Genomic DNA, 210,888 nt, shown 5'->3' on the forward strand with positions numbered 1-210,888 from the left:
CGTCCCGGTGGCGGTCGCGATCCTGGTCGCTTCGCGGGTCGTGGCGGAGTCGACGCGGCCCGGGCGGACGCGGCCGGACCTGCCGGGCGCGGTGACGGTCAGCGGCGGCCTGCTGGCGCTCGTCTACGCGGTCATCACGTCGAGTCTCGTGGCCGCGGCGGCCGCGGTCGTGCTGCTGGTCGCGTTCGCGGTGGTCGAACGGCGTGCGCCGGCCCCGCTGGTGCCGCCGCGGATCCTGGCCCGTCGCACGGTCAAGTGGGGCAACTTCGGCGGCCTGGTCCTGTTCGCCGTGGAGCCCGCGGTGATCTACCTGACCACGCTCTACCTGCAGCGGGTCCTGGGCCTGTCGCCGCTGGTCACCGGCCTCGTCTTCGGGCTGCCGGGCCTGGCCTCGGTGGCCGCGGGCGTGCTCGCCGGGCGGGCCATCGGCCGCTTCGGCAGCCGGGTGCTGCTGGCCGCCGGGCTCGTCGTGCAGGCGCTGGCCACCCTGCCCCTGGCGTTCCTCGGCCCGGACCGCACGGCGCTGCTGATCCTGGTCCCGGCCCTGTTCGCCGGGTTCTTCGGGCACGTGTCCGCGATCGTGGCGTTCACCGTGACCGCGACGTCCGGGCTGCCCGACGAAGACCAAGGCCTGGCCACCGGGCTGACGTCGATGACCCAGCAGGTCGGGATCACCGTCGGCATCCCGGTCCTGGGCGCGGTCGCCGTGCTCGGCGGCACTCCCCTCGCGCTCGGTGTCGCCGTGGCCGTGACGCTCGTGAGCGCCGTCCTGATCACCGTCAACCTGAAGGAGAAGTGATGGACATCGTCGACCGAACCACCTTCCAAACCGAGCTGGATCGCTTGCGCAGCAGGGAAAAGGCCCACACCCGCGAAGGCGACGCGATCGCCGCGGCCCGGCGCCGGCTGCCGGTGGTCGAGGTGGACGCCACGCTCGAGCTGCTCGGCCCGGACGGCCCGGTGACCCTGCTCGACGCGTTCGAGGGCCGCCGTCAGCTCATCGCCTACTACTTCATGTGGAACCCGGGCCGCCCGGCGGCCGAACAGTGCGAAGGCTGCACGTTCTACACCAACCAGGTCGCCGAGCTCGCCAACCTGCACTCGCGGGACATCACGTACGCGGTGTTCTCGCAGGGCCGCAACGTCTCGGTGGAGCCGGCCGACGCGCGGACGTCGTACGAGGAAAGCCTGCGCTACCGGGCTTTCATGGACTGGCAGATGCCCTGGTACTCGGCGCAGCCGTCGCTGGACACGCTGCTCGTCGGGCGGGAGATCGGGCTGTTCCACCTGGTCTGCTACCGGCGTGAGGGCGACCGCGTCTTCGAGACGTACTGGACGAAACGCCGTGGTGTGGAAGCGATGGACTACAGCTACGCGCTGATGGACCTGACGCCGTTCGGGCGCCAGGAGTCCTGGGAGGACTCCCCCGAAGGATGGCCGGTTTTGCCCCTCGCCGCAGACCGAAACCCCCGCCACACGGCGGTTTCCAGCGGTCATTGCAACACTGCTGCGGGTTGTGGGTCGTGTTGAGCAGCTGTGTCATGCGTTCGGTGGGGCTGTCCCAGCCGAGGGTCATTCTGGGGCGGTCGTTGAGTTCTATGGCGACCGCGTCCAGGTGCTCGGCAGTGTGGACGGCGAGGTCGGTTCCCTTGGGGAAGTACTGGCGCAGCAGACCGTTGGTGGTTTCGTTGGATCCGCGTTGCCAGGGGGCGTGTGGGTCGCAGAAGCAGACCGGCATGGTTGTGGCCGCGGTGAACTGGCCGTGCAGGTGCATCTCGCTGCCCTGATCCCAAGTCAGCGACCGCCGCAACTGTTCGGGCAGTGTGGCGATCTTGACGATGAGGGCGTCACGGACCTGGCTCGGGGTGTAACCGTCGGGCAGGTGCAGCAGCATCACATACCGGGTGGTGCGTTCGACCAGGGTGGCGATCGCGGACCGGTTGCGGGCTCCCATGATCAGGTCGCCTTCCCAGTGCCCGGGCACTGCCCGGTCGGCGGCTTCGGCGGGTCGGTCGCTGATCATCCCCATCGGGGTGGCCATCCGCGGCCGGTGTTGATCCGGGCGCACGTGCGGCCGGCGGGCGAGGTGTCGTCACGGCTTGGGCGGCCTCGGCGCGCCAGCGTTTCGCGGTCCGGTGGTTGACCCCGACCTGCCGGGCCGCTTCCCTGCTGCCTGTTCCCGCTCCCACCAGCGCAAAGTAGGTCACCCGCTCAGCGGTCAATGGCCTGCCACGCCGCTGCGCCCGCCTGCTTGCCTCACCCGAGGCACGATCCCGATCCGGTCTGGACAAGAGGCAACTCCTGAACACTCAGGTGTTGCAACCACCCCTAGAAACCGCCCACCCAGGGGGCCGTGCCCTGCTCCAGTCTATCGGCCCGGTCGGCCACAAACGGGTGATGCGGCCAATCTGTGGATGGCCGAGACCGATGTGGACAACTCGAGCAGAACGTCGCCCACTCGCTTGACAGCTAGGTTCCGAGCGTCGTGACCAGCAGCTTCACCAGCGCGCCGAGGCGCTGCCGGTCCGGTTGCAGCGTGCGCACCCCGGCTTCCTCCAGCGGCGCCGCCGTCACCGGGCCGACGCACGCGCACACCACCGGCCCGCGCAACGCCGCCAGCAGCTCGGCGTAGCGGCCGTGGTCCCGTGCCAGCGTCAGGAAGTTCGCCGCCGCCGGGGCGCTGGTGAACGCGAGTGCGGCCAGCTCACCGGCCACGGCCGCGTCGATCAGGTCGTGCACCGGCGTCACGTCCGGCGGCGAGTACCACCGGTACGGCTGCACCTGAAGCAGCGTGGCCCCGGCGCGCACCAGCGGCTCCGTGTGCTCCGGGAGCGGCGTGCCGTGCAGCTGGACCAGCACCCGCGCGCCGTCGACACCGGCGGCGACCAGGGCTCCGAACAGCTCCGCGTTGCTCTCCGACGCGGCCGAATAGGACTCGCGCAGGCCGCCGCCGCGGACCGCGCCGACGGCCTTCGGGCCGCGCGCGTAGATCCGGGACTCCCCGAGCGCCTGCACGAGCCGGTCGTGCAGGCCCCAGTCCTCGGCCGCCGCCAGCCAGCCGCGGAACCCGGCACCGGTCGTGATCACCGTGAAGTCCACCCGGGCGGCCAGCGCGGCTTCGGTGGCCGCGCGCAGCTCGGGGTCGCTGCCCAAGGGCACGATGGTGATCGCCGGGGCGTGCCGGACCTGGGCACCGTGGCGTTCGAGGGCGTCGATGAACTCCTCGGCCCGGCGTTCGGCCGTGACGCCGATCGTGACGCCGCTCAGCTCACCCATAGGTCGCGCCCATCTCCTTGATCGCCTCCGCCAGCTCGGCCCGCAGGTCCGCCGGGGCGAGGACCTCCAGGTGCGGCCCGAAGCGCAGCAGCTCGCCGATGGCCGGCTCCCCCGGCTCCACCGGCAGCTCGACGGTGAGCCAGCCGTCCGCGTCCGGTTCGTTCGGGCAGTCCCGCAGCGCGCGGGCGCCGACCGAGCCCGCGTAGAACGGTACGAGAGCCTGCGCCCGCGGGGACAGGCGCACCACGGCGACGCGCGGGTACATCCGGCGTTCGAACTGCTCGGACCACTCCTGCCAGTACGTCGCGAGGTCGAACCCGGCGGGCCGCTCGAACTCCTCGCCCAGGTCCGTGAGCTCCAGCACGCGGGAGATCCGGTAGGTGCGGTCGGTGCCGTCGCAGCGGGCGGCGAGGTACCAGTTGCCCGCCTTGAGGATCAGCCCGAGCGGCTCGACGTCGCGTTCGACGACCCGCTGGCCCCACCGCTCGTAGCGGATCCGGATCCGGTGTGACGACCACACGGCGTCGGCGATCGCGGACAGCGCCGGCAGGCTTTCGATGCCGCGGTGCCAGCCGGGGACGTCCAGGTAGAAGCGCTCAGCGACGCGTCCGGCGCGGTCTCGCAGCTCCGACGGCAGCGCGGCGTACAGCTTGAGCTGGGCCGCCGCGAGGACCGTGCCGAGGCCGAGCTCGGCCGCGGCCACCGGCAGCCCGGCCAGCGACAGCGACTGGGCCTCTTCCTCGGTCATCCCGGTCAGGCGGGTGCGGTAGCCGTCGACCAGGCGATATCCGCCGGTCCGGCCGCGGTCGGCGTACACCGGGACACCGGACGCCGACAGCGCGTCGATGTCCCGGTAGACCGTGCGGACCGAGACCTCGAGCTCCTCGGCCAGCTCTTCGGCCGTCATCCGGCCGCGGTTCTGCAGCAGCAGGAGGACGGACAGGAGCCGGCTGGCGCGCATGTTTTCCAGTCTGGCAGAAATACCTGACACAAGCTGACAGGTAAACCCGGCAGGGTGGTCCCCATGAACGCTTTCACCATGAAGAACTGGGAAGAGAACATCGTCAGCGGGACCGAAGGAGGCCCGCGGGTCGCGTACGCGCACGCCGCGATGGCCTACGACGGCGTCATCGAGGGTGAATCGGTCTGCGACCTGCTGCTCTACTACGCGGGCGAGGGCTACGAGAGCGGCACGACGACGTCGCCGAGCTTCGAGCGCTTCGAGGGCAAGGTCGGCGGTCGTGAAGGGACGTTCGTCGTGAAGCACGAGTTCACGTTCGACGCCCAGGGCATCGCCTCGACGTTCGAGGTCGTCCCCGGCTCGGGCACCGGCGAGCTGGCGGGACTCACCGGCACCGGCACCGTCGGCGGCGCGATGGGTGGGGAGAAAATGGGGTACACCTTCGAGTACACGATCTAGGAGCCGCAGGTGGACCGTCGCCAGGTACTCGCCTACCGCATCGCCGAACACGGGCTGCACCGCACGGCGCGGGACGTCGCCGACCTCGCCGTCGTCCGGGCCGGGCTGCAGGACAGCATGCGTGACACCGCGCTGCTCGCCCTCGTGGCCCGGCTGGACGGTGAAGTGTCCCTTGTGGACGACCCGCGGCTCGTGCTCGCCTGGACGCTGCGGGGCGCGCCGCACTACCACCTGGACCTCGCCGAGGTGACCCGCGCTCTGGTGCCGCTGGACGACGCGGACGCGCTGGCCCGGATGCTGTGGCAGCGCAAGGAACTGGCCGCGACCGGCCTGGCGGCGTCCGAAGTGGTCTTCACGGCGGCCGAAGCCCTCCGCGCGGTGGTCAAGGAACCGATGACCAAGGGCGCGGTCAGCACGGCGGTGACGAAGAAGCTGCCACCGGCGTTCTCGCGCTGGTGCCGCGGCTGCGACGCGACGCACATCCACGAGCAGCTGATGCGCATCGCGGCGCCGCACGCGGGGGTCCGGCTGGTGGCGGGCGCGGCCCCGGCGACCCTGGCGCCGCTGAAGGGCCGCGGCCGGATGCGGAAGACCCCGGACGTCGCGGCGGCAACGTCGGTCGTCGAGGCGTACCTGCGGCTCAACGGCCCGGCCTCCCCCGGCGACGCGGCGGAGTTCGTCGGGACGGCCCGGGCGGTCGTGGACCGGACGTGGCCGTCAGACCTGGTCTCGGTGGACGTCGAGGGCAAGACCCGGTACCTGCCCGCCGACCGGCTGGCGGCGCTGGAGAACCCGCCGGAGCCGGACGTGGTGCGGCTGCTGCCGCCGTTCGACCCGTTCGTCCAGGCGCGCGACAAGGCGTTGCTCGTCCCGGATCCGGCGCGGCGCAAGGAAGTCTGGAAGATGCTGGGCAACCCGGGCGTCCTGCTGGCCGACGGCGACATCGCGGGCACGTGGCGGACCAAGGGCAGCGGCGCGAAGCTGGCGTTCACCGTGACGGCGTTCGCCCCGCTGCGCCCGGCGGTGCGCGAGGAGGCGGAGGCGGAAGCCGCGCGAGTGGCGGCGGCCCGAGGCTTCGGCAAGCACACGGTCGCTTGGACGGAGTCGTGAGCGGGAAGCTGCCCGCTTAGGCGTCCACCGCGAGCCGGTACCCGCGCTTCACCACGGTCTGCACCACCCGGCCGCCGCCGAGGGACGTCCGCAGCCGGCCGATCGCCGTCTCCACCGCGTGCTCCTCGCCGCCTCCCGGCAGGGCCGAAATCAGCTCGCGCCGCGAGACCACCCGCCCCGGCGACGCCGCCAGTGCTCGCAGCAACGACATCGGCGCCGGGGCCACCTCGCGCCACTCGCCGTCGACCACCGCCGCCTGGCCGCGGATCTCGATCGACAGCCCGCCCGCCGAAAACCGCGGGGACCGCGACAGCAGCGTCTCCGAGACCGTCCGGGCCAGCGCTCCGATCCGCGCGCGATGCGGCTGCACCGTGGGCACGCCCAACGCCGCCAGCGGGCCCGCCGTGATCGGGCCGACGCACGCCGCCACCACCGGGCCGGACAGGGCCGAAACCAGGCCCGGCAGCCGGCCCGTCCGGCGGGCCAGCGCCAGCAGCGACGCCACCGCGGGCGCGCTCGTGAACGGCAACGCGTGGATCGACCCGTCGAGGACGCCGTCCAGCAGGCGGTCCACCGGCCCCGGGTCGACCGGGCCGACCCAGCGGTACACCGAAATCTCGATCACCTCGGCCCCGGCCGCGCGCAGCGCCTCGACGAAGTACGGCAGCGGCTCGCCGTGCAGCTGCACCGCGATGCGCCGGCCCGCGACCCCCGACGCGAGCAGGTGCTGCAGCAGCTCCGCGTTGCTCTCCGACGCCGGCGAGTACGCCTCCGAGAGCCCCGCCGCGCGGATCGCCCCCGTCACCTTCGGGCCGCGTGCCAGCAGCTCGGCCGTCGAAAGCCGGGCGACCAGCGCGTCACCGAGGCCCCAGCCCTCGGCGGCTTCGAGCCAGCCGCGGAAGCCGATGCCGGTGGTCGCGACCACCGCGTCCACATGCGACTCCAGCAGCGCCGCCGTCGCCGCGCGCAGCTCGGTGTCGTCGGTCAGCGGCACGATCCGGATCGCCGGGCCGTACCGGACCCCCGCCCCCTTGCGCACCAGCAGCGCGCCGAGCTCGTCGGCCCGGCGCGCCGCGGTGATGCCGATGACAAATCCGGCCAGCGGGAGCACTTCCGTCACGGCGACTCCACTTCGACCACGCCTTCCCGCACGCGCACTTCGTACACCGCGACGGAGACCCCCTCGGCGTCCAGGCACCGGCCGCTGTCGAGCGCGAACTGTTCTTTGTAGACCGGTGAGGCCACCACGGGCACCCCGCCCGCGTCACCGACGATGCCGCGGGAAAGCACCGCCGCACCGCTGCACGGGTCCCAGTTGGACAGTGCGTACCACCGGCCGGGCAGCCGGAAGATCGCCACTTGGACACCGTCGTCGAGCAGCGCCGCGACACCCGTGTACTCCGGGACCGCGGACGCCGGGCACACCGCCGTCCAGGTTCGTTCGATCGACGTCGTCATCGGCGCACCTCCGGGACACCCAGCATGACCGGCACTTTCTGCGAACGCTCCGACCGGAACGAGATCGCCGGGTCGGGTGTGCCCGGCGCGTTGACGAAAGAGGTGAACCGGGCCAGCTTCTCCGGGTCCTCCAGCACGCCCTTCCACTCGTCGGCGTAGTTGTCGACGTGCTTGGCCATCGCCGCGTCGAGGTCTTCGCAGATGCCGAGCGAGTCGTCGACGATCACCGCGCGCAGGTGGTCGAGCCCGCCGTCGAGCTCCTCGATCCACGGCGCGGTCCGCTGCAGCCGGTCGGCCGTGCGGACGTAGAACATCAGGAACCGGTCGATGGTGCGGATCAGAGTGTGACTGTCCACATCGGACACCAGCAGGTCGGCGTGGCGCGGGGTCGTGCCGCCGTTGCCGCCGACGTAAAGGTTCCAGCCGTTCTCCGTGGCGATGATCCCGAAGTCCTTGCTCCGCGCCTCCGCGCATTCCCGCGCACACCCGGACACCGCCGACTTGAGCTTGTGCGGCGACCGCAGCCCGCGGTACCGCAGCTCCAGCTCGATCGCGAGCCCGACGCTGTCCTGCACGCCGTAGCGACACCACGTCGACCCGACGCACGACTTGACCGTGCGCAGCGCCTTGCCGTAGGCGTGCCCGGACTCGAACCCGGCGTCGACGAGCCGCCGCCAGATCAGCGGCAGCTGGTCCACGGTGGCCCCGAACAGGTCGATCCGCTGGCCGCCGGTGATCTTGGTGTACAGCCCGAAGTCCTGCGCCACCTGGCCGATGACGATCAGCTTCTCCGGCGTGATCTCACCGCCGGGAATCCGCGGGACGACCGAGTAGGTGCCGTTGCGCTGCAGGTTCGCCAGGTACCGGTCGTTGGTGTCCTGCAACGTCAGCTGCTCCCCGGCGAGCACGTGCCCGTTGCCGAGCGTGGCCAGGATCGACGCGACCGCCGGCTTGCAGACCGCGCAGCCGCTGCCCGAGCCGTAGCGGCCGATCAGCTCGCTGAACGTCGTGATGCGCGTGGCCTGGACGATCTCGAACAGCTCCGCGCGTGACTGCGGGAAGTGCTCGCACACGGCCTTCGACTGCTCGACCCCGCACGCCGTCAGCAGCTTGCCCAGCAGCGGGACGCAGGAGCCGCACGCGGTCCCGGCCCGGGTACAGGCCTTGAGCTTCGGCACGGAGTCGCAACCGTCTTCGTGGATGGCGCGGGTGATCGCCCCCTTGGACACCGCGTTGCACGAGCAGATCTGCGCCGCGTCCGGCAGCGCGTCGACACCGACGGCCGCGCCACCGCCCGCCGGGGCCAGGATCGCGCCCGGCTCGGCCGGCAGCGGACGGCCGACCAGCGCACGCAGGGTGTTGTACTCCGTCGCGTCGCCGACGAGGACACCGCCGAGCAGCGTCTTGCCGTCGTCGGTGACCACGAGCTTCTTGTACGTCCCGGCGACGGCGTCGTTGACCGCGACTTCCAGCGCGCCTTCCGCCCGGGCGTGCGCGTCCCCGAACGACGCGACGTCGACCCCCATCAGCTTCAGCTTCGTGGAGGTGTCCGGCTCCGGGAACGTCCCGGACCCGCCGGTCAGCTGCGCGGCGACGATCTCCGCCATCGCGTAGCCGGGCGCCACGATGCCGTACACCCGGCCGTCGACGGCCGCGCACTCACCGATCGCGTACACCGCCGGATCGCTGGTGCGGCAGGAGGAATCGACCAGGACACCGCCGCGCGGGCCGACGTCCAAACCGGACTGACGGGCGAGGTCGTCGCGCGGCCGGACCCCGGCGGAGAACACCACGAGGTCGACGTCCAGCTCGGTCCCGTTGCCCAGGCGCGCCACCAGCCGGGAGCCGTCGGCCTCGATGGCGTCGGTCGACGTTCCCGTGTGGACGGTCACGTCCAGCGCGGTGATGAGCCGCCGCAGCAGCGCGCCGCCGCCTTCGTCGACCTGCAGCGGCATCAGCCGCGGCGCCATCTCGACGACGTGCGGGGAAAGTCCCATGTCCCGCAACGCCTTCGCGGCCTCCAGGCCGAGCAGGCCACCACCGATGACGACGGCCGAGCGCCGCCCGCGGCCCGGCTTGTCGACGGCCGCCGCGCGGATCGCGTCGAGGTCCTCGATGGTCCGGTAGACGAAACAGCCGGGCAGGTCGTGACCGGGCACCGGCGGCACGAACGGCCGTGAGCCGGTGGCCAGGACCAGCGCGTCGTAGGAGACCACGGCGCCGGACGCGGTGGTCACCGTGTGCGCGGCCCGGTCCACCGACGTGACCGGCTCGCCGAGCCGCAGGTCGACCGAGGGATCGTCCGCGTAGTCCGAGCCCGGCAGCGCCAGGGAAGCCGGATCCCAGGTGTCCACATAGGACGTCAGCGCCACCCGGTCGTACGCCGGGCGCGGCTCCTCGGAGAGGACGACGACGTGCCAGGAGCCGGCGGGGTCTTCCGCTCGCACCGCCTCGACGAGCCGGTGTGCGACCATGCCGTGTCCGGCGACGACCAGGGTCGGCATCTCAGACCTCCGCTCCCGCGAGCGCCAGACCGCGCTCACCCGTCGGCTGTTCGGCGGGTTTGCGCAGGTAGACCACCCACGTGACGGCGAAGCACAGCCCGTAGAAGACCAGGAACCCGATGAACGCGGGCACCCCGCTGCGAGCGTCGGCGAACGACTGCCGGAACGCGAGGTTGATGAACAGGCCGCCCTCGGCGCCGATCGCGCCGGCCAGACCGATCAGCGCGCCGGACAGCCGCCGCGCCTTGAGCAGCTCGGCGGCCTCGTCGGCGCCGTTCGCGATCGCCGTCCGCGCCTTCGCCCGGAAGATCGCCGGGATCATCTTGTACGTCGAGCCGTTGCCGACGCCGGCGAGCACGAACAGCACGATGAACGCGACCGTGAACAGCACCAGGGACTTCGACGTCGAGGCCAGGATCAGCACGACCGTCGCCAGCGCCATCCCGGCGAACGTGGCGACGGTGATCTTGCCGCCGCCGATCCGGTCGGCGAGCCGGCCGCCCGCCGGGCGTGAGAGCGAGCCGAGCAGCGGGCCGAGGAAGGTGACCGCGGCCGCCTGCAGCGGCGTGCGGCCGAACTGGTTCTGCAGCACCAGCCCGAACGCGAAGCTGTACCCGATGAACGAGCCGAACGTGCCGACGTAAAGCAGCGACATCACCCAGGTGTGCGCGTCCTTGACGACCTCGCGCATCGCCTTCGTGTCGCCCTTCACCGTGGCGAGGTTGTCCATGTAGAAGTACGCGCACACCGCGGCGACCACGATCAGCGGGAGGTAGACGTAGAGCACGAGCCGCGGCGCGGTCGCGCCCGCCGTGCCGATCACCAGGAGCCCGACCAGCTGGATCGCCGCGACGCCGAGGTTGCCACCCCCGGCGTTGAGGCCGAGGGCCCAGCCCTTGTGCTTCTCCGGGTAGAAGGTGTTGATGTTCGTCATCGACGACGCGAAGTTGCCGCCACCGACCCCGCCGAGGGCCGCGACCAGCAGGAACGTGCCGAGTGACGTGCCGGGGTGCAGTACGACCGCGGCCAGGACCGTCGGGACGAGCAGCAGCAGCGCGGACACGACCGTCCAGTTGCGCCCGCCGAACTTCGCCACGGCGAAGGTGTAGGGCAGCCGCATCAGACCGCCGACCAGCGTCGGCGTCGAGACGAGCAGGAACTTGTCGGCCGCGGAGAAGCCGTAGTCCTTGCCCATGAACAGGACGATGACCGACCACAGTGTCCAGACCGAGAAGCCGATGTGCTCGGCCAGCACCGAGAACCACAGGTTGCGGCGGGCGACCCGCTTGCCGGTCGACGCCCAGAACTGCTCGTTCTCCGGTTCCCAGTGCTCGATCCAGTGCTTTCCTTGGTGCGCCACGGCGTTCTCTCCTCGGCGTCTCGGGGACAGGCCCTGACGCTAAGGAGGCCGTGTTACTCGGAATCGACCGAATGTTTCAGGCAGTTGACATTGCGGCGGACCTCACGCCGCCCCGGCGGTGAGGTGCGCGCGCTCACAGGACGCCGCTGACCTCGCGGGCCGCCGCGCGGAGGCCGTCCAGCGCGGCGTGCGTGGACCGCGGGTTCAGCGCGTGCGCCGCAAGCCGGAACAGCACCGCGCGCAGCAGCAGCTGCGGCCACTCCGGCAGGTGCGCCCAGCGTTCGAGCAGGTCACGGGTCGCGTCGCCCCAGGCGAGGGCGTCGACCGCGACGATCGCCGCGCCGTACTCGCCCGGGCGGTAGTACGGGACGAAGTCGACGACACCCGGGGCGGCGTCGCCGTCGAAGAGCAGGCCCGCGAGCAGCTCGCCGTGCGCCACCTGCGACGGCAGCCGGACCGGGCGGCGGGCGCCGGCGAGGACCTCGAACCAGCGGCCGCCCTTCGTCTCCTCGAGCGGGACTTCGAGCTCTTCCCATGCGACGCGGTCGGCGACCGCGTCGACGTCCTTGCGGCCGGCGATGAAGTCCGGCCGCGGCAGGCCCATGGTCGCGCGGTGCAGCTTCACCGCCGCCAGCACGGAGGCGTCACCGCGGTGTTCCGGCGCGCCCGCGACGAACCGGGACGCCGTCCAGCCGCCGACGATCCAGCGGCCGTCGGAGGAGCGGACCGGCTTCGCCACGCGCAGGCCCGGCTCGTCGACGTAGTCGAGCGCGCGGGCCGTCCAGAGCGTTTCCGCCTTGTCGGTGACCGGCTTGAGCACGAGGTCGCCGCAGCGCCACGCCGCCGAGTCCGGCATCGGCTCGCTGCCGTCGTCCAGGCCGCCGAAGGCCGCGCAGACGTGCGCCGGGGGACGTTCGAGGGTTGACCGCACAACTGGTGACGGTACCCGGCAGAGCCCGCCACGATCGAGAAGACGCGCTGGTCACACAGTGTTTTAGAACGTGCAGTGCGACTCGGACGAAACGCCGCGAAGGCCGCCTCCGAAGCCGGAGGCGGCCTTCGCGGGAGCCACTGTCAGTAGGTCGGCAGGCTCGGGTCGATCTGCTTCGCCCAGGCCAGGACACCGCCACCGAGGTGCGTCGCGTCCTTGAAGCCGGCCGCGTGCAGCGCGGCGAGCGCCTCCGCGGACCGGGCGCCGGACTTGCAGTGCAGCACGATCGGCTTGTCCTGCGGCAGCTCCGCCAGCGCCTCGCCGGACAGGATCCGGTCCTTCGGGACCAGCGTCGCGCCCTTGATGTTGACGATCTCGTACTCGTGCGGCTCGCGGACGTCGATGAGGGCGAAGTTGTCGCCGTTGTCGAACTTGGCCTTGAGCTCCGCGGGCGTGATCGTGCTGCCCGAAGCCGCCGAAGCTGCCTCGTCGGACACCACACCGCAGAACGCCTCGTAGTCGATCAGCTCGGTGATCTGCGGGGTCTCCGGGTCCTTGCGGATCTTGACCTCGCGGTACTTCATCTCCAGCGCGTCGTAGCTGATGAGGCGCCCGAGCAGCGTCTCGCCGATGCCGGTGATGAGCTTGATCGCCTCGGTCACCATGATCGAGCCGATGGACGCGCAGAGCACGCCCAGCACGCCACCCTCGGCGCAGGAGGGGACCATGCCCGGGGGCGGCGGCTCCGGGTAGAGGTCGCGGTAGTTGAGGCCCTTGCCGTTCGGCGCGTCCTCCCAGAAGACGCTGACCTGGCCCTCGAAGCGGAAGATCGAGCCCCAGACGTACGGCTTGCCGAGCAGCACCGCGGCGTCGTTCACCAGGTAGCGCGTGGCGAAGTTGTCGGTGCCGTCGACGATCAGGTCGTACTGCTCGAAGATCTCGAGCGCGTTCGACGAGTCCAGCCGGTCGGTGTGCAGGTGCACCTTGACCAGCGGGTTGATCTCGGCGATCGACTCCTGCGCGGACGCGGCCTTGAGCTTGTCGATGTCCGACTGGCCGTGGATGACCTGGCGCTGCAGGTTCGACTCGTCGACGACGTCGAAGTCGACGATGCCGAGCGTGCCGACCCCGGCCGCGGCCAGGTACAGCAGCGCGGGGCTGCCGAGGCCGCCGGCGCCGATGACCAGGACCTTCGCGTTCTTGAGCCGCTTCTGCCCGGTCACCCCGACGTCCGGGATGATCAGGTGACGGCTGTACCGCGCCACCTCTTCCTTGGTGAGCTCGGCAGCCGGCTCGACGAGCGGCGGCAGTGCTGACATCGGGTCCTCCATCTCGCGGGTGCGTCCATCCCACTATGCACAACACCCGCTGGCAAAAAGACCTTCCCGGATGCCCAGATGCTGGGATCAGCTCTTGGGAGTGGGATTCGGCCAGGCGTTGGGGACGCAGACGCGGCCGTCCTTGGCCACCTTGCCCTTGTCGCCGCCGGGGATGTCGTTGAGCATCGAGACGTAGTCGTCGGAGACGCCGAAGGACTGCTGCATCATCACCGGCGCGGGCTGGCCGTTGCCGCCGCAGCCGACGTGCTGGTTGCCCAGGGCGTGCCCGACCTCGTGGTTGATGGCGTACTGCCGGTACGCGGTCATGTCCGCGCCGAACGCCTTCGCGCCGCGCACCCAGCGGGCCAGGTTGATCAGCACGCGCCCCATGCTCTTGCGGTAGCAGGACGCTTCGAAGGTGATCTGGAAGCCGCAGGCGTCCGCGCGGTGCGTCGTCTCCGGGGTGGTGAGGCTCACCTTGAACGTCGGGTTGGGGAAGTTCTTGTCGACGCGCTGGAGGGCGATCTTGCCGTCCCACGTCCAGCTCTTGGGATCCGACAGCGTGCCCTGCACAGCCGCGGCGAAAGCGTCGTCCCCGGCGTAGCTCGCCGGGTCGATGCCGTCCTCGACGTCGACGGTGTAGGTGTACGGCTTCCCGTTGCCGATCTTCGGCCCGCTGCCTGGAACTGTGTGCCAGGTGCCCGCCCCGGCCTGGGTGAACGGGCTGCCGGTCGGCAGGTCCGCGGTCGGGACTTTGAGGTCGACCGGGGTGGCGGGGTTCTCCGGGATGCCCTGGTCGCCGTTGCCGTCGATGGCGCCGCCGGAAGTGTCGCCGCCCGCCGACTCGACCCCGGCGGGCGCGCCCTGCTCGGCGATCGGCTCGGCCGGGCTGTTCGCGGTGTTGACCACGACGAGCACGGTCAGCACCACGAGGATCGGCAGGGCGTAGACGCGCCAGCCGTAGGTCCTGGTGAGCTTGTGCAGCGCCGACTGGGGCGGGTCGGCCTCCGCCTTCGCCTCACCGGCCGCCTTGTGCGGCTTCCAGGAGGCGCTCAGCGGCTCGGCGGTGGTCCGGCGGCTACCCGGGCGGTAGCGGTCTTCGGCGACGCGCTCGGCCAGCGCCCGCGACGGGCGGTACTGCCCGGTGCGCGGAGGGTCTTCGGGCTCCGGGGCGCCGTGCGGCGCACGGCGGGCCGACGCGCGGTGGGGAGCCCGCCGATCTTCGCCTCGCGCGTCCTGCTTCACCCGGTCCACCGCACCAGGGTGCCACAGCGCCGGGCCGCCGCCCTCGGCGACTGGCGGGTCGTCCGGCGATCAGTGGGCACCCGATCGGGTCACCAGGTCCCGGCGTCGACGTGCTCCCACATCCCCAAAACGGCCTTCGCTACGGCAATCGGGCGTTCCATCTGCGCCACGTGGCCGGTGCGCGGGAGCACCAGCAGCCGGGCCCTCGGCAACGCGCGCGCGGTCCGGACGGCGCGTCGCACGGAGATCACGCGGTCGTCGCGGCCCCAGACGACCAGGGTCGGCGCCTGGACCCGCGGTGCGGCGGCCCAGAGGGACGCCTTCCCGAGCGTCGACCAGGCCCGGAAGATGGCGAAGGTGCTGCGGGCCATCGCGGGCGCGGCCCAGGTGAACCCGGCGCGGGCGCCGTGCTCCTCGGTCAGCTCGTCCAGCCGGCTCTCGGGGAACCTCGACGGGTCCGCGAAGCACAGCTTGATGACCTGCGCGGCGCGTTCCCGCGGGCCGAGCGCGGCCAGCTGCGCCCGCACGCGCCCGCCGACCAGCGGCAGGTAGGCCAGCGCCATCCGCGGGTCGGACAGCCGTCGCGGGTCGGGCCGGCGGTCCGGCATCGCGGGTGAGATGAGCGTCAGCGTCTTGACCAGCTCGGGGCGCCGTTCGGCGATGAGCAGCGCGATCGCGCCGCCCATCGAGTTGCCGAGCAGGTGCACCGGCGCGCCGACGGCCTCGATGTGCCGCGCGACGACGTCCGCGTGGCCCTGGAGGCTGAAGTCGAAGCCCGCTTCGGGCTCCGAATAGCCGAATCCGGGCAGGTCGGGGGCGGTGCCGCCGGCGACCGGCGCGAGCAGCGCGGCCAGGTCGGTCCAGTTCGTCGAGGAGCCGCCGAGGCCGTGCACGTAGACCGCGGGGACGCCGTCCGGGCCCGGGGTGCGGCGGACGTGGAGGCGGGCCGGGCCGGTTTCTTCGAAGGTCGCCGGCCAGGGCGGGAGGATCGGCTCCAGGGGCGGAAGTTCCCTGGTCGACATGGGCACGTGGGTCAGCGGCGCCCGCGTGGTCGCGGCGGTGTTCACGAATCCAGGATGCCCGACACTTGGCAAGGCATACATACCGGCGAGTAATCTTCAGGGCGACTTCACGCGGTGGCGACCCCGCCCGTCGAAGGGTGTGAAGACGGGAGGAAGAGCATGACGGAGATGACACGGCTGCAGCAACGTGGGGTGCGGCTGCCCCGGACCGAGCGCCGGGCCCAGCTCCTCGCCGCGGCGCAGCGGGTCTTCGCCGAGAACGGCTACCACGCCGCCGCGATGGACGAGATCGCCGAAGTGGCCGGTGTCAGCAAGCCGGTGCTCTACCAGCACTTCCCCGGCAAGCTCGACCTGTACATCGCGCTGCTGGAAAGCCACGTCGACGAACTGGTCAAGCGCGTCCAGAACGCGTTGAACTCGACGACCGAGAACAAGCAGCGCGTCCCGGCGACGGTCGGCGCGTTCTTCGACTTCGTCAGCAACGACGCGGGCGCGTTCCGGATGGTCTTCGAGTCCGACCTGCGCGGCGAGCCGGCGGTCCAGGAGGCGGTCGACCGCGCGACGTCGGCGAGCGTCGACGCGATCACGGACACGATCACCGCGGACGCCGGTCTCGACGAGGACAAGGCGCGGCTGCTGGCGGTGGGCCTGGTCGGGATGAGCCAGGTCAGCGCCCGGTTCTGGCTGCAGCACCACCAGTCGATGAGCCGCGAAGAAGCCGTCGCCCTCACCGCCAACCTCGCCTGGCGAGGCATCGGCGGCGGCTTCCCCCTCAAGGACTCCTGACCCGCCGAAGCCGCACTTTCACGTGAAAGTGCGGCCCCCTGGTGGGCACTTTCACGTGAAAGTGCGGCTTTCAGGGGGTGGCGAGGCGGACCAGGGTTGTGATGCGACGGGCGACCTCGGACGGGCGCTCCTGCGGGAGCATGTGCCCGGCCCCGGGGTACCGGACGAACTCCGCGTGCGGCAGCTCGTCCGCGATCACCTTCGCGTGCGCCAGCGGGCAGAGCCGGTCCCGCTCCCCCGCCAGCACCACCGACGGCACGTCGCACAGCGCGCCCAGGCCCCCGACGCCGCGGTGGGCCGCGATCGCGTCCAGGAACAGCCCCGCGCTCGCCGGGTGCGCGGCCAGCAGCTGCTCGACGACGCTGTCCACCTGCGCCCGCCCCGGCCGCGCGCCGAACACCAGCCGGCGCGCGCCCGAGCGGACCATCCCCGGGCGCAGCCGCAGCGTGTCCGACCGCAGCCGCGCGAGCAGGCGGGCCACCCGCGGCTCGAACCGCGTCACGCCCCGCCCGACCAGCCCCGGGAACCCGAGCGTGAGCTTGTCCATGTCCCCGGACGACGTCGCCACGAACGCCGCGCCCGCCAGCCGCTCCCGGACGAGCTGCGGGTGCCGTTCGGCGAGCACCATCAGCGTCATGCCGCCCATCGAGTGCCCGGCGAGCACGAGCGGGCCGTTCGGGACGCGGTCGGCGACCAGCTCGGCCAGGTCGTCCGCGAGCCGCGAGATCGACGCCGACCCGGGCCGCGCGTGCGCCGAGCCGCCGTGGCCGCGCAGGTCGTAGCGCAGGACGCGCACGCCGGGGTCGAGGTGCGGCAGCACGAAGTCCCACGTCCGGTGGTCCTGCGTCCAGCCGTGGACAAGCACGAGCGTCACCGCCGAGTCCGCCGGCCCCGACTGCGACACGTGCAGCGCGGCGCCGTCACTCGCGACGAACCGATGCTCGAGCGACGGGTCGCGCAGCCGCGCCGCGGTGGTCATCGGCCCGCCGGGAGCAGGAAGGACTTGCGCCAGAAGTACTTCCCGGGCAGCCCGACCAGGCCGGACTCCTCCAGGAACGGCATGATCTTTTCCCCGGCCCAGGCGATCGTGCCCTGCCAGTGTGGGTTGTTCAACGCCGCTTCGACGCCGTCGCGCGGCCGGATGCCGACCGCCTTGTAGACGTTCGGGTTGATGAACGCGCGCGTCACGAAGTACGAGATGACCGCGATGATGAACTGCTGGTAGGCGATTTCGGCCTTCGACAGCTTCGCCATCCCGCGCGTGACCTCTTCGCGGGCGAAGGTGACGTGCCGGGCCTCTTCGAGCACGTGGATCCGGTTGACCATCCGGACCAGCGGCTGGACGCCGTCGTCGTTCATCTGCTCGCGCTGCAGCCGGTCGAGGACCTCCTCGGCGACCAGGATCGCGCCGTAGCGCGCCGGGCCGTAGGAGATCGACGGCATCAGTTTCGCGAGCTTCCGCAGCCACGGCACCGGGCCGTAGGCGGGGCAGCCGATCCGCGACGCCATCCGCGCGAACATCGTCGAGTGGCGGCATTCGTCGGCGATCTCGGTCAGCGCGAACTGCGCGTGCGCGGACGTCGGGTCCTGCTCGTAGACCTCCTTGAGCAGCATCTGCATCAGGAGGATCTCGAACCACAGCCCGGTCGTCGCGACACTCGCGACCTCGTGCTTGCCCAGCTCGATGCGCTGCTCCGGGGTCAGCTTGTCCCAGAGTTCGGTGCCGTACAGCGAGGAGCGTTCGTCCAGGATGAAGCGTTTGCCTTCGACGAGCGGCGCCGTCCAGTCGATGTCGACGTCGGGGTCGTAGAACTTGTTCGCCGACGACTTGAGCAGGCGTTCCGCGGTCTTCTCGCGGTCCGGTTCCTTCAGCGTCCGCGTCATCGCCGACACCCCTTCCGCAATGTGTAACTTGAGGTAACAGTTACCTGTGCGTAGCATGAGCCCCGTGATCGAACGTGTCAAGCGCTCCGGCAAGCCGTCCAAGCCCTCGTCGCGCGACGAGGAGGCGACCGGCGACGCCCGGCGCGACCGCTGGCGCAAGCACCGGATCGCGCGGCGCAAGGAGTTCGTCGAAGCCGCGCTCCGGGCGCTCGACACGCACGGCCCCGACCTCGGCATGGAGGACGTCGCCGCGGAGGCCGGCGTCACGAAACCCGTGCTGTACCGGCACTTCGACGACAAGGCCGACCTCTACGTGGCCCTCGGCCAGCGCGGCACGGAGATCCTCTTCGAGCGCCTGATCCCGGCGATCAACGCCGAGCTCGCGCCGGTGCCGCGGATCCGGATGGCCCTCGACGCGTTCTTCACGGTGATCGAAGAGCACCCGAACCTGTACCGGCTGCTCGCGCACGGCCGCCCGGAGAAGCCGGTGTCGTCCGACGTCGTGGCCGAGGACAAGGAGCTGATCGCGTCGGCGCTGACGGCGCTCCTCGGCGACTACATGCGGATGTTCAACATGGACTCCGGCGCGGCAGAGCCGTGGGCGCACGGGATCGTCGGCATGGTCCAGAACACCGGCGAATGGTGGCTGGACCGGCGCTCGATGAGCCGCGACGCGGTGGTGGAGTACCTGACGCAGATCATCTGGGCGGCGATCGACGGCCTGAGCCGCCAGAACGGCGTGGTCATCGACCCGAACCAGCCCCTGGAAGCCAACAAGGTGGTCCAGCTGGGCCGCGCCGAGCCTTTGGAGGAGACGTCATGAGCGACCACGACGAAGACGGTTACAGCGGCGAAGCGACCCTGGTGGTCGACGGCGTCTCGCTGACGACGACGGTGGAGCTGCGCGGCTACTTCCAGCCGATCGACGGGTTCTACCGCTGGTACGGCCGGGTGGCGGTGAACGAAGAGCTGACGAAGCTGGCGGGCGGCAAGAAGAAGCCGGTGTCCATCCAGGCCGGCGCGTATTCGGCGACCGGGGAGCTGTCGGACCCGGACCCGTGGGGCCGCTACCGGATCATGGGGACCAGCACGCCGCCGTTCCACGTGCCGACGTCGCTGGAAGAACTCAACGCCTGAACGCCGTGAAGGCCCCCTCGACCGAGGGGGCCTTCACGGACTTCGGAACCGGTGCGGCCACCCCGCGCGGTGGCCGACCCGGCCGGGTTCAGGGCTGCCGCGGGCCGGGCAGCTCGCGGCCGGGCAGCCAGCCGTTCGGGATGTCCGTCGCGCGCCACTTGCGGATGCTCAGGCGGACCGCCGTGACCGGCGCCTCGAGGAACGGCGCCGCCTCCGGCACCTTGGCCACGAGCAGCTCGCGGACCAGCGCGTCGTCCTCGGCCGGTACGACCTCGGCGAGGGCCTGGGCCTGCAGGAACGGCTGCATCGGCGAACCCGTCGAGACGACCACCGACACGACCGGGTTCTCCCGGACCGCGGCCAGCGTGCGACCCCGGTCTTCGAGGACCAGGTTGAGCGTGAACGGCCCCGTCTCGGCGAAGTAGACCCCGCCCACCCACGGGCCGTCGCTGCCCGAGGTCGCGAGGAACATCGACTTGTGCGCGCGCAGGGTGTCCCGCACGAGGTCCGCCACGGCGCCGGCCAACGGCTCGACAGTGGTCATGCTTGCTGCTCCCGGAAGGTCTCCTCCGGCACCCCGTGGCACCGGATCGCCAGCCGAAGTTAGGCGGCGGCTTCGCGACACTCCAAGGAAAACGCACCGATCCGGTGAAAGCGCGAAGGCCACTCCAGGACGTCCTGGAGTGGCCTTCGCGGGCTCAGAGGCTGTCAGTCGCCGACGCCGAAGCCGACCTTGCGCACGTCGGACGGCGCGATCTCGACGTAGGCGATGCGGTCGGAGGGGACGATGTACTTGCGCCCCTTCTCGTCGCTGATGCGGAAGAGCCCGTCACCGGCCGTCAGGGCCTCGGCGACCAGCTTCTCCACCTCGTCGGGAGACTGGCCACTGGACACCACCAGCTCGCGCGGGGTGTCCTTGATGCCGATCTTGACCTCCACGTGGGACCTCCGCTGGAAATTCGTAAGGGATGTGCTCGGCAAGGCTAACCGAACGGGCTCGTTCCGGTGGCGCATGTCCGCGCCTGACCGCGTCGTCACTTCCGGGTACTCCATCGGGATCAGCCCAGGCCGAGCGCCTGCATGCGCTTCGTGTGCCCCTGTTGCAACCGCCGGAACAGCGCGGCAATTCCGGAGAGGTCGCCCGACCCGCTGATGATGAGCTCGGCCAGGCCGTCGCGCTCGGCGACGACGTACTGGGCCTGCGTGAGGGCCTCGCCGAGCAGGCGGCGCCCCCACAGCGCGAGCTTGTCGCGGGTCTTGGGGTCGGCTTCGATCCCGGCCGCCACCTCGCGCTCGGCGAAGGCGGAGTGCCCGGTGTCGGCCAGCACGGTGAGCACCAGGTCCTTGGTCTCGGGGTCCAGCCAGCTGGCGATCTCCCGGTAGAGGTCGGCGGCGAGCCCGTCGCCGACGTAGGCCTTGACCAGCGACTCCAGCCACGACTTCGGCGGGGTCGAGGCGTGCCAGTCGTCGATGTGGTTCACGAACGGCGCCATCGCGTCTTCGATCTTGACGCCGGTGCCGGCCAGGTGGTCCGACAGCAGGCCGTAGTGACCGATCTCGGCGGCCGCCATGGTCGCCAGCGCGGCGCGCCCGGCCAGCGTGGGAGCACTGCGCGCGTCCTCCGCCAGCCGGTCGAAGGCGGACAGTTCGAGATAGGCGATCACACCCAGAAGGTCGACGACGCCTTCGCTGATCTCTTTCGGCTCGGTCACGGCGGCCAGGGTATCGCCGAAGCACCCGGGCGTGTCGGGACGAGACCGATCCCACTGGCTCCGGCGCGCCGGGTACTGTTGAAAAACTGCTGACCAGGTACACTGGCATTCGATATCGAAGCTTCCGTACGCCATACCGGCGTCGGGAAACAGGCGGGCCACGAGGCCGGCCGACGTACTGCAATGTGCGTGCACGCCTCTTCCGGCATTCCCGGGACGGACCGGTTCCGCGCTCCAGATCAGCGCCAGGGACCAGGGTTTCTCCCGGTCGAGTGTCGAAACGGGACCCAGGGTTGTGCGCGCTGGTCACGAGAGAGGCGATCACCCTGACCGCAGAAATCCCCACAACCGAACAGCCCCCCGCCGTCGCGCTGGAACACAGCGAGACCGGCCCCGCCGCGCTCGACACGTCGCACCCGCTCCAGGCGGGCGTCGAGGTCGAGCCGGAGGCCCCGACCTTCGCGTCCTTCGGCGTCAAGCCGGAGATCGTCAAGGCCCTCGGCGAGGCCGGCATCGAGCGCACCTTCGCGATCCAGGCGCTCACCCTCCCGCTGGCGATGGCCGGCGACGACCTCATCGGCCAGGCCCGCACCGGCATGGGCAAGACGCTGGGCTTCGGCGTCCCGCTGCTGCACCGCGTGCAGGTCCCCGGCGACGGCACCCCGCAGGTGCTGGTCGTGGTGCCGACCCGCGAGCTGTGCATCCAGGTCGCGAACGACCTCAAGGGCGCGGGCAAGCACCTCGGCATCCGCACCCTGGCCATCTACGGCGGCCGCCCGTACGAGCCGCAGATCGAGGCCCTCCGCAAGGGCGTCGACGTCGTGATCGGCACCCCGGGCCGGCTGCTCGACCTGGCCGAGCAGCAGCACCTGGTGCTGGGCAAGGTCCGCGGTCTCGTGCTGGACGAGGCCGACGAGATGCTCGACCTGGGCTTCCTGCCCGACATCGAGCGCATCCTGCGGATGGTGCCGGACGAGCGGCAGACCATGCTGTTCTCGGCCACCATGCCCGGCCCGATCATCACGCTGGCCCGCACGTTCCTGCGCCAGCCGACGCACATCCGCGCCGAAGAGAACGACGCGAGCGCGATCCACGAGCGCACCACCCAGTTCGTCTACCGGGCGCACTCGATGGACAAGCCCGAGGTCATCGCCCGCGTGCTGCAGGCCGAGGGCCGCGGCCTCACGATGATCTTCAGCCGCACCAAGCGCACCGCGCAGAAGGTGGCCGACGACCTGGTCGAGCGCGGCTTCGCCGCCGCGGCCGTGCACGGTGACCTGGGCCAGGGCGCCCGTGAGCAGGCGCTGCGCGCGTTCCGCTCCGGCAAGGTCGACGTGCTGGTCGCGACCGACGTCGCCGCCCGCGGCATCGACATCGACGACGTCACGCACGTGATCAACTACCAGTGCCCGGACGACGAGAAGACCTACGTCCACCGCATCGGCCGCACCGGCCGCGCGGGCCGCACCGGGGTCGCCGTCACGCTGGTGGACTGGGACGAAGAGCCGCGCTGGAAGCTGATCTCCGACACCCTGGGCCTCGACAAGCCCGAGCCGGTGGAGACGTACTCGTCGTCCAAGCACCTGTACGAGGACCTGGGCATCCCGGCGGGCACCACCGGCCGGCTGCCGCTGGCCAACCGCACGCGGGCCGGCCTGGCCGCCGAGGAGGAAGAGGACCTGGGCGGCAAGAAGCGCGGGCCGCGTGGCCGTGGCCGCGGTGGCGACGCGCCGTCCTCGGCTTCTCCGGAGGAGACGCCGCGCAAGCGCTCCCGGGCGCCGCGCAAGCGCACCCGCGGTGGTTCGCGCGCGGCCGAGGCCGTCGAGGCCGCCGACAAGGCTGCCGCCGCTTCGGACGGTGACGCTCCCGCGGCGTCGGAGGGTCGCACCCGGACGCGTCGCCGCACCCGCGGCACGGCGCCGGAGACGACCGGTCCGGCGGTCGAGAAGGAGGCCGGCGAGAACGCCGAGCGTCCGGCTCGCCGCCGCCGCCGTCGCCGCCCCGCCGCGACGTCTGATACACCTGCGTCGGCAGACTGAACCTGAGCGGCGGGGGTCCGGGTACGTGAGCGACGTCGAGAAGACGCCTGAAGAGGAACCGGCGCCGGTTTCCGAGGCCCCCGGATACGGCTCCGAAGACGTCCTCGACGACGTCGAAGTCACCCCGCCCGCCCCGCGGGTCAAGGCGCGTCGGTCGCCGTGGAACCGCGGGCGGGACCGGGTGCTCGCCGCGGTGATCGCGGTGGTCGTGGTGGCGGTCGCGCTGGTCGTCGGCATGACGAGCGACAGCGCGGCCACCGACCGGACCGAGGCGGACCCGCCGCCGCCGTTGCCCGCGGCGCCGGACAAGGTGCCCGGTTCGCTGGCCGAGCTGTGGAGCGCCGCGAGCGCGTCGACCCCGGTGCCGCTGGTGGCCGGCGACTCGGTGGCCACCGCGGACGGCGGCGAGGTCGCCGCGCGCGACCCGCTGTCCGGGCAGATCCGCTGGCACTACACGCGTGACCTGCCGTTGTGCACGGTGAACGAGACGTGGGGGCGGCTGAACGCCGTGTACCACAAGAGCCTCAACTGCAGCGAGGTCACGCAGCTCGACCCGGGCACGGGCCGGATCACGGCCCAGCGCAACGGCAACGCCGAGCTGGGCACGCAGCTGGTCAGCGACGGCTCCCACGTGACGGCGACGGGCAAGAAGCTCCTCGACACCTGGCGCGACGACCTGGTGAAGAGCGCCGAGTACGGCCAGGTCCCGGCGCTGGTCAACGCGGGCAAGCAGCCCCGCTCGGGCTGCACGTACGGCACGGTGGCGGCGGCGTCGGGCAAGGTCGGCGTGATCGAGCGCTGCCCGGGCGACCCGGCCGACCGCCTGACGGTCTACAAGGCGGCGCCCGAGAAGGACGACGAGCCGCAGGTGTCGTTCAGCAGCGTGCTGGCGGGCAAGCGCGCCCGCGTGATCGCGATGTCCGGCGAGCTGACGGCGGTGGTGTTGCCGGACCAGAAGCTGATGGTGGTCTACAACGGCGACGGTTCCCAGCGCGCGGCGTACCCGCTGGACGTGCCCGCGGCCGACCTGGCGGCGGACCCACCCGGCGGCGTCGAGGCGACCACGCAGACGCCGACGAACGTGTACTGGTTCAGCGGTTCGAAGACGATGGCCCTGTCCCGCGACGACCTTTCGCCGCGTTGGACGCTGAGCAGCGCGATGGGGCCGGGGATCATCTTCGCGTCGCAGCTGGTGGTCCCGATCAAGGGCGGCCTGGCGGTGCTGAACGAAAACGACGGTTCGACGATCCGCACGGTAGGGGTGGACCGGCGCGGGTACGCAGGCGTGGTCCGGCTGGGCGCGGCCGGTCCGGTCCTGCTGGAAGAGCGCGGCACGACCCTGACGGCCCTGAAGTAGGTCCCGCCCCGTGATGCCCCTCCAGTCACGGCTGATACCCCGCTGATCACGCGAGAAGCCCGCCGGATCACGAGTGATGCCCGCCCGATCACGCGAGTTCCGGCCCCACGCACGCCAGTTCCGGCCCCAATCACGCGAGTTCCGGCTCGGATCACGCGTGGGCGGGACCGAGGTCGCGAGTTCCGGCCCCAATCACGCCGGTTCCGGGCCCACGCACGCGAGTTCCGGCTCGGATCACGCGAGGTCGGCCAGGCTGCGAATTCGGCTCGCTCAGGCGAGTTCCAGCCCCACGCACGCCAGTTCCGGCTCCACACACGCGAGTTCCGGGCCCAATCACGCCAGTTCCGGCCCGAATCACGCGATGCCCGGCACCCCGAGCGGTCAGGTAAGCCAGAACAGAGTCAGCGCCGACACCGTGAACAGCACAACCGCGGCTCCCGCTCCCACTGCCGTCACCCCGTTCCGCCGGTCCGCGACGCGCTGCGCCAACAGTGCCAGCACCGCCGCCACCGGGTGACCGATCAGCATCGCCGCCCCCGGCCCCGGGGCGCCCGTGTACAGGCTGATCGCCCCCACCGCCAGCACGCCCACCGCCAGGACCGCGAGACCCGCCGCCAGTGAGCCCGTGAAGCCGCGCCACCAGCGTCCACGCTCCTTCGCCGGAGCGACGGGCGCGACGGGCGCGATGGGTGCAACAGGTTCGACGGCCTCCGACGCCGGCGAAACCGGCATCGTCTCGGCATCAGGCGCGCTCGCTGGCAACGGGACCGGCACGGTTGCCAGTTCGTCGGTGTCCGGTGAGGCCACTTACCCTCCTGTTCAGGGCGCGAGCAGGTCCCACGGCTGCGCCTGCGGGGCCGTTTCCCGGCCCACCGCGCAGCTCGGCCTGAAGTCGCACCAGGCGCAACGGCGGTCCGGGCGGGGTGGGAACAGCACGTCGCCGTCGCCGCCCGCGTCCAGGGTATCCGTGGCCAGCCTGAGGTCCGCGGCGGTCTCCTCCGCGCGCTGCAGGTGCCGCGCGAGGCTCTCCGGCGTGTACTCCGCCGCCGCGATCGTGCCGCTCGGGAGGTGGTGCAGCTCGACCGTCTTGCACGGCATCCGCAGCGTCCGCGCCGCCGCCACCGCGTACAGCGCCAGTGCCTGTGACGCCCGCGCTTCGTACTCGTCCGGGGGACGGCGGCCCGTCTTGTAGTCGACGATCACGAGCTCCCCCTCGCGCGAGTCGATGCGGTCCGCGCGGCCCTCGATGATCATCGACGGCCGCTCCCCCGGCTTCGAGTTCACCGGCGCCGACACCCAGCGCTCGAGCCCGGCCGGGTCGTGGGTGACGTCGTTGTCCTCGACGTACTCGGCCACCCACCCCTTGGCCCGCGCGCGGTACCGCGCCGCCTGTTCGGCGTCCTCGAACCCCGCGTCCTTCCAGAACTCCGCCACCAGCGCCACGGCCCGCTGCGGCACCCGCTTGAGCACCGGCAGGTCGAACAGCGCCCGCAGCGCGTTGTGCACCACCGCGCCGAGCGTGCTGTGCGCCCACGGCCCGGTGCGCTGCGGTGTCGGCCTCGTCAGGTACGACAGCCGGTACCGGCGCGGGCAGTCGTCGAAGGTCGCCAGCCGCGCCGGGGACACCTTCGTGAGCCGCACCGGTTGCGCGACGCCGAAATCGAAGCCCATCTGCTCCTTCACGATTCCCCACGCTACGCACCACCACCGACACTTTCCGCGCGGGGCGGGCCACCCCGCGCGGAAAATGCCTGCTACCGCACCACCAGCACCGTGTGCGTCCCGCCGCCGACGGACACCGTGCCGCCCCGCACCGCACGGCCGTCCAGCAGCACGACCCGCCCGGCCGGCACCACCAGCGAGCCGGACGTCCCGCGCGGCGCCGTCACGGTCAACGAGAACACCGGGCCGAGCTGAGACCACGAAGCGGACAACGCGCCCTTCGGTGTCGGCACCGCTCCGCGCGCCCAAGCGACCGCGCCCGGCTTCGGCGCAACCTGCCACGTCGCGAAGCCGGGCGACGTCGGCGAGACGCCCAGCAGCTCGTTCGTCAGCGCCGGGACCACGCCCGTCGACCAGCCGTGCGCGGCTGACGTGTACCCCTGCTCGTAGTGCGAGCCGCCGTCGCCGATGCCTTCCCACGCCGTGGTGCCCGGGTCGTGCGTGGCCATCCAGCCGTACATCCGCTTGATCTGGTCGATCGCCGACGCCGCCTGCCCGGTCCGGAACCGCGCCTGCAGCTCCGGGAACGACGTGAACGCGTACACGCGCTTCGTGCCGTCGGAAACCAGAGTGTCGTTGTCCATGAACGGGTTCCCGTACGGCAGCGCGCCGGCCGCCAGCCGCGCCAGCGAGGACGACGCCTGCGCCGGCGACGCGATGCCGGCCAGGATCGCCTGGCTGTTGCCGTCCTGGCCGTGGCGCACCGCGCCGGTCCCCGAGTCGAGGTACGCCCCCGCCGCCGGGTCCCACAGGTATTGGTTCACCGCCGCCGCGACGCCGGAAGCCCGCGAAAGCCACCGGTCCGCGTCGGCGGCGTGTCCCGTCGCGCGTGCCAGGCCTGCCGCGCCCTGAAGCGCCCGGACGTACAACGCGTTGTAGTACGTCACTTCGCCCGTACGCGGCAGGAACGCGTAGTCGCCGTAGCCGCCTGTGCCGTTAAGGCCCTTCGAGAGCAACCCGCGCGAATCGGTGACCGACGGGTACCACGCGTCGAGCGTCTTCACGAGGTGCGAGTAGTACGAAGACGCGTACGCGGTGTCGCCCGTGTAGAGGACGTAGTCCCAGCTGGAAGTCACCCACCAGAGCGGATAGTCGAACAGCGGCAGTGTGTAGTTGTTGATCGACGCGGGCGGGATCCAGCCGTCGGCGCGCTGGTGGTCGGCCAGGTCGGCCAGGACGTTCTTCGCCGCCGTGCCGTCCTGGTGCGTCAGGTACTGGGTCAGCCCGGACACGGCGACGTCGCCGACGTACGGGTCGCGGTCGCGCTTCGCGCCGTCGTGCAGCACCAGCTTCCCTTCCAGCGACGGTGAAAACGCGCCGCGCGGGTCCACATCGGACTCTCGGAAGGTATCCATGCCCAGCTCGTTGGTGTACGACGCGGCGTACCAGTAGCGGTTCAACGCGTCATCCGATGACTCAAACCAGCCGCGGTAGGTGTCCGGCGTGCCGAGGAACGGCGTGAAGTCGAGCGAGACGCCGTTGATCCGCACCTCGCCGGACGGCTGCGTGAGCGGCGCGTCCGACGCAAGCGCGTCGAGGCTGATCCGCAGGTAGCGGAAGCCGCGCAGGCCGTCCGCGCACACCTGGTTCCCGGCGGCGCAGCCCTTCGTGTCACGCCAGACGGTCGGCGTCGTGGGCACGGCGATCTGGTCGCTGCCCGGCCCGCCGGAGAAGTCCGAGCGGCTGAAGTCGGAGCGTTCGCCCAGGTACTGCTGGGTTTCCGAGGTCGACACGCGGACGCCGGGGTGGTTCGCCGACGCGCCCGCGAAGGAGATCTTCGGGTAGCCCGCTACGACCTTGCCGAAGTCGAGCACCGCGACCGGCACCGGCGGGTCGGCGACCAGGCCCGGCCAGACCTCGGTGACCCGGCTGAACTCGCCCGATGGCGTCGCCTGGTCCTTCGTGACGGTGATCCGGACCTGCGCGGTGGTCACCGCGCGGTCGAACGCCACCGCGCGCTGCACCGCGGTGTTGCCGGTCACCGTGGCCGCGGTCCGCCACGCGCCGCCGTCGAGCACGTCGACCGTGAAGTCCTGCGGCACACCGTCCACACTGGACAGAACCGTGACGCCGGGGAGCGCGACCGGCGCGCCCGCGGTGATCGTCAGGACGTCCGGGTAAGCGCCGATCGTGTCGTCGTTCCAGAAGGTGCCGGTGTTGCCGTCGACGGCGTTGCCGGGCTCGTAGGTCCGCGGCTGGCCGTTCCCGCCGTTGTTCGGCGCGTGGAACGACGACGCAGCCGCCGTCGTGCCGCCGGGCCAGGCCGGCTTCGGCGGCGGCGCCTGCCGCTTGAACGTCGTGACACCGCGGCCGAGCAGGCCGTTCGGGTTGGTGACGTCACCGGTGGTGGACAGCACGCGCACCGGCCGGACGTCGCGGCTCGACGGCGCGACGACGTACTTCTGCCAGCCGGGCGCCGCGTCGGCGGGTGTCGCGACCACGCCGCTCGCCACCAGGACCGCCACCGGCAGGAAAACTCTGAGCCACTTCATCGAGGCCTCCGCAAGGCGCTTGAATCGTTTCAACCGCTGAGTTGGGATTCAGGCTGCGGGAGGCGTGCCAACGATGTCAACGCGCCGGGCGGATCCTGTCCGGCAGGACAACCCGAGTGGCGGGGTCAGCTGCCGCCGGCGATGAAGCCGCGCACGGAGTTCGCGACGAGCTCCACGGCGATGGCCGCGAGCAGCAGGCCGGCCACCTTGGCCAGCAGCGTGATGCCGCTTTCCTTGATCAGCCGGATGACCACGCCGGAGTAGCGCATGCAGATGTAGATGATGAAGTGCGTCATCACGATCGCCAGCGCCAGCGCGATGTACGCGCCGACGTGGCCGTCGGCCTGGCGGACGAACACGATGGTCGCGGCGATCGCGCCGGGCCCGGCCAGCAGCGGGGTGCCGAGCGGCACGAGGGCGACGTTGACGTCCTCCGCGGCCGCCTCGGGCTCGTGCCCGCTGCCGGTGAGCAGCTGCAGCGCGATCAGCAGGAGCAGCAGCCCGCCGGCGCCCTGCAGCGCGGGGATGCCGATGCCGAGGTAGGCCAGGATCGCCTGGCCGGCGACGGCGAACAGGCTGATCACGAGCAGTGACACCAGCACGGCCTGCCGGGCGGCGCGGGCGCGCGTCGCGAGCGGCTTGCGGCCGACGAGGCTGAGGAACACCGGCACGGTGCCCGGCGGGTCCATGATGACGACCAGGGTGATCGTCGCGCTCATGAAGAGCTTGGCGTCGAAGAAGTCGGCGATCGCCATTTCAGCCCTTCACGACCTGGAACCCGGTCGCGCGCGCCACCAGCTCTTCCAGCTGCCCGGGGTCGGTGGTGCATTCGCCGAGCGCGATGGTCTTGTTCGTGCCGTGGTAGTCACTCGAACCGGTGACCAGCAGGCCGAGCTCACCGGCGAGCTCCCGCGTACGGGCGCGCGTCGCCGGGTCGTGGTTCGGGTGGTCGGCCTCGACGCCGGTCAGCCCGCGCGCGGCCAGGCCGGCGAGGGTGTCTTCGCTGATCGTGGCGCCGCGGCTGAAGGCGAAGGGGTGCGCGATGACCGTGACGCCGCCGGCGGCGCCGATCATGTCGATGGCCTCTTCGACGGGCGTGTCGCGCCGGGCTACGTAGTACCCGCGGCGCGGGCTCAGGTAGTCGGCGAAGGCCTCGTCGACGCTCTTGACCAGCCCGGCCCGGACCAGCGCCTGCGCGAGGTGCGGGCGCCCGGGCGGCGAGTCCTCGGGGAGGAGGCCGAAGATCTCGTCGGCGTCGATCGGGAGGCCGTCGGCGGCCATCCGCTCGGCCATCCGGCGCAGCCGCGTCCGGCGCTCGACCCGCAGCCGGGTCTGCTCGGTGACGACGGCCTCGGACGTCGGGTCGAAGAGGTAGGCCAGCAGGTGGACGCTGATCTGGCGGCCGGTCTCGGGATCGGTCGACACCGTGGAGAGCTCGGCGCCGGGGACGAGCGTCAGGCCCGGTGGGATGGCCGCGGTGGCCGGGGCCCAGCCCGCGGTGGTGTCGTGGTCGGTGATCGCGACGACGTCGAGCCCGGCGTCCGCGGCCGCGGCGACGAGCCCGGCCGGCGTGTCGGTGCCGTCGGAAGCGGTGGAGTGGGCGTGCAGGTCGATGCGCATCGGGTCCATTGTCGACGATGCGCTGCGTCACACCCGCGGCGGGACTCTCAGCCGACGGGCTTCTTGCCGCGGGCGGCGCGCTGGGCCTTGATCATCGAGAAGCGCTCGGCCTGCTTCTGCTTGTCGCCGAAGACCAGCTCGGAGATCGTGTCGTAGAACTCTTCCGGCCGCGGCAGGAAGTCGATCTTGTTCAGCGCCTGGATCTGACCGGCCGACTCGACGACCATCGTCCCGTAGCCCATCATGCGGCCCGTGGCGGTGCGCACGTAGCTGAGGTCGGTGACTTTGCTGATCGGCATCATCAGCACCTTGGTCGTGAAGACGCCGGTGGTCATGACGAACCGCTTGTCGGTGACCACCAGCCGTTCAACCCACCACTCCATGACCACGTACGCGAACCGCAGGACCACCAGCAGCGCGACGTACCAGAGGATGTTCTGGCCGATGTACAGCGCCGGTGGCAGCAGGTAGGACACCAGGACGCAGATGGCCAGGAGCGCGGCCGCCTCGAAGGTGTCCCAGAGCAGCACCGCCCAGTGGCGGCGGATCCGGATGACCCGCCGCTCGGTGTCGAGGAGGTACTCGTCGGGGTCGCGTGGCGCGAACATGGGTCCAGGTTAGCCCCGATCGGTCAGCTGAAGACGTTACTGACGAAGGTGATCACCGATTCGGCCGAGCTGCGCAGGAAGTCGATGATGTTGCCGACGAGGCCAGCGGCCTGCCCCGGCTGCGCAATGACGAAGAACAGCACCAACGCGATACCGGCGAGGCCCGCAATCTTCTTCACGTTCACCGCGATCAAATCCCGTCTCTTACGGTGACACCGGACAACAGACTTTTACGTTGTACCGCACTCAACTGGCACGCGGGAGGTAAGTCCCGCGCTTGGGTCAGCACGCGGTCCGAAGTGTACCGCACGGCTACTCTCCGTGTACAGGACATCCGTTTTCAGTTCGGTCACGTCTACCGTCGGGGACATGGAAGCACCCCGGACAGCCACTATCCGCTGCGTAGGCGGCATCGCCCACGACCGGAACGGCCGATTGCTGCTCATCCGCCGCGCCAACGACCCCGGTTCGGGCCTGTGGTCCCTGCCCGGCGGGCGTGTCGAACCGGGCGAATCCGACGAAACGGCCGTGATCCGGGAGCTTCGGGAGGAAACGGGACTCGACGTGATTCCGGGCACATTGGTCGGGACGGTGACGCGCGGGCCGTTCGAGATCTTCGACTACGCCTGTTCGGTGACGGGAGGGATTCTCACTGCGGGTGACGACGCTTCGGAGGCCCGTTGGTCTGATTCGGCGGACCTTTCGGCTCTGGAGGAGAGCGGGGAGCTGGTGGATCTCCTGTACGTGACGCTGCGTGAGTGGGATGCCCTGCCGAAGGCTTGAGCGGGAGCGCCCCAAGGCCACATTGGGTGCGCCCAACGCACCGAAGGCCGCCTTGGGTGCGCCTAACGCACCGAAGGCCACATTGGGGCGCTACAGCGGCAGCCAGGTCATGCGCTGCCCGTGCGGAGCCGTCCGCGCCAGCGCATACGCCTCAGCCTTCCCGCCCTCCCACCGGACCACGCCCAAAGTCGCCAGCCCGTCGGCGCCGTCGAGGTCCGAGCGTCCGGGCAGCACGGCTTCCAGCCCGGCCCCGTAGAACTCCTCCGAAACCCACCAAACCGGCCGCGAAGCTGCCAGCGAAGCCAGCTCCCCCACAAACGCCTCCCGCCGCGCAGCCGGCAGGTACGCCAGAACATGGCTGGTCAGCACCACCAACGGCCCCTCCAACGTCCCAGCCGCCGAAGCCAGATCGTCGACCGCGTCGCCGGTGATCAGCGTCGGGCGGTGCTTCGCCTGTTCCGCCGCCGCTGTGCGCAGGAGGCGGATGCGGTCCGGCTGGTCGGCCCAGACGCACGCCTCCAGCCAGGCCAGCTCGTCCTCGTCCGACAGGTCCACCGGGGCTCGGTCCAGCCCCGCCCGGTCGAGCACCGCGAGCTTCTTCGGCAGCTTCGGCGCCACCGCGCCGGGCGCCAGGTCGAGCGCGCAGTGGAGGCCGACCGCGGACTTCGCCGGGCCAGCCGTCAGCTGCTCGCCTCCGTCGCACTGGTAGCGGTAGCCGAAGCGGTCCAGGCCCAGGAGCAACCCCGCGCTGCAGCCGACCTCCAGCAGCGAGACCTTCCCGCCCGCCTCGCGAGCCGCCCGGGCCACGCCCGGGTACAGCAGCGCCGCCCGCCTGACCTCGTTCGTCTGGGTGTACCGCGAGGCGATCAGAGAACGCGCCTTCTCCGCCCGCTCCAGCAGGAACGACCGGAACAGCGGCCACGTCTCGGAGTCGACGCCGTCGAAGCCGCCCAGCGACGGGTAGTACCGGGACAGCGGGTGGATCGGGTCGGCCTGCACGAGCCGGTGCGCCGTCGCCATCAGCAGGGTCGCGCGCACCTCGCCATCGCGGGCCGCCGCCAGCAGCCCGGCGACGTCGTCATCGTCGGCTGCCTGCAGGGCCAGGTGCTCGTAGAGCGGCGAAACCCCGCGCGCCTCGACTTCCGCGAACTTGCGCAGTACGCCCTTGATGCGGTCCAAGTCCATCAGCGCCTCATCCGTGAACAGAGCATCATTCGTGCGGCACCGGCCGGCCCGGCTGCTCCCCGCCCCGAGTTTCCCCGTACGAGCGCTTGGGCACCATCACCTTCCGCCGGAAGGTGCACACGATCAGGCCGTCCTGCTTGTACCCGCGGGTCTCGACGTACACGACCCCGCGGTCGTCCTTCGACTTCGACGGCGTCTTGTCCAGCACCTCGGTCTCGCCGTAGATGGTGTCGCCGTGGAAGGTCGGCTTGACGTGCTTGAGCGACTCGACCTCGAGGTTCGCGATCGCCTTGCCGGAGACGTCGGGCACGGACATCCCGAGCAGCAGCGAGTAGACGTAGTTCCCGACCACGACGTTCTTGCCGAAGTCGGTCGTTTCCTCCGCGTAGTGCGCGTCCAGGTGCAGCGGGTGGTGGTTCATGGTGATCAGGCAGAACAGGTGGTCGTCGTACTCGGTGACCGTTTTGCCCGGCCAGTGCTTGTAGACCGCACCGACCTCGAACTCCTCGTAGTACCGCCCGAACTGCACTCGTCATCTCCTGTCCGCGTAACACCGCGTGAGCCTGGTACGACACGCATCCGTAGTGAGGAGTACCCTCAACCATTGGTTCTCGCGCGTCAACGCGAGCCGTACCACTCTGGACCCGGCCGAAGGAGGTGAGGAACCCCGATGAGTAGTGGCGATAGTCCGCTCCCTAGTACTCCCAGCGTTCCCACCTCACGGGTCGTCTTCAGGTAGGCCCGCACTTCCCTGGGAACGCTGGTGTCGCCGGGCGGACGAACTCCGCCCCTGGTCAGTCGTCTCGCACGACCACGCACGACGCCCAGGAGGTCCCATGCCTGCCATTCCGTCGCTCGGCGGCCTTCGCGGCCGCGGCGGCAGCCGCGCCAAAGGCGTGCCCGTGCGCCCGGTCCCGGTGCCGCTGTCCGCCTACGTCGTCGACTGCGCGGTGTACGTCGGCGGTGAGCGCCTGCCCGGCCGCTGGACGCACATCGAAGCGATCAAAGAGGTCCGGAAGCGGCACGAGGGGTTCGTCTGGATCGGGCTGCACGAGCCGGACTCCGAGCAGATCCAGGGCATCGCGGAGACTTTCGGGCTGCACGAGCTCGCGGTCGAGGACGCGCTCGAAGCGCACCAGCGGCCGAAGCTGGAGCGTTACGACGACACGCTGTTCCTCGTGGTGAAAACCGTCCGGTACGTCGAACACGAGTCACCCACAACGGCGAACGAGATCGTCGAAACGGGCGAACTCATGGTGTTCCTCGGCCGCGACTTCGTCATCACGGTGCGGCACGGGAACCACTCGGGGCTGGCGCGGCTGCGCCGTGAGCTCGACGAAGACCCGGAGCGGCTGAAGCTCGGGCCGTCCGCGGTCGTGCACGCGATCGCCGACCACGTCGTCGACCACTACCTCGACGTCACGGGCCGGATCGAGAACGACATCGACGTGATGGAGGCGCAGGTCTTCGCGCCCCGGTCGCAGATCAGCGCCGAGCAGATCTACCTGATGAAGCGGGAGGTCCTCGAGCTGCGCCGCGCGGTGATGCCGCTCGCGACGCCGGTCCAGCGCCTGGCCGAGGGCTACACGCGGCTGGTGCCGGACGAGGTCCGCTCGTACTTCCGCGACGTCGCCGACCACCTCACGACCGTGTCCGAGCGCGTGGCGGCGTTCGACGAGCTGCTGTCCACCCTGGTCGACGCGACGGTCGCGAAGATCTCGCTGCAGCAGAACACCGACATGCGCAAGATCACGTCGTGGGCGGCGATCATCACCGTGCCGACGATGATCGCGGGCATCTACGGGATGAACTTCGACTACCTGCCCGAGCTGCACTGGAAGTTCGGGTACCCGCTGGTGATCACCGTCATCCTCGGCATCTGCCTGTTGCTGTACCGAATATTCCGGAAGAACGGCTGGCTCTAGGTCCCCTTTCTTTTCCCACCGGATTCGGAGAATTCGCCATGTCCCGGATGCTGTCCAACCTGAAGTTCTGGGCGCTCGCGCTCAGCGTGCTGTGGATCGTCGTCATCACTTTTGTCATCGTCGCCGACCCGGGGTTCGCACACGGGATGAAGTGACGCCGCGGCGTCGTACCCTGGGCGTATGCCGAAAGCGCTGGTGGTCGCCGACGAGGTGGACGAGCGGTTGTGGACCGACGCGGTCCGCTCCTGCGCCGTCGACCTCGTCATCGGCGCCGGCGACCTCCCCTACGACTACCTCGCGTTCCTGGCCAGCGCGCTCGACGCGCCGTGCGTGTTCGTGCCCGGGAACCACGACCCGGACCTGAGCGGCTACACGCGCTACGGCGGGCTGTCCATGAAGGACGGTTTCCCGACGGTCTGGCCGGGCCCGGCCGGCGGCGTCAACGCCGACGGCCGGGTCGTCGACGTCGCCGGCATCCGGTTCGCCGGCCTCGGCGGTTCGATCCGCTACAACGACGGGCCGAACCAGTGGACGCAGCGCCAGCAGGCGCGGCGGGCCCGCGGGCTGGTGCGCCGCGCTCGCCGGCGGCGCCGGCGTGACGGCCGCGACGTCGACATCCTGCTGACGCACTCGCCGCCGCTGGACCTCGGCGACCGGGCGGACCCGCCGCACCGCGGGTTCGCGTGCCTGCACCGGACGATCGAGGTGCTGCGGCCGAAGTGGCTGCTGCACGGGCACATCCACCCCCACGGCGAGCGGGTGCCGGACCGCGTCGTCGGCGAAACCCGCGTCCGCAACGTGGTGGGCCACCGGATCATGGAGTTCTCATGAAAGAGACGGGCTTCCCCCGCGCCGACGCGGAAAACGACTTCCTCCGCGCGCGCCGGGGCCAGGTGCTCTCGCGGCTTTCGACGTGGCTGCGCCGCGAACCCGACGACGTCAACATCATGCTGCCGTTCCACGAGGTCGTGGAGGCGCTGGGCTACCTCGGCGAGAGCCGGATCGGGCTGCGGGTGATCAAGCTGGACTCGATCGTCGGCACGGTCGACCGCAGCCGCGACTTCGACCGCCGCTTCCGCCCGACGTCGGCCCGCGTCCGCGAACGCTGGGAGCGGCTGGCGCTGGCGTCCCGGCGTGGTGAGGAGATCCCGCCGATCGAGGTCTACCGCGTCGGCGAGCTGCACTTCATCATCGACGGCCACCACCGGGTTTCGGTCGCGCACGCGCAGGGACTGTCCACAATAGAGGCAGCGGTGACGGTGGTCCGGACCAAACTGGACCCGAGCGGCATCCGCCACCGCGGCGACCTGATCGTCAAGGACTACCGGCGGCTGTTCCTGGAGCGGGTGCCGCTGACCGGCCACGCGCGGGCGTCGGTGATCGTGTCGGACCCGTGGGACTACGCGAAGCTGGGCGAGCACGTGGAGGCGTGGGGCTTCCGGCTGATGCAGGACGAGGGCAAGTTCTGCGACCGGACGAGCATCGCGCAGCGCTGGTTCGACGAGGAGTTCGTGCCGGTGGTGTCGATGCTCAGCCAGGCGGGCATGGTCGGCGACCGCACGGAGGCCGAGGCGTACATGTGGGTGGCGGCGGAGCGGTACCGGCTGATCCGGACCCATCGCTGGGACGACGAGGTCATCGAGACTTTGCGCTCCCGCAGGTCCTGAAGCGCCCCAATGTGGCCTTCGGTGCGTTGAACGCACCGAAGGGCCCCTTGGGTGCGTCAGACGCACCCAAGGCCACATTGGGGCGCTTGGGTCACTTGTCGCTCGGGCCGAGGATCGCCACTTCGCAGTCGTGTTCGATCTTGTCCGCGTTGGGCGGCTGGGAGTCGCTCGAGTACGTCCACGGCGACTCGTCGTTGTCCGGGGTCTCGACCACGTGCATGCCCTTGTCGTTCATGCACTGGACCCACTTGTGCATGTTGTCCTGGTACGCCGGGTTCTCGCGGTCCATGCCCCACGGCAGCAGCGGCAGCTTCGAACGGCACGCGTCGCCCGCGTCCTTGTGGTCCGCGCTCCACTTCTTCGCGCCTTCGATGCTGTTCGGCTGGGTGTCGACGTCCGCGCCGTGGTCCTTCATGCAGGTGCGCCACGGCTCGATCAGGCGCTGGGACTCCTCCGCCGTCTCGTCGACGCGGTGGCGGGGGCGGCCGCCGTCCGCGTCCGCCGACGGGGTGACCGAAGCGGACGACGACGAAGGCGTCGACAGCGAAGCCACCTGCGGCGCGGCGGGCGGGGGTGCGGAACACGCGGCCAGACCCAGGGCCACGGCGGGGAGGAGCAACCAGCGAAGTGCCATGGCGCCAGCATGACCGGCGCTTTTCAGGAACTCGTGAGCACGCCGTGAGCGACTCATGCCAGTGCCTGCGTCGGCGGCATCCGCGCGGCCCGCAGCGACGGGTGCAACCCCGCCAGCACCCCGACGACGAGCGCCCCGAGCACACCGCCCGCCACCGCCGGGACCGGGATCACCGGTGGCCACCCCTGGTACGTCACGTATCCCAGCGTTCCCAGCACCCCCAGCACCGTCCCGGCGAAGCCGCCGAGGCCCGACAGCGCCACGGCTTCGGTGAGGAACTGGTCGCGGATGTTCCCGCGCGTCGCACCCAGCGCGCGGCGCAGGCCGATCTCACGACGGCGTTCCAGCACCGAGACGAACATCGTGTTCGCGACGCCGACTCCGCCGACCAGCAGCGCCACGCCGGCCAGCCCGAGGAACAACGCCGAGAACGCCGTCTGCGTCGCCTGTTTCGCCGCGAGCGCGTCCGACGGCCGGGACACCTGGACCAGGCCCGGCAACGCGGGGTTCAGCGTCGCCGGCAGCACCGCGCGGACGTCGCCGATCGCGTCTTCGCGCGCCTTCACGTACACCACGGTCGGATGCCCGTCGAAACCCAGGAACCGCTTGGCCGAGTCCCAGCCGACCAGCACCGCGCGCTCGACGTCCGGCGCCAGCGGCATCGGCGCGAGCACCCCGCCGACCGTGTACCAGGTCGTCCCGATCAGCACGACCGGCGGCGGCTGCCCCGGCACGACCCGCGGGATCCCGAGCCGCGACGCCGCGACGTACCCGAGGGTCACCAGGGGCAGCGTGCCGTCGTCGAAGCGTCCTGATTGGACTGTCCCGTTGAGAGCGTCCAGCAGGCCGGGTGACGCGGCCAGCACCGCGAGCCCCGAGCCGTCCTGCGGGTCGACGCGGTCGGACCGGCGGACGACGGCGTGCGTGTTCGCGACGGCCGCCGCCGCGGTCACCGGCCCGATCCGCCGGACGCTGCCGAGCGCCGACTCCGGCAGCACCACCGGCGGGGTCTGGTTCGGCTGCGGTTCGGCGCGCAGCATGTTCGTGCCCAGCGCGGTCAGCCGGTCGAGCAGCGCCGCCTGGCTCGACGCCGGGATGCCGGTGACCACGATCAGCGTCGCGATGCCGAGGGCGATCCCGAGCGCGGACAGCACCGCCCGCAGCGGCCGGGTCCGGACCCCCAGCAGGCCCAGGCCGAGCACGTCGGCGGGGGTCACGCCGAGTCCCCGACGATCCGGCCGTCGCGGAACTCGACGCGCCGAGGCAGCCGGGCCGCGATGTCCCGGTCGTGTGTGATGACGGCGATCGTGGTGCCCTCGGCGTGCAGCCCGGTCAGCAGGTCGAGCACGGCCTCGCCGTTCGTGGTGTCCAGGGCGCCGGTCGGCTCGTCGGCCAGCACCAGCGCGGGGCTGTTGACGACGGCGCGCGCGATCGCGACACGCTGGCGTTCGCCGCCCGAGAGCTCGTGCGGCCGGTGCGAGACGCGGTGCGCGAGCCCGACCCGGCCGAGCGCCTCCAGCGCCATCGGACGGCGAAGGCGGCGCGGCACCCCCGCGTACAGCAGGCCGGTCGCCACGTTGTCCACTGCGGACAGTCCGTCGGTGAGGTGGAACTGCTGGAACACGAACCCCAGCCGGCGCCCCCGCAACGCCGACACCGCACGGTCGGACAACGTCGTGACGTCGTCACCGCCCAGGGAAACCGTTCCGGACGTCGGCCGGTCGAGCGTGCCGGCGATGTGCAGCAACGTCGACTTCCCGGAGCCGGACGGCCCGGTGATCGCCAGCAGCTCGCCGTCGGACACGGTAAGGGTGACGTCGTCGAGCGCGACGACGTCACCGGGGTAGCGCTTGCCGACCCCGCGCAGGGCCAGGACCGGTGTCACGACGTCGTCACCACCTGCAGGCCTTCGGTGATCCCCGCGCCGCTGACCTCGACGAGGTCCCGCGCGAACATCCCGGTCTTGACCGGCTTCAGCGTCCCGTCCGGCAGCTGCACGGCGTACCCGCCTTCGCGCAACGCCAGCAGCGCGCCGACCGGCACCGCGAGCACTCCCGCGTGCGTCTCGGTGGCGATCCGCACCTCGACGGACGCCGAATCGAGGTCGGCGACGGCCTTCGGGTCGTCCGGGCTGACCGTGACGTTCACCTTGGGTGGCCCCTGCGGCCCGCCTTCGGGGGTGCCCGTGACGTCCGTGCTCACGGACGTCACCTTGCCCAGGACCGCCGCGCCGTCCGGCCGGACCACCGTCACCGGCGCGCCCGTCTTGATCGCCGCGACGTCCGAAGCGGACACCGGCGCGACCACGACCTTCGCCGTCGGCGTGACCGTGAGCAGCGGCCCGGCGACCGGGTCGCCGGGCTGGGCGGTCACGGAGTTGACCCGCACCGGCCCGGGCAGGACGGCGACCTGCCCGACGTCGAGGGTCCCGGTCTCGTCGAGCCCGGCCTTCTTCTGCCACTTCTTCAGGGTTTCGGCAAACGTGAACGCTTTCGGGTGACCCACGGCGTAACCGAGCGCCTTCAGGTTCGCCGCGACGACGTCGACGTCCGGCCCGGTGAGCTCCGGGTTGTCGAGCTTGCGGAACAGCGGGGTGTCGCCGAAGAAGACCGGCACCGGCCGTCCGTCCACCGAGTACAGCGCCTTTCCGCGCTGCGCGACGTCGCCGACCGCGGGCAGCTTGGTCACGGTCCCGGCTCCACCGCCCTTCAGCGGCGCCGGCGTGCCGAACCCGAGGGTGCCGGTGAACGACTGGGTGTTCGCCAGGTCCGTCTTGCGCACGGCGACGGTCGTGACGGCGGGCGGTGGCGCGGCGGCCGGAGCCGTCTCGCGGCCGTGGTCGAGCACGAAGAACACACTGGCGCCCAGCACGGCGACCACCACGACGGTGACGGCCGCCCACCGGCCACCCGATCGGGTCGATCTCATGGCGTCACGCTCGCAGCGGAATGTCAGGGACCGGTCAGGAAACCGTGGTCTTCCGGTAGCCGCGCCTATATTCGGGATCATGTGCGCCCACATCGTGCTGGCCGAGGACGACGTCAAGCAGGCCGAGCTCGTCCGGCGCTACCTCGAGCGGGAGCGGCACACGGTGGTCGTCGTCGGCGACGGCGTGGCCGCGCTCGACCTGGTCCGCCGGCACCCGCCGGACCTGCTCGTGCTCGACGTGATGCTGCCCGGCGTCGACGGTCTCGAGGTCTGCCGCGTCGTGCGAGCCGAGTCCGACCTGCCGGTGCTGATGCTCACCGCGCGGTCCACAGAGGACGATCTGCTCGCCGGGCTCGACCTCGGCGCCGACGACTACGTCACCAAGCCGTTCAGCCCGCGCGAGCTGATGGCCCGGATCCGGACGCTGCTGCGCCGCACCGCCCCGGCGCGCCCCGGCGGCACGACGAGGGTAGGCACGCTGACCGTCGACCCGGTGCGGCACCAGGTGACCGTCGACGGCCGGGCGATCGACTGCACACCGGGGGAGTTCCGGCTGCTGGAGCTGATGGCGACCCAGCCCGAGCGGGTGTTCACCCGCGGCCAGCTGCTGGAGCACCTGCACGGCTTCGACCGCTACATCACGCAGCGCGCGATCGACGTGCACGTGATGAACCTGCGCAAGAAGATCGAGGACCGGCCGCGGCGCCCGGCGCGGCTGCTGACCGTCTACGGCGTCGGGTACAAGCTGACCGCGGGCGCCGATGCGCCGTAGCCTCCTCCTGCGGTTGTTCGTGCTGTCCGCGCTGGTCGCGGTCGCCTCGATCGCCGCGACCGCGTGGCTCGCCGCGCGCACGACGTCCGGCGCCATCCAGCAGGAGCAGGGCCAGGCGCTGGCCGACGACGGGAACATCTACCGCGGGCTGCTGAAGTACGCCGCGACCCACCCGGACTGGCGCGGTGTCGCCGACCAGGTCCGCGGCACCGCCGAGACCACCGGCCGCCGGGTCGCGCTGACGCTCACCGACGGCACCCCGGTCGTCGACTCCGCCACGGACGGCAGGCCGCTGCCGCTGCGGCCGTCGATCGTCGTCGACCCGCTGTCGGTCGACTCGGGGCTCGGGCAGGACACCACCGCCGACCGGATCGACCCGGACGCCGTCGGCCCGTACGCGCTCCCCGACGCCGACCGCGCGTACCTCGGCGCGCTCGCCCAGCGCGTGCTGCGGTGCGTCCAGGGCCGCTCGGGGGCGGGCACGGTCGAGACGTCGCCGGGCGGGCACCCGCGGATCGAGGGCGCCGACCCGTTTGTGCTGTCTTCCTGCAACGGCAGCACGCTCGGGCTGCCGACGAAGACCGAGCAGAAGGCGCTGGACCAGCTGTCGACGCTGGTCAACGCCTGTCTCAACCGCGGGCCCGAGTCGAAGCCGCTGGCCCAGGTCCAGGTGCTGCTCGACTTCACCTGGGTGCACAAGGGCGTCGCGGCCGAGGAGTCCGAGCAGGCCACGCAGTCGTGCGTGAACGCGGCGCGCCGGGAGCAGCTGACGCCGTTCGTCGCGCCCGCCGCGTCGCTCTACCTCACCGCGCCCTCGGGCGAGCCGCCCGCGGGGTTCACACTGTCGCCGGAGAACCAGGTCCGGCTCTTCCAGGTCGCCGGCGGCATCCTGCTGCTGACGCTGCTGGTCACCGCGTTCGCCGGGCTCCGCCTGATCCGGCCGCTGCGCGCGCTCACCGGCGCGGCGCAGCGGATGGAGGCGGGCGAGACCGGCGCGCAGGTGAAGGTGCGCGGGGGTGACGAGATCGCCCGGCTCGGCACCGCGTTCAACGCCATGTCCGCCAGCCGGGAACGCCTGGAAGTGACGCGCAAGGCGATGGTCAGCGACATCGCGCACGAGCTGCGCACGCCGTTGAGCAACATCCGCGGCTGGCTCGAAGCGACCCAGGACGGCATCAGCACGCTCGACGACGAGCTCGTCGACTCGCTGCTCGAAGAGGCCGTCCACCTGCAGCACATCGTCGACGACCTGCAGGACCTCGCGCTCGCCGACGCCGGCGCGCTGCGGCTGCACCCGGAGCCGGTCGACGCGGCGCACCTGCTGGCCCAGGTCGCCGCCGCGCACCGGCCGGCGGGCGTCTCGCTTTCGGTCGAGACGCCCGCCTCACTGGTGCTGACCGCCGACCCGGTGCGGCTGCGCCAGGCCGTCGGCAACCTGGTGTCCAACGCCGTCCGGCACACCCCCGAGGGCGGTTCGGTGGTGCTGCGCGGGCGTCTCGACGGCGACGACGTGGCCATCGAGGTCGCCGACACCGGCGCCGGGATCGCCGCCGAGGACCTTCCGCACGTGTTCGACCGGTTCTGGCGCGCCGACAAGGCCCGCACCCGGGGGACCGGCGGGAGCGGCCTCGGGCTGGCGATCGTCCGGAAGCTCGCGGAGGCCCACGGCGGGACCGCGACCGCGGCTTCCGTGCCCGGTCAGGGCGCGACGTTCACGCTGCGGCTGCCCGCCGGTACAGCGGTTCAGTGATCTTCGCGGTGAACTGCGGGCCGAAGAGGTACCGCGTGCAGTCCGGCGTCTGGTCGAGGCAGAGTTCGCCGTCAGGCCTGAGGTACCAGCCTTCGGTGTCGACGCCGACGACCACGCCGTAGCCGGTCTTCTCCGAGAACGACGTCAGGCGCGGTCCGCCGCTGGAGCCGCCGCCCATGTCGCACGGCACGCCCCACTGGCCGCGCGGCATCTCGACCTCGGCGTTGCCGGGGTTCTCCTTCGGCGTGCCCCAGCAGTGCGCGACACGCTGCCCGGTGAACTCCGGGCGCCCCTGGTGACCGGGCTGTTTCGCGGCCCGCGGGTACCCGAACTCCTGCGCCGGGAGGTTGCCGGGCAGGCCGATGCCGAGTGGCTGCGCGGCCTTCGTCACGTCGGCGGCACGGCGGCCGTGCGCGTCCGGGTTGAGGACGAGGAACGCCTGGTCGTGGCCGTTCTGCTGGTCGTCGGTCACCCAGGTCGAGTCGGCGAACGCGGTCCGCGCGACGAACTCGCCGTAGGGCCGGGTGTTGTCGCGGAAACCGGGGACGAACAGCAGCTTCTCCGTCCACTGTGGATCGTTGCCGATCAGGTCCATCGTGTGCACGCAGTGCCCGGCGGTGACGATCGTGGCGCGGTTGGCCGCCGCGACCAGCGTCGCGGTGCAGCTTTCGTCCTCACCGCGGTCGACGAAGAACAGCCGGCCGATCGTGCGGTCGACCGCGGTGTCGGCGGCGAACCCGGCGCCGTCCGGGCCGTCGGCCGGGGGCGTGCCGGGTGTCGACGGGCCGGTCGGCATCGCGGCGACGCGCTCGGGCGTCCAGTAGTCGAGCACGGCCTGACGCTCGGCGGCCGACACCGCCAGATCGTGCGTGACGACGGTGTCGGCGGCCTGCGCCGGTGGTGCGCCGAGGCTCGCCAGCAGGGTGACGGCGGCGAGGATTGTGGTTGCCTGGAACAAGGTTCCTCCCTTGGGGGTAGCCCAGGCAGCGTCCCGAAAGGGTGTGTGGAACCGGTGAGCGAGCGGTCAGGCGGTGATCAGGAGGCGACGCCGAGGTCGCGGATCAGCTTGGCCACGTGCCCGGTCGCGCGGACGTTGTAGAAGGCGTGGGCGATCTTGCCGTCCGGGTCGACGACGAAGGTCGAGCGGATCACGCCGAGGTAGGTCTTGCCGTAGTTCTTCTTCTCGCCGTACGCGCCCCAGGCCTCGATGACCGACTTCTCCGGGTCGCCCAGCAGCGGGAACGTCAGCTTCTCGTGCTCGGCGAACTTCGCGAGCTTCGCCTGCGTGTCCGGCGAAACGCCGATGACCTGGTAACCGGCGTCGTTCAGCTCGGCGAGGTTGTCGCGGAAGTCGCAGGCCTGCTTCGTGCAGCCCGGGGTGCTCGCCGCCGGGTAGAAGTACACGACGACGGACTGGCCGCGGAAGTCGCGCAGCGACACCTCCTTGCCCTCGCTGTCGGGCAGGGTGAGGTCCGGGGCGTCGTCACCCGGGGAAAGGCGCTCGGTCATGTCCCCGAGCCTAACCGCGGCCCGTCAGGCGGGACCGCAGTAGGTGACCGCCATGGCCTCGGTCGCGCTCGGCCGGACCTGCAGGCGCAGCTGCGTCTGCTCCTGCGGCACCGCGAAGGCCAGCGTGACGTGCACCGAGCGGCCCGGCAGCACGTCCTTGCCCGCGTCGGTGATGCCGGTGAAACCCTGGGTCGTGTCGACGACCTGCTTGACCGTGGACCCGGCGGAGGTGGCGCTGACGGTGAGGCCCGAGAGCTTGTACGTCGTCGCGCCGTTGTTGGTCAGCTGGACGTCGAAGGCCGCGCCGCGCGGGCTCTGCGGGTATGCCGACGTGCTGGGCTTGAACGACTGGGGCGAGCCGACGGAGATGGTGAGGCCGCTGGCGAACCGGTGGTCGGCGCCGAACTTGAGGTCGTTGCCCGCCTGCGCCGCGCTGGCGCCCGCGGGGCCGCCGCCCGCGCCGAGCGCCGCGGTGCCTTCCTGAGCCGCCGGGACCCCGCACGCCACCGCCAGGGAAAGCAGTCCTGTGGTGAACATGATCTTGCACGTGCGCGCGAGCGCCATCGCGGGTACTCCAGTCGGGGTGTTCGGGGTGGCCGTTCGGCATCGGGGCGTGCCGGGCGAACCCGCTCCACTCTGGCCGTGATCGCGCGTGGTTACGAGGCAACACGGGGGGTTGTCGCGCACCTGGTGCCGCCCCGTGGCCAATCCGTGACCGGAACGGCACGGGTGGTGACAACCACTCCCGACATGCCACTTAAACGGCGAGGGCGAACAGCAGGATGAAGATCGCCACCCCGAACACCCAGGCGGCCATCAACCAGCCGAAATCCCGCACGGGATCCACCGCGCGGCTCTCCTCGCCGGGCACGTAGACCCCCCGGCCTTCGAACCAGTCGGCCCAGCGGGCGAACCACCGCAACGGATTGCGCGACGACACGTTTCACCTCCGGGACCGGCTCTCCCGTCACAGTACGGGTTCGCCGGGGGACACCGAAAGGTGCGTGGCCGCTCACAGTCGGTGAGGTGATCTTCCACGGTCGGGTGAGGTTGGGTGGTGGTCGTGTAGCAGTTTTTGACCTTCGGTTCGGCTCTGCGACCACCGCTGCGAGGCGGGCTGCTTTACCCCGGGGGCGACACTTCCTGCGGGGCCCGGCGAGGGGACCGGCGTTGCCGTCGCGACCCGGCGAGCGAGCGCCGGTGCCGCGACCCGGCGATGTCGCCGCAACCCAGCGCCGCTGCCGCGACTGGCGCTGCCGCCGCAGACCTCGCTCAGAGCTGTCCGTTGCGCTGCAAGGTCGACACGGCGCCGACCGTCGCATAACCGCGCCACTCCAAAGCCGCGGCAGGCGAGAAGCTCGCGAAATCGACCCGCCAGCCACCGTCGTCCTGCTGCTCGCCCGCCAACCGGCGCAGCTCCGCCTCGATCACGTCGTCCTTGAACAACGCCCGCGCCGGCCGGTCCGGCAGGGGCGCGAAGTCCAACGCGCGCAGCGTCTCGCCCTCCGAACCGCCGGCCACGGCGACCAGGCCGTCCGGTGGGAGGAACGCCGCGAGGTGCTCCAGCAGGCCCGCCGCCTCCGGGTGGAGGTCGCACGCCGCGTCGGCGAACCGGACCGCGAACGACAGTGCGATCGCGTGCGGTGCCTCCGTGAGCTCGCGGATCTCCCGGAAGCAGTACTGCGTCGCCGCGGCCAGCCACGGGTGTTCGCGCACGGCCGCGTCGTGGCGGGCGACGCGCAGCGCCACCCCCGCGGCGAACGCCGTGCTCTGCACCGTCGCCACCTTCGGGTCGGCCTGGGCCCAGAAGGGCGCGCAGCCCGCGGGATCCGCCACCGGCAGGGCGAAGGGGAGCCCACCGTCCGGGAGGGACGCCGACGCCAGCCAGTCACAGAGCCGCGCCGCGTGCGGCGTCGTGCGCGGGGCGATGTCTTCGAACACCTCGAACGCGTGGAGGGCGCCGCCGGGCTGGCTCTCCGGGGCGCGCAGGTCGGGCTCGAGGCCCCAGCCGTACCCGCCGTCGGGGTTGCGGTACCCGTCGACGGCGGCCAGCACCGCGTCGGTGGTCGTTTCGCCGCTGAGCAGCTGGAAGCGGCGGCTGTCGAGGAGCCGGGCGTGCGTCGCCATGAACGACGCCGCCGCGGAGAGGTTCACTGCCATGCCGCCAGCGTCGCACCGGCCGGCCCGGACATCTTGAACGGATCGGACCTCACGGCAGCTGCGCGGCCGGCGCGGCGGCCGCGCGCAGGCGGGCCGCGTCCGCGCCGGGCGGCGCACCGAAGAGACGGCGGTACTCGCGGTTGAACTGCGACGGGCTGTCGTACCCGACGAGGTGCCCGGCCCCGGCGACGTCCCCCGCGTCGGCCAGCAGCAGCGAGCGGGCCTCCTGCAGGCGGATCCGCTTCTGGAACTGCAGCGGGCTCATCGCCGTCACCGCGCGGAAGTGCCGGTGGAACGCCGACGCGCTCATCCCGCTCAGCTTCGCGAGCTCGTCGATCCGCATCGGCTCGGCGTAGTTCTCGCGGATCCACCGGATCGCCCGGCCGACGTGCGCCAGCCCGCTGTCGGCCAAGCCGATCTGCCGGAGCAGCCCGCCGTGCGGGCCGGTCAGCACCCGCCAGAGGATCTCGCGCTCGATCAGCGGCGCCAGCACCGGCACGTCCGCGGGGTGGTCGAGCAGCCGCAGCAGCCGGACGGCCGCGTCGAGCAGCTCCGGGCTCGCGTCTCCCGTCGCGATCGGTGACGTCGGCGCGGCGCGGACCCACCGGCCGGGCGGCGCCTCCAGCAGCAGCGGCGCGATGGCCGCGGGCCGCAGGGTCAGGCCCAGCCCCAGCGCCGGCGTGTCCGGTGTCGCGCCGACGAAGTGGCCGGTCACCGGCAGCTCGGTGCTGACCAGCAGGTACTGCCCGGCGCCGTACTCGTGCACGTGGTCACCGAGCAGCAGCTGCTTGCCGCCCTGCGCCATCACGACCAGGAGCGGCTCGGCCAGCGAGTGGTGCTGTTCGCTCGTCCCGACGCGGGACAGCAGCAGGCCCGGCACCCGCGTGCGCATGTCGTCGCGGACGTGGGTGGTGATCAGGGCGCGGAGTTCGTCGAGCACCCGTCCAGGAAAGCAGCCGCGCCTGCCTGTCGCAACCAGGGTTGCGAGGATCATGCAAGAGCCAGCGTTGATCGATCTACCGTTGTGCTGGTGTTACACGGTTTCCTGGTGGTGGCCAATCCGACCCCCAAGGAGAGTTCCATGCCACTCGACCACTACGTCACCCTCGGCCGGTCCGGGCTGCGCGTCAGCCCCTTCGCGCTCGGCGCGATGACCTTCGGCGAAGACCCGGGCGGCGCCGGCTGCAGCGTCGAGGAGTCGGAGAAGATCCTCGCGACCTACCTCGACCTCGGCGGCAACTTCGTCGACACGGCGAACTTCTACACCAACGGCCACTCGGAGAAGATCCTCGGCGACTTCTTCACCGCCCACCCCGGCCGCCGTGAGCACGTCGTGCTGGCGTCGAAGTTCTTCGGCAACATGTTCCCCGGCGACCCCAACGGCGGCGGCGCGGGCCGCGCGTCGGTCATCGCGCAGCTGGAGCAGTCCCTCCGGCGGCTGCAAACGGACCACCTCGACCTCTACTGGCTGCACAACTGGGACCGCGGCACGCCGATCGAAGAGACCCTGCGGGCGCTCGACGACCTCGTCCGCGCGGGCAAGATCCGCTACGTCGGCTTCTCCAACACCCCGGCGTGGGTGACCGCGCAGGCCCAGACGACGGCGCTGCTGCGCGGCTGGACGCCGTTGGTCGCGCTGCAGGTCGAGTACTCGCTGCTGGCGCGGACGGTCGAGGGGGAGCTGGCGCCGTTCGCGCTCGACCAGGGCATCGCGCTGACGCCGTGGAGCCCGCTGAAGAACGGCTTCCTGTCCGGCAAGTACCGGCGCGGCGCCGACGTCGCCGATTCGGCCCGCACGGCGTTCGTGGGCGGCCCGAGCGAGGCGGAGTACGCGGTCATCGATGCCGTCGCCTCGGTCGCCGCCGAGCTGGGGACGACGTCCGCCGCGGTGGCGCTGCAGTGGCTGCGGTCGCGGCCGGGCACCGTCGTCCCGATCGTCGGCGCGCGGCGGCTGGAGCACCTGACCGGCAACCTCGCCGGCCTCGACATCACGCTCACGCCGGCGCACCTCGCCGCGCTGGACGAGGTCTCCGCGCCGGAGCTGGACTACCCGGCCCCGATGCACGGCGCCCAGCGGGCGATGCTGCAGTTCGCGGGCGCCACGGTCGACGGTGAACCGTCCACTGTGTACCCGCCGCTGCTGCAGAGCGACGTCCGCTACTGACCCTTGACGCGGGCGAGGACGTCGTCGAGGCCCCGCCGCACGAGGTCGGGCACGCCGTCGCGGCGCAGGCCGGCCAGGAACTGCTCGTTGATCCCGCCCGGGGTCATGTGCTTGCCGGCCAGCGCTTCGAGGGTGCCGTCGTGCTGGGAGAGCGTGTGGCCGAGCTCACCGTAGACGTGGGCGACGTAGCCGTTCGCGTCCTCGGTCGCGACCCCGTGCTCGGCCATCCAGCTCGCGATCGTGGCGAGCTGGTCGAGGTGCGCGGCGAAGGTGGCCGTCGCCGCGCTGAAGGCGTCCAACGTCGCTTCGTCGCCGGGGACGACAACGTCGCCGACGCTCTCGTAGAGGGTCCGCGCGACGGCGTCGTCGGGGTACATCGCGGTGCGGCTCGCGGCCCGGCTCGCCGTCGGCAGCGGGATGGACCGGACGATCCGCGTGGCCGGCGCGACCCACTCGCGCAGCTGCGCCAGCCCGACGCCGGCGAGCACGCTCACCACGACGTGCTCCGGCCGGAAAGCCAGCTGTGCCAGCACTTCCTGGGCGACCTGCGGACGCACGGCGACGACGACCACCGTGGCGGTGTCGAGCACTTCCTGGTTGTCCGCGCACACGCGCACGTTCGGGAACCGCGCGGCCAGGCCGTGTGCGACGTCGTGGTTGCGCGGGGAGAGGACGATCGGCGGCGGATCGGCGACGCCGGTGCTGAGGCCTTCGACGATGGCGGCCGCGATCTCGCCGGCACCCACGAACCCGGAGGACTGCATGGCGAACCCTAACCGCGGAAGGTGCGGCGGTAGGTGTCCGGGGGCACGCCGACGGTGCGGTTGAAGTGCCGTCGCAGGGTGGCCGCCGTGCCCATGCCGACCGCCTCCGCGATGGTGTCGACGCTGTCGCCCGTCTTCTCCAGCAGCTCCTGCGCCCGCCGGATCCGCTGGACGAGCAGCCACTGCAACGGCGTTGTGCCGGTCACCGTCCGGAAGTGCCGGCCCAGGTGGCGGGAGCTGAGGTTGGCCTGGCGGGCGAGGTCGGCGACCGTGAGCGGCTGGTCGAGCCGGGCCGTCACCCACGGCAGCAGGCCGGTCAGCGGGTGGTCGTCGCGCGCGGGCACCGGCGCGGTGACGTACTGCGCCTGCCCGCCGGCCCGGTGCGGCGGCACGACCAGCCGGCGGGCGACAGTGTTGGCGGCCGCCGAGCCGTGGTCGGCGCGGACGAGGTGCAGGCACAGGTCCATCGCGGCGGCCTTGCCGGCCGAGGTGAGCACACTGCCGTTGTCGACGTAGAGCACGTCCGGGTCGACCGTGACGGCGGGATAGCGGGCGGCCAGGGCGTCGGTGTGCGCCCAGTGCGTGGTCGCGCGCCGCCCGTCCAGCAGGCCGGCGGCGGCCAGCACGAACGCGCCCGTGCAGAGCGACGCCACCCGCGCGCCGGCCGCGTGGGCCGCGCGGACGGCGTCGACCAGGTCGGCCGGCGGGTCGCTGCCGACGTCGGCCCACCCGGGCACGATCACGGTGCCGGCGCGCGCCAGCCGGTCGAGCCCGTGGTCCGGCTCCAGCCGGAACCGCCCGACCCGGACCGGCGCCGAGCCGCAGACGGCAAAGTCGTACCGGCGGTCCTCGCCGAAGACCTCGGTGGCGATGGCCAGCTCGAAGGACAACATCCCGTCGGTGGCGGCGAGCGCGACTGCGTGCATGTCCGAAACTGTACGCAGGAGGGCGTTCCGGACACTGGTGACGCTGGTGGGTGGCCGCGAGGATCGGCTACATGACTTCGGTACTGGTTTACGGCGCTTACGGACACACCGGGCGCTTCGTGGTGGACGAGCTGCTCGCCCGGGGGTTTTCGCCGGTCCTGTCCGGCCGTGACGCGGCGAAGCTGCCCACCGGCCGCCCGGCGTCCGTCGACGACCCGGCGGCGCTCGACCGCGCTTTCGAGGGGGTCGCGGCGGTGATCAACTCGGCGGGCCCGTTCGCGGCGACGGCCGTCCCGCTGGTCGAGGCGGCGGCGCGCGCCGGCGTCCCGTACGTGGACGTCGCGGCCGAGATCGAGGCGAACCTGGACACGTTCGCGCTGGACGTGCCGATCGCGGTGGTCCCGGCGATGGCGTTCTTCGGCGGCCTGGGCGACCTCCTGGCCACGACGGCGATGGGCGACTGGGAGAAGGCCGACGAGGTCCACGTCGCGTACGGGCTCAGCGGCTGGCACCCGACACCCGGCACGCTGGCGGCGGGCCGGGTGTCCCGCGAACGCCGCGACGGCCGGCGCCTCCGTTATGCCAACGGCCGCCTGGAGCACCGCGAGGACGCGCTGCCGTCGCTGGAGTGGGCGTTCCCGGCGCCGCTGGGCCCCAGGCCGGTCCTGGGCGAGTTCACGATGGCGGACGTCGTGACGATCCCTCGCCACCTCGAGGTCCCGAACGTGACGACGTACATGACGACGTCCGCGGCCGGGGAGCTGGCGGCGGGCAGTTCGCGGGGCGACGAGCCGGAGACGTTCGTGGTGGACGTCGTGGTGCGCTCAGGGGCTTCGGAACGCCGGGCGGTGGCCCGCGGCCGGGACATCTACGCGGTGAGCGCGCCCCTGGCGGTGGAGGCGGTGGAGCGGCTCCTGACCGGCCGGGCGAGGGTGAAGGGGGTCGCCTCGGCGGGGGAGATGTTCGACGCGCCGGACTTCCTCCGCGCGCTGGCGCCGCACATCAAGCTCGACTAGGGGTGGGCCCGGAGAGACTCGAACTCTCACTGGCATGGACCTAAACCATGTGCCTCTGCCAATTGGGCTACGGGCCCCCAGCACTCGGAAGCGTAGCGTGCGGCGTGGCCCGTGCAGCGGCGGTGGGGGCGTCGACTAAGTTGTCGCTGGAAGCACCTTGCGGCGAGGAGGACACGTGGCTCGCGATCCCGAGACGATCGAGCGTGAGATCGAGCAGGCCAGGACCGCTCTGGCGGCGACGCTCGACCAGCTGACCGTCAAAGCGGACCCCAAGAAGCTCGCGGAGTCGGCGAAGGACGGCGTGCGCGCCAAGCTGGACAACCCCAAGGTGAAGTACCCGCTGATCGGCGCGGGTGTGCTCGTGCTCGTCCTGCTGGTGCGCAAGCTCCTCAAGTAGCTCAGGCGTCGGCCGGGGTCTTGGCCTCCGGGGCGGCCGGCTCCGGGGCCTTGGCCTCCTCGACGGCCTTGGGCAGCTGCTTGCTGGGCGGCAACGCCGGCTTCTTGTCCGCGGGAGCCGGTGCCGGTGCCGTTACAGCCGCGGCCGGCTCGTCGGTCTGCTGCTTCGGCACACTGCCGGGCGGCGGGACCTCGAGCGGCGGGAGCTTCGGGAGCGTCAGCCGGGCGGTCATGTAAGCGCTGGTGAAGTCGAACGCACTGCCGTTGAGCAGGTGCACCACCGTCGCCTTGCCGTTGCCGCCGAGCTCCTCGACCAGCTGGTCGGCCCGGTCGCGCGCGGCGATGATGCCGGGCGCCCGCGCGGTCAGCTCCTTGCCGTGGCCGCTGACCGTGATCGCCCAGTCGGCGTCCTCCTGGACGTACGTCGCCGTGATCGCTTCCACCATCTGCCTCACGCCCCTCTCCATGCCTACACAACCGTGACGCGGTCGCCGCGATTCCATGACGCGGTAACTGCGCCCCCTCTCGGCCGTGAAGGTCCAGCACACTTTCTACCGTGTCTTCAGTACCGTAGAGCAACTCTGTGTCACACGACACGACAGCGCTGAGTAACGACCGAATGGCCTAATGCACGCGCAGGTTACCGTGCACGGCTCCCGAGGCCGCTCCACAGCACGTCCATGGCGTATTCGGTGGCCATTTCGGGGGTCACCTCATCGTGTCGCTCACACCAGATCGCGAGCCGTTCGCACGCCCCGACCACGAATTCCGCCGCCGCTTCGGCCCTCAAGTCGTCCCCGCTGTCGAAGTGGCCGCCCATCAACGCGGCGATCAGGTCGGTCTGCTGACGGCGGGTTTCCTCGACCTCGTCGGCGGCCGGCGTGCCGATCAACGCCATCTCGTGCCGCAGCAGCGACCACGCCTCGCGCCGCTCCCGGATGAAGACGAAGAACGCCAGCAGGCCGCGGCGCAGCGCGTCCTCGGCGGTGGCCGCGCCGACGGTCGCCTGCTCGGTGACCTCGCGCAGCACCGACCGCGACTCGCGGATGCAGGCCAGCAGCAGGCCTTCCTTCGAGTTGAAGTACTCGTAGAGCATCGGCTTCGAGACGCCCACCAGCTCGGCGATCTCGTCCATGGACGCCGCCGCGTAGCCGCGCGCCGAAAAGACCTGTTCGGCGACCTCGACCATCTGCCGCATCCGCTCGGCCCGGGGCATGCGCTTGCGCTTCGCGGTGGTCACGGGCGACACTCTACCGGTAGTAACCTACTCTGAGTAAGTTAGCTCGCAACCGGGAGGCGTCATGGGCAACCGCACGGAGACCGGGGTCGTCATCGTCGGGACCGGGTTCTCCGGTCTCGGCATGGCGATCCAGCTGCGCAAGGAGGGGCGCGACGACTTCGTCATCCTCGAAAAGGCGCACGACGTCGGCGGCACCTGGCGCGACAACAGCTACCCGGGCTGCGCCTGCGACATCCCGTCGCACATGTACTCGTTCTCGTTCGAGCAGAACCCGGGCTGGTCGCGGGCCTACTCGCCGCAGCCGGAGATCTGGCGCTATATGCGCGAGGTCGCCGACAAGTACGACCTGCGGAAGTTCGTCCGGTTCGGCCAGGAGATGACCGGCGCCCGCTGGGACGGCGACGAGAACCGCTGGCACGTCGCCACGAGGGGCGGCGACGAGTTCGTGGCGGGCGCGCTGGTCGCCGGGGTCGGGGCGCTGCACCTGCCGCAGATCCCGGAGCTGCCCGGGATCGAGAAGTTCGCCGGCCCGGCGTTCCACTCGGCACAGTGGCGGCACGACGTCGACCTCGCGGGCAAGAAGGTCGCCGTGATCGGCACCGGCGCCAGCGCCGTCCAGTTCGTGCCGAAGATCGCCCCGGACGTCGAAGCGCTGACGCTGTTCCAGCGCACGCCGCCGTGGATCATGCCGAAGGCCGACCACGAGATGTCCGGGCGGACGCGCGCGCTGTTCAAGGCGTTCCCGCCGGCTCAGCGCGCCTACCGCACCCTGCTGTACTGGCTGCTCGAAGCCCGCGCGATCGGCTTCAACGGCCAGTCGTGGGTGATGAAGCTCGGCCAGCGCCTGGCCAAGCGCACCATCGACGGCGCGATCAAGGACCCGGCGCTGCGCCGCAAGGTCACGCCGGACTACACCATGGGCTGCAAGCGCGTGCTCATCTCCAACGACTACTACCCGGCGCTGGCGCGGGACAACGTCGACGTCGTCACCGACGGCGTCCGGGAGGTCCGCGAGCACAGCGTCGTCGACGCGGCCGGCGTCGAGCACGAGGTCGACGCGATCGTCTACGGCACCGGCTTCCACGTCACCGACGCCTTCGACGACCTGGAGATCGTCGGGCGCGACGGGCGCAACCTCGGCAAGGAGTGGGCGACCGAGGGGATGCGGACGCACCTGGGGATCACCGTCGCCGGCTTCCCGAACCTGTTCTTCCTGCTCGGGCCGAACACCGGCCTCGGGCACAACTCGGTCGTGTTCATGATCGAGGCGCAGATCTCCTACGTCGCCGAGGCGCTGCGGCTGGCCCGTGGCAAGGCCATCGAGCCGAAGGAGGACGTGCAGGAGCGGTTCAACCGCGACATCCAGCGGAAGCTGGCGAAGGGCATCTGGACGCGCGGGGGCTGCAAGAGCTGGTACCTGGACGCGAAGGGCGTCAACCGGACGATCTGGCCGGGCTTCACCTGGCGTTACTGGCTGGACACGCGGAAGGTGCGGCGCGAGGACTACCTGGTCGGCTGACCGGGCGCGGCCCCACCGGCGGAGAAGGCCGGTGGGGACCGCGGGGGATCAGCGGGAGGCGTACCGGCGGAGGCGGGCGATCAGGTCCACGGTGGGCAGCCCGCACAGCTCGGCCATGCGCTCCAGCGCGGGCAGGTCGAGCGCGACCTCACCGGCGCCCTGCTCGCCGGCCTGGCGCAGGCGGTCTTCGGCCCAGCGGCGCAGCGGGAGGAGCTCGGGGGAGGCGTCGGCGACCACCTTGCGCAGGTCGACGCGGACCCGGCCGGGCTCGTCGACGAACACGCGGCGGTGCACCTTGGCCAGCAGGTCCTGGGGCAGCTCGTCCATCGCGACGCAGAGCTCGACCAGCCGCACCACGGAACACTGTCTGGTGCCCAGCTCGTAGGTGGCCAGCGTCTGCAGGGAGATCTCGCTCTGCAGGTGCTGGTTCAGCTCCTTGCGCGTCCACCCTCGGCTGCGCCTGAGCTTGCGGAGCTCGTCCCCGAGTATCCGCTGGTAGTCCTCGGCGTCGATCAGCACATCAATGTCCCCTGCCGTGCTCCTCCACGGCACCCGCACGGACGTGACAGTCCGGTGCGCGTGCACCCTCACGTGTATGTAAGTGCGCGGGTGCCCGGGCATTACGCGGATTCGGGCATGTCTTTGATACCGATTGCTTGAGTTAGGCCGAACGGGTTAACGACACTGGGCGTCACCGTGCAAATTGCAGACGCCGTGACTCAGTTGACGCAGGGCACACCCTCGGCCGTGATCGGCTTGGACCCCTCGTCGGCGGGCGGCGGCGCGGCCTGCGACGTCGGCGCCGCGGCGGCTCCGGCGCCGCTGGAGCTCGAGCTCGGCGCCTCGTAGTCGGCGCCGAGGAACACCATCACGTGCCCGGTCTGGACGCTCTTGTCCTCTTGGATCGTCGGCGAGCCGCCGAGCGCGTCCGCGACGGCCTGGCCCTTGTCCTTGCCGCCCTTGGGCACCCAGATCACGGTGGTCTTGCGCGACGTCGCGTTCGCCGTGTCGCCGGAGCTGAAGCCCTTGCCTTCGAGCGTCTTGGCGACGCTCGCGGCCAGGCCGGTCTTGCCGGAGGCGTTGCGGACGTCGACCGTGGTCGCCTTGTTCGCGGGGTCGGCCTGCTGGGCCGGCGGCGCCGTCTGGCCGGGCTGCGGCCCGGCGAGGCCCTGCACGAACTGCTTGACCTCGGCCGGGTCGACCTGGATCGCGGTGCCGTCCTCGGGGGTCTTGTACTCGATGTTCTTCACCGGGATCGTGCGGAACTCGAGCTGGCCGCCGGTCAGGCCCTTCATCTGCTGGGCGAACCCGAAGACGTCCCAGTTCTGGTTGAGCACGACCGACTTCTTGATGGCGTCGATCAGGTCGGTGAGCTTGCCCGGGTTGGTCAGCGTGCCGGCTGAGAGCACCTTGCGGGCCATGCCGGCCATGAACACCTGCTGCCGGACGACCCGGTCGAGGTCGCCGTTGGGCAGGCCGTGGCGCTGCCGGACGAACTCGAGCGCCTCGACCCCGGAGATCGTGTGCTGCCCCTTGGTGAAGTTCGCGCCGGAGTACTGGTCCTTGACGTTGTCGTTCAGGCAGACGTCGACCCCGCCGATGGCCTTGGTGATGTCGCTGAAGCCGAGCAGGTTGACCGCGGCGTAGTTGTCGATGGTCGACCCGGTGAGCTTCTGGATCGTCTCGATCAGCTCCTTCGCCCCGGCCTGGTTGGCCTTGACGTCGAGCTCCTTCGGGTCGGTGACGCCCTGTTTCTGCAGGTCCTTGCGCGCCGACAGCATCGCGCGCGCGTAGGCCGAGTTGATCTTGTGCTTGCCGTAGCCGCCGGGGATGTCGACGTAGGTGTCACGGGGGATCGAGATCGCGACGGCCTTGCTGCCGTCGTTCGGGATGTGCACGAAGATCAGCGAGTCGGTGTTGAGCTCGCCGTCGGACTCGCCGGCCCGCAGCTGGTCGAGCACCTCACGCGACAGCGGGTTGCCCTGGGCGTCGGTCCGGCTGTCCAGGCCGACCAGGAGGATGTCGCGGGCGCCGTCGGCGGGCTTCTCGCCACCGCCGTTGTCGTCGATCACGTTCGCGTAGTTCAGCCCGTTGACCAGGCCCTGCATCGCGGCCCACGCGTAGCCGGTCAGGCCCATCACGAGCAGTGACACGACGGTCAGCGCGATCTTCGCGCCCCGGAAGGAGTTGCGGCGGGCTCGCGGGGCCGGTCGCGGCTCGGGCCGCCGGCGCGCGTCCACCGGCTCACGCCGGGGTGCGGGACGGCGGGGCGGCGGCGTCGCGCGCCGGACGTCGTCCCGGCCTGGCTCGTCCTGCCAGGGCCGGGCGGGGCGGCGGCCGCCTTGCCCGTTCCGAGGCGGGTGATCCACGCGGGTGACTCCTCACTGCATTCGATCGGTGGTCTCCAGGTTGGGACGCATGGTGCCTCCCCGGGGTTGCGGTAGCGTTACACATCCCCCTCCGAATGTGGCGCGCACCACCCAGTTTCCCGCATGTTCGCCGGTTTCGCCTGGTCAGGACGGGCGTGGTTCGCGGGCCGGCGGGGCGGGCGAGGTGTGCCAGGCGAGGCCGGGCCAGGTCAGCCGTGGCAGGGCGGGGCAGCGCCGGGCAGGGCCGGGCGGCGGTGGGTCGTGCGCTGTGGCTGGTCAGGGCGTTGCGTTCACCGGGCGGCGGGCCGGCAGCAGGGTGCCGGCCGCGGCGAGCAGGGCGAACGCCGCCGTCACCGCGTGCAGCGTGACGCCGAGGAACCCGGGTGTCGTGCCGTCGGCGGCGAACAGCAGCGAGGGCGCGCAGGCCAGCGCCGTCGCCAGCCAGGTGCCCGTGGCCGCGCCGGCGCCGAGGCGGATCGTGTGCAGCAGGAACACTCCGAGCAGCAGGTGCACCAGGCTCTGGATCGGGTCGAGGCGCAGACCCAGCAGGTCGGCGTCGGCCGCGACCCCGCCGAAGCGGGTCAGCGCGAAGCCGAACACCCCGAGCGTCGCGTAGCCGATGCCGAACCCGGCCGCGGCGCGGGTCAGCACCGCCGTCCGGCGGCCGGGGAGCTCGGCCGCGCGCGGCGGGCGTCCGTGGTGGCTGTGCCGCTCGAACCACCAGAACACCAGCGTCGCCGGAACCGCGAGCAGCCCCACGGCGACCAGCGTCCGCGGCCGGACCAGCCAGCTCAGCCCGTCGGCGATCCGGCCCGGGAGGTAGACGACCGCGACCAGCAGCAGCATCGCGGCGAGGAACGCCAGGTAGAGGCTCATCGGCGCCCGCAGCACGAACCGGCACGCGCGGGCGACGCCCGGCCGCCGGGCCAGCCGCGTCAGCGGGCCGGCCAGCAGCCCGAGCAGGCCCAGCTGCACCAAACCCAGCAGCAGCACGCCCCACGGCGGCGCCGAGAACGCCGCCGGGGCGCCCGGGCTGCCGAGCAGGACAGGCGGCCCGTCCCGCAGGACGCTCGCCACGGCGAGGCCCGCGACACCCGTCGCCGCGGCGAAGGCGAGCAGACGTCGTGACGGGCGTACGCCGTCAGCGTGCGCAAAGGCGAGTTGCTGGGCGAGGAGCGCGAGGGCGAACGTCGCCGCGTAGCGCGGCAACGGCGAACCGGACCAGTTCGCGACCACCTCTCCGGCGACGACCAGCACCAGCAGCCCGGCGGCCGCGCTCACCGGTGCCCGGCGATGCAGGGCCAGCAGCGGCGGTGCGCAGACGATCGTCAGCAGGTAGACCCCGAGCAGCCAGAGCGGGTGGACGGCGATGCGCATGACCGTCGCCGTGGTCCCCGCCGGGATGCCGAGGAGCTCGAGCGCGAGCGGCGTCAGCAGCGCGACGACCGCGAAGATCAGCGCCGGCCGCAGCAGCGGGCTGGCGCGTTCGGCCAGGTAGTGGCGGTAACCGCTGCCGTCGGCCTGGCCGGCGCGCCAGCCCGCCGCGTTGGCGTGGCCGCCGGCGAAGTAGATCAGCGGGGTGAGCTGGGCGAGCCAGGTCAACGGCCAGAGCGCCGGCTCGGGCGCGCCCGCCCAGTGTGCGAGCGCCGTCACCGACTCACCGAGCAGCAGGAGGACAACACCGCCGGCGCCGAGCAGCGCCCAGCTGGTGACCGGCGCCGGGGTGGCGGGCGGTGCGGGGACGGGGGCCTGGCGGCGGGTGTGCAGCCAGCCGCGCAGCCGGAACACCAGCAGGCAGCCGATCACGAGCACCCCGGCGACCATCGGGCCGATCGGGTCGCCGACCGGCGGGCCCCAGCGCTGGTGCCAGGAGTTGACGACCAGCCCGGCCGAGTAGAGGGACGCGACGATCCGGCAGGTGCCCGCGGAGTTCATCGGGTTGAGGTCGCACGCGTGGTGCATGTCGTGCGAGAGCTGGTTGTCCAGGGCCTCGCGGACCTCGGGCCCGAGCGGGTGGCCCTTGCGGTCGGCGTAGCGCAGCAGGTCGTAGCCGAGGTCGTGCGACTTGCACGGCACGGCGTAGTCCCACTTCGTGTTGTCGTCGCCCCACGGGGTGGAACAGCCGCCGTCGACGTGCACCGCGCGGACCGTGCCGTCGCGGGCCGTCAGCACGCCCGGGGTGACGCCGCTGAGCGCGGTGAAGTCCTTCGGCAGCCGCGCCAGCGCGTCGGGGTGCGGGCCGGGGTGGACGAGCGCCTCGATCGCGTTCTGCGCCGCGAGGACGTCCCCGGTCGGCGGCCCCTGGTCCGGCGGCGACGGCGGGCGCGAGGCGATCAGCCCGAACGCGAAGACGACCAGCAGGACCAGCAGCAGCCACCCCGACGTCGACCAGGGTCGGCGGACACGCGGCGGCTCGGGCGGGGCTGGCATGGGTTCCAGGGTGCCAGCCGCGCCGCGGCGCCGACATGGGGATAACCCCAAGGGATTGCGGCTGCTTTCCCCTAGGCTGCCCCGTCGGCTGCCCGTTCTTACGTTCCCTTGTGGTACGCCGCGGCGGAGACTGGCGGAAGGGGGCACGGCGACCAGGAGGGCGTCCAGTGGGCTCGACCGATCCCGGCGGCGGGCGGCCCGCCGTGCCCGTGGAGAACACCGTCCGCGCGCTGCGCCACCTCGCGCCCGAAGCGTGCCTGCGCGAACCACGGTCCCCGGAGCTGCGCGCTTTGGCCCGGGTGTTGCGCGCGGCCTCACCGGCGACGCTGGCCCGGACCCATCCCCGGCTGGTCGGCCGGGTGGTGCTGGCCCACCAGCTGCGCCTGCTCGACCGCGCGATGACGGGCCTATTCGGCGCGAGCTGCCCGGAGTCGGCCCGGCTGGTCCGGGCGGCCCGGTTCAGCGGAACGTGGCGCGCGGGCCGGCGGGCGGGCCCGCTGCTCGACCGCCTGCATGCGGAGCCGGGCCTGCGAGCGGCCGCGTTGGGGTGGGCGGAGGTCATGGGGTGCCGGCTGCTGGCCGGGGAGCTGTGCGGGGCCGAGGTGGTGCCGGGGAATGAGGACGGCTTGCTGGCCGCGGAGCTGACGGTGGCCGCGCTGCTGCCACGACCGGACTTCGGCGAGTACGAGGGCGGGTTCCTGCTGGGCGGGGCGGGCCGCGAATGCGCGCGTGGGGCTGGGCCGGGTGGTCAGCCTGCGCCCGGCGATGGTGCTGGGCTGGGCGCTCGGTCCGCGCCGAGCGAGCGAGCCGAGCCTGCCCGCGAGTTCGCGCCGGAGCATCGCGCTGAACAAAGCGGCGGCGCCGAAGCCAAACCGATCGACCCGGCCGACCCCAGCCGCACCGGTTTCCTCGACGTGCGCTCGCTGACCGTCGGCGCCACCGGCTTCCGCGTCGACGTCGAAGCGGACACCCCCGTCGAACTCCGCCACGACGGCGCTGCCCTCACCCTGCGCGCGCTCTGGTGGAACGGGCTCGGGCGGGTCACCGACGATCTCGGGCACGCCTACCTAGTCCTCGCCAAGGATCCCGCCGGGACCGGCACCGTCCGGCACTGGTGCCACCCGCGCCCGGATCCGCGTGCGAGCGTGCTGCGGCTGGAGTCCGCCGGTTACCGCGGGGAACGGCTGCGGCTCGACCCCGCGTCGGCCGGGACTTCCGCTGAAGTGCTCGTCAAGCTGGAGCTCACCGTTCGGCTGGGGGCGTGACGTCCGGGGCGAAGCAGACCTGGTCGCGGCCGTTCTCCTTCGCCAGGTAAACCGCCGCGTCCGCGGATTGGAGGAGGCGGTCGAGCGTGTCGCCGTGGCGGGGGTGGCGGGCGACGCCGATGGACGTCGTGCGGTCGGCGATCGTGGCCGGGTCGCCGCGTTTGTCCGTGGTCACGATATGCAACTTCGCAATCGCAACACGTATGCGCTCGGCGGCGTCCCAGGTCGCCTCTTCGTTGATGTCCGGGAGCAGAATGAGGAATTCCTCACCGCCGAAACGGCCGACCAAGTCGCTCGGTCTCGTCACTTCGTCGAGCGTTTGCGCAACCGTGCGGAGCACGTCGTCGCCCGCCGGATGTCCATAGGTGTCGTTAATCCACTTGAAGTGGTCGAGATCGACCATCAGGAGGGCCAGTTGATCACCCGATCGAGCGGTCCGTTCCAGCGCGCGCTCCGCTGACTCCGACCAGCCGCGCATGTTGAGAATGCCGGTTTTCGGGTCGGTCCGGACGTCGTTCTGCAGCTGGTCCAGTTCCGCGAGGCGATTGAAGACCACCGTCGCCACGGCCATCACGACGACCATCGGCGGCACCACGGCAAGCAGGATCGCGGTCACCGCGCCGAGGCCGATGGTGACCGCTTCGAGAAGGTTGTCGGCCGGGCTGCCCAGTACGTTACGCAAGGTCGGCTCGGACGAAAGCCCGAGCGCCAGTGCGCCGCCGACGTAGAGGATCTGGATGGCTTCGTAGACGACACCGGTGACGACGATCGCGCCCGCCTCGTGCCAGAACGTGCTCCACCCCGGCTGCCCGAGCAGGTGCGGTCCGAGCGCCCCGTAGGTGAGGTGGGCGAGCGCGCCGGCGAGGCCGTGCGTGATCGACGAGAAAATGAAGTTGTGGGCCGGGCGCCGGGCGATGAACCAGTGTTGCAACCGGATGAGGAAAATGATGAGCAGCGTCAACGGGACCGGCAGGATCAACGCGGCGGAAAACGTCCACACGGCGGTGAGGTCGATCAGCACCTTTTTGGTGCGGTTTCGCCTTCGTTCTTCCTGGCGCTGCGTCAGTTGGATGTGGACGGTGGCGCCGACGGCTAGTATTCCGAAATTGATCCAGTCGCGCCCGCCGGGAATCGCGGAACGGGAGAACGAAATCGCCAGCACGGCGACCGCGACGACCTCCAGCCCGAGCATGAACGCGATCAGCACCGGCGGCCGGCGCCAGAGCGCCCAGTTGCCGGGCAGATACGGATGGTCGCGTCCGGTGGTCCGGTCCGGACCGCCCGCCGGTTCGGCGTGCGTGTTCACCGGCGGGCTCGCGGCCGGTCGCCGGGCGGCGGCCCGGCCGGCCGCGGACGGGTCGTCGTCTGCTCCGGGATGCAATTGGTCACCTCCTTTCCAGCCTAGCCGCGGACTTGAGTAATCTCATCGGTACCCGCCTAGAGTGTTGACGCATTCCGTGGTTGGGTATCATCCTTCAGCAACGCCAACCACCGGGTTGTCGGCCGAACTGCCGGGAACTCGGCTCAATCGGTTGTTCATGCTTCCCAAGATGGAGGTGGACCAGTGCGTAACCGTGACGCCTGAGTCGGCCGCGAATTGCTTGCCGTCCCCAGCTGAATGTCATTCATGATCTTGCTTGTACGGAGAGGTGACGACCGATGTCGAACCGTGACGGCTGAAACCCGGTGAGTTTCCGTTCATGACAACCGCGGCTCCGGTCGCGGTTCGGCGGCCCGGCGCCAGGCCAACGCCACCGGGACGGCCAGCAGCAGCCCCACCGCGCCGGCGAGCGCGATGGTCGTGTTCGCCGAACCGAGCCATTGCGCCACCAGCCCGCCGATGCCCACGCCCACCCCCTGGGCGACCCGCAGCCCGGTCCGGTAAAGCCCGCCGGCGCTGCCGCGGATGTCGTTGGGCACCCACGTGATGAACGTGGCCGACACCGTGATGACGTAGGCGCCCGTCGCCCCGGCGAGCGCGAGCAGGACCAGCGCGAACGCGAGGTTCGGGCGCAGGACGAACGCCGCGAGCGCGGCCAGCGGCAGGGCGGCCAGCACGCCCAGCAGCTTGCGGCGGTGCTCGGTCGAGACGTACCGCGAGAGCAGGAACGTGCCGAGCACGAAGCCCAGCGGGTCGGCGGCCAGCAGCCAGCCGACCGCCTGGTCGCCCGCGCCGAGCTGTGCGGCGAGCGGCGCCGCGAGGCCCTCCGGGATCACCGCGAGGCCGACGAGCCAGGACAGGTAGAGCAGCACGCGCAGCCGTTCGTCGCCGAAAACCTGCCGGACGGCGCCGAACCACGGGGCGCCCCCGTTCCCGGCGGCCGGCCGGCGCAGCACCAGCACCCACACGGCGACGGCGGCGACGAGGAACGTCAGCGCGTCGATCCCGAGCGCCCACGACGTGCCGATGGTGGTCACCAGCAGCCCGCCGACGGCGAGGCCGGCCAGCATCGCGGTGTTGTTCGTGATCCCGCGCAGGTCCTGGCTCTGCAGGTAGATGTCGTCGTCGTCGAAGATCTCCCGGCCGAGCGCGTTCTGCGCCGCGTTGCACGGCGCGTTCGCCAGCCGGGCGAAGACGAACAGGACGAACAGCCAGCCCATCGGCATGCCCGGCACGGCCATCAGCCCGATCAGCACGGCCTGCGCGAACGACCCGGTGACCAGCACCGCGCGCCGCGGGAACCGGTCCGCGAGCTGGGACAGCCCGAGCCCGCCGGCGAGCGCGGGCAGGAACGTGAGCGAGTAGACGACGGCCGAGAGCAGCGGTGACCCGGTCCGGTCGAAGATCAGGATCGCCAGCGCGACGATGGTGAGCTGGTCGCCGAGCATGGACTGCGTTTCGGCGAACCACAGCGCGCGGAACTCGCGGTTGGCCAGGACGGCCCGGAGCCGGGGCTTCGCGCGCGTCGCCACCTGTTAACCACCGTCCCCCGATCGAGTGAACCTGGACCGTCCGCATTGTGCCTCGTCCGTGACGACCCCGTCCGGGGGTGTCACGGCGGACCTCCCGGAAGCACTATCAGTATGCCGCCGACTACACGCCGATGTCCCCGGAACGCGCGTCCCTGCTCCGTTCGGAGCCGATCGGGTTACGCCACCCGCGCGGCGCGGGGGTTCGCCGTGACCGGCGCGCGGGTACCTCCGGACTGATCGAACCGGACTCGCTCGGCGCAGAGCGGCGGCCGCTCGTCGTGGCGACGATGCCCCGTTGGCCCGAATGGGCCAAGACTGGACACAGATCCGACCGGGGTGGACGGACCGCGCCGCCGGCGCCGCAGAGCGGGGAGCAGACGATGGACGGGTTGATGCAGGGCAAGTCGGTCGTGGTGACCGGCGCCGGCCGGGGGCTGGGTGAGGCGTTCGCCGTGCACGTCGCGCGGGCGGGCGGGTCGGTGGTCGTCAACGACATCGACGTCGAGCTGGCCGAGCGCACGGCCGAGAACATCCGCGCGCACGGCGGCCGCGCCGTCGCGAGCGGGCACAGCGTGGCCGACGCCGGGGAGGCGCAGGAGATCGTCGACCTCTGCGTCAAGGAGTTCGGCGGGCTCGACGGCCTGGTCAACAACGCCGGGCTGAACTACGAGGCACTGCCCTGGGAAGACGACGCCGAGCAGGCGCGCGAGCTCGTCCAGGTGAACGTCCTCGGCGTGGTGAACACCGGGCTGGCGGCCATCAAGGCGATGGTCGACGCGGGCACCGGAGGCTCGATCGTCAACATCTCTTCCGGCGCTTCCCTCGGGCAGCGCAAGCTCGGCGTGTACGCGGCGAGCAAGGGCGCGGTCGCGTCCCTCACCTACTCCTGGGCGCTCGACCTCGAAGACGTCGGGATCCGGGTCAACGCCGTCTGCCCGCTCGCGCACACGCGAATGGTGTGGAAGTCCGAACGCTCGCTGCGCGCCTGCCCGCCGGACCGCACGCCGTCGCGGATCGCCCCGGTGGTGCTGTTCCTGCTCGGCGACGGCTCGCACGGCATCACCGGCCAGATGATCCGCTGCAACGGCCCGCAGCTGCACGTCATGGGCCAGCCGTTCCTCAAGCAGCCGATCCTCGAGCGCCCGGTCTGGGACACCGAGACCGTGCAGAAGGCGTTCGACGAGGTCTTCTCCGCCCACCTGGAGAACTACGGCCTGGAGAAGCGCGTCCCGCCGCGGCTGCGCAAGTGGACGGAGACCACCTCGCCCCGGACGGCCTGAGAGCCGCACTTTCACGTGAAAGTGCGGCCCCCAGGTCGGCACTTTCACGTGAAAGTGCGGGGGTGGTCAGGAGCCGGCGGCGGGTTCGGGGGAGCGGGCGGCCGCGTAGAGCGTTTCGATGTCCACCGAGTAGCGGTCGTTGATGACCCGGCGCTTGAGCTTGAGCGTCGGGGTCAGCTCGCCGGACTCGGGGGTCCACGCCTTCGGGAGCACGTGGTAGCGCTTGATCTGCTCGATCCGGGCGAGCCGGCTGTTGGCCGACTCGACCGCGCGCTCCAGCTCCGCGCGGACGGCCGGGTGCGAAGCCAGCTCGTCCGGCGTGGCCTCGACGCCGTTCGCCGCGGCCCAGCCGGGCGCGATCTCGTCGTCGAGCACGATCAGCGCGGTCACGTACGGCCGGTCGTCGCCGATCGCGACCGCCTGGCCGATCAGCGGGTGCTCCTTGAGCAGGCCCTCGATCCTCGTCGGCGCGATGTTCTTGCCGCTCGAGGTGATGATCAGCTCCTTCTTGCGGTCGGTGATCGTCACGAAGCCGTCTTCGTCGATCGTGCCGATGTCGCCGGTGGCGTACCAGCCGTCGGCGTCGGTGGCGTCGGCGATCGTGCCGTCCTCCTGCAGGTAGCCGAGGAAGACGATCGGGCCGCGCACGAGCAGCTCGCCGTCGTCGGCGACCTTCACCTCGACGCCGTCCAGCGGCTTGCCGACGGTGCCCGCGCGGAAGTCCGAGCCGGAGTTGGACGTCGCCGCGCCGGTCGTCTCCGACAGGCCCCAGACCTCGCAGATCTCGACCCCGAGGCCGGCCAGGAAGTAGATGATCTCCACCGGCAGCGCGGCCGCGCCGCTCGAGGCGACGAGCAGCTTGTCCAGCCCGAGCAGCGCGCGCACCGGGGCCAGCGCGGCCTCGTCCGTCTTCGCGATCTTGTCGGCCAGCTCGGCCGGCACCGGCTGTCCGGCGCTGCGGAGCTTGTACCCCTGCTGCAGCAGCTCGTTCGCCTGCAGCAACGCGGTGCGCCGGTCTTCGGGCACGCTGCCGAGCATGTTCTTCAGGCCGGCGACCATCTTTTCCCACACGCGCGGCACCCCGAAGAAGCTCTGCGGGTGCACCTTGTCGAGCGCGCCGGCGACGGCCGTCGGGTCGGCGAGCGTGTGCACGTGCCCGGCCCACACGATCGGCAGGTAGATCGACAGCTCCCGCTCGGCGATGTGCGCCAGCGGCAGGTACGCGATGTTCGTCGCGTGCATCGGCGGGTGGTGCAGCTCGGTGACCGCGTACGCCTGGTGGATCGCGTTGCGGTGCGAGAGCACGACGCCCTTCGGGTCGCCGGTGGTGCCGGAGGTGTAGATCATCGACAGCGGGTCGTCGGGCTTGATGTCCGGCCATGACCGCTCGAAGGCGTCGGGATCGGCGGCGAGCGCTTCCCGTCCCTGGGCGCGCAGCGCCGCGAAGGAGACGAACCGTTCGTCGCCGTCGGGGATCACGGCTTCGTCCATCACGACGATGTGGCGCAACGCCGGGAGGTCGCCGAGCACCGGCCGCCAGCGCGCCAGCTCGCTCTCGCCGCCGAGCACCACGACCGGCGCCGCGCTGTGCCGCGCGACGTAGGCGACCTGGTCCGGGCTGAGGGTGGCGTAGGCGGTGCACGGGATCGCGGACAGGTGCGCCGCGGCGAGGTCGGCGACGATGTGGTCGGGGCAGCCGGGCGCCATGATCAGCATCCGGTCACCCGCGGCGAGGCCGAGGCCCGCCAGCCCACGCGACACCTCGGCGATCGCGGTGCGGAACTCCGACCAGCTCAGCGTCGGCTGGCCTTCGAGGTCGAGCGAGGTGATCGCCGGCAGGTCCGGGTACTCGGCGGCGTTGCGCTGCAGCAGCCGCGGGATCGTCAGGCCTTCGGTCTGCTCGGCGACGGACGGGGTGGTCAACGCTGGCCTCCTCGGTGCTGCGGATGGCCACACTGTAGGGGCTCCGGCGCCGGGTGGATAGAGAATCGCGGCCACGTCAAACACCCCCTTTACCCGCCTTCGCGCGGTCAGCTCCCCACGACCGTCCACAGTGCACACGGGCGCCGGCTCGCGAACCGCGCTTCAATGGAAGGACTACCGACTCCGGGGGGAAGCGATGACGCGTTCGGCTCGTGCACTGCTCGACGAGATCCAGAAGGAGCTCGCGCCCCGCGACGACGACAACCGGCTGGTCCCGGTGATCACCGCCGGTCGCGCGCCGCGGGCGGTGTTCGCCGCGCTCGCCGCGGAGGAGAAGCGGATCACGCTGAGCGATTGGCGGAGTTTCCACGCGCTCGCCGCCCGCGCGGACGAGCCGAACGCGCGCACCTTCTTCGGCGGCCTCGCGCCGGGGGAGCAGCAGGCGAACGGGATGCTCGACGCGTTGATCAAGGCCGCTGGTCCGGACCACGGGAAGGAACGCCCGCGCGCGGGTTGCCAGGCGTACCCGGCGTACGTCGCCTGGCTCGCGCTGAACGGCGAGTCGTCGGCGACCGCGGCGGGGATCTACGCGAACTTCGCCGCCTTCGGCCGGTACTGCGCGGACGTCGCCAAGGGCATGCGGAAGCACTACGGCTTCGGCGACGACGCCTGCGCGTTCTTCGACTTCTTCGCGGCGGATGTGCCGGAAATTGAAGAACAAGCGCTCGCCGCGATCCAGGCCGGCCTCGACGCGCACCGCCTCGACGAGCGCGAAGCGCACCTCTACGCCCGTCTCTTCCAGAGCTACGAGCTCCAGTTCTGGAACACCCTCGCCGACGAGTTCCCGGGCTGACCGCCGCGGAACCGGTACCGGGGCCACTGAACGTGTCTGGACCACCTGCGTTCGCGGAATGGCGGGAATTCCGGCTATTCGCCCGGTGAATCCGCGGCGAAGATGTCGAACGCCGTGCAATTCCGCTTTCCGGAAGGCTGCTGGTCCGAACGAAGCGGGCATGGGTCCCCGTGGCGGTGGGCCCGTGACCTTTCTCACCGAACGATTCACCGCGTTCGTCCGTAGCGGACCCGGTGCCGGGCGGGGCACGAACGACCGTCGCTCACAGCGTGCACCTTTGCCACGGAACGGAAGTAGCGCTGGGACGAACGTCACGACTTTCGGTGGTGGACTTTCCAAGCGCAGGCAGCAAGTGTGGAAGGGTCACCGTTCCAAGATCACGTTATCGCCACGGACTTGACGCGCCCTGGAGGGCTGCCTAACGTCGTCGCGGGCGAAGCAGACCACGGTGATGTTGATCCGGCTGGTCGGAATCCGGGTGTTGACCGCCTCGGGCGACCCGAAACCATGTACTGCCGGAAGGAAAACGGACCCAGGTGAAGCAGATTTCTCTTCGACGCAACCGGGGATCCTCGATTCGGAAGCGCGTGCTCACGATCGCGCTCATCCCCAGTGTGGCCCTGCTCCTCGTGGGCGTGGCCCTCGCCGGCTACCTCATCTACGACGCCGTCACGGGCCGTGACTACGTCAACCGGATCCGGGGCTCGGAAGCCCCGTCGATCCCGTTCTTCGGCGCGCTGCAGCAAGAGCGCCAGGCGACCCTGAGCCTGCTCGCGGGTCAGGGCAACCAGCGCGCGGTGCTCGCGGCCGTCCGCCCGAAGACCGACCAGAACGCCGCGAAGACGATCGAGTACCTGAAGGACAGCTTCGCGGGTTACGACGACACCCCGCCGAGCGTGCAGAAGAACATCGCCACGTTCTTCGGGCTCTTCCAGCAGCTGCCGCAGACGCGGCAGGCGGTCGACAGCGGCCAGATCCAGATCGGCCAGGCGTACACCTTCTACAACAAGATCATCGACCAGTTCACCGACGGCCTGGCCGGGCTCGCGCAGAACGCCCGTGGCGCGCAGAACGCGTTCGACCGGCTGACCGCGATCCCGATGTTCACCGCGGCCGAGGAGATGCAGCGCAGTGACGCGCTCGCCGCCGCCGGGCTCGCCGCGGGTGGGCTGAGCAACGAGGACTTCCGCACCTACGTCGGGCAGGTCGGCGCCTACCACGCGCAGCTCGACGCGTCGGCGCCGAAGATGATCCCCGAGGTCAAGGCGAAGTACGACCAGCTGCTGGCGAGCCAGCCGTGGCAGACGGTGACCCAGGTCGAAACCGCTTTCCTGCGCGGTGACCTGACCAAGCTGCCGGTGGCGCAGGACCAGTGGCGCACGAGCGCCCGGCTGGTCGGCGACGCCCTGTCCGGCATCTTCGTGCTGCAGAGCTCCAACGCCAGCCAGGCCGCGATCAACGACGCCGACTCGACGTTCACCGAGTCGCTGATCGCCGGTGTGATCGCCGTGCTGTTCGCGGTCTTCGTGGTGTTCGTCGCCGTCCGGCTGTCGAACCGGCTCATCGGCCGGCTGCACCGGCTGCGCGAGGACACCCTCGACGCGGCCGAGGTCCGGCTGCCCGAGCTGGTCGCCCGGGTCCGCGCGGGCGAGCCCGTCGACCTCGAAGAGGGCGGGCACTTCCTCGACCACGGCACCGACGAGATCGGCCAGGTCGCCGACGCGTTCAACAAGGCGCAGCAGACCGCCATCGCGGCCGCCATCGACGAGGCCAAGACCCGTGAGGGCACCAAGACGGTGTTCCTCAACATCGCCCACCGCAGCCAGGTCATCGTGCACCGCCAGCTCAAGGTGCTCGACCAGGCCGAGCGCAAGCAGGAGGACCCGGAGCAGCTGGACACGCTGTTCCAGCTCGACCACCTCTCCACCCGCGCCCGCCGCAACGCCGAGAACCTGATCATCCTCGGCGGCGGGCAGCCGGGCCGGCAGTGGCGCAACCCCGTCGGGCTGGCCGAGCTGGTCCGCGGCGCGTCCGCCGAGACCGAGGACTTCGCCCGGGTCAAGACGGCGGCGCTGCCGCAGATCGCCGTCCGCGGCCCGGTCGTCGGCGACCTCGTACACCTGCTCGCCGAGCTGATCGACAACGCGACGTCGTTCTCCCCGCCGCAGTCGCGGGTCGAGGTCCGCGGCAACGTGGTCGGCAAGGGTGTCGTGATCGAGGTCGAGGACCAGGGGCTCGGGCTCGAGCCGGACCAGACCGAAGAGATCAACGTGATGCTGGCCGACCCGCCGGACTTCGGGATCATGGCGCTGTCGGACGAGCCGCGCCTGGGCCTGTTCGTGGTCGCGCGGCTGGCCGCCCGCCACGGCATCCAGGTGCACCTGCGGGAGTCGGCCTACGGCGGCACCCGGGCCATCGTCCTGGTGCGCACCGACCTGCTGGCTCCCTTGGCGGAGACCGAGCCGGAGCAGCCGATCACCCCGCCGAAGCCGGAGCTCGTGCCGAACCCGGTCGAGGCCGACGGCAACGACGAGGTCATGCCGCTCAAGCGGCAGCCGCGCCGCCCGGCGCGCCACCGCACCGAGCCGCCGATGGCCGTCCCGCCGGCACCCGTGGCCCCGCCGGCCCCGGTGCAGCCGCCGTCCGCGCCGACGCCGGTCCCGGTCGGCGTCGTCTCCGAGCCGGTGAGCCAGCCGACGCAGGCCCAGCCGACCCAGGCGCAGCCGGTGGCCCCGGTCCGCCCGCCCTCACCGCCGTCCCGGCCCGCGCGCCCGGCGCGCCCGGCCGCGCAGCAGCCGGTGTGGCCGCCGCAGGAGCCGCGGGCCTCGGTGCCCGAAGGACGGCCGCAGCAGCCGCGCCGCCCGGAGGCGCCCGGCCGCCCGCCGCTGCCGCAACGGCGACGCCAGCAGAACCTCGTTCCTCAGCTGAAGGAAGATAGGCCCGCACAGGAACGCGAGGAGGTCAGGCTGGATTCGCCGGAGGCCGCCCGCAGCAGGCTGTCCGCCTTCCAGCAGGGCACCCGCCGGGCCCGTGACGAGGAACCCGCCGAGAACGACGACAGGTACGGAGAGCGCGAGTAATGGCCAACTCAGGCGTCAGTGAGCTCGACTGGCTGCTGGACGACCTCGTCAAACGGGTCGCCGGGGCGGATCGCGCGGTGGTCCTGTCCTCGGACGGCCTGCTCATCGGGAGGTCCGGGAACCTCTCCGAGGAGGACGCCGAGCACCTCTCGGCGGTGGCTTCGGCGTTCCAGAGCCTGGCGCGCGGCACCGGGCGGCACTTCGGCGGCGGCAACGTCCGTCAGACGATGGTCGAGATGGACCACGCGTTCCTGTTCGTGACGGCCGCGGGGCGGGGCGCCTGCCTCGCCCTCCTGGCGCGGGAAGACGCGGACATGGGCCTCGTCGCGTACGAGATGAACCTGATGGTGAAGCGGGTCGGGCAGGTACTCACCTCGGCTCCGCGGACCGGCGCCGGCGTCCAGCCCACGTCGCCATGAGCGGACGGCACGAAGCCTGGTTCGACGACGAGGCCGGCCCCCTGGTCCGGTCCTACGCGGTCACGGGCGGCCGCACGCGGTCGGACACCCTGGGGCTCGACCTCATCACGCTGGTGGTCGCGCTGCGCACGGCGCACGAAGCGGGCATGCTCGAACCGGAGTACGCGCGGATCATCGCCCTGTGCCAGCGGCCGGTGTCGGTGGCCGAGGTGGCCGCGCGGGTCGATCTCCCGCTGCCCGTGGTGAAGGTGATGCTGAGCGATCTGATCGAGCAGAACCTGGTGCTGTTCCGTACCGCGGCGCCGGCGCACGAATCCCCCAACAAACACGTACTCCAGGCGGTTCTTGATGGCATCCGGAAACTCTGATCCCCGGCGCAACCTGACCGCGACCGCGGTCAAGGTGCTCATCGCCGGCGGCTTCGGGGTCGGCAAGACCACGATGGTCGCCTCGGTGAGCGAAGTGCCACCGCTGCGCACCGAAGAGGTCATCACCACCGCGTCCGAGGGTGTCGACGACCTGTCGGGCATCGAGCAGAAGACGACCACGACGGTCGCGCTGGACTTCGGCCGCATCACGATCAACCCCGACCTGATCCTGTACCTGTTCGGCACGCCCGGGCAGGACCGGTTCTGGTTCATGTGGGACGAGCTGGCGGAGGGCGCGCTCGGCGCCGTCGTGCTGGCCGACACCCGGCGGCTGGACAGCTGCTTCGCGGCGGTGGACTTCTTCGAGCGCCGGAACCTGCCGTTCGTCGTCGGCGTGAACTGCTTCGACGGCGCGTACCGCTACGGCACCGAGGAGGTCCGGCAGGCGCTCGACGTCGGCATGGACGTCCCGCTGCTGCTGTGCGACGCCCGCGAGCGGGAGTCGACGAAGCAGGTGCTCACCAGCCTGATGGAACACGTGATGGCGCGGTCCGACCTGGCCGCCGCCCAGGGCGGCTACTGATCGGACCGCGCTCGGGGGTCTTCTACCGGCGACGCTTGATCAGCGTGTCCACGGCGTAGCGGCCCGGGCCGATCACGGCGAACAGCAGGAAGATCCACGCGTAGACGGCGGCGGGCTCGCCCATGTTCTGCAGCGGCAGCAGGCCCATCGGGGCGTGCACGGTGAAGTAGGCGTAGGCCATCACACCGGACAGCAGCAGCGCGGCGGGCCTGCTGGCCAGCCCGACCAGCAGGAACAGGGCGCCGACGAGTTCGAAGACGCTGCCCCACCAGCCGGGGAACGAGCCGAACGGGACCCCGCCGCCCTGGCCGTCGACGCCACCGAAGAAGCCGAATCCCTGCAGGCCGTGGAAGCCGAACAGGAACGAGATCACGATCCGGCTCGCGGACACGACCAGGCCGGTCACCGGAGCGGTCTTGGTCTCGGTGCGGGTGGCGGCGGTCTGGGTCTTGGGGGCGATCGTGGTGGTCATTTCGGGTTCCTTCCCTGGGTTCTTCCTTGCCTTCTGCCTACGCGTCGAGTGGCTTCCCGCCGGATCGACAACCCCGCGGAACTTTTTTCCCGGGGTTTCGGCAGACTGGGTGGATGGCGGGCAAACGCAGTGCCGGGCTCCTGCTCCACCGCGGGCGGGGCGAGGCCGTCGAAGTGCTGCTCGGGCACATGGGCGGGCCGTTCTGGGCGAAGAAGGACGCGGCGGCGTGGTCGCTGCCGAAGGGCGAGCTCGAGCCGGACGAGGAGCCGGAGGCGGCCGCGCGGCGCGAGTTCGAAGAGGAGCTGGGCCTGCCCGCGCCTTCGGGTGAGTACGTGCTCCTGGGCGAGGTGAAGCAGTCGGGCGGCAAGGTCGTGACGGCGTGGGCGGTCGAGGCCGACCTCGACCCGGCGGCGGTCGTGCCCGGGACGTTCAGCATGGAATGGCCACCGCGCTCGGGCCGGCAGCAGGAGTTCCCGGAGATGGACCGGGTTTCGTGGTTCTCGGTGGCGGTCGCGCGCGAGAAGCTCGTGAAGGGCCAGCTGCCGTTCCTGGACCGGCTGCTCGCGCTAGCGGGTCAGTAGGGCCTCGAGCGGCTTGGCGGTGAACGACGGCAGCACGACGTCCGCCCGCCCGAAGTCGAGGCTCTCGGTGATGGCGTTCGGCACGGCGACGCAGGTCAGCCCGGCGGCCTTGGCGGCGGTGACGCCGTGCGGGGTGTCCTCGAAGGCGATGGTTTCGCTCGCGGCCGTGTCCAGCGCGGCGATCGCGGCCAGGTAGAGGTCCGGGTCGGGCTTCGCCTTGTGGCGGTCCCCGGTGAGCACGGCGTCGAAGTAGCCCGCGATGCCGAGCCGTTCGAGGTGCGGGTTCACCCAGCCCCCGGACGAGCTGGAGGCGACGGCCAGCTTGAGGCCGTGCGCCTTGGCGGAGTCGAGGTAGCTCCGGACGCCGTCGCGGGGCCCGAGGGTTTCGAGCAGCTCGAAGACCCGGGCCTTGGTCCGCGGCCGCAGCGCCTCGGTGTCGACGCCCGGAACGAGCTCGGCGAGCAGGTCGAACATCGCGGGCGTGGTGTGCTGCGTGCCGATGACGGCGTACCAGGCGTCGAGCGGCAGTTCGGTCCCGTGCGCCCGGAAGGTTTCCTGCCAGGAGCGAAGGACGGCGGACTCGGTGTCGGCGAGGGTCCCGTCGAAGTCGAAGACCAGGGCGCGGGTGGGCACGGTTGCACCCTGCCCGGTGGGTGATCGCTCAGGCAAGGGAGGTGTGACGAGCCCGAAAGGCGGCGAGGGCGGCTTCTCCGCGCAGGGCGAAGACGATCTCCTCGATCGGACCGGGCTCGGCCTGGGTCACCGTCGCCAGCGCGATCCCGGCGGCCGACTCGAGCGGCCAGCGGTAGATCCCGGTGGAGATGGCGGGGAAGGCGACCGTCTTCGCGCCGAGCTCTCCGGCGACCTTCAGCGAGTTGCGGTGGCAGTCGGCGAGGAGCCCGGAGCGGTCCTCGGACTCCGACCACACCGGGCCGACGGTGTGCACGACCCACCGGGCGGGCAGGTTCCCGGCGGTGGTCGCGACGGCCTGGCCGGTCTTGAGGCCCTTCCCGTAGTGCCCGGCCCGCAGCTTCCGGCACTCGGCGAGGATCTCGGGGCCACCCTTGCGGTGGATGGCCCCGTCGACCCCGCCGCCGCCGAGCAGCGACGAGTTGGCCGCGTTGACGACCACGTCGACCGCGAGGGTCGTGATGTCGGCGTCGACGATGAGGATGCGCACGAGACCGATCCTGCCGGACATACTGGCTCTGTGCTGTTGGATTTTGTCGCGAAACGCCGAAGCCTGGCAGAACACCTGGCACGTCGGGGCGTTTCCGGAGCATCGGGCGGAGCTGCCGGGTGACCGTGTCGTCGCAGCGTTCGAAGCCGTGGCGTCGTCCTCGGCGCGCGCCTGGGCGGGCCCGCGACCTTCTAGGTCTGGCACGACGAGCAGGTCGGCGCCCTCAAGGCCTCGCTGTCGTCGCTCGGCCCCGGCGAGCTGCCCTTCGGGGCCGAGTATGTGCCGGTCGGCGAACTCGGGCCGATCGTGGAAGCTTTCCTCGCCGACCCGAGCCCCGCTTCCGTGCCGTGGAGCGCGCTCGAACCCGTGTGATCGCTGCTTAGCCGAGGAAGAACTTCGCCAGGACCGGGGCCAACGCCGGGGCCTTCACGATGTGCGTCTGGCCCGGCAGAGTCTGGTACGTCGCCGACGGCAGGACCTTCGCCAGCGACGCTACGCCGTTGCGCATCCAGGCCGGGCTGCGGTCGCCGTCGATGGCCAGGGTCGGGACCTTCACCTCGGGCCAGGCCGCCGGCAGGGGGTTGCCCGACTGGTGGTCGCCCATCACCGCCGTGTCGTACGGGATCGTGTGGGCCACCTTCTTGAGCTTGCCCCAGAACGGCATGATCCGCATCGTCGCGACCGTCGCCTTGCCGAGGCCGACCCCTTCGGTCATGAACATCTTGACCGCCTTGCCGCGCTTCCCCGCGCTCAGCGCCGCGTCGAGCCGGGCCGGGTAGTCGGCCGGGACGCGGGGGCGGGTGTCGTCGACGACGAACGGGGGTTCGTACAGCGCCAGCTTCGTCACCGGGAGGCTGCGGGCCGCTTCGAGCGCGAGCCCGGCGCCGGAGGAGATGCCGAACAGGAACACCTCGCCGCCCGCCTCCTTGGCGAGCGCGGCGAGGTCCTCGACCTCACGTTCGACCGAGTACGGGCCGCCTTCGGTGCTTTCGCCCCGGCCGCGGCGGTCGTAGGTGTACACGGTGAACTGCCCGGCGAGCTCCTTCGCGAGCGCGTCGTTGGGGGACGAGCCGCGGTAGCTCATCGCGCCGTCGACGAGGACGAGCGCGGGGCCGGACCCGGTGCGGGTGTAGGCGATCTTCGTGCCGTCGGCGGAAACCGTCGTGCTCATGGGAGTTCTCCTTTCAGGCGACGGGGCGCCGGATCAGGTGGGCGGACGTCGTCGCGAGCCACGTCCAGGCGATCACGACGGCCGCCCAGAAGCCGAGGATGACGGCCGGGCTCGTCGATCCGGACGCTACGCCCGCGAAGCCTACGAGGAACGCCAACCCGCTGATCCGCGAGTACCACGCGCGGGCGGGCGTGAGGTGCGAACCGATCGCGAAGCAGGCCGCGACCAGGGCGGCGAAGCCGATCCCGCCGCAGACGAAGTGCAGGGTGCCGTGCCAGCTGACCGACGCGGGCGGCCCGGCCGGCGTGCCGAGCGGGAAGCCGTCCTGCGGGTCGGCGCGGAAGGCGCCGGCGCAGATCAGGCTGACGCCGTAGCCGGCGAGCAGTCTCGGCCCCCACCGGCCGGGCAGGGCCCGCCGGATCCCGGCGGCGGCCGCGAGCGTGAGCAGGCCGGTGACGACGAAGTTCGTGATCTGGACCCAGCCGAGCGACCCGTTCGACAGGACGCTCGCCGGGTGCCGGGTCAGGTCGAAACCGGCCCGGGTCACGGCTTGGAGCAGTCCGGTGAGGACGAAGACGGGTCCGGCGAGGATCCCGCAGGTCAGCAGCGTGCGGGTCGTCGAAGGGGTGAGGGTTTGGGGGCGGATCGCGGTGGTGGTCATGGCGGACAGCCTGGCATCCGACGATTGAAACTGTCAAGACAAAAAAATTTGTCGGAAACCGGATCGAGCGCCCCGAGGTGGCCTTGGCGCGTTGATCACCCAAGGCCACCTTCGGTCGAGGTCAGGCCGCGCGCAGGGTGAGAAGCGTGATCTCACTGGGCGCGAAGATCCGGAACGGCGGCCCCCAGAACCCGGTGCCCCGGCTGTTGTACAGCTGGGTCGGGCCGTGGCGGGTCAGGCCGGACAACGTCGGCTGGTCGAGCCGCACCAGCAGGTGGAACGGCCAGATCTGGCCGCCGTGCGTGTGGCCGGAGATCTGCAGGTCGACCGCCGCCTCGCGGGCCTGCTTCACCTGCTTGGGCTGGTGGGCGAGCAGCACCACCGGCACGTCGGACGGGGCGCCGTCCAGGGCGCGGGGCAGGTCGGGGCCGTGGCCGGGCAGGCCGGACGACGTGCCCGTCGGGTCGTCGATGCCGGCGAACAGGATCCGGTCGCCGCCGCGCTCGAGGAGTGTCGAGCGGTTGTGCAGCGTGTCCCAGCCGAGGCCGGCCATGTGGTCGAGCCAGGCCTGCGCCTCGCCGAAGTACTCGTGGTTGCCGGTGATGTAGAACCGCCCGAGCGCGGCCTGGACGCCGCCCAGCGGGTCGACCTGCTTGCGGCGCTTCGCCACCGCGCCGTCGGCGAGGTCGCCGGCGTGGCAGACGACGTCCGCGTCCAGGGCGTTCACCGCCGCGACGACCTTCTCCGACCACTTCGTCCGGTCGATCGGGCCGAAGTGCGTGTCCGTCAGCACCGCGACGCGCAGGCCGTCGAGGCCCGGGCCGAGCCGCGGGACGACCACGTCGGTCGCCTTCACCGGCGGCACCCGCATCGCGACGCGGTTCCCGTGCACGAGCAGGCCGGCCGCGACCAGCAGGGTCGCGCCAGCGACGATCCGCGACCGCGCCGGGTCATCGACGCCCAGCAGCGCGACCCGCAGCACCAGGCTCAGGATCGACCAGCTGAACAGCACCCAGATCACGGCCAGCAGGGAGTCGCCGAGCCGGGCGCCGCCGTCACGCTGGCGCTTCCCGTGCCCGAAGACCATCGCGACCGGCATCGTGACCAGGCCCGCGGCCAGCACCGCGGTGCCGGCGATCGTGCCGGCGGTGCCCCAGTCCGGCGCGAGGACGAGCGTCCACCACGGCACGCCGAAGAGCAGGAGCAGCGCCAGGATCGGCACGACGACTAGTTGGCCTCTCATCGAACCAGGTTACAGCCCATCGGGCTGTTAGCACTTCGGCTACCCTGGAGCGGAGGGAAGGGGGACGGCTGCCGTGAACACGTTGCTGGAGCTGGCGTTCCCCGTCGTGACCAGCCCGACCGCGCTGGTCGCCTTCGCCTCCCTCGCCGCCGCGAGCCTCCTGGTCGTGCTGCTGGTCGGCAGCACCCACCGCAGTGAGCTCGCCCTCTGGTCGGCGCCGGTGCGCAGCCGCGCCACCGCCCTGCGCCGCCGGGCCCGGCGCGCCGAGTCGATCCGGCTCCGCGATCCCGGCAGAGCCGGGCGAAGCAGGCCACGAGCACCCGGGTTCCGCAGCACGGCTGCGTAGGAACCTTCTTCGACGCAGCCATTCCGCGTACCCCCGTTCCTTCCACTCGTGCGGAGTGCTGCCCATGTTCGGCTTTCTCGACGTGCCCGTTTCCGGCGCGTACCACCTGATCCACTGGCTGCTCGCGGCCACGGCGTTCACCGGCCCGCTGTCCACCGCGCTGGCCATCGTCCTGTTCACCCTCGGCGTGCGGCTGCTGCTGCACCCGCTCGCGCGGTCGGCGGCCCGCGGCGAACGCGCCCGGGCCGTCCTGATGCCCGAAATCCGGGCACTCCAGGAGAAGCACGGGAAGGACCGCGAACGGCTGGCCGCGGAGATGACCAAACTGCAGCAGGAGTCCGGGACGTCGCTGTTCGTCGGCTGCCTGCCGATGCTGCTGCAGCTGCCCTTCTTCACGATCATGTACCGGCTCTTCACCACGGCCACGATCGGCGGTGAGCCCAACTCGCTGCTCGGCGCGACCCTGTTCGGGACGCCGCTGGGCGCGCACGGCCTGGCCGGCAGCCCGCTCGTGTTCGTGATCGCGGCCGGGCTCGTGGTGGTCGCGTGGTTCTCGGTGCGCTGGCAGGACCGGCACCGCGACCCCACCGCCGAGGTGCCGGGCGGCAAGCTCTTGCGGCTGCTGCCCTACGGCACCGTGCTGGCGACGCTGGTCGTGCCGCAGGCCGCTGGGATCTACCTGCTCACCACGACCGCGTGGAGCGCGGCCGAGCGGGCGTTGTTACGACGCGGCTCGTAGGCGTCGCCAGTTCTCGACGGCTTCCTCGACGTCCACGAACGCCACGGTGAGCGGCGGGCCGGTGTGGTGGTTGAGGTAGGCCTGGCGGATCCGCGTGTTGAGGTCCTCGACGAGCTCCCGCACGTCCCGTTCGGTCCGCTGCCCGGCGAGCTTTCCGGGCAGGTCCTGCACTTCGCGCTTGAGCGCGAGCGCCGGCGGCAGCAACGCCTTCGTGTCGTGGCCGCCGGCGCGGACCTGCCGGAGCACCCAGTCGGTGGCGGCGTCGTTGCCGGTGGGCCTCGGCAGCGGCTTGCCGGCGCCGGGCAGGTCGTCGAACTCGCCGCGGTCGTGGGCTTCGCCGATCTGGCGGTCCACCCACCAGCGGAAGGACACCTTGGGCGGCTTGCGTCGGGTCATCTCCTCGCACCCCCTCGTCCGCCTCCCAGGGTAGTCTCCCGGGCGGAGGAGCGAGGGGAACGCATGACCGCCGAACGCACTGGCGCCGACGACGTCGACCGGACGCTCGCGCTGCTCTGGCGTGCCCGGGGCGGCGCGCCCGAACCGACCAGGGGCCGCCGTCCGACGCTGACGATCGAGCGGATCGTCGCCGCCGCGATCGCGGTCGCGGACGCCGACGGGCTGGCCGCCGCGTCGATGCACCGGGTCGCCAAGGAGCTCGGCGCCGGCACGATGACGCTCTACACCTACGTGCCCGGCAAGGCCGAGCTGGTGGACCTGATGGTCGACGACGTGCTCGTCGAGCGGCGGCTGCCCGGCCCGGGTGAGCCGCGGCCGCGGGACTGGCGCGAGCAGGTGGCGCTGTACGCCCGGCGGACCCGCGAGGCGTACCGGAACCACTCGTGGCTGTGCGAGGTTTCGCGCGTCCGGCCGCCTTTGGGCCCGGGACAGCTGGCCGGGCAGGAGTACCTGCTGTCCATCATGGACGAACTGGGCCTGTCCCCGCGGCAGGCGGTGGCGGCGGCCAACGGGATCGGCACGTACGTCGACGCGAACGCCGCGCTCGGGGCGGAGAACACGCGGCTGGAGCGCAGCACCGGGCAGTCGACCGAGTCCTGGTGGGACCAGCGGTCTTCGTTCTGGGAGAACTACTTCGTGGTCGACGCGCACCCGTCGATGAACCGGATCTGGCTCGGCGGCGGGTTCGACGAGAGCGCGAAGACCCAGGGCGAGTCGGCGTACGAGTTCGGCCTGAACCGCATGCTCGACGGCATCGAAGCCCTCGTGAGTGATGAGTAGGGTTTTAACCCGAATTACCACTCACGACGCTAGCGGCGGACGCGCCACCTCGACCGGCGCCGCTCCTGCCGGGGCACCGCCGGCTCCGGCAGCGTCGTGTCCCCGCGCAGGACGTCGCGGCACAGCGGGTCGAACCGGCCGGGCGCCTCGATCATCGGCGCGGCCAGCACCACGTGCCCGCACACCGCGCGGAACCGCCCGTCGTGCCGGCCCGCCGCGAACTCGTCCTCGGTGACGGCGTGGGTGTAACCGTCGGTGTCGCAGCGGATGTGCACGAGGAACGGCTCCACCGGGCTCACCCCGCCGGGCTCGTCGTCGTGCTGGTTTCGGTCGGCGTGCTCGCCGAGTCCGCCGGCGTGGTGGCGGTGGTGCTCGGCGGCGGGGTGGTCGTGGTGCTGGTCGCGGGCGGCGGCGTGGTGGGGGTCGTCGGCGTGGTCGGGTTCGTGGACGTCGGTTTGGTCGACGTCGGCGTGCTCGACGTCGGGCTGCTGCTGGTCGGCGGCGTCGACGTGCCGGGCAGCGAGCCCGGCGGCTGCGCGGTCACCGGCGGCGGCGGCGGGGCGGGGACGCCGACCGGGGCGCCCGCGGCGGCGGCATCCGGGGCGGCGGGCGCGCCGATGGGCACCTCGCTGTCGGGGAGCTGGGCCACCCCGCCGCGGTAGGCCGCGGCCCACGCCAGCACGGTGTCCACATAGGACTGGGAGTTGTTGTAGCGGCGCACGGCGATGCGCTGCCCGGCGTCGGTCGAGAGGTCGAGCCCGCCCGAGCACAGGTAACGCGCGGTCGCCAGCGCTTCGTCGTAGATGTTGTTCGGGTTCGACACGCCGTCGCCGTTGCCGTCGGAGGCGTAGCCGCGCCACGTCGACGGGATGAACTGGGTCGGGCCGACCGCGCGGTCCCACACCGGGTCGCCGTCGTACTTGCCGCCGTCGGTGTCCGCGATCGCGGCGAACGCGCCGGCGCCGTTGAGCACCGGGCCGAGGATCGGCTCCAGGGTGTCGCCGTTGGCGTTGACGTACCCGCCGCGCGCGTGGTTCGACTCGATCCGGCCGATGCTGGCGATCAGCGCCCAGTCGAGGTGGCAGTTCGGCTGCTCCTTGGCGAGGATCGCGGCGGCGTTCTGGTACGCCTTGAGCATGCTCGCCGGGATGCCGACCGGCCCGGAGATGCCCGCCGACCCGGCGCGCCCGCCCGGCACGACCAGCGGGGTCGGCAGCGGCGGCTGGGGCAGGCTGCCGTCGACGGCGATCGGCGGCATCACGATGTTCGGCTGCTGTAGCGGCGCCGCCTGGTCGGGCAGCTTGGTGCCGGCGTCGGCGATCACGACCGGCGCGGGCAGCCCCGTGGTCAGCGTGGGCAGCACGACGAGCGCCCCACCGGCGAGCGCGACGGCGGCCCGGCGGACCGTGCGCGAGCTCTTGCGACGTGGCCGGTGCTTCGGCATGGTCGTCCCACTTCCCTCGATACTCCGCTGATCGCCTCACCCGATCGGCCCCACCCACCGGTACTGGCCGGTAGGAGCAAGCTATCCGATGGAACCAAACTTTGGCGAATGGCACAGCAAAATCGGTGCGTCCGAGAGAAGTTCGTCCGGATGGCACAAAACCTTCGTCGGGAATCTGTCACATTCACCAAGACTTAACGCGTGCCTGAGGAGAGTTTGTCCAGCAGGACACCGGGCACGGTGATCCCACGGTGCGTGACGTCCGAAGAAAACCGCCGGACGAGCGAATCCGACGGAGTCGCGGTGAACGTGACGACTTCGCGGTGCAACGCCGGCTTCAGCCGCCGGAGCGCACCGGCGAAGGTGCGGGTCAGGGCCGTCGTCGGGACCAGGGCCACGCCGAGCCCGGCCGCGGCGAGCTGAGCGGCCGTCCCCGCCTGCTTCGTCCGCATCACCGCGCCGAGCACGCTTCCGCGCTGCGCCGCCTCTTCGTCCAGCCAGCCGCCGAGGCCGTTGTCCGGGTGGTAGTGCACCACCGGCAGCTCGGCCAGCTCCGCCATCGTCAGCGCGGTCCGCGTCGCGAGCGGGTGGTCGGCGGCCAGCGCGACGACGATCTCCTCGCGCCCCACCACTTCGGCCGGCCCGCTCCAGCGGCTCGGCCTCGGCCCGACGGCGACGTCCGCTTCCCCCGCCTCCAGGGCCGTGACCAGCGCGTCCGCGCTCGTGGTCTCGGTCAGCGTGATCACGACGTCCGGGCGGCGCCGGTGCCAGGCCCGCAGCACCGGCGCGAGCAGCCCGGCGGTCATCGTCTCCGCGCACGCGATCCGCAGGGTGCCGCCGCCCCCGCCGGCCACCGCGCGGCCGGTCCGGACCAGGCGGTCGGCGGCGGCCAGCGCGGCCCGCGCGTCGTCGACCACGGCCCGGCCGACCGCGGTCGGCCGCACCCCGCGGGGCAGCCGTTCCAGCACCGGCGCGCCTAGTTCCCGTTCGAGCGCGCCGATCTGGTGGGACAGCGCGGGCTGCGAGAGGTGCAGCCGCGCGGCCGCCTCGGTGACCGATCCCGCGTCCAGCACCGCGACCAGGCACTCGAGCGCACGCAACGTAGGCATCAGCGGATTCTATCGCAACCATCGAAAACATTCGGATCGCGACGGGATTGTTCCGGGGCCGCCGTGCGCTGGAACCGGGGTGCGAGACGAAAGGAGCACGGAAATGTCGTTCGAAGGAAAGCGGCTGGTGGTGGTCGGCGGGAGTTCGGGCATCGGCCGCCGGATCGCGGCGGACGCCCGCGCGGCGGGCGCCGAAGTCGTCTTGGCCGGACGGAATCCGGCGGGCGTGCGCGAGCCCGGAATGCGCGTCGCATTCGCGGATCTCGGTGAGGAATCGTCGCTGAAAGCGCTTGCCGAAGAAGTGGGTGAACTCGACTACCTGGTCTCGCTGGCCTCGGCCCCGGCGAACGGGCCGCTCACGACGCTGGACCGCGACGCGGTCACGAGGGCTTTCGACGCCAAGGTGACCGGCCCGCTGATGCTGGCGAAGCACTTCGGCCCGCGGTTCCGGGAAAACGGGGCCATGGCGCTGTTCTCCGGGTTCGCCGCCTGGCGCCCGGCCCGCGAACGCGCCGTCATGGTCACGACGAACGGCGCCGTGGCGTTCCTCGCGGAAGCGCTCGCGGTCGAGCTCGCGCCGGTCCGGGTCATCGCGATCTCGCCCGGCATCGTCGACTCCGGCGCGTGGGATCGCCTCGGGGAAGGGAAGGCCGAACTGTTCCGCCGTACCGCGGAGACGAACCCGGCACGCCGGGTGGGCGGGCCCGCGGACATCGCCGCGGCGACCCTGCAGGCGCTGGCCAACCCGTTCGTCACGGGCACGGTCCTGCACGTGGACGGCGGCGCGCGGCTCGCTTAGGAACGCAGGGTGAACGAGCCTTTACACGAGCTCCGCCCATTCCTATGATCGGCCGACCGGACGCACCGCCGTCGTCCGGTCGGCCCAGGGTGGAGGGTTTGATGGCACGCAGGGTTTCGCGCGGCGACGCGGTCACGGTCGCCGAGCTGCTGAACCGGTCCGCGGCGGAGGACCGTGACCGGCTGCCGGGCGCGCAGGCGCGGCACCGGGAAAAGCCGCAGGTCATGCGTTCGCTGGCCCGGTTGCGGGTGTTCTCGGTGGTCGCCGGCGCGCTGGCGCTGACCGGCGGGGTCGCCACGGCGATGTCGATGCCGACGCAGCGGAGTGCCGGTGCGGTCTGGCCGCCGGTCGGACTGGAACCCGTGGCCGTCCCGCTGGTTCCATTTCCTGGCGAAGTGACGGTGCCGCCCGCCAGGCCGACTCCGGAATCCGTGGCACCGCCGGTCGAGCAGCACGAAATAGTGCCGGCTGCAGTGGTTCAGAAATCGAATTCCGGACCCGCTCCCGCTCATCGCGGAAAGCTCGCGAAAGCGGTCAAGATCGTCGGGAAGGCGAAACCGAAGCAGCAGCAGCAGCCGCCGAAGCAGGCGGCTCCGGTGCGGCACACGATCCCGGACGTCCCGGCGTGGTCGTCCGGCCGGCCCCACGGGCAGCAGCGCCACCACGGCGACCACCACGGCCGGCACCGGTGCTGACTGCGCGGACCTCAGGGGCCGAGCGGGATCTGGTGCTGCATGAACCCCGTGTCGAGTGCGGCCTGGTCGTACAGCCGGCGGGCGGTCGAGTTCGACGTCCGGGTGTGCCAGTAGACGCGCACGCAACCCTGCGCCCGCGCCCGGGTCGGCCTGCTTTGGCCGGTTCGGTGAACACACCGGACACAACTGGTGAGTAAGGTGACGGACCCGAATCCGATTCATAGAATCACCAGCCATCAGGTCCGGTCGTTAAGCAGCGGAGGTTGTTGATGGCGAGCACGGCGCACCGTGCCAGTGGCAGGCCCGTCACGGTGGGGGAGCTGATGCTCCGGCCGGACGTCCACGGCAGACGTCGGCCCGAAGACCTCGAAGTGCTCGAACTCGCCTACCGCATGCGCCGCCGGGTCGGACCCGAGCCGGCCGCGGTCCCCGTCGCGTCGACGCGCTCCCGCGCGCTGGCCGTCGTGACCGGGCTCTGGCGGCGCAAGCCCCGGTAGCTCGTCTCCTCCCGTAGGCCACCCTCGTCGAGGGTGGCCTTTTTTGTGCCCGCGACTGCGCGTGCGCGCGCCCACTCTGTGCAAAGTTGCTCGATACGACGATTGACGACGCACAAAACTGCACCTACCGTGACAGCTGTTGCGCACAACCGGCACGGATGGGGAGTTCATGAGCGGGACCTTCATGGCAGCGGAGATCGCCAGCCAGCCCGGCTGCTGGCGTGAGGCGGGCGGGTTCGCCGAGGCGAACGCCGGCCTGCTGCCCGCGCCGGGCGCCCGGGTGGCGATCGTCGGATGCGGCACGTCGTGGTTCGTCGGCCAGGCGTACGCGGTGCTGCGCGAAACCGCCGGGCTCGGCGAGACCGACGCCTTCGCGGCGTCGGAGTTCCCGGTGGGGCGCGCCTACGACCACGTCCTCGCGCTCAGCCGCTCGGGGACGACGACCGAGGTGCACACGCTGCTCGCGAAGCTGCGCGGCCGCACCCGGACCACGGCCATCACCGGCGTGCCCGCCGAGATCGAGGGCGCCGCCGACACCGTCGTCGACCTGTCCGCCGTGGACGAACGGTCGGTGGTGCAGACCCGGTTCGCCACCACGGCGCTGGCGATGCTGCGCGCGCACCTGGGCGAGGACCTGACCGAGGTCGTCGCCCAGGCCGAGCAGGTGCTGGCCGAGCCGCTGCCGGAGTCGCTGGTCGGCGCCGGGCAGTTCAGCTTCCTCGGCACCGGCTGGTCGGTCGGGATCGCGAACGAGGCCGCGCTCAAGTTCCGGGAGGCGTGTCTGCTGTGGACGGAGTCCTACCCGGCGTGGGACTACCGGCACGGCCCGATCAGCATCAGCGAGCCGGGCCGGGTGACCTGGATGTTCGGCAGCGCGCCGGACGGGCTCGCCGACGACGTCCGCCGCGCGGGCGGCACGTTCGTCCAGAGCGGCCTCGACCCGCTCGCCGACCTCGTCCGGGCCCAGCTCGTGGCCGGCGCGATCGCGCGCCGCAAGGGCCTCGACCCGGACAACCCGCGCAGCCTCACGAGATCCGTCGTCCTCACATGATCGTCACCGTGACGCCGAACGCGGCGCTCGACGTCACGTACACAGTGGACAGCCTGGTGCCGGACACCGTGCACCGGGCCCGCGACGTCCGGCGCCGGGCGGGCGGCAAGGGGGTCAACGTCGCCCGCGTGCTGCACACGCTGGGCGCCGACGTCCGTGCGATCGCCACCGCCGGCGGGCCCACCGGGGCCGAGCTCGCGGCGGACCTCGGCGCCGCCGGGCTGGCCGCGGAGCTGGTGCCGATCGCCGGGGAGACGCGCCGCACGACGACCGTCCTGTCCGCCGTGGACGGTTCGGTCACCCTGCTCAACGAGCCGGGCCCGGAGCTGAGCGCGGCCGAGTGGGCGCTGCTGGCCGAGCGGGTCCGCCGCCGCGTCCCCGACGTGCTGGTCTGCTCCGGCAGCCTGCCCCCGGGCGCGCCACCGGACGGCTTCGCCCGGCTGCTCGGCGACCGGCCGTCCATCTTGGACACCTCCGGCGCCGCGCTGCTGGCCGGGCTGACGGGCCGGCCGTCCGTCGTCAAGCCGAACGCCGACGAGCTGCGCGAGGTCACCGGCCTGAGCGACCCGGTCGCGGCGGCCCGGGAGCTGCGCCGCCGGGGCGCGGGAGCCGTCGTCGTCTCGCTCGGCGCCGACGGCCTGCTCGCGGTCACGGCGTCGGGCACCTGGCACGCGACGCCGTCCACCGTGCTCACCGGCAACAGCACCGGGGCGGGTGACGCCGTGGTCGCGGCGCTCGCGCTCGGGCTCAGCGACCGCGAGCCGTGGCCGGAGATCCTCCGCCGGGCCGTCGCGCTGTCCGGCGCGGCCGTGCTCGGGCCGCTCGCGGGGGACGTCGACCTCGAGCACTACCACCGGGAACGGGGGCTGGTCGCCGTGCGCGACCGGCCGGAACAGGAGTTGTGATGCCTCTGGTGGGCACCGGGGAGATCGTCGCGGCCGCCGCGGCGGCCGGGCGGGGCTGTGGCGCGTTCAACGCGATCCAGCTCGAGCACATCACCGCGATCGTCGAAGGCGCGGCACTGGCGGACGCGCCGGTGATCGTCCAGCTCAGCCAGAACGCCGTGCGGTACCACGGCGCGCTGGCCCCGATCGGCGGCGCGGCGCTGGCCGCCGCGCGGGCGGCCGAAGCACGGGTCGCCGTGCACCTCGACCACGCCGAATGCCGCGACCTCGTGCGTGAAGCCGTCGCACTCGGGTTCGGGTCGGTCATGTTCGACGCGTCCAAACTGGACTACGCCGACAACGTCCGCGAGACCCGCGAGGTCGCCGCGTTCTGCCACGACCACGGCGTCTGGGTGGAGGCCGAGCTCGGCGAGGTCGGCGGCAAGGACGGGGTGCACGCGCCGGGCGCGCGCACGGACCCGGCCGAAGCCGCGGAGTTCGTCGCGGCCACCGGGGTCGACGCGCTCGCCGTCGCCGTCGGCAGCTCGCATGCGATGCTGACCCGCGACGCCACTTTGGACTTCGATCTGATTGCCCGGTTGCGCGTGGAGGTTCCGGTGCCGCTGGTGCTGCACGGCTCGTCCGGGGTGCCCGACGAGGGCCTCGCCGAAGCTGTGCGGGCGGGCATGACGAAGGTCAACATCGCCACCCAGCTCAACAAGGTGTTCACCGCGGCCGCCGCGGGAGACTGGCGCGCCCACCCCGAACGGGTCGACCCGCGCAAGTACCTGGGTGCGGGCCGCGACGCGGTAGCCGTTGAAGTGCGCCGATTGTTAGGCGTCCTCATGTTGACAGATGCGTGAAAGCGAACAAAACTGCGCACTAACGCGCAGAACGAGCGCAATATTCGATCTCGATCCTGGTGGTGGCGGATGCGACGAAGCAAGGTCTTGGCGTGTGCGGCGGGGGCCTCGCTCCTCCTGGCGGGCTGTGGCGGGGGTGCTGACACGGGCAGCGGGACCGGCGAGAACGCGCTGCCCGGGGTGGAGCAGTACCTCAACGCGCCGTGTCCGGAAGCGACGGTGAAACCGGCTTCGGACAAGGAGTTCACGTACTGGGCGATGTGGACGGCCGACGAGCCGCAGGGCAAGGTCCTCCAGAAGGCGTTCAAGTGCTTCCAGGACAAGACCGGCGTCAAGGTGAACGTGCAGTGGCTGGGCCGCAAGGCCTACACGCAGAACCTGGTGCCCGCGCTCAACACCGACGCCGTGCCGGACCTGTTCGACCAGGACGTCAGCAAGGTCGGCGCGGCCATCGCGACCCCGGGCGGCACGCAGAGCGTCGACGACGTCTTCGCGATGAAGGTCGGCGAGGGTGACAAGACCGTCAAGGACGTGCTGTCGGCGAGCTCGTACGACTTCCCGCAGAACAAGGACCGCGAGGGCCACAACTTCATGGTCCCCTACACCGTCCAGTCCAGCGCCTGGTGGTTCAACAAGGACACTGCCGGCGACGTCCAGCAGCCGAAGTCGATGGACGACCTCGTCGCGCTGTTCGACAAGGCGAAGGCCGACGGCAAGGCGGCGATCAGCCAGGACGGCGACATCCCGTTCTACAACATGTACTTCTTCACCCAGCTCGCCGAGCGCTACGTCGGCTCGGGCGGGCTGAACAAGGCGGCGTCGGACAAGACCGGCCAGGCGTGGAAGACCGACCCGGACTTCCTCAAGGCCGCCACCGAAACCGCGAAGCTGCCGAAGTACTTCATCGACGGCTGGGACGCGGCGAAGTTCCCGCAGGTGCAGCAGCGCTGGGCCGACGGCGACTCGCGCTACCTCTACGTCGGCACCTGGGCGCCGAGCGAGACGCGCGAGTACCTGGACAAGCAGGGCGCCGGGACGAAGATCAACTACGGCTCGTTCCAGTTCCCGATGCCCGCCGGCGCCACGCACGACACCGTCGAGCAGATGTCGATCGGGTTCGCCGTGACCAAGAAGGCCAAGCACGCCGAGGCGGCCAAGGCGTTCATCGCCTACTTCCTCAACAAGGACATCCTCTCGGGCATCCCGGCGGTGGCCGACAACCTCGTGCCGCGCGCCGACCTCGCCGTGCCGGACGACCTCAAGCAGGTCAAGGCCGCGATGGACGACCCGAAGAAGGAGCACGTCCTGCAGTACGACGGGATCGACGGCATCGCCGGCGGCAAGTGGCAGACCGACGTCTTCGACCCGGCCGACACCGCGCTGCTGAAGGGTCAGCTGAGCCCGCAGCAGTTCGTGGACCAGCTGGCCGCGAAGGGCGCCGAGTTCTGGAAGAACCAGAGCTGATGGCCACACTCACGTCAGCGCCGGCGTCGCGGGTTTCGGAGACCCGCGACGCCGGCGGTGCGCACCTGCGCCGCAAGAAGCGGCTGTTCTGGCCGTTCGCCGCGCCGGCGTTGGTGCTGTACCTGGCTTTCCTCGTGCTGCCGACACTCGCGACCGTGGTGCTGAGCTTCACCAGCTGGGCCGGCGCTGGGGACACCCCGAAGCCCAACGGCGTCACGAACTACACGCAGATGTGGGCGAGCGACTCGTTCCAGTACGCCTTCCGCAACACGCTGGTGTACGTCTTCCTCGGCGGCATCGGCACGTTCGCGCTGGCGTTCCTGTTCACGATGGTGCTGCGGGACATGCGCGGCGGCAAGGTCGTCCGCGCGATCCTGTTCTTCCCCAACATCGTCGCGCCGGTCGCGCTCGGGATGTTCCTCGGGTTCGTGTTCAAGTACCAGCCGGGCAAGCAGGGGCTGGCGAACTACGTGCTGGAGCACGTCGGCGCGGACGCCGCGAAGTTCCTGGCACCGTCCAATGTGACCGGTGTGGTGACGGCGTCGCTGATCTGGGCCAGCTCGGGCTTCTACATCACCATCCTGATGGCCGCGGTCGACCGGATCCCGCCGTACCTCTACGAGGACGCCGAGCTGGGCGGCGCGTCGCCGTGGCAGAAGTTCCGCAACATCACGCTGCCGATGACGTGGGACGTCGTCGGTGTCGCCGGTGTCCTGTGGACGATCAACGCGCTGAAGATCTTCGAGCTGGTGTTCGTGCTGGCCGGGCCGGGTACCTACGCGCCGCCGAACCAGGCGTGGACGCTCGGGGTCTACGTGTTCGACCGGACCTTCGGCTCGAACGGCACCCCGGACTTCGGGGCCGCCTGCGCCTGCGCGGTGGCGATGATCGTGCTGGTGTCCGTGCTCGTCGTGCTCCTGAGGCGGTTGATGCGTCGTGACGCTATCCAGTTCTGAGGTCCGCGTCCGCCGCGTGCCGCGCAAGCCGCGGCCGGCGCCGGGGTCACGCCGCCTGAGCCCGTTGCGCCTGCTGGGTTCGGTGATCGTCTGGGCGTTCACCGCCGGCAACGTGCTGGTGCTGTACTGGCTGGTCACGGCCGCGTTCAAGACGCCGGTGGAGATCTTCACCAAGCCGTTCGCGCTGCCCTACCAGTGGTTCCACCTCGGCAAGCCGTTCCGCAACTTCGTCTACGCGTGGAACAACGCCGGGTTCGGTGACGCCGTGCTGACGACCGTGGTGCTGGTCGGGCTCGCGACGGTGGCCACGGTCGCCGTGTCCGCGCCCTGCGCGTACGCCCTGACCCGGCTCGGGGTGCGCGGGTCCGGGCCGATGACCAACGTGGTCGCGATCGGCATGGGCGTGCCGTTCCAGACGGTGATCATCCCGCTGTTCGTGGTGCTGAGCCGCGTCCACCTGGACAACGAGTACGGGCTGTTCCTGCTGTACGTCGCGTTGTCGATCCCGTTCACGGTGTTCCTCCTGACGGGGTTCTTCCGGTCGTTGCCGGACGAGCTGGAGGAAGCGGCGGCCCTGGACGGCGCGTCGCCGACCCGGACGTTCTTCTCGGTGATGCTGCCGCTCGCGCGCGGCGGCCTGATCACGGCGTTGACGCTGAACGCGATCGGCCTGTGGAACGAGACGCTGCTGGCGATCGTGTTCCTCAAGGACCAGGCGCACTTCACGCTGTCCCGCGCGCTGTTCACCTTCTACGGCGCGGCGAGCTACCAGTCGGAGTACGGCGGCCTGATCGCCGGCGTGGCGATCGTGGTGCTCCCGATGCTCGTGCTGTACCTCGTGCTCGCCCGCCGGATCATCACCGGCCTGACCCTCGGCGCCGGAAAGTAGGACCTGATGGCCACGGTGACCTTCACCGACACAACCCGCTTCTACGCCGGGGTGGACCGCCCGGCGGTCGACGGCCTCGACCTTTCGGTGGCCGACGGCGAGTTCCTCGTGCTGGTCGGCCCGTCCGGCTGCGGCAAGTCGACCACGCTGCGGATGCTCGCCGGGCTCGAGGGCGTCGACGACGGGGCGATCCACATCGGACCGCGCGACGTCACCGCGTTGCCGCCCAAGGACCGCGACATCGCGATGGTGTTCCAGAACTACGCGCTGTACCCGCACATGACGGTCGGGGAGAACATCGGCTTCCACCTGAAGCTGGCTCGGGTGCCCGTGGACGAGCGGCGCAGGCGGGTTACCGAAGCCGCGGCGCTGCTGGACCTGACCGAGTACCTGGACCGGAAGCCCGCCCGGCTCTCGGGCGGGCAACGCCAGCGCGTCGCGATGGGCCGCGCGATCGTGCGTGAGCCGAGTGTGTTCCTGATGGACGAACCACTGTCCAACCTGGACGCCAAGCTGCGGGTGCAGACGCGCACGCAGATCGCGTCGCTGCAACGCCGGCTGGGTGTCACGACGTTGTACGTCACGCACGACCAGGTCGAGGCGATGACGATGGGCGACCGGGTGGCGGTCCTCAAGGACGGGATCCTGCAGCAGGTCGACACGCCGATCGGCTTGTTCGCGCGGCCGGTGAACGTGTTCGTGGCGGGGTTCATCGGCTCTCCCGCGATGAACCTGTTGGAGACCACAGTGGACGGCCCTTGGTCGGTCCCGCTCACGACGGCCCAGCGGTCGGCGCTGACCGGCCCGGGCCTGGTGGTCGGGGTGCGCCCGGAGGGCTGGACGATCGGCTCCGGTGTCGACGCGGTGGTCGAGGTGGTGGAGGAGCTGGGCAGCGACCAGTACCTCTACTGCCGGACGGACTCGCAGGTGCTGACCGTGCGCACGCCGGGCATGTCGCCGTGGCAGCGCGGGGAGCGGATCAAGCTGGCCCCGCAGCCGGATGCGGTCCACCTGTTCGACGCGGCCACCGGCGACCGGCTGCCGTGACGCGCCTGTACCGCACATCGGTCGAGCTGCCGGCGGCTTCCCTCGGGCCCGAGAACCCGCTGCCCCCGCTGGCCGCGCCGCCGGTGTCTTCCGTGTCCAATGTGGACGAACTGCCGCCGGACCTGGCGCAAGGGATCGGTTACGGACGGCTGGACACCGTGCTGCCCTGTCTCCTTCAGGACGGCTACACGCGTGATCGCAGCCTGACGTCCGTTCCGGCGTTGGTGCTGGAGAACGAGCACGTGCGCGCGACGGTGCTCCCGTCCCTGGGCGGCCGGCTGTACTCCCTGGTCCACCACGGCCGTGAGCTGCTGTACCGCAACCCGGTGTTCCAGCCGGCCAACCTGGCCCTGCGCGACGCGTGGTTCGCGGGCGGCGTCGAATGGAACCTGGGCAGCACGGGCCACACCACGCTGACGTGCGCGCCGCTGTTCGCGGCCGCGGTCGAGGGCCCGGACGGCTCCCCGGTGCTGCGGCTGTGGGAGTGGGAGCGCACGCGGGACCTGCCGTTCCAGCTGGACTTCTGGCTGCCGGACGGCTCGGAGCACCTGCTGGTGGGCGTCCGCCTGCGCAACCCGCACCCGCACGACGTCCCGGCGTACTGGTGGTCGAACATCGCGGTGCCGCAGACGCCGGACACGCGGGTGCTGGCGGCGGCTTCGCAGGCTTGGCACTACGGGTACTCGGGCCGGCTGGACCTGGTGGACGTCACTCCCGAGCTGACGTACCCGGCGCGTTCCCCGGCGGCGGCGGACTACTTCTTCGAGTGCTCGTCGCCGTGGATCGCGGCGGTCTCGGCGTCCGGGCACGGCCTGGTGCAGCTCTCGACGTCGCGGCTGCGGGGCCGGAAGCTGTTCGTCTGGGGCGAGTCGCGGGGCGGCCGCCGCTGGCAGGAGTGGCTGGCGCCGGGGGCGGGCGGGTACCTGGAGATCCAGGCGGGCCTGGCCCGCACGCAGCTGGAGCACCTGCGTCTCCCGGCGGGCGAGTCGTGGGACTGGCTGGAGGCGTACGGCCCGGTCTCGGCGGACCCGGCGGTGGTCCACGGGACGGACTGGGCGGCGGCGACGTCGGCGATCGAGTCCGGTCTGCCGTCGTTGGCGGATCACCACTCGGCGTTGCGGTCGGTTCTCGACTCCGAGCCCGGTCCGTTGCTGTTCTCGGGCTCGGGCTGGGGTGCGCTGGAGGCGCGCCGGACGCCGATGTGCCTGCCGGGAACGCCGTTCCCGCCGTCTTCGCTGGAGGCGTCGCAGGAGCCTTGGCTTTTGCTGCTGGACGGCCTTTCCCCTGCTGGGGACCCGCTTCTGCGGCCGCCGCCGACTGTGGTCAACCGGTACTGGGCGGACTTGCTGGAGCACACGGCGGACAACTGGCTGACGTGGTACCACCGGGGTGTCGCCCGCTGGGCGGCCGGTCGTCGCGCGGAGGCGGTCGCGGCGTGGGATTCGTCCTTGCTGGCGGCCGAGAACCCGTGGGCGTTGCGGTGTTTGGCGGCGGTGTCACAGGACCCGTCGGAGTCGGCTCGGCTGTATCTGCGGGCTTGTGCGCTCGCGCCGTCGTTGCGTCCGTTGGTGCTGGAGGCGGCGTCGGCTCAGCTGGCGGCGGAAGAGCCTGCGGCGGCGGCTTCGTTGGTGGCCGGGTTGCCGGTTGACGGGCGCGTGGCCTTGCTGACGGCCCGGGCCCGGCTCGCGCTGGGCGATCGCGCCGGGGCACGGGCGGTGTTCGAGGAGGGATTCGAGGTGGCGAACGTCCGGGAGGGCGAGACGTCGTTGTCGGACGTGTGGGCGGCGGTGTCGGATGATCCGCTGCCGGCGCGGTACGACTTCCGGATGACGTGAACCGGCGTGCCGCGTGCGGCGGACACCGGCGATGCAGCATACTGCTCGAAACGGTGGCCAACAGTGCAACGTCATGCGCGCTGGGCCGCCGAGAGCAAGCTAGGGAGTACCGCCGATGGCCCGGCACGAACGGTTGAGCACCCTGCTGGACATGCTGGGGCAGCGGGAAAAGATCGACGTCGAGGACGTGGCCGCGGAGCTGGACGTCTCCGCGGCCACGATCCGGCGGGACCTGGACCACCTGGCCGAACAGCAGCTGCTCACGCGCACCCGCGGCGGCGCGGTCGCGAACGACCTCGCCTACGACCTGCCGTTGCGCTACAAGACCGCCCGGCACGTGCCGGAGAAGCAGCGGATCAGCGCCGCGGCGGCCGCGTTCGCGGCGAAGGGCATGGTCGTCGGCCTGAACGGCGGCACGACGACAGCGGGCGTCGCGCGGGCGCTCGCGATGCGGTCGGACCTGGCCACGCGAGGTGACGGCCCGGGGATCACCGTGGTGACCAACGCGCTGAACATCGCCCACGAGCTCGCGGTGCGGCCGAACGTCAAGATCGTCGTCACCGGCGGGGTCGCGCGGCCGCAGTCGTTCGAGCTGAGCGGGCCGCTGGCGACTCGGGTGCTCAGCGAGCTGACCATCGACCTGCTGTTCCTCGGGGTGGACGCGTTCGACCCGGAGGCCGGCGCGTTCGCCCACCACGAAGGTGAGGCCAGCATCAACCGGCTGATGGTCGAACGCGCCGAGCGGGTGGTCGCCGTCGCGGACGGCTCGAAGCTCGGCCGTCGTGCGTTCGCCCGGATCTGCGAGACGACGCAGGTGCAGGCACTGGTCACGGACACCGACGCCGATCCGGAGGCGTTGCGGGCCTTCGAAGCGGCGGGTGTCGAGGTCAACGCCGTCTGACTCGGGGGGCGAAGGCGAGCGCCGCGGTCAGGACGCGGTGACCGTTGCCGTCTGTGCGCAGGGACGCCAGGCGGAACGCCGTGAAGTCCGGGTCGGTGCAGTGGTCCGGTGTGGTGTTCTGACAGAGGACCATGTCCGGCTCCCTTCGCGGGCCGGAACCGATTGTGCTCGGTCCCGGTCCGCGGTGCGGTGCCTCAGAAGCCGATCGTCGACGGCGGTTTCGGCCCGGCGATGCGGGCTTCGGCGCTGCCCGGCTCGACGGCCGCGCAGTGTGTGCCCTTGGCCGGGAGCTTGCCGGTGATCAGGTAGTCGTCGGTCGCCTTGGTCACGCACGGGCTGTTCTTGAAGTACGCGCCGTGGCCCCAGCCGTCGTAGGTGAGCAGCGTGCTGCCGCTCTGGCGGGCGGCGGCCTGCGACCACGCGTACGGTGTCGCCGGGTCGTGCCTGCTGCTCACCATCAGCAGCGGCGGCGCGCCGTGCACCTGCAGCGGGTGCTGCGGGTTGCTCGCCTTGTTCGGCCAGCCGATGCAGCCGGTGACGGCCTGCCAGCCGAGGGAGTTGACCTTCACGTCCGGCGCGAGCGCCGCGGCCGTCCGGCGGTAGGCCTCGAGCTCGGCGAAGTTGTGCACCGGCAGCCGCCAGTCGTCGCAGAAGACGCTCTGGAACACCGTGTTGACCGGGATGTCTTCCTTGAGCTGGGCCGACGCGGCCGGCTTGGTGCCGTCCGCGAGCGACTTGAGCCGCGTGGCCAGCGCGTCCCAGGAAGGCCCGTAGAACGCGCCCTGGAACATCGCGGCGAGCGACAGCGGCGTGATCGGCTCACCGCTCGTCGGGTCCTTCAGCTCCCCGCGCGCGGCCTTGTCCTGCAACGCACGCGTGAGCTTCGAGACGTCCCGGCCGTGCAACGCGCAGGTCGGCGTCCGGCCGCACCAAGCCGCGAACTGGCCGAACTCCGCCTGCACCGACTGCGTTTCGCTGTTCAGGAACTCCCACGCCGTGTGCTGCGAGTGGTCCATGTTGCTGTCGAGCACGAGCGCGCGGACCTTGTCCGGGAACAGCTCGGCGTACTGCTGGCCCATCAGCGTGCCGTACGAAACGCCGTAGTAGGTCAGCTTCTTTTCCCCGAGCGCGACGCGGATCGCGTCCATGTCACGCGCGACGCTCTTGGTGTCGGCCAGCTGCCCCAGCGGCCCGCTGAGCCGGTTGCAGCTTTCGCCCAGCTTGCGGTTGTACTCCGCGAGCTGGTCGAACTCGGCCTGGTTGCGCGGCACTTCCGGGTGGTCGGCGATCACTTCGTCGAGCCCGCACTTGATCTGGGTGCTGTCCCCGACGCCGCGCGGGTCGAAGCCGACGGTGTCGAACCGCTTGGTGACCTCGGGCGAGAGCGTCCAGCCCTCCTTGACCTGGCCCGCGCCCGGGCCGCCGGGGCCGCCCGGGTCCATCAGCACCGACCCGATGCGGGCGGCCGGGTCGGTCGCCTTGCGCCGCGCGAGCGCGATGGAAGTGGTGCCCTGGTCCGGATGTGCCCAGTCGAGCGGCACGGTGACCGTGCCGCAGTCGACACCGGGCGCGTCCGCGCACGGCTTCCAGTCGACGCCTGCCGCGGCCGAAGCCGGCGCCGCCGTCAGGATGCTCCCCAGTACGGCCGTCGCCGCCGCGGCCGTCACCAGCCGCCTTGATACCCCCGACATTGCCAGCCCTTCCCCTTACCGACAGTGTTTGCTCGGCTCCAGGTAATCACCAATCCGGTGATCGCGCCAGGTTCCCTGGTGGATCAGGCCGTGGTGTCCACTGTGGAGGATCGCTCGGCGCTGCGGAGCCACGCGGCGGCCGCCGTGCCGAGCACGCAGAGCGCGCCGAGCACCCCGAAAGCCCAGCCGAAGCCGGTCGCCGCGTCCAGGGTGAGGCCGCGCGACAACACGATCACGCACGCCGCGCCGCCGACCGCGCCACCCAGGCGCAGCACGATGTTCACCAGCGCGGTCGCGTGCCCGAGCTCGCCGGCGGAGACCGAGGCGTACGCCGCCGTCGACGCGGGGATGATCGACAGCCCGAGTCCCGCGCCGCGGACGACGAGCAGTGCCTGGATCAGCACCATAGGCGTCTCCGGGCCGAGCCACGGCAGTGGCACAGTGCTCGCCAGCACCACCAGTGACCCGGTGAGCGCGACGGCGCCGCCGCCGTAGCGGTCGGTGAGCCGGCCGGCCACGAGCACGAACACCGTCGTGGCCAGCCCCATCGGCGCGAGCAGGACCCCGGCTTCGGCCGGTCCGGCGCCGAGCCGGACCTGGAACCACAGCGGCAGCAGCAGGACCGCGCCGAACATCCCGGCGCCGGCCAGCAGGACCGCCGCCAGCGCCGAGCCCATGACCGGCCGGGCGGCCAGCCGCAGCTGCAGCACGGGGTGCCGGGCGCGCAACGACCACCACGTGAACAGCACGAGCAGCGCGGCACCGACGGCCGCGAACCCGCCGTTGAGCTCGGTCAGCGCGTACACCAGCAGCGGCAGGCCGAGCGACACCATGACCAGGCCCGGCCAGTCCACCGGCGGCGGCTGTTCCCGGTCGCCGCGCGGCACGTGCTTCAGCGCCAGGGCGAAGGCGGCCAGCCCGATCGGCAGGTTCAGCCAGAACAGCACCGGCCACGAGAAGTGCGCCAGCAGCAGCCCGCCGACACTCGGCCCGATCACGGGCGCCAGCCCGACCACCAGGCCCAGCGTGCCCATGGTCCGGCCGAGCCGTTCGGGCCCGACGGCCAGCCCGATCACCGTCTGCCCGGCGGCCACCATGACCCCGGCGGCCATGCCCTGCACGGCCCGGACGCCGATCAGCGTGCCGGCGTCCGGAGCGAGCGCGCACGCCACCGACGTCACCAGGAAGGCCCCGAGCGACCACAGCCAAAGCCGCCCGGCCCCGAGCCGCTTCACCAGCCACGGCGTGAGGGGGAGCGCGGCGGAGAGGCCGAGCAGGAACGCGGTCGCGACCCACTGGATTTCGATGAGGCCGACCCCCAGGCGCAGCCTCATCGACTCCAGCCCGACCGCGATGATCGAGCCGTCCATGTTGCCGAGGAAACCGCCGAGCGCCATGACGCCGGAGGCGATCCAGACGGTGCGGGGGATCGGAGGAGCGGTCATGGTGGCGACGGTAAAAGCTGAAGCAAGGTTGAAGTCAACCGCTTGCTCAGCCGCGGGTGAACTCGTCCAAGGTGATCCCCAGCAGCTCGCACACCGCGCGCAGCTCGGCCCGGTGGTCACCCGGGACCGCATGGATGTGGTTCGCCCCGAACCGCGAGAGGAACGTCGACGCCGGCGCGTCGAGCCGGGCGAACGCGTGCGGCCATTCCGGAGTGGACTGTGCCTCGAGCGCGGAAGTCGTTTCCTCGTCGTAGTTTTCGAACTCGCCCAGCATCAGCTGCAGCCGGTAGCGGCCGTCCAGGCGGGTGAGCCTGGCGAGCGTCATCCGCCCCGGCGCGGCGATGTGGTGCACCGACGCTCCGCCCGCCGGGAAGAAGAACACCTCCGGGTGGAGCGTCACGCGGGCCAGGTTCTCGGCCGGGTCGTCGCTGCGGGCGGCGAACCACGTCGCGTGCTGGCCCGAGTTGCACAGGTCCCAGATGTCCCGGGCAGCGTGGTAGTGCCGGACGTCGGCGAACAGCACCGGCGTCCCCGACAGGTGCTTCATCAGCTGCATCGTGAGCGCGCCGTCCATGTCGGCCTCGGTCGCGCACACGTGCGTCTTCTTGGGCCCGTTCCAGTCGTACGGGTCGTTGAGGAACGCCTCGGCGACGTCCATCGTCGCGAAGTGCTGCGTCAGCTCGGGCTGGCCCTTGATGCCGGTGAAGTCCAGGTGCCACTCGTCGATCAGCGACCGCATCGCGACGTACGAGCCGATCTGCCGTTCGAGCAGCTCCGGCGTCAGCTTGACGCCGTCGTAGCGGACGGTCGCGTGCTGCTCCAGCCATTCACGCGCCTTCCGCTTCTCCGCCGGGTCGGCGGCCTCCGCGCGCCGGACGACCTCCCACTGGTCGACCTCCTCGACGTCGACCCCGAACTGCCGCTGCCACTGGTCGGTGTTGGCGACGGCGGTGTTCATCCCCATCGGGCGGCCGCCGATCCGGCCGAACGTGCTGCCGCGCAGCTTCGCGACGGCCCCCGCCGCGCGGGCGCGGACGCCGATCGCCGCGATCAGCCCGCCGTCCGACGGGTCACCCCAGAGCCGCGTGTGCGCCCGCCCGATCTGGTCGAGCGCGCCGCCCGCGGCGAGCATCCCGACCATCCCGGGCTGCACCGGGTCGACGTTGGCCACCAGCACCAGCGGTCCGCTCAGCGCGCCGGCGGCGAGCATCGTGAAGTGCGGGAACGCCCAGACGCAGTAGTGCAGCACCGTCAGGTCCACCCCGGCCGCCTCGATCTCCCGGGCGACGGAGGTGGCCAGCCTGCTGTCCGACACCGGCGCCGAAGCCCGGACGACGTCGTGGCCCGCTTCGTCGAGGGCCGCGACCAGCCGGTCCTCGGTGCCGCGGATGAAGCCGGCGATTCCGTTGTGGACGTAGTCGCGGCCGTCGGAGAGGTTGATGACGCCGATGCGTGCCATGGCGGATCCCTTCAGCGGTTGGCCTTCGTGTACACCTCGGCGGCGTTCGCCTGGGTGACGAGCTGCGTCTGCAGCATCACCGTCTTCTCCGCCTTGGCGCAGTCGACGAGGATGCTCTTCGCGGACGCCACGGCCTCGCGCCCGCCGGTCGGGTAGACGAACGTCGCCGCGAGCCGTCCGGCCTCGACCGCCTTGATGCCGCCGGACGGGATCGGCAGGCCGTCGATGCCGAGGAACTTCACCTTCCGGTCCAGGCCCGCGGCCTTCGCGGCGAGGTAGGCGCCTTCGGCCATCGGGTCGTTCTGGGCGTAGACGGCCTGGATCTCCGGGTGGGCCTTGAAGATCGCGTCCGCCTGCTGCTGGCCCTTCTCACGCAGCCAGTCACCGTCCACAGTGGTCACGATGTCGATGCCACGGCCCTCGATGCCCTTCGCGAAGCCGTCCTGGCGCTCCTTGGCCGGGGTCGACCCGGCGAGCCCGCGGATCTCGGCGATCTTCCCGCCCTGCGGCAGCACCTCGTCGGCGAGGTACTGCCCGGCCTGCCGGCCGATGTCGACGTTGTCCGCGCCGATGAACTGCGTGTACGCGTCCCCGTCGACCTTGCGGTCGAGCACCAGGACCGGGATGCCCTTGTCGTGGGCCTTCTTGACGACCGCGGTCAGCGGCGTGGCCTCGTTCGGGCTGATGACCAGCAGGTCGATCCGCTGGGTCAGGAAGTTCTCGACGTCGGCGACCTGCTTGGCGTTGTCCTGCTGGGCGTCCGCGAAGTTCACCGTGAACTGCGGAACCGCCTTGGCGGCTTTCGCGATGTCGTCGTCCATCTGCTTGCGGTAGGGCTCGCTGACGTTGGCCTGGCTGACCCCGATGGTGAACTTGCCGCCCGCCCCCTTGCAGGCGGCCGCGGGTGTCGACGTGCCCTGCCCCGAGTTCTCGTGCGTCGTGCCGCAGGCGGCCGCGGTCAGGACGAGGGCCAGCGCGGGTACCACGAAGTGCTTGCCGGACATTTCTCTTCTTCCCCTCTTCGGCGTTTCACAGTGTGGGCCGCAGCCGCTGCAGGCCCGCGGCGACCACGATGACCAGGCCCTTGATCAGGAGCTGCACGTTGGGGTCGACGCTGTTGAGCGCCAGGATGTTGTTGAGCACGCCCAGCAGCAGCGCGCCGGCGACGGTGCCGGACACCGAGCCGCGGCCACCGGAGAGCGCGGTGCCGCCGATCACGACCGCGGCGATGGCGTCGAGCTCGTACCCGCTGCCGTCGTTGGGACTGCCCTGGTTGAGCTGGCCGGCGTGGATGATCCCGGCCAGCGCGGCGAGCAGCCCGCTCAGGCCGTAGACCAGCACCTTGACCCGGGTGACGGCGATGCCGGAGAGCCGCGCGGCCTTCTCGTTGCCGCCGATCGCGTAGACGTGGCGGGCGAACGCGCTGGTGCGCAGGAAGGCGATCGCGGCGACGGCGACCACGGCGAAGATCACCGCCGGGACCGGCACCAGCCCGTTGAACGTGCGTTCGCCGAGCAGGGAGAACACGACGGGCGCCTCGCCGGGGCCGTCGCCGTAGGAGATCTGGACCCCCTGGCCGCCGGACCAGATCCGCGCGAGCCCGCGGGCGACCTGCAGCCCGGCGAGGGTGACGATGAACGCCTGGATGCCGAACACCGCCGACGCGACCCCCTGCAGCAGGCCGAAGAGCAGGCCCGCGGCGAGCACGAGGAGCACGGCGGGCAGCACCCCGAAGCCGCTTTCGACGAGCAGCACGGCCGAGCCGACGGCGGCGAGCCCGAGCACGGCCCCGACCGACAGGTCGATCCCGCCGACCAGGATCACGAACGTCATGCCGACGGCGATGATGCCGATCTCCGAGATCGCGCGCACGACGTTGAACAGGTTCTCGCTGTCGAGGAAGAGCAGGTCACCGTCGTGCGACGGCGAAAACACGACCGCCGCGACCAGCACCAGCGCGAGACCGAACAGGCTCTGGAAGCGGAACAGCGTGTCCACGACGGCGGCGCGCCGGGTGGGGAGGAACTCCGTGGTGGTCATCGTGCTTCCCCCATCGCCGCGGCGAGCAGCTCGGCCTCGCCGGCGTCGTGCGTGTCGAGCTCACGGCCGGTGCGGCCGTCCTGCAGCACGACGACCCGGTCGCACAGCCCGACCAGCTCCGCGGGCTCGGACGACGCGAGCAGGACCCCGATGCCGCGGGCGGCCGCGGCGGCCAGCAGCTGGTAGATCTCCGCCTTCGCGCCGACGTCGACCCCGCGGGTCGGCTCGTCGAGCAGCAGCAGCGCCGGTTCGGTGAGCAACGCCCGGCCGAGCACCACCTTCTGCTGGTTGCCGCCGGAAAGCGTGCCGACCGGGGCGGCGAGCGCACCCTTCACCTTCAGCTCGCCGAGGATCTTCGCGACGGTGGTGTTCTCACGCCGGCGGGTCACCACACCGGCCGTCGCCAGTCGGTCCACAATGGACAACACGGCGTTCGCGCGGACGGAATGGTCCAGCGCCAGCCCGCCGATCCGGCGGTCTTCCGGCACCAGCGCGAGCCCGAGCTTGACGGCGTGCCGGGGGCCGCGCGGCCGGATCTCCTTGCCACGCAGGAAGACCCGCCCGTGCCACCGCCCGGGTGTCCCGGCGCCGAAGAGCGTCTCCAGCAGCTCGGTGCGGCCCGAGCCGAGCAGCCCGCCGACCCCGACGATCTCCCCGGCGCGGACGGTGAGCGAGATCCCCGCGGGTTCCCGGCGACCGAGCCGGTGTCGCCGAGGGCGCAACGCGAAGTCGTCGAGGCGGAGCAGTTCGTCCCCGGTTTCGCCGTGCTTGAGGCGGAAAAGCGCCTGGACCGGCCGGCCGATCATCGCCTCGGTCACCTGCCCGACGGTCAGGTCGCGCGCGGCGAACCCGGCGGCGACCCGGCCGTTGCGCAGCACGGTGGCGCGGTCGGCGATCCGTCCGATCTCCTCGAGCCGGTGGGAGATGTAGACGATCCCGGCGCCCGCGTCCCGCAGCTCGGTGATCACCTCGAACATCCGCTCGACCTCGGCGCCGGTGAGCGCGGACGTCGGCTCGTCCATGACCAGCACGCGGGCGTCGAGCGCGAGCGCCTTGGTGATGGCGACGAGCTGCTGCTCACCGGTGCGCAGCTCGCCGACGGCGCGTCTCGGGTCGAGCGTGATCCCGATGCGGGCCAGCAGTTCGCGCGTCTCGCGGTGCATCCGCTGCCGCGCGAGCGTGCCGGCCCGGGTGCGCGGCTCGCGGCCGAGGAAGACGTTGGCGGCCACCGAAAGCCCGGGCACGAGGTCGAGCTCCTGCGGGATCATCACGATCCCGCGGCGTTGCGCGTCGGCGGGTCCGCCGAAGACGACCGGCTCACCGTCGACGGCGATGGTGCCGCGGTGCCCGGTGACGTCGCCGGAGAGGATCCGCATCAGCGTCGACTTGCCGGCGCCGTTTTCCCCGAGCAACGCGTGCACCTCGCCGCGGCGCACGGTGAAGTCGACGTGGTCGCAGGCGAGCGTGCCGCCGTACGCCTTGCTGACACCGGTCAGCTCGACCAGCGGGGTGCCCGGCTCTTCCATGACACCCCTCGCGTCGGCGGAAGCTGGGAGTAATCGATTACTCGACGCTAGGGGCGGAACCGGGGTGTGTCAAGCGTCACTTCGGGCGGTCTCCGGGGCGAAAAACCCCGGAGCTTTCACGTGAAAGCGGCGACCTGGGCGCGGAGCTTTCACGTGAAAGCTCCGTCTTGGCGGGTGGAGCTGCCTCGGACGATCAGCTGGGCGGCCATCGTTGTGGTGGTCGATGCGCGGGAGCCGCCGTCCCCGATGCGGTCCAGCAGCAGGCGGGCCGCGAGCTGGCCCATCGCGTGGGCGGGCTGGGCGACCACCGTCAGCGCCGGCGAGATCAGCGTCGCCCACGGCGCGTCGTCGAACGACACGATGCCGACGTCACGGCCCGAGCGCAGGCCCAGCTCGGCCATCGCCTGCAGCACGCCGACCGACATCGTGCTGCTGGACACCAGGAGCGCGTCCGGCGGCTCGGGCTTCGCCAGCAGCTGCGTGGCGGCCTCGTGCCCGCCGGACTCGCGGAATTCGCAGCGGCGAACCAGCTTTGCCGAGTATTTCCGGCCCGCGTCGCGGAGTCCGTCGCGATAACCGTCGAGCCGCTCGTCGGCCGTCGTGATGCCCTGCGGGCCCGCGATGCAGCCGATGCGGCCGTACCCCTGGGAAACCAGGTGCCGCACGGCTTCCCGGGCGGCGGCGCGGGAGTCGACGAGAACGGCGTCGCAGTCGGCCGAGCCGAGCCGCCGGTCGACCGTCACGATCGGGGTGCGGTGCGCGGTCAGTGGCCGGACGTCGCTGTCGCCGGTGGTCGGCGACATGATCACGCCCGCGAGCCGCTCCTGCGCCGCGACCTCGACGTACCGGCGCTCCTTGGCCGTGTTCTCGTCGGAGTTGCAGAGCATCACCGAGAACCCCGCGGCCTGCGCGGTGTCCTCGACCCCGCGCGCGATCGCCGTGAAGAACGGGTTTTCGACGTCGGAGATGATCAGCGCCAGCACCGCGGTTTCCCGGCGGCGCAGGCTGCGCGCGAGGCCGTTCGGCGTGTAGCCGAGCTCGGCCACCGCTCTGGCCACCCGTTCGGCCAGCACCGGGTCCACAGTGGACTTGCCGTTCAGCGCCCTCGAGACGGTCGCGGTCGAGACCCCGGCCAGCGCCGCCACGTCGGAGATCGTCGCCACCCGCGTCCTCGTTCTCTCGGTCGTTGACAGTGCCCCCGGCACACCATAGCGTGGTGGTAATCGATTTCCCGCACGGTGAGCCCGTGGAGGGGCGGATGACGGGGCTGCTGCTCGGCGTGGACATCGGCACGGCCAGCTCCAAGGGCGTGCTGGTGGACCCCGGTGGCGCGGTCCTCGCCCGGTCGGTTCGTGAGCACACCGTCTCGACCCCGCGGCCCGGGTGGTTCGAACACGACGCCGAAACGGTCTGGTGGGCCGACTTCACCGGGATCGTCGCGGACCTGCTGCGCGCCGCCGGTGGCCGGCCGCTCGCCGGGCTCGGGATCAGCGGCATCGGGCCGTGCCTGCTCCCGGCGTCCGCCTCGGGCGAGCCGCTGCGACCGGCCATCCTCTACGGCGTCGACACGCGCGCGGCCGCCGAAATCGCGGAGCTGACCGAGGAGCTCGGCGCGGCCGAGATCCTGGCGCGCGGGGGTTCACCGCTGACCAGCCAGGCGGTCGGGCCGAAGGTGCGCTGGCTGGCCCGGCACGAGCCGGACGTCTACGCGCGCACGGAGAAGCTGCTGATGGCGAGCTCCTTCCTGGTGCACCGGCTGACCGGCCGGTACGTCCTGGACCACCACTCCGCGAGCCAGTGCACCCCGCTCTACGACCTCGTCGCCGGCGAGTGGGCGAAGGACTGGGCCGAGCGGGTCGCGCCCGGGCTGCCGCTGCCCGAGCTGCTGTGGCCGACGGAGGTCGCGGGTGAGGTCACCGCCGCCGCGGCTGCGCGGACCGGGCTGCCCGAGGGGTTGCCGGTCACCGCCGGGACGGTCGACGCGTGGGCCGAGGCCGCGAGTGTCGGCGTCCGCGAGCCGGGTGACGTGATGGTCATGTACGGGACCACGATGTTCCTGGTCGAAGTGGTCACCGAGCCGCGGCCGCACCCCGGCCTGTGGGGGACTCGCGGAGTCGTCCCGGGCAGTTTCACGCTCGCGGCCGGCATGGCGACGTCCGGCGCGGTCACCGACTGGCTGCGCACGTTGACGGGCGCGTCCTACGAGGATCTGGTCGCCGAGGCGGCGGCGGTGCCGGCGGGCAGCCGGGGACTCTTGCTGCTGCCGTACTTCGCGGGGGAGCGGACGCCGCTGTTCGACCCGGACGCGCGGGGTGTCGTCGCGGGGCTGACCACCGCACACGGACGTGCCGAGGTCTACCGCGCGGCGCTCGAGGGCATCGCTTACGGCGTCCGGCACAACCTGGAGGCGATGGCTTCCGCGGGTGGCGCGGCGCGGCGGCTGGTGGCGGTCGGCGGCGGGACGAAGGGCGGCCTGTGGACGCAGATCGTGTCGGACGTGACGGGGCAGCCGCAGCAGATCCCGGCCGAGACGATCGGAGCCTGCCTCGGTGACGCGCTGCTGGTGGCGGAGGCGACGGGCGTGGCGGTCGATCCGGCGCGCGGCAACCCGATCGCGACGACGGTGACGCCGGATCCGGAGACCGGCAAGCGGTACGACGAATTCTACCGGCACTACCGGGCGCTGTACGAAGCGACGAAGGAGACGGCGCACTTCCTGGCGGCGCAGCACCACGCGTCGGCACCCTGAGCGGACCGGGCGTTCGCGCTGGTGTCAGTCGGCCGACCGGCGCCTGGCCGGACTCCGCCGCCGACGGCCCGCCGTCCGGCTCCGGTAGTGCTCCAGGGCCGCCACCGACTCCGTGACCTGCTCGAAGCTCGGCAACGCCCGCACGTTGGCCACCAGCGTCATGTCCTTGCGGGGGATCTCGACGAAGCACACCTCGACCCCCGCCCGCGCGGCGTGGGCGGCCACTTGGGCCTGCCACGTGGCGAGGTCGTGGTCGTCGCCGAGCCATTCGTGCAGGTAGACGCACCACTTGCCGCGTTGGAGCTCACCCGCGATGGCTTCCTGGCCGACCAGGTACGGCTCGTTCACCCGGTCGGCCACGGCTGTTCCCCGGAACACCAAAGCACTGCTTCCCTCCTGCCCTCCGGGGGCGACCCAACCACCGGAAAGCGCTATCTCGGACAGTCACCTCCCCGCTTCCGCCGAGCAGCGCTCACCCCGACGACCGATGGTGGAACGTCTGGGGCGCCGCCAACATACAGCGGCTTACCTTTCCCAGCAACCGTTTGCCCGGTGGCGGAGGTGCGGATGACGCGTGCAGGGATCGCGTGCGGATGCACGTGCCCACCGAGCGTGTTGTTCACCTGAACAGTTGCCGGAATGGAACGGGGAAATGTCCGGGACGGAAACGGGGAACCGTAGCGGAAATCCCGGAGTGTGCACAGTAGACGGTTTCGGTGATCGAACGGGCGCGCAGCGTGAGCCCCCGACGGAAGTCGGGAGCCGGGGCTTCTGAACCGGTTCGGCGGGTGACAGTGCGCAAAACCTGCGCTATACAGAGCCCGTCATGCGTGTTCATGCGCGAAAGGTGTCTCTAATGAGCAGAGTTGCGCAGTCGCTCGGCTGTCTGGCCGCTGTTGCCGTGCTCGGGCTGTCGCCCGCCGTCGCCCAGGCCGCGGCGCCGTCCGGCCGGCTCGGCGACCTGACCGGGATCTCCGCCGACGGCCCGACGGTGACGCTGGAGTCGGGAGCCGCCGCCGTGCGCGTGAGCTTCCCCGCCGACGGCGCCGTCCGGGTCTGGCTCGCCCCCGACGGAACCTTCACCGACCCGGCCGGCGACAAGATCGTCCGGCCGAAGACCACGGCCCCGGCCACGCCGAAACGCGTGGACAAGGGCTCCTACTGGGCCATTTCGACCCCCAAGGCGACCCTGCGGGCCTACAAGCACCCGCTGAAGTTCGCCCTCTACGACGGCGCGGACCGCAAGCAGCTCTGGGCGGAGTCCGCGCCGCTGTCCTGGACCGGCGCCACGACCACGCAGAGCCTGGCCAGGACCGCGACCGAGCAGTTCGTCGGCGGGGGTGAGCAGAACGGCCGGTTCAGCCACCGCGACCAGACCATCAAGATCTTCGCCGACGACAACTGGAACGACGGCGGCGCGCCGAACTCGCAGCCGTTCTACGCCTCCACCGCTGGTTACGGCGTTTTGCGCAACACCTTCGCGCCGGGCAGCTACTCGTTCACCAGCCCGGTCGAGACCACCCACGACGAACGCCGGTTCGACGCGACCTACGTCGTCGGCGCGAGTCTCAAGGACGTCGTCTCCGGGTACACCGACCTGGTCGGGAAACCGTTCCTGCCGCCGATCTACGGGCTGGAAACGGGAGATTCGGATTGCTATCTGCACAATGCAAATCGCGGGGAACGGCACACGCTCGACGCGGTGAAGGTCGCCGACGGGTACACCGAGAACGGCATGCCGAACGGCTGGATGCTGGTCAACGACGGTTACGGCTGCGGGTACGAGAACCTGCAGCAGACCGGCGAGGGCCTCCGGAAGAACAGCATGCAGCTCGGGCTCTGGACCGAGGACGGCGTCCCGAACCAGTCCGACGAGGTCAAGGCGGGTGTGCGGGTCCGCAAGCTGGACGTCGCCTGGGTCGGCCCCGGCTACCAGTTCGCGCTCGACGCGTGCGACACCGCGTACAAGGGCATCGAGGACAACAGCGACGCGCGCGGGTTCGTCTGGCAGCCGGTGAGCTGGGCCGGCGCCCAGCGCTGCGGCGTGCTGTGGAGCGGTGACCAGTCCGGCTCGTACGACTACATCAAGTGGCAGATCCCGACGTACGCCGGCGCGACGACGTCCGGCATCGCCTACAACACCGGCGACATCGACGGCATCTTCGGCGGCAGCCCGCAGACCTACGTCCGCGACCTGCAGTGGAAGGCCTTCCTGCCGACGGCGATGACGATGGACGGCTGGGCTTCGTCGGACAAGCAGCCGTGGCGCCAGGGTGAGCCGTACACCTCGATCAACCGCAAGTACCTGCTGCTCAAGGAGCGGTTGCTGCCCTACACCTACAGCTACTCGGCGCAGGCGCACCGGACCGGCGTCGGCCAGGTGCGGCCGCTGGCGCTGGAGTACCCGGACGATCCGAACGTGTGGACCGACAAGGCGAAGTACGAGTTCCTGTCCGGAACGGACTTCCTGGTCGCGCCCGTTTACGAGAAGTCCAACGTGCGCAACGGGATCTACCTGCCCAAGGGCACCTGGGTGGACTACTGGAGCGGGAAGACCTACACCGGGCCGACCACGGTGGACGGTTACGACGCGCCGCTCGACACGCTCCCGCTGTTCGTCCGCGCCGGGGCGGTCGTGCCGATGTGGGCCGAGGGCACGACGTCGTGGCAGACGCGGGACAAGTCCCTTTTGGACCTGGACGTCTACCCGCAGGGCAAGGGCAGCTTCACTCTCACCGAAGACGACGGGGTCACCCGCGGTTACCAGCGTGGTGAGCAGGCGAACCAGACCTTCACCGTCGACGCCCCGAAGTCCGGGCCGGGCACGGTGACCGTCGGGATCGGCGCGAGCACCGGCACGTACCCGGGGAAGCCCGCGGCGCGGAACTACCGGCTGTCCGTCCACACGGGAGCGAAGCCCGCGGTCGTCCAGGCGGGAACCGGGATCCTGCGGCAGTACGGCAGCAAGGCCGAGCTGGACAAGGCGGCGTCGGGCTGGTGGTACGACACGGCCGCGCAAGGCGTGGTGCGGGTCAAGACCGGCCAGGTCGGCGCGGGTGACCGGCAGGACGTGCGGCTCTTCGGGGCGAGCGCGGTCGGCGGGTTCTTCCCCGAGGACAACAACGGCACGACGACCCTGGCGCTGCCGTCGCTGGCCGCGCCGGGTCAGGCCACCGCCGGGACGGTGAGCTTCACCAACGGCACGCCGTTGCCGGTGCGGGACGTGAAGATCTCGGTGCAGGGCAACGGCTTCCACGTGAACGCCCCCGCCGTGCCGAAGCTGGTGTGGCCCGGTCAGACGGTGCAGGCGCCGGTGACGCTGACCCCGGACGCCGGGCTGAAGCCCGCGGACTACCAGGTCACGGCCACGGCGACGTACCAAGCCCGGCTCGGCACGCACCAGGCCGCCGACTCCTCGACGGTCACCGTCCCGTATGCCTCCTTGGCCGCGGCGTACGGGAACGTCGGGGTCACCGACGGGGCTCACGTCACGGCCGGGAACCTCGACGGCGGCGGCAGCAGCTTCCGCGCCGAGGGACTCGCCGAGCAGGGGCTGAAGCCGGGGGCCGAGTTCACCGCCGCCGGGGCCCGGCTGACCTGGCCCGCGGCCGGGGACGGCAAGCCGGACAACGTCGTCGCCGCCGGGCAGACGGTGGCCGTGCGCGGGACCGGCTCGAAGCTCGTGCTGGCCGGCACCGGCACCGGGACGGCGAAGGGCGCCGTTGTCGTCCAGTACGCCGACGGCAGCACCAGCCAGGCGGACCTCGGCCTGCCGAACTGGTGCTGCGCCGATCCCGCCCAGTACGGCGCGACGACCGTCGCGACCGTCCTGGGCAAGAACACCCAGGCCGGCCCGGCCCACCCGACCACGCCGTACCGCGTGTTCGCGAACTCCGTGCCGCTGACCGCGGGCAAGGAGGTCGTCGCGGTGACGTTGCCGGCGAACTCGGCACTGCACGTGTTCGCCGCGAGCGTCGCCTGAAGGAGGTTCGGCGACCCGCCGAAGTAGGCGCCGTCCGTGACGTACAGCGTGTCGTCACGGACGGCGACCGCGGTCGGGTTGGCGAGTCCGTCCGAAGTGGACAGAATGGTCCGGACGCCGTCGCGGCCGATCGTGACCACGCGGTTCTCCTGGTTGATCGCGGCGACCACGGTGCCGCCGTGGAACGCGAAGTCGTCGACCGGCCCGAGCCCGGAGGCCACGACCCGGCCGGGCCCGCCGCCCAGCGGGAACCGGACCAGGGTGCCGCGGTCCAGGTTGGACACCCAGACCGCGCCGTCGTGGACCTTGATCCCGTTGGCGCCGAACCCGCCCACCGGGGCGAGCAGCTCGCCGGTGGCGAAGGCGGTGACCCGCCCCCGCGGCGTGACCCGCCAGACCGTCGAACCGAAGGAGTCGGCGACCAGGAGGTCACCGGTGGCGGGGACGCGGGCGACGCCGTTCTGGAAGCCGGCCGGCGGCAGGGCGGCGACCCGGACCGGCGCCGATCCGGGCCGGACCCGGTAGAGGCCGGTGGCCGGGGTGCCGGTCGAGACGGCGACGTACAGGTCGCCGTCGGGCGCCCGCACGATGCCGCCGAGGAACAGTCTCTTGTGGACGACCGGGACGTCGCCGTCGTCCGGCACCGGGATCCGGGCGATGACGTGGACGCGGCCGTCGGGGGTGACCCGGCCGATTTCGCCGGTGTAGGCAAAGGTGAGGTCGGCGGAGCCGTCCGGCTCCAGGGTGATGTTCTCGGGCTGCTGCCCGGCGGCGAGGGGCACGATCCTCGACGCCGCCTGGGCTGGCGTGGCCGTCAGAGCGAGGGCGGCCGCGGCCAGCACAACGCCGATCTGCTTGAGACGCAAGGGAAAACTCCGGTTCGTGAGGGAACGGCGAAAAGAACCCCAGATCGCCGTGTCCTCGACGGTAGGCCCGGTGCGCCTCCGGTCACCAATAGCTCAGCCTTGGCCTGCCATCGGAAAACCGATAGCTACAGGTCGCGGGCGAAACAGAGTGAGATCGCTTCGCCGATGTAAGGACCGTAGGCGTCGATCGGCTCGTAGCCTTCGCGCTGGTAGAAGCGGATCGCGTCCGGCTGCCCGCTGCCGGTTTCCAGCAGTAGCCGCTTGATGCCGAGGTCGCGCGCGTGGTCTTCGAGGGCGCGCAGCAACGCGGTCGCGACACCGGTGCCGCGGGCCGCCGGCTCGACGTACATGCGCTTGACCTCGCCCGACCCCGGGCCAAGCGGCCGGAGCCCGCCGCAGCCGAGAGCGACCCCGTCGGCGTCGCGCGCGACGAGGAAGACCGCGACGGTGTCGGCGGTCGGGGGCGCGCCGGGTTCGTGGTTGTCGGTGCCGTAGCGCGCGTCCAGTTCGGTGCGCTGGGCTTCGCGCAGGCGGACGGCGTCGCGATCGTCCCAGCTCACCGGGGTGATCGCGAACGTGCAGTCGAGCATCAGGTGGTACCCCCGTTCCGTAACAGGCGTTACCGTAGCACCTGTTACGCTTCCGGGGAAGGAGGTTTTGTGCCGAGACAGCGTGACGTGGGGGCGCAGCGGGAGCTGCTGTCGAACGCGGTGTGGCAGGTGCTCGCGGAGCACGGCCTGCCGGGGCTGACGCTGCGCGCGGTCGCCGAGCGCGCCGGCTGCACGACGGGCCTGGTGCTGCACGCGTTCCCGACGAAGAAGGCGCTGCTGCTGCACGCGCGTGACCTGCTCTACGACCGCACGGCCGCCCGCGCCGACGCCGCGGAAGCCGCGGCCACCGACCCCGCCGAGGCGCTGACGGTGGTCCTCGGCTGCGCGGTCGACCAGCTGCACGGCCACTACGAGGAGTCCCGCGTCTGGGTGGGCTTCCTGGCGGCGGCCCTGGCCGACGACGACCTGGCCGAACGCCACCGAGCGGCGAACCACTCGTTCCTGGCCCGCGTCCGGCGGCTGGTGGCGCTCTGCCGTCCCGAGTGGACGGAGGAGCGCCTCGAGCTGACGACGAAGAGCCTGGTGGGACTGGTCGAGGGACTCAACGTACTGGCCGCGGCCGACCCGGCGGCCTATTCGGTGGCGGTGCAGCGGGACGCGCTGACCACGGCGTTGGCCGAGGTCGTCGTCAGCGAGTCTCAGGCCGCCGGGCCGAAGCGGCGGCGGTAGGCGCTCGGGCTCAACCCCGTGTGCCGCCTCAGCTGCTGCCGCAGGTTCGCCGCCGTGCCGAAGCCGCTGGCCGATGCCACCCGGTCCAGCCGGAGCTCGCCGCGCTCGATCAGGCGGCAGGCCAGCGTCACGCGTTCCGTGGTCAGCCACGCCAGCGGTGTCGTGCCCAGCTCCGCGCGGAACTTCCGGTGCAGCGTCGCCGGGCTGGTCGCGGCGCGGGCCGCCAGGTCGGCGACCGTCAGCGGCTCGTCCAGCCGGGCCAGCGCCCACGCCAGCACCGGCGCGAGCGACGTGTCCGGCACCGCCGGCACCGGGCGCGCGATGAACTGCTGCTGCCCGCCGTCGCGGTGGCCGGTGAACACCAGCCGGCGGCTGACCGCGTTGACCACCTCGGCGCCGTGGTCGCGCTGGATGAGGTGCAGGCCGAGGTCGAGCGACGCCGCGCTGCCGGCCGCGGTGAGGACGTCACCCTCGTCGACGAACAGGACGTCCGGCTCCCAGCGCACCGCCGGGAAGCGCGCGGCGAACTCGGCGGCCCACTGCCAGTGCGTGGTCGCGCGCCGGCCGTCCAGCACACCCGCCTCGGCCAACGCGAACGCGCCCGTGCAGAAGCTGACGAGCCGGGCGCCCCGGGAAGCCGCCCGGCGGATCGCCGCGATGATCGCGGGGTCCGTCGGCACGCCGGTGTCCGGGCGGGCCGGCGCGATCAGCGTGTCCGCCGTGTCGGCGGCCTCGAGCCCGGCGACGCCGGTGAGGGTGAACATGCCGAGGTTCATCCGCACGTCCGGGGTCGCCGCGCAGAGCTTGAAGTCGTACCAGGGCCGGTCCAGCTCAGGCCGGCGCAGCCCGAACAGCTCGGTCGCGACTCCCATCTCGAACGGGTTCGACTCCGCCGTCACGATCGCCACGACCCGGTGCGAGAATTCTTGCGGCATGTGCGATTCCTAGCACTCCCGCGAGCGGAACACCAGGTCGACGATGGTGAGCATGAACCCGATCGACCTGAACGAAGTCCTCGCGAGCTTCGACGCCGCGTGGAGCCCGCGGATCGTCACCCGCGTCAACGACTACGACATCCGGCTCGCGCGGTTCGACGGCGAGCACGTCTGGCACGTCCACGAGGACACCGACGAGTTCTTCCTGGTCCTCGACGGCGAGATCGAGATCGGCCTGCGCGACCCGGACGAGCGGGTCGTGACGCTGGCCCGCGGCCAGGTGTTCGTGGTGCCGAAGGGGACGTTCCACAAGCCGTCGTCGAAGGCGGGCGCGAGCGTGCTCCTGGTGGAACCGGCCGGGACGCTCTCGGTCGGCGACGAGCACGACGAAGTGCCGGACCACGTCGACGTGACCACCGGCCACCTGGTCTAGCGTCGGCGGATGCTGACTGTCGTACCGGCCGACCAGGCGTCCTGGGCGGACCTGCAGGCGATCTTCGGCGACCGCGGCGACCCGGCCCGCTGTCGCTGCCAGTACTTCAAGGACACCCCGCGCAGTGGAAGGCGGGGACGGCCGAGGAGCGCGCCGAGCGTCTCCGCGAGCAGACGGCCGCCCACGCGACCGGGCTTGTCGCCTTCGTCGACGGCGAGCCCGCCGGCTGGTGCGCGGTCGAACCGCGCACCGCTTACCGGCGGCTCCTCGGCAGCCGGGTCGTCTGGGACGGCCGGGACGAGGACAAGCAGGACGACGGCGTCTGGGCCGTGACGTGCTTTGTGACTCGCAAGGGGTTCCGGCGGCGCGGGGTCAGCGCCGCGTTGGCGAAGGCCGCCGGGGACTTCGCCCGGGAGCGGGGCGCCCGTGCGGTCGAGAGCTATCCGATCGCCGTCGAGCCCGGGGAGCCGGTCGCCTGGCCCGGTGAGCTGTTCGTCGGCACCACCGGCGTCTTCGCCGCCGCGGGGTTCACCGAGGTGAGCCGTCCGACCGCGCGGCGGGTCGTCATGCGGCTGACCTGCTGAGTCCTTCTGGAAAACGGGGTACTCTCGGCGATATGAAACGGACCTCGTTCGCGCAGTGGCCGTGCTCGATCGCGCGCACCATGGACCTGCTGGGGGACTGGTGGACCCCGCTGGTCCTGCGAGACGCCTTCTACGGCGTACGCCGCTTCGACGAGTTCCAGGAGGTGCTCGGCATCGCGCGCAACACCCTCGCCGACCGGCTGAAGCGGCTGGTCGAAGAGGGGTTGCTGGAAAAGGTCGCCTACCAGACCGAACCGGTGCGCTACGACTACGTGCTCACCGACAAGGGCCGCGACTTCTACCCGGTGCTGCTCGCGATGACCCGCTGGGGGGACAAGTGGCTGGCCGGCGAGGCCGGCCCGCCGATCACCGTGCACCACACCGCCTGCGGACACAACACGCACGCCGAGATCGTCTGCGCGGAGTGCCGGGAGCCGATGACACCGGACGACACCCGGATGCGCCGTGGCCCCGGCTTCCCGCCGCGGCTGGCACAGCGCCCGGACGTCGAGGCGCGGTTCGCCCGGCAGGAGTGACGTTGACAGCCTAGGTCCATCTACGCAACTATCGTGGTCAGAGGCTCACTGAGAGGGGTGCGACCACGATGGAGTGGACCGGCGCGCGGTACGCGGACAAGCCGACGGCCGAGGTCTCGACCTGGATCGACGCCGCGCCGGAGGTGGTCTGGCCGGTCGTCTCGGACATCGCGGTGATGCCGTCCCTGAGTGCCGAACTGCAGTCCGTCGAATGGCGCGAGGTCGGCCGGACGTTCGTCGGCAAGAGCAAGCACGACGCGTTCGGCGAGTGGGAGACGACGTCGTACGTCGTCGAATGCGAAGCCCCGCGCGTGTTCGCCTGGGCCGTCGCGGACCCGGCCGAGCCGAGCGCGATCTGGAAGTTCACCCTCGAAGCCGACAACGGCGGCACGCGGCTCTCGCAGTGGATGCAGATGGGCCCCGGGCGCTCCGGGCTGTCGTTCGCCATCGACCGGATGCCCGAGAAGGAGCAGAAGATCGTCTTCGTGCGCCTGCGGGAGTTCGAAACCGCGATGACCGGCAACCTCGCCGCGATCAAGGAGCGGGTGGAAAGCCGGTGAAGACGGCGACGACGGTCGAGTTCTCGCAGGACTCCCGCACGACGCTGGACTTCGTGCTGGAGGCGGAAAAGCTCGGCCTCGACGTCTGCTGGGTCGCCGAGGCGTGGGGCTCGGACGCGCCGTCCGCGCTCGGGTACCTCGCTGCCCGCACCGACCGGATCCGGCTCGGCTCCGGCATCATCCAGCTCGGCACGCGCACGCCGGTCGCGATCGCGCAGGCCGCCCTGACGCTGGCCGACCTCTCCGGCGGGCGGTTCTCCCTGGGGCTGGGCCCGTCCGGGCCGCAGGTGGTCGAAGGCCTGCACGGCGTCCCGTTCGCGAAGCCGTTGACACGCATGCGCGAGACCGTCGAGATCATCCGCCGCGCGTTCGCCGGGGAGAAGGTTGTGTTCTCCGGCAAAACGTTCGAGATCCCGCTGCCCGGCGAGGCACGCCCGATGCGGCTGTCCACGGCGCCGAACCCGGACATCCCGATCTACCTCGCGACGCTGTCGCCGAAGCTGCTGGAACTCACCGGCGAGGTCGCGGACGGCTGGCTCGGCACCAGCTTCGTCCCCGAAGGCGCCGACGCGTACTTCGGGCCGCTCGACGCCGGGCTCGCGAAGGCGGGGCGCACGCGTAAGGACATCGACGTCTGTCAGGGCGCCGAAGTCGCCTTCGCCGACAACGAAGACGAGCTGCGCGTGATGGTCGGCGGCCGCAAGAAGGAGCTCGCCTTCAGCCTCGGCGGGATGGGCTCGGCCACCACGAACTTCTACAACAACGCCTACAGCCGCCAGGGCTGGGCGGACGTCGCCGCCGAGGTCCGCGAACGCTGGCAGGCCGGCGACCGCGACGGCGCCACTGCGCTCGTCACCGACGAGATGGTGCTGGCCACGACGTTGATCGGCACCGAAGAGATGGTGCGCGAACGGCTGCGCGTCTGGCGCGACACGGGGATCGACACGGTCCGGCTGTACCCGGCAGGCGAAACGCTCGAAGCGCGTCTCACGACCTTGGGCCGCGCGCTCGACCTCCTGTGAGTGACCGTCGCGAGTGGACGGTCCGGGCCGGTCGCCGGTTTATAGTGGCCCATGCGCAAGATTGTTTCGAACCTGTTCATCTCGCTCGACGGCGTGGTGGAGGCGCCGGACCAGTGGTCGCTGCGGTACTGGACCGACGAGATCGGCCGGGCCGTCGGCAGCGGGATGGCCGCCGCCGACGCCATGCTGCTCGGCCGCGTCACCTACGAAGGGTTCGCCGAGGCGTGGCCCGGGCGGACCGCCGAGGACGACGAGGGCGCCGAGTTCATGAACAACGTCCGGAAATACGTGCTTTCGTCGACCTTGTCCGAGGTCGGCTGGAAGAACTCGACGCTGCTGACCGGTGACCCGGCCGAGGCGGTCCGGGCGCTGAAGGCGTCCGCCGGCGGCGACATCATGACCAGCGGCAGCACGACCGCGGTGCGCTGGCTGCTGACCGAAGGGCTGGTCGACGAGCTGAACCTGCTGCTCTACCCGGTCGTCGTGGGTGGGGGCAAACGGTTGTTCCCCACCGAAGGGCCCGGGTTCCCGCTGGTGCTCAAGAAGTCTTCGACGTTCGGCAACGGCGTCGTCCAGCTGACCTACACACCCGCGTGAGCACGCCGTTCCGGATCGAGGTCCCCGAGGTCGAGCTCGAGGACCTGCGGGCGCGGCTGCGCCGGACCCGCTGGCCGGAGGCCGAGCCGGTGGACGACTGGAGCCAGGGCACGCCGCTGGCCTACCTGCGTTCCCTGTGCGACTACTGGGCTTCCGGCTACGACTGGCGTGCCGTGGAGGCCCGGATGAACCGGTTTCCGCAGTACCGCGCGGAAATCGACGGGCTGGGCATCCACTACCTGCACGTGCGGTCGCGTCGTCCGGACGCGCTCCCGCTGCTGCTCACGCACGGCTGGCCGGGCTCGTTCCTCGAGTTCGGCAAGGTGATCGAGCCGCTCGTCGAGGAGTTCCACCTGGTGATCCCGTCGCTGCCGGGCTACGGCTTCAGCGACAAACCGGCGTCGCCGGGCTGGGGCATCGAGCGCATCGCGGCGGCATGGGCGACGCTGATGGCGAGCCTGGGGTACTCCCGCTACGGCGCCCAAGGCGGCGACTGGGGGACGTCGATCACGACGTCACTGGCCCAGCAGGACGCGGCCCACCTGGCGGGCATCCACCTGAACCCGCCGATCGCGGCGCCGGACCCGTCGACGTTCGGCGACCTGACGCCCGCCGAGCGAGCGTCACTGGCGGCGTTGGAGCACGCGCAGCGCTGGGAGGACGGCTACTCGGTGCTGCAGTCGACGCGTCCACAGACGGTGGGTTACGGGTTGCTGGACTCTCCGGCGGGCCTGTGCGGCTGGCTGGTCGAGAAGTTCCACGCCTGGTCCGACGGCTTCCCGTTCACCCGCGACGAGCTCCTCGACGACGTGACGCTGTACTGGCTGACCGGGACGGCAGCGTCGTCGGCGCGGCTGTACTGGGAGAGCATCCGCAAGGTCCAGCGCTGGTTCTCGGAGGCAACGGACGACACGGTGGACGTGCCGGTGGGCTGTTCGATCTTCCCCGGCGAGATGCCACGACCGTCCCGTCGCTGGGCGGCGCGGCGGTACCCGGACATCCGGCATTGGAACGAGCTGGACCGAGGCGGGCACTTCGCGGCTTATGAGCAGCCCGAGCTGTTCGTCGACGAGGTGCGGACCTTCTTCCGGATGGTGAGCTAGCGCCTGAAGCTCGAAGAAGAACCTCAGTTCACCTGACGGGACTGGCCCTGCCAAAACGGCTCCCGCAGCTTGAACTTCTGGATCTTCCCCGTCGCCGTCCTGGGCAGCTCCTCCAGGAACTCGACCCGCTTCGGGCACTTGTACCCCGCCAGGTACTCCCGGCAGTGCTTGATCAGCTCGTCCGAAGTCACTTCCTCCGACGTCACCACGAGCGCCGTCACCAGCTCGCCCCACTTCTCGTCCGGGATGCCGATCACCGCGGCCTCGCGGACCGCCGGGTGCGAGCTCAGGGCGTCCTCCACCTCGATCGACGACACGTTCTCGCCGCCGGAGATGATCACGTCCTTCTTGCGGTCGGCGATCGTCAGGTAGCCGTCCTCGAACGACCCGCCGTCGCCCGTGTGGAACCAGTTGCCTTCCTGCACCCGCTCGGTCTCCGCCGGGTTCTCCCAGTAGCCGTCGAGGTTGGTGTTCGACTGCGCGAGCACCTCGCCGTCGGTGTCGATGCCGATCCGGACGCCCAGCGCCGGCGTCCCCGCGCGGCCGAGCAGCTTCGCCTGCTCGTGCGGGTCGAGATCCTCCCACTCGCTGCGCATGCGGTTGACCGTGAGCAGCGGCGAGGTCTCGGTGAGCCCGTAGATCTGGATGAACTCCCAGCCCAGCTCGGCCCGCACCCGCTCGATCGTGCGGGTCGGCGGCGGAGCGCCGGCCACGACGAGCCGGACGCGGTCGCGGCCGGGGATCTCGCCTTCCCAGGTCGCGGCGCCGTCGAGGGCCGCGGTGACCACCGCCGGGGCGGCGCACAAGATCGTCACGCCGTGCTCGTCGATGCGCCGGAGGATCTCGGTGCCGTCGACCTTCCGCAGCACGATGTGCCGCCCGCCGAGGCCGGTCACCGCGTACGGCATGCCCCAGCCGTTGCAGTGGAACATCGGCAGCGTGTGCAGCAGGACGTCGTTGTCGGTCAACGTCGTGTGCAGGCCGAACACCATCGCGTTGAGCCAGATGTTGCGCTGGGTGAGCTGCACGCCCTTCGGCCGCGCCGTGGTGCCCGAGGTGTAGTTGAGGGTCGCCGTCGCCGACTCGTCGCCCGCCCACGGCCGCGGTGCACCCTCGCCGCCCCAGATCGCGTCGTCGTCGCGGCCGAGGACGAAGACGTGCTTCGCCGTGACCGTGTCGAGCAGGTGCTCCAGCTCGGGGTCGACGATCAGCACCTCGGCGCCGGAGTGCTCGACGATGTACTTGACCTCGGCCGGGGCGAGCCGGAAGTTCACCGGCACCAGGATCCGGCCCCAGCCGGACACCCCGAAGAACGACACGAGCAGCCGCGCGGCGTTGTGCGACACCATGGCGACGCGGCCGCCGACCGGCACGCCCAGCGCGTCGAGGTTCGCCGCCTGCGCCCGCGCGCGCTTCGCGACCTCGCGATAGGTGAGCGAACCCCAGCTCGGCGCGGGCTGGTTCGGCTCGTCGACCACCGCGACGCGGTCCGGGTACACCGTTTCCGCGCGGTCGAGGAAGTCCCGGACACCCAGATCGAAGAACACGCCTCATCCCTTCGTCGTCCCCGTCCCGATGATGACGCGTCACAGGTGCTCGCACCAGTCCGATGTGGTTCGCTGGGACCCGATGGACTTCGACACGGTGGCCGGCGAGCTCTACGGGGGTGACCTCGCGGAGTTCGTCAGCGCGCGCAATGCGGCGGCAAAGGCGGCAAAAGCCGAGGGGGACGCCGAGCTCGCGGCGAAGATCAAGGAGCTGCGGAAGCCGACCACGGCCGCCGCGATCGTCAACGGCCTGGCCCGGGAAGACCCGGACGAGCTGCGTGAGCTGGCCGAGCTCGGGGACGAGCTGCGCGACGCCCACTCGCGCCTGGCCGGCGACGACCTGCGGGCGCTGACCCGGCGCCGCGGCGAGCTGGTGCGGGGGATCCTGCACGGGCTGCCGTCGATGAGCGACTCCGTCTCGCGTGAGGTGGAGGCGACCCTGGAGGCCGTCGCGGCGGACCCGGGGACCGCGGCGCTCGCCCTGGCCGGGCGCCTGACTTCGGTCGCGCACCAGGACGCCGACCAGTGGTTCACCCTCGAGGCCACCACCGCCCCGCCGACGAGCGGCAAGCGTCCCGCGAAGCTGGTCGACAAGGCCGAGCCGGCGAAGCCGAAGCGGACCGAGAAGGCCGAAAAGGACCGTCGCCGCGAGCGGGAGGAACGCGAGGAGCGTGAACGCGTCCGCGCCGAACGCGAGCGCCTGCGCAAGGAGGCCACCGAGCTCGCCAAGGAGCGCGCGGTGGCCGAACGCGACCTCGTCCGCACCGAACGCGCGGCCGAGCAGGCCAAGGCGCGCGTCGAAGACCTGCGCACGCGTCTCGAAGAAGCCGAGGAACGCGCCGAGCGCGCGACGGCGGAGTTCGAGACGGCCAAGGAGAAGTTCGAACAGGCCGACGAAGCCGCCGAAGAAGCACGAAAAGCCGCGGAGGCCACGCGCTGATCCGTGCTACCGTGAGGATGCGCCCCGGATGGGCCTACGCACGGAGGTAGTGGCTACTCAGCCCCCTTTTGAGATCGACACGTCGGTGTCTCTCGCGAACCACGTCGTTTCCCTTCCGGGCAGACGTGTGCCTCCGTCGTGCCGTTCTCCTGCCTCCGATGAACTCCACATCGGAAAGGACCACGTTTGATCACGCTCACCACCACCGGCGCCCGCACGGGCCGGCCGCACCGGGTTCCCTTGGGAGCCTTGGACATCGACGGGCAGCTCGTCGTCGTCGCGTCCGCGATGGGCGCCCCGAAGCATCCCGCCTGGTACCACAACATCCGCCACAACCCGCTGGTGACCGTCGATACCGGCGACGAGTCGTTCGAGGCGATGGCCGCGCTCGCGCCCGACCGCGACCGCCTGTTCGCCGAGGTCGTCGCGCGGGAACCGGGGTTCGCGGACTACCAGGCGCGGACCACCCGTGTGCTGCCGGTGCTCGTCCTGCACCGGCTCGAGCGGGTGCGGCGGATGGGGGACTGGATCGTCGAGGTGCACGACTGGCTGCGCGCCGAGCTGCGGGAACTGCGTGGCCGACTGGGTTCCGGCGACCCGCTGCACTTCGAGCAGCGGTGCCTCGGCTTCTGCTCGGCGCTCACCCGGCACCACACCGGCGAGGACACCGCGATCTTCCCCATGCTGGCCCGGCAGTTCCCGGCGCTCGCACCCGCGTTGACGAAGCTCGGTGAGGAGCACGCCGGTGTCGCACGGCTGCAGGAGGAGATCCGGCGGCTCGTCGGCGAAGAGACCGATCCGGTCCGGCTGCGCGCGGAGTTCGACCGGCTGGCGTCCGCTTTGGACAGCCACTTCGCCTACGAGGAAGCCACGATCGTCACCGCGTTGAACGCGCTGGCTCCGGCGCCCGGCTGATCAGAGCAGGACCTCGGCGAGCATCCGGTGGTGCTCGGCCTCCGCGTCGGGCGAGGGGCCGAGCATCTGGACCGCGACGTGGTCGGCGCCGGCGTCCACATGGGACCGAAGCCCCTTCGCGAGCGTCTCGGGCGTGCCGTGCAGGACGAGGTCGTCGATCAGCCGGTCACTGCCGTCGCCGGCGACGTCGTCCGGTGTGTACCCGTGGCGCAGCAGGTTCTTCACGTAGTTGCTCAGGCTCAGGTACGGCGTTTCGACGAACGGGCGGCCGATGGCGCGTGCGGCCACCGGGTCGTCGTCGACGACCACCTTCTGCTCGGGCGCGAGCAGCCTTCCCGCGCCGAGGACCGACCGCGCGTGCCGGGTGTGGCTCACCGGCACGAGGTACGGGTGCGCGCCGGCGGTGCGCTCGGCGGCCAGCTTCAGGACGCGGTCGCCGAGCGCGGCGAGGACGCGGGCTTCGACCGGGACACCGGCCGCGTCGAGCCGGTCGAGGTAGTCGACGATCTTGTCGTACGGGCTGCGGTACCGGGTGACCGACTCCGGGTGCCCGACACCGACGCCGAGCAGCAAGCGCTTTCCGTAGCGGCCCGCCAGCCGGTGGTAGGACTCGGCGAGGGGCTCCGGGTCGTCGGACCACATGTTGACGATCGCGGTCGCCACGGTGATCCGCTCGGTCGAGGCCAGCACGTCCTCGACGAACGCGAGGTCGCCGATCGAGGCCGAGCCGGTGCCGAACCAGACCGTGCCGTACCCGAGCCGGTCGGCCGCGACCGCGTGCGCCTTGCGGGTCACGTCGTCGCGGTGTGGGGCCAGGAAGACGCCGAACGTGCCGAGCTGCATGCTTACCTCCACTACATTGGCTATAGGCGTCAATATAGCAAATGTAGCGCGCGGTGTCAGGCGGCCAGCCGGTGCAGCCACTCCCGCAGCATCCCGCGCTCGGTCGGGGTCAAGGCGTCGACGTCGTCCGCGAGCGCGGTCGACAAAGCGACCGCCAGGCTGCCGACGGAGGAGTCCCCGGCCGCCGGCTCGGCGAGCAGCCCGGCGAGCACGGCCTCCCTGACCTGCGTGGACATCGCCAGGTCGCGGTTTCCTTCGGGCTGGGCGATCAGGCTCAGCGTGACGCCGCTGTTGGCCGCCGCGAACTGCCGCGCGGCCTCGGCCGCCTCGACGCGCAGCCGCCCGTCACGCGCCAGCGGCGTGAACAGCTCCAGCAGCATCGCCTCGGCGCTCGAGGTCAGGTTGCACGGCACGCCCGGCTCGATCTGGCCGTAGAGCAGCACGTAGAACGTGGGGTGCTCCAGGCCGTACTCGACGTGCCGGTCCCAGCCTGCCCGGACCCGGTCGACCGGGTCACCGTCGGCCGAAGGCGCCTGGACGTACTGGGTGAAGCCGTAGTTCACCACGGCGTCGAGCAGGCCCTGCTTGCTGCCGAAGTGGTGGTAGAGGGTGGGGGCCTGGACGCCGGCGCGCTCGCAGATCGCCCGGGTCGACACCGGGCCACCATCGGCTTCGTGCAGGAGCTGGCCGGCGGCCAGGAGCAGGCGGTCGCGGGTGCTCGTCGTCTCACTCGATCGTCCGGCCATGTAGCAATTGTAACGCCACGCTATAGCGTCACCGGAGCCGCTGCTGGACGCGGCGAAGCGCGACGAAGGCGGCCAGGACCTTCGGGTCGGTCGTGGCGCCGCCCGGCCGGACCGACCGGTAGCCGTCCAGCAGCGCTTCGCGCAGGCTGTCCCGCTGCGGCAGGTGAGCCAGCTCGCCGATCGTCACGGCGAGGTCGTAGGCGTAGTGCCCGAACCCGCAGCCGTCGAAGCCGATCACCCGCACCCGGCCCCGGTGGAAGAGGTAGTTCTCCTGGTGCAGGCCGCCGTGGACCAGGCCGAAGACGTCGTCGCCGAAGCCCAGCTCGGCGCGCACCCCGCGGATCCGCTCCAGCGCGGCGCGGACTGACACGTCGCCGCCGGCCTGCGCGATCGCCCGCTCGAGCACGACGTCGGAGAAGCCGTTCACCTGCGAGCGGCCGAACTCGGTGAGGTCGTCGACCCGGCCGCGGTCCAGGCCGTTCATCCGCCCGCCGTGCTGCTGCAGCCGAGCCGTGAGCTCGCCCAGCGAGTACAGCTGTGGCGGGCCGAGGCGCTCGTCGACGAACCGGCCGTCGACCCAGCGGCAGAGCACACAGGTGCGCGGCTCCGGCACCGCCGGGTCGGCGACGACGGTGACCAGGTCGCGCCCGCGCGTCGGCACCGGCCGCGGAACCGCGAGGTCGGTCTCCCGGCACAGCGCGGCCAGCCAGGCCATCTCGGACCGCACCTGGGCGACGCCCGGCCCGTCCGGCCGCTGCACCCGCAGGACGTACCGGCCGCCGTCCGCGCCGTCGACGCGGAACGTCGTGTTGAGCCCGCGCCCGAGCGGGGTCAGCCGGGCCACGGGGACGTCGTAGGAGGTCAAGGCGGCTTCGGCGAGCCGGCGCAGCCTGCGGGTGCGGCCCGAGCGGTCGAGGTCGGCGAACGGCCGGGTGTTCGCCGAGAAGTCGGCCATGGCCCACGTGCTCAGCTGATCGACCGTTCTTGCTCGCGGGAGTGCGAAACCAGCTCGATCGTCGGCGTCGCGTGCCGGCCGCCGCCGAGCCGCTCGACCCCGCGCAGGCCCTCGACCAGCCGCTCGACCTCGGTGTCCGGCCGCACCCCGAAGCGCATGAACTGGCTGGTCATGCCGATCTTGTTGCCGCACTGGCGCACCAGCAGGTGGTGCTCGGCGAGCAGGTAGTCGCACAGCTCGGCGCCGTCGACCGAGCCGGGCAGCTTGACGAGCAGGAAGTTCGCCTGCGACGGGTACACCGTCAGCTCCTGGAACTGCGTGAGCTGTGAGTTCATCATGAACCGGTCGAGCGCGAGCTTCTTGAGGCTTTCCTCGTACTCCGCACGGCGTTCGGCGAGCATGAAGATCACGGTTTCGGCCAGCGAGTTCAGGTTCCACTTCGGCAGCGCGGCCGACAGCTTGCGGGTCAGCGCCGGGTTCGACACCTGGTAGCCGAACCGGATCCCGTGCAGCCCGAAGTTCTTGCCCAGGCTCTTCAGCACGATGACGTTCGGCCGCACGACGGCTTCGGCGGCCACCGACGGATTCATCTCGACCTCGACGAAGTCGATGAACGACTCGTCGATCACCACCAGGTCGAGGTCCTCGAGGGCGTCCATGAACCGGACCACCTCGCGCCGCGGCAGGTACCCGCCGTCGGGGTTGTTCGGGTTGCACAGCACCGCGACCCGCGAGCCACGCCGCTTGATGAACTCGATGTACTCGTCGACGCGCAGCTCGAAGTTGTTCGCCTCCTTCAGCAGGAACATGTCGACGCGCTTGCCGGTCTCGAGCGGCTGGTCGGTCCACCGGCCGAAGGTCGGGATCGGCACCGCCACGCTCGAGCCGACGAGCAGCCGGTCGATCCAGGTGATCAGCTCGGTGGAGCCGTTGGCCAGGGAGATCGTCGACGGGTTGAGCCGCAGCACGTGCGCGAGCTGCGCGGTGATCGCGCCGGCGTCGCTCGGGTAGAACTTGAGGATGGTGCGGAGGTTCCGCTCCAGCTCGCCGAACATCGCGTCGGTCGGGAAGTACGGGTTGCAGGGGATGCAGAAGTCCGCGAGGTCGTCCGCGTGCCGGCCCATCACCCTCGCCACGGAGAAGAACGACGGGCTGTGGGCCTGGTTCTGCTGGAAAAGGCCGTGGGTGGTCATACCGTGCCGCACGCGTGATCTCCGTCCGCCGCTTTACCGGCCCCTTGCCTTCCCAACGGGGATACGTGCGAATCGGACGGGCGGTTCAACGCCGGTCAGCGCGTAGGCCCCGGTGCCGGCGAGCACGGCCGGCGCCAGCACGGACAACGCCAGCACCGGCAGCGGCGCGGCCAGCGGGTCGACCCCGGCGAAGGACTCGACGCCGATGACCGCGGTGAGCAGGGCGTCGGCGACGACGGCGATGACGACGACACGCGTCCGATGCGCCTCGGGCCACCGGGTGAACCGCAGCAGCCAGGCCAGCGCGGGCAGCACGAGGATCGCGTGCATCGCGACCGCGTGGAGCGGCTTCAGCGAGCCGGCGGTCGTGTACGCGCCTTCCGGATCGCCGCCGCGGGCCAGCACCACGCCGCGGGCGATCATCACGGCGCCGGTGGCCAGCGCGACCAGGAGGACGACCAGGCCGGCGCGGATCGCCAGGCGGAGGCTGGGCGCGTCCGGACCCGGTTCGACCAGCGCGGCGGCCGTGAAGCCGATGACGGTCAGGATGATCACCCCGCCGCCCGCCGCGAGCGTCATCGAAACGACGTTGTCGAACGGCGTCTCGAAGTTGAAGTGCGAGGGCACACCGCGCCAGGCCTGCATGCTGACCAGCACGACCTCGGCGACGCTCGCCGCGGTGAACGCGCCGAGCAGGATCGAGCGCCACCGGGGGCGGACGGTGAGGAACGACGTCGCCCAGGCGACCGGCACCAGCGTCAGCCCGAACGAGAGGCCGAACGTGACGGCCTTGCGCATCGACAGCGGGCCCAGCCACGAACCGCCGGTCGCGACGAGCACGACGGCGTGCACAACGCCGCTGAGGAACAGCGCCGCGCCGACGACGTAGGCGATCCGCTCGGCTCGCCTGCCGTCCTGCCAGATCCGGGTCAGTGCGTTCATGGCCCGAAGTGTGACCGTCGTGTGGCGCCGGCCGCGTCGGCCCGGCGTCGACACCACGCCGTACGACGACGGGCGTACGGCGGCGGAGAATAATTGAAAAAGCGCTGGTAAAGAAATTGATTGGTTCTTGACCGGACTATGGGTGAAGTGGTGTCCGGGGCCACTCGCCAGGCGGATGCGGCGCGGGCGCCGGAGTCCTACCATCGAATCATGTACATCGCACTGCTGACCTACACAGCACCCGAAACAGAAGTCGACTACGCGCTCCCAGACCATTCGGACTGGGTGCGCAAACAATTCACGAAAGGGGTCTTCCTCGTTTCCGGAAAGGGCGCCGGCGCGGCCGACCACGTCATCCTGACCCGCTCGGTGCTGCGAGGCACGCTCGACGCGATCCTCGCCAGCGACCCGTTCGTGGTCCAGCGGCTCGCCCGGTACGACGTCATCGAGTTCACCGCCACACGCACCGCGCAGGAGCTGCTGGCGATCAACGAGGCCATCGCCTCCTGAGGAGTCCGCCACGGTCGGGTGGCCCGGCGACGACGCCCCGCCACCTGCCGGCGAAGAAGACCTGTCTTCGTCTCGCGCGGCTTCGGTCGCCCCGCTTTCCCGATTTTGTCGGTGGCCTCCGCTAGTGTGGAAATCGGGGGTGCCCAGGGCATTTCGGCGCGGATTTCCCTTGTGGAGCAACAAAATCCGGCCATCCGTCGTCGTCGATCATCACCCGATCCAGCGATTACCGTCGCACAGGTGTTCGGGTAGCGTCGTTGCCATGACCGAACCGCGAAGATTCCCGCAGCGCCATCGACTCACCGAAGTGGCGCTGCGAAACGGAAAACCCCTACCGATCGAGCCACCGCCGGAAATGCGGCGGCAGTTCCCGCTCCCGCGCCTCCGCCGTCGTCAGCCAGGCGAAGTCGTCGTGCTCTTCCGGATTGAGCACAACGTCACTCGTGCCGTCTTCTTCGGCGGTGTAGACAAAAGCGTGCACCCGCATCGCCCGCCCGGCCACGTCCGGCCACGAATCACGCCACAGTTCTTCCGTGACGCGCACTTTCAGCCTGGTCTCCTCCGCCGCTTCCCGTTCCGCCGTGGCCTCGAAGCGCTCGCCCGGCTCGGCCGTGCCGCCCGGCAGCTCCCACCGCCCCGCGAGGAAAACCCCGGGGCTGCGTCGCAGGAACAGCACCCGGTCACCGCGAGCGATCCGGCAGTAGGCCAGGTCCTTCCGCGCGAGCTCCGTCATGCGCGTGATTCTCGCTCAGTTGGTCTTCGACGTCGGCAGGTGGGCGCCCAGGTAGCCGACGTAAACCGTGCCAGTGCCGTCCGTGTCGTCGAGGAAGTGCAGCCGGGGCGCCGGCGACTTGAAGCGCTCCAGGGCGATGTGCGCGCCGAAGTAGTCGCGGCCGGCCGGGTTCGTCTCGGGGTCGACGCGGAACGTGCGCGCCTGGCGCAGCCGTTCGTTCGTGGTCACCGTGTCCGACTCGGCCAGGGCGATGATGTTGGCGCTGATCAGCGAACCCGGCTGGCCGGTCCGGGCGAACGCGAGCACGTCCGACAGCTCGGGCCCCGGGTCGCGGCCCGAGCCGAGCAACGAGGTCCGCGCGCAGGCGTAGGCGTCGAGGGTGCGGAGCGCGTCCCACGCCTTGCGGCGCCAGGCGGCGGCTTTCGGGTGGTGGTCGAGGATCGCGGCCGGGGCCGGCTCGGCCGTGATCGCAAGGTGCTTGAGCTTCACCGTCGCGGCGCCGATCAGCTCGGCGAAGCTGGGGAACTCTTCCGGCGGCCGCTCGGCCGCGGTCACCTCGTCCGCGGCGTGGTGCCGGGCCAGGCGGCCCGCCAGCAGGCCGTTGACGCGTCTCAGCTCGTCGCGCTCGGCCTCAGTCTCCTCGAACGCCCGCGCGTAGTCGTCCAGCTCTTCCTGAAGCTGCGCGAGCTGCTCCCGCAGGCAGGCGACTTCGGCCGCGGAAAGCTCGTCGAGGCGGTGGCGAAGCGTCTTCACCTCCCCGGCGTGGCGGTCCCGGTCCTCGGCGTCGGCCTTCGCCTTCTTGCGCAGGATCGTGATCACGCCCCGCGCCTCGGCCAGCTCGCGCTCGGCGCGGCCCAGCTTCTCCGTCAGCTCGGCGTCGGGCTCTCGCTCCGGCGAGGCGAACGGATCCGTTGCGTACCAGGAGCGGACGCTCGGCACGTCGGCCCACTCCTCGGGCAGCGGCGTCCGGCTCCGCGTCTGGATGAGCCGCGTGATCGCGCCTTGGAGGGCCTCGCCGGACACCGGGCTGGCGGTCTCGACGAAGTCGGGGAGCTGGTCGCACGGCGGCACGTACAGCCGCGCGCCCTGCGGCACCGCGCACCCGAGCGGCAGGTGCCGGTTCAGGGTGCGGCGGAAGCGGTCGTCGACGTCGAACACGTTGACCAGACCGGGCCAGCCGTCGACCGGCACCGTGGGCGGCTCGGTGAGCACCAGCACCGCCGACGTCCGCCACGACGCCGTCAGCGCCTCGCCCAGCAGATCGGCGACCCGGTCGCACTCCTGGCTCGACCAGCCCCGCATCGCGAGCACCGGGGTTTCGATCGGGATCTCGTCACTGCCGCCGGCGCCCAGCTCTTCCAGGCCGATCCGGTGCGCCGGCGCTTCGTGGCCGGCGCTCCACGGCCGGGTGCACGCCGCGGCCAGCAACCACGCCACCCGGTCCTCTCCGGCGTGGTAGCACAGCGAAAGCAGTACCTGAACGGAGTAGCGGCCTTCGCCGCCCGTCCACGCGAACTTCAGGTCGCACCGGCGCGAGCCGCCGTCGTCGGACGAGCCGAGATCGGTGACGCTGTAGTCCTCGTGCTGCCGCTGGCGCGTGATCAGCCTGCTGCGCAACGCGTCCAGGGGGCGTTTCCCCTCGGTGGGGACCAGTCCGTGGTGCCAGATCCGGTGCACCCCCACAGGGCTCAACTCCGTTCGCCGGAAACAGGACCTCAGTCGAACATAGCGGATCCTGTGACCGATCGAACGCGGGGCGTCACCTCATTCACGCTTCCAGAGGCAAAACGGATGCCCGGCCGGATCGAGGCAGACCCGGACGTCCTCCTGCGGCTGAAAATCCGCGACCGTGGCGCCCGCGGCCGTCGCGGCGGCGGTGGCCGCCGCGAGGTCGTCGACTTCGATGTCGAGGTGCAGCTGCATCTGCTGGCCGCCCTCGGCCGGCGGCCAGACCGGCGGGACGTGCCCGGTCTCCAGCTGGAACGACAACCCGGCGCCGCCGCCGTCCGGGCGCAGGGTCACCCACTCCGGCTCGTCGGTCTTGATCGGCCACCCGAGCAGGATCGAGTAGAACTCGGCGAGCGCACGCGGTTCCGGGGTGCCGAGCACCGTGGAGGTCAGCTTCATGACCTGGGGGTTACCCACCTGCTAGGGCGCTCTACCCGGGGAACCCGGCCTGGTTGTCGAAGTACGCGACCGGCGGGCCGACGTGCCGCCACGAGGTCGTCGCGAACACGGCCGCGCCCGACAGCGCGAGCAGCACCGTGATCACGGCGAGCGCGGCGCCGATCCGTCCCGGGCCGGGGCGGGTGCGTGCGCCGGCGTAGACACCGAAGACCAGTGCCAGCACGCTGATCGGCAGCAGCGCGAACCAGAGGGCACCGAGGACGAGCAGGAACGCTTGCGAGACCCAGGAATACACCCAGGCCGAAACGACCTGCGGCCGGACGACCAGCCAGGCCGCCCAGGTCGCGACGGCCAGCGTCAGGCCGGACGCGCCGATGGCGACCGACGCGATCGCCAGCCACGGCCGGGCCGGGTGGTTTCTCCTGCTTCGGCTTCGAACTCAGGTGCCCCCATGTCGGGAACATCAGCCCCGGACGGTCCCGCGTTACCACCCTCCGGCTCGTCGAGACGGCGTGCGCGAACAACCGCCTCGGCTACCCGGTCGGCGCGTCGTACCTGCGCGCCGCGGCACGTCGAAGAGCAGGACAGCGCCACCGGATTCCCAAGGCTCGCCACAATCCTGATGGTCGCCGAGCTCGTCGTCGCGACGGCAGCCGTCGTGGTGTTGCTGCTGTGGGGCGCGCTCGCGCTGATCTTCCAGGGCGTGCTCGTCGTCCTGGTCCGCGCGTGGATCACCGCGCCGCAGGCTCACCCCTCGGCACCCGGAATACGGCGGCCGGGCCTCGGTTGCACCTTGGCGCAGGCGCACACACACCGAGGGAGCCGCCATGTCGTCCGAGCACATCCAGGGGACCGTCGCCGACGGGTTCGAGCCGGTCCGCGCGGAGTTCGCCGCCGTCGCGGCCGGGGAAGGGGGTGACTACGCCGCGCAGCTCGTCGCGCACGTCGACGGTGAACGCGTTGTCGACCTGTGGACCGGTCCCGAGATCACCGCCGATTCGCTGACCGGCGTGTTCTCCTCGACCAAGGGCGCCGCGCACCTCGTGGTCGCGCTGCTCGTCCAGGACGGGGTGCTCGAGCTCGACCAGCGGGTCAGCCACTACTGGCCGGAGTTCGGCGCGGCGGGCAAGGAGCGGATCACGCTGCGGGAGCTGCTCGCGCACCGCGCCGGCGTGGTCGGCGCCGACCACGGGTTCACGGCCGAAGAGCTCGCCGACGACCGGGTGATCGCCGAGCGGCTCGCGCCGCAGCGGCCGTACTGGCGGCCGGGCACGGCGTTCGGTTACCACGCGCTGGTGATCGGCGCGCTGACCGGCGAAGTGGTCCGGCGTGTCACCGGCCGCAGCATCCAGGAGCACTACGAGGAGCGCGTCCGGAAGCCGTTCGGCCTCGACTTCCACCTCGGGTTGCCGGAGGAGCTGGAGCCGCGGTTCCTGACCACGCAGCCGATGCTGCCGACACCGGAGCAGCTGGCCGAGCTGGAGGCGGCCGCGAGCGGGGCGGACAGCATCAGCGGCATCGCCTTCAACCGGAACCACCCGAAGGCGCCGGAGCTCTGGGACCTGCCGAACATCAAGGTGATCCGGCAGCTGAGCCCGGCGTCGGTCGGCGGTGTCGCGTCGGCGCGCGGGCTGGCCGGGATGTACGCGGCGGTGCTCGGCGGGCTGCTCCGTCCCGAGACCGCGGCGGAGTTCGCGCAGATCCACTCGATCGGCGATGACCTGTCGACCCGCAACCACAACGCGTTCGGGCTCGGCTTCGCGATCGTGTCGGACGACTACCCGGTCCTGGGCCAGGGAGCGTTCGGCCACAGCGGCGCGGCGGGCTCGCAGGCGTTCGCCGACCCGCGCTCGGGGCTCGCGTACGGCTACAACCGCCGTCGCTTCGCCTTCCCCGGCGGTGCGGCTCCGGAGAACGTGAGGCTGGTGACTGCCGTCCACGCGGCGGTGACGGCCAGGCGCGCCTGACGCCCGCCCGGCCCCCGGGCGCGGTGCACAGCGAGGCACACCGTCGTTACAGACTTCACCCGTTAGGACGTTCCACTGTCGACATTTGGCCTGCTCACGGCGGTCGGTCTGACTTTCCGTAGCGAAAACCCTCCCGATCATTGCTCCGTTGTGGAACTATTGGGCCGTTCGCGGGGAGAGGGCCCCGCGAGGGGAACTCACCGTCACGGCGAGCGTCCCCAGGCAGATCCCCAGGGGAGAGGAGATCGACCATGTCGACGCCCACGGACACCAAGCCCGAAGGAACCCCGGAGCCGACGCCGGAACCGACGCCCGTGGTCCAGTGGACCGACACGGACGGCAAGGTCCACGTCGACCACCCGGTCCACACGGAATGCGCGAACGGCTGCTATCAGGACGTCAAGGCCTGAGTTCCGCCTCGTGGAGGCAAGCCCGCCTGCTGATCTACCGGTAGGCGGGCTTCTTTTTGCCGAAGCCTGTGCTGTCATAGGTGGGTGCCCGTGATTGACCTGAACCCCTCCGAGGTGATCGAGAGGGTTCACGCCCTGCAGAAGGACGCCGCGGACGCGTCGTGTGTCGCGCGGTACCACCAGAGTCTTCGCCTGCTGCGCCGCGGGATGAGCCTGCTGGACTCGGTGCACCCGGTGCCGTCCGGGTTTCGCACCGACTGGCTGGTGACCAGAATTCGGCTGGCCAGCACGCTGACCGCGGTGTCCTCGGAGATCTCGAACGATCTCGCCGCGGGCCTCGCGGGCCTGGACGACGTCCGGCTGCTGATCAACGCGGTGGAGGACCCGGTGCTGCGGGCCGAGCTCAACGGGTCCCTGAACCACAACTACGCCATGCGGCTGATGGGCGTGGGGCGCAACGACGAAAGCCTCGTCTCGTTCGACCGGGCCATCGAGCACCACGAGTTCCGGCTGGCGAACGGGCCCGAGCCCGAGTCGCGGATGGGCGCGTTCACGATGACCCTCGCCTCCCGGGGCTGGGTCCACATCCGGCTGGGCAACGTCCGCGAAGCCCAGGCCGACCTGACCCGGTCGCTGGAGCTCGCCGAGAAGTACGAGCTGCGCGGCAACGCGGCGAGCACGCGCCGGACGTTGGGCACGCTCGCGCTCCGGATGGGCGATGTGCCCGAGGCGCTTCGGCTCTACGACGAGTGCGAGCGCAGCTATCGGGCACTCGACCTCGAGATCCCGCCGACCCTGCGGCTCGCGCAGGCCGAGGCGCTGCTCGCGGCCGGGCTCGCGGACGAGGCCGGCGCCCACCTCGACGAGATCCTGCCGGTCATGGTCGAGGAACAGAGCATCAGCCGGGAGCTGGCCCTGGCCGAGCTGTACCGCGCGTCGGCGGCTCTGATGGGCGACGATGTTGAGCTCGCCCGGGAGATGGCTTACTCGGCGCGCCGCCGGATGTCGAAGGTCGGCTGCCTGACGTGCACAGCCAACGCGACCCTGATGGGGCTGAAGGCCGACGCGCGAGACGCGCTGGAGAGCGGAAGCATCCCGGCCGGCTTGCCGACCAAGGCGCTGCGCGCCGCCGACAAGATGCCGACCCCGCAGCTGACCGAGCAGGCCGCGACCGCGCGGATGCTCGCCGTGCGGCTGGACATCCGGCGGGGCAACCTCAAGCGCGCCATCGAAACCCTGCGCAAGGTCCCGCGTCCCGGGCAGCTCACCCCGATCGACTACCGGATGCTTCGCCGGCTCTGCCGGGCCGAGCTCGCCGTCGCGCAGGGGAGCCGGGCGCGGGCGCTCACCGAGATCCGGTCCGGGCTCACCGAGCTCGACGCCGTCCGGGACCGGATGGGCGGGCTCGACCTCGTCTCCGGGACCGCCCTGCACGGGCAGGAGCTCGCGGATCTGGCCGTCAAGCTCGTGCTGGAACGCAACGACGCCCGGCGGCTGTTCGTCTGGCTCGAACGGACTCGCGCGCAGACCTACCGCTACGAGCCGCTGTCCGCCGGGACCGATCCCGAGCTCGCCGCGCGGGTGGCCGAGGTGCGGGGTCTGGGGCAGGCCATCCAGGAGGCCCAGCACGACGGCCACCCGATCGCCGGCCTGCGGGCGAAGTACAACGAACGGCTGCGGGAGGCCCAGCGGCTCGGGTGGCACACCGGGCGCTGGGGTCGGCCGCGGCCGATGGCGGGGCTCGGCGAGGTGGTCGCGCAGCTCGGTGAACGGGCCTTGGTCAGCTTCGCCGCTTCCGGGGACGAGCTGGTCGCCGTTGTGGTCGCCGGGGGTGAGTGCCGGCTCGTGCGGCTCGGGTCCGCCGAGGCCGCCGGCGAGTCGGCGCGGGTGCTCAACGTCGACCTCGACGCGCTCGCGCCGGACAACCTGCCCGAGCGGCTGGCCGAGGTGGTCATGGCCTCGGCGCGCAAGCAGGCCGACAAGCTCGACGCGCAGCTGATCGAGCCGCTGGCCGAGCTGATCGGTGACCGCCGGCTGGTCGTCGTTCCCACCGGGCCGCTCTACGCGGTGCCGTGGGGTGTGCTGCCGGGGCTGCGGGGGCGGCCGACCGTCGTCGCGCCGTCGGCGACCGCGTGGCTCGCCGCCGAGCTGACGAAGTCGCCGCGGGCGCGCAAGATCGTGCTGGTCCGCGGGCCGGGGCTGGCCGGCGCGCGCGGTGAGCTCGAGAAGCTGACCACGCACTACCGCACCGCGACGACGATGACCGGCGCCAAGGCCACCGTGAAGTCCGTGCTGCGGGCGATGGACGGCGCGAAGCTCGCGCACTTCGCCGCGCACGGTGCGCACGAGCCGGAGAACGCCCTGTTCTCCCGGCTCGAACTGGCCGACGGCGCCCTCTTCGGCCACGAGATGGCCGGGCTGCGCCAACCGCCGCGGCAGGTCGTCTTCGCCGCGTGCGAGCTGGCGCTGAACCGGATCCGGCCGGGGGACGAGGCCCTCGGGTTCGCCAGCGCCCTGCTGGCGAGCGGCTCGCGCACGGTGATCGCGCCGCTGTCGCGGGTCGGCGACCTCGCTTCGGCGGCCGCGATGGACGACTACTACCGGGCCCTCGCCGTCCGGGACAGCCCGGCGCTGGCGCTGGCGGACGCGATCGCCGTCGACCCGTTCCGCCGTCCGTTCGTCTGCCTCGGCTCAGGCTGAGAACGCCGGGGGCGACCACACCAGCCGCGGATCCGTCTGGACAAAACTGCCGAGCAGGTGGTCGACGCGGGTGAGCACGTCGAGGTCCAGCCGGACGCCGGCGGCCTTGGCGTTCTCCGTGACCTGCTCCGGCGTGCTCGCGCCGGCCACCGCCGAGGCGACGGTCTCGTGCTGTAGCACCCACGCCAGCGCCAGCTGGGCCATCGTCAGGCCGGCGTCGTCCGCGACACCGCGCAGCAGCTCCACCCGTTCCAGCAGCTCCGGCATCAGCAATGGCCGGGCGTGCGCGGGCCCGGCCGCGCGTGAGCCCGCCGGGACGCGCCCGTCCCGGTACTTGCCGGTCAGCACGCCCTGGGCGAGCGGCACCGACGCGAACTGGCCGACGCCGATCCGCTCGCCCACCGGCATCACCTGCGCCTCCGCCACCCGCCACAGCATCGAGTAGTGCGGCTGGTTGGCGATGAACGGCACGTCGTGGCGCGCCGCCGCTTCGTTCGCCTGCAGCAGCTGCTCGGCCGTCCACTCCGACGTGCCGACGTACCGGATCTTCCCCTGCCGCACCAGGTCCGAGAGCGCGAGGAAGGTCTCCGCGACCGGGGTCCGGTAGTCGAAGCGCAGCAGCTGGTAGACGTCGACGTGGTCGGTGCGCAGCCGCCGCAGTGACCCCTCCAAGGACGCGATCACGTGCTTCCGGCTGAGCCCGGCGTCGTTCGGCCCCGGGCCCTCCGGCCAGAAGACGCCGGTGCACAGCACGAGGTCGTCGCGGCGCATCCCCGTGAAAGCCTTGCCGTACGCCGATTCCGCCGCACCACCGGCCCAGGCCGCCGCGGTGTGGAACGTCGTGACCCCGGCGTCCAGCGCGGCGGCGACACAGCCGTCCTCGCCGTGCGTCAGCCAGTTGCCGTACGCGATCTCGCTCACGGCCAGCCCGCTCGCGCCGAGCCTGCGGTACTCCACTTCTCAGCCTCCCTGGACGGCCATCTCGTCGATCCACGCGTCGACCGCGCGTGCCTTGCGGGCGAAGGTCTCCCGCACGGATTCGTGCGGCAGGATCAGGAACTCTTCCTTGCCGAGCCCGCGCACGACCGCCTCGGCGACGTCTTCGGGCTCGAGCAGCGGCGCCGCCGCGGCGATGGCCAGCGCGGCCGGGTGGCCGGCGGCGATGCCGGGTTCGAGCAGCGCCGTCCGGACGCCGAGCGGGCACAGCGCGCTGACCCGCACGCCACGCGGCCGGTAGGTGATCGCCAGCCACTCGGCGAGGCCGACGGCCGCGTGCTTGGTGACCGAGTACGGCGCGTCGCCGGGGGTGCCGAGCAGCCCGGCGGCCGACGCCGTGAGCAGCAGGTAACCCTCGCCGCGCGCGAGCATCTCGGGCAGCACGACCTGCGCGGCGTGGACGTGCTGCATCACGTTGAGCTCCCACGACTTCGCCCACTGCTCGTCCGCCGCGTGCACTCCGGTGCCGTAGGCCGCGCCCGCGTTGGCGCAGAACAGGTCCACCGGGCCGAACTCCGCGCGCGCCGTCGTGACCAGCGCCTTCAGGTCCTTTTTGGACGTCGCGTCGGCGGCCAGCGCGACGGCCCGGCCGCCCGCGGCCGTGATCTCGCCCGCGACCCGCTCGGCGCCCGCGCCGTCGACATCGGACACGACGACCCCGGCTGCCTCCTCGGCGGCGAAGCGGCGCGCCATGGCGGCTCCGATCCCGTGCGCCGCGCCGGTCAGCACGACGACCCGTCCGGTCAGTTCCACGCGGTTCTCCAGGTATTCGGGTGCCAGGATGCCATTGTCATCGACGTGCGAAAAATGTATTTCCTGATTGCGATGTGGGTGATAAAAGTGCAGGTCAGGTTCATGATCACGTGGTGTTCAACACTTTCGGAGCCTAGCACGAGTATTGCGTTTTCCGGGCCTGGTGCGTTATTCCTGGAACCAGTCCCGGTGAAGATCACCCCCACCCCGCGCACAGGAGGTCAGCCGATGGCCGAGCTCGTCCCGCCGTCGCACGCTCGACGGCTGCGGTGCCTGGGCTTCGGCGACCCCGGCGAGGTGGCCGCGGTCGCGCGCGGCGGCGGCCTCGGCGTGCTCGACGGCGCCGACCCGGCCGACCTGCGGCTGGTCGCGGCCCGGGTCCGGGTGCCCTACGGCGTGCGCACCGACGGCCCGTTGCCCGCGAGTGCGGCCTTCGCCGTCCGGACGAAGGCGCCGTGGACGGGCGTGCTCGCCGAGGTCTCGGACGTCACCACCGCGGCCGAGGCGGTCAGCGGCGGCGCGCTCGGGCTGGTCGCACGCGGTGGTGAACTGAGCGACTTCGTTCTGCTGCAACAGCTCCTGAACACCTTCGACGTCCCGATGTGGGGCACCGTCGCCGGTCCGCGCACGGCGGTGGGCGCGCTCGCCGGTGGCGCGGCGGGAGTGGTCGCACCGTCCGCAGTGGACACCGACGTGCGCCGGATCGTCGGCGCCGAGGTGCCCGCGGCCGCGCTGGGTGCCCGGTTGTGCCGGACGCTGGGCAGTGCGCTGCCGGTCGTCCAGGGCCCGATGACGCGGGTGAGCGACCAGCCGGGCTTTGCCGCCGCGGTCGCCGAAGCGGGCGGGTTCCCGTTTGTCGCCGTGGCCACCGCAAACGGCGCGCGCACCACCGAACTGCTTCGCCGGACCGCCGAGCGCCTCGGCGACCGGCCGTGGGGCGCGGGCATCCTCGGGTTCGTGCCCGACGACCTGCGAGCCGAACAGCTCGCCGCGATCCGGGCCGCGCGGCCGCGGTGCGTGCTGATCGCGGGCGGGAAACCGGGACAGGCCAAGGCTTTGGAGGCCGAGGGCATCGCGACGTTCCTGCACGTGCCGTCGCCGATCCTGCTCGGCCAATACCTCGACGCCGGGGTCCGCCGGTTCGTCTTCGAGGGCGCCGAGTGTGGTGGGCACGTCGGTCCGCGGTCGAGTTTTGAGCTGTGGGAAGAGCAGTTGGCGGTGCTTGGCGCGGCCAAGGACGTCGAGGTGCTCTTCGCGGGCGGGATCCACGACGCCCGGTCGGTCGCGATGGTCACCGCGATGGCAGCGCCGCTCGACGGCGCGGGCATTCTCATGGGCACCGCGTACCTGTTCACCGAAGAAGCCGTGACGCAGGGCGCGATCACCGGCCTGTTCCAGGAACGCGCGTTCGCCGCGCGGGCCACCGTCACGCTCGAAACCGCGCCGGGGCACCGCACACGCTGCCTGCCGAGTCCGTACACGACGGAGTTCGAGCAGGTCAAGGCAAGCCTGCGGGACATTCCCGCGCAGGAGGCGTGGCAACGGCTGGAGGAGCTGAACACCGGACGGCTGCGCGTCGCGAGCAAGGGTGTCCGGCGTGACGGCGAGCGGCTCGACGAGGCGACCCAGCTCGCCGAGGGGATGTACATGGCGGGCGAGGTCGCCGTGCTGCGGGACAGCCGGACGACGATCGCCGAGCTGCACGCCGATGTCACCTCGGGAAAAACGTTTGCTCGTGGGGATGTCTCAGCTTCGGAAGAGTCCACAAGGGATATCGCGGTCATCGGTATGGCCTGCACGTTCCCCGGTGCGCCGGATCTCGAGGCGTTCTGGTCGAACGTCCTGCGCGGTGCGGACGCCGTCACGGAGGTTCCGCGTGACCGCTGGGACCCGGACGTCTACTTCGGACAGTCGGCGTCGAAGTGGGGTGGGTTCCTGCCCGCGCTGGACGTCGACCCGCTGGACTACGGCATCCCGCCGGCCGCGATGGGCAGCATCGACCCGGCCCAGCTGGTGTCGCTGGAGACCGCGCGCCGGGCGCTGGCCGACGCCGGGTACGCCGAGCGGGAGTTCGACCGCGAGCACACGAGTGTCGTGTTCGGCGCGGAGGCGGGCGGCGACCTGGCCAACGCGGGCACCCTGCGGTCGTTGCTCGGCGGTTATCTCGACGAGGTGCCACCGGAGCTGCTCTCCCAGCTGCCGGAACCGACCGAGGACACGTTCCCCGGCACGCTGGCGAACGTCATCTCCGGCCGGATCGCGAACCGGCTCGACCTCGGCGGCGCGAACTACACGGTGGACGCGGCGTGCGGGTCGTCGCTGGCCGCGCTCGACCTGGCGGCGAAGGAGCTGCGCGCGGGGACGAGCTCGCTGGTGCTGTGCGGCGCGGTCGACCTGCACAACGGCATCCACGACTACTTGATGTTCACGTCGGCGGGCGCGCTGTCCCCGACCGGCCGCTGCCGCCCGTTCGACGCGGCGGCCGACGGCATCGCGCTCGGCGAGGGTGTGGCGTGCCTGGTGCTGAAGCGCCTGTCCGACGCCGAACGCGACGGCGACCGGATCTACGCGGTGGTCAAGGGAGTGGGCGCGGCCAGCGACGGCAAGGCACTCGGCTTGACGGCGCCCCGCCCGGAAGGCCAGCACCGCGCACTGGAGCGCGCGTACCGCGACGCGGGTGTGTCCCCGGCGGAGGTCGGTCTGGTCGAGGCGCACGGCACCGGCACGGTGGTCGGCGACGCGACGGAGCTGCGCACGCTGACCGGCTTTTTCGCCGAGGCGGGCGCATCGCCGGGCTCGTGCGTGCTCGGTTCGGTGAAGAGCCAGATCGGCCACACGAAGTGCGCGGCCGGCCTGGCGGGGCTGATCAAGGCAGCGCTGGCCCTGTGGTACGAGGTGGTGCCCCCGACGCTGCACCTGACCCAGCCGAACGCGGCGTGGGACGCGGCCACGAGCCCCTTCACGTTCACGACGGCCGCCCGCCCGTGGGCAAGCCCGTCCCGGCTGGCCGGGGTGAGCGCCTTCGGTTTCGGCGGCACGAACTTCCACGCGGTGCTGGCGGCAGGCCCGGTGGCCCCGGACCGGCGGCATGGTCTGCGGGACTGGGCGCCGGAGGCGGAGAAGATCCTCGCGGGCATCGGCGGCGGGCGAGGTGGGCGGTCGGCTTCGGCTGGTGCTCCGGACCTACAGCCAGGCGTGAGTGGGCCGTTCGAGCGGCCGACGACCGCCATCGACCGCGCCACCGCCGGACCCGGCAAGGTCGCCTTCCTCTTCCCGGGCCAAGGCAGCCAGCACCCAGGCATGCTCGCCGAGCTGTTCGTGCACTTCCCCGAGCTCGCCGACCTCCTTCAGCTCGCCCCCGACGTCGCCGCCACCGCGTTCCCTCCCGCCGCGTTCGACACACGAACACGGGAAGCGCAAGAACGCGCCCTCACCGACACCCGAGTCGCGCAACCTGCGCTCGGGCTCGTCGAGACTGCCGTGGCAAGGCTGCTCGACCAGGTCGGCGTCCGTCCCGACTTCCTCGCCGGGCACAGCTACGGCGAACTCGTCGCCCTCGCCGTCGCCGGGGCCTTCGACACCGACACCCTCCTGCAGCTCAGCCGGGCCCGGGCGAAGGCCATCGCCGACGCTGCCGAGCCCGGCACGATGGCCGCCGTCAAAGCGTCGCGGGACGCTCTCACTCCTACCCTCGTCGGCCCCGATGTTGTGGTTGCCAACCACAACGGGCCCGAACAGGTGGTCCTTTCCGGACCGGTCGCGGCGATCGAACGCGCCATCCGGCGCCTGCGGGAGACCGGCATCGCGGCCAAGCGGATCCCCGTCGCCTGCGCCTTCCACAGTCCGCTCGTCGCCGCCGCGAGCGCGGTCTTCGCGGACGAGCTCCGCACACAGTCCATTGTGGAACCGAAGCTGCCGGTGTGGGCGAACCGGACCGCGAAGCCGTACCAGAAGGACGTCCGAAGTGAACTGGCCGCGCAGATCAGCGCACCGGTCAAGTTCCTCGACCAGGTCGAAGCCATGTACGCGGCCGGCGCGCGGACGTTTGTCGAGGTCGGGCCCGGGCGGGTGCTTTCGCTTCTCGTCGCGGACATCCTCGGCGACCGCCCGCACACCGTGGTCGCCTGCGGGCCCGATCTCACCGCCTTCCTCACCGCGCTCGCCCGCCTCGCGCAAGCCGGTGTCGCCGTCCGCACCGAGCGGCTGACCCGGCCGAAGCCTCCCGTGAAAGCCGCCTGGGCCGTTGACGGGCGGTCCGTGCGCGCGCCCGGCGCCGCGGCTCCCGCCCTGCCCCCGGCCCGACGAATCCGGAGTACCGCCATGACCCAGCCCGCCCTCGGCCGCGACCAGGCGGTCGTCGACTTCCTGCGCACCACCCGCGAGCTCGTCGCCGCCCAGCGTGAGGTGATGCTCGGGTACCTCGGCAGCGCACCCGCGCCGGTCGTGGTCGCGGCGCCCGAACCCGAACCCGAACCCGAGCCGGTGGTCGAGGCGGCTCCGGCCGACGTCCTCACCACCGTCATCGGCGTGATCAGCGAGCGCACCGGCTACCCGGCCGACATGATCGCCGGCGACCTCGACCTCGAGGCCGACCTCTCCATCGACTCCATCAAGCGCACCGAGATCGCCGGCACGCTCCTGAGCCGCCTGGGCCTGCCCGCCGACGACCGCACCGACCAGCTCAGCCGCGACCGCACGGCCGACGCGCTCACCGCGCACCTCGAAAGCTGGCTGACCCCCACACCCCGGGCCGTCGCTCCGACGCGTTACCGGCTCGAACGCGTGCCGGTGCCGCTCGCCCCGGACCCCGCGAGACTGCGCGGGAAGACCGTGGCGGTGCTGGGCGACGACGAGTCCGTGCGCGCGGCCTTCACCGGCGCGGGCGCGGAGATCGTCGCCGAAGCCGCGGACGTCACCGTCGTCCTGGCCGCCGGCCGCAGCGTCCCGGACGTGTTCCTGCTGCTCAAGACGCTGAGCGGCACTGTGCTGGTGGCGGCCGAGCCGCGCGTTCCCGGGCTGCGTGGCCTGGTCCGCGCCGCCGCGCTCGAACGCGACGCGGTCACCCGGCTCGTCGAGGTGACGCAGGACGTCGCGAAGGTGCTTGTCGACGAGGCCCTCAGCGACGGCCCGTCGGTCGTCGGGCACGACGAGACCGGCCGGTTCACCGTCGAGCCGCGGCCCGCGGACCTCGGCTCTCTCGCCTACTCCGGCGCCGGGCCGGGCGGGGGTGAGCTGGCCGCGCTGGGCCTCGGTCGCGACTCGGTGGTGCTGCTCGTCGGCGGCGCCCGCGGCATCACCGCCCGCGCGGCCGTCGCGTTCGCCGCGTCCGGGTGCCGGCTCGAGCTCGCCGGGCGCACCCCCTGGCCGGGTGAGCCGGACGACCTGCCCGAAGATCCCACGGCCATGCGCGCGGTGCTCACCGGGCGGGGTGGCTCGGTCGCCGACATCGAACGGCGGGTGCGGACCGTGCTGGCCCAGCGGGAGATCGGCCGCACGCTCGGCCAGATCCGCGCCGCGGGCGGCGACCCGGTCTACCGGACGCTCGACGTGCGTGACCCCGACGCCGTGCACCACCTGGTCAAGGACCTGGCCGGCCGCGTCGACGGGGTCGTCTTCGCCGCCGGGGTGATCGACGACAAGCTGATGGCCGACAAGGACGAACAGTCGTTCCGGACCGTGTTCGAGACCAAAGTGGACGGCGCCAAGGCGCTGCTCGCCTCGCTGGCGGAGTCCGGGGTCGAACCCCGGTTCGTCACGTTCTTCGGCAGCATCGCCGCGGTCCTCGGCAACCGCGGCCAGACCGACTACGCCGCCGCGAACGACGCGCTCGAGGCGCTGGGGACGACCTGGCCCGGGCGGGCCGTGACCGTCCACTGGGGACCGTGGGCGCCCGCGGACGACCACGGCGGCATGGTGTCGCCGGAGCTCGCCCGCGAGTACGAGCGCCGGGACATCAGCCTGCTCGACGCCGACGAGGGTGTCGCGGCGCTGCTGCGCGAGCTCGCCTACGGCACGGACCGCGCGGTGCTGTACACGGCGTCGTTGTGGTGAGCCACGAGCCGGTCGCGGTGGTCGGCCTGGGGGTGTTCCTGCCCGGGGCGTCCACAGTGGACCAGTACTGGCACAACCTCGTCGAGGGCGCCGACGCGATCACCGAGATCCCGCCGCAGCGCCGGGACCCGGCGTTCCACGGTCACGGCGGCACCGCGCCGGACCGCACGCACGGCCGCCGCGGCGGGTTCGCCCCGGACACCCTCGAGTTCGACCCGGTCGCGCACGGTGTGCCGCCGACATCCCTCGACGGCATCGAGCCCGACCAGCTGACGGCGCTGGCCGTCGCCGTGGCCGCGGTGGACGACGCCGGTGGCCTCGGCCGGCTCGGCGACCCCGAACGAATCGGCGTCGTGCTCGGCCGGGGCGGTTACCTCTCGCCCGGGCTGCAGGGCTTCGACCAGCGCGTACGCACCGTCCGGCAGGTCACCCGAACCGTCGGTGAGCTGATGCCTTCGGCGGGGCCCGAGGTGCTCGACCGGCTGCGGACGGCGTTGCTCGAACCGCTCGGCGAGTTCCGGCCGGAGACCGCCGCCGGGCTCGTGCCGAACCTCGCCGCGGCCCGGGTCGCGAACCGGCTCGACCTCGGTGGCCCGGCGTACACAGTGGACGCCGCGTGCGCGTCTTCGCTGGTCGCGGTCGACCAGGCCATCGGAGAGCTGACGCGGCGACGTTGTGACGTCGTCCTGGCGGGTGGGGTGCACCAGACCCAGGACGACACACTCTGGTCGCTGTTCACGCAGCTCGGCGCGCTGTCGGTGAGCCAGCGGATCAGCCCGCTGTCCCGCGCCGCGGACGGCATGCTCATCGGCGAGGGCACCGCGGTGGTCGTGCTCAAACGGCTGGCCGACGCCCGGCGTGACGGCGACCGCGTGTACGCCGTGGTCCGCGGCAGCGGCACGTCGAGCGACGGGCGGGGCGCGAGCCTGCTCAGCCCGTCCGTCGCCGGCCAGACCCTGGCGCTGCGGCGGGCCTGGGCAGGGCTCGACCCGGCGGAGATCGGCCTGCTGGAGGCCCACGGCACCGCCACCCCGGCCGGGGACGCCGCCGAGCTGACCACCGTCGCCGACGTGTTCGGCCAGGCCGGCGGGACCCGGTCGGTGATCGGCTCGGTCAAGTCGATGATCGGGCACACCCTGCCGACGGCCGGCGTCGCCGGGCTGGTCAAGGTCGCGCTCGCGCTGCACCACGGCGTGCTGCCGCCGACGCTCAACTGCGCCGACCCGAACCCGCTGCTCGACAAGACCCGGTTCCGGGCGCTGGCCGAGGCGGAGGACTGGGGCGCGCTGCCGCGCGTGGCCGCGGTCAACGCGTTCGGCTTCGGCGGGGTGAACGCGCACGTCGTGCTGGAAGCCGGGGACCCGGCGCCGAAGCGGCGGGTGCGGGTCGACGAGCCGGAACGCGTGCTGCGGCTGGCCGCGGACTCGCCGTCGGAGCTGCTGGACCGGCTCGACCGACGAGGGGAGCGAGGAGAGCCCGGGACCGGCCGGTGCCGGATCGGGATCGCCGGCGTGGACGAACGCAAGCTCGCGACCGCTCGCCGCGTGCTCACCAAGGTGGCGGCCGACGGCCGGTCGTGGCACGGCGGCGGTGACGTCTGGTGCTCGGTCGACCCGCTGCTGCCGGGCGGGAAGACCGCGTTTGTCCACCCGGGACTGGAGGACGGCGCCGAACCACGGCTCGACGACGTGGCCCGGCACTTCGGCTTCGATCGTCCACAGTGGTCCACGAAGACCGTGCTCGACCGCGCGGCGAGCGTGACCGCGGCCGGGCTGGTCCTCGACCAAGCACTGCGGCGGCTGGCGATCCGGCCGGACGCGCTCGCCGGGCACAGCGTCGGCGAGTGGACGGCGATGCAGGCCGCCGGGATGTACCGGGCGGCGCCGGTGCGGTTCGAGTTCGAACTGCCCGAGGCCGACTACCTGGTGCTGGGCTGCCCGGCCACGCGCGTGGCCGGGATGCTCCCGGACGGCCTGGTGATCTCCCACGAGAACGCGGCCAGCCAGACGATCGTGTGCGGCCCGCCGGACGCGGTCGCGGACTTCGCCGTGACCTGCCGCGGCCGGGGCATTGTGGCCCGGACGCTGCCGTTCCGGTCCGGCTTCCACACCCCGCTGATGCGCCCGCACCTCGCGCCGTTCGCCCGGCTCGTCGAGGAGCTCGACCTGCGCGCCCCCACACTGCCGGTGTGGTCGGCGACCACCGCGCGGCCCTATCCCGCCGAGCCGGCCGCCGTCCGCGAGCTGTACCTGGACCACCTCGTGCGGCCGGTCCGGTTCCGGGCGCTGACCGAGGCCATGCACCACGCCGGGTTCCGGGTGTTCGTGCAGGTCGGCGCCGGTCAGGTCGGCTCCTACCTGACCGACACGCTCGGCGAGCGGCGGTACCTGGTGGTCGCCGCGGCGTCCGGGACGCGGTCCGGGCTCGCCCAGCTGCGGCGCGTCACGACGGCATTGTGGACCGAAGGCGGCAACCCGGACTTCGACGCACTGGAGCCGCGACTGATCCGGCTCAACACCGGGAGCTCCCTGCTTTCGCTGGGAGATTCGGCGCGTGGCCTATTGGACGTCGAGCCGACGCTGCCCGCCGGGGTGCCGGACACGATCGTCGCCGAGTTCACCGCGTTGCTGACCGAGACCCGTCAGACCGCGGCGGACGTCGTCGCGGCAGCGGCCCGGCAGCGCGTCCAGTCCACTGTGGACGTATCGCTGGACGTGATGCCGTACCTGCGTGACCACCGGTTCTTCCGGCAGCGCCCGGACTGGCCCGACGAGTCGGACTTCCGGCCGGTGGTGCCCGCGACCACGCTGGTGGACCTCGCGTGCCGGACCGTCGAACGCACCTGGCCGGGCACCACGGCGGTCGCGGTGCGGGACGCGGTGTTCTCCCGCTGGCTGATCGCTTCGCCCGCCCAGCGGGTGCCGCTGTCGCTGAGCCGGGACGGCGAGCACGTCACCGTCGAGATCGGACCGTACGCGCTGATGAACGTCGAGCTGGGGACGGCCGCCCCGCCGCCGTCCCGGACCCGGCCGCCGGGGCCGGAGACCGCGCCGCCGCTGACCGCGGCCGAGATTTACGCACGGCGCGAGATGTTCCACGGCCCGGCGTACCGGGGACTGTCCCGGCTGGACGGTCTCGGCGAGCACCACATCCGCGGTGAGCTGGTGGTGCCGTCCGCGCCCGGCGGGCTGCTCGACAACGTCGGCCAGCTGCTCGGCTGCTGGCTGATGGCCACCCGGTCGGACAACCTGCTCGCGTTCCCGCGCTCGATCGGCCGGCTCACCTGGCACGGCTCGGAGCCCGCGCCCGGCACCCGGCTCGAGTGCCTGGTGCGGGTCCGGCTGCCGCGGCCGGACGTCCTGGAGATGGACGCCGAACTGGTGCGGGACGGCCGGGTGCTCGCGACCGTCGAGGGCTGGCGTGACGTCCGGTTCCCGTGTGACCGCGCGGCTCATCGCGTGTACGCGTTCCCCGACCGGAACCTGCTCGCGGAGCCCGACGGCGACGGCGTCCGGGTCACCGACCGCTGGCCGACCGTCGCCGCGCGTGACATCTACGCCGGGGTCTACCTCGCCGCCGAGGAACGCGCGGAGTTCGCCGCGCTCGAACCACGGCGTCAGCGGGGCTGGCTGCTGGAGCGCATCGCGGCCAAGGACGCCGTCCGCGCCCGGCTCACCGAACCGGTGTACCCGGCGGAAATTCGCGTGCACGACGACGGCCGGATCTCCGGCCGCGGCCGGGAGCTGCCGGGTTTCGCCGTCACGGTCGAACTGGACGGCGACACCGCCATCGCACAACTCAGGAGCGAGCCATGACCATCGACCACGCGTCCGCGACGTTCGACGTCGTCGCCGAGCTGCTCAGCGAGCTCGTCGGCGACGCCGAGGTGCTGGGCGTCAAGATCACGCCCAGCACGACGTTCCACGAGGACCTGCAGCTGGAGAGCATCGACCTGGTGACCTTCGCGAGCATCCTCGCCGAGCACTTCGGTGCGGAGGTCAACCTCGCCGAACACCTGGCGGAGAAGGACCTCGACGACGTCATCGGGCTGACCGTCGGCGACATCGCCCGGTTCGTGGGGGAGCGCACGTGCCCACGATGACCGTGAACGGGCTGCGCACCAACGTGCAGCTCGTCGCCGCCGGCGGCACCGAGACCGTGGTGTTCCTGCACGGCATGGGCACCGACAGCCTGGCGAGCTTCTACCTGACGCTGGCGCCGCCGGTCGCGGCCGCCGGGGTCAACGTCATCAGCTACGACCTGCGCGGGCACGGCAAGACCGAGCGGCCGGTGCGGGGCTACCTGCTGAGCGACTTCGTCGCCGACCTCGACGACCTGCTGGCGCAGCTCGGGGTCGACCGGCCGGTGCACCTGGTGGGCAACAGCTTCGGCGGCACCCTTGCCTACAGCTACGCCGTGGCCCAGCCGGCGCGCGTGCGCAGCATCGTGTGCATCGAGTCCGAGCCCGCGACCGAGGTGTGGGCCGGGAAGATGAGCGAGATCCTCGCGCACACCATGCGGTTCCTGCAGGTGGAGGAGAGCTTCGACTGGATCGAGGCGAACTTCAGCGCCCACCACCGGCGGCTCGCGCGGATGGCGGCCGAGCGGATCACAGCGACGAAGATGGCCGAGGAGGTGCCGCTCGGGCCGTTGCTCACGGGTGAGCAGGTGGCGGGGATCGGCTGCCCGGTGCTGTCCATCCTGGGCAGCCACGGGTACCAGGCCGACGACCTCGAGGCGTTGACGTCGCTGCTGCCCCGCGGTGAGCTGCACGTGTTCGAAGGGCAGGGGCACTCGGTGCTGGTGGAGCAGCACCGGGAGGTGCGTGAGCTGGTGCTGCGCTGGATCGAGCGGCACGCGGCGTGAGGGTGCTGCTGGTCGTGCCGCCGCTGGCCGGGCACGTCGCGCCGTTGCGCGGGGTGGCGGCCGCGCTGGTGGCGCGGGGTCATTCCGTGGCCTGGTGCGGATCTGCTCCGGAAGTGTCCACTTTGGTCGCCGGGCGGGTGTTCCCGGCGGGGGACTCCGCGCCGTTCTCGGTGGCGTTGCGGCCGCCGGAGCTGCGCGGGTTCGCGGCCTTGAAGTACCTGTGGGAGTCCTATTTGGTCCCGCTCGCGGACGCGATGGCGCCGGGCGTGGCTTCGGCCGTCTCGGCGTTCCGGCCGGACGTCGTGGTGGCCGACCAGCAGGCGATGGCGGGCGCGCTGGTGGCGACCCGGTGTGGGCTGCCGTGGGCGACGTCGGCGTCGACGTCCACCGAGCTGGCCGACCCGCTGGGCTCGCTGCCGAAGATCGCGTCCTGGGTCGGCGACCTGCAGGCCGGACTGCGGGCCCGGCACGGCGTCCTGCTCGGCGACCTGCGGTTCTCACCGCACTTGGTACTGGCGTTCACCACGCAGGCGCTGGCGGGCAGCTCCCGGCTGGCGGTGCCGGTGTCCTACGTCGGCCCGGCGCTGCCCGCGGCGTCCGGCGACTGGTCCGGTTCGGACGGTCGGCCGCTGGTCGTGGTGACGCTGGGGACGTCGAATGCCACGACGGGATCGCGGTTCCTGGCCGAGAGCGTCGACGCGCTGGCGGGCATGCCCGGCGTCCAGGGGCTGGTGGTGGATCCGTCCGGCGGCCTGGTCAGCGAGAACGTGCTGCTGGCCCGGCACATCCCGCAGGTGGCGGTGTTCGCGCACGCCTCGGTGGTCGTGTGCCACGGCGGGCACAACACGGTGTGCGAAGCGCTTTCGGCCGGAGTGCCGCTGGTGGTCGCCCCGATCCGGGACGACCAGTCGATGCTGGCCCAGCAGGTGGTGACGGCTTCGGCGGGGGTACGGGTCCGGTTCGACCGGGCGAAGTCGGCGGACATCCGCAAGGCGATCGAGTCAGCCGGCCAGTACCGCCCGGGCGCGGCGAAGATCCGCGCGTCGTTCGAGGCGGCGGGTGGGGTGGAAGAGGCGGCAACACGCCTGGAGTCGCTGGCTTGAGGCAGAGTGGAGTCATGTCCGCGTACCCGACGATGACGTGCCACCTCGAAACCGAGCGGCTGGTCCTGCGGCCGTGGGCCGCATCGGACGCCGGCGACCTGCGCGCCCTGCACGCCGAGCGCGGCAACGGCACTCCGACGGTCGAGCACATCCGGGAGCTGATCACGAAGCAGCTCGCCGCGACGGCGGAGACCGGGATCGCCTTGCTGCCCGTCGAACGCCGTGCGGAGGGCGACTTCATCGGCTACTGCGGGCTGATCATCGGCCGCGCGAGCATCGAAGAGCCCGAGATCGCCTACGAGCTGTTCCGTCGTGCGCACGGACGTGGGTACGCCACGGAGGCGGCCGCCGCGGTGCTCGACGTCGCGAAGGCGACCGGGCGGAACCGGCTCTGGGCGACCGTGGGCGTGGGGAACGCGCCGTCGTTCCGAGTCCTCGAGAAGCTCGATTTCGAACGCGATCATGTGTCCACTGAGGACAACGGCGAAGTGGTGTGGCTGAAGCGCTTGCTCCGGTGATGCTCAACCGCGGGCCCGAAAGGTGCGCGCGGCCAGGGCGGACCCCGCCACCGCCGCCACCGCCGCGATCAGCAGCGCCGCCGCCAGGGACCAGCCGATCGGGCGGGCCAGGGCCAGTGCGCGGGTCGCGTCGATCGCGTACGTCAGCGGGTTCACCGCCGAGACCACGCGGACCCACGCCGGCATCGTGTCCAGGGGCATGTACGCGCTCGAGGAGAACATCAGCGGGAACATCACCACGAACGACGCCGCCTGGAGCGTCTCCGCCTTGCGCAGCCACGTCGTGATCGCCACGAACACCCAGCTCAGGCACCAGCCCACCACCAGCGTCACCACCAGGGCGAGCCCGAGGCCGGCCACCCCGCCCGCCGGGCGGAAGCCGAGGAACAGCACACTCGCGAGCGCCGTCACCACCAGCTGGACGGCCAGGCGCGCCGAGTCGGCCAGGGTCCGGGCGAACAGCACCGAGAACAGCGAGATCGGCAGGCACCGCAGCCGTCCGGTGAAGCCGCCGTAGATCTCCGCGAGCAGGCCCGCGCCCGAGCTCATCGCCGTAGTCATCGCGATGTTGACCAGCGTCGCCGGCACCAGGAAGTTCACGTAACCCTGGTACGCCGCGACGCCGGGCAGCGCCCCGACCCCGCTGAACACCTGGCTGAACAACAGAAGCAGCACGACCGGCTGCAACAGTCCGAAGAAGACCAGCCGGCGGTCGCCGAACGCCGTCCGCAGGGACCGGGCCGCCAGGACCCGGACCTGGGTCCAGAACCCGGCTTCCGGCCACGCCGTCGGGTCGGCGAGCGCGCTGACGGCCGCGCGGTGCCGGGCCTGCGTCACCAGCCCACCGCCGTCTGGTGCAGGGAAAGGTAGACGTCGTCGAGCGTCGGCTCGGTGACCGTGAGGTCCCGCAGCGGCGCGCCGGCCGCGTCGAGCGCGCGCACCAGCACCGGGACGTCACCCGGGCCGGACAGCGGCACGGCGAGCACCAGCCCGTTGCGGCCCGCCGCCATCCCCAAGCGGGACAACGCGTCCACCGCGCGCCGCAACGCCAGTTCGGTGCCGAAGATCAGCGTCGCCGTCCGGTCGCCGAGGCGCGCCTTGAGCTGCGCCGGTGTCCCGGACACCGTGATGTGCCCGAAGCCGAGGACCACCACGTGGTCGGCCAGCCGGTCGGCCTCCTCGAGGTACTGGGTGGTCAGCACGACGGTGGTGCCGCGCGCGGCGAGCCCTTCGACGACGGTCCACAACCCCGCCCGGCTCACCGGGTCGAGACCGGTGGTCGGCTCGTCGAGGAACAGCACCTGCGGCGCGCCGACGAGGCCCGCGGCCAGGTCCAGCCGCCGCCGCATGCCGCCGGAGTAGATGCCGGCCGGGCGGTCGGCCGCGTCTTCGAGGCCGAACGACGCGACCAGTTCGGCGGCCCGCGCCTGCGCCTGCCGCGGTTTCGCGCCCAGCAGCCGGGCGATCAGCACGAGGTTCCCGCGCCCGGACAGCGCGTCGTCGACCGCGGCGAACTGCCCGGTCACCCCGATCCGGCGCCGGACCGCGCGCCCGCGCTGCACGACGTCGTAACCGCAGACGCGGGCGACGCCGGCGCTGGGCCGGGTTCGCGTGCTGAGGATGTCGATCAACGTGGTCTTCCCGGCGCCGTTGTGGCCGAGGACCGCCAGCACCGTGCCGCGGGCGACGGTCAGGCTGATCCCGGCGAGCGCGGTGACTTCGCCGTAGTTCTTCGCGAGGTCCGTCACGGCGATGACCGGCTGGTTCATGGCCGCTCCTTTCCCTCTCGCGAAAAGGTAACGGGATAGGGTGTGCGGAAGCAAGGATTCACGTTCCGCCCGCCGTGCGCGTGACAATTTCCGGGACGGCGGTTCGTCTCCGCGTGATAAGCCCTGACCTGCGTGACCCTTCGGGACGGTGGCTATCCGATGCGCGTGACAAAGAATGTTGTGTCGCTTGTTCGGCGGAAATCCCGGAGGTACTTTCTCCTGAAATTCCCCCATTCCCCGAGGTGACGAGCCGTGAAGTTTTCGTGGAAGCCGAGAAAGCCCGCCTACGGCCTGGCGGCGGTGACTGTCGCGGGGGTCGCGGCGACCGTCGCGCTCGTCGGGGCCGGGCCGACCCAGGCCGCGCCGGTGAGCCTGACGCTGAACTACAACTGCCCGTTCCCGCTGATCGGCGACCAGGTGCTGGCGGTCAAGATCGACACCAACCTGCCGGACAACGCCGTCGCGGGCGCCGCGTCGACGCCGATCACCTTCGACGTCGACGTCACCGTGCCGGAGACCGCCACCGAGGGCCTGGCGCTGGTCGGCGCGACCTCGCTGGACGGCAGCGCGAAGGCCGCGGCGACGCTCAAGTACCCGGTCGACAAGACGCTGAACCTGAACCTGCCGCTGACCATCGCCTCGACGCCGGTGCCGGCGTCCGGCGCGTTCCACGTCAAGAGCAGCGGCAAGGCGCCGGCGGTGACGTTCCCCAGCCCGGGCACCGCGTCGGTGACGGTCGGGAACTTCAGCACCACGATGACGCCGCGCACCGCGGACGGCCAGCCGACCGACCTCGGCACGTTCACCTCGGACTGCGTCGCCGTCCCGGGCCAGAACCAGCAGCTGGGCACCTTCGAGATCAAGCCGGCGGGCGGCACCACGACGCCGACCACCCCGACGACGCCCACCACCCCGACCACGCCGACGACCGAGCCCACGACTCCGACCACTGAGCCGACGACGCCGACCACGCCGACGACGGAACCCACGACTCCGACCACCGAGCCGACCACCCCGACGACGGAGCCGACCACCCCGACGACCGAGCCGACAACTCCGACAACGCCGACGACGGAACCGACCACTCCCACGACGGAACCGACCACCCCGACAACCGAGCCCACGACTCCCACCACGGAACCGACCACGCCGACGACGGAACCCACGACTCCCACCACCGAGCCGACCACCCCGACGACGGAACCCACCACTCCGACGACGGAACCGACCACGCCGACGACCGAGCCCACCACCCCGACCACCCAGCCGACCACCCCCACGACGACCACGCCGCCGGACGGCGTCCAGGTCAAGTACTCGGTGAAGGGCAAGTCGGCCCTCAAACAGCTGCACGCCACGCTGCCGCTCGGCCCGGGCACGCTCGACGCGAAGCTCGACGCCGCCTCGGGCAGGTTCGGCGCGCAGCTCGAGCTCCCGAAGTCGGACGTGGACTTCCGGGTGCTCGGCTTCATCCCGGCGTCCGCGACGGTGAAGCTCGGCCAGATCGGCCCGGTCAACGGCACGCTCGCCGGTGGCGCGGTCAAGGCGACCGCGCAGATGGACGTCCGGCTCACCAAGGTCCGCGTGTTCGGGTTCCCGATCCTGTCGTCGAACTCGTGCCACACGGTGAAGCCGGCCGACGTGCCGCTCGTCTCGGCGCCCGGGTTCGACCCGCTCAAGGGCGGGAAGCTCACCGCGACGTACGGCATCCCGCAGTTCACCGGGTGCGGTTTCCTCACCGGCCTGATCTCCGGCATCGCCTCCGGTCCCGGCAACAAGCTCGAGGTGACCCTCACCAAGAAGTGAAGTGGGGCCGCGGAAACGCAGACCCGCGTGACAAGAATACGAAAACCCTTGTGTGACAACGAGAATCGTCAGTAGCTTCGGAAAGGACCCCTTCGATGAGGAAGTCCGCATGGCGCTGCTGACCCGGTTTTCGCTGCCGCTCGTGCTGGTGCTGACCGCGTTCTCGCTGGGTGCGGCGGAAGCCGCGCCCAGCGAGCCGGCGGCCCAGCCGCAAGCCGCGGCCACCCAGATCCCCTTCGGGTTCACCCTCGGGGACGCCCAGCAGCCGACCACGAGCCACGTGGCCAAGCTCGGGTCCGACATCGCCTTCCCGCCGGGCACCTTCGACGGCGCGCTGGGCGGTCTCACCAACACCGTGCCGATCACCGGAAAGCTCAGCATCCCGCCGACGTCCGGCTATTTCGTGGCGTTCCGGTTCATGGCCACCACCGGCCGGGTCGAGATCGTCCCGGACGGCGACGCCACCGGCACGGCCACCGTGCACACGGGCAAGGACAAGGACTGCAAGGCCACCCAGACGAACATCTGCGCCGACACCGACGTGACCGCGAAGGTGTTCATCAAGCTCTCCGAGGTGAAAGTGGACGGCCGGACCCTGGACGTCGGGCCGGACTGCCGGACCGCGGCCCCCGCGGCGGTGACCATCAAGGCGCTGGTGCCGATCTCGCTGCCGGCCCCGCCGGTGAAGGTGACCGCCACCTTCACCGCGCCGTCCTTCGCGGGCTGCGTCGGGCACGAAGACGTCAGCCGGCTGCTCACCGGTCTGGTTTCGGGGCCGGGCAACACCTTCGTCTCGAACCTTACGCTGCGCTGCTTCAGCACCGGGTGCAAGGCATGACGATCCAGGTGCAGCAGCGGGCGGCGAACGGCCTGCGCGAGTTCGGTCGCATGTGCGCGATGGGCCTCGACATCATCCTCGCGATGTTCCGCCGGCCGTACCAGGTGCGCGAGTTCGTCCAGCAGTTCTGGTTCATCGCCAGTGTGTCCATCGCGCCGGCGATCCTCGTCTCGATCCCGTTCGGCGCGGTGATCTCGCTGCAGCTCGGCTCGCTCACCAGCCAGATCGGCGCGCAGCAGTTCAACGGCGCGGCGAGCGTGCTGGCCGTCGTGCAGCAGGCGAGCCCGATCGTGACGACGTTGATCATCGCCGGCGCCGGCGGCAGCGCGATCTGCGCCGACCTCGGCGCGCGCAGCATCCGCGAGGAGATCGACGCGATGGAGGTGCTCGGCGTCTCGCCGATCCAGCGCCTGGTCGTGCCGCGGGTGCAGGCGGCGGTCTGCGCGTCCGTGCTGCTGAACGGCCTGGTCAGCGTGGTCGGAGTGCTCGGCGGGTACTTCTTCAACGTCATCATCCAGGGCGGCACGCCCGGCGCGTACCTGGCCAGTTTCAACGCCCTCGCGCAGCTGCCCGACCTCGTGGTCAGCTCGGTGAAGGCCGTGATCTTCGGCTATCTCGCCGGGGTGGTCGCCTCCTACCGCGGGCTGAACCCGAAGGGCGGCCCCAAGGGTGTCGGTGACGTCGTGAACCAGTCCGTCGTCATCACCTTCCTCCTGCTGTTCTTCGTCAACACCGTGCTCACCGCCCTGTACCTGCAGCTCGTCCCGGCGAAGGGAACCTGAGTGACCAGCCTGCTGCGCAAACCCGGCAACCGGCTGTTCGACCTCGGCGACCAGCTGCTCTTCTACGTCCGCGCGCTCGCAGCCGTCCCGCTCGCGGTGACCCGCTACTTCCGCGAAGTGGTGCGGCTGCTGGCCGAGGTCACCTTCGGCAGCGGCGCGCTCGCGGTCATCGGCGGCACCATCGGCGTGATGGTCGGGCTGTGCGTGTTCACCGGCGTCACCGTCGGCCTGCAGGGCTTCAGCGCTCTGAACCAGATCAACATCTCCGCGATGACCGGCTTCCTGACGGCGTACTTCGACACGCGCGAGATCGCGCCGCTGGTCGCCGGGCTCGCACTGTCGTCCACTGTGGGCAGTGGTTTCACCGCGCAGCTCGGGGCGATGCGGATCTCCGAGGAGATCGACGCGCTGGAGGTGATGGCCGTGCGGAGCATGCCGTACCTCGTCACCACGCGGATCGTCGCCGGGTTCATCGCGATCGTCCCGCTGTACGTGATCGGGCTGCTGATCTCCTACCTCGGCTCGCGGCTCACCACGGTGGTCTTCTTCGGACAGTCGGGCGGCACGTATGACCATTACTTCACGTTGTTCCTGCCGCCCGGCGACGTGCTGTGGTCGTTCGGCAAGGTGCTCGTCTTCAGCGTCGGCGTGATCCTGACGCACTGCTTCTACGGCTACCGCGCGTCCGGCGGCCCGGCCGGGGTCGGGGTCGCGGTGGGCCGCGCGGTGCGCACGTCGATCGTGCTGATCAGCGTGCTCGACCTGTTCCTGTCGCTGGCCATCTGGGGCGCGACGACCACGGTGAAGGTGTCCGGATGAGCCGGTTCCGCACGCAGCTCGCCGGGGTGGTGTTCCTCGGGGTCCTGGTCCTGCTCGGTTATCTCGCCGTGGCGATCTACGACAAGGACTTCGACGACTCCGAGCTGGTGACGCTGCGGGCCGACCGCGTCGGCAACCAGCTCGCCCCGACCGCCGAGGTGAAGGTCAAGGGTGTGCCGTTCGGCGAGGTGCGGGCGGTGCGCAGCACGGGCACGGGCGCCGAGATCGACCTCGCGCTCGACCCGGCGAAGATCGGGATGCTGCCCGAGAACGTCTCGGCGCGGCTGCTCCCGAAGACGGTGTTCGGCGAGCGGTACGTCAACCTCGTGCTCCCGAACAGTCCGCAAGGGACTCTGCGCGGCGGCGACGTCATCGCGCAGGACCGGTCGTCCAGCGCGATCGAGCTGGAACGGGTGCTCGGTGACCTGCTGCCGCTGCTGCGCGCGGTCCAGCCGCAGAAGCTGAACAGCTCGCTCGGCGCGATCTCGCTGGCGCTCGACAACCGCGGTAAGCCGCTGGGGGACAGCATCGTGCAGCTGCAGGACCTGCTCGGCCGGGTCAACCCGCTGATGCCGCAGTTCAAGGCGGACATCACCGGGCTGGCGAACGCGGCCGACGTCTACACCGGCGCCGCGCCGGACATCCTGCAGGCGCTGACCGACCTCTCGACCACCGCCAAGACCATTGTGGACACCCGGGCCGACCTCGACAACCTCTACTCGAGTGTCACCAGCGCGACCGGGCACCTGAACGACTTCCTGCGAAAGAACCAGGACAACATCATCGGCGTCTCGGCGGCGAGCCGGCCGTCGCTGGAGCTGCTGTCGCAGTACTCGCCGGAGTTCCCGTGCCTGTTCGACGCGGTGAACCGGCTCAAGCCCCTGATGGAGAAGGCCCTCGGGAAGGGCACGAACGAACCGGGCCTGCACGTGACGCTCACCGTCCAGGACCCGCGCGAGAAGTACGTGCCGGGACGGGACACCCCGAGGTTCGACGCCACCGGCGGGCAGAAGTGCTACGGCGGCGGGGCGGCGGCGTCCGGCGCGACCGACGGTGACCTCGGCCCGGCGAACTCCCCGGGCGAACGGCAGCTCGTCGCAGAACTGCTCAAGCCCACGCTGGGAGACGTGCCGGACTGGAGCAGTGTCCTGATCGGACCCGCGCTGCGCGGGACGGAGGTGACCGTCCGATGAGGAGCGTCACCGGACCGGCCATCAAGGGCCTGATCTTCTTCCTGGTCACCGCGGTCGCCACCGGGATCCTCGCGATCACGATCGCGAACTCCAGCGTCGGCGCGACGATCGGCTACGTCGCCCGGTTCACCGACGCGACGTCGGTCAACCCCGGTGACGAGGTCCGCATGGCCGGCGTCCGGATCGGCCAGGTCGACGACGTGCACGTCGTCGAGCACCGGCTGGCCGACGTCACCTTCGCCGTCGACCGGGCCCACCGGCTCACCGCGGCCGCCTCGGTCACCATCCGCTACCGCAACCTGGTCGGCCAGCGGTACCTCTCGGTCGACCCGGGCGCGGCCGACACCTCGCCGACGCTCGCCGAGGGCGCGCTCATCCCGCCGGACAAGACCACGCCGGCGCTCGACCTGACCGCGTTGTTCAACGGCTTCAAGCCGCTCTTCCAGGCGCTGTCGCCCACCGACGTCAACCAGCTGTCGTTCGAGATCATCCAAGTCTTGCAAGGGGAAGGCAGCACGATCGAGAACCTGCTGCGGCACACGGCGTCCCTCACGTCCACTTTGGCCGGGAAGGACCAGGTGATCGGCCAGGTGATCGGCAACCTCAACACCGTGCTCGACACCGTGAACGCCCAAGGTGACCAGTTCGACGCGCTCGTCGACACCACGGCGCAGCTGGTCACCGGCCTGGCCGCGGACGCGAAGCCGATCGGGCAGGCGATTGGCGGGCTCGGCGAGCTGACCACCGCGACGGCCGGGCTGCTCCAGGAAGGGCGTCAGCCGCTCAAGGACAGCATCACCGCGCTCGGCGACCTGTCGAAGAACCTGGCCGACAACACCCCGGTGTTCCAGCAGTTCGTCGACAACCTGCCGAAGAAGCTCGACCGCATCGGCACGCTCTTCTCCTACGGGTCGTGGGCGAACTTCTACCTCTGCTCGGTGCAGACCGACGCGAAACCCGCGCCGGGCGGACCGCCGCCAGGCATCCCCGTGACCGCCGGGAGGTGCCGGTGAAACCGCCCCGCGTCAAGCCGTTCCGCAGCCGCGACCCGATCGCCGTCGGCACGGTGACCGCGCTGGTCATGGCGCTGGCCGGCAGCGCGACGTTCTTCTCCGACGACCTGCCGCTCGTCGGCGGCGGGACCACGTACAAGGCGGAGTTCCACGAGGCCGCCGGGCTGAAGCCGAACGACGAGGTCCGGGTCGCCGGGGTGAAGGTCGGCGAGGTCAGCGACGTGCGGTTGGCCGGCGACCACGTCGAGGTGCTGTTCCGCGTCAAGGACACCTGGGTGGGCAACCGGACGACCGCGGCGATCAAGATCAAGACGTTGCTCGGTCAGAAGAACCTGGTGCTCGACCCGGTCGGCAACGGCGAGCTGAACCCCGACCAGCCGATCCCCGTCGACCGGACCAGCTCGCCCTACGACGTCACCGACGTCTTCAACGACCTCGCGAGCACGGTCGGCGCGATCGACACCGACCAGCTCGCGCAGGCGTTCCGCACGCTGTCGGACACCCTCGGCGCGTCGGCGCCCAGTGACGTCCGGACCGCGTTCGACGGCATCGCCGCCCTGTCGCAAACGCTTGCGTCCCGCGACGAGGAGCTGGTCAAGCTGTTCCGGAACACCAACCAGGTCTCGAAGACGCTCGGGGAGCGGTCCGGCCAGATCCAGGCGCTGATCCGGGACGGCACCACGCTGCTCACCGAGCTCAACGCCCGCAAGGACGCGATCGCGAAGCTGTTCACCGGCATCAAGGACCTCTCGATCCAGCTGCGCGGGCTCGTCGCGGACAACCAGAAGACCCTCGGCCCGGCGCTCGCCCAGCTCGACCGGGTCGCCACCGTGCTCCAGCAGAACCAGGGGAAGCTCGAGGACAGCCTGCGCCTGGCCGGCCCGTTCTACCGGCTGCTCGGCAACGCCGTCGGCAACGGCCGGTGGATCGACACCTACATCTGCGGGCTGGTCCCCACCGGGACCACACCGGGCAGCTGCCTGCCGCCGAAGAACGGGGGACGCTGATGGCGCACCAGCTGATCGACCTCGGCGCCCGGACCCGGCGTCGCACGCGGCTACGGGCGCTCGTGCTCGGGGTGGTGCTCGCGTTGCTGGTCACGGCGGCGTGGCCGCTCGCGACGGCGCCGGGCGAGCGCACGCTGACCGCGTACTTCACCGCCGCCGTCGGGATCTACCCCAACTCGGACGTCCGGGTGCTGGGTGTCGCGATCGGCTCGGTGTCCAAAGTGGAGCCCAACGGGACCGACGTCAAGGTGACGATGACCCTGCGGCCGGACGCGCAGCTGCCTGCGGATGCCGGCGCCGTGGTCATCACCCCCAGCCTGGTCGCCGACCGGTACGTCCAGATCACGCCCGTCTACCGCGGCGGGCCGGAGCTGGCCGACGGCGCGTCGATCCCGCGCGAGCGCACCGCGACCCCGGTCGAGGTCGACGACCTGCTGCACAGCCTCAACCAGCTGATGTCGGCGCTCGGGCCGCAGGGCGCCAACAAGGACGGCGCGGTCAGCGACGTGCTGACCAAGTCGGCGGAGTACCTCAACGGCAACGGGAAGACGATCGGCGAGGCGATCAAGAACCTCGGCGAGTTCGCCCGCACCGCGAGCGACTCCAAGGACGACCTCTTCACGTCCGTCGACAACATCAGCAAGTTCACCGCGATGCTCGCCGCCAACGACGGCCAGGTGAAACAGGCCATCTCGCAGATCGCGTCGCTCAGCAAGGTGCTCGCCGACCAGCGGGACCAGTTCTCCGGCGCGCTGACCGAGCTGACCCAGGCGCTCGGCGTCGTGCAGGGTTTCATCAAGGACAACCGCGGCCAGGTGCAGTCCGTTGTGGACAAGCTGGCCGGCGTCACGAAGGTGCTCGTGAACCAAAAGGACTCGCTCGCCGAGGCCCTCGACGCGGCGCCGAACGCGCTGACGAACCTGCTGGGCGCGTACAACCAGGCGACCGGGACGATCGACGGCCGCGGCAACCTGCTCGAGTTCGCGGAGCCGAAATGAAGTCGCTGCCGAAACTCGCCGCGGTGGTGACCCTCGCCCTGGTCACCACCGGCTGCGGGCGCGGGGTGAGCGTCTACGACATCCCGCTGCCCGGCGGCGCCGCGCTCGGCGACCACCCGATCCACGTCACCGCGAGCTTCACCAACGTGCTCGACCTGGTGCCGCAGTCCGGGGTGAAGGTCAACGACGTGCCGGTCGGGCAGGTCGTCAAGGTGGAGCTGGCGCCGGACGGGCACAGCGCGCTCGTCGACCTGCTGCTGAACGGTGACGTCGACCTGCCGGGCAACGCCGTCGCGCGGCTGCGGCAGGCCAGCATCCTCGGGGAGAAGTTCGTCGAGCTGGCCCCGCCGGACGACGCGACGCCGTCCGGCCGGCTCCTCGACGGCGCGGCCATCCCGCTGGACCGGTCCACGCTGACCCCCGAAATCGAGGAGGTCTTCGGGGCCTTGTCGTTGCTGCTCAACGGTGGCGGGGTCGCGCAGGTCCAGAACATCAGCCACGAGCTCAACGCGGCACTCGGCGGCAAGGAGACGGCGGCGCGCAGCCTGCTGTCCAGTTTGGACACCTTCGTCCAGGGGCTCGACGAGCACCGGACCGAGATCACCCGCGCCATCGAGAGTGTCAACAAGCTCGCGGAGACGCTCAACGCGCACACCGACCAGATCACCACGACGCTGAACGGCCTGACCCCCGGCATCGGCGTCCTCAACCAGCAGCGGGAGGCGCTGGTCGGGATGCTCAAGTCGCTGGACGGGCTGACGTCCGTCGCCGTCGACACGGTGAACAAGAGCAAGGACGACCTCGTCGCCGACCTCAAGGCCCTCGAACCGCTGCTGCGGCGGCTGGCCGACTCCGGGGACAAGCTGCCCAAGGCGATGGAGATGATCTTCACCTTCCCGTTCCCGGACGCCGCGCTCGACACGATCCGCGGTGACTACCTCAACGGGTTCCTCAAGGTGGGCCACTGATGCTGACCCGGTTCGTGCGTGTCCAGGTGACGATCTTCGTGGTCATCGCCGTGCTCGGCGTCGCGTACGTCGGGGCCACCTACGCGGGCCTCGACAAGGTGTTCTTCGACCGCGGGTACACGGTCAAGGCGCAGTTCCCGACCGGGGGCGGCATCTTCACGAACGCCGAGGTCACCTACCGCGGGGTTCCGATCGGCCGGGTCGGCGAGCTGCGGCTGACCCCGGCGGGGATGGAAGCGGACCTCGAGATCGACTCCGGCACCACGCCGGTCCCGGCCGACACCGAGGCCGTGGTCGCCGACCGGTCGGCGGTCGGTGAGCAGTACGTCGACCTGCGGCCGCGGGTCGACGGCGGGCCGGAGCTGCACGACGGGTCCGTCATCACCCAGGCCGACACGAAGATCCCGCTGCCGGTCGACGTGGTGTTGTCTACAGTGGACTCCTTCGCCGCGTCGGTGCCCAAGCCCGCGCTGCGCACGGTGGTCGACGAGCTGTACAACGCGACGTCCGACGCCGGCCCGGCGCTGGACCAGCTGATCGGCCGCGGCATCGAGTTCGTGCAGGCGGCGAGCGCGCACGTCGCGCCGCTGACGCGGTTCGTCACCGACGCGCACACGGTGCTCGACACGCAGGTGCAGCAGGCCGACGCGATCCGCAGCTTCGGCGTCAACGCGAAGCTGCTCGCGGCGACGCTCAAGCAGTCCGACGGGGACCTGCGCACCCTCATCCCGGCGGTGCCCGCCGCGGCGAACGAGGTCGGCGCGCTGATCCGCGACTCGGGGCCGCAGCTGGGTGTGCTGCTGGCGAACCTGCTCACCACCGCGGACGTGCTCGAAGCCCGCCGGGACGGGCTGCGGCAGCTGCTCGTCACCGCCCCGCAGGCGGTCGCCGCGGGCAGCGCGGTGGTGCGCGCCGACGGCGCCCACTTCGGACTGTCGCTGACCTTCTTCGACCCACCGCCGTGCACCACCGGGTACACGACGCCGTACCACAACGGCCTCGACACCTCGGTCCGCCCGCTGAACACGGCCGCGCGCTGCGCGCTGCCGAAGGGCGATCCGACCAACGTGCGGGGTTCGCAGAACGCACCGGGAGGACGGCCGTGAGGATCTTCGTGTGGGTGGCCGCGGTCGTGACGACCGTCGTGGCCGGCTGGTCCGGGTTCACCTGGTGGCAGGCGGCGCACGACGACGGCGTCGCGCGTGCGGTCGTCCGGGAGGAAGCCCTGCGGGCCGGCCGGACCGCCGTCGCCGGGCTGACCACTTTGGACTACCGGCAGGCGGCGCCCGGGTACCAGCACTGGCTGGAGCTGTCCGGCGGCGCGTTGCACGACGAGCTCGCGGCCGACCGCCAGGGCAGTCTCGACCGGATCGCGCAGGCGAAGACCGTCACCACCGGCAAGGTGACCGACGCGGCGGTGACCGAAGTGGACACCGGCGCGGGCACGGCCAAGCTGGTCGCCGCGGTCGAGCTGGTCGTGACCCCGGACGGCGGCGACGCCGTGACCAAGCGCAACCGCTTCCAAGCCGACCTGACCCGCGGGCCCGACGGCTGGCACGTCACCGGGCTCGGCCAGGTCCCGACCGGGGAGGCGCCATGACCACGCCGACGAAGAAGCGCCTGGTGAAGGTCGCCGGGCGCCACCACGACCCGGCGCCCGAGCCCGAAGTTCCGGTGGTGAAACCGAAGCGCCGGGTGCCGTGGGTGGCCGTCGTGGTTGTGGTGGTCATGGCGGGGCTCGCCGTGTGGTTCACGCTCGAGGCACGGGACACCAACGCCGTGGTCGCGCACAACACGGCGCTTGCCGACGTCGCGGGCACGGCGGACGCCGGGAAGCAGGTCAGCGCCGCGCTCGGCACGGTCTTCTCCTACCGCTACGACGACCCGGCGAAGAGCGAACACGCGGCGAAGGAGCTGCTCAGCGGGCCGGCGCTCGCCCAGTACGACCAGCTCTTCGGGCAGGTCCGCAAGCTGGCCGTGGACCAGAAGCTCGTGGTCACCTCGACCGCCGTCGTGTCCGGGGTGAAGCTGCTCGACGGCGACCGGGCGGCGCTGCTGGTGTTCCTCGACCAGACCGGCACCCGGGGGGACGGGCAGCAGAGCACCGGCGCCGCCCAGCTGAGCGTCACGGCCGAGCGGGTCGCCGGGAAGTGGCGCGTCACGGGGATGTCCGCCGCGTGACCGTCACCCCGTCCGAAGAGGACACGGCGGACGGCCGGCGATGACCGGGCCGGAAGAGCTGCGCCGGTGGCTCACCGAGCGGATCGCCGGGCTGGCCGGGCTGCCGGTGGAACTGGTCGACGCGGGTGTGCCGCTCGCCGAGCTGGGGTTGTCGTCGCGGGACGCCGTCACCGTGGCCGCCGAGCTCGGCGAACGGCTCGGCCGGGCCCCTGACCTGGGCTTGCTATGGCGGTATCCGTCGATCACGGCGCTGGTCGAGGCGCTGGAGGTGGGCTCGCCGCCCTCGCGCCGGTCCGGTGATCCGGTGGCGGTGATCGGCCTCGGCTGCCGCCTGCCCGGCGGCGTCGAATCGCCCGACGCGCTGTGGCGTGCGCTGCTGGCCGGCGCCGACGTGACCGGCCCGGCGCCCGCCGACCGCCGTCCGTGGTTCCCGGCCCGAGGCGCGTTCCTCGCCGACGTCGCCGGGTTCGACGCCGCCTTCTTCGGGATCGGCGCGGCCGAAGCCGCGGTGATGGACCCGCGGGAGCGGATCGTGCTGGAGGTGGTGTGGGCCGCGTTCGAACACGCGGGGATCCCGCCCGGAACCGTGCGCGGCAGCCGCACCGGGGTGTTCGCCGGGGCCGATGGCGGACCGGCGTCGATGATCGCGAACCGGGTGTCGGACCGGTTCGACCTGCGCGGGCCGAGCCTGGTCGTGGACACGGCGGACTCCGCGGCGCTGGTCGCCGTGCACCAGGCGGTCCGCGCGCTGGCCGCGGGGGAGGCCGACCTGGCGCTGGCCGCCGGGATCCACCTGCTGCTCACCCCGCCGGTGGTCGCCGAGGGCGTGGTGCCGGGTGAGGGCTGTGGCGTTGTGGTGCTGAAGCGGCTCGCCGACGCCCGCCGTGACGGTGACCGCGTGCTGGCCGTGATCCGGGGCAGTGCCGTCGGCTCGGCCGGCCGGGCCACCGGGTCGGCTGCGCAGGAACAGGTGCTGGCCGACGCGCACGCCGTCGCGGGCTCTAGTCCGTCCACTGTGGACTATGTCGAGACGCACGGGACGTCGCCGGACGAAGCGCAGGCCCTCGACGTGGTGCTCGGCCGCCACCGCGACCCGCTCCGGCCGTTGCTGCTCGGTTCGGCCGGTGCCGGCTTCGGCGCCGCGGCCGGGATCCTCGGGTTGGTCAAGGTGGTGCTGGCGCTCTGGCACGGCCGGCTCCCGCGCTTGACTGGACTGTCCACCGTGGACTGGCCCCGGTACTCCGGCACCGCGCGCGCCGGTGTCTCGGCGTTCGGCCTCGGCGGGACGGGCGCGCATGTGGTGCTCGAAGAATGGCCGAGGCCGCTCGAACCGGCGTCACCGGGCTCGAGGTGGAACGGCCGGCCGCAGGTGTTCACGGTGTCGGCCCGGTCGGAACCGGCCCTGCGCCGCCGGGCCGGTGACCTGGCCGGCTGGCTGGCCGGACCGGGCCGGACCACCGCGCCGGGTGACCTGGCCGCGATGCTCGCCCGGCGCCGGGAGCAGCTGCCGCTGCGGGCCGCCGTCGTGACGTCGTCCCGGGAGGTGCTCGCCGCGGGCCTGCGGGCGCTCTCCGGCGGCGAGACCACAGTGGACGTCGTGCGGGGCACGACCGGGCGCGGGCTGCCGCGCCCGGTCTTCGTCTTTTCGGGGGACGGCTCGCAGTGGCCGGCGATGGGCCGTCGGCTGCTGAGCGCCGAACCGGAGTTCCGTGCCGCGGTCGCCGCGCTGGAGCCGTTGTTCCTCGCCAAGGCCGGGTTCTCGCTGCGGGGCGCGCTGCGGCGGCCGCGTGACCTCGGTGGTCCGGCGACGGTCCGGCCGCTGCTGTTCGGCACGCAGGTCGCCCTGGCCCAGTGGTGGCGGGCGCACGGCGTCGAGCCCGCGGCCGTGCTGGGCCACTCGACGGGTGAGGTCGCCGCGGCCGTGTTCGCGGGCGCGCTGGACGCCGGGGCGGGCCTCGATCTCGTTGTCGCCCGGGCGAAGCTGCCCTCCGGCGCGACGGTCGTCGTCGAGCTGTCGGCGGCCGAGGTCGAGGCGCGGTTCCCGCGGGTCACGGTCGTCGTGTACGACTCGCCGACGCGGTGCACGGTCTCCGGTGCTCCAGAGGATCTCGCTGCTCTGGTGTCCCATGTGGAGAGTCTCGGGCGGACGGTGATGGCCGGGACAGCGGATTTTCCTGCGGCCGAAACGGTTCTCGCGCGGTTTCGCGCCGAGCTGGGGGCGCTGCGGCCCCAGGCACCGGCGACCACGTGGTATTCGAGCGTGCTCGCCGACCCGCGTGCCGTGCCCGCGTTCGACGAAGACTACTGGGTTTCCGCCCTGCGTGGCCCGGTCCGGTTCGGCCGGGCGGTGGCCGCCGCGGTTGCCGACGGGCACCGCTGGTTCGTCGAGATCTCCCCGCACCCGATCGCGCTCGCCGCCGTCGAAGAGACCGCACGCGAGGCGCGGACGCTGGCCACCCTGAGCCGTCGTCACGGTCAAGAAAACGCTTACGCACGCTCGCTCGCCGAGCTGCACATCGCCGGGCACCCCGCGGTGCTCGACCGGAGGTACCCGGAGGCGCCCGTGCTCGACCTGCCCCCACCGCCGTGGACACACCGGACGTTCCGGCCGCCGCGGCGGGACGACGGGCACCCGCTGCTCGGCACTCGGGTCGAGGTGCCGGACGAGGGCCGTCACCTGTGGCAGGCGGTGATCGCGCCGGACGCGCCCGCGTGGCTCGGCGAACACCGGGTGCACGACGTGCCAGTGTTCCCGGCGACCGGGTTCCTGGAGCTCTTCCTCGCCGGGGCGCGCGAGCTGCTCGGCACCCACCGCGTCCGCGTGGACGGCCTCGAAGTCCACCGGATGCTCGCGGTGACCGGCGAAACCCTGCTCAGCACGGAGATCCGGGCCGACGGCACGGCGGTCGTGCGGGCCAAGGCGGGGTCGGGCTGGGTGCGGCACGCGACGGCGTGGGTGTCGGCCGACGCGGAACCGTCGCCGGTCGCGATGTCCGAAGTGGATGGTGTCTCCGCCGCCGTGACGCCGTCACCGCCGGGCTACGTGCTGCACCCGGTCCTGGCCGACACCTGCCTGCGGGTGCCGGCCGCGGCGCGTCCGACGGGCCCGATCGACTTGCCGACCGGGTTCGGCCGGGTCCGCCTGCTCGGTGATCCGCGCCGGGGCGTGCGGTGCGAAGCGACGCCGGCGGGCGGTGTGGTCCAGCTGATCGCGGCGGACGGCGAAGTGGTGGCCGAGTTCGGCGACGTCCGCCGCCAGGCGCTCGGGGGAGTTCCGCTCGCCGCCCGCGCGTTCACCACGACCTGGCCCGAGGTGCCGCTGCCGATGAACGCCGTCCCGCGGCCGAGCTCTTGGCTGTTGCTCACCGACGAACATCCGGCCGCGCTCGGCCGGGCCGTCGCGCTGGCCGTGGCGCTGGCCGAAGCCGGCGATGAAGCGCTTTCCCTGCCCCAGGACGACCTTGACGAGCTGCCCGGGTTCCTGACCGGCCGGCCGGTGCGCGGCGTTGTCTTCCTCACCGGGGCGCCGCACGCGTACCACGATCCGGAAGACGCCCGCGACCTGCTGCGTTCGCTCCTGTCGGTGGTGAGCCGGCTCGGTCCCGGCGTCCGGTTCCACCTCGTCGCGCAGTCGAGCGGCGAGCCGGGGCTGGTGGCGCTGCGCGGCTTGGTGCGTGTGCTCGCCTTCGACCGGCCGGGACTGCGGGCGAGCCTGGTCGACTTCGACGCTCGGTCCACTGTGGACGTTCTGGTGCGCGAACTGCGCTCGGACGCGCCGGACGACGAAGTGCGCTGGCGCCACGACGTCCGGTACGCGGCGCGGCTGGCCCGCGTGCCGCTCGTCGACGGCGTGGCGGCCGGGCCGGGCGCCTACATCGTCACCGGCGGGTTCGACGTGCTCGGGCTGGCCACCGCGCGCTGGCTGGCGAGTCACGGCGCCACCCGGATCGTCCTTTCCGGACGGCGGGGTGCGGTGGTCGAACTGTCCGGAGTGGACGTCGTGGTCGACGTCGGCGACATCGCCGAACCCGGTGTCGCGGAGCGGCTGGTCGCCGCCGCCGTCGCGGACGGCTTGCCGCTGCGGGGGATCGTGCACGCGGCCGGGGTGCCCACCGACGACGTCGAGACGGCGTGGCGGCCCAAGGTGCTCGGCGCGCGCCGGCTGCACGAGGCGACGGCCGACACCCCGCCGGACTGGTGGCTGCTGTGTTCGTCGTCGGACGCGCTGTTCGGCTCGCCGGGGCGCACGGCCACGGCGACGGCGGACGCCTGGCTGGACGCGTTCGCGGCGTGGCGCCGGTCGCGGGGACTGCCCGCGACGGCCGTGAACTGGGGCCCGTGGACGGCGGACCCGGTGCTGGAGCCGATGCCGCTCGCCGAAGCCCTCGACGCCCTGCCCGCCGTGCTCGCCTCGGACCTGCCGTCGGTCGGGATCGCCCGGCTCGGCGCGGGGCCGCTGCCGGAGCGGCCGTTCTTCTCGGCGCTGACGCCGTCGCCGACGATGTACGAGCGGCTCGCCGGCCTCCTCGCGCGGCTGCTCGGCTGCCCGCCGGTCGAGGTGACCGGGGACGTGCCGCTGATCGACCTCGGCCTCGACTCCCTCACGGCCAACCACGCCCGGGCCGCGGCCGAGCGCGAGCTGGGGGTCGAGCTGCCGGTGTCCCTGCTGCTGCGCGGCGCGACCCTGGACGACCTCGCCGAGCACGTGACGGGAGCCCCGCACGACGACGCCGAGCGGCCGGAGGTGACCCCCAGCCGTGACCGGGGAGGCATCACGTGTGATTGAGCGGGCATCACGCGTGATTGAAGGGGCATCACGGGTCAGGTGAGGGTGGCGCGGAGGGCGAGGATCATCTCGAAGCGGTCGTCCGGGTCGCGCAAGTGGTCCGCGAAGAGGGTTTCCAGCTCTTGGGCCCGGGCGCGGACCGTCTGGGGGTGGATCGCCAGGCGGTCGGCGACCTCGCGGACGTTGCCGCACGTCTCGAGCCAGGCCAGCAGCGTGCCGGCCAGGCGGCTGTACTGCTTCGGGGTCAACGCCGTCAGCGGGGCCAGCCGGCGCCGGGACACCTCCGTCGCGAGGAACGGGTCCTTCCGCAGCCAGAGTGTCGCGAGGTGGTCTTCGCACCAGGTCAGCGGCTCGTCCGGGAGGACGTCCGGCACCAGGCGCAGCGCTTCCTGGGCCGTCACGAGGGAACGTGCCGCCTGGCGCGGGGGCACCGGTGGGCCGACCGCGGCCCGGTGGCCCGCCAGCGCCGCCGTCAGCGCGGCCCGGTCCGCCGGCGCGGGCAGCAGCAGCCGCGGGGTGCCGTCTTCGAGGTCCTCCAGCGCGTCCAGCCCGGTGACGTCGGCCGGCCCGTCGAGGGCCACCGCGACCAGCCGGTGCGGCAACGGCCAGTCCGCCGCCGTCGCGGCTTCCTGCACCGTCCGGGACGGGGACGGCGGGTCCGCGAGCAGCAGGTCGAGCAGCCTCCGGCGGCGCCGTTCCCGCGCGCCGGCCGCGCGGGCCTGCGCGGCCGCGTGCCCTTCGATCGACAACGCCGAGAGCTCGTCGATGTAGGCGAAGATCGCCTCGGCGAGCAGGCACAACGTCGCCGACGGCACACCGGCGCGCGTGCCCACCTCGGCCATCCGCCGCCAGGTGACGCGCGCGCCGATGCGGTAGGCCGCCTGCAGGACGTCGAGGTTGCGGCCCTGCGCCAGCTCGTGGACGCCGAGCCCGACGAACACCCGCCGCCGCTCGTCCGACACCGTGCCCGCCGCCGCGATCCGGTCGATGAACTGCAGGATCGCCGCCTGCACCCCGGCCCGCAGCGCCTTGCCGAACGCGCCGTCGAGCGGGCGCGCGTAGTCCGGGATGGTCCGCTGGATCTCGCGCAGCACCTCGTCGGCGACGTCCAGCATGCGCGGCCGGAACACCGCGGCCAGCTCGCGGGGGAGCAGGGTCCACAGCTGTCCCGGCCGGCCGTCGCCGCTCAGCATCGGCCCGAAGGCCGATTCGACGGGCGGTCCCGTCATCGCCCACCTCATCGTCGAAGGGGAGTTTTCAGGAACCGAGCAGAGCCTCCGCGCGCAGCGCGATCTCCATGTCGAGCCGGTCGTCGGCGTTGTTGAGCCGGTCGCCGAACAGGTCGATGAGCTGGTGCATGCGGTAGCGCACGGTCTGCGGGTGCACCTTGAGCTTCTTCGCGATCTCGGGTGCGCTGCCGCGGGACTGCAGCCAGATCAGCAGCGTCTCGCCGAGCCGCGCGCGCTGCTTCGGCGTGAGGTCGTTGAACGGCTCCAGGCTGCGTGAGCACAGTTCGCGGACCAGGAACTCGTCGGCGAGCAGCCACAGCGTGGACAGGTGGTCGGTGCAGCGGGTGACCGGCGCGTCCGGCAGCACCCCGCGCTGGACGAGCTTCAACGTCCGCCGCGCCCACAGCAGCGACCGCGGCGCGTCGGTGAGCCGCACGGTCGGGCCGATCACCGCGCGCCAGCCGCCCAGCCGCTCGGTGAGGTTCTTCAGGTGCTTGTCCGGGTCGCCGGTGACCAGGCACGGCTCGCCGCCCTCGAGGTCGACGAGAACGTCCGAATGCAGGTCGGGCGCGGCGAGGCTGTGCTGGTCGGCGCGGGGTTCGAGGGCGACGACGGTGACCTCGGCCGGCAGCGCCCACTGCGCGGTGGCGGCCTGGGCGGTGATGGTCTGCGGCGCGGACGGCGGGTCGGCGAGCAACAGTTCGAGCAGCCGTCTCCGCCGCCGGGCGCGGGTGCCGGCGGCGCGGGTCTGCGCCGCGGTGTACCCCTCGATCGACAGCGCGGAGATCTCGTCGACGTAGGCGAAGATGGCCTCGGCGCTGGTGCACAGCGTGTCCGCGGACACGCCCGTGGCCTGCCCGAACTCCGAGATGTGCCGCCACGCGACCCGTCCGCCGACGCGGTAGGCCGTCTGCAGGCAGTCGAGGCTGCGGGCCTCGTTGAACTCGATCTTGCCGAGGTTGCGGAACACGGTCGTCCACATCTCGAGCGGCACGGCGCCGGGGGTGCCGACACTGTCGAGGCACTGGATGATCGCCTGCCGGACACCCTGCGTGATGATGTGCCCGAACGCGCCTTCGAGGGGCTGGCGGTATTCGGGCACCGCCCGCTGGACCTCCTGGAGGATGGCGCGGGCGAGCGGGTCGACCCGCGGCTTGAAGCGGATCGCCAGCTCGCGGGGCAGGGACGCCCACAGCCCGATGGCGCCGGAAGCGCGCACGGGCCGGGGTTCCGCCGGGGTCCGCGGGGCGGGTGGGTAGGGGTGCCGGACCCGGTCGGCCGACACGGACTGCTGCCGGTGGGCCGGTCCGGAAGAGCGCTCGCCGGGGTTGGGCCGTCCCGCGCGCAGGGCGGGGCCGGCGAACCCGGTGTCCACGTCGGTCATGTGTTTTATCCTTGCTGGCAACAAAACTGGCCTCTTCGTCGTCGAAGCCGGTCCGGATTTTGTGGCTCAGGCAACATAATTTCGCGCGAACGGCACTGTCAACGGGTTCTCCGCTGACTTCGGGGTAACCCGTCCGGACTACACCCGAACGGGTGGAACGGCGCGGCACGAGGTGACACTTCCGCCGGGGGCGCATGGTGCGCGGATGACAACTTTTCAGGCGGGCGTTTTCCCGCCCGTCGCGGCCGTCAGCCGCGCGATGACGTCGTCGAGGGTCAGCCGCGCGGGCTCGGTCCCCGTGACGAACTCGTTCAGCAGCAGGCAGAACCCGTCCGGGTCGGCCACATGTGGAAAGTGTTTCGCGTTTTCCCGCACGGTCAATCGGCTGTTCGGCAGCAGTTCGGCGGTCCGGCGCCCGTGCCGCACCGGGATGAGCGGGTCGCGCGCGCCCCAGACCAGCAGCATCGGCACCGCTTCGGCCAGGTAGAGCTTCTCCACGGCGCTCGCGCGCTGGCCGCGCAGGTCGATGAGGCTGCGGGCGATGAAGAGGAACGCCCGCCGCCGCGCGGGATCGGCCAGCGAGCCGAAATGCCGCGCCAGCTCGCGGTTTTCCGCTTCGAGCGACCCGCCGAACCGCCGGCCGAGCCGGGCCGCCGCCCGCGCGAGGGCGAGCGTCGCCCGGTTCACCGTCAAGGCCAGGACAGCGGGCGCGCCCGGCAGTGCGGCGGCCCGCAGCACCGGGCTCACCTCGGGGCCGAGCCCGGCGCTGCCGACCAGCACCAGCCGGTCGCACATTTCCGGGAACTGGTAGGCGAACTGCATCGCGATCCCACCGCCGAGGGAGTGGCCGACGATCGTCGCGTGCCGGACACCGGACACCGCCAGCAGGTCCCGCACGGTGCTCGCCATCGCGCCGAGGCCGTAGTCCGCCCGCGGCGCTTCCGATTCGCCGTGGCCGGGCAGATCCGGCGCGAGAACACGTTTGCCGAGCGTGCCACACCGGTCCAGCACCGGAGCCCACGTGCGCGCGCTGCCCGCGATCCCGTGCAGCAGCACGATCGCTTCGTCGCGTGGAGCCGTCGCAGGATCGTGCTCGTGCAGCCGGACGCGCCGGCCGTGGAGGGTGCGGGTGTAGGTCTCGAAGGTCATCGGCCACCTTTCTCGCGGACCCGAAAATAGGGCATCCGACCACTCGCGCCGGATGTGTTAGCGCTACCGCGCCGAAATCCGCGCCGGGCATGACAAGAACGGTCGCCGAAAGGCGGTCCCGTGTGCGGGGTTCGCGGGGGTGCCGGTAATGCGTATCGACATTCCGCCGGTATCCGGGTATTCCTCGGACATGGCCGTTATGACGCACCGGGCGCGCTGATGTCCTGCCGCGCGAGTTTCTTTTCCGGCGAGCCCGGTCCGGCGCGCCGGGCGGGCCGGCCGTGGCGGCGGGTGCTGCCGGTGCCGATGAGCCGGCTGGCCGCCGGGCCGCCGCGCCGGTCAGCCGTCCGAGGGCCGGTGCGCGCGCATGAGCCGCTGGGCGCGCAGGGCGAGCTGCATGCCGAGGCGGTCGTCGGCGTCCTTGAGGCGGTCGCCGAACAGCTCCTCCAGCTGCCGCAGCCGGTTGCGCACGGTCTGCGGGTGGACGCCGAGGCGCTGCGCGATCTCGGGCGCCCCGCCGCGCGTCTCCAGCCAGGCCAGCAGTGTCTCGCTGAGCCGCTCGCGCTGCTTCTCGCCGAGGGAGGCGAACGGGTCGAGGCTTTGGCGGGCGAGCTCGGCGGCCAGGAAGTCCTCGGCGAGCAGCCAGAGCGTCGCGAGGTGGTCGCGGCACCAGATGACCGGGCCGGTGTCCGGGCCGGAGAGCAGCAGCGCCCGCCGGGCGGTGCGCAGCGCGGCGGGCGCGTCGGCCAGCGGCACGGTCGGTGACACCGCGGCTCGCCAGCCGCCGAGCTTGGGCTCCAGCGGCGTGAGGTCGGCGTCGGGGTCGCGGGTCAGCAGGTGCGGCTCGGCGCTCTCGAGGTCGGCCAGGACACCGTCGCCGAGCAGGTCGGCGGGGAAGTCGCCGGCGTCGGGCCCGCGTTCGAGGGCGACCATCGCGGCGGTCTCCGGCAGCGGCCAGCCCGCGCCGCCGGCCAGCCCGGCGATGCTGCTCGCGGCGCCTTCCGGGCCCTGGACGATCAGCTCCAGCAGACGCCGCCGCCGGACCGGGACGGCGCCCTCGGCCTCGGCCTGCGCCTGCTGGTACCCCTCGATCGCGGTCGCGCACAGCTCGTCGACGTAGGCGAAGATCGCCTCCGCGGCGACCGAGATGACGGCCGGGTCCACTCCCGCGGCGACCACCCCGGGGTGCATCGCCCGCCAGGCGACCCGGGCCCCGATCGTGGCGCTGTCCTGCAGCGCGTCGAGGTCACGGCCCTCGGTGAACTCGATCCGGCCGCGGCCGCGGTAGAACTCGACCCAGTGGTCGTGGGACAGGCCGGGCTCGCCCATCGAGTCGACGCAGTGCCGCACCGCGTACTCGACGCTCTTGACCAGCACCTTCCCGAAGACGCCGGTGAGCGGCCTGCCGTAGGCGGGGACCGTGCGCCGGACCTCCTGGATCATCGAAGCCGCGGCGTGCCCGACGTGCGGGCGCAGGCCCGCGCCCAGCGCGCGCGGCAGCGAGGCCAGCAGGCGGAAGCTGCGGTACTCGACCACGAATCCCCCTTCGCGTTCTCGTCCGGGCGGGAGCAGAGCGTATCCGAAGCACGTGTCACTGAAAAATCAACGACGAGTTCCCTGAAAGGGTGACGCGAACACAAACTTTTGACACGGACGGGTGCGCGTTCTACCCTCCGTGTCAGATGGCGGGGAAAATTCTGGACGCCAATTCCCGAGTGGAGGACCGAATTCCCCATGCGCGGTTCCGCTGCTTCGGACGGCTCCGTCTGGTCCCGGCTGCCCCACGAGCTCGGTGACGCGGTGCGCCCGCGGATCCCCGAGATCGCCCGGGCCTGCGTCGACGGCATCGCCACCGAGATTCCGGAATATTCCCGGAGTTTCGGCCACGGCCCCGAGCGGGTCGCCGCGATCGAGCAGACGCGGCGCGGGATCGAGCGCGACATCGACCGCGTCGGCACCCCCGCGATGTGGCAGGCCGACCGGCTGGCCGAGTTCCGCGGCCACGGGCGCGAGGCGTTCCACAATGGTCTCAGCCGCGAAGCCGTGCAGGCGGCGGTGCGCGTGTCGAGCCGGGTGACGTGGCGCTGGATCGCCGACATCGCGCGGGAAGCGCGCCTGTCCGGCGACGTCCTCTACGGCGCGGCGGAAGGGATGTTCGCCGACGTCGAGACGTCGATGGCGGCGGTCGCCGAGGGCTACCGCGCGGCCGAAGCGGCGATGTCCGGCACGGGCGAGCGCCACCGCCGTCTCCTGCACGCGCTCCTCGGCGGCCGCACACCGGCCGAAGTGGACGGTCTGGTCGCGGCGTCCGGGCTGCCGGTGCCCTCGCACGTGGCCGCGGTGGCGTTCCGGGCGCTCCCGGGCGCCCCGGAGTTCCCGCCGGACCTGCTGCCCGAGCACGTCCCGGCCGATCCGGCGGGCGATCCGCCGGCCGCGCTGACCCCGGCCCCGGACCCGGACCTGACGGGGTTGCGGGACCTCCCGGCCGGCTGGACGGCGGCGGTCGGCCCGCTGGTCCCGCTGGCCCAGGCCCCGGAGTCGTTCCGCATCGCCCGCCGCGCGGCGGACCTGGCGGCGCGCGGCCTGCTGGACGTCCCGGGTCCGGTGGTGTGGTGCCGCGATCACGTGACCACGCTGTTGCTGCTGGCGGACGAGTTCCTGGCGGCGCAGCTGGCCGCGACGACGTTGGCTCCGCTGACGGGCTTGCCGGAGCGGCGGCGGGAGCACCTGGCGGAGACGTTGCTGGCGCTGGTGCAGACCCGCGGCAGCGCGCCGGAGCTGGGGCGGATGCTGGACCTCCACCCGCAGACGATCCGGGCCCGGCTGAAGAAGCTGGCCGAGCTGTTCGGGGCGCGGCTGGACGACCCGGGGGAGCGGCTGCGGCTGGAGCTGGCGTTGCTGGCGGAGCGCGCGTTGCCCGGGCGCGACTGAGGCGGACGCCGAGTGGACCGGTCCACCCGCGTCGGGCGAACCACACATGCTCCACCGAACGTGAGGTGCCCCGGCGGTCACGACACGAGTCGCTTGGGACTCACTTTCCGAAGACGTTCGCCGAGACGTCGAAGCTCGAACGGGGCCGCTCAGGAGCGTTGAGTCCGTGTCGAGCGGCTTCAACTCGGAGCTCGCCGCGGTCCTTCACTCGGACCGTCGGACGACGTTCGTCAAGGGCTTGCGCGCCGAACATCCGCGCGTCTGGACTCAGGGCCGCGAGAAGGCGGTCAATCCCCACGTCCTGCCCGTGACCGCCGCACTGCGATGGTCGATCGACACAGACGAGTGGAACCTGGATCGACCCCGCGTGCTGGGTCGTCTGGCTGGTTGCTTCAGGCCACTCACCGCAGGAAGCTGAGGTCTGGGCGGCTGAGATTCCCTCGTGGAACGCCGCGCCATCGGACGCCGTGGCCGCGTTCGCGGCTGTGCAAGCCGCATTGTGGGGTGAGATCGCCGAGGCCGACCCCGAACCTTGGATCGTGGGGATGGCCGATGCCGCGTGCAGGTGGTCCGGGTATCGCTGACCAAACGCGCCGGGTGGACCGGTCCACTCGCGTCGGATTGGCCCTGGGAGAAGGGCCAATCCCGCCATAAGCTGCCCCGCATGACCGGACTGCTCACCGAGCGCCTGCGGCAGGCCTCCGACAACGCCGTCGCGATGTGGACCACCCTGGCCCGCGCCCGGGGTGACGCCGTTGTCGAAGAACCCGCCTTCACCGTCATCGACGGACGGCGGTTCCGGATCATGCTGCGGACCCCGGCGCCGGCCGAAGCGGACAAGGCCCGGCTCGCCGAGCTTGCCCGGGACCGGGTGAACGACGGCCGGACCGTTGTCGTCGAGGATCCGTTCCGCGTGCTCGACCTCAGTGCCGGGATGACCGCCGGGCAGCTGCCCGTCATGGCGCGGGAACCCGCGCCGGTTCCCGAGGCGGCGGAAGTCCGCCGGGTCGAGTCGGACGCCGAGCTGGCCAGGGCCGAGGACATCGTCGTGCACGGCTTTCCGCTGGAGGAGTACCAGCCGCTGGCCCCGGCGACCGTCTTCCCGCCCGCCCTCCGGGAGCAGCACAGTCTCGAGTTCTTCCTCCACGGCGACGCCGGCGCCTGCCTCACCATGGCCCACGGCGGGGTCGGCGGGGTCTACTGGGTCACCACAAAACCCGAGCACCGGTCGCGAGGCATCGGGCGCGCGCTGACGCACGCGGTGCTACGGCACTTCGACGACCTGCCCGTCACGCTGAGCGCGTCCCGGGCCGGCCGGCCGCTCTACGAGAAGCTCGGTTTCGTCAGCCTCGGCGACGCGAACTGGTGGCGTTAGCGGGAACACCCACCGCCGGTAGCCGAACCAGCGGAACGCCGTGCCGCCCAGCGTTCCCAGCACCATCCCCGCGACGAAGTCCGCGACCTCCTGCGCGAGGTAGCTCACCTGCGGCTCCGCCAGGTGCAGCACGTAACGCGACACGAGCGGCGGCACCAGGTTGACGGCCACCGCGCCCGCGTTGACCGCGAAGAACAACACCGCTTCCCGCACCCGGCGGTGCCCGCCGCGGCCGGCGAACGACCAGTGCCGGGAGAGCAGGTACGCGAACGCCGTCGAGGCCACCGTGGCAAGGAAAAGCGCGGTTACCGGTTTCTCACGGAACACGGTGAGCTTCAGGCTGTAGTCGCCCAGTAGGGTGACCCCGTACGCGGCCAGGCCGACGATGGCGAAGCGGAGCAGCTCTCGCGGCTGGGGCATGGTTCCTCCAGGTGACGCCGACAGGGTGGAGGTCTTTCGATGGCACGCACGGGCGGTGAGGGTGAGCTCCCCTCGGTCGCCGAACTGGTGAACCTCTCGCAGACGAAGCCGCTGATGATCCGCGGCGACCTCGACGCGATGCTCACCGCGGAACCCGCGCCCGATCCGACGCCCGACCCCAAGCCCGACCCGCTGGCCGTCCTCGACGCCGAGCTGAACGCCCCGGAACCCGAGGACGACCGTGCGCTGGACGCGCCGCCGGCCGGGTCGCGCCGCACGAAGCCTTACGTGCTCGCCGCCGGCGGGGCCGTCGCGCTGGGGCTGGCCGCCGTGGTGCTGTTCCAGCCGCACCAGGTCGGCGGGACCGCCGTGCCGCCGCCGGGCGCGACCGCTCCGGCGCCGCCGACCTCCAGCGAGGCGGTCGAGACGATGAGCGCCTCGGCCAGCGCGCCGCCGCTCACCGCCGAGGTGCACGACTCGCCGGTGCACACCACGACCAGCGCGCCGGCCGCCGCCGCGGGACGCAAACCCGCGCGCTCCACGACGTCGGCGCCCCCGGCGCAGGACCAGTGGCAGGAGTACGTGAGCTCGGTCGTCAGCTCGTGGCAGCAGCAGCACCCGCACGGCAGGCCGAACCGCTGATCAGCAGCTCGACGTCGCCGGCTTCCCGGCGATCCGGTCCTTGACGAAGGCCAGGACGTCGGCGTTGCCGGTGTAGACCAGCGTGATGTGGTCGGTGTCGTAGGTCTTCCACGTCTCCTGGACCCCGGCCGCGCAGTACGCCTTGTGCAGGCTGTCGGCCTGCGCGAACTGCACCAGCTGGTCACCGGTGGCGTGGTACTGGAACACCGGCACGCGCGGCGGGTGGCCGCCGAGCTTGTTCTCGGTCAGCCGTGCGACCCACGCGGGCTGGATGTACCCCGGGCTGGTCGTGTAGTCCGCGATCTTCTGGTTCGCGTAGGTCGTGAGCAGCTCGAACGTGCACGCGCTCTGCCGCATCTCGGCGAGCTTCGCGCGGCCGTTCTCGCTGAGGAACGAGTCGAGCTTCAGCTCCGGGTAGGCCTGGTCGAGGCCGAGCAGGGCGTAGGCGAACACGCCGAACCCGAACTTGCCGTCGAGCTGGAGGGTCACCTGGACGAGGTCGGCCGGCACCCCGCCGGCCGCGATCCCGACGAGGTTCAGCTCCGGCGCGTACGTCGGTTGCAGCTCGCCGGCCCACGCGGCCGCGCCGCCGCCCTGGGAGTACCCGCGGAAGACCACCTTCGACGTCGCCGAGAGCCCGGCCGCCGCGAGCCGCTGGGCCGCGCGGACCCCGTCGATCACCGCGGGGCCTTCCGAGCGGCCTACGACATACGTCGTCTTCGGGTCGCTCTGGTACCCCTCGTAGTCCGGGACGGAGACCGCGTACCCCGCGTCGAGCAGGTCGTCGAGGCCGGGCTGCTCGTAGAACGCGCCGATGTCGATCATCTTCGACGGGGTGCAGCCGAACGCCGGGCCGTGCGTGCCGGGGTCAAACGAGACGATCGGCGCGTTCGCGCGGTCGGCGTTCTTCGGCACGAGCACGGTGCCGGTGACCGCGTCCGGCTGGCCGAGCGCGTTCGTCGACAGGTACATCACCTGCCACGCGTCGACGGATGCCTTGCGCGGCCCCGCGTTCGATGGCCGCCAGCGGAGGACGTCGCCGGGCTTCCCCGCGGGCAGCGGGAACGGCGGGGTGTAGAACGCGTCGCCGGACGGGCCGGGCGCCGGGTCCGCGTCCGCCGAAGCCGCCGGGGCGAGTGCTGCCGTGACGACCAGCGCGACGAGCAGGGCGAGCGCGCGCCGCGTCACGAGCCGGTCCCGTAGACCCGCTTGCAGGTGGCGGACTCGCCGAAGGCCAGGTTCAGCTCGGGGTTCGCCTTGAGCTCCTTGATCGGGCCTTCCGGGTCGGAGAGCTGGCCCATCGTCGTGTCGGCTTCGGAGATGACCTGACGCAGGCTGGGCTCGTCGGTCACCTTCGCCTGCTCCATCTTCGTCTTCGTCTCGGACAGCTTCGTCTTGGTCTCGGTGAGGTTGCCCGTCGCCTTGTCCACGGCGGACTGTCCATCCGGGACGGGCGGGACGCCGGCCGTGCGGAGGCCGCCCGCCATGTCGTCGAGGGCCGCGCCCAGCCGGCCGAGGAAGTCGACCATCGCGTCCCGGGTCTTTACCGGGTCGGCGTCGTCGACGGCCGGCGGCTGCGAGAGCTTCGCCGAGCCCGCGGCCACCCCGGTGCACACCTTGTCGACCCAGGCGAGCGCCGCCGGATCGGCGTGCCGCCCCGGGTCGGCCGGGGCGTCCGACGAGCAGGCGGCGCACGACAGGAGCGTGGCCGCCGCCATTGCGAGCACCGCGCTGTGCATTCTTTTCATGGGTTTCGAAGCTACGCGGCGCGGTTGTGCGCGAGCAAGGAGAGAATGGCCGGTTGGCACGCGCGTCAACATTCCACGGCGAGGATTTGTCACGTGCGTCAGCGGTTCTCCGACGGCGCTGTGCTGGAGAAACCTTCCTCTGTCTGCTAGGAACCCGAGCCGGGTGACGCGCCGGGGTGACAATTTGCCGCCGAGGCGTGACGTTTTCACCAAAAGCCCTTGATTGCCGAAGCGGGCGCTCGTTAGCTTACGTTCGGTCGCGATTATCGAGAATGTGCGCGCCGTTTCGTATCACTGTTGATACACGGAAGGACCATCGTGAATCACCCTAGAGGCAAGAAGAAGACGGTCGCGGCCGCCGCGGCCACGGCCGCGGTGGGGCTGGTCGCCACCGCGCTGGTGCTCGGGGCGCAGACCAGTGCCGCCGACCCGATCTCGCTGACCCTCAACTACCACTGCACCCTCCCGCTGGTGGGTTCGCAGTCGCTGAAGGTGGTGATCAACACCGACCTGCCGACCACGGTGAACACCGGCCAGCCGACCGGCGCGTTCGACATCAAGGCCGTGTCCACCATCAACGCGGACACCGTCGCCGGCCTGAGCCTGATCGGCGCCACGACGATCGAGGGCACCGCGACCGCCGCCGCGACCGTCGCGGCGCCGAGCCTCAACCTGCCGGTGAACGTCCCGATCACACTGGACAAGACGAACATCCCGGCGTCGGGCGAGCTGAACATCAACGCTTCGGGCAAGACCCCGTCGCTGACGTTCACCCAGCCCGGCCAGGCGAAGATCACCGTCGGCGACCTGCAGCTCAAGGTCACCCCGCGCAAGGCCGACGGCTCGGTCACCGGCATCACCCCGGACGGCACGATCGACGCGCCCTGCACGCAGGACGCCGGCCAGAACAACACCCTGGCCACGATCACGATCGCCGGCGGGGGCGGCACGACCCCGCCCACCACGACCCCGCCGACGACCACGCCCCCGACCACCACGCCGCCGACGACCACCCCGCCCACCACGACCCCGCCGGGCGGGGGCATCAAGTACTCCTTCGGCATCACCGGGTCGACGTCGCTGAAGTCGCTCGGCAGCACCGCGCCGATCACCGGCTCCTTCGACGCCGATGTGGACCTCGCGGCGAAGAAGTTCACCGGCAACCTGCAGCTGAACCCGACGCACACCGACTTCAAGCTGTTCGGGTTCCTGCAGGGCAGCTCGGACGTCAAGGTCGTGCAGAACGGCCCGCAGACCGGTGAGCTGGTCGGCACCGGTTTCAAGGCGCACATCAAGTTCGACACGTTCCTCACCACGGTCAACCTGTTCGGCATCCCGATCAGCACCGACCCGAAGTGCGGCACGACCACGTCGTCGACCAGCGAGATGACCACCGGCGCCGACTTCGACCTGCTCAAGGGCGGGAAGCTGGCGGGCACCTACTCGCTGTCCGCGCTGCAGAACTGCGGCCCGTTCAACGACATCGTGAGCGCGTTCGCCAAGAGTGACGGCAACACGCTGGACCTCGTGCTCGCCAAGAAGTGACCCCGACTGCCGGCCCCCGTCGCGCTGCGGCGGGGGCCGGTGCCACGCCTGGGAAAGGAGTGCCCGTGCGGAAAGCCCGGTTGGTGCTCGCGGCGGGCCTCGCCTGCCTGGTGCTGCCGTTCACCGCGCCGTCCGCGGACGCGTCGACGGTGATCGACAAGCGGCTCAGCTTCACCTGCCCGTTCCCGCTGATCGGCGAGCAGCGGCTCGACGTCGAGGTCAAGGCGTCGTTCGAGGTGCCGTCCGCGCCCGGCGGCACGTTCACGACGACCGACCTCGCGGTCGCGGTGACCGTGCCGGACAAGTCCACCCGCGGCCTGGCCCTGGTCGGCGCGGCGAGCATCGAAGGGACGGCGTCCGCAGGGGTGACGCTGGCCAACGGCCCGCTGACGCTGCCGCTCGCCCTGCCACTGACCGTGGCCAAGACGGCGGTGCCGGCGTCGGGGGCGTTCACCACGCGGGCGACCGGTTCGGTGCCGAAGGTGCAGCTGCCCAACGCCGGCCGGACAACGCTGACGATCGGGGACTTCAGCACCCGGCTCACCCCGAAGAAGGCCGACGGCTCGTTCACCGGGCTCGGCTCGTTCACCTCGGACTGCACGCTCGACCCGGGGCAGGACCCGGTGCTGCTGAGCTTCGACCTCGGCGGCGCGCCGCCGTCCTACGACTACGGCGTCACCGGTTCGACGCTGGTGAAGGCGCTCGGGGCGACCGCGCCGCTCACGGGCTCGGTCACCGTCGGCCCCGCGTTCGGCGCGGTGTTCGACCGGACGCGGGCGGAGTTCAAGGTCTTCGGGTTCGTGCCCGGCGCCGCGGACCTGCGGTTCACCCCGGACGGCCCGCAGACCGGCGAGTTCGACGGAGCCGGGTTCGTCGTGCACTCGGCCTTCGCGCTGGCCCTGCCGCAGGTGACGCTCTTCGGGCTGCCGGTCGCCGACGCGGGCTGCCGCGCGAGCGCGCCGATCCCGGCCGACCTCCGGACCGGAAACGGGTTCGTGCCGGCCTCGGGCGGCCCGGTCACCGGCACCTACACGATCCCGCCGCTGACCGGCTGCGGCGCGTTCACCGCGTCCCTGAGCTCGCTGGTCCAGGGGGAGGGCAACACGTTCGCGCTGACCCTGGCCGCGCGCTGAGCCGAATGCCGCCGAGCCGTCGTATCGTCCACTGTGGATGACGTGGCGGCTCGGCGGCATTTTGCGGAGTGCACCCGAACCGTTACCCACCCGGTGTCCCCCCGAATGCTATAAATCGCTACCCCGTGGGACCGGTTCCACGGGCGTAGGCGGCCGCCGCCGGTGCCGCTAGGGTGATCGTCGGAAATGTGCTGGCCCAGGCAGCCGAACGGGGAGACGCCGGTGACCGCCGCGCACGAGTCAACGTGGGACCCCGGTACCCGCCTGCGCGTGCTGCTGATCGAGGACGACGACGGCGACGCGCTGCTGGTCGAGGAGATGCTGGCGGACACGTCGGTGCCCTTCTCGCTCGAGCGCGTCGACACGCTGGCCGCCGCGCTGGCCGGGCCGCTCACCGCCGACTGCGTCGTGCTCGACCTGCAGCTGCCCGACGCGGTGGGCCTGAGCGGCCTGACGAAGCTGGGGCAGCACGCGCCCGGGGTCGCGATCGTCGTCCTGACCGGTGGGCACGACCAGGCCACCGGTGTCGCCGCGGTCGCCGCCGGCGCGCAGGACTACCTCGTCAAGGACCAGGTGGACGGCCCGCTGCTGGTCAAGGCCCTGCGCTTCGCCCGCGAACGCAAGCGCGCCGAGCACGTCGAGCAGCAGTTCCTGCAGCAGCAGCTGCTCGCCCGGGAGAACGCGCGGCTCGAACGCGGCCTGCTGCCCGTCCCGCTGCTGCGCGACCCGCACCTCGAACTGGCCTCGCGCTACCGTCCCGGCCGCAACGGCTCCCTGCTCGGCGGCGACTTCTACGACGCGATCGAGCTGGCCGACGGCGCCGTGCACGTGATGATCGGCGACGTCTGCGGCCACGGCCCGGACGAGGCCGCGCTCGGCGTCGCGCTGCGGATCGCGTGGCGCTCGCTGGTGATGGCCGGGCTGCCGATGGCCGACGTGCTGAGCATGGTCGAGCGGGTCCTGGTGCACGAGCGGATCGAGCCGCTGTTCGCGACCGTCTGCATGGTCGTGATCGCGCCGGACCGAAGATCCCTGCGCCTGTCGCTGGCCGGGCACCTGCCGCCGCTGCTGCTCACCCCCGGCGACGGGCACCTGCTCTCCGGGAGGTGCCTCGGCGTCCCGCTCGGCGTGGTCGAAGGCACGAAGTGGGAGGCTCTCGACGTGCCGCTGGAACCGGGCTGGTCGCTGCTGCTCTACACCGACGGCGTGTTCGAAGGCCGCGTCGGCGCCGGGTCCGAGCGGCTCGGGCACGAGCGGATGGCGGAGATCGTGCTCGAGATCCAGCACAAGGCCGGGCTCGCCGGCACCGACCTGCTGGACGAGCTGATCGCCCGCGCCGAACGGCTCAACTCCGGCCCGCTCGACGACGACGTCGCCCTCGCGCTGCTCAGCCACGACCCGGAAGGCGCGGTGTGATGAGCGCTGACGCACGCGGCTGGCCCATCCGCCGCTGGCTCACCCTGCTCGCGGTGGCCGAGGCGGTGCTGCTGCTCGCGGCGCTGGCCGGTGGCGGGATCGCGATGAACAACCTCACCGAAGCCCGCAACCGCCTGCTCGACGTCATCGGCGCCCAGCGGCTCGCCGCCATCCAGCTGTCGACGGCCCTGCTGAACCAGGAGACCGGCGTCCGCGGCTACCAGCTCGGCCGGCAGCCGGACTTCCTCACCCCGTACACCGACGGCGTCCGCTCGCAGGCCGACGCCGTCGCCCAGCTCAGGCAGCTCGGGGCCACCCCGGGCACCCAGATCGGCGACGACCTCGACCGCGTGCTGCGGGCCGCGTCCACCTGGCAGGCGACGGTGGCGCCGTCGATCACCCCGGCCGCGCCCGCGCCCACCGCGGCGCTCGCCGACCGCAGCCGGACCCAGTTCGACGCGGTCCGCGGCGCCCTGGACGCGCAGGCCGCGCACCTGACGGCGTTGCGCACCGAGGGCCGGGCCGACCTCGACTCCGCGGCGAACTTCCTGACCGCGATGCTCGTCGCCGTCGCGGTGCTGGTCGTGCTGCTGTTCCTGGTGCTGTTCCTCGGCCTGCGGCAGGTCATCACCCGGCCGATCCTGCAGCTGGCCGGGCAGGTACGGCAGGTCGCCGACCAGGACGTCCACCGCCCGGTGCACGGCAGCGGGCCACAGGAGATCGCGCAGCTCGGCGCCGACGTCGAAGCCATGCGGCAGCGCATCCTCGACGAGGTCGCCGAGCTCGAGCGGGCGCACGCCATGCTGGACCGGCGGACGCGCGAGCTGGAGCGGTCGAACGCCGACCTGGAGCAGTTCGCGTACGTCGCTTCGCACGACCTGCAGGAGCCGCTGCGGAAGGTGGCCAGCTTCTGCCAGCTGCTGCAGAAGCGCTACCAGGGCCTGCTCGACGAGCGCGGTGAGCAGTACATCGAGTACGCCGTCGACGGCGCGAAGCGGATGCAGGTGCTGATCAACGACCTCCTGGCGTTCTCCCGGGTCGGCCGCCGCACGGGCGAGCACGTCACGGTGGACGCCGGCAGGCTGGTCGACGACGCCGTCGCGAACCTGGAGGTCGCGCTTTCGCTGAGCGGCGGCAAGGTCGACCGCGGCGAGCTGCCCGAGGTCAGCGTCGAACCGGCGTTGCTGACGGCCGTGTTCCAGAACCTGGTCGGGAACGCGCTGAAGTTCAAGGGCGAGACCCCGCCGGAGGTGCGGATCACCGCGGAGCGCGACGGCGACGACTGGGTGTTCGCCGTGTCGGACAACGGGATCGGCATCGAGGCGGAGTACGCCGAACGCGTCTTCGCGCTGTTCCAGCGGCTGCACACGCGCAGCGCGTACCCGGGCACCGGCATCGGCCTGGCGATGTGCCGCCGGATCGTCGAGCACCACGGCGGCCGGATCTGGCTCGACACCGAGGCCGAGCGCACCACGTTCCGCTTCACCCTCCCGGCGACCGAGACCCTTGTGGGGACGCATGACGCAGACCGCTGACCCGATCGACATCCTGCTCGTCGAGGACGACCCCGGCGACGTCCTGATGACGCGGGAAGCCTTCGAGCACCACAAGATCCGCAACGCCCTGCACGTCGTGAGCGACGGCGTCGAGGCGCTCGAGTTCCTGAACCGCCGGGGGCGCTTCGAGACGGTGCCGCGGCCGGGGCTGATCCTGCTCGACCTCAACCTGCCCCGCAAGGACGGCCGCGAGGTGCTCGCCGAGGTCAAGGCGGACCCGGGCCTGCGCACGATCCCGGTGGTCGTGCTGACCACGTCCGAAGCCGACGAGGACATCCTGCGCAGCTACGACCTGCACGCCAACGCCTACGTCACCAAGCCGGTCGACTTCGAGAAGTTCGTCGAGGTGGTCCGGAAGATCGACGACTTCTGGGTCACCGTCGTCCAGCTCCCGCACCGGTAGCGGCGGCCCGGTGATTGAGGCACGATAAGGGACCGTGACCTCTTCCCCCCGGGATCTTCCCGCCACCGAGCTGACGGTCACGCTCGGCTGGCGGGGGCGGGCCGCGGTGCTGGCCGTGGCGGGGGAGATCGACCTGCTCAGCGCGCCGGAGTTCGAAGACGTCGTCGCGGTGGTGCTGGCCGACGAGCCGGAGACCCTGGTCGTCGACCTGCGCGAGGTGACGTTCTTCTGCTCGGCGGGGCTGCAGGTGCTCGCGGCGGCGCACCGCAAGCTGGCCGAGCGCGCGCTGCGGGTGGTGAGCGACTCCGCCGTGACGTCGGGGCCGCTGAAGACCACCGGGCTCGACACGTGGATCGGCGTCCACCCGACGGTCGACGAAGCGCTGGCCCCGTGACGGCCCCCGGAGAGAGGCGAGCCCCGATGCCCGAACCCGTGGGCCCGTTCCGCCGTCGCGAGGTGCAGGCCACGCCCCAGGAGCTGCGGAGACTGCGGCACGACCTGATGGCATGGGTGCTGGCGGCGGGCGTCGAGCCGGTCCGGGCCGGCGACATCGTGCTGGCGAGCTACGAGGCACTGGCGAACGTGGCGGACCACGCGTACGACGGCGCGGGGCCGGGGATGGTCGACCTGGAGGCCGAGCTGCTGGAGGACCGGCTCGAGGTGGTGATCACCGACCACGGCCGCTGGCGCACCCCGGTCCCGGACCCCCGCCCGGTCTCCCTGCGGGGGCGCGGGCTGATGCTGCTGCGGGCGAGCGCGGACCGGGCGGACATTTCGTCGGGGGAGTCGGGCACGGTGGTCACCTTGGCCTGGGACCTGGCCGCGGTGCACCCGTCGTGAGTGGCAGTTAGGGTTCTAACCCGAATTACCACTCACGACGAGCTGGGGCGGACCGGTCAGCCGTGTTGCACAGCGCCGGTCTTCGGGTCGAGCGTGACCCGCTTCGCCTGCGGCCACCAGAAGCTGAACATGCCGTTCAGCGACCCGGCCCGGCTGTCGAACGACGTGTCGCCGATGCGGCCGGCGAACCAGTTGTCCTCGATGAACTTCAGCACCGAGGTCTGGTCGGTCAGCGTGTGGTCGACGTGGTTCACCTTGCTGTACGGCGAAATCACCATCAGCGGCAGCCGCGGGCCGTAGCCGCAGCGGTCGGCGTACTTGCCCTGCGTCGTCGGCTTGGCCGTGCACACCGACTGGTCCTGCGCGGCGTCGTGGGAGCCGTTGAGGATCTTCGACGCCTGGTGGTCGTACCAGCCGTCGGAGTCGTCGTAGGCCAGGACGATCGCCGTGGACTTCCAGTCCGGGGACTGCTGGATCTTGGTGATCTCCCCGACCACGAACTGCTGCTCGTCCAGCGGGTCCGAGTAGCCGGCGTGGCCGTCCTGGTACTCCGGGGCCTTCAGGAAGCTCACCGCGGGCATCGAGCCGGCCTTGAGCGAGTCGTTGAAGTCCGAGACGTCGTACTGGTGGTTCGCGCGGTCGGTCTGGCCGATCGCCTGGACCGAGGACGGCGGGAGGTGCTTCGGGTTCGCCGTCGAGGGGTAGTACTGGAACGGCTCGTGGTGCGGGCTGTAGTCGACCGCCGCGTTGCCGCCGACGTTGGTGTGCGTCGCGCCGCAGACCGCGTAACCGTTGGCGGTGCCGGTCGGGCGGAAGCCGCCCTGGAACCAGCCCCACGTCACGTGGCGCTGGTTGAGCAGGTCACCGATGTTGCGGCCGCGCATCGTGGCCAGGTTGTCCTTGCTCGTGTGGTTCTTGTCCGAGCAGTCGTCCCACGCCGGGTCCGGGTCGTTGATCATCGTGCCGACCCCGTGCGCGTCCGGCGACTGCACCGCGTACGCGTCGGTGACCGGCTCGTGCGTCACCGGGTCCACGGCCGAGACGCCGTGGGTGTTGCCGGAGATCAGGTTGAGCGCGCCGGGCGTCGACGGCCCGAAGTTCGTGTTGAACGAGTTGTCGTTCAGCGCGTAGTGCTGCGCGTAGTTCCACATGCCGGTGACGGTGTTGCCGTCGTAGTAGTCCATCACCAGGCCGGGCTCGCCGAACAGGACCGGCTGGCCGGTGCACTTGTCCGTCTCGGTCTTCTCGACGAACTTGTCCATCTTGCCGCCGTTGAAGGCGGCCTGCTCCGCGCCGTAGTTGTGGTTCTGGTCGCAGGTCAGCGCCTGCTCGTGCGTGAGCCGCTTCGGGTTGTACGCGTTGGGGTTGTCGGTCAGCAGCTTGTGGTCCAGGCCGTTGACCTCCGGGGTGTTCCGCGCGGCCTGGAACGGGGTGCCGTCGGTGTTGGCCGCGTTCGGGTAGGTGCCGAAGTAGTGGTCGAACGAGATGTTCTCGCCGAAGATGACCACGACGTGCTTGATCGGGGTCGACGTCGGCAGCCACTGCGCCGGGACGGCGTGCAGCGGCTGGGCTTCCGCGGCGCCGGCCGCGGAGCCGGTGATGGCGGCCAGCACGGCCACCGAGGCGAGCGCCCCGGCGCCGAGCAGACCGCGCCGCCGCCGGCGGGTTCTGGTGTCCACTGCGGGGTTTCCTTTCGTGGTGGGAACTTCTCAGTCAGGTGAGCAGGGAGCGCCCGAAGTGGTCGTCCGGGCCGGTGACGCCCGGCAGCGCGAAGAAGTACCCGCCGCCGAACGGGGAGATGTAGTCGGTGAGCGGCTCGTCGGCGAGCCGTGTCTGGACGGCCTCGAACTGGCGCTCGAGGTCCTGCTGGTAGCAGACGAACAGCAGGCCCATGTCGAGGTTGCCGTTGCTGTCGACGCCGCGGTCGTAGTTGACGGCGCGGCGCAGGATCCGGCTGTTGCCGGTCTCCGGGGTGCGCGGGTTGGCCTTGCGGATGTGGCTGGTCAGCGGGATCACCGTGCCGACGGGATCCTCGGCGTAGCGCGGGACGTCCTTCTCGTCGGCGCCGTCGAGCGGGGCGCCGGTGTCGCGGCGGCGACCGAACATGTTCTCCTGCTCGGTCAGCGAAACCCGGTCCCAGAACTCGACCAGCATCCGGATCAGCCGGACGACCTGGTAGCTGCCGCCGGTCGTCCACGCGGGCTCGCCCCCGCTGTTCGTCCACAGGAGACTGTCCAGTTCGGACCCTTCCGGGTTCGCCGTGCCGTCCTTGAACCCCATCAGGTTCCGCGGGGTGCCGGACGGCCGGGGCGGCGAGCTGAAGCCGTTCATGCGCCAGCGCAGCTGCATGCCGCCGCGGGTGGCGCGGGTGATGTCGCGCAGCGCGTGCAGCACGGTGTCGGTGGAGTTCGCCGAAAGCGTCAGGCTGAGGTCGCCGTGGCACTGCGCCGGATCGAGGGCGTCGTTCGGGAACATCTGCATCGGCTTGAGCTTGGCGGGCTTGAGCTTCGCCAGGCCGTACCGGTCGTCGAACAGGGACGCGCCGGCGCCGAGGACCACCCCGAGGTCGCCGCCCGGCACGACCGGGCCGAGCACCCCCGAGTCGGCGGGCGGTCCGGTGATGCCGAGCGCGGCCGGCGCGCCGCCGCCGGTGAGGAACCGGGCCCGGTCGGTGAGCTCGCGGAAGAGCTCGGTCAGCTCGGCCTTCGACTCCGCGACGACGTCGAACGAGGCGACGATCGTCTGCGTGGGCGGCTGCCGCAGGATCGCGGCCTGGTTGGCGCCGTGGAACACCACCGGCGCCGTGCTGTCGGTGACGGCGGCGGACGCGCCCAGCCCGGCCCCCGCGGCGACGGTCAGGCCGGCGCCCATGGCGGCCCGGCGCAGGAACGACCGGCGGGGCAGGCCCGCGGCCGGGTGCGGCACGGGGCGGCGAGGCTGCTCGGTCACGAAACCCTCCTCGGCTCCGCGATGGCCGCGATCGGGGCGAGCAGCTCGGTCAGCTCGCTGACGTCGGCGTTGAGCTTCTGCCGCTGCTTCGGGTCGAGCTGCGCCAGCGGGACCCAGCTGCCGTCCGGCCGGTGGGCGGCGTCGAGCACGCTCTGCGTGCGCGTCAGCCAGGTGTCCAGCTTCGGCAGCTGCTGGTAGCGCGGCGCGAGCAGCGGGCGGAGGACGTCGAGCACCGCGCGGGTGCCGTCGAGGTTGGCGCGGGCGGTGGCCAGGTTCGTGCCGCTGCCGTAGTCGGTGCGGCCGGTCAGTTCGAACTGCAGCGTGTTTTCCATGATCTCGTGCGCGCGCAGCCCGAGGTCGTTGCCGTCGACCTGGCTCTCGCCGAAGGACGTCTGAAGCGTGTGGGCGTCGGTGTCGATCTGGTCGGCGACGGCGCCGAGCGCGCCCAGGTCCTCGCCGTGCCAGAGGCCCTGTTCGAGCCGGTGGAATCCGGTGAAGCCCGCGTCGGAGGTGCCGCCGGGCAGGCCGTCGGTGGTGCCGTTGAGCGCGCCGTCGGAGTCGCCGAACGCGTCGTAGGCGGCGCCGAGCCGCTCGTAGGTCAGGTGCGCGGTCAGCCAGGCGGCCTGGCTCGCGGCGCGGTCGCCGCCGTGGACGGCGTTCTTCAGCACGCCGGTGTTCGCGACCAGCTCGCCGAGCCCGGTCACGACGTGCTGCTGGTAGGCCTTGAGCGGGCCGAGCAGGTCGTTGTGCGTCACCGGCGCGACACCCGGCCCGGACCGCTCGGCCCCGCCGCTGACCTGCACCGCGGGCCCGACGATCGCGCTCGCGTCGTCGGGCAGGCACCGGAAGGCGTAACTGCCGTTGCCGAGGTTGACCTGCAGCGGCCGGGTGGTCGCCGCGCCGAGGCCTTCGACCTCGCCGTAGATCACCCCGGTCGCCGGGTCGATCAGGTCGACCTCGGCGGTCACCGAGCCGGTGTTGTGCAGGCGGAACGTCTGCGGGCCGGGTTTCGGGTCCGTCCAGCCGGTGCCGCAGGCCGAGCGCGAGATCGCGATCTCGGGATCCTGCGCGTCCGCGCTGTCCGGCCAGAACGCCACGACGGCTCCCGCCGCAGCGGCCACGACCACGGCCGCCACGATCCAGCGGGCACGCACTGACCCCGGCACGCGCACTCTCCCGTCACTCGATCGGACCATCACCGATCACGGATTATGCGAGCCTAACGCCCGGAAAACCGCCCCGGAGGGCGTCGAAAGGAGGGAATTCACCCGGACTTCAACCCGGCGCCCACGAAAGGGGGAGAATTCAGACGTTTCCCTGTGCCAGTTCTGTCTGGTTAAGACGGTTGGTCCGGTTGGTCCCGCTCACGGAAGGGGGACGCCGGTCTCCAGGAGCGTCTTCAGGCTGGACAGCAGGGCGGGCCAGCCCTGGCTGCACATCTCGCGTGCCGTGCTGCCGTCGTCGAAACCGTCGTGCAGCACCGTCAGCTTCACCATTTCCCCGTGCGGCTCCAGGGTGAACGTGACTTTCGTCCGGCTTTCCGAGCGCAGTTTCGCCAATGTCTCCTCGTCGATGCCGTTGCTCTTCGCCCATTCCGGCGTGAAAGTGTGCCAGGTGTAGGCGAGCCGGCGGAACGGGTCGGATTCGAGGACGACCTGGTCGGGGTCACTCGTTTCCGCGCCCCTTTCCGCCCACGTCATCGGCGAGCCCTTTTTCCAGTCGGTGGTGAAGGAGACGCCCCAGTACTGGCTCGTGAACGCCGGTTCGGTAAGCGCTTGCCAGAGTTTCTCCGGGGTCGTGTTGATATAGGTGGTGTAGGCGAATTCGTTCATCGGTGTCGACTCCAGGGCTCGTTTCAGATCGGCCAGCGCGCCGGCCCGCTTGCGGTCGTAGCGGGTCATCCAGCGTTCGGCGATCGCGTTGATCGGCGCGGCGTCGAGGTAGTGCAGCTTTTCGCGGCCGCGCCAGGTCGTCGTGACCAGCCCGGCCGCTTCGAGCACGGCCAGGTGCTTGCTCACCGACTGGCGGGCCATGTCGAGCCCCGCGCACAGCTCACGTAGGGTCCGGCCGTTGCGCTCGTTGAGCGCGTCCAGCAGCCGGCGGCGGCTGGGATCGGCCAGTGCCTTGAAAACCTCGTCCATCACGTCTTCTCCATGACATGCAGCCGTCCGGCTGCCTACTCACGATAGGCAGCCGGAAGGCTGCATGTCAACCGGGTGGGTCAGGGGAAGCGGATCACCGCGATGCCGGCCAGCACGAAGAACACGAGGACGACCAGCGTGCCGGTCTGCCCGCCGGAGGACCGGGTGACCACCTGGTCGACGGCCCCGGTCAGGCGCACCCCGCACTCGGCGACCACGGTGTGCCGCCCGGCCTCGATCCGGGTGAACTGGACCGGCGCGGTGAACCCGCCCGAGCTGTTGGTGTAGGCGGAGCCGACCTCGGCGCCGTCGGAGGTCAGCCGCACCATCCGGCTCGGCTCGCACCCCTTGCCGGACGCCGACAGCGTGTCGCCGGGCTGGATGCTCGGCCGGTCGAGCACCAGCTCACCCGGCTTCGGCTCGGTGCTGGTGGTCACCGGCGTGCCGGGGGTCGGCGGGGTGGTGGACGTCGGCGGGGTCGTCGTGGTGGTCGGCGGGGCGGTGGTGGTCGTCGACGGCGGGGTCGTCGTGGTGCCGGGGGTGGTCGGCCGGGTGGTCACCGGCGGCGGTGTCACCGGGGTGGTCGTCACCGGCGGCGGGGTGGTGGTCGGCGAGCCGGTCACGGTGAAGCGGCTGCTCGCGGTGAGCGGCTGCTTGGTCCGGGCGTTGGTGCACGTGCCGGTGACGGGGTAGGTGCCGGGCTGGGCGCCCGCGGGCACGGTCGCCGCGACCGTGCCGCTGGTCTGCTGGAGGGTCGCGTTCCCCGTCCACATCGGGGTGCCGTTCCACGAGAATGTGATCGGGGTGCCGCAGGGATAGAAACTCCAGGAAATGGTGAACGAGCTCCCGGCCTTACCGCTCGACGGTTTCAAACCAACCGAAGAAGTGTATTGTGCGTTGGCGTTGCCCGCAAAAGCCAGCAGCAGCACCGTTCCGGCCACGGCGCCGAAAAACAGCCGAACCACGATTCTCATCGGACGTCCCTCCCCGGTGTGTGCTCGCTGTAGCATTCCCGACCAGTCGGATTACGCAAGTAGGGGATGCGCAAATGGGACGTCTCATCGCGGCGGGGGTTGCGTGGGGATTGTGCGTGCTGGTGCTCGGCGCGCCGGCGGCGTCGGCGGCGGGCGGCTCGCTCGAGGTGCAGGCGACGATCGACCGGCGGCCGATCGCGGACGCCACGGTGCCGATCGACCCCGCTCAGCAGGTCGAGCTGCAGGTGGTGGCCACCAACTCCGGCGTCGCGCCGGTGAAGGTCCGCAGCGTGCGGCTCTCCGGGGTCGCCCTCGCGCTCACGTTCTTCGCCTACGACACCACAGCGCCGTTCGAAGTGCCGGCCCGCGGCACCGTCACCCGCACGTTCGTCCTCGACCTCGGTGACCTGAGCGGGCAGGCGACCGGGCTGCTGCCGTCGTCGGTCGAGCTGCTCGACGCCCAGCGCTCGACGCTCGGCGAGGCGACGACGGTCGCCGACGTCCGCGGCTCGATCTGGTCGGTGTACGGCGTCTTCGGCCTGGCGATGCTCGTGCTCACGATCCTGGCCTGGCTGACGTCGCTGCTGGCGCTGGCCCGGCACAAGCTGGCGCCGAACCGCTGGCGCCGTGGCCTGCGGTTCCTGCCCGCCGGGTTCGGCACCGGCCTGGTCGCGGTGATCAGCCTGTCGGTGCTGCGGCTGGTGCCGCCGGAGCCGGCGATCGAGATCCCGGTGGTGCTCGGCGCCGCGGCCATCGCGTTCCTGCTCGGCTACCTGACTCCGCACCCGGCGCCGCCGGCCGCCGTCACCGCGGGTGACGGCGCCACCGTCCGGATGGCGGTCCCGTCCACGCAGGAATTCACCCGATGAGCGCACCGGCCGAGCTGGTCGCCGCGCTGCCGCAGTACGACATCGGGGCCGAAATCGGCGAAGGCGGCATGGGTGTCGTGTTCGCCGGGACGCACCGGACGCTCGGCCGGAGCGTCGCGATCAAGCAGCTGCCCTGGGACGTGCTCAACCACACCGCGAGCAGCGAGCTGTTCGACCGCGAGGCCCGGGTGCTGGCCAGCCTCGACCACCCGCACATCGTGCCGGTGTACGACTACGTCCGCACCGGCCGCGAGCACCTGCTGGTGATGGAGCGACTCGACGGCGGCACGGTGCACAGCCGCTTCCACGGCGACGGCGTCAGCGGTGAGCAGGCGTGCGCGATCGGGCTGGCGATGCTGGCCGGGCTGCACGCGGCGCACCGGGCCGGGGTGCTGCACCTCGACGTCAAGCCGCGGAACCTGCTGTTCAGCACGCAGGGCGTGATGAAGGTGGCGGACTTCGGCATCGCGCGGGTCATCAGCGAGGGCGCCACGCTCGTCACCCACGGCGGCGAGATCCTCGGGACACCGGCGTACATCGCACCGGAGCAGGCGATGGGCAACGCACTGAGCCCGGCGGCCGATGTGTACGCGGCGGGCACCGTGCTGTACGAGCTGCTGTCGCGGCAGCTGCCGTTCGACAACACCCGCGGCGCGATCAGCATGATGCGCCAGCACATGTTCACCGACCCGCGCCCGATCGCGGGGGTGCCGATGCCGATCGCGGGCGTGATCATGCGCAGCCTCGCGCGCGAGCTCGAGGCGCGTTACCGGGAGGCGGAGTCCTTCGCGGCCGATTTGGCCGCGGCGGCCACCGCGGTTTACGGCTCGGGGTGGCTCGAGCGCTCCGGGGTGCCGGTGCTGCACCTGACGCCCAGGGTGATCGCGGGGCTGAACTCGGCGACCACGCCGGCGGCGCCGGGGGAGGCGCGGACGCGGCCGGTGCGGCAGCCCGGGCCGGCGCCGACGTTGACCGCGACGAACGGGTGGCCGGGGGCTGGTGCCTCGGAGGGGCCCGGCGGCTCGGCGGGATCCGGGCGTTATGCGGATCCGGCCGGGTCCGGTGGGCCGGCGGAGGCCGGGCCCTACGGCGACCGGGGTGGATCCGGGCCGCACGGCGGTTCGGGCGGAGCCGCCGAACCCGCGGCGGGTGCGGCCGCGGTGCTCTGGCTGCGGTTGGCCGCCGGGGCCGCCGCTGTCGTGCTGGTCGTTCTGGCGCTGCTCAACCCCGCGCGGCTGCCGCATGAGGCGTCACCCACGCTGAACCTCGGCGGCGCTTCGGTGGCCACGCCGGTCGAAGTCGACCTCAGCAAACCGCTGACGCTGACCGGCCCCGGCAGCGCGGGCCCGGTCGCGATCGACCTGGCCGCGGCCGGGATCCCGCTGGGCTCGGCCGAGGCCCAGGCGAAGGCCGACGGCAACGGCTTCACCGCGCAGCTCACGTTCCCGGGGATCTCGCGGTGGATCGTCGGCGGCGCGGTGACGGCCACCGTGCGGACCGGCCCGGCCACCCAGACGTTCACGCTCCTCACCAGCCAGCACCCGCTGGCCAGCGCGATGGGCGCGGGCAGCCTGATCCTGGCGCTGTTCGCGCTCGCCTACCTCGAATCCGGCCTCCGGACCATCCGCAACGGCCACCGGTGGCGCGGCGCGGCTGTCGGCGGGCCGGTGCTGGGCATCCTGTTCGGCGCCGCGGTCTGGCTGTGCGTTTCGGTGCTGCGGGTGCACGAGCCGTCGCCGGGGTTCGGCGCCGGGTGCGCGGTGGCCGGCGCGGTCGCGGCCGGGCTGGTCGTCGCCGCGGCACGCCGCCGGGCGTCCACTCTGGTCAGTCGACCATCCGGACGGTGACGTGCGGGCTGTAGCTCTTGCGCCGGCTCCACCCGTGTTCGGCGCAGAGGCTCAGCTGGATCGCGCGGTCGGCGGGCGCCCAGTAGCCGGTGCGGACGAAGTAGCCCTCCATCGTGGTGAGCGCGCCGAGGCGCTTGCGGGCGGAGCACATCTCCCAGCCCCACTGGCGGCCCGTCTTCTCGACGCCGTTGCGGCGCACGGACAGGCACGGGTTGCCGACCGCGCGGATGTCGGCGTCACCCTCGGTGACGTAGATGACGCCGTCGACCTTGTAGAAGCGGTTGTTGTCCAGCAGCGAGACCTGCCCGGAGAGCGTGACCCCGACCCGACCCCCTTCGTCGCCCGTGAGCGTCCAATCGAGACAGAATTCCTGGACCGGGAGTTCCAGCGACTGGGTCATGAGGTTTCCCCTGTTCTAGCCGAGCGTCCCTTCCAGAAGATAGGGATTTTCCGGACGCCGGGAAGGGCTGTGGACGATCTTCACCCGAAGCGGTTCCGCTGTCGGATGCCTTGGGACGCATGGGTTTTCAGGCGAGTGGGTGAAGTGCGGGACAGTGCGTGAGAACCGGTGCTCGGCCGGGTGGTGTTCACCGCGCAGGTGGTCTTTCGCCCACTACGCTCCGTGAGTATAAGGTAAAGGAACCATTACCTTCGCTGGGGCGTTGAGCGGGCATGAGCGAGCCCACTGTCATCGAGCTCGGGCCACGCGACATGCTCGTGGTCGCGGGCCTGCCCGGAGCGGGCAAGACGACGATGCTCCGCCACGCCGCGCCGGGCCTCCCGGTCCTCGACTCCGACCAGGTCCGCTCCCGCCTGGCGGCGGTGGCGCCGGCGGTGCCGTACCGGTGTTACCGGCCGGTGGTCCACGCGTGGCACCGCGTTCGCGTCGTCCGCCGCGCGATCGAGGCGGAGGGCCCGATCGTGGTCCACGAGCCGTCGACGCGGGCATCGACCCGGGCGCTCCTGGCGGTGGTGGGCCGCCTGACAGGCCGTTCGGTGCGGCTGTTGTTCCTGGACGTGACAGCGGAGCAGGCGTTGGCGGGCCAGCGCAGCCGGGGGAGGCTGGTGCGGCCGCGGTCGTTCGCGCGGCACGTCCGGCGGGCGGGGAAGTGGCGGGAGGAGCTGCTGGCCGAGCAGGTGCCGGTGGGGTGGGAGAGCGTGCAGGTGGTGGACCGGGCGAAGGCGGGTCGGACGCGGTTGGTGGCCAAGCTGCTGGTGACCTGCTGAGGGGCTTCGGTGAGGCTCTCGGTGGCGACGCCGTGGTTTGGGCCGGCGCGGCTGAGCTGGGGCGTCCGGTAGCCGGGCATCCGCCCGAGCCGCCTCCCGGCCTCAACTCGCCAGTTGGTCTGGACATTTTACATATTGGTCTAGACAATCAGAGATCTCTCCCCGACTGGAGGACCCGATGAGGCGTTCCAGACTGTCCGCAACCCTCGCTGCCTTCGTACTGGCGCTCTCCGGTCTCGCGGCCGGTCATGCCGAAGCGGCCAACCTCCTCGCCAACCCCGGTTTCGAGGCCGGCTCGCTCTCCGGCTGGACCTGCGCCAACGCCACCACCGTCAGCACTCCCGTCCACGGCGGCAGCCACGCCCTCGCCGGCACGCCCGTCGGCGCCGACTACGCGCAGTGCTCGCAGACCGTGTCCGTCCTGCCGAACACCACCTACACCGTCTCCGCCTGGGTGCGCGGGAACCCCGTCTACCTCGGCATCACCGGCGGCGCCTCGACCTGGTCCGGCAACTCCGGCGCCTACAACCAGCTCTCCCTCACCTTCACCACCGGCAACCAGACCTCCGCCCAGCTCTACCTCCACGGCTGGTACGGCGCCGGCACCTACTACGCCGACGACGTCGTCCTCGACGGCCCCGGCGGCAGCACCCCTGGCACACCCGGTGCGCCCGGGACCCCCGCCACCGGCGGCATCACCAACAATTCCATCGCCCTGACCTGGGGCGCCGGCGCCGGGACCGTCACCGGGTACCGCGTCTACGAAGGCAGCACTGTCGTCGCGACGACCACCGGCACCAGCGCCACCATCGGAGGCCTGGCCGCCTGCACGACCCACAGTTACGCCGTCGCCGCCTACAACAGCGCCGGGGAGTCGCCGAAGAGCTCGACGACGAGCGCCACCACCACCGGCTGCGTCGACACCGGCCTGCCGAAGCACGCGCTGATCGGCTACCAGCACGCCAGCTTCGCGAACGGCTCCGGCTACGTCCGGATGGCCGACGTCCCGGCGGCCTGGGACATCATCGACCTCGCCTTCGGTGAACCGACGTCCGTCACCTCCGGGGACATCCGCTTCAACCGCTGCTCCGCCGCCGAATGCCCGAACGTCGAGAGTGACGCCGACTTCATCGCCGCGATCAAGGCGAAGCAGGCGCAGGGCAAGAAGATCCTCATCTCCATCGGCGGCCAGAACGGCCAGGTCCAGCTGACGACCACCGCCGCGCGGGACAAGTTCGTCAGCTCCGTCTCGGCGATCATCGACAAGTACGGGCTCAACGGCCTCGACGTCGACTTCGAGGGCCACTCGCTTTCGCTCAACGCCGGCGACACCGACTTCCGCAACCCGACCACCCCGGTGATCGTCAACCTGATCTCCGCGCTGAAGTCGCTCAAGGCCAAGTACGGCTCGGGGTTCGTGCTCACCATGGCGCCGGAGACGTTCTTCGTGCAGGTCGGCTACCAGTTCTACGGCGGCTCGGGCGCCGGTGACGCGCGGACCGGCGCGTACCTGCCGGTGATCCACGCGCTGCGCGACTCCCTGACCGTGCTCCACGTCCAGGACTACAACTCCGGCCCGGTCATGGGCCTGGACAACCAGTACCACAACATGGGCGGCGCGGAGTTCCACATCGCGATGACCGACATGCTCAAGGCCGGCTTCACCGTCGCGAACACCGGGCAGTTTTTCCCGGGGCTGCGGCCGGACCAGATCGCGATCGGCCTGCCCGCGGCAGTCAGCGCCGGCAACGGCTACACCTCGCCCGCGGACGTCCAGACCGCCGTCAACTGCCTGGTCAAGGGCAGCGGCTGTGGTTCCTACACCCTGCGTGGCGGCACCTCGCCGGCGCTGCGCGGCCTGATGACGTGGTCGATCAACTGGGACAGGTACTACAACTGGGAGTTCCAGAACAGCCACGAGCCGTTCCTGAACGCGCTGCCGTGACGCGTCGCGGTGTGCCCCGCCGACCGGTGGGGCACACTGCCTGACGTGGTCAAACGCGACTCCGTGCTGACGCGCGTCGTCCGGATCTTCGAGACGTTCGAACCGGACGCGCCCGCGTTGCGCGTCACCGACATCGCGCGCCGCGCCGGGCTGCACGTCGCGACGGCGTCGCGGCTGGTCGAGGAGCTGGTCGGGCACGGCTGGCTCCGGCGGGACACCGATCGGAGGATCCGGGTGGGCGTCCGGCTGTGGGAGCTGGCTTCGCGCGCGTCCCCGACGCTGGGGCTGCGTGAGGCGGCGCTGCCGTTCATGGGGGACCTGCACGCCGTTGTCGGGCACCACACGCAGCTTGCGGTGCTGGAGGACCGCGAGGTGCTGTTCGTCGAACGGCTTTCGGCGCCCGGCGCGGTGGTCAACGTGACGCGGGTGGCCGGGCGGCTGCCGCTGCACGCGTCGTCGTCCGGGCTCGTGCTGCTCGCCCACGCGCCCGCCGACCTGCAGGGACAGGTGCTGGCGGGTCCGCTCGGCGCGTTCCGCCGGACCACGCTGACCGATCCCGCGCGGCTGCGGCGCTTCCTCGCCGACGTGCGGCGGGACGGCTACGCGTACTGCGCGGGCTTCATCGACGAAGAGACCACGGGGATCGCCGTCCCGCTGTGGGGACGCGGTGGCGACGTCGTCGCGGCGCTGTCGGTGATCGTGCCCAACGACGACTCCGCGCGGATGCAGATCCCGGCGTTGCGCGCGGCGGCCCGCGGGATCTCGCGAACGCTCTCTCACTGAATGAGAATGTCGTAGAGGCCGCCGCGGTGGGTGGCTCATGCTCGGGTCCTCCGCGTGAAAGGACGTTCCCGTGCGCACCCAGGTCGTCATCGTCGGCGCCGGCCCGGCCGGGCTGCTGCTGTCCCACCTGCTCGGCATCGAGGGCGTCGACTCGGTGCTCGTCGAGCGGCAGACCGCCGAGCACGTCCAGGCGCGCATCCGCGCGGGCATGCTCGAGGCCGGGACGGTCGAGCTGCTGCGGTCGGTGGGCCTCGCCGACCGGCTCGACGCCGAAGGCATGGAGCACCGCGGGATCCACCTGCAGTGGCCGGGGGAGCGCCACCACCTGGACTTCGTCGACCTCGTCGGGCGGCCGGTCACGATCTACGGGCAGACCGAGATCACCAAGGACCTGATGGCGGCTCGGGAAAAGGCGGGCCGGCCGGTGTACTACTCGGCGTCGGACGTCACGCTGCACGACGTCACGGGCTCGCCGTCCGTGACCTTTGTGGACGCCGACGGCGCGGCGCAGCGGGTCGACGCGGATGTTGTCGTGGGCTGCGACGGCTTCCACGGGCCGAGCCGGCTGTCCATTCCGGACCTCCACGTGTCGGAACGGGCGTATCCGTTCGCGTGGCTGGGGGTGCTGGCCGACGTCGCGCCGTCGTCGGACGAGCTGATCTACGCCTGGCACCCGGACGGGTTCGCGATGCACAGCATGCGGTCGCCGCGCGTCAGCCGGTTCTACCTGCAGGTGGCGCCGGACGAGGACATCGCGCGGTGGAGCGACGACCGGATCTGGACGGCGCTGTCCACCCGGCTGGGCTTTCCCGGGTGGACACTGCGGACCGGCACGATCACCGAGAAGAGCGTGCTGCCGATGCGCAGCTTCGTCTCGACGCCGATGCGGCACGGAAACCTCTACCTGGCCGGGGACGCGGCGCACATCGTGCCGCCGACCGGCGCGAAGGGCCTGAACCTGGCGGTCGCCGACGTCGCACGGCTGGCAACCGCGCTGACGGCGTCCTTCCGCGGTGACAACTCGCTGGCTGACGCGTACTCGGACGCGGCGTTGCGGCGGGTCTGGCGGTGCACGCACTTCTCGTGGTGGATGACGTCGATGCTGCACCGCCACGGCGACAGCTTCGACGCCCAGCTCCAGCTCGCCCAGCTCCACCGCACGGTGACGTCGACCGCCGCGGCCACCGAACTGGCCGACAACTACTCCGGCCTGCCCCTCTGACCCGTGACGGGAGGGGCATCACGCGTGATCAGCCGGGCATCACCCGTGTCTGGAGGGGCATCACCCGTGATCGGCGGGGCATCACGCTGATGCCCGCTCAATCACGGGTGATGCCCGTCCAAGCACGCCTGATGCCTGCTCAATCACCGGTGGTGCCCCGCTGATCACGCGGTCTGTCTGGTTCCGGGTCTTGACGTCCGGGCTTTGTCTCGCGCACCATACCCGCGTAGTAATTCGAATTATCATCGCCGGGAAGGCTTCATGAGGGAACTGGACACGGAGATTCTGGTGGTCGGCGGGGGACTCGGCGGGGTCGCCGCCGCGCTGGCCGCGGCGTCCCACGGCCGGCGGGTCGTGCTCACCGAGGAGACCGACTGGCTCGGCGGGCAGCTGACCGCGCAGGCCGTGCCGCCGGACGAGAACCCCTGGATCGAGCGGTTCGGGTCCACCCGCACCTACCGCGAGCTGCGCGAAGGGATCCGTGCGCACTACCGCCGCCACTACCCGCTCCGCGCCGAAGCCGCGAAGCGGCCGGAGCTGAACCCCGGCGCGGGCAGGGTCAGCAAGCTCTGCCACGAACCTCGCGTGGCGCTGGCCGTCGTCGAAGCCATGCTGGCGCCGCACGTCAGCGCCGGGCGGATCCGCGTCCTCCGGAACCACCGGCCGGTCGGGGCGCACACGACGCAAGACCGCGTCGACGCCGTGGTCCTCGAAAGCCGCGAAGACAAAGTCACCGTCACAGCCCAGTACGTCCTCGACGCCACGGAGAACGGCGACCTCCTGCCGCTCACCGGCACCGAGCACGTCACCGGGGCGGAAGCCAAGAGCACGCACGGCGAACCCCACGCGCCCGAAGAAGCCGACCCGGCGAACCTCCAAGGTTTCACCTACTGCTTCGCGGTTTCCCACCACGAAGGCGAAAACCACGTCATCGACCGGCCGGAGATGTACGGCTTCTGGCGCGACTACCAGCCGGGCTTCTGGCCCGGTCCGCTGCTCGGCTTCGTCGCCCCGGACCCGCGGACGCTCGAGCCGGTCAAACGCACCTTCGTCCCGAACCCGCCCGGCGACCCGCTCGCCGTGAGCGCCGACCAGAGCGCCGACGCCGGGGACAAGGAACTGTGGGCCTTCCGCCGCATCCTCGCCCGCAACCTGCACACCGACGGCGCTTTCGGCTCGGACATCACGCTCGTCAACTGGCCGCTCAACGACTACTGGCTCAAGCCGTCGCACCCCATCCCCGGCCACACGACCGAAGCCGACGTCCGGACCGCCCACCACGAAGCCAAGCAGCTGAGCCTGTCCGTCCTGTACTGGCTGCAGACCGAAGCGCCCCGCGCCGACGGCGGCACCGGCTTCCCCGGCCTCAAGCTCCGTCCCGACGTCACCGACACGGACGACGGGCTCGCGAAGTCCGCCTACATCCGCGAAGCGCGCCGCATCAAGGCCCTCACCACGGTCACCGAGCACGACGTCTCGGCCGAGATCCTCGGGGTCGACGGCCGGGTCCGCCGGGAAGACGCCGTCGGGGTCGGGAGCTACCGGATCGACCTGCACCCGTCGACCGGCGGCGACAACTACATCGACGTCGCGAGCGTGCCCTACGAGATCCCGCTCGGCGCGCTGCTGCCGGTGTCGAAGACCAACCTGCTGCCCGCCGGCAAGAACATCGGCACCACGCACATCACGAACGGCTGCTTCCGGCTGCACCCGGTCGAGTGGAACATCGGGGAGGTCGCCGGGCTGCTGGCCGCGTTCGCCCTCGGCGAGGACGTCGAACCGCGGGACGTCAAGACCGACCCGCGCCTCTTCGAGGACTTCGCGCGCGTGCTGGACGCCGCCGGGGTGGAGCGCCGGTGGCCGGAAGTGCGGGGGTACTGACTGTGCCGCCGGTAAGGTCTCACGGAGTCACGCGGGAGGGAGTCACGGATGACGGCGGGTTCGGGCCGCGTCACGCAGGCGCAGGTGGCACGCCTGGCCGGCGTCTCGCAGGCCGTCGTCTCGATGGTGCTGAACGGCTCCGACAGCCTCCGCATCACCCCCGAGACCCGCGAGCGCGTGCAGCAGGTGCTCCGCGAAACCGGGTACACCGTGGACATCATGGGCCGGCGGCTGCGCGGCAAGTCCAACCAGATCCTCGGCGTCTTCACCTACGAGTCGGTGTTCCCGTCCGGCGTCGCCGACTTCTACCGGCCGTTCCTGCTCGGCATCGAGGAGGAGGCCGAGGCGCAGGGCTTCGACCTGCTGCTGTTCACCAGCGGTGGCCGCCGCGACGGGCGCCGCCGGATCTACGACCAGGGCACGAACCGGCTGCGCATCGCCGACGGCTCGGTCCTGCTCGGCCGGCACAACGACCCGCAGGAGCTCGCGCAGCTCGTCGAGGAGCAGTTCCCGTTCGTGTTCGTCGGCCGGCGCGAGTCGCCGACCGGGCCGATCAGCTACGTCGGCGCGGACTACGTCGCGGCCACCCGTGAGGTCCACGAGTGGCTGTGGGGGCTCGGGCACCGCCGGATCGGGCTGCTCAGCGTGACCGAGGAGAACGAGCCGACGCTCGACCGGCGCGCCGGGTACGAGGCGGCCGCGCGCAAGCACCGCCGGACGCCGCTGGTGTTCCTCGAGGTCGACCCGGCGCTCGCGCTGCGGCAGGCGCGTGACGAGGGGGTCACGGCCCTGCTCGTCGAGAGCTCGGCGATGGCCGACGCGATCCTGGCGTGCGCGCACGACGCGGGGATCAGCGTGCCGGACGACCTCTCGATCGTGGTGCTGGGCGACGCGGACCCGACGCAGCAGCCGCGGGCGCACGCCGTGCCGAGCACCGGCGCGGACTGGTCGATGTTCCGCATCCCGCGCCACGAGATGGGCGCGCACGCGGTGCGCGTCCTCGTCGGGCTGCTCGCGGACCCGAAACCGAGACAACTGCTGCTGCCGTGCACGATCCACGAAGGGGCGACTGCGGCCGCACCCTCCACAGTGCACACTCGATAACCAGGCGCACTGGCTGTTGACAGCCCGGAAGGCGACGCTTACCGTCGCTGCTAATTCGAATAACCAGGAGGCATCGTGGCCTACCAGAGAGCCCGGCTGCTCGTCGCCGCGGCCGTGTCCGCCGTCGCACTGGCTTCGGCCGCCTGCTCGGGCGGCGCCGGTGACAACACGAACATCGCCCTGCGCATGACGGTCTGGACCACCGACAAGAACCAGCTCGCCCTCTTCGACTCCATCGCCACCGAGTACCGCAAGGCCCACCCGGAGGTCGCGTCGGTCAAGTTCGACGTCGTCCCGGGCGACACCAGCGCGTACTCGGCCGCGCTCACCACCCAGCTCTCCGGCGGCAACCCGCCGGACCTGGCGTGGATCCTCGAGCGCGACGCGCCCGACTTCGTCCAGTCCGGCGCGCTCACCGACCTGAAGCCCACTTTGGACGCGGCCGCCGGGTACAACGCCGGTGAGCTGGTGCCGTCCGCGACAAAACTGTGGACCAAGGACAGCGGCCTCTACGCCTACCCGTTCTCGACGTCGCCGTTCGGCATGTTCTACAACAAGAACCTGCTCACCCAGGCCGGGATCACCGAAACCCCCGACCAGCTGCTCGCGAGTGGACGGTGGACCTGGGACGCCGCCAAGCGGATCGCCACCCAGGTCGCCGCGAAGGACACCGGCAAGGCCGGGCTGGTCATCCGCGAGTTCGAGTACAAGCAGTGGGTGCTGCTCGCTTCGGTGTGGCGCGGCTTCGGCGCCGACGCCTGGGGCCCGGACGGCCGGACCTGCGGGTTCACCAGCCCCGAGATGACGTCCGCGATGACCTTCCTGCACCAGGCGATCTTCACCGACAAGGCGCTGCCCGGCCCGGGCACCACGGCGGACTTCTTCGCCGGGGAAAGCGGTCTCACGATCGCGCAGATCAGCCGGGCCGGGCTGCTGAAGGCCAAGCCGTTCGAGTGGGGCATCGTCCCGCTGCCCGCCGGGCCGAAGGCGAACGCGCAGGTGGTCGGACAAGCCGGGATCGGCGTCCCGGTGAAGGGCAAGCACGCCAAGGCCGCCGCGGACTTCCTCGCGTTCTTCACCAACCCGGCCAACTCGGCGAAGCTCGGCCAGTACTTCCCGCCCGCCCGCGACAGCCTGCTCAACGCGGCCACCCTGGCCAAGGCGAACCCGCTGTTCAGCCAGGAACAGCTGCAGAACGTCGTGGTCAACGGGATCAAGACGGGCGCGGTCCTGCCGTCGCACACCGGGAGCGCGCGGATCGCGTCGCTCGTCCAGTCCGCTTTGGACCCGATGTGGAAGCCGGACGCGAACGTGCCCGCCGCGCTGGCCGGGGTCTGCCAGGCGATCGACCCGGCGCTGAGCCAATGACCCTCACCTCGAAGAAGCGCGACGAGCTCGCGGGGTGGATCTTCATCGCCCCGCAGGCTCTCGGCTTCCTCGCTTTTGTCGTGGCGCCGCTGGCCGCCGTCGTCTGGTACAGCTTCCAGGACGTCAACCTGCTGGCCGGGACGTCGTCCTTCGCGGGCGCGGACAACTACGCGAAGCTCTTCGACGATCCGACCGCGCCGAAGGTCGCCCGCGCCACGGCGATCTTCTGCGTCGGCCTGGTCGTGCTGAACCTGGCCCTCGCGCTTTCGCTGGCGTTGCTGCTGAACCTGAAACTGCGCGGCACCACGGTGTTCCGGACGGTCTTCTTCTCGCCGGTGGTCGTCACGCTCGTCGCGTGGACGATCGTCTGGAACTTCCTCCTGCAGGACAACGGCGGGATCAACTCGCTGCTGCAGGCGATCGGCGTCGACGGCCCGAACTGGTTGCGCGGCAACGGCACCGCGATGCTGTCGGTGATCGTGGTGCAGGTGCTGAAGAACGTCGGGCTGAACATGGTGCTGTTCCTCGCGGCGCTGCAGGGGATTCCATCATCCATCATGGAGGCGTCGCAATTGGACGGTGCCGGGCCGTGGCGCCGGTTCCGGTCGGTGATCCTGCCGATGATCAGCCCGACGACGTTGCTCACGGCGATCATCACCGTCGCCGGCGCGTTGCAGGTGTTCGCGCAGATCCAGGTGCTGACCCTCGGCGGGCCCGCGGACAGCACCAACGTCCTGGTCTTCTACTTCTACCAGCAGGCCTTCGCCAACCACGACCTCGGTTACGGCTCCGCGCTGGCCGTGGTGCTGTTCCTGGTGATCCTCGTGCTCACGCTGCTGCAGTGGCGGATGCGGAAGCGGTGGGTGTTCCATGAGTCGTAGGGCCAAGATCGCCACCTACGCCGTGATGGTCGTGCTGGCCGTGCCGTTCGTGTTCCCCACCTGGTGGATGATCACGGCGTCGCTGTTGCCGGCCAACGAGGTGCTCGCGTACCCGCCGAAACTGTTCCCGAACCAGCCGCACTGGGAGAACTACCGGGCCGCGTTCACGGACTTCCCGTTGGCGCAGCAGTACTTCAACAGCCTGTACATCGCCGTGCTCGTCACGCTCGGCACGATGTTCTTCTCCTCGCTCGCCGGGTACGCGTTCGCCCGCATCCGGTTCCGCGGCGAAAAGCTGTTCGGGCTGATCCTCATCGGACTGATGGTGCCGAGCGAGGTCACGATCATCCCGCTGTTCCGGGTGGTCGACGACCTCGGGCTGACCAACACGCACTGGCCGCTGATCGTCGTGCCGGTCTTCGGCGCGCCGAGCGTGCTGGCGACGTTCGTGATGCGGCAGTTCTTCATCACGATCCCGGGTGAGCTGGAGGAGGCCGGGCGGCTCGACGGCCTTTCGCGGTTCGGGCTCTACCGCCGGGTCGCCCTGCCGATCGCGAAACCCGCGCTGGCCGCCGTTGCCATCTTCACGTTCCTGAACACGTGGAACTTCTTCCTGGAACCGCTGGTCTACCTGACCGACAAGGACATGTTCACCCTGCCGGTGGCGCTGACGCAGTACGTCGACGTCTACGGCGGCCACCTCTGGAACGTCCAGCTCGCCGCCGCGACCACCACGGTCGTGCCGGTCCTGGTCGTGTTCATCATCGCGCAACGCCAGTTCGTCGAAGGGCTCGCCCAAAGCGGCCTCAAAGGCTAGGAGGCAGTCGTGCTCGATCGCAGAACCTTCTTCGGCGGAGCCACGGCCGCCGGGGTACTCGGCCTCGCGGGCGCACGGACGGCGTCGGCCGAGGTGCCGCCGTCGACGGGGCCGTACCCGCCGCTCGCCCCGCTGCCGCCTGGCGCGCCCGACCGGCGGCTGTTCAGCCCCGTGGAGCAGCGTTTTGCGCCTTACCTCGCCATTTTGCCGGGCATTGTCAACGATGTCAGCACCGATCCGGCCCTGGGCTTCTTCGGTGGCGGCTGGTGGCGGACGCCGAGCGAGCCGTACAACGCGCGGGTCCAGGAGCACGTCTACACGTTGAGCTGGTTCTACGCGAACCGGAGGCCGTGGAACCCGTACTTCCTGGATCCCGCGCTGCGGAACCGGCTCGACGCGGCGATCGCGCACTACCTGAACCTGCAGCACGCCGACGGTTCGTTCCCGGAGTACTCGATCACCGAGAAGTCCAAGGCCGCCACCGGGTTCGGCCTGGGTTACCTGGCGAAGACGCTCGCCAACCTGCGGCAGGTCAACGCCTTGCCCGCCCGGCGTGCGCAGCTGGAAGCCGCCCTGCACCAGGGCATGACGTGGTTCCTCGACCCGGCCAACCCGATCTGGGCCCACCCGATCGACGGTGTTGATGCGGCCGTGGTCGAGACCGCGGTCACGGTCGACGGCGGGGTTCGCTGACCTACGTCGCGACGTCGAGCCGCACGCACGTCTCCTCATACGACGACGTCATCCCGGACCCCGACCGGACCAACCTCGCGTCGCTGTTCGTGCCGGAGATCCCGGACCTGGCCGCGTTCTTCACCATCCGGGAGGACCGGGCCGAAAGCCGGCGGCGGTGGGCGAAGACGCCCGGCCCGGCGATCGGACCGGCCAAACAGGACACCTCACCGCGCATCCTCGCCCACGTCTCCTACGGCGAGGCTTTCCCATCGCACGGCGCAAAACAGGCCGCGCTCCGGCGGCTGCCCTACCTGCGCTCGACCGACTTCGCCGTGCAGCGGCGGGACGACGAGCTGAACCAGGTCTACTGCTACGTCCGCCGTCCGGAGCTGTACCTCGCCGGGTTCTGGGGCACGCGGCGTCGAGCTACGTCCGAGGTGCGCAGGGCCTGCTGGGCCAGGCTGCTCCCGAACGGCAGCCCGGACGCCCGCGGCCTCCTGGACTCGGCGTTCTTCATCGGCGACCGCGGGTGGGACGGCAGCCGGAAGGCGCCCGGCTCCGCGCCGGTCGTCATCCGGTACGGCCTCGACACCCGGATCCGGACCGACCTGACGATCACCCGCGACACCGTCACCCGCGCGGTCCGGGGCACCACACCGCTCACCGAGCAGGTCCCGCTGGTCCTGCACCCGGGTGACGACGTGCGCTTCTCCGACGGCACACCGGTCGCCTACGGCGTGAACACCACCGCGACCGCGTCAGGACTGACGATCCGCCGCCGCGGCACGACGATCACGATCGGCTGGGGAACCACTCTGGGCGCGACCGTCACCGCCACCGCCGTCACCTTCCTGCGCGACGGCGCCCGGCGGCTGCACGTCCTGCGCGTCCCGCACCCCGGGACCCTCACCACGGAGATCCGGCTTCGGTAGCCGGACGGTGAACGTCGACCCGGCGTCCACTTCGGACTCCGCGGTCACCGTGCCGCCGTGCGCCTGCACGAGGTGGCGCACGATGGCGAGGCCGAGCCCGCTGCCGCCGGTCTGGCGGCTGCGGGACTTCTCGGCCCGCCAGAACCGGTCGAACACGTGCGGCAGGTCCGCGGCGGGGATGCCGGTGCCGGTGTCGGCGACGGCGAGTGTCACGGCGTCCACAGTGGACGACACGCGGATCGTCACCCGGCCGCGGGCGGGCGTGTGCCGGATCGCGTTGGTCACCAGGTTCCCGACCACCTGGCGCAGGCGCACCGGGTCGGCCGCCACCACGCTCTCGCCGGTGGCCTCGACGGTGAGCGTGATCCCGCCCGCGGCGGCCCGGTCGGCGAGCGCGGCGGCGACGTGGCCGGCGAGCTCGGCCGCGTCGAGCGGTTCGGGGTGCAGGCGCAGCTGCCCGGCGTCGGCCGCGGCGAGGTCCTGCAGGTCGTCGACGATGTGCTGCAGCAGCACGGTTTCTTCCAGCAGGGACGCGCTCAGCGTGTGGTCGAACGGCAGGTGGCCGTCCTCGGCGGCCTCCAGCCGGCCGCGGATGACGTTGAGCGGGTTGCGCAGCTCGTGGGCGATGTCGCTGACCATCGCCTTGCGCTGCTCCTCGATGCGCTCGCGCCGCGCGGTGAGGTCGTTGAACGCGGTGGCGAGGTAGCCGACCTCGTCGCGGGACTTCACCGGCGCCGGCCGGTCCTGCTGGGCGGCTTCGGTCAGCGCGCGCAGCGGGCGGGCGAGCCGCCGCGCGACCAGGACGGTGATCGCGGCGGCCAGCACCAGGACACCGCCGGTGACCGCGAGGATCCGGGTGAGGTTCTCCCGCGACAGCGTGAACGTCGGCAGCTGCGAGCCGCTCGGGCCGAGGGTGAACAGCAACGCGGGCGGCGCGACGAACGGCGTGAGCTGCTCGCGCCGGGCCGAGTCGAGGCAGCTCTGGCTCGGCCCCTGGTCCGGGGCCCCGAGCACTTCGAGGTCGAGGCTCAGCTTCACCGCCTCCGCCCCCTGGCTCTGCAGGCAGCGGTTCACCGCTTCGTTGAGGCTGTCGAGCGCGGTCCGCTCGGTCGGGGTGGGCTCCGCCAGCTCGTAGATCCCGCACTTGCCCGCGAAGTAGCGGACACTGAGTGGGTCGGCGCCGGTCAGCTGGGCCCGCCCGCTCGCCGACTCCCGCACCTGGCCGGTGATGCCCAGCGAGTCGAGGCAGGCGACGGCCTTCCTGGCCAGGCCGTCGAGGTCGGCGCGCTCGTTCGGCGGCAGCTTGAACGGGCCCACCGCGCGCGGGTCGATGCCGCTGGTGCCGGCCTCGGGCAGCAGCACCGGGTCGACGTGCAGCGGGTCGACCGACGCGGTCGCCTTCACCGGCAGGGTGACCGGTGCGCCGCCGGAGTCGCCCAGCACCCGGCGGTCGATCGTGGTCAGCACGATCCGGCGGCCCGTCTGCTCGGACAGCGCCCGCAGCTTCGGCCCCGCCAGGTCCCACGTGTGGTTGGCCGCCGCGTAACCGAGCAGCTCGGTGTAGATCGTCGCGTCACCCGAGAGCGCCTGGCCCTGCTCCTGCTGGATCGCGCGGGTGGTGGTCTGCACGGCGAGCCACGCGGTCGCGGCGATCGAGCCGAGCGCGATGAGCAGCGAGACGGCGGTGAGCCGGACGACCAGGCTGCGCCGGCGCGGGAAGCGGCTACGACCCATTTTCGTCCGTCAGCTTGTACCCGACGCCGAACACCGTCCGCAGGTACGCGGGGTGCTGCGGGTCGGGCTCGATCTTCTTGCGCAGGTTGAGCACGTGGACGTCGATGATGCGGGTGCTGACGAACCGGTCGTCCCCGCGGGTCAGCTCGAGCAGCTGCCGCCGGGTGAACACCCGCCCGGGCTGCCGGATCAGCGTCTCGAGCAGCTGGAACTCACCCGGGGTCGTCTCCACCGGGCGCTCGTCGACCGACACCTCGTGCCGCACCGGGTCGAGCCGCAGCGCGCCGACGCGCAACGCCGTGTCCGGCGGCTCGCGGCGGGCCGCGGTGCGCCGCAGCAGCGTGCGGACGCGCGCCATCAGCTCGCGCGGGCTGTAGGGCTTGGTCAGGTAGTCGTCGGCGCCGAGGTCGAGGCCGAGCAGCAGGTCGTCCTCGGTGGCGCGGGCCGTCAGCATCAGCACCGCGACGTCGGACTCGCCGCGCAGGATCCGGCAGACGTCGAGGCCGTCGACCTTGGGCATCATGACGTCGAGAACCAGCAGGTCAGGGCGCTCGCGGCGGGCTTCGTCGAGCGCTGCCCGGCCGTCCGGGGCCAGCACGACGGTGTGTCCCTCGCTCTCCAGGTAGAGCCGGAGGACCTCGGCCTGCTTCTCGTCGTCTTCCGCGACCAGCACACGTGCGCACACGGCGTCGAGGTTAGGCGTCCTGACAAGGCGGCCACCCGATCCTGACCGGATCTTCACACCTCCGGGCACGAGCCAGGTCTTTGTCAAAGTGTTGACCCCGGGCCCCGGGGCAGGCAAAGGTCGGATGAAATGGTCGGCGTTGATCGGGAGGCACCCGGTGCGGTTCAGGTTCATGGCGGCTCTCGTGACGACGGCGGTGCTCGGGGCACCCGCTGTCGCTTCGGCGGCGCCGACAACGATGTCACCCCTGGTCGGGGACCCTTCGGCCTACGTCGACCCGCTGATCGGCACCGGCCGGGGCGGCAGTTCGGTCGGTGAGATCAACAACTTCCCGGGTCCCGCGGCGCCGTTCGGGATGATGCAGTTCTCGCCGGACACCCAAGGCGCGTACGCCGGCTACCAGTACCACTCCGATCAGATCCGAGGTTTCAGCCTCGACCACGCCTCGGTCGGCTGCAACGCGTTCGGTGACGTGCCGATCCTGCCGGTCACCGGCGACGTCGGAAGCGCGCCCTGGGACCGCGTCGAGCACTTCACCCACGACGACGAGAAGGCCGAGCCGGGCTACTACGCCGTGACGCTCGCCGACTCGAAGGTCCGGGCTGAGCTGACGGCGACCACGCGCACCGGGCTCGCGACGTTCACCTACCCGGCCGGCTCGACGCCGCAGGTGCTCGTCAAGGGCGGTGCGAGCCTCGCCGGGAACTCCGCCGCCACCTTGAAGGTCACCGGCGACCGCGAGGTCAGCGGCTCGGCCACCACGGGCAACTTCTGTGGCAAGGGGAACCACTACACGGTCTACTACGACATCACGTTCGACCAGCCGTTCACCGCGCACGGCACTTGGGACGGCTCTTCGGTGAAGCCGGACACCGACAGCGTCGACTCGCCACGGGCGGGCGCGTACCTGACCTTCGGGTCCGGGACCGTGCACGCCAAGGTGTCGATGTCCTATGTGGGCGTCGACGGCGCGAAGGCCAACGCGGCGGCGGAAGTTCCGGGCTTCGACTTCGCCGCGGTCCGGAAGTCCACTCGGGACAGGTGGACGCAGGCGCTGGGCAAGATCCGCGTCGCGGGTAAGGACACCGCCCAGCTCAAGACGTTCTACACCTCGCTGTACCACTCGCTCATGCACCCCAACACCTTCGACGACGCCGACGGCCGGTACATCGGTTTCGACAACCAGGTCCGGACGCTGCCGAAGGCGCGTCACCAGTACGCGAACTTCTCCGACTGGGACACCTACCGCTCACTCGCGCCGCTGCACGCCATGCTGTTCCCGAAGGAAGCCAGCGACATGGCGCAGTCGCTGACGAACGACGCCGTGCAGGGCGGCTGGTGGCCACGCTGGCCGATGGCGAACGGCTACACGGGCCAGATGACCGGCGACAGCTCGGTCGCGCTGATCTCCAACCTGTACGCGTTCGGCGCGCGCGACTTCGACGTCAAGACGGCGTTGAAGTACCTGGTCAAGGGGGCGACCTCGGTCGACAACACACCCGGCGCGTACCAGGAGCGCCGCGGCATCTCCGACTACGTCGCGCGCGGGTACCTGCCGAACAACGACGCCTCGCGCGGTGACCACGCGCGGGTCGGGGCGTCGATCACCCTGGAATGGGCGATCGACGACTTCGCCATCGCGCAGTTCGCGCAGGGGATCGGCGACCGCGACGTCGCCCGGGAGTTCACCAAGCGCGGCCAGAACTGGCAGAACATCTTCAACCCCTTGACCGGCTACCTGCAGCCGCGGGCGCAGGACGGCCGTTTCCCGGACGGCCCGGCCTACGTCCCGCCGCCGCCCGGCAAGTTCGGCCAAGACGGTTTTGACGAGGGCAACGCCGCGCAGTACACCTGGCTGGTGCCGCAGGACCCGGCCGGGCTGGTGACGGCGATGGGCGGGCCCGCGGCGGTTTCGCAGCGGCTGGACACCTTCTTCCAGAAGCTGAACGTCGGCCCGAACGAGCCGAACATGTGGGCCGGCAACGAGCCCGACTTCGGGGTTCCATTCCTGTACAACCACGTCGGGCAGCCGTGGAAGACGCAAGCGGTGGTCCGCGAGATCGCGACGACGCTGTTCAGCGCGACCCCCGACGGCGAGCCGGGCAACGACGACCTCGGCGCGCAGTCTTCGTGGTACGTCTGGGCCGCGCTCGGCATCTACCCGGCCACGCCGGGGACGCCGGACCTGGTCGTGGCGAGCCCGTTGTTCGAGCGCGCGGTGCTGTCCCTCCCGAATGGACGGACGATCGACCTCCGCGCGCCGCGCGCTTCGGCCACCACACCGTACGTCCACGACCTTTCGCTGAACGGCCACGACTGGGACCGCACGTACCTGCCCGCGAACACCGCGCGCGACGGCGGCCGGCTGGACTTCTCCCTGCAGTCCACTCCGGACAAGCGGTGGGCGGCGAACTCGGTTCCGCCGTCCTATCAGGACAACGAGAAGCCGTTCCTGACGTCGGCGACCAACCAGGTCGTCGTCTCGCCGGGGACCAGCGGCCAGGCGACGGTGAGCGGTCAGCGGCTGGGCGGGCACGACCGCGTGCTGGACGTGTCCACCCAGGCCCCGCCCGGGATCACGGTGACCGGGCCGCGGCAGCTGCGGCTCGACGACCGGACCGGCAGCGGCACGGCGAAGCTGACGGTCGCCGTGGCCGCCGGGACACCCGAGGGGTACTACCAGGTGCCGGTGACCGTCCGCGGCGGGGCGACGTCGGTGCCCGGCTCGGTGATCGTGCTGGTCGCGCCCAAGAACGGTCTCGCGGCGGCGTACTCGAACGTCGGCGTCTCCGACGACGGCGACACGGGTTCGGCCGACATCGACGGCGCCGGGAACAGCCTTTCCCGGCAGGCGCTGGCCGCGGCCGGCGTGGTCGGCGGCAAGCCCGCGCAGGCCGTGGGCACGACGTTCACCTGGCCCGCCGCGCCCGCCGGGCGGCCGGACAACGTCGTCGCGGCCGGGCAGACGATCCAGCTGTCCGGGACCCGGCTGTCGTTCGTCGGCACGGCGTCCAACGGTGACCACCGCGGTTCGGCGACGGTCACGTTCACCGACGGCACGACCGGCCAGGCGGACCTGTCGTTCGGTGACTGGGTGTTCCCGGGCGGTGGCACGGACCCGGTGTTCGGCAACACGCTGGTGGCCCGTGCGGACCACCGCAACCAGCCGGGCGGCCCGGGCGGCGGGGCGTCGGTGTACGCGACGGCGCCGTTCGACGCCCCGGCCGGGAAGCAGATCGCTTCGGTGACCCTGCCGGCCGACGCGGACCTGCACGTGTTCGCGATCGGCCTCGCCTGACGCTGTCGTGGGGGGGGGGGCGTGTTGGGGGCCCAACCCCCCCCCCCCCCAAAGGGGGGGGAGGAAGGGTGCTGGGGGGTTTTGGAACTCATCGTCGCAGCTCCAAAACACCGGAG

At 71.6% G+C, this 210,888-nt stretch carries 195 protein-coding genes, 1 tRNA gene and 2 pseudogenes (1 of these 198 running past the window's edge); 102 read left to right on the forward strand and 96 right to left on the reverse strand.

Features of this window, described 5'->3' with window-relative positions; all coding sequences use genetic code 11:
* A protein-coding gene (locus ACZ61C_RS04930; protein ID WP_465302978.1) for an MFS transporter crosses the window boundary here: on the forward strand, positions 1–799 show its 3' portion. It extends 482 nt beyond the left edge of the window; 799 of the gene's 1,281 nt are visible here — the last part of the coding sequence; its start codon lies beyond the left edge, outside the window; its stop codon occupies positions 797–799.
* Positions 799–1,530: a DUF899 family protein gene (locus ACZ61C_RS04935; RefSeq protein ID WP_465302980.1), complete on the forward strand. Its 732-nt coding sequence runs from the start codon at positions 799–801 to the stop codon at positions 1,528–1,530. Before ACZ61C_RS04930 ends, ACZ61C_RS04935 begins: the two co-directional genes overlap by 1 nt.
* On the opposite strand, the pseudogene ACZ61C_RS04940 reads toward ACZ61C_RS04935, so the two are convergent.
* The 3 genes and pseudogenes from ACZ61C_RS04940 to ACZ61C_RS04950 all read right to left on the reverse strand — a co-directional run.
* Positions 1,529–2,080 (reverse strand): annotated as a pseudogene (locus tag ACZ61C_RS04940) (IS30 family transposase); the annotation flags it as partial. The gene ACZ61C_RS04935 and the pseudogene ACZ61C_RS04940 sit on opposite strands and share 2 nt — an antisense overlap.
* A gap of 389 nt (positions 2,081–2,469) precedes the next feature.
* On the reverse strand, positions 2,470–3,276 hold the full coding sequence (locus tag ACZ61C_RS04945; protein WP_465302982.1) for a uroporphyrinogen-III synthase: 807 nt from the start codon (positions 3,274–3,276) through the stop codon (positions 2,470–2,472).
* Positions 3,269–4,237, reverse strand: coding sequence for a helix-turn-helix transcriptional regulator (locus tag ACZ61C_RS04950; RefSeq protein WP_465302984.1), 969 nt, complete (start codon positions 4,235–4,237; stop codon positions 3,269–3,271). The genes ACZ61C_RS04945 and ACZ61C_RS04950 overlap by 8 nt, the downstream gene beginning before the upstream one ends.
* A gap of 63 nt (positions 4,238–4,300) precedes the next feature.
* Here ACZ61C_RS04950 and ACZ61C_RS04955 point away from each other — a divergent pair, with 63 nt between their 5' ends.
* Together ACZ61C_RS04955 and ACZ61C_RS04960 are read left to right on the forward strand one after the other, a co-directional pair.
* Positions 4,301–4,696 (forward strand): DUF3224 domain-containing protein, encoded by a 396-nt coding sequence (locus ACZ61C_RS04955; protein WP_465302986.1) that lies wholly within the window; start codon positions 4,301–4,303, stop codon positions 4,694–4,696.
* Between the two features lie 9 nt (positions 4,697–4,705).
* On the forward strand, positions 4,706–5,806 hold the full coding sequence (locus tag ACZ61C_RS04960; protein WP_465302988.1) for a DNA glycosylase AlkZ-like family protein: 1,101 nt from the start codon (positions 4,706–4,708) through the stop codon (positions 5,804–5,806).
* A gap of 16 nt (positions 5,807–5,822) precedes the next feature.
* Here the strand turns inward: ACZ61C_RS04960 and ACZ61C_RS04965 are convergent, their stop codons facing one another.
* The 8 genes from ACZ61C_RS04965 to ACZ61C_RS05000 all read right to left on the reverse strand — a co-directional run bounded on the left by ACZ61C_RS04965 (position 5,823) and on the right by ACZ61C_RS05000 (position 15,645).
* Positions 5,823–6,926, reverse strand: a complete 1,104-nt coding sequence (locus ACZ61C_RS04965) for a uroporphyrinogen-III synthase (protein WP_465302990.1) — start codon at positions 6,924–6,926, stop codon at positions 5,823–5,825.
* Positions 6,923–7,264: a nitrite reductase small subunit NirD gene (nirD, locus tag ACZ61C_RS04970; RefSeq protein ID WP_465302992.1), complete on the reverse strand. Its 342-nt coding sequence runs from the start codon at positions 7,262–7,264 to the stop codon at positions 6,923–6,925. Before nirD ends, ACZ61C_RS04965 begins: the two co-directional genes overlap by 4 nt.
* The gene (gene nirB, locus ACZ61C_RS04975) at positions 7,261–9,768 is read right to left on the reverse strand and encodes a nitrite reductase large subunit NirB (protein ID WP_465302994.1); all 2,508 of its coding nucleotides are present in this window, start codon (positions 9,766–9,768) and stop codon (positions 7,261–7,263) included. The genes nirD and nirB overlap by 4 nt, the downstream gene beginning before the upstream one ends.
* Before the next feature lies 1 nt (position 9,769).
* The gene (locus ACZ61C_RS04980) at positions 9,770–11,128 is read right to left on the reverse strand and encodes a nitrate/nitrite transporter (RefSeq protein ID WP_465302996.1); all 1,359 of its coding nucleotides are present in this window, start codon (positions 11,126–11,128) and stop codon (positions 9,770–9,772) included.
* Between the two features lie 133 nt (positions 11,129–11,261).
* Entirely contained in the window at positions 11,262–12,059 is a 798-nt protein-coding gene (locus ACZ61C_RS04985; RefSeq protein WP_465302998.1) for a TIGR02569 family protein, read from the reverse strand.
* A 143-nt stretch (positions 12,060–12,202) separates the two neighbouring features.
* Positions 12,203–13,378: an adenylyltransferase/sulfurtransferase MoeZ gene (moeZ, locus tag ACZ61C_RS04990; RefSeq protein ID WP_465303000.1), complete on the reverse strand. Its 1,176-nt coding sequence runs from the start codon at positions 13,376–13,378 to the stop codon at positions 12,203–12,205.
* A gap of 87 nt (positions 13,379–13,465) precedes the next feature.
* A complete protein-coding gene (locus tag ACZ61C_RS04995; RefSeq protein ID WP_465303002.1) occupies positions 13,466–14,632 on the reverse strand; it encodes a DUF3152 domain-containing protein in 1,167 nt (388 codons plus the stop codon).
* Between the two features lie 80 nt (positions 14,633–14,712).
* Positions 14,713–15,645 carry an alpha/beta fold hydrolase gene (locus tag ACZ61C_RS05000; protein ID WP_465304185.1) on the reverse strand — a complete coding sequence of 311 codons (933 nt, stop codon included), beginning with the start codon at positions 15,643–15,645 and terminating at the stop codon, positions 14,713–14,715.
* 159 nt (positions 15,646–15,804) lie between these two features.
* On the opposite strand from ACZ61C_RS05000, the gene ACZ61C_RS05005 reads away from it, so the two are divergent.
* Positions 15,805–16,431: a TetR/AcrR family transcriptional regulator gene (locus tag ACZ61C_RS05005; RefSeq protein WP_465303004.1), complete on the forward strand. Its 627-nt coding sequence runs from the start codon at positions 15,805–15,807 to the stop codon at positions 16,429–16,431.
* 70 nt (positions 16,432–16,501) lie between these two features.
* On the opposite strand, the gene ACZ61C_RS05010 is transcribed toward ACZ61C_RS05005, so the two are convergent.
* Positions 16,502–17,410 (reverse strand): alpha/beta fold hydrolase, encoded by a 909-nt coding sequence (locus ACZ61C_RS05010; protein ID WP_465303006.1) that lies wholly within the window; start codon positions 17,408–17,410, stop codon positions 16,502–16,504.
* The gene (locus ACZ61C_RS05015; protein WP_465303008.1) at positions 17,407–18,315 is read right to left on the reverse strand and encodes an AurF N-oxygenase family protein; all 909 of its coding nucleotides are present in this window, start codon (positions 18,313–18,315) and stop codon (positions 17,407–17,409) included. The genes ACZ61C_RS05010 and ACZ61C_RS05015 overlap by 4 nt, the downstream gene beginning before the upstream one ends.
* Positions 18,316–18,370: 55 nt before the next feature.
* On the opposite strand from ACZ61C_RS05015, the gene ACZ61C_RS05020 reads away from it, so the two are divergent.
* Both ACZ61C_RS05020 and ACZ61C_RS05025 read left to right on the forward strand, forming a co-directional pair.
* Positions 18,371–19,138, forward strand: coding sequence for a TetR/AcrR family transcriptional regulator (locus ACZ61C_RS05020; RefSeq protein WP_465303010.1), 768 nt, complete (start codon positions 18,371–18,373; stop codon positions 19,136–19,138).
* Entirely contained in the window at positions 19,135–19,452 is a 318-nt protein-coding gene (locus tag ACZ61C_RS05025) for a DUF4873 domain-containing protein (RefSeq protein WP_465303012.1), read from the forward strand. The genes ACZ61C_RS05020 and ACZ61C_RS05025 overlap by 4 nt, the downstream gene beginning before the upstream one ends.
* Positions 19,453–19,540: 88 nt before the next feature.
* Here ACZ61C_RS05025 and ACZ61C_RS05030 read toward each other — a convergent pair whose 3' ends face one another.
* The 3 genes from ACZ61C_RS05030 to ACZ61C_RS05040 form a co-directional block, all read right to left on the reverse strand.
* The gene (locus ACZ61C_RS05030; protein WP_465303014.1) at positions 19,541–19,996 is read right to left on the reverse strand and encodes a pyridoxamine 5'-phosphate oxidase family protein; all 456 of its coding nucleotides are present in this window, start codon (positions 19,994–19,996) and stop codon (positions 19,541–19,543) included.
* A gap of 164 nt (positions 19,997–20,160) precedes the next feature.
* Positions 20,161–20,391, reverse strand: coding sequence for a DUF3107 domain-containing protein (locus ACZ61C_RS05035; RefSeq protein ID WP_284747446.1), 231 nt, complete (start codon positions 20,389–20,391; stop codon positions 20,161–20,163).
* Positions 20,392–20,510: 119 nt separating this feature from the next.
* A complete protein-coding gene (locus ACZ61C_RS05040) occupies positions 20,511–21,164 on the reverse strand; it encodes a ferritin-like fold-containing protein (RefSeq protein WP_465303016.1) in 654 nt (217 codons plus the stop codon).
* Positions 21,165–21,484: 320 nt separating this feature from the next.
* Between ACZ61C_RS05040 and ACZ61C_RS05045 the strand changes: the two genes are divergently transcribed.
* Both ACZ61C_RS05045 and ACZ61C_RS05050 read left to right on the forward strand, forming a co-directional pair.
* Complete coding sequence (locus tag ACZ61C_RS05045) at positions 21,485–23,203, forward strand: DEAD/DEAH box helicase (RefSeq protein ID WP_465304187.1); 1,719 nt, start codon at positions 21,485–21,487, stop codon at positions 23,201–23,203.
* A 25-nt stretch (positions 23,204–23,228) separates the two neighbouring features.
* Positions 23,229–24,560 (forward strand): Rv3212 family protein, encoded by a 1,332-nt coding sequence (locus tag ACZ61C_RS05050; RefSeq protein WP_465303018.1) that lies wholly within the window; start codon positions 23,229–23,231, stop codon positions 24,558–24,560.
* A gap of 381 nt (positions 24,561–24,941) precedes the next feature.
* On the opposite strand, the gene ACZ61C_RS05055 is transcribed toward ACZ61C_RS05050, so the two are convergent.
* From ACZ61C_RS05055 to ACZ61C_RS05085, 7 genes are all read right to left on the reverse strand, one after another.
* On the reverse strand, positions 24,942–25,367 hold the full coding sequence (locus ACZ61C_RS05055) for a hypothetical protein (RefSeq protein ID WP_465303020.1): 426 nt from the start codon (positions 25,365–25,367) through the stop codon (positions 24,942–24,944).
* Positions 25,368–25,379: 12 nt separating this feature from the next.
* On the reverse strand, positions 25,380–26,231 hold the full coding sequence (locus ACZ61C_RS05060; RefSeq protein ID WP_465304189.1) for a RecB family exonuclease: 852 nt from the start codon (positions 26,229–26,231) through the stop codon (positions 25,380–25,382).
* A gap of 83 nt (positions 26,232–26,314) precedes the next feature.
* Positions 26,315–28,774 (reverse strand): alpha-L-rhamnosidase-related protein, encoded by a 2,460-nt coding sequence (locus tag ACZ61C_RS05065; RefSeq protein WP_465303022.1) that lies wholly within the window; start codon positions 28,772–28,774, stop codon positions 26,315–26,317.
* Between the two features lie 125 nt (positions 28,775–28,899).
* On the reverse strand, positions 28,900–29,529 hold the full coding sequence (locus tag ACZ61C_RS05070) for a MarC family protein (RefSeq protein WP_465303024.1): 630 nt from the start codon (positions 29,527–29,529) through the stop codon (positions 28,900–28,902).
* 1 nt (position 29,530) lies between these two features.
* Positions 29,531–30,394, reverse strand: coding sequence for a PHP domain-containing protein (locus ACZ61C_RS05075; protein WP_465303026.1), 864 nt, complete (start codon positions 30,392–30,394; stop codon positions 29,531–29,533).
* 47 nt (positions 30,395–30,441) lie between these two features.
* Positions 30,442–31,002, reverse strand: coding sequence for a PH domain-containing protein (locus tag ACZ61C_RS05080; protein WP_125307077.1), 561 nt, complete (start codon positions 31,000–31,002; stop codon positions 30,442–30,444).
* 23 nt (positions 31,003–31,025) lie between these two features.
* Entirely contained in the window at positions 31,026–31,187 is a 162-nt protein-coding gene (locus tag ACZ61C_RS05085) for a hypothetical protein (protein WP_285455759.1), read from the reverse strand.
* A 184-nt stretch (positions 31,188–31,371) separates the two neighbouring features.
* Here ACZ61C_RS05085 and ACZ61C_RS05090 point away from each other — a divergent pair, with 184 nt between their 5' ends.
* Positions 31,372–31,785: an NUDIX hydrolase gene (locus tag ACZ61C_RS05090; protein WP_465303028.1), complete on the forward strand. Its 414-nt coding sequence runs from the start codon at positions 31,372–31,374 to the stop codon at positions 31,783–31,785.
* Positions 31,786–31,875: 90 nt separating this feature from the next.
* Here the strand turns inward: ACZ61C_RS05090 and ACZ61C_RS05095 are convergent, their stop codons facing one another.
* Complete coding sequence (locus ACZ61C_RS05095; protein WP_465303030.1) at positions 31,876–32,970, reverse strand: DUF2332 domain-containing protein; 1,095 nt, start codon at positions 32,968–32,970, stop codon at positions 31,876–31,878.
* Between the two features lie 25 nt (positions 32,971–32,995).
* Positions 32,996–33,499: a MaoC family dehydratase gene (locus tag ACZ61C_RS05100; RefSeq protein WP_013223004.1), complete on the reverse strand. Its 504-nt coding sequence runs from the start codon at positions 33,497–33,499 to the stop codon at positions 32,996–32,998.
* Between the two features lie 307 nt (positions 33,500–33,806).
* Here ACZ61C_RS05100 and corA point away from each other — a divergent pair, with 307 nt between their 5' ends.
* From corA to ACZ61C_RS05115, 3 genes are all read left to right on the forward strand, one after another.
* Entirely contained in the window at positions 33,807–34,895 is a 1,089-nt protein-coding gene (gene corA / locus ACZ61C_RS05105; protein WP_465303033.1) for a magnesium/cobalt transporter CorA, read from the forward strand.
* Positions 34,896–35,075: 180 nt separating this feature from the next.
* A complete protein-coding gene (locus tag ACZ61C_RS05110) occupies positions 35,076–35,726 on the forward strand; it encodes a metallophosphoesterase family protein (RefSeq protein WP_465303035.1) in 651 nt (216 codons plus the stop codon).
* Entirely contained in the window at positions 35,723–36,562 is an 840-nt protein-coding gene (locus ACZ61C_RS05115) for a chromosome partitioning protein ParB (RefSeq protein WP_465303037.1), read from the forward strand. The genes ACZ61C_RS05110 and ACZ61C_RS05115 overlap by 4 nt, the downstream gene beginning before the upstream one ends.
* Positions 36,563–36,653: 91 nt before the next feature.
* Here ACZ61C_RS05115 and ACZ61C_RS05120 read toward each other — a convergent pair whose 3' ends face one another.
* Genes ACZ61C_RS05120 through ACZ61C_RS05135 form a run of 4 tightly spaced genes read right to left on the reverse strand, consistent with a single transcriptional unit; the run spans position 36,654 to position 40,124 of the window.
* Entirely contained in the window at positions 36,654–37,196 is a 543-nt protein-coding gene (locus ACZ61C_RS05120) for a hypothetical protein (RefSeq protein WP_465303039.1), read from the reverse strand.
* A gap of 53 nt (positions 37,197–37,249) precedes the next feature.
* Positions 37,250–38,413: an ABC transporter permease gene (locus ACZ61C_RS05125; RefSeq protein ID WP_465303041.1), complete on the reverse strand. Its 1,164-nt coding sequence runs from the start codon at positions 38,411–38,413 to the stop codon at positions 37,250–37,252.
* Positions 38,410–39,081 carry an ABC transporter ATP-binding protein gene (locus ACZ61C_RS05130; protein WP_465303043.1) on the reverse strand — a complete coding sequence of 224 codons (672 nt, stop codon included), beginning with the start codon at positions 39,079–39,081 and terminating at the stop codon, positions 38,410–38,412. Before ACZ61C_RS05130 ends, ACZ61C_RS05125 begins: the two co-directional genes overlap by 4 nt.
* Entirely contained in the window at positions 39,078–40,124 is a 1,047-nt protein-coding gene (locus ACZ61C_RS05135) for an efflux RND transporter periplasmic adaptor subunit (RefSeq protein WP_465303045.1), read from the reverse strand. Before ACZ61C_RS05135 ends, ACZ61C_RS05130 begins: the two co-directional genes overlap by 4 nt.
* A gap of 79 nt (positions 40,125–40,203) precedes the next feature.
* On the opposite strand from ACZ61C_RS05135, the gene ACZ61C_RS05140 reads away from it, so the two are divergent.
* Together ACZ61C_RS05140 and ACZ61C_RS05145 are read left to right on the forward strand one after the other, a co-directional pair.
* The gene (locus ACZ61C_RS05140; protein ID WP_465303047.1) at positions 40,204–40,896 is read left to right on the forward strand and encodes a response regulator transcription factor; all 693 of its coding nucleotides are present in this window, start codon (positions 40,204–40,206) and stop codon (positions 40,894–40,896) included.
* Positions 40,886–42,646 carry a sensor histidine kinase gene (locus ACZ61C_RS05145; protein ID WP_465303049.1) on the forward strand — a complete coding sequence of 587 codons (1,761 nt, stop codon included), beginning with the start codon at positions 40,886–40,888 and terminating at the stop codon, positions 42,644–42,646. The genes ACZ61C_RS05140 and ACZ61C_RS05145 overlap by 11 nt, the downstream gene beginning before the upstream one ends.
* On the opposite strand, the gene ACZ61C_RS05150 is transcribed toward ACZ61C_RS05145, so the two are convergent.
* The 6 genes from ACZ61C_RS05150 to ACZ61C_RS05175 form a co-directional block, all read right to left on the reverse strand.
* Positions 42,609–43,604, reverse strand: coding sequence for a trypsin-like serine peptidase (locus ACZ61C_RS05150; RefSeq protein ID WP_465303051.1), 996 nt, complete (start codon positions 43,602–43,604; stop codon positions 42,609–42,611). The genes ACZ61C_RS05145 and ACZ61C_RS05150 overlap by 38 nt on opposite strands.
* Before the next feature lie 77 nt (positions 43,605–43,681).
* Positions 43,682–44,155, reverse strand: coding sequence for a thioredoxin-dependent thiol peroxidase (gene bcp / locus ACZ61C_RS05155; RefSeq protein ID WP_465303053.1), 474 nt, complete (start codon positions 44,153–44,155; stop codon positions 43,682–43,684).
* 24 nt (positions 44,156–44,179) lie between these two features.
* A complete protein-coding gene (locus ACZ61C_RS05160) occupies positions 44,180–44,719 on the reverse strand; it encodes a hypothetical protein (RefSeq protein WP_465303055.1) in 540 nt (179 codons plus the stop codon).
* A 193-nt stretch (positions 44,720–44,912) separates the two neighbouring features.
* Positions 44,913–45,095 carry a hypothetical protein gene (locus ACZ61C_RS05165; protein WP_465303057.1) on the reverse strand — a complete coding sequence of 61 codons (183 nt, stop codon included), beginning with the start codon at positions 45,093–45,095 and terminating at the stop codon, positions 44,913–44,915.
* 332 nt (positions 45,096–45,427) lie between these two features.
* Positions 45,428–46,315, reverse strand: a complete 888-nt coding sequence (locus tag ACZ61C_RS05170; protein ID WP_465303059.1) for a hypothetical protein — start codon at positions 46,313–46,315, stop codon at positions 45,428–45,430.
* 49 nt (positions 46,316–46,364) lie between these two features.
* The gene (locus tag ACZ61C_RS05175) at positions 46,365–47,255 is read right to left on the reverse strand and encodes an AraC family transcriptional regulator (protein ID WP_465303061.1); all 891 of its coding nucleotides are present in this window, start codon (positions 47,253–47,255) and stop codon (positions 46,365–46,367) included.
* 141 nt (positions 47,256–47,396) lie between these two features.
* Between ACZ61C_RS05175 and ACZ61C_RS05180 the strand changes: the two genes are divergently transcribed.
* Positions 47,397–48,479 carry an aldo/keto reductase gene (locus ACZ61C_RS05180; protein ID WP_465303063.1) on the forward strand — a complete coding sequence of 361 codons (1,083 nt, stop codon included), beginning with the start codon at positions 47,397–47,399 and terminating at the stop codon, positions 48,477–48,479.
* On the opposite strand, the gene ACZ61C_RS05185 is transcribed toward ACZ61C_RS05180, so the two are convergent.
* Both ACZ61C_RS05185 and ACZ61C_RS05190 read right to left on the reverse strand, forming a co-directional pair.
* Entirely contained in the window at positions 48,473–49,243 is a 771-nt protein-coding gene (locus ACZ61C_RS05185) for an NAD(P)-binding domain-containing protein (protein ID WP_465303065.1), read from the reverse strand. The genes ACZ61C_RS05180 and ACZ61C_RS05185 overlap by 7 nt on opposite strands.
* A gap of 8 nt (positions 49,244–49,251) precedes the next feature.
* On the reverse strand, positions 49,252–50,169 hold the full coding sequence (locus ACZ61C_RS05190; RefSeq protein ID WP_465303067.1) for a helix-turn-helix domain-containing protein: 918 nt from the start codon (positions 50,167–50,169) through the stop codon (positions 49,252–49,254).
* A gap of 71 nt (positions 50,170–50,240) precedes the next feature.
* Here ACZ61C_RS05190 and ACZ61C_RS05195 point away from each other — a divergent pair, with 71 nt between their 5' ends.
* A complete protein-coding gene (locus ACZ61C_RS05195) occupies positions 50,241–51,185 on the forward strand; it encodes an NAD(P)H-binding protein (RefSeq protein ID WP_465303069.1) in 945 nt (314 codons plus the stop codon).
* Positions 51,186–51,188: 3 nt separating this feature from the next.
* On the opposite strand, the gene ACZ61C_RS05200 is transcribed toward ACZ61C_RS05195, so the two are convergent.
* A tRNA-Leu gene (locus ACZ61C_RS05200) sits at positions 51,189–51,262 on the reverse strand.
* Between the two features lie 98 nt (positions 51,263–51,360).
* On the opposite strand from ACZ61C_RS05200, the gene ACZ61C_RS05205 reads away from it, so the two are divergent.
* Entirely contained in the window at positions 51,361–51,582 is a 222-nt protein-coding gene (locus ACZ61C_RS05205) for a DUF3618 domain-containing protein (RefSeq protein WP_395925820.1), read from the forward strand.
* Between the two features lies 1 nt (position 51,583).
* Here the strand turns inward: ACZ61C_RS05205 and ACZ61C_RS05210 are convergent, their stop codons facing one another.
* Both ACZ61C_RS05210 and ACZ61C_RS05215 read right to left on the reverse strand, forming a co-directional pair.
* Entirely contained in the window at positions 51,584–52,027 is a 444-nt protein-coding gene (locus ACZ61C_RS05210; RefSeq protein WP_465304191.1) for a hypothetical protein, read from the reverse strand.
* A gap of 194 nt (positions 52,028–52,221) precedes the next feature.
* Positions 52,222–52,821 carry a TetR/AcrR family transcriptional regulator gene (locus tag ACZ61C_RS05215; RefSeq protein ID WP_465303071.1) on the reverse strand — a complete coding sequence of 200 codons (600 nt, stop codon included), beginning with the start codon at positions 52,819–52,821 and terminating at the stop codon, positions 52,222–52,224.
* Positions 52,822–52,882: 61 nt separating this feature from the next.
* Here ACZ61C_RS05215 and ACZ61C_RS05220 point away from each other — a divergent pair, with 61 nt between their 5' ends.
* Complete coding sequence (locus ACZ61C_RS05220; RefSeq protein ID WP_465303073.1) at positions 52,883–54,340, forward strand: flavin-containing monooxygenase; 1,458 nt, start codon at positions 52,883–52,885, stop codon at positions 54,338–54,340.
* Between the two features lie 48 nt (positions 54,341–54,388).
* On the opposite strand, the gene ACZ61C_RS05225 is transcribed toward ACZ61C_RS05220, so the two are convergent.
* From ACZ61C_RS05225 to ACZ61C_RS05235, 3 genes are all read right to left on the reverse strand, one after another.
* On the reverse strand, positions 54,389–54,859 hold the full coding sequence (locus tag ACZ61C_RS05225) for a helix-turn-helix domain-containing protein (RefSeq protein WP_465303075.1): 471 nt from the start codon (positions 54,857–54,859) through the stop codon (positions 54,389–54,391).
* A gap of 200 nt (positions 54,860–55,059) precedes the next feature.
* The gene (locus ACZ61C_RS05230; protein ID WP_465303077.1) at positions 55,060–56,709 is read right to left on the reverse strand and encodes an LCP family protein; all 1,650 of its coding nucleotides are present in this window, start codon (positions 56,707–56,709) and stop codon (positions 55,060–55,062) included.
* 276 nt (positions 56,710–56,985) lie between these two features.
* Positions 56,986–59,139, reverse strand: coding sequence for a phospholipase A2 (locus ACZ61C_RS05235; RefSeq protein ID WP_465303079.1), 2,154 nt, complete (start codon positions 59,137–59,139; stop codon positions 56,986–56,988).
* Positions 59,140–59,306: 167 nt separating this feature from the next.
* On the opposite strand from ACZ61C_RS05235, the gene ACZ61C_RS05240 reads away from it, so the two are divergent.
* Positions 59,307–60,404 (forward strand): hypothetical protein, encoded by a 1,098-nt coding sequence (locus ACZ61C_RS05240; RefSeq protein WP_465303081.1) that lies wholly within the window; start codon positions 59,307–59,309, stop codon positions 60,402–60,404.
* Here the strand turns inward: ACZ61C_RS05240 and ACZ61C_RS05245 are convergent.
* Positions 60,382–61,785: a GGDEF domain-containing protein gene (locus ACZ61C_RS05245; protein WP_465303083.1), complete on the reverse strand. Its 1,404-nt coding sequence runs from the start codon at positions 61,783–61,785 to the stop codon at positions 60,382–60,384. The two genes, ACZ61C_RS05240 and ACZ61C_RS05245, sit on opposite strands and share 23 nt — an antisense overlap.
* Before the next feature lie 317 nt (positions 61,786–62,102).
* Complete coding sequence (locus ACZ61C_RS05250) at positions 62,103–63,317, reverse strand: MFS transporter (RefSeq protein WP_465303085.1); 1,215 nt, start codon at positions 63,315–63,317, stop codon at positions 62,103–62,105.
* Between the two features lie 380 nt (positions 63,318–63,697).
* Between ACZ61C_RS05250 and ACZ61C_RS05255 the strand changes: the two genes are divergently transcribed.
* The gene (locus tag ACZ61C_RS05255; protein WP_465303087.1) at positions 63,698–64,597 is read left to right on the forward strand and encodes an SDR family NAD(P)-dependent oxidoreductase; all 900 of its coding nucleotides are present in this window, start codon (positions 63,698–63,700) and stop codon (positions 64,595–64,597) included.
* A gap of 66 nt (positions 64,598–64,663) precedes the next feature.
* Here the strand turns inward: ACZ61C_RS05255 and ACZ61C_RS05260 are convergent, their stop codons facing one another.
* Positions 64,664–66,520 (reverse strand): AMP-dependent synthetase/ligase, encoded by a 1,857-nt coding sequence (locus tag ACZ61C_RS05260; RefSeq protein WP_465303089.1) that lies wholly within the window; start codon positions 66,518–66,520, stop codon positions 64,664–64,666.
* Between the two features lie 196 nt (positions 66,521–66,716).
* Here ACZ61C_RS05260 and ACZ61C_RS05265 point away from each other — a divergent pair, with 196 nt between their 5' ends.
* The 5 genes from ACZ61C_RS05265 (at position 66,717) to ACZ61C_RS05285 (ending at position 71,823) form a co-directional block, all read left to right on the forward strand.
* Positions 66,717–67,373 carry a transcriptional regulator gene (locus ACZ61C_RS05265; RefSeq protein WP_465303091.1) on the forward strand — a complete coding sequence of 219 codons (657 nt, stop codon included), beginning with the start codon at positions 66,717–66,719 and terminating at the stop codon, positions 67,371–67,373.
* Positions 67,374–67,960: 587 nt separating this feature from the next.
* Entirely contained in the window at positions 67,961–70,453 is a 2,493-nt protein-coding gene (locus ACZ61C_RS05270) for a nitrate- and nitrite sensing domain-containing protein (RefSeq protein ID WP_465303093.1), read from the forward strand.
* Entirely contained in the window at positions 70,453–70,872 is a 420-nt protein-coding gene (locus ACZ61C_RS05275) for a roadblock/LC7 domain-containing protein (RefSeq protein ID WP_395925796.1), read from the forward strand. The genes ACZ61C_RS05270 and ACZ61C_RS05275 overlap by 1 nt, the downstream gene beginning before the upstream one ends.
* A complete protein-coding gene (locus ACZ61C_RS05280) occupies positions 70,869–71,240 on the forward strand; it encodes a DUF742 domain-containing protein (protein WP_465303095.1) in 372 nt (123 codons plus the stop codon). The genes ACZ61C_RS05275 and ACZ61C_RS05280 overlap by 4 nt, the downstream gene beginning before the upstream one ends.
* A complete protein-coding gene (locus ACZ61C_RS05285; protein WP_465303097.1) occupies positions 71,221–71,823 on the forward strand; it encodes a GTP-binding protein in 603 nt (200 codons plus the stop codon). Before ACZ61C_RS05280 ends, ACZ61C_RS05285 begins: the two co-directional genes overlap by 20 nt.
* Positions 71,824–71,845: 22 nt before the next feature.
* Here ACZ61C_RS05285 and ACZ61C_RS05290 read toward each other — a convergent pair whose 3' ends face one another.
* Positions 71,846–72,295 (reverse strand): DoxX family protein, encoded by a 450-nt coding sequence (locus ACZ61C_RS05290; protein ID WP_465303099.1) that lies wholly within the window; start codon positions 72,293–72,295, stop codon positions 71,846–71,848.
* 113 nt (positions 72,296–72,408) lie between these two features.
* On the opposite strand from ACZ61C_RS05290, the gene ACZ61C_RS05295 reads away from it, so the two are divergent.
* Positions 72,409–72,876, forward strand: coding sequence for an NUDIX hydrolase (locus ACZ61C_RS05295; protein ID WP_465303101.1), 468 nt, complete (start codon positions 72,409–72,411; stop codon positions 72,874–72,876).
* Here ACZ61C_RS05295 and ACZ61C_RS05300 read toward each other — a convergent pair.
* From ACZ61C_RS05300 to ACZ61C_RS05320, 5 genes are all read right to left on the reverse strand, one after another.
* Entirely contained in the window at positions 72,862–73,509 is a 648-nt protein-coding gene (locus ACZ61C_RS05300; protein ID WP_465303103.1) for an HAD family hydrolase, read from the reverse strand. The genes ACZ61C_RS05295 and ACZ61C_RS05300 overlap by 15 nt on opposite strands.
* A gap of 28 nt (positions 73,510–73,537) precedes the next feature.
* On the reverse strand, positions 73,538–74,077 hold the full coding sequence (locus ACZ61C_RS05305; RefSeq protein WP_465303105.1) for an O-acetyl-ADP-ribose deacetylase: 540 nt from the start codon (positions 74,075–74,077) through the stop codon (positions 73,538–73,540).
* A gap of 358 nt (positions 74,078–74,435) precedes the next feature.
* The gene (locus ACZ61C_RS05310) at positions 74,436–75,227 is read right to left on the reverse strand and encodes an alpha/beta fold hydrolase (protein ID WP_465303107.1); all 792 of its coding nucleotides are present in this window, start codon (positions 75,225–75,227) and stop codon (positions 74,436–74,438) included.
* A 13-nt stretch (positions 75,228–75,240) separates the two neighbouring features.
* Positions 75,241–75,888, reverse strand: a complete 648-nt coding sequence (locus ACZ61C_RS05315; RefSeq protein WP_465303109.1) for a DUF998 domain-containing protein — start codon at positions 75,886–75,888, stop codon at positions 75,241–75,243.
* Positions 75,889–76,009: 121 nt separating this feature from the next.
* Entirely contained in the window at positions 76,010–77,131 is a 1,122-nt protein-coding gene (locus ACZ61C_RS05320; RefSeq protein WP_465303111.1) for a metallophosphoesterase, read from the reverse strand.
* Between the two features lie 73 nt (positions 77,132–77,204).
* On the opposite strand from ACZ61C_RS05320, the gene ACZ61C_RS05325 reads away from it, so the two are divergent.
* Positions 77,205–77,477: a DUF6412 domain-containing protein gene (locus ACZ61C_RS05325; protein WP_465303113.1), complete on the forward strand. Its 273-nt coding sequence runs from the start codon at positions 77,205–77,207 to the stop codon at positions 77,475–77,477.
* A gap of 64 nt (positions 77,478–77,541) precedes the next feature.
* Positions 77,542–78,216, forward strand: coding sequence for a YidC/Oxa1 family membrane protein insertase (locus tag ACZ61C_RS05330; RefSeq protein ID WP_465303115.1), 675 nt, complete (start codon positions 77,542–77,544; stop codon positions 78,214–78,216).
* On the opposite strand, the gene ACZ61C_RS05335 is transcribed toward ACZ61C_RS05330, so the two are convergent.
* On the reverse strand, positions 78,199–78,612 hold the full coding sequence (locus ACZ61C_RS05335) for a DnaJ family domain-containing protein (protein WP_465303117.1): 414 nt from the start codon (positions 78,610–78,612) through the stop codon (positions 78,199–78,201). The genes ACZ61C_RS05330 and ACZ61C_RS05335 overlap by 18 nt on opposite strands.
* A gap of 63 nt (positions 78,613–78,675) precedes the next feature.
* Between ACZ61C_RS05335 and ACZ61C_RS05340 the strand changes: the two genes are divergently transcribed.
* Positions 78,676–79,452 carry a TetR/AcrR family transcriptional regulator gene (locus ACZ61C_RS05340; protein ID WP_465303119.1) on the forward strand — a complete coding sequence of 259 codons (777 nt, stop codon included), beginning with the start codon at positions 78,676–78,678 and terminating at the stop codon, positions 79,450–79,452.
* A 29-nt stretch (positions 79,453–79,481) separates the two neighbouring features.
* Here the strand turns inward: ACZ61C_RS05340 and ACZ61C_RS05345 are convergent, their stop codons facing one another.
* The 3 genes from ACZ61C_RS05345 to ACZ61C_RS05355 form a co-directional block, all read right to left on the reverse strand.
* Positions 79,482–79,742 carry a hypothetical protein gene (locus tag ACZ61C_RS05345; protein WP_465303121.1) on the reverse strand — a complete coding sequence of 87 codons (261 nt, stop codon included), beginning with the start codon at positions 79,740–79,742 and terminating at the stop codon, positions 79,482–79,484.
* Between the two features lie 5 nt (positions 79,743–79,747).
* The gene (locus ACZ61C_RS05350; protein ID WP_465303123.1) at positions 79,748–80,896 is read right to left on the reverse strand and encodes a lytic transglycosylase domain-containing protein; all 1,149 of its coding nucleotides are present in this window, start codon (positions 80,894–80,896) and stop codon (positions 79,748–79,750) included.
* Between the two features lie 194 nt (positions 80,897–81,090).
* Positions 81,091–82,005, reverse strand: coding sequence for a LysR family transcriptional regulator (locus ACZ61C_RS05355; protein WP_465303125.1), 915 nt, complete (start codon positions 82,003–82,005; stop codon positions 81,091–81,093).
* Positions 82,006–82,108: 103 nt separating this feature from the next.
* Between ACZ61C_RS05355 and ACZ61C_RS05360 the strand changes: the two genes are divergently transcribed.
* The 12 genes from ACZ61C_RS05360 (at position 82,109) to ACZ61C_RS05415 (ending at position 93,886) form a co-directional block, all read left to right on the forward strand.
* Entirely contained in the window at positions 82,109–82,804 is a 696-nt protein-coding gene (locus tag ACZ61C_RS05360; RefSeq protein WP_465303127.1) for an SDR family oxidoreductase, read from the forward strand.
* Positions 82,805–82,905: 101 nt separating this feature from the next.
* Complete coding sequence (locus tag ACZ61C_RS05365) at positions 82,906–83,499, forward strand: hypothetical protein (RefSeq protein ID WP_465303129.1); 594 nt, start codon at positions 82,906–82,908, stop codon at positions 83,497–83,499.
* 269 nt (positions 83,500–83,768) lie between these two features.
* Positions 83,769–83,996: a hypothetical protein gene (locus ACZ61C_RS05370; RefSeq protein WP_465303131.1), complete on the forward strand. Its 228-nt coding sequence runs from the start codon at positions 83,769–83,771 to the stop codon at positions 83,994–83,996.
* Between the two features lie 169 nt (positions 83,997–84,165).
* Positions 84,166–85,047 carry an SIS domain-containing protein gene (locus ACZ61C_RS05375; RefSeq protein ID WP_465303133.1) on the forward strand — a complete coding sequence of 294 codons (882 nt, stop codon included), beginning with the start codon at positions 84,166–84,168 and terminating at the stop codon, positions 85,045–85,047.
* Complete coding sequence (locus ACZ61C_RS05380; RefSeq protein WP_465303135.1) at positions 85,044–85,952, forward strand: 1-phosphofructokinase family hexose kinase; 909 nt, start codon at positions 85,044–85,046, stop codon at positions 85,950–85,952. Before ACZ61C_RS05375 ends, ACZ61C_RS05380 begins: the two co-directional genes overlap by 4 nt.
* Positions 85,952–86,794: a class II fructose-bisphosphate aldolase gene (locus tag ACZ61C_RS05385; RefSeq protein ID WP_465303137.1), complete on the forward strand. Its 843-nt coding sequence runs from the start codon at positions 85,952–85,954 to the stop codon at positions 86,792–86,794. Before ACZ61C_RS05380 ends, ACZ61C_RS05385 begins: the two co-directional genes overlap by 1 nt.
* 69 nt (positions 86,795–86,863) lie before the next feature.
* Positions 86,864–88,258: an ABC transporter substrate-binding protein gene (locus ACZ61C_RS05390; RefSeq protein WP_465303139.1), complete on the forward strand. Its 1,395-nt coding sequence runs from the start codon at positions 86,864–86,866 to the stop codon at positions 88,256–88,258.
* On the forward strand, positions 88,258–89,214 hold the full coding sequence (locus ACZ61C_RS05395) for a carbohydrate ABC transporter permease (protein ID WP_465303141.1): 957 nt from the start codon (positions 88,258–88,260) through the stop codon (positions 89,212–89,214). Before ACZ61C_RS05390 ends, ACZ61C_RS05395 begins: the two co-directional genes overlap by 1 nt.
* Positions 89,195–90,103, forward strand: a complete 909-nt coding sequence (locus tag ACZ61C_RS05400) for a carbohydrate ABC transporter permease (RefSeq protein WP_465303143.1) — start codon at positions 89,195–89,197, stop codon at positions 90,101–90,103. Before ACZ61C_RS05395 ends, ACZ61C_RS05400 begins: the two co-directional genes overlap by 20 nt.
* A gap of 6 nt (positions 90,104–90,109) precedes the next feature.
* Positions 90,110–91,150: an ABC transporter ATP-binding protein gene (locus ACZ61C_RS05405; RefSeq protein WP_465303145.1), complete on the forward strand. Its 1,041-nt coding sequence runs from the start codon at positions 90,110–90,112 to the stop codon at positions 91,148–91,150.
* Positions 91,147–92,985 (forward strand): DUF5107 domain-containing protein, encoded by a 1,839-nt coding sequence (locus tag ACZ61C_RS05410; RefSeq protein ID WP_465303147.1) that lies wholly within the window; start codon positions 91,147–91,149, stop codon positions 92,983–92,985. Before ACZ61C_RS05405 ends, ACZ61C_RS05410 begins: the two co-directional genes overlap by 4 nt.
* 115 nt (positions 92,986–93,100) lie before the next feature.
* A complete protein-coding gene (locus ACZ61C_RS05415; protein ID WP_465303149.1) occupies positions 93,101–93,886 on the forward strand; it encodes a DeoR/GlpR family DNA-binding transcription regulator in 786 nt (261 codons plus the stop codon).
* Here the strand turns inward: ACZ61C_RS05415 and ACZ61C_RS05420 are convergent.
* The 8 genes from ACZ61C_RS05420 to ACZ61C_RS05455 form a co-directional block, all read right to left on the reverse strand.
* Positions 93,873–94,019 (reverse strand): hypothetical protein, encoded by a 147-nt coding sequence (locus ACZ61C_RS05420; RefSeq protein ID WP_465303151.1) that lies wholly within the window; start codon positions 94,017–94,019, stop codon positions 93,873–93,875. The genes ACZ61C_RS05415 and ACZ61C_RS05420 overlap by 14 nt on opposite strands.
* Before the next feature lie 61 nt (positions 94,020–94,080).
* The gene (locus ACZ61C_RS05425; RefSeq protein ID WP_465303153.1) at positions 94,081–95,577 is read right to left on the reverse strand and encodes an alpha/beta hydrolase; all 1,497 of its coding nucleotides are present in this window, start codon (positions 95,575–95,577) and stop codon (positions 94,081–94,083) included.
* 83 nt (positions 95,578–95,660) lie between these two features.
* Positions 95,661–97,022: an MFS transporter gene (locus ACZ61C_RS05430; RefSeq protein ID WP_465303155.1), complete on the reverse strand. Its 1,362-nt coding sequence runs from the start codon at positions 97,020–97,022 to the stop codon at positions 95,661–95,663.
* Between the two features lie 46 nt (positions 97,023–97,068).
* Positions 97,069–98,481 (reverse strand): L-fucose/L-arabinose isomerase family protein, encoded by a 1,413-nt coding sequence (locus ACZ61C_RS05435; RefSeq protein ID WP_465303157.1) that lies wholly within the window; start codon positions 98,479–98,481, stop codon positions 97,069–97,071.
* Positions 98,482–98,492: 11 nt separating this feature from the next.
* On the reverse strand, positions 98,493–99,485 hold the full coding sequence (locus tag ACZ61C_RS05440; protein WP_465303159.1) for a substrate-binding domain-containing protein: 993 nt from the start codon (positions 99,483–99,485) through the stop codon (positions 98,493–98,495).
* Positions 99,486–99,510: 25 nt separating this feature from the next.
* Positions 99,511–100,521: an ABC transporter permease gene (locus ACZ61C_RS05445; RefSeq protein ID WP_465303161.1), complete on the reverse strand. Its 1,011-nt coding sequence runs from the start codon at positions 100,519–100,521 to the stop codon at positions 99,511–99,513.
* Positions 100,518–102,047 carry a sugar ABC transporter ATP-binding protein gene (locus ACZ61C_RS05450; RefSeq protein ID WP_465303163.1) on the reverse strand — a complete coding sequence of 510 codons (1,530 nt, stop codon included), beginning with the start codon at positions 102,045–102,047 and terminating at the stop codon, positions 100,518–100,520. Before ACZ61C_RS05450 ends, ACZ61C_RS05445 begins: the two co-directional genes overlap by 4 nt.
* A 149-nt stretch (positions 102,048–102,196) precedes the next feature.
* A complete protein-coding gene (locus tag ACZ61C_RS05455) occupies positions 102,197–103,210 on the reverse strand; it encodes a LacI family DNA-binding transcriptional regulator (RefSeq protein ID WP_465303165.1) in 1,014 nt (337 codons plus the stop codon).
* Between the two features lie 95 nt (positions 103,211–103,305).
* Between ACZ61C_RS05455 and ACZ61C_RS05460 the strand changes: the two genes are divergently transcribed.
* On the forward strand, positions 103,306–104,796 hold the full coding sequence (locus tag ACZ61C_RS05460; RefSeq protein WP_465303167.1) for an FGGY-family carbohydrate kinase: 1,491 nt from the start codon (positions 103,306–103,308) through the stop codon (positions 104,794–104,796).
* A 24-nt stretch (positions 104,797–104,820) separates the two neighbouring features.
* Here ACZ61C_RS05460 and ACZ61C_RS05465 read toward each other — a convergent pair whose 3' ends face one another.
* Positions 104,821–105,156, reverse strand: a complete 336-nt coding sequence (locus ACZ61C_RS05465) for a hypothetical protein (protein ID WP_465303169.1) — start codon at positions 105,154–105,156, stop codon at positions 104,821–104,823.
* Between the two features lie 496 nt (positions 105,157–105,652).
* Here ACZ61C_RS05465 and ACZ61C_RS05470 point away from each other — a divergent pair, with 496 nt between their 5' ends.
* Entirely contained in the window at positions 105,653–108,778 is a 3,126-nt protein-coding gene (locus ACZ61C_RS05470; RefSeq protein ID WP_465303171.1) for a TIM-barrel domain-containing protein, read from the forward strand.
* A gap of 991 nt (positions 108,779–109,769) precedes the next feature.
* Here the strand turns inward: ACZ61C_RS05470 and ACZ61C_RS05475 are convergent.
* Positions 109,770–110,234 carry a GNAT family N-acetyltransferase gene (locus ACZ61C_RS05475; RefSeq protein WP_465303173.1) on the reverse strand — a complete coding sequence of 155 codons (465 nt, stop codon included), beginning with the start codon at positions 110,232–110,234 and terminating at the stop codon, positions 109,770–109,772.
* A 69-nt stretch (positions 110,235–110,303) separates the two neighbouring features.
* Here ACZ61C_RS05475 and ACZ61C_RS05480 point away from each other — a divergent pair, with 69 nt between their 5' ends.
* The gene (locus ACZ61C_RS05480; RefSeq protein WP_465303175.1) at positions 110,304–110,924 is read left to right on the forward strand and encodes a TetR/AcrR family transcriptional regulator; all 621 of its coding nucleotides are present in this window, start codon (positions 110,304–110,306) and stop codon (positions 110,922–110,924) included.
* On the opposite strand, the gene ACZ61C_RS05485 is transcribed toward ACZ61C_RS05480, so the two are convergent.
* Entirely contained in the window at positions 110,894–111,859 is a 966-nt protein-coding gene (locus ACZ61C_RS05485; protein ID WP_465303177.1) for a helix-turn-helix domain-containing protein, read from the reverse strand. The genes ACZ61C_RS05480 and ACZ61C_RS05485 overlap by 31 nt on opposite strands.
* 43 nt (positions 111,860–111,902) lie before the next feature.
* Between ACZ61C_RS05485 and ACZ61C_RS05490 the strand changes: the two genes are divergently transcribed.
* The 7 genes from ACZ61C_RS05490 to ACZ61C_RS05520 all read left to right on the forward strand — a co-directional run bounded on the left by ACZ61C_RS05490 (position 111,903) and on the right by ACZ61C_RS05520 (position 116,694).
* On the forward strand, positions 111,903–112,292 hold the full coding sequence (locus tag ACZ61C_RS05490) for a cupin domain-containing protein (protein WP_465303179.1): 390 nt from the start codon (positions 111,903–111,905) through the stop codon (positions 112,290–112,292).
* A 95-nt stretch (positions 112,293–112,387) separates the two neighbouring features.
* The gene (locus tag ACZ61C_RS05495) at positions 112,388–112,876 is read left to right on the forward strand and encodes a GNAT family N-acetyltransferase (protein WP_465304193.1); all 489 of its coding nucleotides are present in this window, start codon (positions 112,388–112,390) and stop codon (positions 112,874–112,876) included.
* 32 nt (positions 112,877–112,908) lie between these two features.
* Positions 112,909–113,412: a winged helix-turn-helix transcriptional regulator gene (locus ACZ61C_RS05500; RefSeq protein ID WP_465303181.1), complete on the forward strand. Its 504-nt coding sequence runs from the start codon at positions 112,909–112,911 to the stop codon at positions 113,410–113,412.
* A 68-nt stretch (positions 113,413–113,480) separates the two neighbouring features.
* Positions 113,481–113,972 (forward strand): SRPBCC family protein, encoded by a 492-nt coding sequence (locus tag ACZ61C_RS05505; RefSeq protein ID WP_465303183.1) that lies wholly within the window; start codon positions 113,481–113,483, stop codon positions 113,970–113,972.
* Entirely contained in the window at positions 113,969–114,994 is a 1,026-nt protein-coding gene (locus ACZ61C_RS05510; protein ID WP_465303185.1) for an LLM class flavin-dependent oxidoreductase, read from the forward strand. The genes ACZ61C_RS05505 and ACZ61C_RS05510 overlap by 4 nt, the downstream gene beginning before the upstream one ends.
* 51 nt (positions 114,995–115,045) lie before the next feature.
* On the forward strand, positions 115,046–115,591 hold the full coding sequence (locus ACZ61C_RS05515) for a dihydrofolate reductase family protein (RefSeq protein ID WP_465303187.1): 546 nt from the start codon (positions 115,046–115,048) through the stop codon (positions 115,589–115,591).
* The gene (locus ACZ61C_RS05520; protein WP_465303189.1) at positions 115,588–116,694 is read left to right on the forward strand and encodes an epoxide hydrolase family protein; all 1,107 of its coding nucleotides are present in this window, start codon (positions 115,588–115,590) and stop codon (positions 116,692–116,694) included. The genes ACZ61C_RS05515 and ACZ61C_RS05520 overlap by 4 nt, the downstream gene beginning before the upstream one ends.
* Before the next feature lie 23 nt (positions 116,695–116,717).
* Here the strand turns inward: ACZ61C_RS05520 and ACZ61C_RS05525 are convergent, their stop codons facing one another.
* The gene (locus ACZ61C_RS05525; protein ID WP_465303191.1) at positions 116,718–118,241 is read right to left on the reverse strand and encodes an AMP-binding protein; all 1,524 of its coding nucleotides are present in this window, start codon (positions 118,239–118,241) and stop codon (positions 116,718–116,720) included.
* An 82-nt stretch (positions 118,242–118,323) separates the two neighbouring features.
* On the opposite strand from ACZ61C_RS05525, the gene ACZ61C_RS05530 reads away from it, so the two are divergent.
* A complete protein-coding gene (locus ACZ61C_RS05530) occupies positions 118,324–119,181 on the forward strand; it encodes a hypothetical protein (protein ID WP_465303193.1) in 858 nt (285 codons plus the stop codon).
* 186 nt (positions 119,182–119,367) lie between these two features.
* Positions 119,368–120,096: a nitroreductase/quinone reductase family protein gene (locus ACZ61C_RS05535; protein WP_465303195.1), complete on the forward strand. Its 729-nt coding sequence runs from the start codon at positions 119,368–119,370 to the stop codon at positions 120,094–120,096.
* Here ACZ61C_RS05535 and ACZ61C_RS05540 read toward each other — a convergent pair whose 3' ends face one another.
* From ACZ61C_RS05540 to ACZ61C_RS05560, 5 genes are read right to left on the reverse strand one after another with little or no spacing between them, the layout of a single operon-like run.
* The gene (locus tag ACZ61C_RS05540) at positions 120,097–120,939 is read right to left on the reverse strand and encodes a TIGR03620 family F420-dependent LLM class oxidoreductase (RefSeq protein ID WP_465303197.1); all 843 of its coding nucleotides are present in this window, start codon (positions 120,937–120,939) and stop codon (positions 120,097–120,099) included.
* 56 nt (positions 120,940–120,995) lie between these two features.
* On the reverse strand, positions 120,996–121,685 hold the full coding sequence (locus ACZ61C_RS05545; RefSeq protein ID WP_465303199.1) for a TetR/AcrR family transcriptional regulator: 690 nt from the start codon (positions 121,683–121,685) through the stop codon (positions 120,996–120,998).
* A 28-nt stretch (positions 121,686–121,713) separates the two neighbouring features.
* A complete protein-coding gene (locus ACZ61C_RS05550) occupies positions 121,714–122,640 on the reverse strand; it encodes a phosphotransferase enzyme family protein (RefSeq protein ID WP_465303201.1) in 927 nt (308 codons plus the stop codon).
* A gap of 11 nt (positions 122,641–122,651) precedes the next feature.
* Positions 122,652–123,845: a pyridoxal phosphate-dependent aminotransferase gene (locus ACZ61C_RS05555; protein ID WP_465303203.1), complete on the reverse strand. Its 1,194-nt coding sequence runs from the start codon at positions 123,843–123,845 to the stop codon at positions 122,652–122,654.
* A 21-nt stretch (positions 123,846–123,866) separates the two neighbouring features.
* Positions 123,867–124,775 carry a hypothetical protein gene (locus ACZ61C_RS05560; RefSeq protein ID WP_465303205.1) on the reverse strand — a complete coding sequence of 303 codons (909 nt, stop codon included), beginning with the start codon at positions 124,773–124,775 and terminating at the stop codon, positions 123,867–123,869.
* Positions 124,776–124,985: 210 nt separating this feature from the next.
* Between ACZ61C_RS05560 and ACZ61C_RS05565 the strand changes: the two genes are divergently transcribed.
* Entirely contained in the window at positions 124,986–125,285 is a 300-nt protein-coding gene (locus ACZ61C_RS05565) for a YciI family protein (protein ID WP_465303207.1), read from the forward strand.
* A 331-nt stretch (positions 125,286–125,616) separates the two neighbouring features.
* Here the strand turns inward: ACZ61C_RS05565 and ACZ61C_RS05570 are convergent, their stop codons facing one another.
* The 4 genes from ACZ61C_RS05570 to ACZ61C_RS05585 all read right to left on the reverse strand — a co-directional run bounded on the left by ACZ61C_RS05570 (position 125,617) and on the right by ACZ61C_RS05585 (position 128,440).
* A complete protein-coding gene (locus ACZ61C_RS05570) occupies positions 125,617–126,018 on the reverse strand; it encodes an NUDIX domain-containing protein (RefSeq protein WP_465303209.1) in 402 nt (133 codons plus the stop codon).
* Between the two features lie 15 nt (positions 126,019–126,033).
* A complete protein-coding gene (locus ACZ61C_RS05575; RefSeq protein ID WP_465304195.1) occupies positions 126,034–127,701 on the reverse strand; it encodes a hypothetical protein in 1,668 nt (555 codons plus the stop codon).
* An 81-nt stretch (positions 127,702–127,782) separates the two neighbouring features.
* Complete coding sequence (locus ACZ61C_RS05580; protein WP_465303211.1) at positions 127,783–128,145, reverse strand: VOC family protein; 363 nt, start codon at positions 128,143–128,145, stop codon at positions 127,783–127,785.
* Positions 128,146–128,176: 31 nt separating this feature from the next.
* Positions 128,177–128,440, reverse strand: a complete 264-nt coding sequence (locus ACZ61C_RS05585) for a hypothetical protein (RefSeq protein WP_465303213.1) — start codon at positions 128,438–128,440, stop codon at positions 128,177–128,179.
* A gap of 203 nt (positions 128,441–128,643) precedes the next feature.
* Here ACZ61C_RS05585 and ACZ61C_RS05590 point away from each other — a divergent pair.
* From ACZ61C_RS05590 to ACZ61C_RS05605, 4 genes and pseudogenes are all read left to right on the forward strand, one after another.
* A pseudogene (locus tag ACZ61C_RS05590) lies at positions 128,644–128,893 on the forward strand (hypothetical protein); the annotation flags it as partial.
* Positions 128,894–128,972: 79 nt separating this feature from the next.
* Positions 128,973–130,112, forward strand: a complete 1,140-nt coding sequence (locus ACZ61C_RS05595; RefSeq protein WP_465303215.1) for a serine hydrolase domain-containing protein — start codon at positions 128,973–128,975, stop codon at positions 130,110–130,112.
* A gap of 251 nt (positions 130,113–130,363) precedes the next feature.
* A complete protein-coding gene (locus ACZ61C_RS05600; RefSeq protein ID WP_465303217.1) occupies positions 130,364–130,522 on the forward strand; it encodes a hypothetical protein in 159 nt (52 codons plus the stop codon).
* 84 nt (positions 130,523–130,606) lie between these two features.
* Positions 130,607–133,222, forward strand: coding sequence for a CHAT domain-containing protein (locus ACZ61C_RS05605; protein WP_465303219.1), 2,616 nt, complete (start codon positions 130,607–130,609; stop codon positions 133,220–133,222).
* Here ACZ61C_RS05605 and ACZ61C_RS05610 read toward each other — a convergent pair.
* Together ACZ61C_RS05610 and ACZ61C_RS05615 are read right to left on the reverse strand one after the other, a co-directional pair.
* Positions 133,214–134,179 carry an aldo/keto reductase gene (locus tag ACZ61C_RS05610; RefSeq protein ID WP_465303221.1) on the reverse strand — a complete coding sequence of 322 codons (966 nt, stop codon included), beginning with the start codon at positions 134,177–134,179 and terminating at the stop codon, positions 133,214–133,216. The genes ACZ61C_RS05605 and ACZ61C_RS05610 overlap by 9 nt on opposite strands.
* Positions 134,180–134,182: 3 nt before the next feature.
* Complete coding sequence (locus tag ACZ61C_RS05615) at positions 134,183–134,971, reverse strand: SDR family oxidoreductase (RefSeq protein ID WP_465303223.1); 789 nt, start codon at positions 134,969–134,971, stop codon at positions 134,183–134,185.
* Between the two features lie 228 nt (positions 134,972–135,199).
* Here ACZ61C_RS05615 and ACZ61C_RS05620 point away from each other — a divergent pair, with 228 nt between their 5' ends.
* From ACZ61C_RS05620 to ACZ61C_RS05645, 6 genes are read left to right on the forward strand one after another with little or no spacing between them, the layout of a single operon-like run.
* The gene (locus tag ACZ61C_RS05620) at positions 135,200–141,022 is read left to right on the forward strand and encodes an SDR family NAD(P)-dependent oxidoreductase (RefSeq protein WP_465303225.1); all 5,823 of its coding nucleotides are present in this window, start codon (positions 135,200–135,202) and stop codon (positions 141,020–141,022) included.
* Positions 141,019–144,837, forward strand: coding sequence for a beta-ketoacyl synthase N-terminal-like domain-containing protein (locus ACZ61C_RS05625; RefSeq protein WP_465303227.1), 3,819 nt, complete (start codon positions 141,019–141,021; stop codon positions 144,835–144,837). The genes ACZ61C_RS05620 and ACZ61C_RS05625 overlap by 4 nt, the downstream gene beginning before the upstream one ends.
* The gene (locus ACZ61C_RS05630; RefSeq protein WP_465303229.1) at positions 144,834–145,124 is read left to right on the forward strand and encodes a phosphopantetheine-binding protein; all 291 of its coding nucleotides are present in this window, start codon (positions 144,834–144,836) and stop codon (positions 145,122–145,124) included. Before ACZ61C_RS05625 ends, ACZ61C_RS05630 begins: the two co-directional genes overlap by 4 nt.
* Positions 145,112–145,888: an alpha/beta fold hydrolase gene (locus ACZ61C_RS05635; protein ID WP_465303231.1), complete on the forward strand. Its 777-nt coding sequence runs from the start codon at positions 145,112–145,114 to the stop codon at positions 145,886–145,888. Before ACZ61C_RS05630 ends, ACZ61C_RS05635 begins: the two co-directional genes overlap by 13 nt.
* The gene (locus ACZ61C_RS05640) at positions 145,885–146,991 is read left to right on the forward strand and encodes a glycosyltransferase (RefSeq protein WP_465303233.1); all 1,107 of its coding nucleotides are present in this window, start codon (positions 145,885–145,887) and stop codon (positions 146,989–146,991) included. Before ACZ61C_RS05635 ends, ACZ61C_RS05640 begins: the two co-directional genes overlap by 4 nt.
* Positions 146,992–147,005: 14 nt before the next feature.
* Entirely contained in the window at positions 147,006–147,509 is a 504-nt protein-coding gene (locus ACZ61C_RS05645; protein ID WP_465303235.1) for a GNAT family N-acetyltransferase, read from the forward strand.
* Between the two features lie 3 nt (positions 147,510–147,512).
* On the opposite strand, the gene ACZ61C_RS05650 is transcribed toward ACZ61C_RS05645, so the two are convergent.
* Both ACZ61C_RS05650 and ACZ61C_RS05655 read right to left on the reverse strand, forming a co-directional pair.
* Positions 147,513–148,346: an ABC transporter permease gene (locus ACZ61C_RS05650; protein ID WP_465303237.1), complete on the reverse strand. Its 834-nt coding sequence runs from the start codon at positions 148,344–148,346 to the stop codon at positions 147,513–147,515.
* On the reverse strand, positions 148,343–149,278 hold the full coding sequence (locus tag ACZ61C_RS05655; RefSeq protein WP_465303239.1) for an ATP-binding cassette domain-containing protein: 936 nt from the start codon (positions 149,276–149,278) through the stop codon (positions 148,343–148,345). Before ACZ61C_RS05655 ends, ACZ61C_RS05650 begins: the two co-directional genes overlap by 4 nt.
* A gap of 252 nt (positions 149,279–149,530) precedes the next feature.
* Between ACZ61C_RS05655 and ACZ61C_RS05660 the strand changes: the two genes are divergently transcribed.
* The 13 genes from ACZ61C_RS05660 to ACZ61C_RS05720 all read left to right on the forward strand — a co-directional run bounded on the left by ACZ61C_RS05660 (position 149,531) and on the right by ACZ61C_RS05720 (position 165,669).
* The gene (locus ACZ61C_RS05660; protein WP_465303241.1) at positions 149,531–151,084 is read left to right on the forward strand and encodes a DUF6801 domain-containing protein; all 1,554 of its coding nucleotides are present in this window, start codon (positions 149,531–149,533) and stop codon (positions 151,082–151,084) included.
* A 109-nt stretch (positions 151,085–151,193) separates the two neighbouring features.
* Positions 151,194–151,922 carry a hypothetical protein gene (locus ACZ61C_RS05665; RefSeq protein ID WP_465303243.1) on the forward strand — a complete coding sequence of 243 codons (729 nt, stop codon included), beginning with the start codon at positions 151,194–151,196 and terminating at the stop codon, positions 151,920–151,922.
* Positions 151,919–152,704: an MlaE family ABC transporter permease gene (locus ACZ61C_RS05670; protein ID WP_465303245.1), complete on the forward strand. Its 786-nt coding sequence runs from the start codon at positions 151,919–151,921 to the stop codon at positions 152,702–152,704. Before ACZ61C_RS05665 ends, ACZ61C_RS05670 begins: the two co-directional genes overlap by 4 nt.
* Positions 152,705–153,523 carry an MlaE family ABC transporter permease gene (locus ACZ61C_RS05675; RefSeq protein ID WP_465303247.1) on the forward strand — a complete coding sequence of 273 codons (819 nt, stop codon included), beginning with the start codon at positions 152,705–152,707 and terminating at the stop codon, positions 153,521–153,523.
* A complete protein-coding gene (locus ACZ61C_RS05680) occupies positions 153,520–154,716 on the forward strand; it encodes an MCE family protein (RefSeq protein WP_465303249.1) in 1,197 nt (398 codons plus the stop codon). The genes ACZ61C_RS05675 and ACZ61C_RS05680 overlap by 4 nt, the downstream gene beginning before the upstream one ends.
* Positions 154,713–155,729: an MCE family protein gene (locus tag ACZ61C_RS05685; protein ID WP_465303251.1), complete on the forward strand. Its 1,017-nt coding sequence runs from the start codon at positions 154,713–154,715 to the stop codon at positions 155,727–155,729. Before ACZ61C_RS05680 ends, ACZ61C_RS05685 begins: the two co-directional genes overlap by 4 nt.
* A complete protein-coding gene (locus ACZ61C_RS05690) occupies positions 155,726–156,736 on the forward strand; it encodes an MCE family protein (RefSeq protein ID WP_465303253.1) in 1,011 nt (336 codons plus the stop codon). Before ACZ61C_RS05685 ends, ACZ61C_RS05690 begins: the two co-directional genes overlap by 4 nt.
* Entirely contained in the window at positions 156,736–157,734 is a 999-nt protein-coding gene (locus ACZ61C_RS05695) for an MCE family protein (protein WP_465303255.1), read from the forward strand. The genes ACZ61C_RS05690 and ACZ61C_RS05695 overlap by 1 nt, the downstream gene beginning before the upstream one ends.
* Complete coding sequence (locus tag ACZ61C_RS05700) at positions 157,731–158,702, forward strand: MCE family protein (RefSeq protein ID WP_465303257.1); 972 nt, start codon at positions 157,731–157,733, stop codon at positions 158,700–158,702. The genes ACZ61C_RS05695 and ACZ61C_RS05700 overlap by 4 nt, the downstream gene beginning before the upstream one ends.
* Positions 158,702–159,808, forward strand: a complete 1,107-nt coding sequence (locus ACZ61C_RS05705; RefSeq protein ID WP_465303259.1) for an MlaD family protein — start codon at positions 158,702–158,704, stop codon at positions 159,806–159,808. Before ACZ61C_RS05700 ends, ACZ61C_RS05705 begins: the two co-directional genes overlap by 1 nt.
* On the forward strand, positions 159,805–160,302 hold the full coding sequence (locus ACZ61C_RS05710) for a hypothetical protein (protein WP_465303261.1): 498 nt from the start codon (positions 159,805–159,807) through the stop codon (positions 160,300–160,302). The genes ACZ61C_RS05705 and ACZ61C_RS05710 overlap by 4 nt, the downstream gene beginning before the upstream one ends.
* The gene (locus ACZ61C_RS05715; RefSeq protein ID WP_465303263.1) at positions 160,299–160,883 is read left to right on the forward strand and encodes a hypothetical protein; all 585 of its coding nucleotides are present in this window, start codon (positions 160,299–160,301) and stop codon (positions 160,881–160,883) included. Before ACZ61C_RS05710 ends, ACZ61C_RS05715 begins: the two co-directional genes overlap by 4 nt.
* 40 nt (positions 160,884–160,923) lie before the next feature.
* The gene (locus tag ACZ61C_RS05720; protein ID WP_465303265.1) at positions 160,924–165,669 is read left to right on the forward strand and encodes an acyltransferase domain-containing protein; all 4,746 of its coding nucleotides are present in this window, start codon (positions 160,924–160,926) and stop codon (positions 165,667–165,669) included.
* A gap of 35 nt (positions 165,670–165,704) precedes the next feature.
* Here ACZ61C_RS05720 and ACZ61C_RS05725 read toward each other — a convergent pair whose 3' ends face one another.
* The 4 genes from ACZ61C_RS05725 to ACZ61C_RS05740 all read right to left on the reverse strand — a co-directional run bounded on the left by ACZ61C_RS05725 (position 165,705) and on the right by ACZ61C_RS05740 (position 170,967).
* Positions 165,705–166,898 (reverse strand): PucR family transcriptional regulator, encoded by a 1,194-nt coding sequence (locus ACZ61C_RS05725; RefSeq protein ID WP_465303267.1) that lies wholly within the window; start codon positions 166,896–166,898, stop codon positions 165,705–165,707.
* Positions 166,899–166,926: 28 nt separating this feature from the next.
* Positions 166,927–168,117, reverse strand: coding sequence for a PucR-like N-terminal domain-containing protein (locus ACZ61C_RS05730; protein ID WP_465304197.1), 1,191 nt, complete (start codon positions 168,115–168,117; stop codon positions 166,927–166,929).
* Positions 168,118–168,498: 381 nt separating this feature from the next.
* Positions 168,499–169,431: an alpha/beta fold hydrolase gene (locus tag ACZ61C_RS05735; protein ID WP_465303269.1), complete on the reverse strand. Its 933-nt coding sequence runs from the start codon at positions 169,429–169,431 to the stop codon at positions 168,499–168,501.
* Positions 169,432–169,770: 339 nt separating this feature from the next.
* The gene (locus ACZ61C_RS05740; RefSeq protein ID WP_465303271.1) at positions 169,771–170,967 is read right to left on the reverse strand and encodes a PucR family transcriptional regulator; all 1,197 of its coding nucleotides are present in this window, start codon (positions 170,965–170,967) and stop codon (positions 169,771–169,773) included.
* A gap of 198 nt (positions 170,968–171,165) precedes the next feature.
* Here ACZ61C_RS05740 and ACZ61C_RS05745 point away from each other — a divergent pair, with 198 nt between their 5' ends.
* The 3 genes from ACZ61C_RS05745 (at position 171,166) to ACZ61C_RS05755 (ending at position 173,737) form a co-directional block, all read left to right on the forward strand.
* Positions 171,166–172,362: a PucR-like N-terminal domain-containing protein gene (locus ACZ61C_RS05745; protein ID WP_465303273.1), complete on the forward strand. Its 1,197-nt coding sequence runs from the start codon at positions 171,166–171,168 to the stop codon at positions 172,360–172,362.
* Positions 172,363–172,528: 166 nt separating this feature from the next.
* A complete protein-coding gene (locus ACZ61C_RS05750) occupies positions 172,529–172,780 on the forward strand; it encodes a hypothetical protein (protein ID WP_465303275.1) in 252 nt (83 codons plus the stop codon).
* Positions 172,781–173,026: 246 nt separating this feature from the next.
* Positions 173,027–173,737: a GNAT family N-acetyltransferase gene (locus tag ACZ61C_RS05755; RefSeq protein WP_465303277.1), complete on the forward strand. Its 711-nt coding sequence runs from the start codon at positions 173,027–173,029 to the stop codon at positions 173,735–173,737.
* On the opposite strand, the gene ACZ61C_RS05760 is transcribed toward ACZ61C_RS05755, so the two are convergent.
* Positions 173,627–174,157 carry a GtrA family protein gene (locus tag ACZ61C_RS05760; protein ID WP_465303279.1) on the reverse strand — a complete coding sequence of 177 codons (531 nt, stop codon included), beginning with the start codon at positions 174,155–174,157 and terminating at the stop codon, positions 173,627–173,629. The genes ACZ61C_RS05755 and ACZ61C_RS05760 overlap by 111 nt on opposite strands.
* Positions 174,158–174,196: 39 nt before the next feature.
* Here ACZ61C_RS05760 and ACZ61C_RS05765 point away from each other — a divergent pair, with 39 nt between their 5' ends.
* Positions 174,197–174,799: a hypothetical protein gene (locus tag ACZ61C_RS05765; RefSeq protein WP_465303281.1), complete on the forward strand. Its 603-nt coding sequence runs from the start codon at positions 174,197–174,199 to the stop codon at positions 174,797–174,799.
* Here ACZ61C_RS05765 and ACZ61C_RS05770 read toward each other — a convergent pair whose 3' ends face one another.
* Both ACZ61C_RS05770 and ACZ61C_RS05775 read right to left on the reverse strand, forming a co-directional pair.
* Positions 174,800–175,987 (reverse strand): lipase family protein, encoded by a 1,188-nt coding sequence (locus tag ACZ61C_RS05770; RefSeq protein ID WP_465303283.1) that lies wholly within the window; start codon positions 175,985–175,987, stop codon positions 174,800–174,802. It lies immediately after the preceding gene.
* On the reverse strand, positions 175,984–176,547 hold the full coding sequence (locus tag ACZ61C_RS05775; protein ID WP_465303285.1) for a hypothetical protein: 564 nt from the start codon (positions 176,545–176,547) through the stop codon (positions 175,984–175,986). Before ACZ61C_RS05775 ends, ACZ61C_RS05770 begins: the two co-directional genes overlap by 4 nt.
* Before the next feature lie 318 nt (positions 176,548–176,865).
* Between ACZ61C_RS05775 and ACZ61C_RS05780 the strand changes: the two genes are divergently transcribed.
* The 7 genes from ACZ61C_RS05780 (at position 176,866) to ACZ61C_RS05810 (ending at position 183,440) form a co-directional block, all read left to right on the forward strand.
* A complete protein-coding gene (locus tag ACZ61C_RS05780) occupies positions 176,866–178,092 on the forward strand; it encodes a DUF6801 domain-containing protein (RefSeq protein ID WP_465303287.1) in 1,227 nt (408 codons plus the stop codon).
* Positions 178,093–178,157: 65 nt separating this feature from the next.
* Positions 178,158–179,225, forward strand: a complete 1,068-nt coding sequence (locus ACZ61C_RS05785) for a DUF6801 domain-containing protein (RefSeq protein WP_465303289.1) — start codon at positions 178,158–178,160, stop codon at positions 179,223–179,225.
* A gap of 222 nt (positions 179,226–179,447) precedes the next feature.
* A complete protein-coding gene (locus ACZ61C_RS05790) occupies positions 179,448–180,641 on the forward strand; it encodes a PP2C family protein-serine/threonine phosphatase (RefSeq protein ID WP_465303291.1) in 1,194 nt (397 codons plus the stop codon).
* Positions 180,641–182,176, forward strand: a complete 1,536-nt coding sequence (locus ACZ61C_RS05795; RefSeq protein WP_465303293.1) for a sensor histidine kinase — start codon at positions 180,641–180,643, stop codon at positions 182,174–182,176. The genes ACZ61C_RS05790 and ACZ61C_RS05795 overlap by 1 nt, the downstream gene beginning before the upstream one ends.
* A complete protein-coding gene (locus ACZ61C_RS05800) occupies positions 182,160–182,600 on the forward strand; it encodes a response regulator (RefSeq protein WP_465303295.1) in 441 nt (146 codons plus the stop codon). Before ACZ61C_RS05795 ends, ACZ61C_RS05800 begins: the two co-directional genes overlap by 17 nt.
* A gap of 34 nt (positions 182,601–182,634) precedes the next feature.
* Complete coding sequence (locus tag ACZ61C_RS05805) at positions 182,635–182,994, forward strand: STAS domain-containing protein (protein ID WP_465303297.1); 360 nt, start codon at positions 182,635–182,637, stop codon at positions 182,992–182,994.
* Positions 182,995–183,020: 26 nt separating this feature from the next.
* The gene (locus ACZ61C_RS05810) at positions 183,021–183,440 is read left to right on the forward strand and encodes an ATP-binding protein (protein WP_465303299.1); all 420 of its coding nucleotides are present in this window, start codon (positions 183,021–183,023) and stop codon (positions 183,438–183,440) included.
* Between the two features lie 56 nt (positions 183,441–183,496).
* On the opposite strand, the gene ACZ61C_RS05815 is transcribed toward ACZ61C_RS05810, so the two are convergent.
* The 5 genes from ACZ61C_RS05815 to ACZ61C_RS05835 all read right to left on the reverse strand — a co-directional run bounded on the left by ACZ61C_RS05815 (position 183,497) and on the right by ACZ61C_RS05835 (position 189,303).
* The gene (locus ACZ61C_RS05815) at positions 183,497–185,119 is read right to left on the reverse strand and encodes a phospholipase C (protein ID WP_465303301.1); all 1,623 of its coding nucleotides are present in this window, start codon (positions 185,117–185,119) and stop codon (positions 183,497–183,499) included.
* Positions 185,120–185,153: 34 nt separating this feature from the next.
* Positions 185,154–186,311: a Dyp-type peroxidase gene (locus ACZ61C_RS05820; protein ID WP_465304199.1), complete on the reverse strand. Its 1,158-nt coding sequence runs from the start codon at positions 186,309–186,311 to the stop codon at positions 185,154–185,156.
* Between the two features lie 74 nt (positions 186,312–186,385).
* The gene (locus tag ACZ61C_RS05825) at positions 186,386–187,555 is read right to left on the reverse strand and encodes an EfeM/EfeO family lipoprotein (protein WP_465303303.1); all 1,170 of its coding nucleotides are present in this window, start codon (positions 187,553–187,555) and stop codon (positions 186,386–186,388) included.
* A 198-nt stretch (positions 187,556–187,753) separates the two neighbouring features.
* On the reverse strand, positions 187,754–188,530 hold the full coding sequence (locus ACZ61C_RS05830; protein WP_465303305.1) for an ArsR/SmtB family transcription factor: 777 nt from the start codon (positions 188,528–188,530) through the stop codon (positions 187,754–187,756).
* 80 nt (positions 188,531–188,610) lie between these two features.
* Positions 188,611–189,303 (reverse strand): hypothetical protein, encoded by a 693-nt coding sequence (locus tag ACZ61C_RS05835; RefSeq protein ID WP_465303307.1) that lies wholly within the window; start codon positions 189,301–189,303, stop codon positions 188,611–188,613.
* 275 nt (positions 189,304–189,578) lie between these two features.
* On the opposite strand from ACZ61C_RS05835, the gene ACZ61C_RS05840 reads away from it, so the two are divergent.
* Together ACZ61C_RS05840 and ACZ61C_RS05845 are read left to right on the forward strand one after the other, a co-directional pair.
* On the forward strand, positions 189,579–190,373 hold the full coding sequence (locus tag ACZ61C_RS05840; protein ID WP_465303309.1) for a hypothetical protein: 795 nt from the start codon (positions 189,579–189,581) through the stop codon (positions 190,371–190,373).
* Entirely contained in the window at positions 190,370–192,220 is a 1,851-nt protein-coding gene (locus ACZ61C_RS05845; RefSeq protein ID WP_465303311.1) for a serine/threonine-protein kinase, read from the forward strand. Before ACZ61C_RS05840 ends, ACZ61C_RS05845 begins: the two co-directional genes overlap by 4 nt.
* Here the strand turns inward: ACZ61C_RS05845 and ACZ61C_RS05850 are convergent.
* On the reverse strand, positions 192,198–192,620 hold the full coding sequence (locus ACZ61C_RS05850) for a hypothetical protein (protein ID WP_465303313.1): 423 nt from the start codon (positions 192,618–192,620) through the stop codon (positions 192,198–192,200). The two genes, ACZ61C_RS05845 and ACZ61C_RS05850, sit on opposite strands and share 23 nt — an antisense overlap.
* 272 nt (positions 192,621–192,892) lie before the next feature.
* Here ACZ61C_RS05850 and ACZ61C_RS05855 point away from each other — a divergent pair, with 272 nt between their 5' ends.
* The 10 genes from ACZ61C_RS05855 (at position 192,893) to ACZ61C_RS05900 (ending at position 204,141) form a co-directional block, all read left to right on the forward strand.
* Positions 192,893–193,447, forward strand: a complete 555-nt coding sequence (locus tag ACZ61C_RS05855; RefSeq protein WP_465303315.1) for an AAA family ATPase — start codon at positions 192,893–192,895, stop codon at positions 193,445–193,447.
* A gap of 178 nt (positions 193,448–193,625) precedes the next feature.
* Positions 193,626–195,392 (forward strand): chitinase, encoded by a 1,767-nt coding sequence (locus tag ACZ61C_RS05860; RefSeq protein ID WP_465303317.1) that lies wholly within the window; start codon positions 193,626–193,628, stop codon positions 195,390–195,392.
* A gap of 45 nt (positions 195,393–195,437) precedes the next feature.
* A complete protein-coding gene (locus ACZ61C_RS05865; RefSeq protein ID WP_465303319.1) occupies positions 195,438–196,175 on the forward strand; it encodes an IclR family transcriptional regulator in 738 nt (245 codons plus the stop codon).
* A 70-nt stretch (positions 196,176–196,245) separates the two neighbouring features.
* Entirely contained in the window at positions 196,246–197,397 is a 1,152-nt protein-coding gene (locus ACZ61C_RS05870; protein WP_465303321.1) for a 4-hydroxybenzoate 3-monooxygenase, read from the forward strand.
* A gap of 261 nt (positions 197,398–197,658) precedes the next feature.
* Positions 197,659–199,278: an FAD-dependent oxidoreductase gene (locus ACZ61C_RS05875; RefSeq protein WP_465303323.1), complete on the forward strand. Its 1,620-nt coding sequence runs from the start codon at positions 197,659–197,661 to the stop codon at positions 199,276–199,278.
* Between the two features lie 48 nt (positions 199,279–199,326).
* A complete protein-coding gene (locus ACZ61C_RS05880; RefSeq protein ID WP_465303324.1) occupies positions 199,327–200,382 on the forward strand; it encodes a LacI family DNA-binding transcriptional regulator in 1,056 nt (351 codons plus the stop codon).
* 75 nt (positions 200,383–200,457) lie between these two features.
* The gene (locus ACZ61C_RS05885) at positions 200,458–201,750 is read left to right on the forward strand and encodes an ABC transporter substrate-binding protein (protein WP_465303325.1); all 1,293 of its coding nucleotides are present in this window, start codon (positions 200,458–200,460) and stop codon (positions 201,748–201,750) included.
* Entirely contained in the window at positions 201,747–202,631 is an 885-nt protein-coding gene (locus ACZ61C_RS05890) for a carbohydrate ABC transporter permease (protein ID WP_465303327.1), read from the forward strand. The genes ACZ61C_RS05885 and ACZ61C_RS05890 overlap by 4 nt, the downstream gene beginning before the upstream one ends.
* Entirely contained in the window at positions 202,621–203,448 is an 828-nt protein-coding gene (locus ACZ61C_RS05895) for a carbohydrate ABC transporter permease (protein ID WP_465303329.1), read from the forward strand. Before ACZ61C_RS05890 ends, ACZ61C_RS05895 begins: the two co-directional genes overlap by 11 nt.
* Before the next feature lie 9 nt (positions 203,449–203,457).
* Positions 203,458–204,141, forward strand: coding sequence for a hypothetical protein (locus ACZ61C_RS05900; protein WP_465303331.1), 684 nt, complete (start codon positions 203,458–203,460; stop codon positions 204,139–204,141).
* Between the two features lie 740 nt (positions 204,142–204,881).
* On the opposite strand, the gene ACZ61C_RS05905 is transcribed toward ACZ61C_RS05900, so the two are convergent.
* Positions 204,882–206,789, reverse strand: a complete 1,908-nt coding sequence (locus tag ACZ61C_RS05905; RefSeq protein ID WP_465303333.1) for a sensor histidine kinase — start codon at positions 206,787–206,789, stop codon at positions 204,882–204,884.
* Positions 206,779–207,474, reverse strand: coding sequence for a response regulator transcription factor (locus ACZ61C_RS05910; RefSeq protein WP_465303335.1), 696 nt, complete (start codon positions 207,472–207,474; stop codon positions 206,779–206,781). Before ACZ61C_RS05910 ends, ACZ61C_RS05905 begins: the two co-directional genes overlap by 11 nt.
* 157 nt (positions 207,475–207,631) lie before the next feature.
* Here ACZ61C_RS05910 and ACZ61C_RS05915 point away from each other — a divergent pair, with 157 nt between their 5' ends.
* On the forward strand, positions 207,632–210,772 hold the full coding sequence (locus tag ACZ61C_RS05915; protein WP_465303337.1) for a GH92 family glycosyl hydrolase: 3,141 nt from the start codon (positions 207,632–207,634) through the stop codon (positions 210,770–210,772).
* The last annotated feature ends 116 nt before the right edge of the window (positions 210,773–210,888 follow it).

Source organism: Amycolatopsis sp. NPDC104587 (genome assembly GCF_055583645.1).

Excerpts from the sequence above, each read along its gene's own strand:
- ACZ61C_RS04935 (WP_465302980.1), top strand. The coding sequence starts at position 799 with ATGGACATCGTCGACCGAACCACCTTCCAAACCGAGCTGGATCGCTTG.
- ACZ61C_RS04945 (WP_465302982.1), bottom strand. The coding sequence starts at position 3,276 with ATGGGTGAGCTGAGCGGCGTCACGATCGGCGTCACGGCCGAACGCCGG.
- ACZ61C_RS04950 (WP_465302984.1), bottom strand. The coding sequence starts at position 4,237 with ATGCGCGCCAGCCGGCTCCTGTCCGTCCTCCTGCTGCTGCAGAACCGC.
- ACZ61C_RS04955 (WP_465302986.1), top strand. The coding sequence starts at position 4,301 with ATGAACGCTTTCACCATGAAGAACTGGGAAGAGAACATCGTCAGCGGG.
- nirD (WP_465302992.1), bottom strand. The coding sequence starts at position 7,264 with ATGACGACGTCGATCGAACGAACCTGGACGGCGGTGTGCCCGGCGTCC.
- nirB (WP_465302994.1), bottom strand. The coding sequence starts at position 9,768 with ATGCCGACCCTGGTCGTCGCCGGACACGGCATGGTCGCACACCGGCTC.
- moeZ (WP_465303000.1), bottom strand. The coding sequence starts at position 13,378 with ATGTCAGCACTGCCGCCGCTCGTCGAGCCGGCTGCCGAGCTCACCAAG.
- ACZ61C_RS05000 (WP_465304185.1), bottom strand. The coding sequence starts at position 15,645 with ATGTCGACCAGGGAACTTCCGCCCCTGGAGCCGATCCTCCCGCCCTGG.
- ACZ61C_RS05005 (WP_465303004.1), top strand. The coding sequence starts at position 15,805 with ATGACGGAGATGACACGGCTGCAGCAACGTGGGGTGCGGCTGCCCCGG.
- ACZ61C_RS05010 (WP_465303006.1), bottom strand. The coding sequence starts at position 17,410 with ATGACCACCGCGGCGCGGCTGCGCGACCCGTCGCTCGAGCATCGGTTC.
- ACZ61C_RS05015 (WP_465303008.1), bottom strand. The coding sequence starts at position 18,315 with ATGACGCGGACGCTGAAGGAACCGGACCGCGAGAAGACCGCGGAACGC.
- ACZ61C_RS05020 (WP_465303010.1), top strand. The coding sequence starts at position 18,371 with ATGAGCCCCGTGATCGAACGTGTCAAGCGCTCCGGCAAGCCGTCCAAG.
- ACZ61C_RS05025 (WP_465303012.1), top strand. The coding sequence starts at position 19,135 with ATGAGCGACCACGACGAAGACGGTTACAGCGGCGAAGCGACCCTGGTG.
- ACZ61C_RS05030 (WP_465303014.1), bottom strand. The coding sequence starts at position 19,996 with ATGACCACTGTCGAGCCGTTGGCCGGCGCCGTGGCGGACCTCGTGCGG.
- ACZ61C_RS05060 (WP_465304189.1), bottom strand. The coding sequence starts at position 26,231 with ATGGGCTTCGATTTCGGCGTCGCGCAACCGGTGCGGCTCACGAAGGTG.
- ACZ61C_RS05065 (WP_465303022.1), bottom strand. The coding sequence starts at position 28,774 with ATGAAGTGGCTCAGAGTTTTCCTGCCGGTGGCGGTCCTGGTGGCGAGC.
- ACZ61C_RS05070 (WP_465303024.1), bottom strand. The coding sequence starts at position 29,529 with ATGGCGATCGCCGACTTCTTCGACGCCAAGCTCTTCATGAGCGCGACG.
- ACZ61C_RS05075 (WP_465303026.1), bottom strand. The coding sequence starts at position 30,394 with ATGCGCATCGACCTGCACGCCCACTCCACCGCTTCCGACGGCACCGAC.
- ACZ61C_RS05080 (WP_125307077.1), bottom strand. The coding sequence starts at position 31,002 with ATGTTCGCGCCACGCGACCCCGACGAGTACCTCCTCGACACCGAGCGG.
- ACZ61C_RS05090 (WP_465303028.1), top strand. The coding sequence starts at position 31,372 with ATGGAAGCACCCCGGACAGCCACTATCCGCTGCGTAGGCGGCATCGCC.
- ACZ61C_RS05095 (WP_465303030.1), bottom strand. The coding sequence starts at position 32,970 with ATGGACTTGGACCGCATCAAGGGCGTACTGCGCAAGTTCGCGGAAGTC.
- corA (WP_465303033.1), top strand. The coding sequence starts at position 33,807 with ATGCCTGCCATTCCGTCGCTCGGCGGCCTTCGCGGCCGCGGCGGCAGC.
- ACZ61C_RS05110 (WP_465303035.1), top strand. The coding sequence starts at position 35,076 with ATGCCGAAAGCGCTGGTGGTCGCCGACGAGGTGGACGAGCGGTTGTGG.
- ACZ61C_RS05115 (WP_465303037.1), top strand. The coding sequence starts at position 35,723 with ATGAAAGAGACGGGCTTCCCCCGCGCCGACGCGGAAAACGACTTCCTC.
- ACZ61C_RS05120 (WP_465303039.1), bottom strand. The coding sequence starts at position 37,196 with ATGGCACTTCGCTGGTTGCTCCTCCCCGCCGTGGCCCTGGGTCTGGCC.
- ACZ61C_RS05135 (WP_465303045.1), bottom strand. The coding sequence starts at position 40,124 with ATGAGATCGACCCGATCGGGTGGCCGGTGGGCGGCCGTCACCGTCGTG.
- ACZ61C_RS05140 (WP_465303047.1), top strand. The coding sequence starts at position 40,204 with ATGTGCGCCCACATCGTGCTGGCCGAGGACGACGTCAAGCAGGCCGAG.
- ACZ61C_RS05145 (WP_465303049.1), top strand. The coding sequence starts at position 40,886 with ATGCGCCGTAGCCTCCTCCTGCGGTTGTTCGTGCTGTCCGCGCTGGTC.
- bcp (WP_465303053.1), bottom strand. The coding sequence starts at position 44,155 with ATGACCGAGCGCCTTTCCCCGGGTGACGACGCCCCGGACCTCACCCTG.
- ACZ61C_RS05160 (WP_465303055.1), bottom strand. The coding sequence starts at position 44,719 with ATGGCGCTCGCGCGCACGTGCAAGATCATGTTCACCACAGGACTGCTT.
- ACZ61C_RS05170 (WP_465303059.1), bottom strand. The coding sequence starts at position 46,315 with ATGGCAGTGAACCTCTCCGCGGCGGCGTCGTTCATGGCGACGCACGCC.
- ACZ61C_RS05180 (WP_465303063.1), top strand. The coding sequence starts at position 47,397 with ATGCCACTCGACCACTACGTCACCCTCGGCCGGTCCGGGCTGCGCGTC.
- ACZ61C_RS05185 (WP_465303065.1), bottom strand. The coding sequence starts at position 49,243 with ATGCAGTCCTCCGGGTTCGTGGGTGCCGGCGAGATCGCGGCCGCCATC.
- ACZ61C_RS05190 (WP_465303067.1), bottom strand. The coding sequence starts at position 50,169 with ATGCACGCAGTCGCGCTCGCCGCCACCGACGGGATGTTGTCCTTCGAG.
- ACZ61C_RS05195 (WP_465303069.1), top strand. The coding sequence starts at position 50,241 with ATGACTTCGGTACTGGTTTACGGCGCTTACGGACACACCGGGCGCTTC.
- ACZ61C_RS05210 (WP_465304191.1), bottom strand. The coding sequence starts at position 52,027 with ATGGTGGAAGCGATCACGGCGACGTACGTCCAGGAGGACGCCGACTGG.
- ACZ61C_RS05220 (WP_465303073.1), top strand. The coding sequence starts at position 52,883 with ATGGGCAACCGCACGGAGACCGGGGTCGTCATCGTCGGGACCGGGTTC.
- ACZ61C_RS05235 (WP_465303079.1), bottom strand. The coding sequence starts at position 59,139 with ATGCCAGCCCCGCCCGAGCCGCCGCGTGTCCGCCGACCCTGGTCGACG.
- ACZ61C_RS05255 (WP_465303087.1), top strand. The coding sequence starts at position 63,698 with ATGGACGGGTTGATGCAGGGCAAGTCGGTCGTGGTGACCGGCGCCGGC.
- ACZ61C_RS05265 (WP_465303091.1), top strand. The coding sequence starts at position 66,717 with ATGACGCGTTCGGCTCGTGCACTGCTCGACGAGATCCAGAAGGAGCTC.
- ACZ61C_RS05275 (WP_395925796.1), top strand. The coding sequence starts at position 70,453 with ATGGCCAACTCAGGCGTCAGTGAGCTCGACTGGCTGCTGGACGACCTC.
- ACZ61C_RS05280 (WP_465303095.1), top strand. The coding sequence starts at position 70,869 with ATGAGCGGACGGCACGAAGCCTGGTTCGACGACGAGGCCGGCCCCCTG.
- ACZ61C_RS05285 (WP_465303097.1), top strand. The coding sequence starts at position 71,221 with ATGGCATCCGGAAACTCTGATCCCCGGCGCAACCTGACCGCGACCGCG.
- ACZ61C_RS05290 (WP_465303099.1), bottom strand. The coding sequence starts at position 72,295 with ATGACCACCACGATCGCCCCCAAGACCCAGACCGCCGCCACCCGCACC.
- ACZ61C_RS05295 (WP_465303101.1), top strand. The coding sequence starts at position 72,409 with ATGGCGGGCAAACGCAGTGCCGGGCTCCTGCTCCACCGCGGGCGGGGC.
- ACZ61C_RS05305 (WP_465303105.1), bottom strand. The coding sequence starts at position 74,077 with ATGTCCGGCAGGATCGGTCTCGTGCGCATCCTCATCGTCGACGCCGAC.
- ACZ61C_RS05310 (WP_465303107.1), bottom strand. The coding sequence starts at position 75,227 with ATGAGCACGACGGTTTCCGCCGACGGCACGAAGATCGCCTACACCCGC.
- ACZ61C_RS05315 (WP_465303109.1), bottom strand. The coding sequence starts at position 75,888 with ATGACCACCACCGCGATCCGCCCCCAAACCCTCACCCCTTCGACGACC.
- ACZ61C_RS05320 (WP_465303111.1), bottom strand. The coding sequence starts at position 77,131 with ATGAGAGGCCAACTAGTCGTCGTGCCGATCCTGGCGCTGCTCCTGCTC.
- ACZ61C_RS05330 (WP_465303115.1), top strand. The coding sequence starts at position 77,542 with ATGTTCGGCTTTCTCGACGTGCCCGTTTCCGGCGCGTACCACCTGATC.
- ACZ61C_RS05335 (WP_465303117.1), bottom strand. The coding sequence starts at position 78,612 with ATGACCCGACGCAAGCCGCCCAAGGTGTCCTTCCGCTGGTGGGTGGAC.
- ACZ61C_RS05340 (WP_465303119.1), top strand. The coding sequence starts at position 78,676 with ATGACCGCCGAACGCACTGGCGCCGACGACGTCGACCGGACGCTCGCG.
- ACZ61C_RS05350 (WP_465303123.1), bottom strand. The coding sequence starts at position 80,896 with ATGCCGAAGCACCGGCCACGTCGCAAGAGCTCGCGCACGGTCCGCCGG.
- ACZ61C_RS05355 (WP_465303125.1), bottom strand. The coding sequence starts at position 82,005 with ATGCCTACGTTGCGTGCGCTCGAGTGCCTGGTCGCGGTGCTGGACGCG.
- ACZ61C_RS05360 (WP_465303127.1), top strand. The coding sequence starts at position 82,109 with ATGTCGTTCGAAGGAAAGCGGCTGGTGGTGGTCGGCGGGAGTTCGGGC.
- ACZ61C_RS05365 (WP_465303129.1), top strand. The coding sequence starts at position 82,906 with ATGGCACGCAGGGTTTCGCGCGGCGACGCGGTCACGGTCGCCGAGCTG.
- ACZ61C_RS05370 (WP_465303131.1), top strand. The coding sequence starts at position 83,769 with ATGGCGAGCACGGCGCACCGTGCCAGTGGCAGGCCCGTCACGGTGGGG.
- ACZ61C_RS05375 (WP_465303133.1), top strand. The coding sequence starts at position 84,166 with ATGAGCGGGACCTTCATGGCAGCGGAGATCGCCAGCCAGCCCGGCTGC.
- ACZ61C_RS05380 (WP_465303135.1), top strand. The coding sequence starts at position 85,044 with ATGATCGTCACCGTGACGCCGAACGCGGCGCTCGACGTCACGTACACA.
- ACZ61C_RS05385 (WP_465303137.1), top strand. The coding sequence starts at position 85,952 with ATGCCTCTGGTGGGCACCGGGGAGATCGTCGCGGCCGCCGCGGCGGCC.
- ACZ61C_RS05390 (WP_465303139.1), top strand. The coding sequence starts at position 86,864 with ATGCGACGAAGCAAGGTCTTGGCGTGTGCGGCGGGGGCCTCGCTCCTC.
- ACZ61C_RS05395 (WP_465303141.1), top strand. The coding sequence starts at position 88,258 with ATGGCCACACTCACGTCAGCGCCGGCGTCGCGGGTTTCGGAGACCCGC.
- ACZ61C_RS05405 (WP_465303145.1), top strand. The coding sequence starts at position 90,110 with ATGGCCACGGTGACCTTCACCGACACAACCCGCTTCTACGCCGGGGTG.
- ACZ61C_RS05415 (WP_465303149.1), top strand. The coding sequence starts at position 93,101 with ATGGCCCGGCACGAACGGTTGAGCACCCTGCTGGACATGCTGGGGCAG.
- ACZ61C_RS05420 (WP_465303151.1), bottom strand. The coding sequence starts at position 94,019 with ATGGTCCTCTGTCAGAACACCACACCGGACCACTGCACCGACCCGGAC.
- ACZ61C_RS05425 (WP_465303153.1), bottom strand. The coding sequence starts at position 95,577 with ATGTCGGGGGTATCAAGGCGGCTGGTGACGGCCGCGGCGGCGACGGCC.
- ACZ61C_RS05430 (WP_465303155.1), bottom strand. The coding sequence starts at position 97,022 with ATGACCGCTCCTCCGATCCCCCGCACCGTCTGGATCGCCTCCGGCGTC.
- ACZ61C_RS05435 (WP_465303157.1), bottom strand. The coding sequence starts at position 98,481 with ATGGCACGCATCGGCGTCATCAACCTCTCCGACGGCCGCGACTACGTC.
- ACZ61C_RS05440 (WP_465303159.1), bottom strand. The coding sequence starts at position 99,485 with ATGTCCGGCAAGCACTTCGTGGTACCCGCGCTGGCCCTCGTCCTGACC.
- ACZ61C_RS05445 (WP_465303161.1), bottom strand. The coding sequence starts at position 100,521 with ATGACCACCACGGAGTTCCTCCCCACCCGGCGCGCCGCCGTCGTGGAC.
- ACZ61C_RS05450 (WP_465303163.1), bottom strand. The coding sequence starts at position 102,047 with ATGGAAGAGCCGGGCACCCCGCTGGTCGAGCTGACCGGTGTCAGCAAG.
- ACZ61C_RS05460 (WP_465303167.1), top strand. The coding sequence starts at position 103,306 with ATGACGGGGCTGCTGCTCGGCGTGGACATCGGCACGGCCAGCTCCAAG.
- ACZ61C_RS05470 (WP_465303171.1), top strand. The coding sequence starts at position 105,653 with ATGAGCAGAGTTGCGCAGTCGCTCGGCTGTCTGGCCGCTGTTGCCGTG.
- ACZ61C_RS05475 (WP_465303173.1), bottom strand. The coding sequence starts at position 110,234 with ATGCTCGACTGCACGTTCGCGATCACCCCGGTGAGCTGGGACGATCGC.
- ACZ61C_RS05485 (WP_465303177.1), bottom strand. The coding sequence starts at position 111,859 with ATGCCGCAAGAATTCTCGCACCGGGTCGTGGCGATCGTGACGGCGGAG.
- ACZ61C_RS05490 (WP_465303179.1), top strand. The coding sequence starts at position 111,903 with ATGGTGAGCATGAACCCGATCGACCTGAACGAAGTCCTCGCGAGCTTC.
- ACZ61C_RS05500 (WP_465303181.1), top strand. The coding sequence starts at position 112,909 with ATGAAACGGACCTCGTTCGCGCAGTGGCCGTGCTCGATCGCGCGCACC.
- ACZ61C_RS05505 (WP_465303183.1), top strand. The coding sequence starts at position 113,481 with ATGGAGTGGACCGGCGCGCGGTACGCGGACAAGCCGACGGCCGAGGTC.
- ACZ61C_RS05515 (WP_465303187.1), top strand. The coding sequence starts at position 115,046 with ATGCGCAAGATTGTTTCGAACCTGTTCATCTCGCTCGACGGCGTGGTG.
- ACZ61C_RS05530 (WP_465303193.1), top strand. The coding sequence starts at position 118,324 with ATGGACTTCGACACGGTGGCCGGCGAGCTCTACGGGGGTGACCTCGCG.
- ACZ61C_RS05540 (WP_465303197.1), bottom strand. The coding sequence starts at position 120,939 with ATGCAGCTCGGCACGTTCGGCGTCTTCCTGGCCCCACACCGCGACGAC.
- ACZ61C_RS05545 (WP_465303199.1), bottom strand. The coding sequence starts at position 121,685 with ATGGCCGGACGATCGAGTGAGACGACGAGCACCCGCGACCGCCTGCTC.
- ACZ61C_RS05550 (WP_465303201.1), bottom strand. The coding sequence starts at position 122,640 with ATGGCCGACTTCTCGGCGAACACCCGGCCGTTCGCCGACCTCGACCGC.
- ACZ61C_RS05560 (WP_465303205.1), bottom strand. The coding sequence starts at position 124,775 with ATGAACGCACTGACCCGGATCTGGCAGGACGGCAGGCGAGCCGAGCGG.
- ACZ61C_RS05565 (WP_465303207.1), top strand. The coding sequence starts at position 124,986 with ATGTACATCGCACTGCTGACCTACACAGCACCCGAAACAGAAGTCGAC.
- ACZ61C_RS05570 (WP_465303209.1), bottom strand. The coding sequence starts at position 126,018 with ATGACGGAGCTCGCGCGGAAGGACCTGGCCTACTGCCGGATCGCTCGC.
- ACZ61C_RS05580 (WP_465303211.1), bottom strand. The coding sequence starts at position 128,145 with ATGAAGCTGACCTCCACGGTGCTCGGCACCCCGGAACCGCGTGCGCTC.
- ACZ61C_RS05595 (WP_465303215.1), top strand. The coding sequence starts at position 128,973 with ATGTCGTCCGAGCACATCCAGGGGACCGTCGCCGACGGGTTCGAGCCG.
- ACZ61C_RS05600 (WP_465303217.1), top strand. The coding sequence starts at position 130,364 with ATGTCGACGCCCACGGACACCAAGCCCGAAGGAACCCCGGAGCCGACG.
- ACZ61C_RS05620 (WP_465303225.1), top strand. The coding sequence starts at position 135,200 with ATGGCCGAGCTCGTCCCGCCGTCGCACGCTCGACGGCTGCGGTGCCTG.
- ACZ61C_RS05630 (WP_465303229.1), top strand. The coding sequence starts at position 144,834 with ATGACCATCGACCACGCGTCCGCGACGTTCGACGTCGTCGCCGAGCTG.
- ACZ61C_RS05645 (WP_465303235.1), top strand. The coding sequence starts at position 147,006 with ATGTCCGCGTACCCGACGATGACGTGCCACCTCGAAACCGAGCGGCTG.
- ACZ61C_RS05655 (WP_465303239.1), bottom strand. The coding sequence starts at position 149,278 with ATGAACCAGCCGGTCATCGCCGTGACGGACCTCGCGAAGAACTACGGC.
- ACZ61C_RS05665 (WP_465303243.1), top strand. The coding sequence starts at position 151,194 with ATGGCGCTGCTGACCCGGTTTTCGCTGCCGCTCGTGCTGGTGCTGACC.
- ACZ61C_RS05670 (WP_465303245.1), top strand. The coding sequence starts at position 151,919 with ATGACGATCCAGGTGCAGCAGCGGGCGGCGAACGGCCTGCGCGAGTTC.
- ACZ61C_RS05680 (WP_465303249.1), top strand. The coding sequence starts at position 153,520 with ATGAGCCGGTTCCGCACGCAGCTCGCCGGGGTGGTGTTCCTCGGGGTC.
- ACZ61C_RS05685 (WP_465303251.1), top strand. The coding sequence starts at position 154,713 with ATGAGGAGCGTCACCGGACCGGCCATCAAGGGCCTGATCTTCTTCCTG.
- ACZ61C_RS05695 (WP_465303255.1), top strand. The coding sequence starts at position 156,736 with ATGGCGCACCAGCTGATCGACCTCGGCGCCCGGACCCGGCGTCGCACG.
- ACZ61C_RS05700 (WP_465303257.1), top strand. The coding sequence starts at position 157,731 with ATGAAGTCGCTGCCGAAACTCGCCGCGGTGGTGACCCTCGCCCTGGTC.
- ACZ61C_RS05705 (WP_465303259.1), top strand. The coding sequence starts at position 158,702 with ATGCTGACCCGGTTCGTGCGTGTCCAGGTGACGATCTTCGTGGTCATC.
- ACZ61C_RS05715 (WP_465303263.1), top strand. The coding sequence starts at position 160,299 with ATGACCACGCCGACGAAGAAGCGCCTGGTGAAGGTCGCCGGGCGCCAC.
- ACZ61C_RS05720 (WP_465303265.1), top strand. The coding sequence starts at position 160,924 with ATGACCGGGCCGGAAGAGCTGCGCCGGTGGCTCACCGAGCGGATCGCC.
- ACZ61C_RS05725 (WP_465303267.1), bottom strand. The coding sequence starts at position 166,898 with ATGACGGGACCGCCCGTCGAATCGGCCTTCGGGCCGATGCTGAGCGGC.
- ACZ61C_RS05735 (WP_465303269.1), bottom strand. The coding sequence starts at position 169,431 with ATGACCTTCGAGACCTACACCCGCACCCTCCACGGCCGGCGCGTCCGG.
- ACZ61C_RS05745 (WP_465303273.1), top strand. The coding sequence starts at position 171,166 with ATGCGCGGTTCCGCTGCTTCGGACGGCTCCGTCTGGTCCCGGCTGCCC.
- ACZ61C_RS05755 (WP_465303277.1), top strand. The coding sequence starts at position 173,027 with ATGACCGGACTGCTCACCGAGCGCCTGCGGCAGGCCTCCGACAACGCC.
- ACZ61C_RS05760 (WP_465303279.1), bottom strand. The coding sequence starts at position 174,157 with ATGCCCCAGCCGCGAGAGCTGCTCCGCTTCGCCATCGTCGGCCTGGCC.
- ACZ61C_RS05765 (WP_465303281.1), top strand. The coding sequence starts at position 174,197 with ATGGCACGCACGGGCGGTGAGGGTGAGCTCCCCTCGGTCGCCGAACTG.
- ACZ61C_RS05775 (WP_465303285.1), bottom strand. The coding sequence starts at position 176,547 with ATGAAAAGAATGCACAGCGCGGTGCTCGCAATGGCGGCGGCCACGCTC.
- ACZ61C_RS05795 (WP_465303293.1), top strand. The coding sequence starts at position 180,641 with ATGAGCGCTGACGCACGCGGCTGGCCCATCCGCCGCTGGCTCACCCTG.
- ACZ61C_RS05800 (WP_465303295.1), top strand. The coding sequence starts at position 182,160 with ATGACGCAGACCGCTGACCCGATCGACATCCTGCTCGTCGAGGACGAC.
- ACZ61C_RS05810 (WP_465303299.1), top strand. The coding sequence starts at position 183,021 with ATGCCCGAACCCGTGGGCCCGTTCCGCCGTCGCGAGGTGCAGGCCACG.
- ACZ61C_RS05820 (WP_465304199.1), bottom strand. The coding sequence starts at position 186,311 with ATGGGCGCCGGCCTGACCGTCGCCGCGGGGGCCGGGCTGGGCGCGTCC.
- ACZ61C_RS05830 (WP_465303305.1), bottom strand. The coding sequence starts at position 188,530 with ATGGACGAGGTTTTCAAGGCACTGGCCGATCCCAGCCGCCGCCGGCTG.
- ACZ61C_RS05835 (WP_465303307.1), bottom strand. The coding sequence starts at position 189,303 with ATGTGGACGGGGAACGCGACCCTCCAGCAGACCAGCGGCACGGTCGCG.
- ACZ61C_RS05840 (WP_465303309.1), top strand. The coding sequence starts at position 189,579 with ATGGGACGTCTCATCGCGGCGGGGGTTGCGTGGGGATTGTGCGTGCTG.
- ACZ61C_RS05845 (WP_465303311.1), top strand. The coding sequence starts at position 190,370 with ATGAGCGCACCGGCCGAGCTGGTCGCCGCGCTGCCGCAGTACGACATC.
- ACZ61C_RS05850 (WP_465303313.1), bottom strand. The coding sequence starts at position 192,620 with ATGACCCAGTCGCTGGAACTCCCGGTCCAGGAATTCTGTCTCGATTGG.
- ACZ61C_RS05855 (WP_465303315.1), top strand. The coding sequence starts at position 192,893 with ATGAGCGAGCCCACTGTCATCGAGCTCGGGCCACGCGACATGCTCGTG.
- ACZ61C_RS05860 (WP_465303317.1), top strand. The coding sequence starts at position 193,626 with ATGAGGCGTTCCAGACTGTCCGCAACCCTCGCTGCCTTCGTACTGGCG.
- ACZ61C_RS05875 (WP_465303323.1), top strand. The coding sequence starts at position 197,659 with ATGAGGGAACTGGACACGGAGATTCTGGTGGTCGGCGGGGGACTCGGC.
- ACZ61C_RS05880 (WP_465303324.1), top strand. The coding sequence starts at position 199,327 with ATGACGGCGGGTTCGGGCCGCGTCACGCAGGCGCAGGTGGCACGCCTG.
- ACZ61C_RS05890 (WP_465303327.1), top strand. The coding sequence starts at position 201,747 with ATGACCCTCACCTCGAAGAAGCGCGACGAGCTCGCGGGGTGGATCTTC.
- ACZ61C_RS05895 (WP_465303329.1), top strand. The coding sequence starts at position 202,621 with ATGAGTCGTAGGGCCAAGATCGCCACCTACGCCGTGATGGTCGTGCTG.
- ACZ61C_RS05905 (WP_465303333.1), bottom strand. The coding sequence starts at position 206,789 with ATGGGTCGTAGCCGCTTCCCGCGCCGGCGCAGCCTGGTCGTCCGGCTC.